At 66.4% G+C, this 224,650-nt stretch carries 216 protein-coding genes, 4 tRNA genes and 5 pseudogenes (1 of these 225 cut by a window edge); 124 read left to right on the forward strand and 101 right to left on the reverse strand.

Annotation, left to right across the window (positions count from 1 at the left end; all coding sequences use genetic code 11):
• The coding region (locus H9Q09_RS09915; protein WP_187390882.1) for a DUF411 domain-containing protein at positions 1-289 on the forward strand (289 nt) is incomplete at its 5' end.
• A gap of 379 nt (positions 290-668) precedes the next feature.
• Here the strand turns inward: H9Q09_RS09915 and H9Q09_RS09920 are convergent.
• A complete protein-coding gene (locus H9Q09_RS09920) occupies positions 669-1,085 on the reverse strand; it encodes a helix-turn-helix domain-containing protein (protein ID WP_187390883.1) in 417 nt (138 codons plus the stop codon).
• A gap of 76 nt (positions 1,086-1,161) precedes the next feature.
• Here H9Q09_RS09920 and H9Q09_RS09925 point away from each other — a divergent pair, with 76 nt between their 5' ends.
• The 5 genes from H9Q09_RS09925 to H9Q09_RS09945 all read left to right on the forward strand — a co-directional run bounded on the left by H9Q09_RS09925 (position 1,162) and on the right by H9Q09_RS09945 (position 5,628).
• Positions 1,162-1,554 carry a mercuric transporter MerT family protein gene (locus H9Q09_RS09925; RefSeq protein ID WP_187390884.1) on the forward strand — a complete coding sequence of 131 codons (393 nt, stop codon included), beginning with the start codon at positions 1,162-1,164 and terminating at the stop codon, positions 1,552-1,554.
• Between the two features lie 15 nt (positions 1,555-1,569).
• Positions 1,570-1,896 (forward strand): heavy metal-associated domain-containing protein, encoded by a 327-nt coding sequence (locus tag H9Q09_RS09930; RefSeq protein ID WP_187390885.1) that lies wholly within the window; start codon positions 1,570-1,572, stop codon positions 1,894-1,896.
• A 6-nt stretch (positions 1,897-1,902) separates the two neighbouring features.
• Positions 1,903-2,151, forward strand: coding sequence for a mercury resistance system transport protein MerF (gene merF, locus H9Q09_RS09935; protein ID WP_187390886.1), 249 nt, complete (start codon positions 1,903-1,905; stop codon positions 2,149-2,151).
• Between the two features lies 1 nt (position 2,152).
• Complete coding sequence (gene merA / locus H9Q09_RS09940) at positions 2,153-3,577, forward strand: mercury(II) reductase (protein ID WP_187390887.1); 1,425 nt, start codon at positions 2,153-2,155, stop codon at positions 3,575-3,577.
• A 704-nt stretch (positions 3,578-4,281) separates the two neighbouring features.
• Entirely contained in the window at positions 4,282-5,628 is a 1,347-nt protein-coding gene (locus H9Q09_RS09945; RefSeq protein ID WP_187390888.1) for an NAD(P)/FAD-dependent oxidoreductase, read from the forward strand.
• A gap of 44 nt (positions 5,629-5,672) precedes the next feature.
• Here the strand turns inward: H9Q09_RS09945 and H9Q09_RS09950 are convergent, their stop codons facing one another.
• Positions 5,673-6,356, reverse strand: a complete 684-nt coding sequence (locus H9Q09_RS09950) for a hypothetical protein (RefSeq protein ID WP_246716087.1) — start codon at positions 6,354-6,356, stop codon at positions 5,673-5,675.
• A gap of 208 nt (positions 6,357-6,564) precedes the next feature.
• On the opposite strand from H9Q09_RS09950, the pseudogene H9Q09_RS09955 reads away from it, so the two are divergent.
• Positions 6,565-8,045, forward strand: a pseudogene (locus tag H9Q09_RS09955) (efflux RND transporter permease subunit); the annotation flags it as partial.
• An 11-nt stretch (positions 8,046-8,056) separates the two neighbouring features.
• Here H9Q09_RS09955 and H9Q09_RS22450 read toward each other — a convergent pair.
• From H9Q09_RS22450 to H9Q09_RS09975, 5 genes and pseudogenes are all read right to left on the reverse strand, one after another.
• Positions 8,057-8,149: pseudogene (locus tag H9Q09_RS22450) on the reverse strand (IS5/IS1182 family transposase); the annotation flags it as partial.
• Between the two features lie 145 nt (positions 8,150-8,294).
• Positions 8,295-8,522: pseudogene (locus H9Q09_RS09960) on the reverse strand (IS3 family transposase); the annotation flags it as partial.
• Between the two features lie 300 nt (positions 8,523-8,822).
• The gene (locus H9Q09_RS09965) at positions 8,823-9,764 is read right to left on the reverse strand and encodes a cation diffusion facilitator family transporter (RefSeq protein ID WP_024352270.1); all 942 of its coding nucleotides are present in this window, start codon (positions 9,762-9,764) and stop codon (positions 8,823-8,825) included.
• Between the two features lie 204 nt (positions 9,765-9,968).
• On the reverse strand, positions 9,969-10,295 hold the full coding sequence (locus H9Q09_RS09970) for a YnfA family protein (RefSeq protein WP_009209152.1): 327 nt from the start codon (positions 10,293-10,295) through the stop codon (positions 9,969-9,971).
• Between the two features lies 1 nt (position 10,296).
• A complete protein-coding gene (locus H9Q09_RS09975; RefSeq protein WP_009209153.1) occupies positions 10,297-10,725 on the reverse strand; it encodes a helix-turn-helix domain-containing protein in 429 nt (142 codons plus the stop codon).
• 300 nt (positions 10,726-11,025) lie between these two features.
• Between H9Q09_RS09975 and H9Q09_RS09980 the strand changes: the two genes are divergently transcribed.
• From H9Q09_RS09980 to H9Q09_RS09995, 4 genes are all read left to right on the forward strand, one after another.
• A complete protein-coding gene (locus tag H9Q09_RS09980; RefSeq protein WP_009209154.1) occupies positions 11,026-11,451 on the forward strand; it encodes a disulfide bond formation protein B in 426 nt (141 codons plus the stop codon).
• Positions 11,448-12,113 carry a thioredoxin domain-containing protein gene (locus tag H9Q09_RS09985; RefSeq protein WP_187390890.1) on the forward strand — a complete coding sequence of 222 codons (666 nt, stop codon included), beginning with the start codon at positions 11,448-11,450 and terminating at the stop codon, positions 12,111-12,113. Before H9Q09_RS09980 ends, H9Q09_RS09985 begins: the two co-directional genes overlap by 4 nt.
• Positions 12,110-12,892: a ZIP family metal transporter gene (locus tag H9Q09_RS09990; protein WP_187390891.1), complete on the forward strand. Its 783-nt coding sequence runs from the start codon at positions 12,110-12,112 to the stop codon at positions 12,890-12,892. Before H9Q09_RS09985 ends, H9Q09_RS09990 begins: the two co-directional genes overlap by 4 nt.
• 136 nt (positions 12,893-13,028) lie before the next feature.
• A complete protein-coding gene (locus H9Q09_RS09995) occupies positions 13,029-13,259 on the forward strand; it encodes a hypothetical protein (protein WP_187390892.1) in 231 nt (76 codons plus the stop codon).
• A gap of 793 nt (positions 13,260-14,052) precedes the next feature.
• Here the strand turns inward: H9Q09_RS09995 and H9Q09_RS10000 are convergent.
• The gene (locus tag H9Q09_RS10000; RefSeq protein WP_187390893.1) at positions 14,053-14,655 is read right to left on the reverse strand and encodes a hypothetical protein; all 603 of its coding nucleotides are present in this window, start codon (positions 14,653-14,655) and stop codon (positions 14,053-14,055) included.
• 278 nt (positions 14,656-14,933) lie between these two features.
• Between H9Q09_RS10000 and H9Q09_RS10005 the strand changes: the two genes are divergently transcribed.
• Positions 14,934-15,626 (forward strand): hypothetical protein, encoded by a 693-nt coding sequence (locus H9Q09_RS10005; RefSeq protein ID WP_187390894.1) that lies wholly within the window; start codon positions 14,934-14,936, stop codon positions 15,624-15,626.
• A complete protein-coding gene (locus H9Q09_RS10010) occupies positions 15,623-15,988 on the forward strand; it encodes a hypothetical protein (RefSeq protein ID WP_187390895.1) in 366 nt (121 codons plus the stop codon). Before H9Q09_RS10005 ends, H9Q09_RS10010 begins: the two co-directional genes overlap by 4 nt.
• 62 nt (positions 15,989-16,050) lie before the next feature.
• On the opposite strand, the gene H9Q09_RS10015 is transcribed toward H9Q09_RS10010, so the two are convergent.
• Together H9Q09_RS10015 and H9Q09_RS10020 are read right to left on the reverse strand one after the other, a co-directional pair.
• Complete coding sequence (locus H9Q09_RS10015) at positions 16,051-16,257, reverse strand: hypothetical protein (RefSeq protein WP_187390896.1); 207 nt, start codon at positions 16,255-16,257, stop codon at positions 16,051-16,053.
• A 101-nt stretch (positions 16,258-16,358) separates the two neighbouring features.
• A complete protein-coding gene (locus H9Q09_RS10020; protein ID WP_187390897.1) occupies positions 16,359-17,039 on the reverse strand; it encodes a hypothetical protein in 681 nt (226 codons plus the stop codon).
• A gap of 242 nt (positions 17,040-17,281) precedes the next feature.
• Between H9Q09_RS10020 and H9Q09_RS10025 the strand changes: the two genes are divergently transcribed.
• Positions 17,282-17,578: a hypothetical protein gene (locus H9Q09_RS10025; protein WP_187390898.1), complete on the forward strand. Its 297-nt coding sequence runs from the start codon at positions 17,282-17,284 to the stop codon at positions 17,576-17,578.
• Between the two features lie 79 nt (positions 17,579-17,657).
• On the opposite strand, the gene H9Q09_RS10030 is transcribed toward H9Q09_RS10025, so the two are convergent.
• Entirely contained in the window at positions 17,658-17,798 is a 141-nt protein-coding gene (locus tag H9Q09_RS10030; protein ID WP_187390899.1) for a hypothetical protein, read from the reverse strand.
• A gap of 128 nt (positions 17,799-17,926) precedes the next feature.
• On the opposite strand from H9Q09_RS10030, the gene H9Q09_RS10035 reads away from it, so the two are divergent.
• Both H9Q09_RS10035 and H9Q09_RS10040 read left to right on the forward strand, forming a co-directional pair.
• Positions 17,927-18,067: a hypothetical protein gene (locus H9Q09_RS10035; RefSeq protein WP_187390900.1), complete on the forward strand. Its 141-nt coding sequence runs from the start codon at positions 17,927-17,929 to the stop codon at positions 18,065-18,067.
• A complete protein-coding gene (locus tag H9Q09_RS10040; RefSeq protein WP_187390901.1) occupies positions 18,064-18,435 on the forward strand; it encodes a hypothetical protein in 372 nt (123 codons plus the stop codon). Before H9Q09_RS10035 ends, H9Q09_RS10040 begins: the two co-directional genes overlap by 4 nt.
• Before the next feature lie 328 nt (positions 18,436-18,763).
• Here the strand turns inward: H9Q09_RS10040 and H9Q09_RS10045 are convergent, their stop codons facing one another.
• The 7 genes from H9Q09_RS10045 to H9Q09_RS10075 form a co-directional block, all read right to left on the reverse strand.
• Positions 18,764-19,018: a hypothetical protein gene (locus H9Q09_RS10045; RefSeq protein WP_187390902.1), complete on the reverse strand. Its 255-nt coding sequence runs from the start codon at positions 19,016-19,018 to the stop codon at positions 18,764-18,766.
• Positions 19,019-19,030: 12 nt separating this feature from the next.
• Positions 19,031-19,786, reverse strand: a complete 756-nt coding sequence (qatD, locus tag H9Q09_RS10050; RefSeq protein WP_187390903.1) for a Qat anti-phage system TatD family nuclease QatD — start codon at positions 19,784-19,786, stop codon at positions 19,031-19,033.
• Complete coding sequence (gene qatC / locus H9Q09_RS10055) at positions 19,770-21,155, reverse strand: Qat anti-phage system QueC-like protein QatC (protein WP_187390904.1); 1,386 nt, start codon at positions 21,153-21,155, stop codon at positions 19,770-19,772. Before qatC ends, qatD begins: the two co-directional genes overlap by 17 nt.
• Positions 21,152-22,033 carry a Qat anti-phage system associated protein QatB gene (gene qatB, locus H9Q09_RS10060; protein ID WP_187390905.1) on the reverse strand — a complete coding sequence of 294 codons (882 nt, stop codon included), beginning with the start codon at positions 22,031-22,033 and terminating at the stop codon, positions 21,152-21,154. Before qatB ends, qatC begins: the two co-directional genes overlap by 4 nt.
• 3 nt (positions 22,034-22,036) lie before the next feature.
• The gene (qatA, locus tag H9Q09_RS10065; protein WP_187390906.1) at positions 22,037-24,022 is read right to left on the reverse strand and encodes a Qat anti-phage system ATPase QatA; all 1,986 of its coding nucleotides are present in this window, start codon (positions 24,020-24,022) and stop codon (positions 22,037-22,039) included.
• A gap of 511 nt (positions 24,023-24,533) precedes the next feature.
• Positions 24,534-25,859, reverse strand: a complete 1,326-nt coding sequence (locus H9Q09_RS10070) for a HAMP domain-containing sensor histidine kinase (RefSeq protein ID WP_187390907.1) — start codon at positions 25,857-25,859, stop codon at positions 24,534-24,536.
• Positions 25,860-25,890: 31 nt separating this feature from the next.
• Positions 25,891-26,580, reverse strand: coding sequence for a response regulator transcription factor (locus H9Q09_RS10075; RefSeq protein ID WP_187390908.1), 690 nt, complete (start codon positions 26,578-26,580; stop codon positions 25,891-25,893).
• A gap of 306 nt (positions 26,581-26,886) precedes the next feature.
• On the opposite strand from H9Q09_RS10075, the gene H9Q09_RS10080 reads away from it, so the two are divergent.
• Genes H9Q09_RS10080 through H9Q09_RS10090 form a run of 3 tightly spaced genes read left to right on the forward strand, consistent with a single transcriptional unit; the run spans position 26,887 to position 29,025 of the window.
• The gene (locus H9Q09_RS10080) at positions 26,887-27,489 is read left to right on the forward strand and encodes a DedA family protein (RefSeq protein WP_187390909.1); all 603 of its coding nucleotides are present in this window, start codon (positions 26,887-26,889) and stop codon (positions 27,487-27,489) included.
• Complete coding sequence (locus tag H9Q09_RS10085) at positions 27,489-28,181, forward strand: isoprenylcysteine carboxylmethyltransferase family protein (protein WP_210315302.1); 693 nt, start codon at positions 27,489-27,491, stop codon at positions 28,179-28,181. Before H9Q09_RS10080 ends, H9Q09_RS10085 begins: the two co-directional genes overlap by 1 nt.
• A 37-nt stretch (positions 28,182-28,218) precedes the next feature.
• Positions 28,219-29,025 (forward strand): undecaprenyl-diphosphate phosphatase, encoded by an 807-nt coding sequence (locus tag H9Q09_RS10090; protein ID WP_187391064.1) that lies wholly within the window; start codon positions 28,219-28,221, stop codon positions 29,023-29,025.
• A gap of 277 nt (positions 29,026-29,302) precedes the next feature.
• Here H9Q09_RS10090 and H9Q09_RS10095 read toward each other — a convergent pair whose 3' ends face one another.
• The 8 genes from H9Q09_RS10095 to H9Q09_RS10130 all read right to left on the reverse strand — a co-directional run bounded on the left by H9Q09_RS10095 (position 29,303) and on the right by H9Q09_RS10130 (position 36,997).
• Complete coding sequence (locus H9Q09_RS10095) at positions 29,303-29,908, reverse strand: undecaprenyl-diphosphatase (RefSeq protein WP_187390910.1); 606 nt, start codon at positions 29,906-29,908, stop codon at positions 29,303-29,305.
• 179 nt (positions 29,909-30,087) lie between these two features.
• Positions 30,088-30,486, reverse strand: coding sequence for a diacylglycerol kinase (locus tag H9Q09_RS10100; protein ID WP_187390911.1), 399 nt, complete (start codon positions 30,484-30,486; stop codon positions 30,088-30,090).
• Positions 30,483-32,129 carry a phosphoethanolamine--lipid A transferase gene (locus H9Q09_RS10105; protein ID WP_187390912.1) on the reverse strand — a complete coding sequence of 549 codons (1,647 nt, stop codon included), beginning with the start codon at positions 32,127-32,129 and terminating at the stop codon, positions 30,483-30,485. Before H9Q09_RS10105 ends, H9Q09_RS10100 begins: the two co-directional genes overlap by 4 nt.
• 132 nt (positions 32,130-32,261) lie before the next feature.
• Positions 32,262-32,777, reverse strand: a complete 516-nt coding sequence (locus H9Q09_RS10110; protein ID WP_187390913.1) for a cytochrome b/b6 domain-containing protein — start codon at positions 32,775-32,777, stop codon at positions 32,262-32,264.
• Between the two features lie 127 nt (positions 32,778-32,904).
• Positions 32,905-34,875 (reverse strand): bifunctional DedA family/phosphatase PAP2 family protein, encoded by a 1,971-nt coding sequence (locus tag H9Q09_RS10115; RefSeq protein ID WP_187390914.1) that lies wholly within the window; start codon positions 34,873-34,875, stop codon positions 32,905-32,907.
• A 152-nt stretch (positions 34,876-35,027) separates the two neighbouring features.
• Entirely contained in the window at positions 35,028-35,828 is an 801-nt protein-coding gene (locus H9Q09_RS10120) for a hypothetical protein (protein WP_187390915.1), read from the reverse strand.
• Between the two features lie 186 nt (positions 35,829-36,014).
• Complete coding sequence (locus H9Q09_RS10125) at positions 36,015-36,407, reverse strand: PepSY domain-containing protein (RefSeq protein ID WP_187390916.1); 393 nt, start codon at positions 36,405-36,407, stop codon at positions 36,015-36,017.
• 182 nt (positions 36,408-36,589) lie between these two features.
• Positions 36,590-36,997 (reverse strand): hypothetical protein, encoded by a 408-nt coding sequence (locus H9Q09_RS10130; RefSeq protein WP_187390917.1) that lies wholly within the window; start codon positions 36,995-36,997, stop codon positions 36,590-36,592.
• Between the two features lie 164 nt (positions 36,998-37,161).
• On the opposite strand from H9Q09_RS10130, the gene H9Q09_RS10135 reads away from it, so the two are divergent.
• Entirely contained in the window at positions 37,162-37,515 is a 354-nt protein-coding gene (locus H9Q09_RS10135) for a YkvA family protein (RefSeq protein ID WP_187391065.1), read from the forward strand.
• A gap of 140 nt (positions 37,516-37,655) precedes the next feature.
• Here H9Q09_RS10135 and H9Q09_RS10140 read toward each other — a convergent pair whose 3' ends face one another.
• The 7 genes from H9Q09_RS10140 to H9Q09_RS10170 form a co-directional block, all read right to left on the reverse strand.
• Complete coding sequence (locus tag H9Q09_RS10140) at positions 37,656-38,894, reverse strand: adenylate/guanylate cyclase domain-containing protein (protein WP_187390918.1); 1,239 nt, start codon at positions 38,892-38,894, stop codon at positions 37,656-37,658.
• 160 nt (positions 38,895-39,054) lie between these two features.
• Positions 39,055-39,849, reverse strand: a complete 795-nt coding sequence (locus H9Q09_RS10145; RefSeq protein WP_228241635.1) for a hypothetical protein — start codon at positions 39,847-39,849, stop codon at positions 39,055-39,057.
• Between the two features lie 83 nt (positions 39,850-39,932).
• Positions 39,933-41,363, reverse strand: coding sequence for an ATP-binding protein (locus H9Q09_RS10150; protein WP_187390920.1), 1,431 nt, complete (start codon positions 41,361-41,363; stop codon positions 39,933-39,935).
• Positions 41,350-42,027: a response regulator transcription factor gene (locus H9Q09_RS10155; RefSeq protein ID WP_187390921.1), complete on the reverse strand. Its 678-nt coding sequence runs from the start codon at positions 42,025-42,027 to the stop codon at positions 41,350-41,352. Before H9Q09_RS10155 ends, H9Q09_RS10150 begins: the two co-directional genes overlap by 14 nt.
• The gene (locus tag H9Q09_RS10160) at positions 42,027-42,626 is read right to left on the reverse strand and encodes a tyrosine-protein phosphatase (protein ID WP_187390922.1); all 600 of its coding nucleotides are present in this window, start codon (positions 42,624-42,626) and stop codon (positions 42,027-42,029) included. The genes H9Q09_RS10155 and H9Q09_RS10160 overlap by 1 nt, the downstream gene beginning before the upstream one ends.
• A 792-nt stretch (positions 42,627-43,418) precedes the next feature.
• Positions 43,419-44,228, reverse strand: coding sequence for a nucleotidyl transferase AbiEii/AbiGii toxin family protein (locus H9Q09_RS10165; RefSeq protein WP_187390923.1), 810 nt, complete (start codon positions 44,226-44,228; stop codon positions 43,419-43,421).
• Between the two features lie 4 nt (positions 44,229-44,232).
• On the reverse strand, positions 44,233-44,457 hold the full coding sequence (locus tag H9Q09_RS10170) for a hypothetical protein (RefSeq protein ID WP_187390924.1): 225 nt from the start codon (positions 44,455-44,457) through the stop codon (positions 44,233-44,235).
• Between the two features lie 51 nt (positions 44,458-44,508).
• Between H9Q09_RS10170 and H9Q09_RS10175 the strand changes: the two genes are divergently transcribed.
• The 4 genes from H9Q09_RS10175 (at position 44,509) to H9Q09_RS10190 (ending at position 49,082) form a co-directional block, all read left to right on the forward strand.
• Positions 44,509-45,006, forward strand: coding sequence for a hypothetical protein (locus H9Q09_RS10175; protein WP_187390925.1), 498 nt, complete (start codon positions 44,509-44,511; stop codon positions 45,004-45,006).
• A 349-nt stretch (positions 45,007-45,355) separates the two neighbouring features.
• The gene (locus H9Q09_RS10180) at positions 45,356-46,249 is read left to right on the forward strand and encodes a Mu transposase C-terminal domain-containing protein (RefSeq protein ID WP_187390926.1); all 894 of its coding nucleotides are present in this window, start codon (positions 45,356-45,358) and stop codon (positions 46,247-46,249) included.
• A 998-nt stretch (positions 46,250-47,247) separates the two neighbouring features.
• Positions 47,248-47,901, forward strand: a complete 654-nt coding sequence (locus H9Q09_RS10185; protein WP_187390927.1) for a DsbA family protein — start codon at positions 47,248-47,250, stop codon at positions 47,899-47,901.
• Complete coding sequence (locus H9Q09_RS10190; protein WP_187390928.1) at positions 47,898-49,082, forward strand: L,D-transpeptidase family protein; 1,185 nt, start codon at positions 47,898-47,900, stop codon at positions 49,080-49,082. Before H9Q09_RS10185 ends, H9Q09_RS10190 begins: the two co-directional genes overlap by 4 nt.
• A 491-nt stretch (positions 49,083-49,573) precedes the next feature.
• Here H9Q09_RS10190 and H9Q09_RS10195 read toward each other — a convergent pair whose 3' ends face one another.
• The 4 genes from H9Q09_RS10195 to dsbD are packed head-to-tail and all read right to left on the reverse strand — an operon-like array spanning position 49,574 to position 53,937.
• Positions 49,574-50,524, reverse strand: coding sequence for an IS481 family transposase (locus H9Q09_RS10195; RefSeq protein WP_187390929.1), 951 nt, complete (start codon positions 50,522-50,524; stop codon positions 49,574-49,576).
• A gap of 54 nt (positions 50,525-50,578) precedes the next feature.
• Positions 50,579-51,259, reverse strand: coding sequence for a L,D-transpeptidase (locus tag H9Q09_RS10200; RefSeq protein WP_246716088.1), 681 nt, complete (start codon positions 51,257-51,259; stop codon positions 50,579-50,581).
• Between the two features lie 7 nt (positions 51,260-51,266).
• Positions 51,267-52,067 (reverse strand): TlpA disulfide reductase family protein, encoded by an 801-nt coding sequence (locus H9Q09_RS10205; RefSeq protein ID WP_187390930.1) that lies wholly within the window; start codon positions 52,065-52,067, stop codon positions 51,267-51,269.
• A gap of 1 nt (position 52,068) precedes the next feature.
• Entirely contained in the window at positions 52,069-53,937 is a 1,869-nt protein-coding gene (dsbD, locus tag H9Q09_RS10210) for a protein-disulfide reductase DsbD (RefSeq protein WP_210315304.1), read from the reverse strand.
• Between the two features lie 304 nt (positions 53,938-54,241).
• On the opposite strand from dsbD, the gene H9Q09_RS10215 reads away from it, so the two are divergent.
• Complete coding sequence (locus H9Q09_RS10215) at positions 54,242-54,838, forward strand: sensor histidine kinase N-terminal domain-containing protein (RefSeq protein WP_187391067.1); 597 nt, start codon at positions 54,242-54,244, stop codon at positions 54,836-54,838.
• Positions 54,839-54,875: 37 nt separating this feature from the next.
• Here the strand turns inward: H9Q09_RS10215 and H9Q09_RS22455 are convergent.
• The 4 genes and pseudogenes from H9Q09_RS22455 to H9Q09_RS10230 form a co-directional block, all read right to left on the reverse strand.
• A pseudogene (locus H9Q09_RS22455) lies at positions 54,876-54,980 on the reverse strand (YeeE/YedE family protein); the annotation flags it as partial.
• Positions 54,981-55,035: 55 nt separating this feature from the next.
• Positions 55,036-55,337: pseudogene (locus H9Q09_RS10220) on the reverse strand (metalloregulator ArsR/SmtB family transcription factor); the annotation flags it as partial.
• Positions 55,338-55,510: 173 nt separating this feature from the next.
• Positions 55,511-56,212: a VIT family protein gene (locus H9Q09_RS10225; protein ID WP_187390932.1), complete on the reverse strand. Its 702-nt coding sequence runs from the start codon at positions 56,210-56,212 to the stop codon at positions 55,511-55,513.
• A 284-nt stretch (positions 56,213-56,496) separates the two neighbouring features.
• Positions 56,497-57,114, reverse strand: a complete 618-nt coding sequence (locus H9Q09_RS10230) for a hypothetical protein (protein ID WP_187390933.1) — start codon at positions 57,112-57,114, stop codon at positions 56,497-56,499.
• Between H9Q09_RS10230 and H9Q09_RS22460 the strand changes: the two genes are divergently transcribed.
• The 3 genes from H9Q09_RS22460 to H9Q09_RS10240 all read left to right on the forward strand — a co-directional run bounded on the left by H9Q09_RS22460 (position 57,113) and on the right by H9Q09_RS10240 (position 59,196).
• Entirely contained in the window at positions 57,113-57,274 is a 162-nt protein-coding gene (locus H9Q09_RS22460) for a hypothetical protein (RefSeq protein WP_246716089.1), read from the forward strand. The two genes, H9Q09_RS10230 and H9Q09_RS22460, sit on opposite strands and share 2 nt — an antisense overlap.
• A gap of 78 nt (positions 57,275-57,352) precedes the next feature.
• A complete protein-coding gene (locus tag H9Q09_RS22465; RefSeq protein ID WP_246716090.1) occupies positions 57,353-57,784 on the forward strand; it encodes a hypothetical protein in 432 nt (143 codons plus the stop codon).
• 185 nt (positions 57,785-57,969) lie between these two features.
• A complete protein-coding gene (locus H9Q09_RS10240; RefSeq protein ID WP_187390935.1) occupies positions 57,970-59,196 on the forward strand; it encodes a Shedu immune nuclease family protein in 1,227 nt (408 codons plus the stop codon).
• 38 nt (positions 59,197-59,234) lie between these two features.
• On the opposite strand, the gene H9Q09_RS10245 is transcribed toward H9Q09_RS10240, so the two are convergent.
• Positions 59,235-59,690 (reverse strand): hypothetical protein, encoded by a 456-nt coding sequence (locus H9Q09_RS10245; RefSeq protein WP_187390936.1) that lies wholly within the window; start codon positions 59,688-59,690, stop codon positions 59,235-59,237.
• Between the two features lie 387 nt (positions 59,691-60,077).
• Between H9Q09_RS10245 and H9Q09_RS10250 the strand changes: the two genes are divergently transcribed.
• Together H9Q09_RS10250 and H9Q09_RS10255 are read left to right on the forward strand one after the other, a co-directional pair.
• The gene (locus H9Q09_RS10250; protein ID WP_187390937.1) at positions 60,078-60,560 is read left to right on the forward strand and encodes a hypothetical protein; all 483 of its coding nucleotides are present in this window, start codon (positions 60,078-60,080) and stop codon (positions 60,558-60,560) included.
• A 110-nt stretch (positions 60,561-60,670) separates the two neighbouring features.
• Entirely contained in the window at positions 60,671-60,889 is a 219-nt protein-coding gene (locus H9Q09_RS10255; protein WP_187390938.1) for a hypothetical protein, read from the forward strand.
• 314 nt (positions 60,890-61,203) lie between these two features.
• Here the strand turns inward: H9Q09_RS10255 and H9Q09_RS10260 are convergent, their stop codons facing one another.
• From H9Q09_RS10260 to H9Q09_RS10275, 4 genes are all read right to left on the reverse strand, one after another.
• Positions 61,204-61,692, reverse strand: a complete 489-nt coding sequence (locus H9Q09_RS10260; RefSeq protein WP_187390939.1) for a hypothetical protein — start codon at positions 61,690-61,692, stop codon at positions 61,204-61,206.
• 280 nt (positions 61,693-61,972) lie between these two features.
• Positions 61,973-62,407: a hypothetical protein gene (locus H9Q09_RS10265; RefSeq protein WP_187390940.1), complete on the reverse strand. Its 435-nt coding sequence runs from the start codon at positions 62,405-62,407 to the stop codon at positions 61,973-61,975.
• Between the two features lie 545 nt (positions 62,408-62,952).
• Entirely contained in the window at positions 62,953-63,174 is a 222-nt protein-coding gene (locus H9Q09_RS10270; RefSeq protein ID WP_187390941.1) for a hypothetical protein, read from the reverse strand.
• A 592-nt stretch (positions 63,175-63,766) separates the two neighbouring features.
• On the reverse strand, positions 63,767-64,159 hold the full coding sequence (locus H9Q09_RS10275) for a hypothetical protein (protein ID WP_187390942.1): 393 nt from the start codon (positions 64,157-64,159) through the stop codon (positions 63,767-63,769).
• Positions 64,160-65,031: 872 nt separating this feature from the next.
• Between H9Q09_RS10275 and H9Q09_RS10280 the strand changes: the two genes are divergently transcribed.
• The 7 genes from H9Q09_RS10280 (at position 65,032) to H9Q09_RS10310 (ending at position 69,712) form a co-directional block, all read left to right on the forward strand.
• Positions 65,032-66,960 carry a hypothetical protein gene (locus H9Q09_RS10280; protein ID WP_187390943.1) on the forward strand — a complete coding sequence of 643 codons (1,929 nt, stop codon included), beginning with the start codon at positions 65,032-65,034 and terminating at the stop codon, positions 66,958-66,960.
• A 188-nt stretch (positions 66,961-67,148) separates the two neighbouring features.
• The gene (locus H9Q09_RS10285) at positions 67,149-67,481 is read left to right on the forward strand and encodes a hypothetical protein (protein ID WP_187390944.1); all 333 of its coding nucleotides are present in this window, start codon (positions 67,149-67,151) and stop codon (positions 67,479-67,481) included.
• Positions 67,478-67,846 carry a DUF6634 family protein gene (locus tag H9Q09_RS10290; protein ID WP_187390945.1) on the forward strand — a complete coding sequence of 123 codons (369 nt, stop codon included), beginning with the start codon at positions 67,478-67,480 and terminating at the stop codon, positions 67,844-67,846. Before H9Q09_RS10285 ends, H9Q09_RS10290 begins: the two co-directional genes overlap by 4 nt.
• Positions 67,843-68,190: a hypothetical protein gene (locus tag H9Q09_RS10295; RefSeq protein WP_187390946.1), complete on the forward strand. Its 348-nt coding sequence runs from the start codon at positions 67,843-67,845 to the stop codon at positions 68,188-68,190. The genes H9Q09_RS10290 and H9Q09_RS10295 overlap by 4 nt, the downstream gene beginning before the upstream one ends.
• An 87-nt stretch (positions 68,191-68,277) precedes the next feature.
• Entirely contained in the window at positions 68,278-68,634 is a 357-nt protein-coding gene (locus H9Q09_RS10300; protein ID WP_187390947.1) for a hypothetical protein, read from the forward strand.
• A gap of 2 nt (positions 68,635-68,636) precedes the next feature.
• Positions 68,637-69,449, forward strand: coding sequence for a metallophosphoesterase (locus H9Q09_RS10305; RefSeq protein WP_187390948.1), 813 nt, complete (start codon positions 68,637-68,639; stop codon positions 69,447-69,449).
• Positions 69,446-69,712 (forward strand): hypothetical protein, encoded by a 267-nt coding sequence (locus H9Q09_RS10310; RefSeq protein ID WP_187390949.1) that lies wholly within the window; start codon positions 69,446-69,448, stop codon positions 69,710-69,712. The genes H9Q09_RS10305 and H9Q09_RS10310 overlap by 4 nt, the downstream gene beginning before the upstream one ends.
• Here the strand turns inward: H9Q09_RS10310 and H9Q09_RS10315 are convergent.
• Positions 69,709-71,100: an integrase family protein gene (locus H9Q09_RS10315; protein ID WP_187390950.1), complete on the reverse strand. Its 1,392-nt coding sequence runs from the start codon at positions 71,098-71,100 to the stop codon at positions 69,709-69,711. The genes H9Q09_RS10310 and H9Q09_RS10315 overlap by 4 nt on opposite strands.
• A gap of 491 nt (positions 71,101-71,591) precedes the next feature.
• Positions 71,592-72,248, reverse strand: a complete 657-nt coding sequence (locus tag H9Q09_RS10320; RefSeq protein WP_246716091.1) for a GntR family transcriptional regulator — start codon at positions 72,246-72,248, stop codon at positions 71,592-71,594.
• A gap of 90 nt (positions 72,249-72,338) precedes the next feature.
• Here H9Q09_RS10320 and H9Q09_RS10325 point away from each other — a divergent pair, with 90 nt between their 5' ends.
• Positions 72,339-73,208 carry an isocitrate lyase/PEP mutase family protein gene (locus tag H9Q09_RS10325; RefSeq protein ID WP_187390952.1) on the forward strand — a complete coding sequence of 290 codons (870 nt, stop codon included), beginning with the start codon at positions 72,339-72,341 and terminating at the stop codon, positions 73,206-73,208.
• A 47-nt stretch (positions 73,209-73,255) separates the two neighbouring features.
• Here H9Q09_RS10325 and H9Q09_RS10330 read toward each other — a convergent pair whose 3' ends face one another.
• Complete coding sequence (locus tag H9Q09_RS10330; protein WP_187390953.1) at positions 73,256-73,879, reverse strand: DsbA family protein; 624 nt, start codon at positions 73,877-73,879, stop codon at positions 73,256-73,258.
• Positions 73,876-74,595, reverse strand: a complete 720-nt coding sequence (locus tag H9Q09_RS10335; protein ID WP_187390954.1) for a L,D-transpeptidase — start codon at positions 74,593-74,595, stop codon at positions 73,876-73,878. Before H9Q09_RS10335 ends, H9Q09_RS10330 begins: the two co-directional genes overlap by 4 nt.
• Positions 74,596-74,725: 130 nt before the next feature.
• Here H9Q09_RS10335 and H9Q09_RS10340 point away from each other — a divergent pair, with 130 nt between their 5' ends.
• Both H9Q09_RS10340 and H9Q09_RS10345 read left to right on the forward strand, forming a co-directional pair.
• Positions 74,726-75,391, forward strand: a complete 666-nt coding sequence (locus H9Q09_RS10340; RefSeq protein WP_187390955.1) for a response regulator transcription factor — start codon at positions 74,726-74,728, stop codon at positions 75,389-75,391.
• Positions 75,388-76,743, forward strand: a complete 1,356-nt coding sequence (locus H9Q09_RS10345; RefSeq protein WP_187390956.1) for an ATP-binding protein — start codon at positions 75,388-75,390, stop codon at positions 76,741-76,743. Before H9Q09_RS10340 ends, H9Q09_RS10345 begins: the two co-directional genes overlap by 4 nt.
• A gap of 23 nt (positions 76,744-76,766) precedes the next feature.
• Here the strand turns inward: H9Q09_RS10345 and H9Q09_RS10350 are convergent, their stop codons facing one another.
• Entirely contained in the window at positions 76,767-77,168 is a 402-nt protein-coding gene (locus tag H9Q09_RS10350) for a response regulator (RefSeq protein WP_187390957.1), read from the reverse strand.
• 225 nt (positions 77,169-77,393) lie between these two features.
• On the opposite strand from H9Q09_RS10350, the gene H9Q09_RS10355 reads away from it, so the two are divergent.
• The 6 genes from H9Q09_RS10355 to H9Q09_RS10380 all read left to right on the forward strand — a co-directional run bounded on the left by H9Q09_RS10355 (position 77,394) and on the right by H9Q09_RS10380 (position 84,988).
• Positions 77,394-78,371 (forward strand): 1-phosphofructokinase family hexose kinase, encoded by a 978-nt coding sequence (locus H9Q09_RS10355; protein WP_348646294.1) that lies wholly within the window; start codon positions 77,394-77,396, stop codon positions 78,369-78,371.
• 130 nt (positions 78,372-78,501) lie between these two features.
• Positions 78,502-80,394: a PAS domain S-box protein gene (locus tag H9Q09_RS10360; RefSeq protein ID WP_187390958.1), complete on the forward strand. Its 1,893-nt coding sequence runs from the start codon at positions 78,502-78,504 to the stop codon at positions 80,392-80,394.
• A complete protein-coding gene (fixJ, locus tag H9Q09_RS10365; protein WP_187390959.1) occupies positions 80,384-81,004 on the forward strand; it encodes a response regulator FixJ in 621 nt (206 codons plus the stop codon). Before H9Q09_RS10360 ends, fixJ begins: the two co-directional genes overlap by 11 nt.
• 215 nt (positions 81,005-81,219) lie before the next feature.
• On the forward strand, positions 81,220-82,575 hold the full coding sequence (locus H9Q09_RS10370) for a UDP-glucose/GDP-mannose dehydrogenase family protein (protein WP_187390960.1): 1,356 nt from the start codon (positions 81,220-81,222) through the stop codon (positions 82,573-82,575).
• Positions 82,576-82,664: 89 nt separating this feature from the next.
• Positions 82,665-83,954, forward strand: a complete 1,290-nt coding sequence (locus tag H9Q09_RS10375) for a nucleotide sugar dehydrogenase (protein WP_246716092.1) — start codon at positions 82,665-82,667, stop codon at positions 83,952-83,954.
• Positions 83,954-84,988: an NAD-dependent epimerase gene (locus H9Q09_RS10380; RefSeq protein WP_187390962.1), complete on the forward strand. Its 1,035-nt coding sequence runs from the start codon at positions 83,954-83,956 to the stop codon at positions 84,986-84,988. Before H9Q09_RS10375 ends, H9Q09_RS10380 begins: the two co-directional genes overlap by 1 nt.
• A 108-nt stretch (positions 84,989-85,096) precedes the next feature.
• On the opposite strand, the gene H9Q09_RS10385 is transcribed toward H9Q09_RS10380, so the two are convergent.
• Positions 85,097-85,993, reverse strand: coding sequence for an NAD(P)-dependent oxidoreductase (locus tag H9Q09_RS10385; protein WP_187390963.1), 897 nt, complete (start codon positions 85,991-85,993; stop codon positions 85,097-85,099).
• 233 nt (positions 85,994-86,226) lie between these two features.
• Here H9Q09_RS10385 and H9Q09_RS10390 point away from each other — a divergent pair, with 233 nt between their 5' ends.
• From H9Q09_RS10390 to H9Q09_RS10405, 4 genes are all read left to right on the forward strand, one after another.
• The gene (locus H9Q09_RS10390; RefSeq protein WP_187390964.1) at positions 86,227-87,234 is read left to right on the forward strand and encodes a TRAP transporter substrate-binding protein; all 1,008 of its coding nucleotides are present in this window, start codon (positions 86,227-86,229) and stop codon (positions 87,232-87,234) included.
• 81 nt (positions 87,235-87,315) lie between these two features.
• Positions 87,316-87,795 carry a TRAP transporter small permease gene (locus tag H9Q09_RS10395; RefSeq protein WP_187390965.1) on the forward strand — a complete coding sequence of 160 codons (480 nt, stop codon included), beginning with the start codon at positions 87,316-87,318 and terminating at the stop codon, positions 87,793-87,795.
• Complete coding sequence (locus tag H9Q09_RS10400) at positions 87,792-89,096, forward strand: TRAP transporter large permease (protein ID WP_187390966.1); 1,305 nt, start codon at positions 87,792-87,794, stop codon at positions 89,094-89,096. Before H9Q09_RS10395 ends, H9Q09_RS10400 begins: the two co-directional genes overlap by 4 nt.
• 88 nt (positions 89,097-89,184) lie before the next feature.
• Positions 89,185-90,372 (forward strand): AGE family epimerase/isomerase, encoded by a 1,188-nt coding sequence (locus H9Q09_RS10405; protein WP_187390967.1) that lies wholly within the window; start codon positions 89,185-89,187, stop codon positions 90,370-90,372.
• Positions 90,373-90,436: 64 nt separating this feature from the next.
• On the opposite strand, the gene H9Q09_RS10410 is transcribed toward H9Q09_RS10405, so the two are convergent.
• The gene (locus tag H9Q09_RS10410; RefSeq protein WP_187390968.1) at positions 90,437-91,480 is read right to left on the reverse strand and encodes a Gfo/Idh/MocA family oxidoreductase; all 1,044 of its coding nucleotides are present in this window, start codon (positions 91,478-91,480) and stop codon (positions 90,437-90,439) included.
• A 184-nt stretch (positions 91,481-91,664) separates the two neighbouring features.
• A complete protein-coding gene (locus H9Q09_RS10415) occupies positions 91,665-93,236 on the reverse strand; it encodes an aldehyde dehydrogenase (NADP(+)) (protein ID WP_187390969.1) in 1,572 nt (523 codons plus the stop codon).
• A gap of 397 nt (positions 93,237-93,633) precedes the next feature.
• Between H9Q09_RS10415 and H9Q09_RS10420 the strand changes: the two genes are divergently transcribed.
• The 3 genes from H9Q09_RS10420 to H9Q09_RS10430 all read left to right on the forward strand — a co-directional run bounded on the left by H9Q09_RS10420 (position 93,634) and on the right by H9Q09_RS10430 (position 97,199).
• A complete protein-coding gene (locus H9Q09_RS10420; RefSeq protein WP_187390970.1) occupies positions 93,634-94,617 on the forward strand; it encodes an aldo/keto reductase in 984 nt (327 codons plus the stop codon).
• A gap of 183 nt (positions 94,618-94,800) precedes the next feature.
• On the forward strand, positions 94,801-96,477 hold the full coding sequence (locus H9Q09_RS10425; RefSeq protein ID WP_187390971.1) for a thiamine pyrophosphate-binding protein: 1,677 nt from the start codon (positions 94,801-94,803) through the stop codon (positions 96,475-96,477).
• A gap of 92 nt (positions 96,478-96,569) precedes the next feature.
• A complete protein-coding gene (locus H9Q09_RS10430; RefSeq protein ID WP_187390972.1) occupies positions 96,570-97,199 on the forward strand; it encodes a glutathione S-transferase N-terminal domain-containing protein in 630 nt (209 codons plus the stop codon).
• A 93-nt stretch (positions 97,200-97,292) separates the two neighbouring features.
• On the opposite strand, the gene H9Q09_RS10435 is transcribed toward H9Q09_RS10430, so the two are convergent.
• The 3 genes from H9Q09_RS10435 to H9Q09_RS10445 form a co-directional block, all read right to left on the reverse strand.
• Complete coding sequence (locus H9Q09_RS10435) at positions 97,293-99,251, reverse strand: TRAP transporter permease (RefSeq protein WP_187390973.1); 1,959 nt, start codon at positions 99,249-99,251, stop codon at positions 97,293-97,295.
• A gap of 113 nt (positions 99,252-99,364) precedes the next feature.
• A complete protein-coding gene (locus tag H9Q09_RS10440) occupies positions 99,365-100,303 on the reverse strand; it encodes a TAXI family TRAP transporter solute-binding subunit (protein ID WP_024351486.1) in 939 nt (312 codons plus the stop codon).
• Positions 100,304-100,346: 43 nt separating this feature from the next.
• A complete protein-coding gene (locus H9Q09_RS10445) occupies positions 100,347-101,423 on the reverse strand; it encodes an Ldh family oxidoreductase (RefSeq protein WP_246716093.1) in 1,077 nt (358 codons plus the stop codon).
• A 214-nt stretch (positions 101,424-101,637) separates the two neighbouring features.
• Here H9Q09_RS10445 and H9Q09_RS10450 point away from each other — a divergent pair, with 214 nt between their 5' ends.
• The 7 genes from H9Q09_RS10450 (at position 101,638) to H9Q09_RS10480 (ending at position 109,120) form a co-directional block, all read left to right on the forward strand.
• Positions 101,638-102,390: an SDR family oxidoreductase gene (locus H9Q09_RS10450; protein ID WP_187390975.1), complete on the forward strand. Its 753-nt coding sequence runs from the start codon at positions 101,638-101,640 to the stop codon at positions 102,388-102,390.
• A 70-nt stretch (positions 102,391-102,460) separates the two neighbouring features.
• A complete protein-coding gene (locus H9Q09_RS10455; RefSeq protein ID WP_187390976.1) occupies positions 102,461-103,393 on the forward strand; it encodes a dihydrodipicolinate synthase family protein in 933 nt (310 codons plus the stop codon).
• Between the two features lie 286 nt (positions 103,394-103,679).
• Positions 103,680-104,162: a MarR family winged helix-turn-helix transcriptional regulator gene (locus H9Q09_RS10460; RefSeq protein WP_187390977.1), complete on the forward strand. Its 483-nt coding sequence runs from the start codon at positions 103,680-103,682 to the stop codon at positions 104,160-104,162.
• A 14-nt stretch (positions 104,163-104,176) separates the two neighbouring features.
• A complete protein-coding gene (locus H9Q09_RS10465) occupies positions 104,177-105,892 on the forward strand; it encodes a thiamine pyrophosphate-requiring protein (protein WP_187390978.1) in 1,716 nt (571 codons plus the stop codon).
• A 268-nt stretch (positions 105,893-106,160) separates the two neighbouring features.
• Positions 106,161-107,207, forward strand: a complete 1,047-nt coding sequence (locus H9Q09_RS10470; RefSeq protein WP_187390979.1) for a TRAP transporter substrate-binding protein — start codon at positions 106,161-106,163, stop codon at positions 107,205-107,207.
• 35 nt (positions 107,208-107,242) lie between these two features.
• Complete coding sequence (locus tag H9Q09_RS10475) at positions 107,243-107,791, forward strand: TRAP transporter small permease subunit (protein ID WP_246716094.1); 549 nt, start codon at positions 107,243-107,245, stop codon at positions 107,789-107,791.
• Positions 107,792-107,797: 6 nt separating this feature from the next.
• Positions 107,798-109,120, forward strand: coding sequence for a TRAP transporter large permease (locus tag H9Q09_RS10480; RefSeq protein WP_187390981.1), 1,323 nt, complete (start codon positions 107,798-107,800; stop codon positions 109,118-109,120).
• A 74-nt stretch (positions 109,121-109,194) separates the two neighbouring features.
• On the opposite strand, the gene H9Q09_RS10485 is transcribed toward H9Q09_RS10480, so the two are convergent.
• Positions 109,195-110,151, reverse strand: a complete 957-nt coding sequence (locus H9Q09_RS10485; RefSeq protein WP_187390982.1) for a fumarylacetoacetate hydrolase family protein — start codon at positions 110,149-110,151, stop codon at positions 109,195-109,197.
• Between the two features lie 318 nt (positions 110,152-110,469).
• Here H9Q09_RS10485 and H9Q09_RS10490 point away from each other — a divergent pair, with 318 nt between their 5' ends.
• Positions 110,470-111,654 carry a pyridoxal phosphate-dependent aminotransferase gene (locus tag H9Q09_RS10490; RefSeq protein WP_187390983.1) on the forward strand — a complete coding sequence of 395 codons (1,185 nt, stop codon included), beginning with the start codon at positions 110,470-110,472 and terminating at the stop codon, positions 111,652-111,654.
• Positions 111,655-111,756: 102 nt separating this feature from the next.
• A complete protein-coding gene (locus H9Q09_RS10495) occupies positions 111,757-111,975 on the forward strand; it encodes a hypothetical protein (RefSeq protein WP_024351475.1) in 219 nt (72 codons plus the stop codon).
• Between the two features lie 123 nt (positions 111,976-112,098).
• Here H9Q09_RS10495 and H9Q09_RS10500 read toward each other — a convergent pair whose 3' ends face one another.
• The 8 genes from H9Q09_RS10500 to H9Q09_RS10535 form a co-directional block, all read right to left on the reverse strand.
• Positions 112,099-113,082, reverse strand: coding sequence for an alpha/beta fold hydrolase (locus H9Q09_RS10500; RefSeq protein ID WP_187390984.1), 984 nt, complete (start codon positions 113,080-113,082; stop codon positions 112,099-112,101).
• A 94-nt stretch (positions 113,083-113,176) separates the two neighbouring features.
• Positions 113,177-114,124 (reverse strand): ornithine cyclodeaminase, encoded by a 948-nt coding sequence (locus H9Q09_RS10505; protein WP_187390985.1) that lies wholly within the window; start codon positions 114,122-114,124, stop codon positions 113,177-113,179.
• A complete protein-coding gene (locus H9Q09_RS10510; protein ID WP_246716095.1) occupies positions 114,121-114,711 on the reverse strand; it encodes a GNAT family N-acetyltransferase in 591 nt (196 codons plus the stop codon). Before H9Q09_RS10510 ends, H9Q09_RS10505 begins: the two co-directional genes overlap by 4 nt.
• A 5-nt stretch (positions 114,712-114,716) precedes the next feature.
• Positions 114,717-115,562 carry a 3-mercaptopyruvate sulfurtransferase gene (gene sseA / locus H9Q09_RS10515; RefSeq protein ID WP_187390986.1) on the reverse strand — a complete coding sequence of 282 codons (846 nt, stop codon included), beginning with the start codon at positions 115,560-115,562 and terminating at the stop codon, positions 114,717-114,719.
• A gap of 100 nt (positions 115,563-115,662) precedes the next feature.
• Positions 115,663-116,418 (reverse strand): alanyl-tRNA editing protein, encoded by a 756-nt coding sequence (locus H9Q09_RS10520; protein ID WP_187390987.1) that lies wholly within the window; start codon positions 116,416-116,418, stop codon positions 115,663-115,665.
• Between the two features lie 2 nt (positions 116,419-116,420).
• Positions 116,421-117,461: a cysteine synthase A gene (locus H9Q09_RS10525; protein ID WP_187390988.1), complete on the reverse strand. Its 1,041-nt coding sequence runs from the start codon at positions 117,459-117,461 to the stop codon at positions 116,421-116,423.
• A gap of 180 nt (positions 117,462-117,641) precedes the next feature.
• Entirely contained in the window at positions 117,642-119,093 is a 1,452-nt protein-coding gene (locus tag H9Q09_RS10530) for a deoxyribodipyrimidine photo-lyase (protein WP_187390989.1), read from the reverse strand.
• A 198-nt stretch (positions 119,094-119,291) separates the two neighbouring features.
• A tRNA-Asn gene (locus tag H9Q09_RS10535) sits at positions 119,292-119,367 on the reverse strand.
• 260 nt (positions 119,368-119,627) lie between these two features.
• Here H9Q09_RS10535 and H9Q09_RS10540 point away from each other — a divergent pair.
• Positions 119,628-119,846, forward strand: a complete 219-nt coding sequence (locus H9Q09_RS10540; protein WP_187391070.1) for a hypothetical protein — start codon at positions 119,628-119,630, stop codon at positions 119,844-119,846.
• A 20-nt stretch (positions 119,847-119,866) separates the two neighbouring features.
• On the opposite strand, the gene H9Q09_RS10545 is transcribed toward H9Q09_RS10540, so the two are convergent.
• A complete protein-coding gene (locus H9Q09_RS10545) occupies positions 119,867-120,136 on the reverse strand; it encodes a hypothetical protein (RefSeq protein WP_187390990.1) in 270 nt (89 codons plus the stop codon).
• Positions 120,137-120,246: 110 nt separating this feature from the next.
• A complete protein-coding gene (locus H9Q09_RS10550; protein WP_187390991.1) occupies positions 120,247-120,546 on the reverse strand; it encodes a hypothetical protein in 300 nt (99 codons plus the stop codon).
• Between the two features lie 149 nt (positions 120,547-120,695).
• Between H9Q09_RS10550 and H9Q09_RS10555 the strand changes: the two genes are divergently transcribed.
• Together H9Q09_RS10555 and H9Q09_RS10560 are read left to right on the forward strand one after the other, a co-directional pair.
• Positions 120,696-121,637 carry a LysR family transcriptional regulator gene (locus tag H9Q09_RS10555; RefSeq protein ID WP_187390992.1) on the forward strand — a complete coding sequence of 314 codons (942 nt, stop codon included), beginning with the start codon at positions 120,696-120,698 and terminating at the stop codon, positions 121,635-121,637.
• A gap of 78 nt (positions 121,638-121,715) precedes the next feature.
• Complete coding sequence (locus H9Q09_RS10560; RefSeq protein WP_187390993.1) at positions 121,716-122,000, forward strand: hypothetical protein; 285 nt, start codon at positions 121,716-121,718, stop codon at positions 121,998-122,000.
• Positions 122,001-122,071: 71 nt separating this feature from the next.
• Here the strand turns inward: H9Q09_RS10560 and H9Q09_RS10565 are convergent.
• Positions 122,072-122,145, reverse strand: a tRNA-Cys gene (locus H9Q09_RS10565).
• A 222-nt stretch (positions 122,146-122,367) separates the two neighbouring features.
• Here H9Q09_RS10565 and H9Q09_RS10570 point away from each other — a divergent pair.
• The 7 genes from H9Q09_RS10570 to H9Q09_RS10600 all read left to right on the forward strand — a co-directional run bounded on the left by H9Q09_RS10570 (position 122,368) and on the right by H9Q09_RS10600 (position 133,521).
• The gene (locus H9Q09_RS10570; protein WP_187391071.1) at positions 122,368-123,021 is read left to right on the forward strand and encodes a protein-L-isoaspartate O-methyltransferase; all 654 of its coding nucleotides are present in this window, start codon (positions 122,368-122,370) and stop codon (positions 123,019-123,021) included.
• A gap of 197 nt (positions 123,022-123,218) precedes the next feature.
• Positions 123,219-124,631, forward strand: a complete 1,413-nt coding sequence (locus tag H9Q09_RS10575) for a TolC family outer membrane protein (RefSeq protein ID WP_187390994.1) — start codon at positions 123,219-123,221, stop codon at positions 124,629-124,631.
• Between the two features lie 185 nt (positions 124,632-124,816).
• Entirely contained in the window at positions 124,817-126,082 is a 1,266-nt protein-coding gene (locus tag H9Q09_RS10580; protein WP_348646295.1) for a DUF2497 domain-containing protein, read from the forward strand.
• A gap of 137 nt (positions 126,083-126,219) precedes the next feature.
• The gene (locus H9Q09_RS10585; RefSeq protein WP_187390995.1) at positions 126,220-129,063 is read left to right on the forward strand and encodes a valine--tRNA ligase; all 2,844 of its coding nucleotides are present in this window, start codon (positions 126,220-126,222) and stop codon (positions 129,061-129,063) included.
• A gap of 373 nt (positions 129,064-129,436) precedes the next feature.
• A complete protein-coding gene (locus H9Q09_RS10590; RefSeq protein ID WP_246716096.1) occupies positions 129,437-130,726 on the forward strand; it encodes a long-chain fatty acid transporter in 1,290 nt (429 codons plus the stop codon).
• Positions 130,727-130,973: 247 nt separating this feature from the next.
• On the forward strand, positions 130,974-132,698 hold the full coding sequence (gene ilvD / locus H9Q09_RS10595; RefSeq protein WP_187390997.1) for a dihydroxy-acid dehydratase: 1,725 nt from the start codon (positions 130,974-130,976) through the stop codon (positions 132,696-132,698).
• Positions 132,685-133,521, forward strand: a complete 837-nt coding sequence (locus H9Q09_RS10600; RefSeq protein WP_024351457.1) for a tetratricopeptide repeat protein — start codon at positions 132,685-132,687, stop codon at positions 133,519-133,521. The genes ilvD and H9Q09_RS10600 overlap by 14 nt, the downstream gene beginning before the upstream one ends.
• Before the next feature lie 60 nt (positions 133,522-133,581).
• Here H9Q09_RS10600 and xth read toward each other — a convergent pair whose 3' ends face one another.
• Both xth and erpA read right to left on the reverse strand, forming a co-directional pair.
• A complete protein-coding gene (gene xth / locus H9Q09_RS10605) occupies positions 133,582-134,364 on the reverse strand; it encodes an exodeoxyribonuclease III (protein WP_187390998.1) in 783 nt (260 codons plus the stop codon).
• A 7-nt stretch (positions 134,365-134,371) separates the two neighbouring features.
• Complete coding sequence (erpA, locus tag H9Q09_RS10610) at positions 134,372-134,713, reverse strand: iron-sulfur cluster insertion protein ErpA (RefSeq protein ID WP_024351455.1); 342 nt, start codon at positions 134,711-134,713, stop codon at positions 134,372-134,374.
• A gap of 154 nt (positions 134,714-134,867) precedes the next feature.
• Here erpA and H9Q09_RS10615 point away from each other — a divergent pair, with 154 nt between their 5' ends.
• From H9Q09_RS10615 to H9Q09_RS10670, 12 genes are all read left to right on the forward strand, one after another.
• Entirely contained in the window at positions 134,868-136,052 is a 1,185-nt protein-coding gene (locus tag H9Q09_RS10615) for a deoxyguanosinetriphosphate triphosphohydrolase (RefSeq protein ID WP_187391073.1), read from the forward strand.
• A 102-nt stretch (positions 136,053-136,154) separates the two neighbouring features.
• The gene (gene argS, locus H9Q09_RS10620) at positions 136,155-137,906 is read left to right on the forward strand and encodes an arginine--tRNA ligase (RefSeq protein ID WP_187390999.1); all 1,752 of its coding nucleotides are present in this window, start codon (positions 136,155-136,157) and stop codon (positions 137,904-137,906) included.
• A gap of 85 nt (positions 137,907-137,991) precedes the next feature.
• Positions 137,992-139,920, forward strand: coding sequence for an SPOR domain-containing protein (locus tag H9Q09_RS10625; protein WP_187391000.1), 1,929 nt, complete (start codon positions 137,992-137,994; stop codon positions 139,918-139,920).
• Positions 139,921-140,048: 128 nt separating this feature from the next.
• Complete coding sequence (gene nagZ / locus H9Q09_RS10630) at positions 140,049-141,068, forward strand: beta-N-acetylhexosaminidase (RefSeq protein WP_210315306.1); 1,020 nt, start codon at positions 140,049-140,051, stop codon at positions 141,066-141,068.
• Positions 141,069-141,157: 89 nt separating this feature from the next.
• Positions 141,158-142,282, forward strand: coding sequence for an ABC transporter ATP-binding protein (locus tag H9Q09_RS10635; RefSeq protein ID WP_348646296.1), 1,125 nt, complete (start codon positions 141,158-141,160; stop codon positions 142,280-142,282).
• A 44-nt stretch (positions 142,283-142,326) separates the two neighbouring features.
• Entirely contained in the window at positions 142,327-142,560 is a 234-nt protein-coding gene (locus H9Q09_RS10640; RefSeq protein WP_024351449.1) for a twin-arginine translocase TatA/TatE family subunit, read from the forward strand.
• Between the two features lie 77 nt (positions 142,561-142,637).
• Positions 142,638-143,090 carry a Sec-independent protein translocase protein TatB gene (gene tatB, locus H9Q09_RS10645; RefSeq protein WP_009209272.1) on the forward strand — a complete coding sequence of 151 codons (453 nt, stop codon included), beginning with the start codon at positions 142,638-142,640 and terminating at the stop codon, positions 143,088-143,090.
• The gene (tatC, locus tag H9Q09_RS10650; protein WP_187391003.1) at positions 143,087-143,902 is read left to right on the forward strand and encodes a twin-arginine translocase subunit TatC; all 816 of its coding nucleotides are present in this window, start codon (positions 143,087-143,089) and stop codon (positions 143,900-143,902) included. The genes tatB and tatC overlap by 4 nt, the downstream gene beginning before the upstream one ends.
• 47 nt (positions 143,903-143,949) lie before the next feature.
• Positions 143,950-145,233 (forward strand): serine--tRNA ligase, encoded by a 1,284-nt coding sequence (gene serS, locus H9Q09_RS10655; RefSeq protein WP_187391004.1) that lies wholly within the window; start codon positions 143,950-143,952, stop codon positions 145,231-145,233.
• Complete coding sequence (gene surE, locus H9Q09_RS10660; RefSeq protein ID WP_009209275.1) at positions 145,233-145,988, forward strand: 5'/3'-nucleotidase SurE; 756 nt, start codon at positions 145,233-145,235, stop codon at positions 145,986-145,988. The genes serS and surE overlap by 1 nt, the downstream gene beginning before the upstream one ends.
• Positions 145,988-146,650: a protein-L-isoaspartate(D-aspartate) O-methyltransferase gene (locus H9Q09_RS10665; RefSeq protein ID WP_210315307.1), complete on the forward strand. Its 663-nt coding sequence runs from the start codon at positions 145,988-145,990 to the stop codon at positions 146,648-146,650. The genes surE and H9Q09_RS10665 overlap by 1 nt, the downstream gene beginning before the upstream one ends.
• Before the next feature lie 145 nt (positions 146,651-146,795).
• Positions 146,796-148,118 carry a peptidoglycan DD-metalloendopeptidase family protein gene (locus tag H9Q09_RS10670; protein ID WP_187391006.1) on the forward strand — a complete coding sequence of 441 codons (1,323 nt, stop codon included), beginning with the start codon at positions 146,796-146,798 and terminating at the stop codon, positions 148,116-148,118.
• A 78-nt stretch (positions 148,119-148,196) separates the two neighbouring features.
• Here the strand turns inward: H9Q09_RS10670 and H9Q09_RS10675 are convergent, their stop codons facing one another.
• Positions 148,197-149,084, reverse strand: coding sequence for an ATP-binding protein (locus tag H9Q09_RS10675; protein ID WP_187391007.1), 888 nt, complete (start codon positions 149,082-149,084; stop codon positions 148,197-148,199).
• Between the two features lie 164 nt (positions 149,085-149,248).
• Here H9Q09_RS10675 and yajC point away from each other — a divergent pair, with 164 nt between their 5' ends.
• The 5 genes from yajC to H9Q09_RS10700 all read left to right on the forward strand — a co-directional run bounded on the left by yajC (position 149,249) and on the right by H9Q09_RS10700 (position 155,565).
• On the forward strand, positions 149,249-149,587 hold the full coding sequence (gene yajC / locus H9Q09_RS10680; RefSeq protein ID WP_024351442.1) for a preprotein translocase subunit YajC: 339 nt from the start codon (positions 149,249-149,251) through the stop codon (positions 149,585-149,587).
• 139 nt (positions 149,588-149,726) lie between these two features.
• Positions 149,727-152,294 carry a protein translocase subunit SecDF gene (gene secDF / locus H9Q09_RS10685; RefSeq protein WP_187391008.1) on the forward strand — a complete coding sequence of 856 codons (2,568 nt, stop codon included), beginning with the start codon at positions 149,727-149,729 and terminating at the stop codon, positions 152,292-152,294.
• A 1-nt stretch (position 152,295) separates the two neighbouring features.
• The gene (locus H9Q09_RS10690; RefSeq protein WP_024351440.1) at positions 152,296-152,685 is read left to right on the forward strand and encodes an Mth938-like domain-containing protein; all 390 of its coding nucleotides are present in this window, start codon (positions 152,296-152,298) and stop codon (positions 152,683-152,685) included.
• A gap of 134 nt (positions 152,686-152,819) precedes the next feature.
• Entirely contained in the window at positions 152,820-153,650 is an 831-nt protein-coding gene (locus H9Q09_RS10695) for a phytoene/squalene synthase family protein (protein ID WP_187391074.1), read from the forward strand.
• 121 nt (positions 153,651-153,771) lie between these two features.
• Positions 153,772-155,565 carry a DUF4153 domain-containing protein gene (locus H9Q09_RS10700; RefSeq protein WP_187391009.1) on the forward strand — a complete coding sequence of 598 codons (1,794 nt, stop codon included), beginning with the start codon at positions 153,772-153,774 and terminating at the stop codon, positions 155,563-155,565.
• Positions 155,566-155,601: 36 nt separating this feature from the next.
• On the opposite strand, the gene trmFO is transcribed toward H9Q09_RS10700, so the two are convergent.
• Positions 155,602-157,023 (reverse strand): methylenetetrahydrofolate--tRNA-(uracil(54)-C(5))-methyltransferase (FADH(2)-oxidizing) TrmFO, encoded by a 1,422-nt coding sequence (trmFO, locus tag H9Q09_RS10705; protein ID WP_187391010.1) that lies wholly within the window; start codon positions 157,021-157,023, stop codon positions 155,602-155,604.
• A gap of 473 nt (positions 157,024-157,496) precedes the next feature.
• Positions 157,497-157,640: a DUF1127 domain-containing protein gene (locus tag H9Q09_RS10710; protein ID WP_081651954.1), complete on the reverse strand. Its 144-nt coding sequence runs from the start codon at positions 157,638-157,640 to the stop codon at positions 157,497-157,499.
• Positions 157,641-158,042: 402 nt separating this feature from the next.
• Here H9Q09_RS10710 and H9Q09_RS10715 point away from each other — a divergent pair.
• From H9Q09_RS10715 to H9Q09_RS10745, 7 genes are all read left to right on the forward strand, one after another.
• Positions 158,043-158,127: transfer RNA gene (locus H9Q09_RS10715), tRNA-Leu, on the forward strand.
• 76 nt (positions 158,128-158,203) lie between these two features.
• Complete coding sequence (tig, locus tag H9Q09_RS10720) at positions 158,204-159,568, forward strand: trigger factor (protein ID WP_187391011.1); 1,365 nt, start codon at positions 158,204-158,206, stop codon at positions 159,566-159,568.
• A gap of 237 nt (positions 159,569-159,805) precedes the next feature.
• Complete coding sequence (locus tag H9Q09_RS10725) at positions 159,806-162,151, forward strand: mechanosensitive ion channel domain-containing protein (protein WP_187391012.1); 2,346 nt, start codon at positions 159,806-159,808, stop codon at positions 162,149-162,151.
• 192 nt (positions 162,152-162,343) lie between these two features.
• Positions 162,344-162,976 carry an ATP-dependent Clp protease proteolytic subunit gene (locus H9Q09_RS10730; protein ID WP_009209287.1) on the forward strand — a complete coding sequence of 211 codons (633 nt, stop codon included), beginning with the start codon at positions 162,344-162,346 and terminating at the stop codon, positions 162,974-162,976.
• A gap of 231 nt (positions 162,977-163,207) precedes the next feature.
• A complete protein-coding gene (gene clpX, locus H9Q09_RS10735) occupies positions 163,208-164,476 on the forward strand; it encodes an ATP-dependent Clp protease ATP-binding subunit ClpX (protein ID WP_009209288.1) in 1,269 nt (422 codons plus the stop codon).
• 246 nt (positions 164,477-164,722) lie between these two features.
• On the forward strand, positions 164,723-167,143 hold the full coding sequence (gene lon / locus H9Q09_RS10740) for an endopeptidase La (protein ID WP_081651953.1): 2,421 nt from the start codon (positions 164,723-164,725) through the stop codon (positions 167,141-167,143).
• Positions 167,144-167,228: 85 nt separating this feature from the next.
• Positions 167,229-167,591, forward strand: coding sequence for an HU family DNA-binding protein (locus H9Q09_RS10745; protein ID WP_281414915.1), 363 nt, complete (start codon positions 167,229-167,231; stop codon positions 167,589-167,591).
• Between the two features lie 269 nt (positions 167,592-167,860).
• Here the strand turns inward: H9Q09_RS10745 and H9Q09_RS22670 are convergent, their stop codons facing one another.
• The 3 genes from H9Q09_RS22670 to H9Q09_RS10760 form a co-directional block, all read right to left on the reverse strand.
• Positions 167,861-168,493: a cold-shock protein gene (locus H9Q09_RS22670; protein ID WP_024351432.1), complete on the reverse strand. Its 633-nt coding sequence runs from the start codon at positions 168,491-168,493 to the stop codon at positions 167,861-167,863.
• A gap of 164 nt (positions 168,494-168,657) precedes the next feature.
• Positions 168,658-170,445 carry a DNA helicase RecQ gene (recQ, locus tag H9Q09_RS10755; protein WP_244401141.1) on the reverse strand — a complete coding sequence of 596 codons (1,788 nt, stop codon included), beginning with the start codon at positions 170,443-170,445 and terminating at the stop codon, positions 168,658-168,660.
• A gap of 238 nt (positions 170,446-170,683) precedes the next feature.
• Positions 170,684-171,268, reverse strand: a complete 585-nt coding sequence (locus tag H9Q09_RS10760) for a DNA-3-methyladenine glycosylase (RefSeq protein ID WP_187391013.1) — start codon at positions 171,266-171,268, stop codon at positions 170,684-170,686.
• A gap of 211 nt (positions 171,269-171,479) precedes the next feature.
• Between H9Q09_RS10760 and H9Q09_RS10765 the strand changes: the two genes are divergently transcribed.
• A complete protein-coding gene (locus H9Q09_RS10765; RefSeq protein WP_024351429.1) occupies positions 171,480-171,665 on the forward strand; it encodes a DUF3008 family protein in 186 nt (61 codons plus the stop codon).
• 194 nt (positions 171,666-171,859) lie between these two features.
• On the forward strand, positions 171,860-173,365 hold the full coding sequence (locus tag H9Q09_RS10770) for an inorganic phosphate transporter (RefSeq protein WP_187391014.1): 1,506 nt from the start codon (positions 171,860-171,862) through the stop codon (positions 173,363-173,365).
• Here the strand turns inward: H9Q09_RS10770 and H9Q09_RS10775 are convergent.
• Complete coding sequence (locus H9Q09_RS10775; protein WP_187391015.1) at positions 173,358-173,831, reverse strand: NUDIX hydrolase; 474 nt, start codon at positions 173,829-173,831, stop codon at positions 173,358-173,360. The genes H9Q09_RS10770 and H9Q09_RS10775 overlap by 8 nt on opposite strands.
• 516 nt (positions 173,832-174,347) lie before the next feature.
• Here H9Q09_RS10775 and H9Q09_RS10780 point away from each other — a divergent pair.
• The 9 genes from H9Q09_RS10780 (at position 174,348) to H9Q09_RS10820 (ending at position 184,258) form a co-directional block, all read left to right on the forward strand.
• Positions 174,348-175,691, forward strand: coding sequence for a L,D-transpeptidase family protein (locus H9Q09_RS10780; RefSeq protein WP_187391016.1), 1,344 nt, complete (start codon positions 174,348-174,350; stop codon positions 175,689-175,691).
• Positions 175,692-175,853: 162 nt separating this feature from the next.
• Positions 175,854-177,170: a serine hydroxymethyltransferase gene (gene glyA, locus H9Q09_RS10785; RefSeq protein ID WP_187391017.1), complete on the forward strand. Its 1,317-nt coding sequence runs from the start codon at positions 175,854-175,856 to the stop codon at positions 177,168-177,170.
• Positions 177,171-177,257: 87 nt separating this feature from the next.
• On the forward strand, positions 177,258-177,764 hold the full coding sequence (gene nrdR, locus H9Q09_RS10790; RefSeq protein WP_187391018.1) for a transcriptional regulator NrdR: 507 nt from the start codon (positions 177,258-177,260) through the stop codon (positions 177,762-177,764).
• Positions 177,761-178,909: a bifunctional diaminohydroxyphosphoribosylaminopyrimidine deaminase/5-amino-6-(5-phosphoribosylamino)uracil reductase RibD gene (gene ribD / locus H9Q09_RS10795; RefSeq protein WP_348646297.1), complete on the forward strand. Its 1,149-nt coding sequence runs from the start codon at positions 177,761-177,763 to the stop codon at positions 178,907-178,909. The genes nrdR and ribD overlap by 4 nt, the downstream gene beginning before the upstream one ends.
• Entirely contained in the window at positions 178,909-179,526 is a 618-nt protein-coding gene (locus H9Q09_RS10800) for a riboflavin synthase (protein WP_187391020.1), read from the forward strand. Before ribD ends, H9Q09_RS10800 begins: the two co-directional genes overlap by 1 nt.
• Positions 179,527-179,673: 147 nt before the next feature.
• Positions 179,674-180,123 (forward strand): 6,7-dimethyl-8-ribityllumazine synthase, encoded by a 450-nt coding sequence (locus tag H9Q09_RS10805; RefSeq protein WP_009209300.1) that lies wholly within the window; start codon positions 179,674-179,676, stop codon positions 180,121-180,123.
• A gap of 2 nt (positions 180,124-180,125) precedes the next feature.
• Complete coding sequence (nusB, locus tag H9Q09_RS10810) at positions 180,126-180,659, forward strand: transcription antitermination factor NusB (RefSeq protein WP_187391021.1); 534 nt, start codon at positions 180,126-180,128, stop codon at positions 180,657-180,659.
• Positions 180,656-181,897 carry an MFS transporter gene (locus H9Q09_RS10815; protein ID WP_188077471.1) on the forward strand — a complete coding sequence of 414 codons (1,242 nt, stop codon included), beginning with the start codon at positions 180,656-180,658 and terminating at the stop codon, positions 181,895-181,897. The genes nusB and H9Q09_RS10815 overlap by 4 nt, the downstream gene beginning before the upstream one ends.
• Before the next feature lie 210 nt (positions 181,898-182,107).
• A complete protein-coding gene (locus H9Q09_RS10820) occupies positions 182,108-184,258 on the forward strand; it encodes a sodium-translocating pyrophosphatase (RefSeq protein ID WP_187391022.1) in 2,151 nt (716 codons plus the stop codon).
• 86 nt (positions 184,259-184,344) lie between these two features.
• On the opposite strand, the gene H9Q09_RS10825 is transcribed toward H9Q09_RS10820, so the two are convergent.
• The gene (locus H9Q09_RS10825; protein ID WP_024351418.1) at positions 184,345-184,809 is read right to left on the reverse strand and encodes an outer membrane protein assembly factor BamE; all 465 of its coding nucleotides are present in this window, start codon (positions 184,807-184,809) and stop codon (positions 184,345-184,347) included.
• A 214-nt stretch (positions 184,810-185,023) separates the two neighbouring features.
• Here H9Q09_RS10825 and H9Q09_RS10830 point away from each other — a divergent pair, with 214 nt between their 5' ends.
• The 8 genes from H9Q09_RS10830 to H9Q09_RS10865 all read left to right on the forward strand — a co-directional run bounded on the left by H9Q09_RS10830 (position 185,024) and on the right by H9Q09_RS10865 (position 190,142).
• Entirely contained in the window at positions 185,024-185,563 is a 540-nt protein-coding gene (locus H9Q09_RS10830) for a ubiquinol-cytochrome C chaperone family protein (protein WP_187391023.1), read from the forward strand.
• Complete coding sequence (locus tag H9Q09_RS10835) at positions 185,560-186,141, forward strand: DUF177 domain-containing protein (protein WP_187391024.1); 582 nt, start codon at positions 185,560-185,562, stop codon at positions 186,139-186,141. The genes H9Q09_RS10830 and H9Q09_RS10835 overlap by 4 nt, the downstream gene beginning before the upstream one ends.
• 91 nt (positions 186,142-186,232) lie before the next feature.
• Positions 186,233-187,303 carry a phosphate acyltransferase PlsX gene (gene plsX, locus H9Q09_RS10840; protein WP_187391077.1) on the forward strand — a complete coding sequence of 357 codons (1,071 nt, stop codon included), beginning with the start codon at positions 186,233-186,235 and terminating at the stop codon, positions 187,301-187,303.
• The gene (locus tag H9Q09_RS10845; protein ID WP_187391025.1) at positions 187,300-188,286 is read left to right on the forward strand and encodes a beta-ketoacyl-ACP synthase III; all 987 of its coding nucleotides are present in this window, start codon (positions 187,300-187,302) and stop codon (positions 188,284-188,286) included. Before plsX ends, H9Q09_RS10845 begins: the two co-directional genes overlap by 4 nt.
• A gap of 105 nt (positions 188,287-188,391) precedes the next feature.
• Positions 188,392-188,760 (forward strand): integration host factor subunit alpha, encoded by a 369-nt coding sequence (locus H9Q09_RS10850; protein ID WP_024351413.1) that lies wholly within the window; start codon positions 188,392-188,394, stop codon positions 188,758-188,760.
• A gap of 25 nt (positions 188,761-188,785) precedes the next feature.
• The gene (locus H9Q09_RS10855) at positions 188,786-189,406 is read left to right on the forward strand and encodes a MerR family transcriptional regulator (RefSeq protein ID WP_187391026.1); all 621 of its coding nucleotides are present in this window, start codon (positions 188,786-188,788) and stop codon (positions 189,404-189,406) included.
• Positions 189,407-189,563: 157 nt separating this feature from the next.
• Positions 189,564-189,640, forward strand: a tRNA-Pro gene (locus H9Q09_RS10860).
• Between the two features lie 268 nt (positions 189,641-189,908).
• Positions 189,909-190,142, forward strand: a complete 234-nt coding sequence (locus tag H9Q09_RS10865) for a hypothetical protein (RefSeq protein WP_187391027.1) — start codon at positions 189,909-189,911, stop codon at positions 190,140-190,142.
• 96 nt (positions 190,143-190,238) lie between these two features.
• Here the strand turns inward: H9Q09_RS10865 and H9Q09_RS10870 are convergent, their stop codons facing one another.
• From H9Q09_RS10870 to H9Q09_RS10880, 3 genes are read right to left on the reverse strand one after another with little or no spacing between them, the layout of a single operon-like run.
• Complete coding sequence (locus H9Q09_RS10870) at positions 190,239-191,456, reverse strand: HlyD family efflux transporter periplasmic adaptor subunit (RefSeq protein WP_187391028.1); 1,218 nt, start codon at positions 191,454-191,456, stop codon at positions 190,239-190,241.
• A gap of 3 nt (positions 191,457-191,459) precedes the next feature.
• Positions 191,460-193,832, reverse strand: coding sequence for an FtsX-like permease family protein (locus H9Q09_RS10875; protein WP_348646298.1), 2,373 nt, complete (start codon positions 193,830-193,832; stop codon positions 191,460-191,462).
• Positions 193,829-194,539 (reverse strand): ABC transporter ATP-binding protein, encoded by a 711-nt coding sequence (locus tag H9Q09_RS10880; protein WP_187391029.1) that lies wholly within the window; start codon positions 194,537-194,539, stop codon positions 193,829-193,831. Before H9Q09_RS10880 ends, H9Q09_RS10875 begins: the two co-directional genes overlap by 4 nt.
• A gap of 224 nt (positions 194,540-194,763) precedes the next feature.
• Between H9Q09_RS10880 and H9Q09_RS10885 the strand changes: the two genes are divergently transcribed.
• On the forward strand, positions 194,764-195,438 hold the full coding sequence (locus tag H9Q09_RS10885; RefSeq protein WP_210315308.1) for a hypothetical protein: 675 nt from the start codon (positions 194,764-194,766) through the stop codon (positions 195,436-195,438).
• A 30-nt stretch (positions 195,439-195,468) separates the two neighbouring features.
• Here the strand turns inward: H9Q09_RS10885 and H9Q09_RS10890 are convergent, their stop codons facing one another.
• The gene (locus tag H9Q09_RS10890) at positions 195,469-195,903 is read right to left on the reverse strand and encodes a potassium channel family protein (protein WP_228240597.1); all 435 of its coding nucleotides are present in this window, start codon (positions 195,901-195,903) and stop codon (positions 195,469-195,471) included.
• Positions 195,904-196,132: 229 nt separating this feature from the next.
• Between H9Q09_RS10890 and H9Q09_RS10895 the strand changes: the two genes are divergently transcribed.
• The 4 genes from H9Q09_RS10895 (at position 196,133) to H9Q09_RS10910 (ending at position 201,268) form a co-directional block, all read left to right on the forward strand.
• Positions 196,133-196,504 (forward strand): hypothetical protein, encoded by a 372-nt coding sequence (locus tag H9Q09_RS10895; protein ID WP_187391030.1) that lies wholly within the window; start codon positions 196,133-196,135, stop codon positions 196,502-196,504.
• Positions 196,505-196,589: 85 nt separating this feature from the next.
• Positions 196,590-199,007 (forward strand): phosphoenolpyruvate synthase, encoded by a 2,418-nt coding sequence (gene ppsA / locus H9Q09_RS10900; protein ID WP_187391031.1) that lies wholly within the window; start codon positions 196,590-196,592, stop codon positions 199,005-199,007.
• Positions 199,008-199,035: 28 nt separating this feature from the next.
• A complete protein-coding gene (gene trxC / locus H9Q09_RS10905; protein WP_187391032.1) occupies positions 199,036-199,482 on the forward strand; it encodes a thioredoxin TrxC in 447 nt (148 codons plus the stop codon).
• Positions 199,483-199,633: 151 nt separating this feature from the next.
• Positions 199,634-201,268, forward strand: a complete 1,635-nt coding sequence (locus H9Q09_RS10910; RefSeq protein WP_348646299.1) for an MBL fold metallo-hydrolase — start codon at positions 199,634-199,636, stop codon at positions 201,266-201,268.
• A 76-nt stretch (positions 201,269-201,344) separates the two neighbouring features.
• Here the strand turns inward: H9Q09_RS10910 and H9Q09_RS10915 are convergent, their stop codons facing one another.
• Complete coding sequence (locus H9Q09_RS10915; protein ID WP_187391033.1) at positions 201,345-202,775, reverse strand: phospholipase D-like domain-containing protein; 1,431 nt, start codon at positions 202,773-202,775, stop codon at positions 201,345-201,347.
• Positions 202,776-202,896: 121 nt separating this feature from the next.
• Positions 202,897-203,820 (reverse strand): acetamidase/formamidase family protein, encoded by a 924-nt coding sequence (locus H9Q09_RS10920; RefSeq protein ID WP_187391034.1) that lies wholly within the window; start codon positions 203,818-203,820, stop codon positions 202,897-202,899.
• A gap of 227 nt (positions 203,821-204,047) precedes the next feature.
• On the opposite strand from H9Q09_RS10920, the gene H9Q09_RS10925 reads away from it, so the two are divergent.
• Both H9Q09_RS10925 and H9Q09_RS10930 read left to right on the forward strand, forming a co-directional pair.
• Positions 204,048-204,866, forward strand: a complete 819-nt coding sequence (locus H9Q09_RS10925; RefSeq protein WP_187391035.1) for a universal stress protein — start codon at positions 204,048-204,050, stop codon at positions 204,864-204,866.
• 141 nt (positions 204,867-205,007) lie between these two features.
• Complete coding sequence (locus H9Q09_RS10930; RefSeq protein ID WP_210315309.1) at positions 205,008-207,695, forward strand: HAD-IC family P-type ATPase; 2,688 nt, start codon at positions 205,008-205,010, stop codon at positions 207,693-207,695.
• 55 nt (positions 207,696-207,750) lie between these two features.
• Here H9Q09_RS10930 and H9Q09_RS10935 read toward each other — a convergent pair whose 3' ends face one another.
• From H9Q09_RS10935 to H9Q09_RS10965, 7 genes are all read right to left on the reverse strand, one after another.
• The gene (locus H9Q09_RS10935) at positions 207,751-208,539 is read right to left on the reverse strand and encodes a carbon-nitrogen hydrolase family protein (RefSeq protein ID WP_187391037.1); all 789 of its coding nucleotides are present in this window, start codon (positions 208,537-208,539) and stop codon (positions 207,751-207,753) included.
• The gene (locus H9Q09_RS10940; protein ID WP_187391038.1) at positions 208,536-209,342 is read right to left on the reverse strand and encodes an ABC transporter permease; all 807 of its coding nucleotides are present in this window, start codon (positions 209,340-209,342) and stop codon (positions 208,536-208,538) included. Before H9Q09_RS10940 ends, H9Q09_RS10935 begins: the two co-directional genes overlap by 4 nt.
• Positions 209,339-210,133, reverse strand: a complete 795-nt coding sequence (locus tag H9Q09_RS10945) for an ABC transporter permease (RefSeq protein WP_187391081.1) — start codon at positions 210,131-210,133, stop codon at positions 209,339-209,341. Before H9Q09_RS10945 ends, H9Q09_RS10940 begins: the two co-directional genes overlap by 4 nt.
• Positions 210,134-210,201: 68 nt before the next feature.
• Positions 210,202-211,245: an ABC transporter ATP-binding protein gene (locus tag H9Q09_RS10950; protein ID WP_187391039.1), complete on the reverse strand. Its 1,044-nt coding sequence runs from the start codon at positions 211,243-211,245 to the stop codon at positions 210,202-210,204.
• A gap of 74 nt (positions 211,246-211,319) precedes the next feature.
• Complete coding sequence (locus H9Q09_RS10955) at positions 211,320-212,408, reverse strand: ABC transporter substrate-binding protein (RefSeq protein WP_187391040.1); 1,089 nt, start codon at positions 212,406-212,408, stop codon at positions 211,320-211,322.
• 33 nt (positions 212,409-212,441) lie between these two features.
• Positions 212,442-213,497, reverse strand: a complete 1,056-nt coding sequence (gene speB, locus H9Q09_RS10960; RefSeq protein WP_187391041.1) for an agmatinase — start codon at positions 213,495-213,497, stop codon at positions 212,442-212,444.
• A complete protein-coding gene (locus H9Q09_RS10965) occupies positions 213,490-214,716 on the reverse strand; it encodes an aminotransferase (protein WP_187391082.1) in 1,227 nt (408 codons plus the stop codon). The genes speB and H9Q09_RS10965 overlap by 8 nt, the downstream gene beginning before the upstream one ends.
• A 295-nt stretch (positions 214,717-215,011) precedes the next feature.
• Between H9Q09_RS10965 and H9Q09_RS10970 the strand changes: the two genes are divergently transcribed.
• Together H9Q09_RS10970 and H9Q09_RS10975 are read left to right on the forward strand one after the other, a co-directional pair.
• On the forward strand, positions 215,012-215,920 hold the full coding sequence (locus H9Q09_RS10970) for a LysR family transcriptional regulator (protein WP_210315310.1): 909 nt from the start codon (positions 215,012-215,014) through the stop codon (positions 215,918-215,920).
• A gap of 157 nt (positions 215,921-216,077) precedes the next feature.
• Positions 216,078-216,428 (forward strand): RcnB family protein, encoded by a 351-nt coding sequence (locus H9Q09_RS10975; protein WP_187391043.1) that lies wholly within the window; start codon positions 216,078-216,080, stop codon positions 216,426-216,428.
• A gap of 12 nt (positions 216,429-216,440) precedes the next feature.
• Here the strand turns inward: H9Q09_RS10975 and H9Q09_RS10980 are convergent, their stop codons facing one another.
• The 9 genes from H9Q09_RS10980 to H9Q09_RS11020 all read right to left on the reverse strand — a co-directional run.
• On the reverse strand, positions 216,441-217,277 hold the full coding sequence (locus tag H9Q09_RS10980; RefSeq protein ID WP_187391044.1) for an alpha/beta hydrolase: 837 nt from the start codon (positions 217,275-217,277) through the stop codon (positions 216,441-216,443).
• A gap of 37 nt (positions 217,278-217,314) precedes the next feature.
• Positions 217,315-218,538, reverse strand: coding sequence for an acyl-CoA dehydrogenase (locus H9Q09_RS10985; protein ID WP_060576928.1), 1,224 nt, complete (start codon positions 218,536-218,538; stop codon positions 217,315-217,317).
• An 87-nt stretch (positions 218,539-218,625) separates the two neighbouring features.
• Complete coding sequence (locus H9Q09_RS10990) at positions 218,626-219,063, reverse strand: RidA family protein (protein WP_244495431.1); 438 nt, start codon at positions 219,061-219,063, stop codon at positions 218,626-218,628.
• Between the two features lie 14 nt (positions 219,064-219,077).
• Positions 219,078-220,727 (reverse strand): AMP-binding protein, encoded by a 1,650-nt coding sequence (locus H9Q09_RS10995; RefSeq protein WP_187391045.1) that lies wholly within the window; start codon positions 220,725-220,727, stop codon positions 219,078-219,080.
• Between the two features lie 11 nt (positions 220,728-220,738).
• A complete protein-coding gene (locus tag H9Q09_RS11000) occupies positions 220,739-221,893 on the reverse strand; it encodes an acyl-CoA dehydrogenase family protein (protein ID WP_187391046.1) in 1,155 nt (384 codons plus the stop codon).
• Positions 221,894-221,895: 2 nt separating this feature from the next.
• Complete coding sequence (locus tag H9Q09_RS11005; RefSeq protein WP_187391047.1) at positions 221,896-222,732, reverse strand: enoyl-CoA hydratase family protein; 837 nt, start codon at positions 222,730-222,732, stop codon at positions 221,896-221,898.
• Positions 222,729-223,271 (reverse strand): MarR family transcriptional regulator, encoded by a 543-nt coding sequence (locus H9Q09_RS11010; protein ID WP_187391048.1) that lies wholly within the window; start codon positions 223,269-223,271, stop codon positions 222,729-222,731. The genes H9Q09_RS11005 and H9Q09_RS11010 overlap by 4 nt, the downstream gene beginning before the upstream one ends.
• The gene (locus tag H9Q09_RS11015) at positions 223,268-224,032 is read right to left on the reverse strand and encodes an SDR family NAD(P)-dependent oxidoreductase (protein WP_187391049.1); all 765 of its coding nucleotides are present in this window, start codon (positions 224,030-224,032) and stop codon (positions 223,268-223,270) included. The genes H9Q09_RS11010 and H9Q09_RS11015 overlap by 4 nt, the downstream gene beginning before the upstream one ends.
• Positions 224,033-224,139: 107 nt before the next feature.
• Positions 224,140-224,650 carry the 3' portion of a flavin-dependent oxidoreductase gene (locus tag H9Q09_RS11020; protein ID WP_187391050.1) on the reverse strand. It continues 755 nt past the right edge of the window, so 511 of the gene's 1,266 nt are visible here — the last part of the coding sequence; its start codon lies off the right edge, out of view — the gene reads right to left on this strand; it ends in the stop codon at positions 224,140-224,142.

The raw sequence follows: 224,650 nt of genomic DNA on the forward strand, positions 1-224,650 counted from the left end.
GAACGAGAACCTCGCAATGGCGGATCTCTACGCGAAGAAGATGGAGGCCGGACTGAAGCCAGGCCTGACGTCGTGCCATACGGGCTTCGTCGGCGGCTATGTCGTCGAGGGTCACGTTCCGGCGGCGGAGGTCAAACGGCTCCTCGCAGAGAAGCCCGACGCGATCGGTCTAACCGTTCCCGACATGCCTGCCGGCAGCCCCGGTATGGGCGAGAGCGATGAATCCTACGAGGTCCTCCTCGTCGCGCGAGACGGCACCTCCACCGTTTATGCGCGGTATCCCAAATGAGGTTGATGCATATCGCTACTGCGGTGGCCATCAGCCTCGGCTTTGTCGGCCTCGCCACGGCGCATGAGTTCAAAGCTGGAGGTCTCACGATCGACCATCCGTCATCCCGCCCGACACTGCCAAGGGCGAGGGTCGGGGCGGGGTACTCATCCGTCAGCAGCAGCGATGGAAGTTGAGCAGATCGGCAGATCGGCTACCGTCGCGGGCAGGTTCGCGAGCCACGAGTAGTCGGTGGAGGACGGCGTCGCACGGATGCGTCCTGTCGAGGACGAAATCCTCATCAGGCCAGATGCGACGGTCACGCTCGATCCCGGGAGAGGCGCCTACCCGCGGCGGTGTAACGCTGCGGGGTGAACGCAGCAGGACGAACTTAGCGCAGTCATGAGCCTTCGAGCGTTTCCAGAACCGCGCAGTCCGGCACATCACCTCCCGAACATCGGGCCGCCGCCGCCGCAAGCACTATCTCAATCCGTCTGAGGTCTGCAATCTTCGTCCGCACGTTCGAAAGGTGGCGTTCGGTACGCTCCTTGATCTCCGCACAAGTCTGGTCGCCGACGTCGACGAGGTCGAGAAGCCCCCGAATTTCCTCGATCGAGAACCCAAGCTCTCTGGCGCGCAGGATGAATTTCAGCCGCGAGACATGATCCGAGCCGTAGACCCGGTAGCCTGCCGCCGTGCGCGGCGGATCGGGCATCATACCGATCTTCTCATAATAGCGGACGGTTTCGAGATTGCAGCCGGTTCGTCGCGCCAGCTCAGCGCGCCGCAGACCCCTCCCGGACGCGTGATCGCTCATCGCAAAAAACCCTCTTGAGCCTGTAGTTGCTACAGACCTTATAGAAGATCGAGCGGAGGATCGAGAGGCGAAGTTGATGAGCATCACGAACCGGGAACGTTGGCATCCCGCGGGGGAAGTCGGGAGCCGCCGGAAGGACTGGTTCGCGGCCGGAGGTGTCACTGGGGCGGTCCTCGCGTCAAGCTGCTGCATTGGGCCGCTGGCCCTTCTCTCGCTCGGCGTCTCGGGCGCATGGATCGGCAATCTGACTGCGCTCGAGCCCCTAAAGCCCTTGTTCGCAGCTATCGCGCTCCTCTTCATCGGCCTCGGGTTCCGGCAGGTCTACTTCCAGCCGAACACGATCTGCGAGCCCGGCACCGTCTGCGCCCGGTCGCGATCAGCACTTCTCACCAGGACAGCTCTCTGGTCCGCCACTGTCCTAGTGCTCGCCGCGATCACGATCGACTGGTGGGCGCCGCTTCTTTACTGAGCAAGGAGGCTCGTCATGAAATCCTATTTCGCTTCCACCGCCGCAGCCGTCCTATTGGGGGCGCCGGCGATCCTGGCGATTCAGAGTTTGCCAGCCGCCGGTCAGACGGCATCCGCGCAAGCCGAACTCAAGACCGTGGTGTTCGACGTGGAGAACATGACCTGCGCGACCTGTCCGATAACTGTCCGTCTGGCCATGGAGGCCGTCGAGGGCGTGCGCTCCGTCAAGATCGATTTCGAGGCGAAAACCGCCACCGTCGTCTTCGACCCCGCGATTTCCAATACCGCGGGGATCCGCGCCGCCTCGACGAACGCCGGGTATCCGGCAGCGGCGCAAAGCTGACGTGCGATGAAGGATCGCACCATCACCAGGTCCGGCATCGTTGGCGCCGTGGTCGCCGCGATCTGCTGCTTCACCCCAATCCTCGTCATTGGCCTTGGCGCAGTCGGCCTGTCGGCCTGGCTCGGTTGGCTCGACTATGTGCTCTTACCGGTGCTTTTCGTCGCGCTGGGGCTGATCGCCTACGGTCTTTGGCTTCAGCGCCGGGCGGCAGATTGCTGCACGCCCCCCACCCGATCGAATACCGAAGGACGCTGACATGGATGCATGCTGCTCAATGCCCCGCCAGGGCAGCTACGATCTCGCGGTGGTCGGCGCGGGTTCGGCCGGATTTTCCGCCGCCATCACCGCCGCGGACCTCGGTGCGCGGGTTGCCCTCATCGGCCACGGAACGATCGGCGGCACCTGCGTGAATGTCGGCTGCGTGCCGTCCAAGACAATGATCCGAGCGGCGGAAGCGCTGCACGGCGCCAGTGCTGCTGAACGGTTCTCGGGGCTCACCTGCGGAGTTCGGGTAACCGACTGGCCGTCGCTCATCGCAGCGAAGGACGATCTCGTTGCAAGCTTGCGGCAGAAGAAGTACGCGGACCTGCTGCCGGACTACGAAGCCGTGGACTACATCGAAGGCCAGGTGCGCTTCGAGGGCGACGCCCTCCTGGTCGATGGTGCGCCGCTCAGTGCAGGAAAAGTCATCATCGCAACCGGGGCATCGCCGGTGATCCCGGACATCGCCGGCATCAGGGACGTGCCGGTCCTGACCAGCACAACGGCGCTGGAACTGACCGAGCAGCCTGCCTCGCTCCTCGTCATCGGCGGCGGTTACATAGGCTGCGAACTCGCGCAGATGTTCGCGCGTCTGGGAACTGCGGTGACGCTCGTGACGCGGTCCCGTCTCCTGCCCGAAGCCGAGCCCGAGGTTTCGGAGGCGCTGACGGCCTATCTTCGGGACGAGGGCGTAACGGTCCGGACCGGAGTCTTCTACCGTCACATCGCGCGTCACGACGAAGGGGCCGTGCTCACCGTGCTCTCCGAAGGCAGGGAAGAGACACTGAGCGCCGCCCGCGTTCTGGCGACGACAGGCCGGCGTCCCAACGCGGAAATCCTGAACCTGACGGATGCCGGCGTCGAACTCGACTGGCGCGGCGCGGTCGTCGTCGACAACCGCATGCGGACCACCCGGCCCGGCGTCTATGCCGCGGGCGACGTCACCGGGCGCGACCAGTTCGTCTACATGGCGGCCTACGGCGCGAAACTTGCGGCGAAGAATGCGCTGAACGGCGACAGCCTGGTCTACGACAATGGAGCCATGCCTTGGGTCGTGTTCACGGATCCTCAGGTGGCGGGCGTAGGGCTGACCGAGGCCAGTGCACGCGCCGCGGGATGTGAGCCAAAGACCTCGGTCGTCCCGCTTGATCAGGTGCCGCGGGCACTGGTCGCCAGAGATACGCGCGGGCTGATCAAGCTCGTGGCCGACGCCAGGACCGACCGGCTGCTCGGTGGCCAGATCCTCGCGCCCGAGGGCGCCGACAGCATCCAGACACTGTCGATGGCGTTGAAGGTCGGCATGACGACGCGGGCGCTCGGTGAGACCATCTTCCCATATCTCACCACAGTGGAGGGCCTGAAGCTCGCCGCACAGGGATTCGGCAAGGATGTGGCTAAGCTATCCTGTTGCGCCGGTTGAAACATCGCGCCGCCCAAGACGTTTGCTGCGCAGCGAAATGCAATGCCTTATGAACGCCCAGCAGGCGCCCTGGGCGGTCTCGCCCGACGATACGGAACAGAGGGAGCAGCGTGTCCGACCGGACCCGCCCTTCCGGGCCGAGATATTCGCCGACTACGCAGGTCTCGATGTCGACGAACCGGAGACGATAGCCGTAGGCATGGCCCTCCACTACACCTCCAGCGTTGGCTGGGGACCGGTCTACTGCGTGATGCGCCGGAGGGCCGGGATGGACTCGCTCGGAGCGGTTGCCGCCGCCGGCGTGAGAATGTCCGTCATCCTGGACGGGTCAATGACCGACGCTCTCGGTCTCAGCCCGCCGAAAAGGGGGGCGCGAGCTTCGGGATTGGCGACGGCCTCGCATGGACTTTCGCCGCGGCGGTGGCATCGGCCATTGTCAACTTCCGCTCTGACGAGGAGTCGGCCGAGCAAATCGTTCCCGAGATTCCGGAGAATGGCGGCTGCGCCGGGCCGGTTCAGGCCGACGTCCCGAAGCCGGAGAACTCTGGGACGCTCATCGAGACGGCGATCGGATGACGGATAGTTACCCAGAAATGCCGATCCCGATGCTGGGCGGAGCCGACGTCCTCTGCGACATCGGCGCTCCGTTCGGCTGGGCAGCCTCGCGGCGGCGCGTCCGCCAACTTCAAGGAAAGGAATGAACCATGGCTATCAGCTACGATCTTCTGATTATCGGCACCGGGACGGCAGCGATGGTTGCCGCGATGCGTGTGCGCGCGGCAGGGTGGAGCGTGGCGGTGGCGGATTTCCGCTCCTTCGGCGGCACCTGTGCCTTGAGAGGCTGCGACCCCAAGAAGATGATGATCGGCGGCGCCGATGCGGCCGACCACGCCTGGCGCATGCAGGGCCATGGCGTGGAAGGAGATACCCATCTCGAGTGGCCAGGTCTCCTCGCCTTCAAGCGCAGCTTCACCGTTCCGATTCCGGACAAGCACGAGCAGCGTTACGAAGAGAAGGGCATCGACACCTTTCACGGACCGGCGCGGTTTATCGGACCGAACACGCTCGACATTGGAGGCACGCCGGTCGAAGCGCGACACGTCCTGATCGCTGCCGGTGCGGAGCCGCTGCGGCTCGGAATCCCGGGCGAGGAGCACCTCATCGACAACGAGGGTTTTCTGGAGCTCGAGAGGCTTCCCAAGCGGATCGTGCTCGTCGGCGGCGGCTACATCGCTGCGGAGTTCTCGCACATCGCCGCCCGCGCCGGCGCCAAGGTGACGATCTTCCAGCATGGCGAGCGCATGCTGAAGCACTTCGATCCGGACCTCGTCGGCTGGCTGATGGACAAGTTTCGCGACCTTGGCATCGACGTTCGGACAGATGCGGAGGTGACCGCGATCGAGAAATCCGGAGAAGGCTATCGAGTTTCGGCGATGGGCCTTGACGGCGAACTGACCGTAGAGGCCGATCTCGTCGTGCACGCCGCCGGGCGCAAGCCGGCTCTCACCGACCTCGATCTCGCCGCCGCCGGGATCAAGCACGAGAACGGGCGGCTCGTCCTGAACGCGCACCTTCAAAGCGTATCCAATCCGACGGTCTACGCCGCCGGCGACGCCGCTCAGATGGGACCGCCGCTCACCCCCGTTTCGAGCCATGACGCCAAGGTCGCTGCCGCCAATCTGCTCGAAGGCAACAAGCAGAGGCCAAACTACGACGGCGTGCCGAGCGTCGCCTTCACCATTCCGCCGATCGCCGCTGTGGGACTCACCGAGGCCGAAGCGCGGGATAAGGGCATGAAGTTCAGGATGAAGAGCGCGCGCGCGGAAGGGTGGTTCACCGCGCGTCAGGCGGCGGAGAAGATCTACGGTTTCAAGGTGCTGGTGGACAAAGAGACCGACCTCGTCCTCGGGGCGCACTTGGTCGGTCCGCATGCCGATGAAGTCATCAATATCTTCGCACTTGCGATCCGCCACGGGATCACGGCCGAGAAGCTCAAGTCGACCATGTTCGCCTATCCCAGCGGCGCGTCCGATATTGGATCCATGCTATAGACGTCAAGGGGGCGGGGCTGTCGCGGCCTATCCGGCGGAAGAGCTCACCCTAAGGTATCAACACTCCCGCTAATCGTCTCGACGCCGGAATTGGCGTCCTTCAGCGCCGCAATGTAATTAGGCGGGAAGAGCAAGTGGTTGACCGTTTCCATGCCCATAAAGTCAGCGATCTTGTTCGTGAAAGACGAGCAGTTATAGGCCACAGCATGCCAGAGCGGGCTGTTGCCCTGAAGCTGCCGGATCCGGCCAAGGATACGCTGATACTCTTCCGGTGTGAGTGCGATGGTCATCTCGTTCTGAAGATACCTGATCTCGGTGTCACCGTCCGAAAAGCCGGTCTCGGATGGGACCGGGGCGATATGGCCCATGGTATAGACAGCGTTGCCTCCTGCGGGGTGAAGACCGGCAATCTCGGTCATATCCGAGACAAGGACTCCCCCATTGTCGTAGGGGACGTTGCCGCGAGAATCGAGTTCGCCGAAGGCGACGAACGAGTGGCCGTAGCTCTCAGCATTTCGGGCACGGAACGAGATGAAGTAGGGCTTCGCCAACTGGCCAACGGCGCTTTGCCCCGACCAAGGTGTGAACCGAACCTGCTGATCGGTCCCGGCGAAGCTCGAGGCAGGAGCACCGACCGTCAAATTCGAATTTGAAGAAGTTGATGAGCAACCGGCAAAGGCCGCGATCAAGATTGCGATCGCAGTGAATTTCGCAAGAAACTTTGCCATGTCAGTCGATCCCAAACGCGTCGTTGTTCAGCCTCTCCGGCATGAGCATTCACGACTTGCTGTGAAAATATAGGTGAGGAGCAAACCCCTAGTGGCTGACTAAGGCCTAAGTTGGGTGGCGTCTAAGAAGCGGGATCGCGCTGGAGCAGGTGGAACTCCTCGAGACGCGGATGCGCGAGCTCCAGGAGATGGCAGCGACGCTCCGGGCTTGAGCCTCCTCCAGCTTCCGCTGAGCGAATATCCCGCCGTTACGCCGCCCACCGTCGTGGTCAGGGCGGCCTATCCGAGGGCCAGCCCCGAGGTGATCGCCGAGACCGTGGCCGCGCCCATCGAGCAAGAAGTCAACGGCACCGACGGCATGCTTTACATGTCGTCCCGGGCAACGACTGACGGGCGGCTTGCCCTTACACTCACCTTCGTGCAGGGCGTAGATCCCGACATCGCGCAGGTCCAGGTGCAGAACCGCGTGTCGCGCGCCGTTCCCCGTCTGCCGGAGATCGTCCAGCGACTCGGAGTGGTGACGGAGAGGACATCGCCCGACATCCTGATGGTGGTGCACCTTTTGTCGCCCGAGGGGCGCTACGATCCGCTCTACATTTCCAATTTCGCCCATCTCCAGGTCCGGGACGAACTGCGGCGCTTGGCCGGCGTCGGCGACGCGCTGGTCTGGGGCTCGGGCGAGTACAGCATGCGCATCTGGCTCGATCCGACCAAGGTGGCTGCCCGCGGCCTCACGCCGAGCGACGTGGTCGCCGCGATCAGAGAGCAGAACGTGGAGGTGGCCGGAGGCTCTCTTGGTCAAGCTCCAGACTCCAGCTCGCCGTTGCAGGTGACCGTAAGCGCCGCCGGACGCCTTGCGGACGAGGAGGCGTTCCGCAACATTATCGTTCGCACCGGCGCGGAGGGGCAGGTGACGCGGCTCGGCTCCATCGCTCGCGTGGAGCTCGGCGCCGACGCGTACGCGTTACGAAGCCTGCTCGACGGCAAGCCCGCCGTCGCCATCCAGATCGTCCAGAGCCCCGGCGGGAACGAGCTCGAGACTGCAAGCGCCGTTCGCGCGAAGATGGCAACCTTGCAGGAGATGTTCCCGGCCGGGCTCGAGTACCGGATCGCCTACGATCCGTCTCAATTCGTGAGCGCCTCCATAGAGGACGTTGTGGCGACGCTCCTCGAGGCGACCCTCCTCGTGGTGCTGGTCGTCGTCCTCTTCCTCCAGACCTGGCGGGCCTCTGTGATCCCGCTCGTCGCGGTGCCAGTGTCGCTGATTGGCACCTTGGCGGTGATGCACCTCCTCGGCTTCTCGCTCAACACGCTCTCGCTGTTCGGTCTGGTGCTCTCGATCGGCATCGTGGTCGACGACGCGATCGTAGTGTTGGAAAACGTCGAGCGTCACCTCAGTCTCGGCTCGACGGTGAAGGAAGCCGCGCGCAAAGCGATGAGCGAGGTCACGGGCCCGATCATCGCGATCACTTCGGTGCTAACGGCGGTGTTCGTACCGACGGCGTTCCTCTCCGGCCTCACGGGTCAGTTCTACAGCCAGTTTGCGCTGACAATCGCCATCTCAACGATCCTGTCCGCGGGAACTCGCTGACGCTCAGCCCTGCGCTCGCCGCGATCCTCCTGCGCCCGCATGGTACCAGACGCGACCTCGTCACCCGGATCATCGACCGTCTCTTCGGTTGGTTCTTCCATATCTCTAACCGGTCGTCGACCCGGGCGACGCCGCGGCTGTTTTGCGGCAGCAGCGGCTCGATGACAGCCCATTCCTGATCCGACAGTTCATGGCGACGCATGGCAATCTCCCTTCCAGGAGATTGAATCAGATTACGCCACCTCGCTGAACCCGTTTATGGGGACGCTCTCTAGCGGATGCTGACGTATTGCGATCCACGGTCGGAATGACAAACAAGCCCATCGCCCGCGTAGGGTGCCGGTCGGCCGCGGCGCCTGGAACTGCCGGTTTACCCGGTCGAGCGGACAGGGCGTGGCCTTGTCGCTGATCGTCGTCTTCACCGGCTTGCCACGCACGACGCCCTTCAGGCCCATGCTTCTCATCAGCCGGGCGACCGTGCAGCGGGCAACATCGATGCCCTCGCGCTTCATCTGGCGCCAGACCTTGCGGACGCCGTAGACGCTAAAGTTCGCCGTGAAGACGCGGCGGATGTCCTCGCTGCGGATTCATTTCAGTGACCGAAGCCCGTCCGACAAATTCCCTGGTGCGCAGTTCCGATTCTGACCCGTCGAAAACCGAGCCTCCGTGCGCACACTGCCTCGTGGATCTGACACCAACCATCATGGAATCGCGCTGTGGAGCCACGACTGGAGGTGGGATTATTCGCCAGAGCCGGGTTGAGGTGTCCGTTTACATCTGCCTCCCAACGTTGTCCGGCGCTCGTCAGAAATCACTTCTGCTGGGCCGAGTTTTCGGCAAGGAGAAGCAGACTCTGGAACTCGGTGCGGCCGGTCTCAATCATCCTCTTGCCGGCTAGGACGGGCGTCGTGGCCATACAGATCTGCGCTGCAATGCGACTGGTCCTCTCGCTCGAACTCGAGCGTTGAATGGGTGATGCCGAACTCGCTTTCGAGCATCCGCTTGATGGCTTGCTTGATGTCTTCGAGGCGATCCCAGGCTTTCTTCTCTATCACCACATGGGTGTCGAGAGCGGCAACATGCTCCTCCATCTGCCAAAAATGGGCATGATGGATGTCCGCGACACCGTCGACTCCGCGTAACGCATCGACAACGGAGTCGTTGTCGATGTCCGGCGGGCTGCCCAGCATCAGGGTCCGGATCGGGCCTCCAATCTCGGTGAAAGCGAGATAGAGGATGTAGAGCGCGATGCCGATCGTGATGGCCGGATCAACCCAGCGCATGTCGTAGAGAATGATGAGCGTACCGCCGATGATGACGGCAAGCGATGCCAGTGCGTCCGAGAGATTATGGAGGAAGAGCGCGCGGATATTCACGCTGCCTTTCTGCATGGAGTACGTGAGCAAAGCCGTTAACGTGTCGACCACAAGTGCCACGCCGCCCAGGATGACCACCGTCCAGCCCGCGACCTCGGGGGGATCGATCATCCGCATGCCGCCCTCGTAGATCAGGTAGAAGCCGACGAGGATCAGCGTGGTGTAGTTGATGAGCGCCGCAACGATTTCGATCCGGCCATAGCCGAAGGTCATACGTGCATCCGCCGGCCTCCGTGCGATCTTGCGTGCGGCAAAAGCAATTGCCAGCGACGCCATGTCGGAGAAATTGTGCAGTGCGTCGGCGACCAGCGCGAGGCTGCCGGACAGGATGCCTCCAAAAATCTGGGCGACTGTCAGTAAAGCGTTGGCCCAGATTGCAATCGAGACCCGGCGGTCGCCGGAATCCGGGTCGATATGCGCATGTCCATGATCGTGCGGCATCGGATGTTCCCTTTGGCCCATAGTGCTGAAGAATCGACGCCCATAACGGTCCGCGGACGCAGTCCAAGGATTTGCGGCCTATCACCCGTGTGCCATAGGTGCATTGGCGCATCGTGCGGATGGAGCGGTGCACCAACATCAGCCGAAGAATCGGTCGACGAGACGTGTAATCGCTCCAGCAACTGTAGCTTCAAGAGGAAAGATTCAGGCGCCACGCGGGGCGGCGAGTATGATCGCTGCGCCGAGTAGGCAGACTGTGGTACCGAGCACATCCCATCTGTCGGGGCGATGTGCTTCGGCGAGCCACATCCAGAGGACCGAGGCCGCGATATAGACCCCGCCATAGGCGGCGAAGGCTCGTCCCGCTGCGATGGTATCGACCTGTGCGAGAAGCCAGCCGAACGCCACAAGAGCGACCACACCCGGCGCGAGCCAAAGGGCAGATGCATCAAGGCGCCACCATGCCCAGATGGCAAAGCAGCCGGCGATCTCGGCCAGCGCGGCAAGCGGATAGACGAGTGCCGCGGGCATTCTAGGCGCCGATCTCGTTGTGGTCGGTCAGGCATTCAGAATGGTCGCGCAGTACCTCCAGCACGCGGCAATCGGCTGTTCGGCCACCGCTACATTCATGCACCATGCGTTCGAGTTCCGTACGCAAGGCTTCCAGCCGCGCGAGACGCTGCTCCACCTGCTTCAACTGCCGTCTCGCAATGGAGTCGGCTTCCTGGCACGGCTTATCTGGCTGATCGCTCAGATTCAGGAGTTCGCGGATCGCTTCCAGTCTGAAGCCGAGCTGTCGAGCATGACGGATGAAGGACAACCGGTCGAGTTCGGCGTCGCCGTAGCGCCGCTGTCCGCCCTCGGTTCGGCCCGGTTCGGGCATCAGCCCGATCTGCTCGTAGTAGCGGATCGTTTGCACCTTCGACCCAGTCTTCCTGGCAAGAGCGCCAATAGTCAGCATCCGCGTCTCCGCAATGTTCCAGTCTTGGTAGATACTGCTGCGCGGATCGGCAAGGGGAGCTCCCGAGTCACAGGCACGTGAAACCATCGTGGGTCTCAGGAAAGCAGCTTGAACCTCCAGTAGCTTGAGGATGTAGGAACGCAATGAACCGAGAATCGCGGTCAGGCCGATTGTATTGAAACTGACACCCTTCCGGAAATCGTGTGCGGGCGTCTCGGAGCACGCGTTCTTCATGCTGCTGGCCCGGACGGGAATTCCCGCTGGGGAGGCGCTCGCTGAGTTGAGAGGGTACATAGACGCATGACAACGAGAGTGACTGGCGAAGCAGCGTTGACTGCCGCATGGGTTGTAACGGTTGTGGCGTCGCTCTCGGTGCTGTTCATCGGCGAGGTGCTGGGCCGGATGCCCTGCCTGCTGTGCTGGTATCAGCGCGCCTTTATGTTTCCGCTACCAATCGTCCTAGGCCTTGGCCTCTGGTGGCAGGATGCCCGCGTCGGGCGCTACGGTGTAGCGCTCAGCCTCGGGGGGGGGATGGTCGCGCTTTGGCATATCGGCCTCTACGCGGGCATCATCCCGGAGCCCGTCCAGCCATGCACCGCGACGGGACCTTCCTGCACCGACGACAACCAGGCAATCCTTGGCGTCCCCATCCCGCTTCTGTCGCTTCTGGCCTTCATTCTCACGGCGAGCTTATCGATTCTCTCTTTGAAGGAACCGCGTTCATGACCCGCCGACCATTGATTCTGTCCATTCTTGTCGTGGGCCTTGCGGTCTTCGCTGCGGCCTCCTGGTTCGCTACGCGCCCCGCGGCCATCACCGCCACTGCCACGGGGACCCTCCCGCCTGAGCAGGCTGAGGCATTGTTGCGACCGTATTCGCCGATCCTTGGACCGGAGCAAGCACCGGTCACTATTGTCGAGTTCTTTGATCCCGCCTGCGAGGCTTGCCGCGCCTTCTACCCGACTGTGAAGCAGATTATAGCCGAGCATGGCGCGGCGGTGCGCGTGGTCCTACGCTACACACCGTTCCATGGCGAGGGGTCCGAAGAAGCCATCCGCGTCCTTGAGGCGGCGAGGATGCAGGGCGTCTTCGAACCGGTGCTTCAAGCCATCATGCGCGAGCAGCCGCAATGGGCCTCGCATGGAGCTCCTGAGCCAGGGCTGGTCCTGCAGATCGCTGCAAGTGCGGGACTCGATGCCGATGCCGCTCGAACACAAATGCAGGCGCCTCAGACAACGGCAATCCTGAACCAGGATCGCGCCGATGTGGAAACCATGGGTGTAAGCCAGACTCCGACATTCTTCGTAAATGGGACGCCGCTCGCGCCGTTCGGAAAAGCGGAACTGAGGACGAGAGTGGCCGAAGAGGTAGCCGCAAGTGGCTCGTGACTGAATTTTCCCCGATAGCTCTCGGATTTTTGGGCAGCCTTGCTGCCGGATCCCTGACCGCCTTCGGTGCCGTTCCGGTGCTCTTTGGACGACTTCCTTCGCAAGGAACGCGAGATCTCTCGCTCGGGTTCGCGGCGGGGGTGATGCTGGCCGCCTCGTTCTTCTCGCTGATCATTCCTGCGCTCGACGCTGCTGAGTTGCAATTCGACAACGAGGCGGCACCGGCTGCTATCGTCTGCCTGGCAATCCTGCTCGGCATGGGCGCCGTTGCACTGATGAATGAGAAGCTGCCGCATGAGCACTTTAGCGTGGGACGCGAAGGGCCCGAGGCCGCCTCGCTCAGGCGCGTCTGGCTCTTCATCATCGCGATCACAATCCACAATTTCCCGGAGGGTCTTGCTGTCGGCGTTGGCTTCGGATCAGGCGGGCTGAAGGACGGATTGCCTTTGGCCATCGGGATCGGGTTGCAAAACGCCCCCGAGGGTCTTGCTGTGGCCGTGTCGCTTCTGGGGGAGGGGTATTCAAAGCGTCGTGCTTGGGGCATCGCCGCACTGACTGGGCTGGTGGAACCGATCGGCGGTCTGCTCGGCGCGGGTATCATTACGTTTTCGCAGCCGCTTCTGCCTTGGGGGTTAGCCTTCGCCGCGGGCGCGATGCTCTATGTGATCAGTCACGAGATCATACCTGAGACGCACCGTAGGGGGCATCAGGACAAGGCAACTCTGGGCCTGTCCATCGGTCTCGTCCTCATGCTGTTCCTGGATGTCTGGCTTGGTTAGACATCCTCTCATAACAGCAGTTCATTGTGAAAATACCGAAAATTCGGCGAGCTATATGTGATTGGTATCGTATATCTATGTAAATCGTGCAGAATCTGGTTAATCTTATTATTTTATTATATGAAAGGAATGTAAATTGTTGAGGATTGGAACTCTTGGGGTTATGGCGATAGCTGTAGTATATGCCATGATCGCGTTTTTTGGAGCAATGGGCCTGGGTTACTTGGCTCTAATGATCGCTGGAATGTCAGTTTCCATAGGAGACGAGTATTTGAATTTTGTTTACGCAATGTTGTTTATGGGTTCGGCAGTAATCGCGATAATTGCCGGAAAAGGTTATCTCGATTCAAGAGATCATAACGAATGAGTCTAATAATTTTTGCGGAGTTCGAGTAATAATTCTCGAATTTTCTTAGGATGTCTATTCGTCCACTGGCGGTCAGAGGATTGAGTTTGGCCGCAATGCGAGAAAATATCAGTAAGCAGTAATCAGAGATCTGCTGACGAGCAGGATCGTGTCCGCCGCGAGCAGGGGAAGGCTGTCGAGTTGACCCGGCAAGCGGAATGGCCCGCGGCTTACATCCGGAAGGAGGCGGTGACGAGCCTCGGATACGAGAAGTGGCTGTCGACGTACCTTTTGGAACACCGGGCCACACGCCGGAAGAACTCGCCCGGCGTTCCGACCACTCCTCAGGTCATGCTCGAGACGCACTGCGGGACGCGGTCGCACTGCGGAAGGACATGAACAGACCGGGCACGAGGCGCGGGGGGTAGCAGACTGACGGGCCGGCGCGCGCCGACCGCCTCAAAAATGCCGCTGCCACAGGCGCCTCGCGAAGAACGCGCCGACGCACAGTGCAGTCAGCATCCCGGTCGCCACAACAGCGGCCGCCTTCGCGCCCGGCACCTCCGCAAGCTGCCTCCGGTAGGTCGGAGAGCTGGCGAGATGGCCATCTCGCCCACGACGCCGCCGAAACGCCGGCAGCCACCACAAGTCCACGAACAGGCCGAGTGGGAAGCTGGCCGTGATGAGCATCGGCCTCGCCAGAGGAAGGACCGCCGCAGGCCTCCGTACTCCGGCCTTCGCCGGGTTGCCAGCCACCTGCGCGGCGCCCTGAAACAGAAAGGGGCGTCCCATCTTTGAGCCGCCCCCGCAAGCGTCATTCCATCACCAGTCGAGGCCCACCCGCCTTCCGGTGCCGCACCCGATCAGTGAAAGACTCGATCGCCGACGGCTCCTTTCGTCCGGCCAACTCCTCGGCCGACGGCTCCGCTTCCCGACGCCGACACGGTTCGACACCCAGAGCGCCGCCGCCCATCCCCCGCGCCAGCCGCCCGCAGACGAGGCCGCCGGCTGCCGCAAGGCGGTTGAGGTCGTGCGGCCGGAGCCGGAGGAGCCAGCTCACCTGGTCCGGCGACAGCGCCGACAGGTCGACCTGCCGGCGGTCCGTCGCCGACGCGCGGGCGTAGGCGTGAACGATCGCGGACACCGGGTCCGTTCCATCGGGGCGTGGCTCGAGGACGGACGGAAGCAAGCCGGGGAGTTCGCGGGCGCGACCGCGCTTGGCGACCAGCGCCGCGATGTCCTTCGCGGTGTCCGGCGCCGGTGCGGGCTCGGGCGGCATGGGGAGGGAGCCGCCTCCACCGCCGAGCATCCGGCCGGGTATGGACGCCATCCAGTCGAGTGCGGTCCAGCACCAGCGGCCGGCGGCGGCGAGGCTGGAAGCGGCGGCGCGGAGTGCGGCGGCGATGGCTGCGAGCATGCGGGTGTCCTCCCTCTAAGTGCACCGAAGGATGGTGGCTAAAATTGCAAGCGGCGAATTGAGCCTCTGCGAACCGCATTTCGAGGACGGGCTCGACGCGCCGCCCGACTCCTGAGATGTATCCCGTCCCACATCAATGGACGTCCGATGATCCCCTCCGTCACCCTCATCTCCAGCACTGCCGCCACCGTCGCGGCCCGCCGCATAGGCGGCGTGTGGCTGCCGAGCATGAGGGTGTCTGGCACCGACCCGAACGGGTGCCGCAACGGAGGATCGGCATGTCCGACAACGACAACAGCATCATCAGCCTCGACGAGCTGAACGCGACCCAGAAGAATTTCGGGATCGTTTACTCCGACGGCGGAGTCCCGGCCGACTTCGCGAAGGTCGCAATCATCGCACTGACGGTCCGCGAGCAGTTCGCGACCAACCCGGCCCTGTTCGGGGGGGCGCCGGAGATCTTCCCCGACCCCGAGGACCCGACCCGCCAATGCTTCGTCCTTCGCGGCGCTGCGGTGTGGGTATGTACGCAGACCGACTTCGGTCCGCACCTACTCGACTTGGTCAAGTCGACGGGCGCCTGCTTCCGCCGCCGGGATGGGATGGCGTTCCTGATCTCCGCGCTGGCCCGAGACGCGGCATTCGCGGAGCGATTCAACGCCCGCATCGACCCGGTGGAACTCCTCGAGGAGAAGCTGGTCGGTTACCTCGAGCAGCACGGCTACCGTCTCGTCTTCGAGGTGCTCCAGAAGGCCGGCACGCCGGAGGAGCACTGCACGATGATGATGCACGAACTGCGCGAATTGATCCTCGAACACCACCTCGAAACCGTAGTGTGCACGCGCATGCCGATCTCGGGGCTCACCCGCCTCCAGCTCGGAGACGTGCTCGATGGTTGGATGGGGGCGCACGACAGCAGTGTTCAGCGCCTCCTTGGTGACATGCCGGAGTTCGGGGCGGAGCACGAATGATGGCCGAGGTCGTGAAGCTCAACCCCAAGCTGCGCGCCGAGGGGAACGCGCGGACCAGCGGAGGTGCCGAGGTGCGCGACTTCCCCGACCGCGAGCGCGAGGTAGAGAACGAGCGGCTCGACTTGCTGGCAGACTGGCTCGCGGAGAAAGAGGACTGGCTCTTCGAGTTGGTCCTCGAGCGCTCGGACGAGCCGTTCCGGGACCACGACCACTTGTCCGAATGGGTCCAGCTCAACTGGGAAGGATCCGAAACCTTCAGCGGCGCGCCCCGCGAAGGCCTCCGGTGGCAGGCGGCGAACGACTTGCTCTTCCACTGCATGGAAGGCGAGGAGTATGACCTCGAGGCTCTCCGACCCGAATAGGGTCGCTCGACGCCAAGACAATTACAACAAAGGCCCGGCATCACTGCCGAGGCCTCTTCGTTTCAGGCCCGCCACCCGCAGCGCACGATACCGAACCTGTTGTGCTCCAGCACCTGCCGCACATGGTCGTCCGCCGTCCGCCGTCCGCCGTCCGCCGTCGGCCGGATCGCCTGCCACCCGTCGCAGCCGGACGGGCTACCCGTCGTCGCGCACCCAGCGAGACAGCTCGTCGCGAGCGGCGCGATTATCGAGACGGTCAACTTGTTCATCGATCCGGTTCCTTTCACGCAGCGCGTCGAGGAGGCTGGCGCTACCCGAGACTCCTCGGCTCGCAGCCCGGCGCCGTACACGCGGGCAAGGATGCCGAGGTCTACCAGTGCGCCGGCCCCGGCGGCCGCGAGCCAGCGGCCGGCGGGGGGCGCAACCAAGCGAGGGCGGCGGTCATGCGGCGACGCCTTCGTAAGCCCACATCATCGCCGACCCCGATGACCTCGAGTACGAGATCGTCAGGGAATGCGTCGAGCGCGGCCGGGTTTGTATCGTCGCCGCTGACCTTCGGAAGAACGGCAAGTTCGCCGTCCTTGAAGGCGACTTCATGGACCACGTGAGCAAGAAGGTCGCGGAGATCGAAGAGGCGGACAAAAGGCATTGAGAGCGGCGTGCGTCGCTTCCGCCTTCGCTCCCTCCACTGTAGCTCATGGAGCCGCCCATTCATCCTGGCCGCCGGCTGTAGCAAAGGGCACGGGTTGAACGAACTCATCGCCGCGCGGAACGTGTCAGCATCCGGCGTGCCATGAAGCGCCATCCGTAAACTCCCGTCGCAACAGCATACCGGATGGGCGCGCTCGAGGATCACGTCGAAGCCGTGCGCCGCCTCAACGGCCAGCATGCAAGACTCGAACGAGATGACGGATCCTTGGATCGTCGCCCAATCGGCGGGCACCGAACTGGGGTCACGGGACCGGACCAGTGCCGTTTCCGCTGTTCGGCGCGGCTCGAGAAAGCTCGAAAAGTAGCTGCTCTTGCGCAGCGGCGAGCGTGCACCCTTCACCGTGCCTACACCTCCATGTCGAGGTGGATTCGGCGGCGGCGTATGCCCAAGACGCCACCTTCCTGATCAGCCGCAGGATAAATTCTCGGGATCATCTAAATCAAACACTTACAGGTACAATTCTTCCTAAAAAGCCATCAAAATCAATGGCTTGAAGATTTTCCAATTTGACATTGAAGCAGAGTCATGAGATATTGGAGTTGCCTCAATCAAGAGGCGGCGTACTTCGAGGATACTGAAGCATGGCAGTTCGATCTAAGGCGGTTAATACCGCTGAATCAAAAGTAGTTCGCGAAAATCCAGCCGCAGAATTCCGCAAAGCGGTGAAAGCAGCGGGCGCGACCTATGAAATCAACCGCGACCGAAACAGCTATTCGGACGCAATGAGCATCAGCTTTGCGGATGGTCGAACGCTCCACCTTCGACACATCCCAGCGGAGTGGTCCGATCACATCGACACGTTAGAGGCGTTCATCGCCGACCCGAGCTCGCGTCGCTTCATCGACTGTAAGGACGGTTCATTCGACGTCTGCGGATGAGCCTCGCGCCGACGGAGCTGACCGAACATGAGCAGGTCTAGGGCTCAATACCGGAGGTCCCGCAGTGATGCCGGGGCCTCTATGCTATAAGATCGGCATCAATAGACGGCGGTGCCAAGTCTATAGCGTTCGAGCCCTTGGCTGAAGAAGCCTCGAATGTGCTCGCCACGTCGGCTGCCGACGCCGGATGGTCCACCAGCCATCGCGCTTTCTTGGTCATCGGTGAGATTCCTGGATGCAGGGCTCCAACGCAGGATGACGAAGACAAGCACGAGCGCGTGCGGACGAGACGTGGGATCGGCACTGTTGATCGACGCCTGAAGCACCGAACGAACGAGGGGGCAAACCATGACCGCCACCGACCGCTACAGCGCCCTCCGCCGCCGTCTGCGCATGACGCAGCCGGAGATCGCCGTCGACCGCTTGGCGGCCCGGCTGCGCGGGCGCGCGCTGACCGACCTCGCGGAATTTGGAGGACTGATTCAATGACCCGGACCGACGCCGAACTGGAGGCCATCATAATGGCGAGGACCGCCGACATCTTATGCCAACAGCTCTCCGTCGTCGACGGCGTGTGCCGGGTCGAGATCTACGACCCGCCGGGCGCGGACGACGAGAACTGGGCCGTATCACTCACAGCGTCGCCCGAGCGCGTCGAGGGGGAGTTCTATAGCAAGGGCGGCGCGCGCGGGATCGTCGTCTCGAACCCCGTCGACGCCCACGCCGCACGGGACGACTACGAACGGTTCCTGCGCGATCCCGCGTCTTGGTCGCGAGAGCTGTGGGCCGAGTTCGCCAAGTTCGACGGCGTGCGGTGGGTCATCTTCGGCGAGACGTTGAAAATGTTGAGGGCATGATAGCCGACGCTCGCATGGGTCAGCGACCCTACACCTCAAAGTCTCTGGCTATTGAGGATCCGGTCCATCCTGAAAGTTCGAGGATGGCCGCCCTCCGTTTTGTCGATCGCGTGCAGGTATCGCCGGGCGTCGGCCTCTCGAGTGCGGCCTGAGCACCGCGGCGGGGACTGGAAGGTCTACGGTGCATTTGAGCACCGCCTCCCCGAGGGACTCGACCCGAAGAAGGGGCGGCATGTCGAGGAGGTCCGGATCTCCCTGTCCGCCCCCGTGGACGACATACGGGCCGCCGAAGAAGCGGTTGCCAAGCGGCCCGCCGAACAGATACCTTTCACGGAATACCCTGAATGGATTGCCAGCCCGCGCCGGCGACGGCAGGACACAGAAGCACCGTCACCGCACCAAGGCGAAACCAGAACAAGGCGATGGCCGCACCGCAGAAGAGAAGGAGCGCGACGGGGTCGATGCTTGCCAGGCTCGAGACGTCGAGCGTGAGCGGTCCGACCCGAACCTGGTAGACCTCCCGGAACAGCACGTGCAGGCCGAACCAGAGGGCCAGATTGTGGATCTGTGAACTACGACACAAGCCCTCGTTCTGTCAGCTCACGAGGGCGGCGAGGTTCGTGCGGATCCGTTTTGCCATCTCGCCCTCGGGAATGCCGAATGACGACGCCAGCATTGAGGTGGCCCTGCCGACATCGGCTGGCCGGGCAGCGTCGTCTCCCTCTCGCGCGAACGGACCGTCTGTCTCCGTCAGGATCCGGTCGATCGGGACCACGGTCCTGACGATGGCCGACATCCGGTCGGACTGCATCATCGCCGCGTTGATCGAGAACCAGCATCCGAGGTCGACGGCTCGCCGCGCTTCGGCCTTGCTGCCGGAGAACCAGTGCAGGACGACGTTCGACCGTCCCAGGGGTAGGTGCGCCTCCACCATGTCCAGAACCAGCGTGGCCGCGCGGACGCTGTGGACCGAGAGCACCTTGTCACCGGCAGACGCGCACGCCACTAGGACGCGTCGGAACACCTCGCGCTGGCGCTCCAGGGAACGGAAGTGGGCAGGTCCGGCGTCGAGGCCGACCTCTCCGACGTATCGTGTTTCGGGAAGCAGCGCCTCGAACAGGGCGATCTCGTCCCCGTGGTCCGCGACAAGCTGCGGGTGCAGGCCGAGTGCCGCCCTGACGTGTCGGGTCGCCGAAGCGAGATTGTGGTTGCGCCGCCAAGCGCGAGGCGTCGTCGTCACGGCGAGGGTGTAGAGCCCCGCCGCGTCGCACTCGCGCACGAGCTCCTCGAAGTCCGGGAAGAGGTCGAGGTGGCAGTGGAAGTCGACCAAGGCCTCAGCCATCGCGACCATCAAGCGGTCTCGCCTCGACGTCTTCGAGGACCTCGGCGACTTCCGCCATGCCGCGTCGGTAGACGCCGACGAGGTCTGGCACGATGGCGGCGTCCTCCAGCAGCGGGCCTGGCTTGTAGACCCATGTCTCGGCCAGTTCCGGCCTCTCCCGAAGGCGGGCGATCGCGTATTGGAAGCCTCGCACCTGCCGTCCCTTCGCTTTGGTCGTATCGAGGACCTCGGAGGTGAGGTCGTCGAGTGCATACCCGGTTTCGTCCCTGCCGTCCCACGGCGTCCGCAGGAGCGAGGCGCGACGGATAATGCAGGGGAGGCAGTAGCCGCAATGGGCGTGGTCGCCCGCATACCAGCGCCTCGTCGACGGGTGCGCGCAGGACAGCGACAGCGGCGCCAGCGCCTCGAGGGCGGCCGGGTTCGCGCAGCCGTCGACCATCTCACCCTTGGTGCGGTCCCAGTAGGGGTTCACGACGCGGCCCCGGATGCCGACGGTCGCGAGCAGCTCGTTCCAGCGGTGGATGTAGAAAGGATGCGTCGTCCGCGTGCTGTTGCTTCCCAGCCGCGTGACGTCGAGCGGCACGTTCAGCGAGATCAGGCCGTTCTCCGGAACCCGGAGGTCGAACGGTCGGCCGAACGACGACCCGGCGAACGCCGCGGCCGCGAAAAACAGGAAGGACCGCCCGCGGGTGGAGTTCTCGCCTCCGATTCCGGCGACGAGGTTGCTCGGAATGGTCATGGCCAGGCGGAGCCGGACCGGACGCGCGTGATCCGCCTGACGGGCCGCGAGCTCGCGGAACAGCCTGCCTTGGGGCGCGCTCACGCCGCCTTCGCCGCCGTGGCTGACGAAGAGCGGAAACCCGCCCTCGTGAAGTTCGTCGACTGCCCCGATGAGACTGTCGAGGCCGCCGGAGAACAGGGAGACCCCCGTGAACGGATGTCGTGTCCGCGATCTCGGCTGACGCGACAGAGGCGGGCGGCCGGAGCGGGGTAGGGGGCGGAAGCGGACCGCCCACAGGTCGCCGGTCAGGAACCGGAGCATGCGCTCCAGGACGGTGGTCGCCCGATCCCAGACGGCGACGTCGGAGACGGGAACGACGATGCTGATCTCACGCGTCCACCCGTCCTGTGAGGCCTGCACCCGGTTCAGCCGCGTGTCCGCCGCATGGACGTGGGCCGCCAACGTGATCAGGTCGATGCCGACCGCAGTGGGAGTCAGGTGCCAGCCAGCGAGGTGCTTCAAGGCGCGGTCCACACCGAAACGCAGGCTTCCCGCGGCGTCGAGGAGGTCGAGGGTGGTCGCGACCGTGTCCACGGCGCGCGGCGGCCGGAAGATGTCGGCGGGCCCCAAGCGTCCGAAGATGATATGCTTGGTCATGCGTCGCATCTCTCGGGACCGTCGGCGTAGCCTTGGAGCACGCCCATGGCCATTGTATAGATCCGTTCGATCGCCGACCGAACCCGGGCGCCGGACATCAATCTGCCCACCCCCACCATCGCGGACCTCACCGCGCCATCGACGAAATCCCGTACGTCGGCCTCGGCGGTCGCCGCGTCCTCGACGCTGTCGGGGAGGAGCATGATCCCGATCGCTACGGCATTTTTCAGACGATTGTCGATCGTTCCGACGATGAACCGCTCGATCAGGAGGTTGATGGTGTCGACCGTCGGTCTCTCAAGATTGAGGCCCTCGATTTCAGACAGTTCGTCCACCGCCGTCATGTAGGCGTCGCGGTTCATCGACTCGTCGAGGTCGCCGCCCTCGCCGCAGACGACGTCGACGAGCGAGGCATAGATCTCGCGGATCGAGCGCTGCGCGAGCGCGCCGAGATCGAGCCTGCGGATCACTTCCCTGATGCCGTCCCGGGACGCGTCGAACAGCAGGTCGGCCAGCCGCCCGGCGGCACCGCCGCTCGACGTGGCCGCGCGCCGACCCGCCGTCGCCGCGCCTCCCGCTCCCTGCCGGACGTAGGAGGCGAGGGCGCGGGCGACATGTCCCCGGTCTTCGCTGCCGCCACCGCGCAGGTGCCTGTTCATGAGCGTCCGGCCGGGACGGAAGTAGGCGTTCGGCGGCGGCTCGGGGGGGCCGGCAACTGCGTCCCGGTGCGCATCCCGGTCGCCTGCGGCGTCCGGCCCGTCGTCCGCTCCGTCGGCGGGCGGCGGCGCGCCGTCGGGCTGGCCGTCAGCTCCCGAAAGCCAGGAGGGAAGGAGCGGGTTGCCGTTCTTCGGGCCGGCGAAGGGTGTCGAGGTTCCCATCCGTCACTCCGCGCCGCCGTCGACGGGAACGTGCTTCAGCGCCCTCTTGAGCGCTTCGGAACCTTCCCGGGTCCACTTCGCCTTCAGGGCCGCGAGCCGGGCTCGGGCGGCAGGCGTCGTCACGCCGACGTCGAACTTCGTGGCCGCCCAGCCGCCCAGCTTCTTCGGGGCGATCTGCTCCGCCGTCTCGACTAGGCGCAACTCGAAGGCAGGGTGCGCGGCGACGAGCGCCAGGAGGCCCTCGACGACGGCAGGCGCCTTCCCCGACGTGTTCTCCGTCAATAGCTTTGACTTCAACCCGCGGAAGACCAACTCCACCTCGGCGCCCTTGAGCGACTTCAGTTTCGCCTGAGGCCCGCGGGCCTGCATGCCGCCCGCCAAGAGGCGGTCGAGGATCGACCTGACCTCTTCCGACATCGGCTTCGCGCCCTCGACGAAGCTGTGGCGGTCGTTCACTACGAAGAGGTAGGGCCGGAGGTTGAGGGCGCCGATCGCGGGCTCCACGGCAGCCCAGCGAAGCATGTCCGGATCGGTCGTCCATGCCGTGACAAGGCCTCCCTCGCCGGGAGGGCCTTCCGCGACTTCCGGCCCGTCGACATCGTCGTCGTTCCCGTCGCTTGCCGCCTGCTCGCGCCCCTTCCGCACCGCGCTTTCCATCTGCGCGACCTCGGCGCATCGCCCGTCGTCCGATGCCGCGGCCGACGCGCCCATGTGGGCGAAGACGGTCGTGGGCAGGTACAGTTCGGCGAGCATGATCTTGGCCAGGACTGCGGGCTTGATCGCGTCCCCGAACCCGCGGGCGTCCGAGATCGCGAGGCGGAGCATCAGGGCGTTGAGGAAGCGCTTGATGAGACGGGGATTGCCCTTTGTGCCCTGGGCGAGGACCGGACTGATCTCCGCCGCCGTCGCGGCGGCCTCAGCCACCTCCGGGGGGACGTGCTCGCCGAAGGCGACGCGCAGGTCCGAATCCTCGATCGCGACGCGCTTCCAAGGTTCGGACATCCGCGCACGCGCCCTTTCGAGGAGTCGCGTGAACGGATCGCCGCTCTCGTCGACGAGGGAGCCGACGAGCATCATGGTCACGTAGATGCGTGTCTCGGCCTCGCCGAGGGACGGGATCCGGAACGGGACCTGGATCAGCTTCTCGAGGTAGGCTCGCGGGTATCCGCGGTAGGCCTCCTCGTCGGGCAGGTCCTTGAAATGCTGGCGGACCGCGTACTCGATCATCCGCTCGTCGGCCCCGACGACGAACGCCGTCTTCGGCAGCGAGACGAACAACCTGATCGCCTCGAGCGTCTGGATCGCCGTCTCCGGCAGGCAGCGGTCGAGGTCGTCCACCAGCACGACGAGGCGGCGGATCTTCGCGTCGGACAGGAGCTGCGCGAAGGCCGCGCGGAACTCGTTCAGTTCCTGCGGCACGGTCTTGGACGGGGCACCTCCCTCCTTGAGCACCCCCTTCACCTCGGCGGCGGCGGCCTCGGCGTTCTCACGCGTCATCAACTCGCCCGGGTCCGACATCGTGGAACCGACCACAGTCGCGATGGTCGCCACGGGAAGCCCGGTGGCGAGGTCGAACGCGAGGCCGCCGATCCGCTTGGTCGCCTTCAACCAATCGATGCTGTCCCTGACACGCCCGAACGTTTCCTTGACCTTGGCGTAGGTGCCGCGGCTCTCGACGAGCTGGGTGACGACGCTCTCGATCAGGGCGATCTTGGCGTCCTCGAATCCCTGGTATTCCCACCCGTTGACGCGGATGCAGAGACTGTCGCCCGCTGCGGGTCCGGCGCCTTCCTCGAACTCCGCCTCGATCATGTTGAGGACGCTCGACTTGCCCGCGCCCCAGTCGCCGTGGACGCCGATGGTCACCGACGTATCGGCGCGCGACCGGATGAGTTTGACGACAACCTTGGCGATGGCCTCGTTGCGCAGGAGATCGACGCGCGTCTCCTGGTCGACGATGTAACCAAGGGGTTTTTCGTCATCCGACATGCCTATTCACCACCCCCCCGATTCGACGGCCGCTCGCGTTGGAAGTCTATCCGCGATCGTGGAGGTTGTGGAAGTCGGCGCACGGTCTTGTCACGCCGACGGGCGATTGGCTCGAGTCTGATCGAAGGTCCCCTCGGGGTGGACCACCCGGTGGGGGCCGACCGGGCCGATCCGCGCGTCGTCCGGCTCACAGCCTCGCCTGCGGCCCGGCGGGTCACCACGTCGGCGGCGCCGTCGAGCCAGATCACCGAAAGGGCTATGCCCTCGTCACGTTTGCTCCACGGATGGTTGGCGGTCGTTCGGGGGGTCCAATCGGAAAATTTCTCCGATTTGCGAGGGGCGTCCGGAAAATTGAAGGCTCTTCGAGCAATCATTTTCTGGAAGCAGATCGTCATTGGCATCATTGCCACGGGTTGGGCTTTGGCGGCCCTCGGAACCGAGCCCAAGTACGCGGTTCTGGTCCGCGAAAGCGTATGCGACCCGACGTCCTCCCGCGCCTCTGATGAACTAATTAAATCGCCGGCAAAGAAATCCGGATGCGCCAGGAGGGACCCTGGATGAAAGTGGCATCACCACCGTGATTGCGGGCTACCTGCCTCACGATGGCGAGACCAAGTCCTGCACCTGGTGAGCTAGGACGGCCTTTTCGGAAACGGGTGAAGATGTCTTCACCCAGAGCTCCCGACAGCCCCGGCCCTTCGTCCTCGACATCGACGTATATGAACTTATCGGGAGACGCGTCTGTCTTGATACGCACACGCGCAGTGCCGCACCCGTGGACAAGGGAATTATCCAGGAGGTTGCGGACCATGTCGCGCAGATCGTCTGAAATACCCCTGATCACGACAGTATCCGGGACGTCGATCTCGATTTCCCGGCCCGCCTCTTCGGCTAGCGGAAGGACCATGGCCGCCGCTTCACGCACGATCCTTGAAAGGTTGACGGAGACCATGCCTGTCTCCACGTTGGAATGCGCCGAGGTTTCCTTACGTGCAAGATCCAAGAGCTGGTTGACGAGCCTGTTCATCGTCGCGATCTCGCCTTCGATCTTCGGCCAGTCCATGACGTTTCTGATCTTCGCCTGCTGGAGGCGAAGATTCAGGACGGCCAACGGGGTGCGCAGTTCGTGTGCAGCGTCGGCAGTGAGCCGTCGTTCCTTCGTATAGGCGTCGGCCAGGCGCTCGAGCGCACCGTTCACTGCGGCGACCAAGGGTTGGATTTCGTTCGGCAAGCCTTGGGTGGCGATACGGGCGGATGGGTTCGCTGGCCCGATGCGGCTCGCGTCCTTTGAGGCGCGCGCGACGGGACGAAGGCTCCAATCCGTGACCGCCCAGATGATCAGGAGCGAGATGAATGCGAATGGCATCAATACGAGGTAAAGACCTTCCGCCCCCTCCTCAATCAGGCTGAAGGCAAGCGCGTCGTCATCGGGGTCGCTGCGGCCCACAACCAAGGTGTGGCGATCAGGCGCTCCCGCCGAAAGGGTTGCCATAGGATCCGGCATTGCGCCAACGAAGCGCAGCGGTCCGAAGCTCCCCAATGGGGGAGCTTCGATAAGGGGAAGCGGAGCGGAAAGGTTCGAGGACGATGCGACCGGCATCTGCGCTCCGTCGTAGAGCGTGTAGTAAAACCCCGAGGCGCTGGAGGCGTATAAGGCTGCCGATCCGGGGGCGATGTTCACACGGACATTCCCGTTCCCGGCGAGCGTCATGGCGTCAATCAACTCTCGCGCCTGACCTTGCAGCGTTCGTTCGTGGAGGTCGTCGCCGACCGCGTAAGCCTCGAAGTAATAGTACCCCGCCGAGCCCCCGACGCCGAGAAGGAAGACCAGAGACATCGCGACGACCAGGCGGCGACGCAGACTATACTCACGTCCCAAGGTCATCTCCAGGAACGATCCGATAGCCGATTCCGCGCGCGGTCTCGACCCGCACTCCAGCCTTTGCCACCGCCAGCTTCTTTCGCAGGCGAGAAACGGATGCCTCCAGCGCGTTGCTGGTAACCTCCTGATCAAACGAGTAGAGGCGATCCTCCAGCGCATCCTTTACCACGATGCGGCCCGCGCCGCGCATGAGCACCTCCAGAAGGGCTGCCTCTCGACGTGAAAGCTCGAGCGGAACATCGTCGACAAGCGCGTGCCGCGCTGTCGCGTCGAACGTCAGGCTACCGCAGGTGTATGTGAACGAGGCCCGTTGACCCGGGCGGCGAAGCACGGCGCGCAGCCGCGCCTCCAATTCCAGCAACTCGAACGGCTTCAGAATGTAGTCGTCGGCGCCGGAGTTCAGGCCTTCCACGCGGCTTTCCAAACTGTCGCGTGCGGTGATGATCAGGGCCGGCAGCCGATCAGCCGTAAACGCCCTGATCTGCGACAGGACTTCCATGCCGTCCATATCAGGCAACCCGAGATCCAGTACCATCGCGTCATAGGATCCTGTCGCCACTGCGGCGAGAGCCGCGTCTCCCTGCGCAACCGCGTCAACCACGAAGCCATGTTGAATGAGATAATCGGAAATGATCTCGCGCATGGCCGAATGATCTTCAAGCAGCAGGATCTTCATCGACGCGTCCTTGGTCGACAGGTCGCTCGACCAGCCTTGACCCCAAGCTGTTTCCTCATCCTGACCGCACTCTGACGCGGACGAAAGGTTCCCCGTCGCCGCGGGAGCGAAGGGCGAGAACGCTCTGGGGTCCATCATTATCACGGAACACCTTACCTCGTCAGGATGCCGTCAGCTTCTCCCTCGAGGGTGGGTGTGAACGATTGCTTCGGGGGATCGCCAGAAGCCCGCTTCACACGAGACAGCCGACATCGCTGGCGGCTGAGACGATAATGGGCGCGACAGCCCGACGGGGAACCGAAGCCGATGTTTGACTGGATCGTTGCGCTGGTGGAGCGGACAGGGAGCATCGGCGTCGCACTTCTCATGTTGGCCGAGAACGTCTTTCCGCCTGTCCCCTCGGAACTGATCATGCCGCTCGCCGGGTTCTCGGCGGCCCGGGGGGATCTCAATATCGTTGCGATCATCATTGCCGGTACGATCGGCTCGCTCCTGGGTGCACTGCTCTGGTACTACATAGGCAAGTGGATTGGCGCCGAAAGGCTCAAGCGCTGGGCCTCCAGACATGGCCGATGGCTAACGATCACGCCCGAGGAGGTTGATCAAGCTTCGAACTGGTTTCATCGCCACGGCGGCATGGCCGTCTTCATCGGCCGTCTGATACCCGCGGTGCGGACACTGATTTCGGTTCCCGCAGGTGTCGCCGGAATGCCGCTTACGCCCTTTCTGCTCTACACGATCCTCGGCACGGTCATCTGGACCGCTTTCCTCGCCGGGGCAGGCTACTTGCTCGAGTCCCAGTACCAAAGGGTGTCCAACTGGGTGAACCCAGTCTCCAACGTCGTGATCGGGCTGTTCGTCCTTTGGTACATCTATCGCGTCGCCACGTTTCGAGGACGCAGGACATAATGATGGAAGCCCCCTCGAAGACCGCAGGCGAAGGTGCTCCCTTCCCTGACCCCGCCGTTCCTAGCGAGGCCGCCAGGGCGGGGCATGACCTGGGAAAGGTCCAACGAATTCGAAAGCAGGTTCTGGCTTTCGGCTGCGCGATCGCTGCCGCACTGCTTCCGTTCATCCAGTCGACATGGCCGGTGAGCGGCATGGCGCACGAGGCGGTCGAGATTCTTGGGCTCGCGCTGATTGCCCTCTGCGTCGTGGGGCGCTCGTGGTGTACGCTGTACATAGGTGGACGCAAGACAGCGGAGCTTGTCGATCTCGGCCCTTACTCCGTCAGTCGAAATCCCCTCTATCTCTTCTCGTTCATCGGTGCCGCCGGCGTGGGCGCCCAGAGCGGCAGCATTTCCGTTGCGGTCCTATTCGCGGCCCTGGCAATTGCCGTCTTCCGTCCTGTCGTGCTTATCGAAGAAGCTGCTCTCGCCCGCTGCTTCGGCCCCGCGTATCAATCCTACGTTTCCCGCGTACCGAGGTTTGGCCCGCGCCTGCGGAACTGGTGCGATGCTGAATGGCTCCGGACGCGGCCCGAGCTTTTCCTACGCACCCTTGTTGACGGCTTAGCCTTCGCGGCGGTCGTGCCGCTCTTCGAGGCGATCGACTGGCTGCAAACGTCCGGCTATCTCCCGGTGCTCGTGCACTTGCCTTGAACGGGACGGGGCACCCAGTAATCTGCATCGACAAGGTATTCAGATGTTTGATCTATTACTCGCCCTGACGCTTGGCGTTGTGGAAGGGTTGACGGAGTTCATCCCGGTCTCCTCGACCGGCCATCTCCTGCTTCTCGGTCACTTCCTCGGCTTCGAGAGCAATGGTTACACGTTCGAGGTCCTGATCCAATTAGGGGCGGTGCTGGCGGTGGTCAGCGTATATTTCAGGAGACTCTGGCAGATGTTGATCGATCTGCCTCGCGATCGCAGGGTCCAGCACTTCGTTACCGGAATTCTTCTTGCTTTCCTGCCCGCTGCTATCGTCGGCGTTCTCGCGCACGACTTCATCAAGACAGTACTGTTCGACTCTCCGATACTGATCTGCATCACGCTCATCCTGGGCGGCGTCGCGCTTCTCGCGATCGACAGATTGACCATGCAACCAAGATATTTTGACATCGTGCGATACCCGTTGCCGCTTTGCCTGAAGGTGGGAATCTTTCAGTGTCTGGCGATGGTGCCCGGGGTCTCTCGCTCCGGAGCGACGATTGCGGGAGCACTTTTGATGGGCGCCGACAAGCGCTCGGCGGCGGAATTCTCGTTCTTTCTCGCCATGCCGACGATGGCGGGCGCGTTCGCCTATGATCTTTTTCAGAATCGGGATCTGCTGACCGCCGATGATGCAGTCCAGATCGGGGCGGGCTTCTTTGCGGCGTTCGTGACCGGCGTAGTCGTGGTGCGTCTGCTCCTCGATTTCGTGTCTCGGCACGGCTTCGCGCCGTTTGCATACTGGCGGATAGCTGTGGGCACTGTTGGTCTGGTTGCGCTCTGGATGGCTGGATGACGACGCAATGCCTCATTGAAGGCGCAGAGGTCGATCGGCATCAAGCCGCCAGCCGTCAGCTACCCGCATGTGAACATGGAGCACTTACGTCGGGTACACGGGCCAAGATTTAAGCGAGCATCAGGCCTGAGTTCGGCGCGTGATGCCAGAACGCGCCAATCCCCTACGAGCCTGAACAGCCCATTCGTCCCGGATCTGCTTTCTTTATGGCTGAGGAGCTATCAGGTCTGTGAAACGCGATCAGCTCCTGGTTAGGATTCGCTCGACAGCAAGCCTACTACTTATCGACGGAAGTTCGGCGCAACGCCGCTGTAAGTCTGTCGATTCCCAAGGCGGCCGAAACAGCTTCAACGAGCCGTTGAACGAACTCGATGAACGGCTCGATTCTTGGGACGCTCACGGCGGCGGCGGCCAGGATGCCGACCCCGGCACCAGTTAGAATGTCGATCGGAAAGTGAATGCCGATCGCCACACGGGACCAGGCGACGAGCAAGGTCGCCGCGGTCGTGAGCGCTGCGAGCTGGACCCTTCCGCACAGCGCGAGCGTTGCGGCCACCGCAGCCATGATGGCCACATGATCGCTTGGAAACGAACTGTCGCTCGCATGATCGAGCACGTTGCCGGCCAGACCTATCATGAAGGGTCGCGGTTCGAACACGAAAAACGAGACGATGCCGGAGACCGCCAAAGCGACCGCCGCGGAGATGCAGGCCCGGATCCCTGCCTTGCGATCCGAAACGTCATTCCGGATCCAGAGGCCGATCAATATGATCGGCACAGCGAAGATCACCCATTGCGCAACCCACGTCTCCAGCGGCGCGAGGGGAGCGGCGGCTAGATCATGAACAGCGCTGTAGATCGAAAGGTCAAATGTCGTCGGCATGGATCCCTCATTGTCCTAGGAGGAGAATGGCGGGTCAGGATCGTCCGGACGTGGCCGGGGCTATACGATTTGGTATAGCTGACGCATTTACAGCGAGGAGGCCTCGTTCCCGCAGACGGTGTGGCCTGGCGGGATTGGCGCCGTTCGCGACCACCGGGCCGGGCTCGCTGCCCGAAACATCAGACCACCCCCAGCACGAGAAGCCAGGAGCCGACTGCGAGGCCGCCGTTTGCAACCAGCAGGCAGAACACGGCAGCCGAGCCGAGATCCTTGGTCTCCCTGGCGAAGGTGCTCCATTCGGGCGAGAGGTGATCGACGATGTGCTCGACTGCGGTGTTGATCGCCTCGGCGGCGAACAGGATCGCGAAGCAGATCGCCTGGGCGAGGATTGCCACCATAGACACGCCCGTCAGGGCATGTAGCAGGAACACGACGGAGGCGACGAGCAACTCGTGGCGAAACGCCTCCTGCCGCCACAGAACGCGCAGGCCGCCGATCGAGTACCCTGTGGCTGCAAAGACGTGGTGGAGGCCGCGCTTCTTCGGCACCGGGCCGGGAACGGATCGGGTGCGGCTCATGCGCGGGGCTCTTCCGTGTCGCCGCTGGTTTTGCCGGCGTCAGGATCTCGGCAGGGCGTGGTCAGGTCGAGCGCCGGTTCGTAGACCGCCGTCTCGACGTCCATCAGGCCGAGCACGGTGTGAAACAGATTGTCGTGGCTGAGCGCGTCGCCGCTCTCTTCGACGAGGCACGCCCGATCGAGCGCCGCGTCGTGCGAGAACCCATCGGAGAACCAGGCAATCATGGGGACGTGGGTCTGTTCGACTGGCGCCATGAAATAGGGAGCGGCGTGAAGATAGAGCCCGCTCTCGCCAAGCGATTCGCCATGGTCGGAGACGTAGATCATGGCTGTGTCGATCCGGTCTTCGTGCGAGGCCAGCACATCGATGATCTGCGCCAGATTGCGGTCGGTCTGGACGATCGTGTTGTCGTAGGCGTTGGTGAGCTCCTCGGCGGTGCAGTCGGCCAATTGGGGCGTCCGGCAATCGGGCACGAACCGTCGTGCTGACTCATCGTAGCGCTTGTAATACGCCGGGCCGTGACTGCCGATCTGGTGGAGGACAATGACGCTGTCGGTCTTCAGGTCGTCGATGGCGATCTTCAATCGGTCGACGAGCACGTCGTCGCGGCATTCGCCGCCTTCGCAGTAGCGCGGGTCGCCCGCCTCCGGGAGGTACTCGTGGGGGAGGCGGTCGGCGATGCCCTTCGAGCCGGTGTTGTTGTCGAACCAGGATGTCGCAACGCCGGCGCGGTCGAGGACGTCGAGAAGGTTCTCGGTGGATTTACCCTTGCGGTCGGAATAGTCGCTCCGCCCATAGACGGAGAACATGCACGGCAACGATACCGCGGTCATGGTCCCGCAGCTTTCGACGTTGGAGAAGGCGACGACGTCGCGTTGGGCCAGTTGCGGATTTGTATCGCGATCGTAGCCCAGAAGACTGAAGTTCTGGGCCCGGGCGGTTTCGCCAGCGACGACGACGAGAAGCCTCGGACGCCCACCCACATTTGCGGGGGCGCGTCGGGCGTCCTCACCCAAAGCCGCCACGACCAGATTGCGGTCCTTGAATTGCCGATCGACGAGCTTGCCGAAGCCGACGATGGCGCCGGCCGGATTCAGGCTCGCCATCAGGTCCCGATGATTGCGGAAGGTCGCGGCGAAGGTCGAGAAATTGGCGAAGACGATGGCGAGGACGACCAGGATGGCTGGCGCGATGAAGGCGGTGTTCCAGCCAGCCTTCGCCAGGATAGTGCGATGACGCACGCGCACGAGACAGATGGCGAGGGCGGGCAGCGCGCCGAAGAGGATGACGTGCAGGAGAAAGTCGGGGGTGATGAGGGCGCCGGCTTCCGCCGGCGTCGTGGCGACGGCGTTCTGGATCATGTCGCGGTCGACGACGATGCCGAAGCTGTCGACGAAATAGGAAGAGACCGCGGCCACGAGGACGAAGAGGATGAAGGCGGGCTTGATGACGTATTTCATCGAGAACATCGTCAGAAGGGATGCGCCGAGAAGGACGATGGCTACGCCAAACGCCGCGAAGGCGAAGGGGTGGCCGTCGAAATAGGTCCATCCCTTGATCCAGAACGCCTGGTTGGCGGTGGCAAGAACGAAGATGGTGACGAGCAGGCTGAGCTGAATGCTAGTCAGGCTGGGGCGTTTCATCGGCAGGAAGCTTCCGGGGCTGTTTGGACGGCGGACGGGCCGCGCAGCATTCGATGTGTGGTGAGAGGGCCGTGAGCCGAGGGCATGCGCAGGGTGTCATCGGCCCCGGTCGTTTCGCGGCAACCCGACGGGTCAGGCCATGTGACGCATGCGGGGCAGCATCCGCTTGAGCGCCCCGGTCCTGAACCAGAAATGCTGGGCCAGCGCCCCGACGACATGCAGTCCGATCAGGGCGAGCAGCGGGTTCCAAAAGAAGGTGTGGTAGCCCGCCAGGTCATCGCTGCCGGTGAACCAGGCTGCGAGGCCGAGGATCGGCATGGCGAGGAGGACTGCGTAAAGCAGACCATGGGTGATCCGGGCGAGCATCGCGGCCCAGTTGGGCTCGTTTTCGGGATGCGGCGGGCGTCCGTTGACGAACCGGTCGAGTAGGCGAAGCGCGGCGGCGACCAGCACGAACGTGCCGAAGACGATGTGGGTATAGCCGAGCAGGATCGTGATCTGGTCGAGGGCCTTGCCCTCGAGCGTGCCGTCCCAGAAAGCGACCATGAACTCACCCTCGATCCACTGGACGACGATCAGAATGACGATGGTCCAGTGAAGGAAGACGTTGAGGGCGGTCCAGTCGGACCGGTGGCGTGTCGCGGCCATGATGGTGAGCTCCGGGGAGGCGAACAGGTTTCAACCCGTTCTGCAATCGGCAGATGCTCCCGGCATTGCCGAAACTATACGGTTTCGTAATCCCGGCAATCGCGGGGGCGGGCGAGTCTTGACCGGCTCACCGCCGTTGGGCGGAGCCAGATGGCGGGGAGACGAGATCGGTCGGACGGGCCCGTACCTGGGCAGCAAGAGGCCGGGTTACGGCGTCCGGAGGAACCGCTTCTGGCTGTACCGCGACAAAGGCCAGGCCGAGGACGAACGGATCGAGCTCCTCCTTGGAGTAGCCGGCGAGAAGGATGGGCCGCTCGCCTCCATCGGGGCCGATCCGATAGGCCGAGGGCCAGAGAGTCAGAACGTCGCGGCCGTCCTGGCTGGGACGAGTGAACGTGGCGACCGGCATGCGGCCTTCGTGCAGCAACGGCAGGGTGGCACGCTCGGACAGGGCGCCGGTTGCGGGAAGCAGCGCCTCTGCCAAACCTCCCGTGGTCGTGGGAGACCAGCCGGCCGAAGCCAGCAGCGGCGCCAGCTCGGCAACGTCTAGGTCGGTCTGGAAGAGGATCGGTCCGGCCGCGTCCCCGCCCATGGTCAGGCGATGGCTGGCGAGCGACTTCCAGCCGTCCTTGAGCCATGCATCCTTCGACATGTCGGTTGTCAGGCGCATCGGCGCGTAGTTGCGGGTCCAGGTGCCGTAGTCGCGCCACAGATGAAATCCGTAGGAGCCGGCGAAGACGGCGAGGAGGACGACGACCAGCGGCACGAGGCGAATTGTCCGGTCTCTCAGGTGGGTGGTCAGGGCGAAGACCGCCGCCATCAGGATACCGAAGCTCATGCCAGCACTGACGTCTGTCAGCCAGTGGGCGCCAAGATAGAGGCGCGAGAAGGCGACCGTCAGGGCCGCCAGGGCAGCGATGCCGAGGACGATCGGCCGAGAACCGGACTTCAGATGCGAGGCCACGATCACCGCCAGGATTCCGAAGAACGTCATGGACAGGGTGGCATGACCGCTCGGGAACGAGAACGAGGAGACGCCGGCATAAAGGTCGGTCGGTCGGGGCCGCTCGATGGTTCCTTTGACGAGAAAGACGAAGAGTTCCGATCCGGCCATCGCCAGGGCTGCGGCGAGGGCGACCCGGACATGCCGGCGGATCGCCAGCCAGAGCACGAGGGCGACGGTGAGGCTGGTCAGAACGAAGCCGTCGGCCGCCATGGTGATCGCGGTAACGATCCTCGTGCCGGCATCACTGCGGTAGGACTGGAGGAAGTTGTAGACCGCCTTGTCCGCCAGCTTCAGCTCGGGATCGAAGAGCAGATTGCCCAAGAGCAGCAGGAATCCGGCGGCGGCTAGCGCGGCAACAACCATGATGGCGGTGCGCCCGACGATGTTGTCGTCGTTGGAAAGGTAGCGCAGTTCCAGCCGGGCGAGCCGGCTTGTCGAATCGGCTCGACGCTCGATCCGGACGCGCCGCCAGTCCGCTGCCACGGGCCAGACGAAGGCGATAGCGATCTTGCCGGCATACCAGGCCAGGAGGAGCACGGCGATCGCGCCAACGAGCAGGATCGCAAGGCGCGGATCGAGCGAATGGACCCGGGACAGTCCGATGCCGATTCCGGCCGCTGGGATCAGGTGTGCCGCTGCCCAGACAAAGGCCGAGACCACGTTGACGCTCGTGAAGCGGACGACCCCCATTCCGACCATCCCGGCAATGCCCGGCACGATCGCCTTCACGCCGGGTACGAAGCGGCCGAGGAAGACACTCTTGCCGCCATGGCGATGGAAGAAGGCTTCGCCCCGCTCGATCAGCGTCCCGTAGCGCCGGAATGGCCAGACCGTGCGCAGGCGATCCCGGTAATGATGGCCGATGGCGTAGGACAGAGCATCACCAGCGGTGGCACCCGCGGCCGCGACGACCAGAACTGGCAAGAATGGCAGTTTGCCGGCGCCGATCATGGCGCCGACCGCGATCAGCACCACAGTGCTGGGGACGAAAAGCCCGATGATGAAGAGTGCCTCGCCGAGACAGACGGCGAACAGAAAGGTGTAGGCCAGCAGAAGGTGCTGGTCGACGAGGGAGAGGAGGGTTTGCGTCATGAGCGTCTTCGGTGCGTGCTGCGGGCAGGCCAGCACTACCGGGCGAAGCTTCGCGCCAAATGTCTCGAACTATACGGTTCGGTATAGGTACGAAGCTCGCAGGCTGGGTTGTCCAGCCTGCGAGCACGCCTTCGCGGAGGATCGCGAGGTCCCTATTCGCCCGCGATCTCACTGTCTCGCGGGTTCGCAATCATCGCCAATCTCTCCTCATTCCTCTTTCTCGATTCAGACAGGAAGAGAACGGCTGCAAGCAACGCCAGCGTGATCAAGGACGCGTACCCACGCGGCAGATCAAACCCGCCATGGTCGAGCGGCTTGGTCAGGAGGTCGCCGAAGGTCGCGCCAAACGGGCGGGTGAAAATGAATGCGATCCAGAACAGGAGAACGGCACTGATCCGGGTTGCATAATGCAGGGCGACAACGGCTCCGATGACGGCCGCTGTCACCAGGGCACCCTGAATATAAGAGAGCCCGGCGTTGTCGGTCAGCCAGTCGCCGAATGCGGTACCGAGGCTGTTGGAAAACACGATAGCGACCCAGTAGAAGGTCTCGGCATCCTTCCTGCGGATCGGATAGACTGACAGATCGCGATCGCGCCAGTACCAGGCGCCAAGAGTTGCCGCCAAACCGGCGACAAGGATCAGCGATCCGACCGCGTACCCTAGCCCAAGAGAGCGGTCCATCAGGTCCGAGACCTCTGTTCCGGCGGTCGTGGTCGCAATGATGGAGGCCCAGAAGAGCGCCGGGTGGTATCGATCGCTGCGGATCTGGGTGAACAGCAGCGCGATCAGGATCGCGAAGGTCACGCCGAACCCGATATAATAGCCAAGGTTCAGGGTCATGGAGATGAAGTCGCCGGCGGTTTCGCCAAGCGTCGTGGCAAGGATCTTCATGATCCAGAATGCCAGGGTGACCTGCGCCACCTTACTGGCGGTTGATGCGAGCTTGTCCATCGAAAACGACTTTCCGTAGTTGGAAGGGGTGGGCGGAAACCCAGGGTCCCAACCGATCTATCGAGTTGCGTTTGCGGGGCGATGGAGCCGCTTATACGTTTTGGTAATCCAGCCTGTACCTTGACGCAGAAACGCCTTCGCGACGGATCGCGAAGGCGTCGGGCCTATCGGTTTATGTCTGAAGGATCAGTCGGCGACTTCGCCGTCTTCAGCATCCTCGCCCTGCTCGCCGTGTTCGGCCTCTTTCTCGTCCGAGGCGTTCTGGTCGACCTTACCGGTCTTGGTATCGACCATAACGGTCTTGACCGTGCCGTCGGCATTCGCCAGCTCGATCTCCCAGGCGTTGTCGCCTTTTTCGTCAGAGATCGTCGCGTCGAATGCCTGGCCGCCGACGGCCTGTTCCGCCTTGGCGATGGCATCCGTCAGCGTCACTGTCGCTGACATCACCTTCTTCATCTCGGCCTGATCCGTTTCGCCTTTGCCAGTGTCCGCAGCCAAGGCAGAGCCTCCTGCGGCCAGGATCGCGACCAGACCGATTGCTGCGGCGTGAAGGCGGGTCGGGTTCGTTCGGATGTTCATGTGAGTTCCTTTCGGTTGCAGAGCCTGTCGTTTGGCTCGAACGAAAGGTAGGGGGTGAACATGACCGCCAAAGCTCCAGGATTATACGGTTGTGTATAGGTGGCAGTCGCGTTCTGAAGGGTTGAACGCATTCGGCCGCCCGGAGCTACCGGACGGCCGAGGAAGCAGAAGGATCGTGACGGCTACTTCGCGATGTTGACCCGCTCCTGCGCGTCGAGAGTGTCAGCTTGTGAGGAATCTCCCGGCACGAGCGTCTCCTTGTCCGTGTCGGTCGCCATTCCCGAATGGGCGCTGCCGGCGGCGATCGCATCGCGGACGCGATCGGCGTTGGCGTCCGCCTCGGACGCGTCCCCGGGGACCAGAGTGCGGGGTGCGACGCGGGGCGCATCATGCCGGATTGCAGGATGCTCCGCGATGTCGTTGCGGGTATCCTCGGCCTGCTGCCCGGCGCCGGCGCTCGAACCAGGGACCATGATGACCTTGTCGTCTCCGGTCATCGATCCGGCAAGAGCAATGTTCGAGCCGGCGAAGCCAGTGACCAGGACCATGGCGGAGGCCGCAGCGAGTAGGGTCTTTTTGAAGCTGTTCATTTCTTCTCTCCTTGGGACCGGTGGTGTAAGGAGCCGTCCCTCAAGCTCTGAGAAGAAGATGGGGTCCGCACATTGCCGTTTTCGGTCCGCGAGATTGTGCTTTCGTTATCTTCGTGCAGCGCGTGAACGCCTGGATTTCGTGGCTGACGGCCTGCGCCGGACGGATGAAGCGCGAGGTCCTTGTGTTGTGGGTCGCGGCGCGGGATCGGCGCACGCCGTGGGCCGCTCGCATGGTCGCTTTCCTGACGGCGGCCTACGCGCTCTCGCCGATAGACCTGATCCCGGATGTCATTCCGGTTCTGGGCTATCTCGACGATCTCGTCATCGTGCCGCTGGGGGTCTGGCTGGCGCTACGTCTGATCCCCGACGATCTTGTCGCGGTCTTCAGAGTGATGGCGATGCGGATCGCGGAGCGACCGCTCAGCCGCACGGGGCTGGTGCTGGTTCTCGGTGTGTGGCTGATCGTAGCCATCGCGACGCTGGCGTATCTGCGGCGCGTTTGGGGTTACGGTGAATGATTTGTTGCCATCGATGGCGGTCGCGATGCCGAAGTTTGCGAGACCGGCGCGGCTCGTTTCCGATTGATCGATCTGCTGCCGTTGCCGCCTTCATTCTAGCCTTCGCGATCCGAGGTCTGCATCCGCATGTTATGGTTGGGTCAGCGCGTCAGACGATAGCGGATGACTTCCTCGGATCGTTGGTGATGACGCGGGGTGACCCGTTCGCGAGACTGTTCCACGATGTCGGTGCGCCGTCCGAGCTCCAGGCAGGCCGGGATGACGATCTCGTTTGCCTTGGCTAGCGAACACAGGCGTGAGGCGAGGTTCACCGTGCGGCCGAGGACGGTGAAGTCAGCCCGAGCCGAGGTACCCAGCGCCGTCGCGATGACGTCGCCGCGGTAGAGCCCGATGCCGGGGCTGCGTTCAAGCAACGAACATGTACGAATGCAATCCACGGCGGCGTCGACAGATTGCGCAACGGCGTGCTCGCCGCGGAAAACGGCAAGCACGCCGTCGCCGATAATCTTGTCGATCTCGCCGTTGTGACCGGCCACCACATCGGCGACCCTGGTTACGAAGGAGTCGATCAGCGCAGCGACTGCATCGGTCTGAGAGGCTTCCGCGAAGCTGGAGAAATCGCGAAGGTCGACAAACATCACCACAGCTTCGAACCGCTGGGGGGCTGAACCGGCATCGAGTGCATCCCGGACCGCAGCCATCGGCAGGAAGCTGCGCAGACGGCGATGAACCCGGTCGACATAAGCGGCCTGGGCGTCGATCGTGCGCTGGGCGCGATAGACGACGAAGGTCGTCGCGGCGATGGCCGAAACAAATACCGCGCAGAACAGCCCCGCCCAAAAGATCGCCGATGTGGAGATTGCCGACTCCAGCGACCGCGCCGGCCGAGTGACGATCACGATCGCACCATCGACAGCGTTGGCAGAACCGAGCGTTCCCAGCGATGTCCAGTGAGCGGGAAGGATAAGGTCTTCAACGAGGATCGTGCCCGCTTCCAGGATCTCCGGCCTCAGGGCTTCCAGGACGGGCACGTTGCAAGCCTGTGAGCGGGAAACGGCAAGGGAGACGTCGCCGCGAGCAGTCACGACGGATAGGCATGTAATGCCGAGTTCGTCGAGTTCCCCCTCCAGATGAGCAATGGTCGCCGGTTGAGCGGCGTTGGGAAGATCGCTGGCCGACCGCCGCGACAGGATCGTGCGGACCAGCCCGATCTCGGCTTTCGCGAACAGAGCTTCGGCGCTGGCGGAAATGCCCGAAACCATGGCAACCGCAAGCCCGACACTTGCCATGACAATGATCGGAAGTAGCACGAGGCCGAATACGCGCAGCAGCGGAAATGGGGTTCCCGGATGGTCCGGTTTGCTGGCTGGCTGGCGCATCGCCGTTCGACCTGTTCAACATGCTGGCGCCGGGCCGGGAGCTTCGACGCTTGGGCTGTTGGCGACGGGATTACGGAAAAGTCCTGAAAACGGACGCGGGGCGCCCGATAAAGGCGCCCCGCGTCTCAAAGTGACGGGCCTGAATTTCTGCGACCTGCGATCAGGCGCTCAGTGTCGCTATCGCATTGGTCTCGATCTTGTCCTTCTTCGTGATGCTGAGATAGCTCACCAGGCCCGCGATGGTGACGAGGAACAGGACGCTGGTGCCGGTCGTGCCGAGGCCGAGACCGCCATTGTTTGTCGGCTGGGACAGCAGGTCACCCATCGAGGCGCCGAAGGGGCGGGTCAGGATATAGGCGACCCAGAAGGTGAGGACCGCATCGACGCCGAACCTGTAGGCGGCGTAGACCACGGCGATCAGCGCGCCGAAGATGACGGCGGAGACTGCGTAGCCGAGGCCGAAATGCTCCGCGATGAGGTCTCCGGCGGATGTGCCGAGCGCGAAAGTGAACAGGATCGCCGCCCAGTAGAAAAGTTCGCGCCGGCGGGTGAAGATCGAATGGATGGAGAGCGTGCGCTCGCTCGCATACCAGGCGAGAAACGTCGCCGTCAGGGCGAGGGCGAACCCGATCGTGGTGGTCACCAGGCTGATACCGAGATCGTCGACCATGTAGTCGGAGACCAGCGTGCCGACGATGCTGACGAAGACGACGACCAGCCAGTAGCTCGTCGGCACGTATTCGCGCAGCTTTAACTGAAAGGCGATGATGCCGACCAGGAGCGCGCTCATGATGAGCGAGGTCACGACGAGGCCAAGCCCGACGTTGAAGATGAGGAAATCGGCGGCGGTCTCGCCAACGGTGGTTGCCATGATCTTGATCACCCAGAAGGCGAGGGTGATCTGCGGGACCTTGTTCAGCAGGGTTTCCGTCAGCGGCGATGGTGCGGGGTTCATGTGAGGGCTCCGGTCGGACGTGACGCCGCGGCGCGGCATGTCGCTTGTCGTAGGGCCGGTAGATGGCGAGCGCCTCTCTGCACCTATACCGTTTGGTAATCGTCGGGCGCAGCACCTGTCTTCGCAGCAGGGAGGTCAATTCGGACCTTCAGACCCGGGGCTCCGTCGAGGGCCTCGACCGTGCCATGGTGCAGTTCCGCGATCGCGGCGACCAGCGACAGGCCCAGACCGCTGCCGGGCGTCGTGCGGCTGCGGTCGAGGCGATAGAGGCGCTGGAAGATGCGCTCGCGCTCTTCCGCCGGCACGCCGGGGCCGTCGTCGACCACGTCGAGCAGCACCCGGTCGCCGACGCGGGTGATGCCGACGCCGATACGTCCCGGGGCCGGAACGTGGTTGATGGCATTCTCGAGGAGATTGGCCAGCGCCTGAACCAGGAGTTCCTCGTCGCCCTCGATCATCGCCGATGGTAGCGCGAGTGCGACGAGGTCATGACCTTCGTCCGTTGCCACATCGCCATAGACATCGCAGATCCTGCGGACGACGTCGGCCAGGTCCAGCCGGCGGAACCTGGCGCGGCGGGTGCCGGCCTCGATCTGGGCGATGCGCAGCAGCGCGTTGAAGGTCTCGATCGCGGCCTCGCTTTCGCCGATCGCATCATCGATCGCCGTCTCGTACTCCGCCGGTGTCCGCTGGGCACGGCGAACGCTCTCCAACCGTTGACGCAACCTTGCGAGCGGCGTCCTGAGGTCGTGGGCGATATCGGCCGAGACCTGCTTGAGGCTCGCCAGCAGCGTCTCGATGCGGCCGAGCATGACGTTGATGTCGAGAGCGAGACGGTCGAGTTCGTCGCGTCGCCCGGACACCGGGAGCCGCAGATCGAAGCGGCCATCGACGATCTGGCGCGTCGTGGCGGCAATCTCGTCGACCCGCCGGGTCGGCCCGATCGAGACGAGAAACCCGCCGAGCAGCGCGAGGAGGGTGGTGACCAAAGCCCCCCAAAGCATCGCGGACAGGATGATTTCCTGGGTCTCGTCGAGCACGTGGGAATTGCGGCCGATCATGACCTCGTAGGCACCGATCCGTTCGCCGAGACTGAGCAGAAGCACCTCGTTGTCGGTGTTTTGGGAGGCAGCCCTTTGCAGGTCGGGCGCCCCCTCGAAATGTTCATCGGATAGCTTTTCGTCGGCCCAGCCTTCACGCCAGACCGTTGCGGGAATGTTGCCGATGACGGCCTCCTCGCCAGAAACCTGTCGCATCAGGAAGAAGCGGTCCTCAGAGGCCGATTCCGCAAGTTCGGTCATCCGGACTTGCAATTCGCCGTCGCCGCCCCGCCGATAGGCGTCGCGCAAACCTTCCATATCGTCTGATATCGACGAGCGCAGGATGCCGGCCATCTCCGAGGATGCCGCCAGATAGGTCGTCCCGAGGATCGCCAGAACAGAGGCGACGAAGAACAGCGTGAAGATCAGCGCGACACGGAAGGAGGTCGTGCGGACCTGTTCAGGCAGGAACATTCAGCACATATCCCGAGCCGCGGATCGTCTTGATCATCTCCGTCGAAAAGGGACGGTCGACCTTGCCGCGCAGCCGGCTGACGTGAGTCTCGACGACATTCGTCTTGGGGTCGAAATGGAAATCCCACACGCGCTCGAGCAGCATGGTGCGCGTCAGCACCCGGCCACGGTTGCGCATCATGTATTCCAACAGGCGGAACTCGCGGGGCTGGAGATCGAGCGGCTGCCCCTCGCGCCGGACCGTTCGGGCGATCAGGTTCATCTCGAGTGCGCCGACCTTCAGGACAGCCTCCTCCTTGCGCATGGGCGAGCGCCGGGCCAGCGCATTCAGGCGGGCCATCAGCTCGGAGAAGGCGAAGGGCTTGACGAGATAGTCGTCGGCCCCGGCTTCCAGACCCTCGACGCGGTCGTCGAGTCCTGAGACAGAGGTCAGGAAGATCACCGGGGTGTCGCGGCCGGAAGAGCGGAGCGCCCGTACGATCGACAGGCCGTCCAGGCCGGGCAGCATCCGGTCTATCACCATGGCATCGTAGTCGCGCGTGCAGGCGAGCTCGAGGCCGATCGGACCCGAGGCGGCGTGGTCAGGATCATGGCCCTCTTCCTTGAGCCCACCGGTCACATAGTCGGCGGTCGAACGATCGTCCTCGATGACCAGGACCTTCATTACATGCTCTCCTGTGTTGACGGTTTGGCCGCCGTCGCGGCCTCGCTGAACGTCACGAACCGTTCGAAGGCACGATCCATCGCCCCGGTGCTGCTTCCGAGCCAGGGGAAATGCCCATAAGCGAACGAGAGCTGATCGGCTGCGACCCCTTCGGGTTTCCCGGCGATGGCATACTCGTAGATTGCCGAGGCAAGTCCCGTCCTGTCCGATCCACCCATACAATGGATCAAGAGGGGCTTGGGGGCATCCGCCATGGCCTGTTCGATCTCCTGCATGGTCGCAACGTCGGGCTCGCTGCCCGCAGAAATGGCGATCGAGCGATAGACTATGCCGCGCCGACGGGCGACGTTCCATTCCTCACGATACCATGAGGCATCTGGATGGGCGCCGCGCAGATTGAGGATCGAGCGGATGCCGGTCGAGTCGATCAGAGCGTCGAGGTCGGTCGCATTCAACTGACCGGATCGATAAACCGTGGCGTTTTCAACGGTGTGAACGTTCCCGGAAAGCTGGAGATAACCAGCATATGACGCCGGGGCTGCCGCTGCGACCGCAATCACTACGAATAAGCCACGAACCATGTGGAAGGGCGACTGCATCGGCGACATCCATCTCGGAATTCTCGCCTATGGCTAAACGTGGGATCTCGCCCGCCGCATGTCAGGACCTATACGCTTTCGTATAGTCTGTCCGCGAAAACTAGGGCAGTGGGCTACCGTTCTCCGGATGCCGCCAAACGCCTCAGAAAATTCGGGTACGGTCGGGCCGACATCGGCCAAGCGCCGGAACGAACGGAGGTGCTCTTCTTATGCTCGGCCCTTAAGTGCGCCGGCGGCCGGACTTCCGCCGCCCGAACCCTCGCCCGGGCCGTTCTTGTCCCATGCTACCGATGCGGCAGCATCCCCGTGTCACAGCGGCGCTCCAGAGAGAACGTGGCCGCTGGTTTTCAGGAGCAGCAACCGCATGCTGGGGGTCGAGTTCAATCTGCGACGGGGCCACCGAGATAGCGTTAGGTAAACCCGAAAATTTTGGCCGTCGTTACGCCATGCTCATACGTGCACTGATCCACCTCGGGGACGGGCTTCGAAATCACCGCGCAAGACGTAAGCCATATGAACATACGTTGTGAGGCCAAAATGGGATTCGCCCCGGTGGAGCGCGAACTGGGGAGGCGAGAAGGACCGCTGTCGCGATCAAAGATTCGGGGCGGTAGGTCATGGACCGCCTGAGGAAGGCAGCAAGGTTTATGCGCCACTAGAAAGCAAATGCCACCAGCGATATCCTCTCGATCGGACGCGCGTCTTAATTCCTGTCCCTGCAAGCCGCCCCCTCAGGCAGGGGGAAGTCACGGGACAGATGAGCCACTGCGCCATTCGGCAGCAGCCTCCACATCATGGGAGACCGAACGACGCGGTGTTCCTGAACTCCGGAATGGCTTCCGGTTCTTCGGTTGGGGCACGGAGCTGAAAGCCCTCTTCGGCCATGTCGCGGATCTCGACGGGTACGCCGTCATTCCGCACGGCAAGCCGTCCGACGATCTGGTACGGTGCCGACCCAACGTAGGATGTCGCCTCCGCGACCAAGGCGACCACTCTTTCCCGGACCGCTTCAGCGGTCCATCCGTTCGGGAGACCCTTCACCGAGATATAGTCTTCGTTCCAGATTGACAGGCAGTTCCGTTGGATGTGTTCGAGGATGCGTTGGGGAGAGTAGTGAGGTGGCTTGCCGGACGCCGCCATGACCAGAGGTCCAAGAGGGCACAGGTGCTCGCCAATCGAAGCTAGATCGACGAAGTCACGGGCCTTCCTCCGGCTAGACGCGGCCAAGATCTTGTTGACCGCCAGATCGGCGGGCGCCAGACGTGCACCCCAATCCGCATCGCGGATGAGAGGGAGGAAGCGTCGCTTGGACTCGCTCATCCATTGGATCTGCGTCTCCTCGCCCCGATCACGAACGACGGCCTCGACCACCCCGTAGACGTCGATGTCCACCCGTACGCTGTATCCAGCTTTCCGTAACACCTCCATGTCGCGGTCGGCCGCTGCCCCGATCTCCTCGTCCGTGTCGTGAAAGATGTCGATGTCATCCGACTGACGTGGCCAGTCCTTGTTCAGGACCACGCCCCCCGCGACATAGCTGGTCTCGGACCGGTTCGCAGCTAGTTCGGCAAGAATGCGGCGTTGGAGGATGGTTAGGGCCATGCGGTTAGAACAAGCAGCTTGCCCGAAGCTCGCGGCCGATCACGAAGGCGCGCGCGTCGCCGCGCTCCATCAAGGCACTGGCTACCACCCGTGCACGGGATTCCGTACTACCGAGGGCGGACAGGTCCACGTTGTCGAGAACGCGTACCCCATAAAGATCGACCGCCTTCTCCAGCAGGAGCTCCAAACGCGCGGACGATACGGACATCGGGACAACGGGTTGGCGCATTCCTGAACTCCTTCACCCCGAAATATAGCAAGCTCGCTCGAGAACGACAACGTGCTCGAGCCCGACAGAAGCGCTCGGGAGCATCGACTGCGCTTCGAAAGACCGGAAACAAATCTTCAGCCGCGTAGAAGCGATGGTTCGAAACTCCAGTCCGGATTTCAGCCGCTCCCGGTAACGTTCGCTACCCAACTATTGATCTTGCGATCAATCGGCGCGGTGCCAAGGGAGTTTATTGATGAAAAGATCAACGAATTGCCTCTGAGATATCAGGAACCGTTATGCGATCCGGCGGCGGTCGGCTCTCGCATCGCCATGACTGGCGATCACGTCTTCAATCATGAATCAACCCCATTTCCTGCTCGACGCAATCTCGCGGATCGTCACCATAGCGCCCGACAACAGAAGCCCCGGATGCCGCTCCATACCGCCATTCGCCGGGTCATCGTTTGCCGCCCGCCCGCAAAGCACGTCGAGATCCATGTTGAGGGCGAGAACCTGATGGAGGATGAGATCAAGCCGCTCTACGCGCTCATATCCTTGCCCATTTGAAAATCGTGTGGGGTCCCATAGTCGGGGCGGGAAGCGGCGTTGCGTCCGCCCGACAGGAGGATAGGGTTTGACCACCGGCTGATTGGTTCACAGGAACGGGAGACACAGCCGTCCAACCCCCTGCGGGGCTGCTTGAAGTGAGACGGCTCCCGGCATCGTGCGCTGAAGTGTCAGCGGCGGACAAGAGCGCCGCTCGGTCCGCTCAAGCACCCGCGTAAGCCTCCCGTTCATCCTGTTCACTTCTTCGACCCTTTTCTTCGCTTCGAAAACCGGATGCAAAAGGGATTGGCAGTCCATGGACTGCCAGGATTGGGAGATTTCGTACGTATCGTACAGAGGGAACAGAACCTTGTTCGAGAGCATCACGGAAACAACCGGGACCGCGCGTCCCGCGCCGATGGAGGAACTGACGGTCGGCGCGTTCGCGATGGAGACGCACGCGCAGAGTTCGAACAACGGAAACTGGCATGGACGCCCCGTCGCTCTGGTGGCAATCTGCCGGCGGACACTCATGGTCGCCGGTGTCCACGTGGCTCGGGACGGGGTCACCTTCTACGAGGTCATGCAATGCCTTGCCGACGCCTTCCTACCGCGGGACGCGGTGGACGTCGGTGCGGTGAACCCGTGGCCCTGCGAGGGCGTGGCGGACCGCGCGTTCGTCCATGCCCAGCACGACTTGACGCCCGCGCCCTTCCGGCGCTTCCGCGAGGCGCTTGGATTGGAGGTCTTACCGCATCACGGTCCCGAGCCCTTGGTCAGCGACCTCGCAGAACGATGGTCGCAGGAGGCGGGTATTGAGATCGACTCGTTGCATGACGGTCGCGCTGCGTTGGTACATAGGTTTGCGGACCGTCCGCTCCCCGGCGGCGACGCCATCGAACTGGAAAACGTCGACCGGAAACTGCGCCGTTGGATCGTCGACCGCTACAACGCCGTATCCGTTCCTGGCATTGAACGGTCGCCGCTCGACCTCTGGCGGGAGGCTGCGATTGGCTTCGTCCCGCGCTTCGTGCCGGAGGATGCGCCGGGAGACCTCTTCCGGCCGGAGGCGTTCCGCACCATCGGCCCGCGCGGCGTCACTTGGGGCGGACGCACTTATTGGAGCGAAGCGGTCCCGGACCTTCTCGAGAAGTGGGGCGGCACACGCGAGTACGAGATCCGGGCCGATCCGGCGAGTCCCCTAAGCGTCGAAATTTGCACGCCTGAGCGGAAGTGGGTGCGCTTCGATGCCCGTTGGGTGTAATCCGTCGCTCATAAAGCGATGACCCCGCCATTAGTCAGCGCCTGCCAACGAACGTTCAGTTCCGCCGCCGATAAACTGCGATGGCTGGCGATTACACCGATTAAGGTCAAGGTTTGGTATCCGCGCTACCTTCAATCCGCAGCTCAAGCCTGAATTCGAGATGCTCGAAGTTCAGGGCTGCATCATGCTCGACGAAATCCCCAGTCGGTGATGCCGACGCCAACTCAAGTATACCGCGGGGTAGATCGTCGGGGGCAGGGCGAACCTGAGCTCCGAGAGTTGCTGTATCTCCTCCATGATCCGGTCGGTGTCGTACTCCAAAGCTTCGACAACGGCGTCGAACCGCTCGGCGCTGACGACCCCGACAAGTTGGATGGGTAAATGAGTCCCTGATCGAGACACACGGGGATGTCATAGATGTCCCGCCCCCTCACAGCATCAGCGCTCATTGCCCAGTTGAAGTTGCTCCGTCTTTGACAAGCTCGGCTGCGATCTTCCTGAGAGTTACGACGATGGCGTGGTTGGCTCAACTGGTCTCGGATCAGAGCGATGGCAGATGCCTCAATTGCGCCGATACCCTTCGCCATTCCGGTTGCAAAAAGCGTCCCCGTAGTCTCGTCCAGGGTGGTTCTCTCTGTTCGCAAGATAGCCCGAGCACGTGCTCTCGGATGAGCGCATCCTGCTGGAGCAACTCCCTACCCGGTCGATACGCAGCCTTTGCGCATTGTCCGTCGTGGTCATGCCCGTCGCCGTCTGGAAGCGCCTGAGAAACGTGCGATCTCCAAGCCTTGCCCGACGATTGCCGCAAGGTCGAAGCCCCGCGCATCCGTCTCCTGCATCTAGTGCTGGACCTTCAGGATTGGTGCGCCTCCGTGGTTCAGCCACGGCGAAAAGGCGTTGCGACAGCTCATTCCGGGCGCTGACCCGGGGTACATCTAAGATTGCCTTAAGGTGCGTGGCGGATCTCGTTCTTCACGTAGAAACGAAAGGACGCCAGCATGGCCCAACCGCTCAACCGCAGAACCCTCCTCGCCCGTGGCGCGGCGACCATCGCAACCCTGTCGTTCCTGAGTGTCGGCGCTGCTCACGGGCAGGCTCCCGCCTTCGCAGCCGCTCCAACCCCCGACGAGGTGTTTCGTGATCCTGATATTCCTGTCCTTGGCAATCCGGATGGAGACGTCACGATCGTCGAATTCTTCGACTATCAATGCCCTTACTGCAAGATGAGCCACCCAGTGCTGACGGACGCAGTTGAAACCGACGGCAACGTCCGGTTGGTGATGAAGGATTGGCCGATCTTCGGCAATTCATCGCTCTACGCCTCACGCCTGATGTTGGGGTCGGCCGGCACTCCGGACTACGAAGTGGGGCTTTCCGCGGTTATGAAAACGCAGGCGAGGCTGACGAAACAGGAGGTGGACGCCGCCCTCGTGGAAGCCGGACTGGATCCGGCAGCGCTCCTTGAACGCTATGGAAAGCGCCGTGAGAGCGTCGAAGCGCTGATCGACCGGAACAGCAAGCAGGCACTCGCCTTCCGCTTGTCAGGGACGCCGGCGTTCGTCATCGGCCAGCGCGTGTATGGCGGAGCGCTCGACGCCAACGGTTTTGCTCAGGCAATCGCGGACGCACGTTCAGAGGGCGCGCCGCGATGATTACCCGGCGCGGGTTCGTTATCGGCGCGGGGGCCGCGGCATCACTTGCTCCGGCCCGCGCCTCGCAAGCCAGCGGCTGGGTCGGTGGCTTCGACATCGGCAATGCGACAATGGGCACACATTTCACCAACGATCCATTGTTGAGTGAAGCCAGCGTTGCGAGTACGCGCCGAGCGGCCGACGCCTATCGAGATTTGGCTGCACAAGGCGGCTGGCCGCAGGCGGACTGGATCAGCGCGTTCAAGCTTGGCTCACGCCACCCGCAGATCGCGCAACTGCGCCGCCGTCTTACAATGGAGAACGATCTCAACCAGGCTTACGCGTCAGGAGACGTGTTCGACAGCTTCGTAGACGCGGCCGTGCGCCGTTTTCAGGTGCGCCATGGCCTGGCCGTAGACGGGGCGGTCGGCCCCGAGACCCTCGCCGCGATGAACGAGCCTGCTGGCTCGAAGGCTCGACAGCTTGAACTCAATATACCGCGCATTGCGAGCGAATTAGCAACTGAAGCGCGCTATATCTGCGTCAACATTCCTTCAGCCGAACTCGAATTGGTGGAGGAAGAGAGCGTGGTCGAACGTCATCCGACCATCGTCGGGCGACCCGACCGCGAGACGCCACTACTGACAAGCGCCATCTATGAGGTGAACTTCAACCCTTACTGGACCGTTCCTGCCAGCATCGTCCGCAAGGACCTGATCCCGGCAATCCGTAGCGATCCGACCTATCTGGAGCGCATGTCGATGCGCATATTCGACCACGATTGGGACGAGGTTTCGCCCACGTCGATCGATTGGAACGGCGACGAGGCCCTGAACTATATCTTTCGCCAGGATCCGGGCGCCGACAACGCACTCGGGCGGGTACGCATCAACTTCGCCAACGACCACGCCGTCTATCTCCACGACACGCCGCAGCCGGGTCTGTTCGGTGATGCCAGCCGCTTCCACTCGTCAGGCTGCATTCGCGTTCAACGCATTCCGGAATTCGTTGCGTGGCTTCTCCGGGAGACGCCGGGTTGGTCACTGACGCAGGTCCGCGCCATGCTCACCAACGGCCAACGCAAGGACGTGCGTTTGGCCCGCGAAATCCCGGTTCACTTCGTCTACATCACCGCATGGAGCGCGCCGGACCTCACCAGCAATTTCCGCGACGATGTCTACGGGCTCCTATCAAAGGCTTAGGTGCCGCGGGAACACTCGCAAAGCTCAACTTTGACTGTCAACCGAATGCCGCTGGGGGCACGCACGACAAGATCGATGTGGATCGCCTCAGCGGAGCAGGCCCGCTTTGACGGTGCATCTTACCGATGATGGTGGATGGGTGGGGACGACAGCGCTGGCGACCGATTTGTGCTGTAGATCGCTTGACCCATTGCCAGGCTGAGCTCGATCCGCAGGAAGACGTGGCGGATCGGGCCTTTCGGAGAATGCCATGGCTGATAGTGCCGCCGACGAGACCACCTGCCGACGCAAATCAGCACCGCGCCGACATGGGGGCGGGACAGTTCGCGTGCATCCTCGGTTGACTTCCCTCTGAACCTCTTGCATCCCGGGACGGAAAACAGTTCGCATAGAGTGACGATCAGGGAGATGTCGTTTGCGACGGTCTCGGGGCAGGGGAGCAGCGCAAATCCGTCCATTGCCTAAGTGATGGCCTGGATCGGTGGGCGCGCCTAGGTGTTTGGTCCCAGCATGTCATGGCTCGGTGACCGGCTGAAGATTTCCGGCTTTGTCTCGCTGATCTGCCGGATGGCTTCGAACGGCGTTTTGAACCGCAGGGCCTTGAGCTGTTTGGCGTAGTTGTAGGCGAGTAGCCAGTCCCTGACGTGTCTACGAAGGTCATTGATAGATGCGTAGTGAAAGGATTTCACGGTCGCGTCCTTGATGGTCCGCACCATCCTTTCGGCCTGACCGTTCGTCCAAGGATGGTAGGGCTTGGTTTGGCGATGCTCGATGCCGTTGGCCGCGCAAACGGCACCGAAGATGTGGGCAACGAAGCCGCTCTCGGCCCGCTTGTCGTGCTGGACGAACTGGACGCCGTTGTCGGTCAGCACGGTGTGGATCTTGTAGGGCACCGTCTTGACGAGGGCCTTGAGAAAGCCGGCTGCGACGAGCTTCGTGGCTTTGCGATAGATCCTGGCAAAGACGATCTTCGAGGTGCGATCGACGGCAACGAAGAGAAGAGCTTTGCCGCCTTCATAGCGCAGCTCGGCGATATCGATGTGGAAGTAGCCGATCTCATAGGCCTTGAAGCGTTTCGGCTTCTCCTGATCGACCTTGGGCAGCCGGGAGATGCCATGCCGCTGCAGGCAGCGGTGAAGGCTCGAGCGCGACAGATGCGGGATCACGTCCTTCAGCGCGACGTAGACATCATCCAGAGGGAGGCGGGCCTGAACGCGCAAAGAGACGATGGCGGCCTCTTCCAAAGCCGAAAGGACGGTACTCTTCTTCTCTTTCGGTCCCATCGGCTCGTCCTCGACGCTGGGTCGTGATCGCCACTTCCTCACGGTCTTTTCGTTGATCCCAAAGCGCCTCGCGAGCTCCGCAGCCGAAGCTTTCGATCGCTGTAGTTCTGCTCGAACGGCGTGCGTGGTCTTGGCGCTGCCGTGAAGAACTTGTCCCATAGCGCATCCCTCTGCTGGCGCGATAAGCTACCACCACAGTATGGGACTGAACATCTAGGCGACGGAGCCTGCCGCACGCCGCACGACCACTTTCGCGCCAACGGGAACGCGGTTTTCGAGGTCGATGACGTCCTGGTTAAACATGCGGATGCAGCCGGACGAGACCGACCGGCCGATCGTTGAGGGCTCGTTGGTGCCGTGGATTCGGTAATAGGTATCCCGACCGCCGCGATAGAGATAGAGGGCGCGCGCGCCGAGCGGGTTGCCGAGTCCGCCTTCAAGGCCGCTCGCGTAGGGGCCGAACTGTTCGGGCTCACGCTTCAACATGTTGGGTGTCGGCGTCCAGCCCGGCCACTCAGCCTTGCGGGCGATTGTCGCGTTGCCAGTAAACGCGAAGCCTGCCTTGCCGACGCCGACACGGTAACGCATGGCCTTGCCGTTTTCCTCCACGAGATAGAGGAATTGCGCGGCCGGATCGACGACGATGGTACCCGGAGCTTCAGAGCCGACGAAGTCGACGATCTGGCGCCGGTTCTTCTCGGTAAGGTGGGCGGTGGGGATGGCCGGGATGGAGCGACCATTGTCCTCGAAGGCGGCATATCGCGGATCGCCGATCAGGCTCGGCGCAGCGTAGCCGAGCACGGTCCGGGGCAGTTCGCCGACAGACGAGCAACCCGCCATCGTAAGGAGAGCCGCGGCCAGCAGGCCTGTGCGGCGAGCGTTTCTCAAAGTCATGTCAGTCCTATTCCGCCTTGGCGCCATCGATACCCGCCGCGAGGGCTTCGCGCGAGATCTCTCCGAAATGTAGCGAACGGAGCGTTCCGTTCGCATCGAGAAACAGCGTGGCCGGATAGCCGGAGACGCCGTAATGCCGCGCGAGAGCAAAACCACGATCAAGCAGCATATGGTCGATTTCGAGATCGGCCCTTGCGAGAAACTGCGACACGGTTTGCGCACCTTCGCCCTGGTTGGCGAAGACGAACACCGCGTCATCGCGGTTCTCCGACATCGTCGCCATCATTGGCATCTCGCGGCGGCATGGTGGGCACCATGACGCCCACAGATTGAGGACGATCGGCTTACCGGCGAAGTCCGGCAAAGACCGGTCGGCGCCGTCGAGCATCGCGAAGCTTTCGGCAGGTGCGGCGACGGCGGTGGTAGCAGCGACCAGTTGCCAGGCAGTGTTCCAGACTATGAAGGCGCCAGCCAGCGCACCGACCGACCATGCACGCAGGCGATACTCGCGAAAGGCGTAGAGCGTGTAGAGCAGGGCGGCCGCGAGCCCGACCCATCCCGAAAAGCCGCCTTCCCAAATGCTGAGAATCCGAAGCGGCTCAGGTGCGAAGGTCCGCCAGTGCATGGCAACATGCCCCAGCCGCGCCGCGACGAGACCGATGACCACGACCGCCAGCGACCAGTTGCCCAGCCGGCCATCGATGCGGCCGGAGAGGATCGCGGTGACGACGAGAAAGATCACGAGGGCGATGATAGCGGCCAGTCGGTCGCCGGCGAAGACCAGCGGGCCGAGCGTCAGGGCGGTCATGTCAGTTGGCCCCCGCAAGGCGGATGCGCTCGAGGAAGTCCTGGGCGGAGATCTCGCCAACGACGCGCGATCCGGGCGCCTCGGCGCCGTTGGGGTCAACGAAGAGCATGGTCGGCGGCCCGACGACCGAAAGCTCCGACATCAGCGAGGTCGTCCCGGCCTGCTCGTCGGTGACATCCACCTTGAGCAGTCGATATCCGGCGAGCCGCGCCTGCACGGCCGGATCGCCGAACACTTCGCGCTCGATCACGTCGCAACTGACGCACCAGTCGGCAGTGAAGTATAGCAGCGTCGACCGGTCGCCCGAGGCGATCGCCTCCGCGACCGCTTCCGGTGCCTCCACCATGTCGAAGCTCAGCGTTTCGGCGACGCGTGCGGCGCCGTTCGTGGCCAAAGGCGCAAGCGGACGCAAGGGATCATTCGCCCCGGCGACCGCTCCGACCGCGAGCGTGCCGCCATGGATCACCGCCAGCACGCCTGCCGTCTGGCTAAGCCGGCGCCGCGTGCCGCCCGTGCCACCGAGACCGATCAGCGTGACCCCGATGCCGATCAGCAGTGCGGCCCAGAGCCACAGCGAGACCACGGGCGGCAGAATGCGGCCGATCATCCAGATGGCCAGCGCCAGGAAGGCGATGCCGAAGGCGCGGGTGACGACCTGCATCCAGGGTCCGGCCTTGGGCATGATGCCCGCGCCGAACGTGCCGAAGGCGACAAGCGGCACGCCTTGGCCAAGGCCGAGCGCGAAGAGGGCGGCGGCGCCGAGGCTCACGTCGCCGGTTTGGCCGATATAGATGAGCGCGCCGGCGAGTGGCGCCGTGACACAGGGGCCAACGATCAGCGCCGATGTGAAGCCGAGCGCTGCCGTCGAGCCGATCCCGCCACGTCCGACCGTGGCGCCGGAGACGGCACTGGTCCAGGCGCTCGGCAGTCGCAATTCGAACAAGCCGAACATCGACAGCGCCAGTCCGACGAAAACCAGGGACACGACGATGATCGCGGGCGTCGATTGCAGAGCCATCTGAAGGTTCTGACCGGACCATGCGGCGGCGACGCCGAGCAAGCCGAAGGCCGTGGCCATGGCCAGCACGTACACCGAGGAATGTGCCAGCCCGCGCCTTGCCGAGGAGCGGCCCGTCTGACGGCCGAGCTGTCCGGCAAGAATCGGATACATCGGGAAGACGCAAGGGGTGAAGGCGAGACCGAGGCCGAGAAGGAAGAACATACCGACCGCCCAGGCCGCACCGCTGTCGGCCAGCAGTGACGCGATCAGGCCGCCCGAAGCGCTATCCACCTGAATCCCGGAGGCCGGTGCCGCGGCTGTCGGCGGAAGATCGCGAACCGCCGCCTCGTCCGCTTCGGTCGCCGGGGCAGAATCCCGGAAACCGTCCAGCCAGGATTGTTTTGCGCTGTTTGAAGCCGCGCTTGTCGGGGACTGTTCCGAGGCGGCTGGCCCGTTTTGTGCGGCAAGCTCAACCGTCCGCGTCACCGGGCGATAACAGATGCCGTTTTCCTGGCATCCTTGAAAGGACACCGCGATCTCCCTGAGCCCGGCCGGAGCCGAGGCCAGCGTCGCGGTCGCCGCGTCGTGGAAGACCTCCATCGCGCCGAAATTGGGGTCGTTCTTCGTCTCGCCTCGGGGCAAGTCGAGCGGGATGCTCTCGCCTGTCGGGCTCGTCGCGGCAATCTTGTCTCGATAGAGGTAGTAGCCCTCCGCGATCGTCCAGCGCAGTTCGACGCCCCCGTTGTTGCCCGTCGCCGTGCTGGTCAGCGCGAAAGCCTTGTCGACGGCCAACGGCTCCGGCTGTGCGCCTGCCGCAAAGGGGGTCGCGAGGGTGACGGCCATGATGGTCGCGGCCAGGAAACGTCTCATCGCCATGAACCTGTAGGATGAACTTCTCTGAAGGGGTGGTCGGATACGCACCTTAAGGCAGCCTTAAGTTGGGTCGGCAGGATTGAGGTCGTCGGCAGCAACGAACCGGAGCAGGCCGGCGCATACTGACCGTGGAGGATGACGGCATTATCGGGAACGGGCTGAAGGTCGGGCTCGTCCTAAGCGGCTTCACCGCCGACCTCGCCAATTGCTGCGAGGCGACGCTGGCAGTCGGAGGGTTCGACGCGGTTGAGCGCTTGCCACCGTCTGGAACTATGTCAGCAACCGGGCGGAGGTCGACCACGTGCTCGACGCAAGGCTGATGGAGGCGGCGCGGATGGTCTCTTCGCTCGTCGACATCGACTTGACGGTCGCCTCGCCCGCACGACCTGAGCCGCCGAACCGCGGAGATATTGCCTGCGACCGCCAGCTTTCCTGCCAGATCTGGCCGCTGACGGGCACGCTGATCGACAAGTCCGACCGCGCGCCGGAAGCCCGCCTGTCGGATCAACGCGACGGCTTTTCCGCGCGCGAGATCGATAGGGAAACCAGGCGTGTATTTGCGGTCGAGAACGCGGCGTTGGGGATCCAGGTTCTGGTCGGGGACAACCTCGACGTCCGGGCCCGACTCGTCCGGGAGGTGGTGATGGGTCTGCTCCTGCCAATGGCTCTGATCGTTCCGGCTCTCGGAGCCCTCATCCGGTTCGGCGTCGGTCGAGGGGGCGGCCGCTCGACGAGCTCGCCGAAAGCCTGCGGCACCGCAAGGCAACTGACCTGCATCCAATTTTGGCAAGCACAGCGGTTGCGGAGATTCGGCCGGTCACGACCGCCCTCAACGGCCTGTTCGAGCGGGTGCGCGAAACGGGCGACCGCGACGCGTCTTCCTCGCCTATGCCGCTGACGAGCTGCGCACGCCGCTGGCCGGACTGAAAACCCATGCCGCTGATGCCTGCGATGCGGCCACTTGCGAGAAGCAGAAGGGCCGCCGACAGCTCGATGAGCAGTCCGCCACCGAGGGCGGAGAAGGACGAGAACTGATTCATGTCCTAGTTCCTCGGTCCCGGTGCTGTGGGGTGTCGAAATGGACTGCTCGTCCCCAGGACGGCAGAGAACGCCTTGCAGGGTGGCAATGAGCGCCTCCACGCGCGGATCGGCGATCCGGTACCTGAGCGTCGTCCGACTCTCTCGGCTGAAGGCGACGATCTTCTGCTCGCGCAAGACCGTCAGGTGCTGGGACAGAGCCGACTGGGACATGTCGACGGCCTCGGCCAGCAAACCGATATGGGCTTCCCCAACTCCAGGAGCTTGCAAAGGATCATCAGACAACGCTCGTTCGCCACCGCCTTCAGAATCGCCGCGACTTCCGCGGCATTCGACTCGAGTTCCCTCATGCCTTCCATTTAACCCTGCCAAAGGGTAATTTAGCGATAGCTAATATTCAGAACATTGAGATAAAAGCGGAGCTGAAAGCGATAGTTTTCACCGGCCGCGGCTTAAGGGCGTCGATGCCGGGTGAGACAGGAAAATTGAATTCGATCTCGCCTCCCGTCCGTCTAACAGACCTCTGCCGCGGTCAGACCGCCTGGCCGAACAGGGTGCCGATCCCGGCGGTCAGCGCCATGGCCGCGGCGCCCCAGAAGGCGACGCGTGCCGCGCCGCGCCAGACATTCGCCCCGCCGGCCCTGGCGCCGATCGCGCCGAGAACACCGAGGAAAATAAGCGAAGCACCTGATACGAAGGCGATGAGGAGATCCGCTGGCACGACGAACACCATCATCAGCGGCATCGCGGCGCCGATGGCGAAGGTCACCGCGGAGGTGAGGGCGGCCTGAACCGGGCGCGCAGCCGTCACCGCAGATATGCCGAGCTCGTCTCGTGCATGGGCGCCGAGCGCATCCCGCGCCGTGAGTTGGGTGGCGACCTGAGTGGCCAGTTCACGCTCGAGGCCGCGACTGACATAGATCTGCGTCAGCTCATCGAGTTCTCCCACCGGATCGTCGCGAAGTTCCCCGGTCTCGCGGGCAAGATCGGCGTTCTCCGTGTCGGACTGGGACGAGACAGAGACGTATTCCCCCGCCGCCATCGACATCGCGCCGGCAACGAGACCGGCAACGCCGGCGATCGCGATCTCGGGCGTTGCTGCGGCGGAGGCGGCTACGCCGACAATCAAGCTGGCCGTCGAGACAATGCCGTCATTGGCCCCCAGGACGGCGGCGCGCAGCCAGCCGATGCGCGCGACGAGATGGTTCTCTGGGTGGGAAAGAGATCGCGGCATGAGGGACTCAAGACAGGGTGACCGGGATCGTCGGCTGCGGTGAATGTGGCACTGCACTGAGCGCGGCAAATCGCTCGGCCGATCGCGCGGGCGACCCTTGGGCGATCCGCCGCCGTCATCGCTTCACGCTGGTATCTACCAGACGCTCATGTTTCCCCGCAAGATTCATCAATTCTTTCTTGCGGCATTGAAATGACATGGCCGGCTACGAACATAGCCTCCTCTGCAGCAGTTTTCCACGGGACGAAGGGGGCGGTGAAGAACCTTTACGCCGCCGAGCACCCTTACTCGGCCGATCCTAGCGCAGAACAGACCGCGGCATCGGGAACCCCCTTTACCTCTCCTGTTTCGAAGAGCGTCTTAGAGATCCTGTCCAGTGTTGTTCTCTTCGCTCGGAGGATATTCCGTGAACGCTCGAGGCAGCCGACTAGGATTGCCTCAAGCGATGTCCTGAAGATCGGATCGCGGGCGACCCGTGCAATCGCAACCCCTTTTGCGCCCGTGGCGAAGTGCGCGAGGCTACCACCAAGGCCATAGGAGACCAGAAGCTGCGCCGCAATTTCGGTCGCTTGGTGTAGGTCGCTGCCCTCCATGCCGCCGCTACCGTCCCCAGGGCTGCCGAGCACCAGCTCCTCCGATGCCCTGCCGCCGAGAAGGATCGCAATTTCCGCGAGGTGGCTGTTTCGGGTTCGGTCGAACCCCTCCGTCCGCCGAAATTCGGTTATGCCGCCCACCGCTTCGCACACGTCGCGCGACACCTTGGCGAAGAGCGGCACGACCCCGGCTTCCTCGGCGAGCACGCTGCCGACGACCAGATGTTCGGCTTCATGAACGCACGCTCGCCGGAAGGCGGCGTCCGTCAACCGCGTGCGCGGCGGCAGCGAGGCCTCAAGATCCGACATGAGCATGCCGCGACGCTCGCGGCGGGCACGGCGGCGACCCGTCCCTCACGGCCCGCTCGATAGCCGCGCCGGACGCCCCTTCCAGTCGGACGGCTACTGGCTCGAGATCAACACCCAGAAGGTCGTTGCCCAGATGGTGGCGCAGGATGCCGACGCGTGACGCCGTGTCCGGTAGAGGGATGCGAAGGTCCCGGTCGAGACGCCCGGGCCTTCGGACTGCCGGATCAATCAGATCCGGATGGTTCGTGGCACCGACGACGATTACTCCAGTTCGCGCCTCGGCTCCGTCGAGGCATTCGAGGAAGGCGTTGATCACCTGGCGCTGATAATTTGCGTTGCGCTTGTCCGCGTCCATCCTGTCGCCGACCGCATCCACCTCGTCGACGAAAAGAAGCGACGGGGCCGCTGCCTGAGCTTCCGCAAACGCGTTGCGCATGGCTTTCAGCATATCGTTCAGACAGCGGCGACGCCCGCGAGGGACATCAACCGCCCCGATGCGCGCTCGCTGCGCTGCGCGGCGTGGTCGCCGCTCTCGTTCAGCACTCTTGCGCTCTTGCGCGGTCGTCTCGCCATGCGTCGGAACCCCTGTTTTGCAGAGACTCCGACAGGGTCCGGCGCAAGATTCGACGTCGGGGGTGCTGATGTTGATCCCGATTTTCAAAATTCGTAGACGGAGAACCAATGGGGTCGCGAATAACCCCACAGTGAACCGCGGCCCCAGGGACCCCGGGATTTCAGAAATCCGGATTTCAAGAATCCGCGCGGCGGCCTGTCGGCTGTGGTCTGCTAAGGGCGCCGCCTTGACGGCTGGCTGCCCGCGTACAACCCTGCGACCGCCGAGATGGAAGGGGTCGCATGGACGAAGACGAGAGCGGCAGATACTTCGGGAACAAGCGAAGCGATCGCTTCTACGCCGGGCGGCGGATCGGCGATCGCATCCGGATCATGAGCGAGATTGTCGAGGGCGATGTCGGGCAACATTTCGCTGTAATTGGCGATGAGCTGGTCATCCGCCGGCCGCCAAAGGGACGCTTCGAAATCAAGGCTACCGTCTCGGAGGACGACCGCGACATCAAGACGCTGACGATTCAGAAGTGGCGCGTCATCGATGGCGTCCCGTACGACAGGACGTACTTCTCGTTCGTGGGGGGAGAGATCGATCGCCTTCTCGACTTTGTGCACCGAGTGAGAACCATCTATCTGCCCGGTCCGGAGAAGATGACGGTCGATCTCGACAGCCTCACCCAAGTGACGCTGACCGATGAGCAGGCCAAGGCCTTCCTGACCAATAACCCGGACTTCGTGATCGATGCGGCGACAAACGAGATCACGCAGCAGGACATCATAGCGCTGGCATATCGCAGAGGTGAGCTCGCCCGCTTTGAGCGCTTGCTGACCGACGGCGACTACTTCGAGGCCGAGCGAAAACGGTTGGACGTTCGCGGGCAGGAAGCGTTGTGGCAGGCGTTCTTCGAGGAGAACCCGTGGATCTTCGGGTACGGCCTGAGCTACGTGTTCACGTCCGCTCTGGAGGGTCGGAAACTGGAGCAGGTCGTCGCGGGGTACACTGTCTCAGGGGCAGGGAAGCGCGTCGACGGCCTCCTGAAAACCCAAGCCGGCGTGAACGCCCTGTGCTTCGTCGAAATCAAGACCCATGGCACCGCCCTCCTGAGGACGAATACCTATCGTCCCGGTACGTGGGCTCCTTCACCCGAACTCGTCGGTGGCGTGGCCCAGTGCCACGAGACGGTGCGGGCGGCCTCCGCTGCCATCGGCGAACGCCTCCATCCGACTGATGGACACGGCAACCCAACGGGGGAGGACCTTCTCAACGTCCACCCGAGGGCGTTCCTCGTCATCGGTTCGCTTGATCAGTTTCAGGCGGAACGGGGGACGAACATCCAGAAATTCCGATGCTTTGAGGCGTTCAGGCGAAACCTGCACCAACCCGAGATCCTGACGTTCGACGAGCTGCTACACCGCGCCCGCTTCATCGTGGAGAGCCAAGAGAATCTGAGTGCTCGATCGCCCTCGGAAGATGAAGCGGCTTCATACGATCCGCCGGACGATTTGCCGTTCTAACGCATGACGGTCGTGATGGCACCGCTCTCTCGCCGTCTCTACGCTGCCCACCGCCGCCGCCGTTCATCCTCCGGCATTGATAGCAGCGCATCGATCACCGCTAGGCACGTGCCGAGCTGCCCGTCCGCGCCGGCGCACGCATGATCGCGCGGATCCATTTCGATGGTCTCCCGTGCATCCTGCCAAAGCGCGGCGTCGCCGACGTGGCCGCTGCGGACGAGGCTCAGGTGCGGGGTGTCCGGCAGGCTACGCAGGATGTCGGCAATCTGGTGCGGTTCGACGGGATCAGCCTTAAGAATTGCGATGGCGGCGCGGAGCGCGGAGCGGCTGCGGCGCTTCAGCTTGTGCGCGGTCGGCGCGACGGCGGCGAGCAGGCCTTGAGCCCGCTGTTCGTCCGGCGTGTCGTAGCGCCCCCTCAGCCGCTCCCAGGCTGTGCGCGGGACGAACGGGATCCGGATAGGCCGGAGTCGGTGTGCGCTCGCTGACATCTGCATCGCGGGTCTCCCTCTTTCGCACGGAGAGCCTGTTCGCCGGCTGCGCGGGCGTCAAACCGTCAGAGAGCACGGTAGCATCCGCCAGAAATCGCCATCACGAAATCGTGAAAATACGTTTGTCTTCAAGGACTCGCGTGGCGCAAGGCTTCGTCAGCGGGATTCGCCGCGCTAATGGCAAGGATTCGATGAGACCACGCGGGATCGAATCCTAGATTTCGTCGCCAAGGCTTTTTCGGTAAACTTAATTGGCTTTCGACGAAATCCTTCGATCCGTCGACACATCACGCCGGAGGCTTGCGTCCGACTATGAGGTTCCCCATCATTTCTTTAGGCACACTTGCGAGGGCAGGGCGCCAGGGCCGGAGGGGCCAACGAGGAGAGAAGACAGTGACCGACATCATCACCGACATTGCCGAGATCAAGAACGCCATCAACGAGGGCTTCCAAGCCGGAACCGTCGACCATACCAACAGCGCCGAGGAGCTACGCGAGTTCTACGTCATCGGTAACGAGATCGACGACGAGGTCATCCTCGACGCTCTGGCGGAGGCAGTTCGCGACGACACCGCCCCGGTCCTCGTACTGACACTCGGTACGGACACGGTTCAGGTCCAGGTCGACGTTGGGGACGAGGACGACAACGAGACCATGGCTGCGGCCTTCGCGGAGGCGACGCGGGAGATCTCCGAGAGCTGGGGCTACCGGGTAAGGCTGTACCCGGCGGGCAGCACCGAGGAAGGGAACGACATCCTCATCGGCTACCGCGCCCCGCAGGGAGAGTACTGCGCTCACGATGTGGAGGACGTGCAGCGCTTCGGTGTCGAGATCGGTCGCTACCGCGTCGTCACCGAGGACCGTGAAACCGCCTGATCAACGGGAGCGCGGGGTTCCGGCCCCGCGCCGGAGCCGCCTCGCGCCGGGGGCGCCTCGACGACGGGCGACAGCGCAGAGCGACGGCAGATCCGGCTTGGGAGACGAACATGAGGACCGACCGCTACAACGCCCTCCGCCGACGGCTGCGCCTGACGCTGCCCGAGGTTTCGGCCGCCACCGGCTACAGCCTCGGCTACGTCAGTCGCTGGGGGCACTCAGGATCTTCGGCGATCGAACCGCCAGCCGTCGCCATCGAGCGGCTGGCGGTTCTTCTCCGGGCTCAAGCCCTGGATGACCTCGCGTACAGCGACGGGAGAGCAGCTTGATGGTCATCCACGTACACAATTACACCCACTTCCGCGAATTGGGGGCTATTGTGTACGTGGGCGCCTAGTTGGGTCCGCCGCCGTTCCGAGGGCGACGCGGCGGCTCCAGGCTTTGATGTCGGGTGGCTGGTCGATGTTCGGCAGCCGCATGGACACGTACGGTCGGCGGCTGGTCGTCGTGGCAATCGCCGACGGGCGCGACGCCGGGAGGGTGCTCATCGACGAGGGGCTGGCGCAGTCATCGCCAAACCTCGGGGAATCTTTGGTGTTGACGCCCTCGATTCTTGCGATCGCTGATCCGACAAGAATGAGAACTACGCTCCGCCGACGTAGGCAGGATTCGGCTCGACCTCGATCCCGACGGTATGGTACCGCGCCAGCGGGTCTCGACCGTCCCAGTTCGGAGGCATGCGGCTGCCGAGGCGGGCCGCATCGAGAAGTGCCTCTTCCTCGGAAGTGATGATGCAGACCGTCAGGTCGCGGACGAGGACCTCCTTCACCGCGTCCGTGGAGGGGGCGGCCATCTCCATGAGCTGCGCCTGCAAGGCCCTGAACGGCACGGCGTGGTCGTAGCGGATCCTGCCGCCGCCCCGGGGGATGCCCGCAGAGGCGAGCGACCGGTAGCGGGCGGCCTCGAGCTTGTTTCCCCCGCGCTTCTCCCACAGGAAGTGTATGGGTTCGCGCAGCGCCTTCGTCCAAGCAGAGTTCGGCATCCCCTTGTCGCGGACGCGCTGGCAGTACCGGATCGCGTCGCAGATCAGGTCGAGTCGCTGGGCTTCTGATAGGCCGCTCCTGACTGTCATGGGTCCTCCTTCTGTCGAGAGGGCATCTAGTCAGGTGGTGGCGGTCGTCTCGTCCGTGATCTCGGATGTCACGGGCGGATGATGCGGTCGGACCGGGTCACCTCCTTGCGAAGGACAGGCACTAGGCGGCAGGTTGAGTTGGACGTCGTTATGCGGCTGCCTCCGATGCGATGATTCGAGGTCCGAACATGCGGCGTTTCGCCTACACCCGCCGTGCGATCTCGGATCGCTCGATGGTGCACTTCTGCCTCTGACCGATGCCCTGGCCTAGCGCGGTGGATCACCGTCCGAAGCGAGGCGTATCATCCGGGCTGGGTTCGATGCCCAAAGCGATGCGTCGTCGACGGACCAACTCCTCGACGATGGTCTCTTCCGTGAACTCGTCACCCCTGACCCGGTCGACGAAGCGTGGCTTCGGGCCCGTGATCCAGAAAAAGAGCGCGTTGAACCGGGGTATCTCGACCAGCCGTATTTCCCGTTCGCCGGGTTCGTCGCCGATACGATCAGCTATGCTGATGGCTGCCAACAACCCGCGCTTCGTGGCCACGAATTCCATTCGTTCGGCTTGGAATTTGCCGATCAACCCGCGGACGGAAACTCGGGCCACGAGTGCATTCTCCTTCAGGACCCAGAAAACGAATGCGTCCGGGATCCACGCCTTTGGAAACAGATCGCTCTCCTCGTCGCCCTCGGTAACGTAGGAGCGCAGCGCCACCTTCGACTGCGAGTATTCGCCTCGTAACCTGCGGCGTTCAGACCGAAGGCGGCATAACCTTGCGCGGCGATGAATGCCTCTTCTGGTGCTTCTGCCGATGAAACGAGCATCACGGTCACCATACCTTCGCGAAGATCGCTACTCTACCCATTGCACCGCCGTAGGCATGGCACAACGTGTCGTGAGGCATGAGCTCCCCTTCGCCGCCGGTCTCGGGATCGACAACCCAGACCGAGAGACCGTCCGGGTCCACGCTCCAGCCCGAAACGAACACGTAGTGCAGGTGCGCGGCGGAGGCGATCGCTTGACCGGGTCTCGGACGACCGAAGGAACGTACCGCGCGACCTGCGCGGCGACCCGCCCGTGCAGCCGAGCCTCCTCGGCGGCGATGAAGTCCCGCGCCTCGCGATCTTGCGCGCTAAGCTCTGCCAGCCAACGCTCGATGTCTTGCTGGCGTCGGGTACGGACGATCCCGGGCAGGCGCAGCAGCCCGGCGGCCATCCACTCCGGGATCCGCCGTTCGCCGTTCCTCCAGCGCTTCATCATCATCCGGTCGATGCGACCCTGCGACCCTGCGACTCGAGGCCGCCCTTGCCGTCCTGCCGAATGGCGGCGCGGTCCCCCGCGAATTCGATCTCCCAGTCCTTCCGTCCGTCGTAGATCGCCTCGGCAACCGCCGATACGGCGTCGGGATCCGCGCCGTGGCCGTGCGGCCAGTGGCGCTGCAGGAGCGTCAGGTCGTCTTCGGCTGGAGGGGTCTCAGTCATGGTGAGACTCCTCCAGCCGGGCGTCTGATTCCGCAAGCGCGCCGTCACATCGGCACATTCCATGTGTGGTCATGGGAGGCCCGCTGGCGGTGCAAGATGCCGACACCGCGTGATCTGCCGGCGGTGCTCACCGCATGACGGGAGTAATGGGCGCGAACGTCAATCCGCACGGTCTCCGGATGCCCAGAAACGGCGCTCCGCGTCGGCCCGTCGACGGCGTGCCTTGGCGTCGTCCGGCAGCGTGTAATGAGATAGCCTCGTGTAGGACTCGGCAGCATCGAATCCTTGCCGGGTAAGATGCCTGTGAGCCGTTCGCATTAGCCGCTCGTAGACAAAGGCTTCCGGGCCGTCTGGAGCCTTGCGCACAGCCTCAGCCAGACGCCGCACGGCGACGGCCAGTCCTTGAACGACGATCCGCGTTTCGGGCGCGCCGCGGGAACCGGTTGCCCCGGCCTTCGCACGTTCACGCAGCCGTGCCCTGTACCTCCGCTGCTCTTCCGCATGTCTCGTCACCATAGCCCTGTCATCCCGCTCACCGCGTGAGGCATGAGCTTGTCGGATGGGCCTGCAAGAAACGACGGCGACGTGTGGATCAGGGTTTAGGCATAGAGAGACGTTCGGGAGTCAACATGCGTGGCCGCAGCGTTCCGGCCTGGGCCCGCAAGCGCGTCGTCGGGGCGACGCCAGACCGTCCCGGGAACGCGGTCCGCACCGCCCGCTCGATCGCGTCGGCGCCGGGTCCGCCGACGGCGAGGAGGAGGATCGCGGCGTCGGCGAGGGCGGTTCGGATCCCGTCGTCCGTCGCCTCCGGTCGGCCGGCTTCGGCCGAAGCCCGCTTCCGTTCGCGGTGCCTGCGCTGAGCCTCACGGTTGTACGTGGCGCGGTCCTCGACGGACATCTCGCGCACGGATTTCGGTCGGCCTTCTTGGGCAGCTAGCGCCTTGTAGAGTCCGGCCATGGCTGCGGTCTGCTGATCGGTTGTCATCGCGGTGTCTCCCTCGCCGTAGTTCAATCGTGCTCCGCCGACGGAAAACTCACAAGCGATGTTTGACATGTAAAACACGGAATTGTCGGCGCGTAGTGCAGGGCTTCTCACCCGGAAGAGACCCCTCGCGCGAGCGTCGGCCAACGCGCGAGCTGGGATCCCCATTCCCCTCCAGGGGTGGGCTCCCGCGCCGAGCGCATGGAGACCTTCAACCGCGAGCGTCGGCTACTGCGTGGGTACGGGGTCGACGGACATCCGGGGGATGACTGACGCGTAGCGATCGCTCGACGCTTGCGGGAAGGGCGTGTCGCTTATCTCTCCTACGCCTTGACCATACCCCGCGAAGCGGAACGGCTTTCGAGAGACCCTCACGGAGCGGCTGTCGGCTGGCTCGCGCGACGGATCCCAACGGCGCGAGCCGAAGACTCCTAGCCGGGGCGGAATCCTACAGGCGGGGCCATGGTTGACTCATACTTAGTATCGGGCTGGGAAAAAGTTGACGGAGGCCCGGCAGGCAAGCGTTTTCGCGAGGGATTTAATCGCAGATCGCACGGTGAGAGCGCCATTTAATCTCACGTCTCACAGATGACTCAGCTCCTCGGGCGAAGCGGACGGTCAACCATCCGTCGGCGACGGCCGGAAATCCATCGGCGGAGCCCGTCATTGTCTCATACTTAGTATCGTCGGCACAGAAAGTGGACAAAGCCTCGAATGCCCTCCGAAAACGAGGGCCGTTTGATCGCGCATCTCACGGCATGGATTCCAATTTATCGCGTACCTCACGCGAGCCGCTTGCTCCGTGCGGAGTCTGCCCTCAGCATTCAATCAGGGCCGACAAGGCGCGTGCGACCGAATGGGGAATGGAGGCGGACATGGCGATCAGGGCGTTTGGGCGAAAACGCAGAATGACAACGCAGTACGCTCGGCTCGAGAGCGGGGCGGTCGCTTTGGTCGAGGCCGAGGGCGGCGTCGTCGGCAAGCGCGAGAGCGGGCTTTTTATCCCGCGGACCCGCGGATGCCTTAGCGAAGCCTTCGATAGTCAGGAGTCCTTCGCCCACGTTGCGCCGTCCTCGCCCCGACCGGCCGAGATGCTGGATTACATCACCGTGTCAGGCGGCACACGGCTGACCGCGCAGGACTGGGCTATTCACGAGATCCTCCTGTCGTCAGCCTATGACGCCGCGGTCAAGGCTGCGGTCGCCGGGTACGAGCGTGAGATCATTGGGCGGGAGATCCAGGTCGCGATGCGGGACCTGCTGGTTGCCCTCGGTCCGACAGCGCGCCGGAAGCAGGTCCTCAAATCCCTCCGCGCCCTCCGTCGCACAGAGATCTCGTACGGCTTCCCCGGGGGGCGGACGTGCGCAGACGTTCCGATGCTCGTGGGACGGCAAGAGACCCAGGCGGACGCCGATTACGTGACGTTCATGTTGCCCGCGCCCATCTGGCGGCTCCTGACCAGTCAACGTTCATATTCGCAGCTCGAGCTCCGAGCGCTCGCAAGTATGGCGACACGCTACGGGACTTTCCTCTACCGCCATCTCGCTCTGCGCTTCGCCCAGGTGCATTGGAACCCCGACGCGCCGGTCCACGAAATCGAATACACTCCCGAGGAGGCGGCAAGGATCATCGGCTATGACGAGCGGCCCATTGTCATGTCCCGCCTGACAACCGCACTGACGCGCGCCGTGGAGGACCTTGCCGGCAAGCGCGGCGGGCGCGACCGCACGGACATTGAGGAGGCATCCCGGCGCGGCGTTCGCGCATTCGCTGTCGAGTACCTGACGCCTCGCCGCCGGGTCGGAAAGGGGGCTCCCATCATGGCTTATCGCCTGCGGGTGACGATGCGCCCGGACGATCTGCACAAGGCGAAGACAAACGGTATCTCGGCCCACGCCCGCGCGCACATTGGCGCTCCGGACGACCCGTGGCTGCGCGTCGACTCACATGTCTGGAACAGGGCTCAGATGCTGGCGTGGAAGCACAAGCGCGTTGCGATGGCCCCGTACCTGTTTCGGGCTTGGCTCGTCGCTCTTCAGGAGGCGTTGACAGAGATCCCGCTTACGCCGGAGGTGAACCGCCGGATGTGCCGCGGATCCAAGCTGCTCCGCCTGATCCGCGCAGAGGGCCCGCATCGCGCGGCGTATTCTTGGGCGATGGAAGAGATCGAGGAGCCCGACCTTCTCGCTCTTCCAGATATCATCGGCATCCACGAAGCTGGCGATATCGAGAAGGCGGCGGAGGTCGCCAGGCAGCAGCGGGTAGCGGACTACAAGAACCCGGACCGCAAAAGGCGCATGAAGCCGCTCCCGAAAGGTCCAACGCGAGCTGAGCAGCGTACCGCTCGGGTGGAAAAAGCGGCGGCAATCGTCGCAGACAGAATCGCTCGGTTCGAAGGCGCGAACGTCATCGAGTTCGACGTCCGTCTCGGTCGACTGTCGGATGCGAAGATCGCCGCGGAGGAGCTCAAACGATACGCATGGCCCGGCACCAAGCGCCTCGAGATCCGGCTCTCGTACCGGTGCGACGACGACATGCGGACGGTGTCGCTCGGCTGGTACGCCGCAACGACGGAGTTCCTCGAGCGCCTGTTGCACTTGAGCCCTTACGACTTGGCGGGATACCGCCCGCTCTTCGACGAGTCAGCGGTTGAGCCGGCTCCGCAACCGACGCGGCCCCGGCGCCCGGCGTTCTTGCCTGGGAGCGAACCGGCTGCACGGACTCAGCCGGAACCTGGCATCACCGACATTAAGTATCCCACCCCGGGGGCCATCAGCGCGCCAGACGAAGATTGCCCCTTCTGACGATCGCTCCTCGTTAACCCTGCCGGCGTCCCCGACCGGCAGGGTCCTCGACGCCGCGCCGTCGGCCCGCTACCTGTTACCGACGCAACCGGAGACCGACATGCACAAGGACACCATCTCGATACGTAGCTGACCCGTCAGCCGCCACCGCACTTCCGCGGTGTGCAGTATCTTGAGAGGAGATCCGCATGTCGCACGGCGACGATTCCCGCCCAATCCCGTTCCCTCAGCGCCGCCAGCTCGACATCCGCGCGTTGGCTGACCGCACTGCTTTGTACGATGCCGAAGAAAGCGGACCCAGGCCGCGGCTGACGGACGACTGCCCGGTGCTGCGGCGCTGGAGCATCGCGCCGGTCGGCGGATGCCCATGCATCCTGGGCATTGATGACGGCGGCCACATCATGTCGATCGAGATCGAGGCTTACGCGACAGACGGCACGTGGGCGCGTCGCCTCGACGGCAGCTATGTTCGGCTACAAGAGCCGTGGCCGCTCCCGCTCCCTCCAGAGGCCGGACGATGAGCCGGACGCCGATGACGGCTCGCGAACGAGCTGACGTGAGGCGAACGCTCGCGCGTTACGAGAGCCTCTGCTCTGACCTCCGGGAGACCCTTCAGCACGGATGGCCGTCACCGGATCTGCTCGAATCCATGGGAGCGCCGCTCATCGACCTCTACCGGTTCGGCACCCGTGGAGTGGTCAACATGGAGGGGGAGGTCGGTGACCACCCGTTGCTGGGAACTGGATGGACGAAAACGTCACCTCTACTGGCGCTCTCCGTCAGGGCGGGCGTCGGGCGCACCCAGTCGCGCTGGTACCGCCTCGGCACTCCTCTCCAGTCCGTAGCCGACGCGCTCGGCGCCCGCATTGTGGAGGGCTCGAAATGAAGCCGTTCGACATCACGGATGAGCAGCGCGCTCGGCTCCTGGCCGACGCAGATCGCTACGAGCTGATCTCGCGCGCGATCCGGGAGATCGCAGGTTTCGGACGACCGTCTGACGCTGTCCTCGCGTCCGCGCCGGTGATCGATGAATGGCGATTCGAGCCGCGCGTGGACAACGAGATCGTCGGCGCTTGGCAGTCGGCAGGAAGGCCGGAACTCATCACTGGTCGGACAGGGCGCGTCCTTCTCAATACGCGGGACCTCACATTCGTGCTTACCGAGCAGGGCTGGTACCGCCTCGGAGTGCCGGACGTGTCTGGGGTCAAGACAACGGCATTACCGCGATGATCGACATACGACCACGCATACGCGCGCGCTGACGGCATCCGGTCTCTCTCCGGGTGCATCGACACCCTGTGAAAAGGAGACATCCTGATGTCCGATAATATCCATACCGATGATCCGGCGGGCCTGCGCGAGCGGTTCCCTGAGATGCTCCAGCAGGCATTTGATGTCTCGACGCCTCCGGGCTGGATGCCGCTGGTCGCTCGCCTGCTCGAGCGCATCGACGCCACGCTCGCACCGGAGGATCGTGGGTCCTTCCGGGTTTCGCAGATCAAGGAAAAGTTCGGCGGACTTCGCTGCTACCACAACGGCGGTGAGGACATCGAGGAAATGGTCGACGCCGCCGACGAGGAGGCGCAGCGGACGTGCGAGGTCTGCGGAGCCCCTGGGCGCAAGCGCACGGGCGGCTGGATCGCTGTGCGCTGCGACGAACACTCGGAGGTCTGACGATGCGTATTTGGATCCTGTCCGACCTTCATATCGGCGCCGGCGGCATGGATCTCGTGATCCCGGAGGCAGACGTATGCGTCTGCGCCGGCGACGTGACCGACCCGGTGCTCGGTTCGATGCGCTGGCTGAGCCAGTGCATCGGGTACCATATGCCCGTCATCTTCGTCGCGGGGAATCACGAGTTCTACGGGAACTCCGTCGCGCACGGCCGCGCGATGGCGCACGCTCATCCCGTCGATGGCGTGCATTTGCTCGACGACAGCAGCGTTGTCCTCGACGAGGTGCGCTTCGTAGGGGCGACACTCTGGACCGATTACGCGCTGAACGTGGCGGGCAAGGTCGGCCGCGAGGCGGATCTGGAGATCGGACATTCGATGGACATCGCTGAGCGGCTGCTTGCGGATCACTACGCCGTACGCGTCGGTGACGGGGGAGGCCTGGTCCGCCGTTGGACGCCGAATGACGCGCGAGCGATGCACCAGCGGAGCAGGACGTATATTGAAGAGGCGCTCGCCACGCCATTTGAAGGACCCACAGTCGTCGTGACGCACCACGCACCGCATCCGCGCAGCGTGTCGTCCGAGTTCCATGAGAGCCTACTGAACCCTGCTTTCGTTTCGGATCTTACCCCGGTGATCGAAGTGGGTCGGCCCGACCTGTGGGTGCACGGTCACGTCCATTCGGCGCACGACTATAGGGTCTCTGACACCCGGGTCGTCTGCAATCCTCGGGGCTACTCGCACGAGAGGTCCGACTGGGATCCCGGACTCGTCGTCGAGTTGGATCGTCACTCGGGGGGAGGATCCCGATGACCCGCCGGGTTTCCTGCAACTCGAAGCAGGAAAGGGAGTCTCGCGCTGAACGTCAGGCTTTGCTCGATGATGCCAGAGAGCGGGCGCGTCGGCTGATCGAGGAGAGCCGGGCGCAGAGGCAGCGGGATATCGAGGGCTGGACGTCCGTCGGTGAGCTGGCGGACCGGATCACTGCCGCCGTCGACGAGGCGCGCCGGGGGCCGGCAATGTCGGTGGAGGAAGCGCTTGCGATGATCGACGGCTTTGGCGAGACGAGACACTAGGGCCGCTGGAGCCGGGCCTCCGCCCGGGCGCAGCCCTCCTTGATCAGGCGATCCCACTCCTCCAGCATCATCGCTTTCGCCGGGAGGGCCGGATCTTGGTCATATACGGTCTCGTCGAGGCCCTCGCGGCCCTCGTCTGCCCGGGTGATCATCGGCACGGCGTCCTTGCCGAGGCCGAGGATAGTCGCCCGCGGTCGCATGTGCGTCACAAACGCCCGCCGCAGATCGTGCGTCGCCGCCCACGGCGCGGACTCCAAGGGGCCGCCGGGCGCGCGCAGTTCCTCCATCACCTCGTTCAGCATCCGTTCGGACATGTGACCCGTGCCAGGGTCTTCTTTCCGTCGCAGACGCTGCTGAGGGAAAAGCCAGACGTTGCCAGATCGGCCGTATGCCTGCGCCGTCCGGACTGCACTGGCGGCGAGGTCCGGAAGCGGCAGGACGCGATACTTCTTTGACTTATCCGGTCCGATTTTCCAGATCATCCCGTAGGTTGGGTGGTCCAAGAAGGCCCGACGTCGGGCACGCACGATGGTCATCCGCCGCTGCCCCGTCATCATCTGGAGCAGGACAGCAAGCCGCGCAGCGTGATTCCTCGCTGCCTCCAGCCCGATGACCAGCATACCGAGTTCCTCGAGCGTCAGTGCTCGCGGAGCCTCGGACTCATCCGGCTCGTCATACGCGCTGACGGACGACATCGGAGCGCGTTTCAGTTCAGTCGAGGGGTTCTGGGTCAGTCCTGTGATCTCGGAGTTCTCGACGGCCCAGCCGAACACCGCCTTCATAGCTGCGACCGACAACCGCGCCTGGTTCGAGTTCGACACCTGCTTCCCGTCCACGTTGCCGCGTCCGAGGACGGAGTTCCGGACGAGCCTGAGGTCGTGCGTGGTGATCAGCGTCACTGGGCGCCCGGCGATCGCCTTGAAGTCCGCCTCAAGTGGCGAGCCTGGGACCGCACCGAGGGCGGAGCGGTAGCCTCGATGTGTGTCTGGCGAACGGTGGCCCTTGCACCAAGCGAGGTAGGCGTCGCGCATGCCTTCCCACCTCATGACGGTTCCCGACGCGGCCGCCGCCTGGGCTGTCGAGGCGTCGACGGAGCGGTGGGCGACGGACGCCTTGAGCATTGCTGAAGGGTCGTTGCCCTCGGTGAGCATGCCACGAGCGCGAGCGACCAAATTGCGCAGCTCCGGGATATCCGCCGCGCCGAATGCCGACAGCGGGCCGATGGCAATCTTTTTGGCTCGCGTGATCAGGTACCAAGCCGCGGCTCCCGACTGCACGCGGATCGCGAGGCCGGGCATCGTCGCGTCCCGGTAGATCTCGCTTTCGCCGTCGCTGGCGGTGCGGACCGCTTTACGGATGGTGTTGCCGTCAAGGATCTCAGTGGGCATTAGCGTGACCTGCGAAACGGATAGCGTGACCTGACGGTTAGCACCATGGGCGTTTCAGGTCACGCCTAGGTCACCGCCAAAAAAGTTTACCGTTGCAGGCAGGCCCGAGAATATCTCTATACACTCGGTATATTAGGGCATTTAAGGCGACGCGAGGGTAGAGCTGAACCCTACTGACACCCCTTACCAGCTATCTCTTAATCAGCGGGTCGTAGGTTCGAACCCTACATCACCCACCAAATCTTCTTTCCAAACATCTCTCAAGCCAGCAACGACCTTCCGGGCTTACCGGGGGCGCTTGTCGGTATGGGCGCAACGAAGGTCGTTCTAGCGCGATCTCCGCCGCTGGCTGCGCATGGTGCAAGCCGCTACCGGGTGTCCTGCGCTGCGATCGGCATTGGTTCGCAGCCTTTGGCGGATCTGCCGGCGCAAGACGCGGCAGCGTCGACCGTCCGCCACGGTCTAACGCTTCCGCTCCGCCGCGCCTGGCATCACCGCGCAGGCGTCGTCGCGATCACCACCGACGACAGGATATGCGCCTTCATGATCGCCTCGGCCCATTGGGCGTCGCCGAGGGAGAGGGCGGCGACGATCTCGCGGTGGTCGCTGCAGCTGCGCCGGATCTGGTCCGGCGAGAACTTGCGGTAGGTCCGCATGATCAGCGCCAGATCGATCATCGGCGCCGCGACGCTCAGAAGGTGTTCGTTTCCCGACAGTTCCAGCAGGCGGACATGGAAGGCGGTATTGGCTTGCGAGAAGGTCTGCAGGAAATCGCTTTCGCTGCCCGCGAGCAGATCCTCCATGGCGCCGCACATGGCCTCTAGGCCACGGATATCGGACGCCGTGACCCGCCGGACCGCCAGCGCGCAGCCATAGCTCTCCAGAACCGCCCTTGTGCCGAACAGGCCGGCAACCTTGTCGCCGTCCCAGGACGCGACGGTGGCGCTGGAGCGCGCCTTGGTGACGGCGAAACCTTCCGCGGCCAGCCGCCGGATGGCCTCGCGGACTGGCGTCCGGCTGAGGCCCGACAGCCGCGCCAGTTCCTCCTCCGCCAGGCGAGATCCCTCCGGGAAGCGATTGGAAACAATACCGTCCCGAATGAACCGGTAGGCTTCGTCGGCCGCGCCGAGGGTCTCGTTCTCCGCCATCAATTCCGCTTTCTGTATACAAGGATTTGCGTCATGCCGCGTTATATGCCTTTTTGATAGCCTGTTGTATCCAGGAGGAGCAGGCCGCCCATGTCGTCCAGTCTCAAATCCATTCTCGCCGAGCCCGGCTGCGTCGTCGCCCCCGGCATCTACGACATGATCTCGACCCATCTCGCGATCAGCGCCAAGGCGAGAATACTCTACATGACCGGATACGGGACCGTGGCATCGCATCTCGGCATTCCGGACGCCGGGCTGGCCTCCTTCCGCGACATGGTCGACCGGGTCGCCGTGATGGGCCGCGCCGCGCGGGAGGCGGGCATTCCGCTCGTGGCCGATGGCGACACCGGCTATGGCGGCCTCCTGAACGTCGACATGACGGTGAAGGAATACGAGCGGGCCGGGGCGTCGGCGATCCAGCTCGAGGACCAGGTGTTTCCCAAGAAGTGCGGCCACACGCCCAACCGGCCGGTGGTGCCGAAGCAGGAGATGGCCGACAAGATCCGTGTCGCGGTGGAGGCCCGCCAGAGCGACGACTTCCTGATCATCGCCCGCACCGATGCGCGCTCCGATCAGGGGCTCGACGAGGCGCTGGACCGCATGGCCGCCTATGACGCGGCGGGGGCGGACATCCTGTTCGTCGAATCGCCGGAGAGCGAGGACGAGCTGCGGCTGATCGGCGAGCGGTTCCCGCACAAGCCGCTGGTCGCCAACATGGTCGAAGGCGGTCGCACGCCGGTGCTCGACGCCCGGCGCCTCGGCGAACTCGGCTTCAGCCTCGCCATTTTCCCGGCCATCGGTTTCCTGTCCACCGCCAAGGCCCTGGAGCGGGCCTATGGCGACCTCGTCGCGACCGGCGCCTCGGCCGGCAAGGACGATCTCTACAGCTTCGAAAAGTTCAATCGGATGATCGGCTTCGAGCGGGTCTGGGATTTCGACAAGCGTCACGCCCGCGACTGAGGAGGCGCGGGCGGCCCGGCAGATCGCCTGCCGGGCCCGGCCATGCTTCAGCGCGTGCGGGCGGCGGCGACGGCGCGTTTCATGTCGGCCGGGTCGACGACGCCGGGGAAGAGCACCGTGCCGACCAGATAGGCCGGCGTGCCCATCAGCCCGAAACCCTCGGCCTGCTGGTTGTTGCGCTGGAGGATGCCCTCGATGCGTGCCCGGTCGGCCTCATAGGCCCGCTTCAGGGCTGCGACGTCGAAGCCGGCCCGGGCGAGGATGTCCTCGACCTGGTCGGGCGTCAGGTGTCCGGGCGTCGCCATCAGCGCGGCTTGTGCCTTGGGGTAGTGCTTGCCGGCAGCCAGGGTCAGCCGGGCGGCCAGCACCGAGGCCGGGCCAAAGACTGGCCAGTCCTTCATGACGTGGCGAATGTTGCCGTCCTCGCGCACGAGGCGGGCGACGTCGGGATGCGCCTTCTTGCAGTAGGGGCACTGGTAGTCGAAGAATTCGGCGATGGTCACGTCGCCCTTCGGATTGCCGAGGACCGGGATCTGAGGGTCGAACAGCACCGCCTCCGGCGACATCGGGTCGGCCAGCGCCGCGTTCGCTGCGCGCGGCAACAGCGAGACCGTGCCGGTGGCGAGGAGCGCCGCCATCAGATGGCGGCGGTCGAGGCTGGGACGGGTCATGCGGCAGGGTCCCTGTCGGTGTCGGCGACCTGCGGTGCGGACTCGGGGCCGAGCACCACGACGCGGGTCTTGGGCGGCACGCGCCGGTTCAGGTCGATGACGTCCTGGTTGAGCATGCGGATGCAGCCCGACGACACGGCCTTGCCGATCGACCATTCCTGGTTGGTGCCGTGGATGCGGTAGAGCGTGTCGCGGCCGTCCTTGAAGAGATAGAGCGCGCGGGCGCCAAGCGGGTTCTCGATGCCGCCCTTCATGCCGTTGCGCAGCTCGCCGCCGTATTTCTCCGGCTCGCGCTTGATCATGTCCTGGGTCGGGGTCCAGCGCGGCCAGGCCGCCTTGCGCTGGATCAGCGCCTCGCCGGTGAATTCCAGCCCCGCCTTGCCGACACCGACGCCGTAGCGCATCGCCTTGCCGTTCTCCATGACGAGATACAGGAAGCGCTGATACGGATCGACGACGACCGTGCCCGCCGGCTCGCGGGTGTCGTAATCGACGATCTGGCGAATGTTGCGGGATTCCATCGCGGTGGGGGCAACGGCGGGAATCTGCCAGCCATCGTCCAGCACCGGCCCGTACATCTCGGCAACGCGCGGATCGACCGGCGGCTTGGGCTGGGCGTAGGCGAGCTGCTGGGTCGGTTCGCCGCTGGTGGAGCAGGCGCCCAGCGCCAGTCCGAGGAGGGCAATCGCGACGGCGCGGGGGACGGTTTGGATCATGCGGTCTGTTCCTGAAATGCTGTAAGGCGTAGGGCGCCTCGTCAGACCGGGTGGTCGGTCGCCAAGCTTAAGGCAGCCTTAAGCTGGATCGGCAGGATCGCCGCCGTGGCAGAACCGCAACGGAGCAGGCATGCGCATTCTGATCGTCGAGGACGACGAGATCCTGGGGAACGGCCTGAAGGTCGGACTGGGAATGAGCGGATTCACCTCCGACCTCACCGATTGCTGCCGCGATGCGGAGGCGGCGCTGGCCGTCGGAGGCTTCGACGCCGTGGTGCTCGACGTGATGCTGCCGGACGGATCGGGCCATGACATTCTCGCGGCCATGCGCCAGCGCGGCGACACCACGCCGGTGCTGCTCCTGACCGCGCTCGATGCGCTGCCGGACCGGATCCGCGGTCTCGACGGCGGCGCCGACGATCATCTGGGCAAGCCCTTCGCGCTGGACGAGGTGGCGGCACGGCTGCGGGCGCTGATCCGCCGGGGGACCACACGCGCCGAGCCCTTCCTCGAATGGGAGGGGGTGCGGGTGGATCCGGCCGCCATGGTGGCGACGCAGGACGGCGTGGAGATCCGCCTGTCGCGGCGCGAATTCGCCGTCCTCCACGCGCTGATCCAGCATCCCGGCGCGATCCTGTCGCGCAGCCAGCTCGAGGACAAGCTCTACGGCTTCGACGAGGGCGTCGAGAGCAACGCCGTGGAGGTGCATGTCCACAAGCTGCGCGCCAAGTTCGGCAGCCGTTTCATCGAGACGCTGCGCGGGGTCGGCTACCGGTTGCGCAGGGCCGATTCATGAGGGCGTCGCTGAAGGGCCGGCTGTTCGTCCTGCTTCTGGTCTCCACCGGATTCATCTGGCTGTCGGCGACGGCCTGGATCTACGCCAGCACGCGGGCGGAGGTGGAAGAGGTGCTCGACGCCCGGCTGATGGAGGCGGCGCGCATGGTGTCCTCGCTGGTCGGCAGCCGGCAGATCGACATGGCCGCCGCCGCCGAGTTGGGAACCTCGGACCTGCCCGCCTTCACCCAGGCCGGGCAGAGCTACGAACGGCAATTGTCGTGCCAGATCTGGTCGCTGTCCGGCTCGCTGCTCGGCCGGTCGGACGGCGCCCCGCAGCAGCGGCTGTCGGACCATGGATCGGGCTTCGCGGAGCGGCAGATCGATGGCGAGACCTGGCGCGTCTTCGCCGTGCGCAGCGCCGAGACAGGGGTGGAGGTGCTGGTCGGCGACAGTCTGGAAGTGCGGGCGCGGCTGGTGCGTGACATGGTGACGGGCCTGCTCCTGCCGATGATCCTGATCGCGCCGGCGCTGGCGCTGATCATCTGGTTCGCCGTGCAGCGTGGCATGCGCCCGCTTGACGAACTGGCCGGCACTCTGGCCGAGCGCAGCGCCGACGAACTGCATCCGCTTCCGGCAGAAGGAACCGTGACGGAAATCCGCCCGATGGTGGGCGCGCTCAACGGGCTGTTCGACCGGGTGGGCCGGGCCCGCCGCAGCGAGCGGCAGTTCCTTGCCTATGCCGCCCACGAATTGCGCACGCCGCTGGCCGGGCTCAAGACCCAGGCCGAGATCGCCACGCGCAGCCCGGATGCGGCGGTGCGCGACGTTGCGCTGACGCAGATAACCACCGCCGTCGACCGGACGTCGCGGCTGGTGCAGCAGCTTCTGGCAAGTGCCGAGGCGGAATGCGTCGATGTCGACGGTGCGCCGAAGCCGGTGGGGCTGCGCGACATGCTTGCCGATCTCCTGACCGATCAGGCGGCACGGCTGACGGCGAAGGGCGGGCGGCTCGATCTCGATGCGTCGCTTTCGGACATCCAGATATCGGCGAATCCGACCTTGCTCGCGCTCGCCCTGCGCAATCTGGTGGAGAACGCGGTCAACCATTCGCCCGAGGGAGGGACGGTCCGTATCGCGCTGAGGGGCGAGGTGATCCTCGTCGAGGACGAGGGGCCCGGCCTGCCGGAGGACGAACTCGCCCGTGCGACCGAACGCTTCTTTCGTGGCCGGAACCGCGTCTCCGTCGGATCGGGACTGGGGCTCAGCATCGTCGCGCAATGTGCCGAGCGGCTCGGCGGTACGCTGTCACTGGCCAATCGCGACGAAGGAGGCCTGCGCGCCACCCTCGGCGTTCCAGGCCTCGCCGCCTGATTGCGGCCGGTCGTGCGGTGCGGTCAGTGGGGCCGGGCGGCGCCCTGGTTGCGGCGGAGGCGGATGGCATGACGAATGCTGTCGAGAAGGGCACTGTCGACGAGCGGCTTTTCCAGAAGCTGCATGACGCCGGCCTTCCGGGCGCGGCGACGCAGGGTTTCGGTGGCATGGCCGGTGATCAGGATGATGGGCAGCGTCAGCCCTTTCGCCCGCAGGGCATCGAGCACGTCGAGGCCGTCCATGCCGGGCATCTGGTAGTCGAGGACGAGGCAGCAGGCGGCGCCGAGATCGTCGTGCAGCAGCAATTCCTCGCCGGTGCCGCAGAGGCTCACGGAGAGATCGTCCAGTTCCAGCGCGAATTTGAGGGATTCACGCACTGCCAGATCGTCGTCGACCAGAAGGATCAACCGCTTTTCTTTCCTCATGCGAGGTGCTCCGGCACCGTCATCGGCCACCGCCCCCTGCCACGCCATTCGATCCATTAGCCAAACGCTCGACGCGCTTGCCTTGATCTCGCGCAAGAGGGCGGCAAGGCTTGCGGTGGCGGGCCGTGCTTGATCGACCGCAAGGCACGGATCGTGCTTGATCGACCGCAAGGCACGGATGCGGTCGCCCGCTACAGCTCGTGCATGCGAAAAGAGGGCGTTGCCGTGATCGTCACCCTGACCATGAACCCCGCGCTCGACCTGACGACCTCGGTCGACCGGCTGCTGCCCGAGGCCAAGCTGCGCTGCGGGCCGGCGCGCCTCGATCCGGGCGGCGGCGGGGTCAATGTCGCCCGGGTGATCGGTGCGCTGGGCGGCGGGTCCCGCGCGATTCTCACCGCCGGCGGGACCATGGGGCAAGCGTACAGGGAGCGCCTCGCCGGCGAGGGGCTGGAGACCCGGGCCATCGCCATTGCCGGCGAAACCCGGCTGAACATCACCCTCGCGGAAACCGACACGACCGCCCAGTACCGGCTCGTCATGCCGGGACCCGAGCTTGGCGAAGCCGAATGGCGAGCCTGTCTCGACGCGGTTGATGCCGATCTGGTGCCCGGCGGTTTCGTCGTGGCCAGTGGCAGCCTGCCGCCGGGCGTGCCGACCGATTTCTATGCGCGCGTCGCGTCGCAGGCGAAACGACGCGGCGCCCGCTGCGTGGTCGACACGTCGGGTGCGGCGCTGGCTGCGGCCCTGTCGGAAGGCGTGTTCCTCGCCAAGCCGAACCAGCGCGAGTTCTGCGAACTGACGGGCGTGGCGCCTGCCGACCGGCAGGGACAGGAACAGGCGGCCCTCGACATGGTCCGGCGGGGAGCGGCCGAGATCGTCGCCCTGACCCTCGGGTCCGAAGGTGCCGTCATCGCCTCGGCGTCGGGCCTCCTGCGGATCCCGCCCGTCAGCGTGGAGCCGCAGAGCGCAGTCGGGGCCGGTGACAGTTTCGTCGGCGCCTTCGTGCTCGCGCTTTCGCAGGGCCGGCCGCTGGCAAACGCCGCCTGCCTCGCTTCCGCCGCCGGCGTGGCGGCGCTACTGACTCCGGGAACGGAGCTCTGCCGCGAGGCGGACGTGCGGCGGATCGACCGCGAACTCGCCGCCCGCATGGGGCTCAAGACGCCGGACGACGCGCGCCAGCGCGTGCCCTCAGCGAAGTGATCGGTGCAGGCTGCGGCCAATTGCAAGCGGCCGGGATAATCCCGCAACTTGACCACGGGGCCGGCACGGTGGAAGTGTCGGACATCGACGAGGGATACAACCTCCAGCACCTGCCGGCCGCGATCTGTCCATGGAATCCGATATCGAGCCAGAACCGCGGATCACCTGCGGGAACGCGGAGAATGCCCTGCGGGCGCTCCAGGCGGCGGGCGTCGGCACGTGGCGGTTCGATCCGGTTGCCGGCACCATCAGCCTCTCGCAGATTGCCGCCGAGCGCTTCAAGACCGGCGTCGACGTCCAGCCGTTGACGGCGCTTCTGGCCCGTCTCCACCCCGAGGACCGCGCCATTGCCGAGCAGGCGTTCGGCGCTGCCGTGCCCTTCGGCATCGACATCGACGTGCGATCGATGGCGGCGAGCGGCAGGGAGGAATGGCTGCGGCTGCGCGGCCGCGCCATCGAGGAGGTGGGCGGAGGCTCCGCGATCCATGGCGTCCTCGCCGACATCACCTCGCGCAAGGCGGCCGAGAACGCCAACAACCGTCTCGCGGCGATCGTCGCCTCGGCGGACGTGGCGATCATCGGCAAGTCGCTGGACGGCCTCGTCACCGACTGGAATCGCGGCGCGGAGGCGATCTTCGGTTACAGCGCGGCGCAGATCGTCGGCCAGCCGATCACCATGCTCTTGCCCGAGGGACAGGAGGACGAGGAACGCGTCTTCATGGAGCGGCTACACCGCGGCGAGCGGGTCGAGCATTTCGAGACCCGGCGGCGCCGCGCCGACGGGCAGATCATCGACGTCTCGCTCACCGTCTCGCCGGTGTGGGACGCGGCCGGCCGCCTGGTCGGCGCCTCGAAGGTGGCGCGCGACATCACCACCACCCGCCGCGCTTTGACCGAGCTGGCCGAGCGCGAGGCCCGCCTGCAACTGGTGCTCGACACAGTGCCCGATGCGATGATCGTCATCGATACGGCCGGCATCATGCAGTCCTTCAGCGCCACCGCCGAGCGGCTGTTCGGCCATCGGCCCGACGAGGTCATCGGCCGCAACATCAGCATGCTGATGCCGTCGCCCTATCGCGAGCAGCACGACCAGTATCTCGCCCGATACCTCGCCACCGGGGAGCGGCGGATCATCGGCATCGGCCGGGTCGTCGTCGGCGCCCGCAAGGACGGCTCGACCTTTCCCATGGAATTGTCGGTCGGCGAGATGCAGAGCGGCGAGAACCGCCTGTTCACCGGCTTCGTGCGCGACCTGACCGAACGCCAGAACACCCAGCGGCGCCTGCAGGAGCTGCAGGCGGAGGTCATCCACATGTCGCGCTATACCGCCCTCGGCGAGATGGCCTCGACGCTGGCGCACGAGCTGAACCAGCCGCTGACGGCGGCGGCGAACTACCTGAAGGGTGCGCGCCGGCTGCTCGACGGCGGCGATGCCGACAACCTGCCCACCGTGCGCGACGCCATCGACCGCGCCGCGGACCAGGCGCTGCGGGCCGGGCAGATCATCCGCCGGCTGCGGGATTTCGTGGCGCGGCGCGAAAGCGAGCGGCGGATCGAGAACCTGCCGACGCTGATCGAGGAGGCCAGCGCGCTGGCGCTGGTGGGGGCGAAGGAGACCGGCGTGCGGGTGTCCTTCGACTTCGCACCGGCAGCTGCGCTGGTGCTGGCCGACAAGGTGCAGGTGCAGCAGGTTCTCCTGAACCTCATCCGCAATGCGGTGGAGGCGATGCAGGAGACGCCGCGCCGCGAACTGGTCGTCGTCACGTCGCTCGGCGAGGACGAGATGGTGCGGGTGGACGTGACCGACACGGGCACGGGGATCGCCGCGGATGTGGCCGAGCATCTCTTCCAGCCCTTCGTGACCAGCAAGGCGCAGGGAATGGGCGTCGGCCTGTCGATCTCGCGCACCATCATCGAGGCGCATGGCGGGCATCTGTGGGCCGAGCCGAACCCGGACGGCGGCACGATCTTCCGGCTCACCCTGCGCAGCGCCCGGATGAAGGAGGCCGAGGATGGCGAGTAATGCCGTCGTGCACGTCATCGACGACGATGCGGATGTGCGCCAGTCGCTGGCCTTCCTGCTGGCGACGGCCGGGCTGGCGGTGCGTGTCTACGATTCGGCGACCGCCTTCCTTGCCTCACTGGAGGGACTGCAGCCCGGCTGCATCGTCAGCGACGTGCGCATGCCGGGGATCGACGGGTTGGAGCTGCAACGCCGGCTGAAGGGGCTCGGCGTGATGCTGCCGGTGGTCATCATGACCGGCCATGCCGACGTGCCGCTGGCCGTGCAGGCGATGAAGGAGGGCGCCGTCGACCTGGTCGAGAAGCCCTTCGACGACGAGATCCTGCTCGAAGCGATCCACACAGCGCTGGAACGCTGCAACCACCAGGGGGGACCGGACGGCGACACCGCCCGGATACAGGGGCGCCTCCAGTCGTTGTCGCCGCGTGAGCGGCAGGTGCTGGACGGGCTGCTCGCCGGCCATCCCAACAAGACCATCGCCTATGATCTCGGGCTCAGCCCGCGCACGGTGGAGGTCCACCGGGCCAACGTGATGACTAAAATGGAAGCCGCCAGCCTGTCCGAGTTGGTGCGGATGGCGGTGCGCGCCGGCGCGTTGGCGGACGGGTAGGGCGTATCCGATGCGCCGCTCGCACCATCCGCCGGCCGGCCGGTATGGGCGACGGCGATCCATCGCGCGATCTGTGCACGGCGCGTCACCATTGCGGAGCGCACTCGCGCCCTTCATCTGGACGCCATGAAGGGCGGCGAGAACCCGTTTGCCGGGCTGCATCTGGCGCAGCCGGACCGGTGCCGGGCAAGCGCCGCTCGCGAAAGGACTGAACCATGCGTATCACGATGATCGGCGCCGGCTATGTCGGCCTCGTCTCGGGGGCCTGCTTTGCTGATTTCGGCCATGAGGTCGTCTGCGTCGACCGCGATCCGGCGCGGCTCGAACTGCTGGAACTCGGGCGCATGCCGATCTACGAGCCGGGGCTGGACGAGCTGGTGGCGCGCAATGCGGTGCAGAAGCGGCTGCGCTTTTCCAGCGATCTTGCTGCTTCGGTCGCGGCCTCCGACGTCGTGTTCATTGCCGTCGGCACGCCCTCGCGGCGCGGCGACGGCCATGCCGACCTCTCCTATGTCTATGGCGCGGCGGCCGAGATCGGCCGGGCGCTCGACGGCTTCACCATCGTCGTCACCAAGTCCACCGTGCCGGTCGGCACCGGCGACGAGGTGGAGCGGATCATCCGCGAGGTGAACCCGGACGCCGACGTCGCCGTCGTCTCCAATCCGGAATTCCTGCGCGAAGGCTCGGCCATCGAGGATTTCAAGCGGCCCGACCGGGTGCTCATCGGCACCGAGGACGAGACGGCGAAGGCGATGATGTCGGAGGTTTACCGGCCGCTGTCGCTGAACGCCGCGCCGGTCTATTTCACCTCGCGCCGCACCGCCGAGCTGACGAAATACGCCGCCAACGCCTTTCTCGCCATGAAGATCACCTTCATCAACGAGATCGCCGATCTGTGCGAAAAGCTCGACGCCGACGTCCAGGACGTGGCGCGCGGCATCGGCATGGACGGGCGGATCGGCTCGAAATTCCTGCATGCGGGGCCGGGCTATGGCGGCTCGTGCTTTCCCAAGGACACGCTGGCGCTGGTCAAGACCGCCCAGGATGCCGAAAGCCCGGTACGGCTGATCGAGACGACGGTGTCGATCAACGACCAGCGCAAGCGCTCGATGGCGCGCAAGATCGTTCAGGCCTGCGGCGGAACGGTGCGCGGCAAGACGATCGCGGTCTTGGGCCTGACCTTCAAGCCGAACACCGACGACATGCGTGATGCGCCGTCGATCTCGATCATCCAGGCGCTGCAGGATGGCGGCGCCAGGGTGGTGGCCTATGATCCGGTCGGCATGGAGCAGGCCCGCGCGGTACTCGACGACGTCACCTTCGCGCAAGGGATCTACCAGGCGGCCGAGGGCGCCGATGCGCTGGCGATCGTGACGGAATGGAACGAGTTCCGCTCGCTCGACCTGGCGCGGCTGAAAGCACTGATGACCAGCCCGGTGATGGTCGACCTGCGCAACGTCTACAACAGGGAGACGGTGACCCGCGCCGGCTTCAGCTATGCGGGCGTCGGACGTCCGCGCGGGAGCGATGCGGATGCGTCGGTCCCGTCCGCCGAAGCCCGCGCCGTTTGACACGCGACCCCGCAGCGATGGATAGCCCTTCGGCAAGACCACGCCACCCGGCCGGACCGGCCGGGGCTATCGCGACCGGAGGTGCCGCTTTGCGCCAGGACGAATCGGACCAAGGCACGATCGCCGTCATCGGGCTGGGCTATGTCGGCCTGCCGCTGGCGGTGGAGTTTGCCCGGCAGCGCAGGGTTCTGGGCTTCGACATCAGGGCCGCGCGGATCGCCGAGCTGCAGGATGGCTGCGACGCGACGCTGGAGGTCGATCCGGCCGATCTGCAGGCAACGGCGGCCAATCTCGCCTTTTCGAGCGATCCGGAGGTCCTGTCGGCCTGCAGCATCTTCATCGTGACGGTGCCGACGCCCATCGACAAGGCCAACCGTCCCGATCTCGGGCCGCTGATCCGGGCGACGGAATCGGTCGGCCGGGCGCTCTCGGCCGGCGCGCTGGTGATCTACGAATCGACCGTCTATCCGGGCTGCACCCGCGATATCTGCGCGCCGATCCTGGAAAAGCTGTCCGGGCTGACGCTGAACCGTGACTTCTTCCTCGGCTACAGCCCGGAACGCGCCAATCCGGGCGACCGCCAGCATCGGCTGACGACGATTACCAAGGTCACCAGCGGCTCCACCCCGGAGGCCGCCGAGACCGTCGACCGGCTCTACGGCACGATCGTCACCGCCGGCACCCACAAGGCGCCGTCGATCGAGGTGGCGGAAGCCGCCAAGGTGATCGAGAACACCCAGCGCGATCTCAACATCGCGCTGATGAACGAGCTCTCGATCGTTTTCCAGCGGCTCGGCATCGACACGCTCGACGTCCTGGCGGCCGCCGGCACCAAGTGGAATTTCCTGCCCTTCCGGCCCGGCCTCGTCGGCGGTCACTGCATCGGTGTCGATCCGTATTACCTGACCCACCGGGCGCAGGAGGTCGGCTATCATCCCGAGGTGATCCTCGCCGGGCGGCGGATCAACGACCGGATGGGCCACCATGTGGCCGACCAGGTGGCGCGTCTGATGATGAGCCGCGGCCTGCCGGTCGTCGGTAGCCGCATCCTGATCATGGGCATCGCCTTCAAGGAAGACTGCCCGGACATCCGCAATTCGCGGGTGATCGACCTCGTGAGCGACCTCAAGCAGTTCAACGCCGTGGTGGATGTCTGGGACCCCTGGGTCGCGCCGGAGGAATGCGAGCGCGAATTCGGCTTTACGTGCCTGACCGAAGCGCCCGATCCCGCCACCTATGACGGGATCGTGCTGGCCGTCGGCCACCGGCAGTTCGCCGCCATGGGCGCGGCCGCCATCAGGGGGCTGGGCCGGGAGAAGGCGGCGTTCTACGATGTGAAGGGCGTCTTTGCGCGCGAGGAAACGGACGGGCGGCTCTGATGACGATCCTGGTCACCGGCAACGCCGGTTTCATCGGCTTTCACGTCGCACGGCGCCTGCTGGAGCGCGGCGACGACGTCGTCGGCTTCGACGTGGTCAACGACTATTACGACCCGGCGCTCAAGGAAGCCCGGCTGCGGGTGCTGGACGAGACGGCGGCGCGGTCGGCCGGGCGCTACAGCTTCGTACAGGCGAATCTTGCCGACCGCGACGCGGTGGCGGCCTGCTTTGCGGCGCATCGCCCGGACCGGGTGATCCATCTCGCGGCCCAGGCGGGCGTGCGGTACTCGCTGGAAAATCCCCATGCCTATGTGGAATCCAACGTCGTCGCCTTCACCAACATCCTGGAAGCCTGCCGGCATGGCGGCGTCGGGCACCTGACCTATGCCTCGACCTCCAGCGTCTACGGCGCTGATACGGCGATGCCGTTCTCCGAGCACCAGAGCGTCGATCATCCGCTGCAGTTCTACGCCGCGACCAAGCGCGCCAACGAGCTGATGGCGCATTCCTACAGCCATCTGTTCCGGCTCCCGACCACGGGACTGCGGTTCTTCACGGTCTATGGCCCATGGGGCCGACCGGACATGGCGCTGTTCCTGTTCACCCGGAACATCCTCGAGGGCCGGCCGATCCCGCTGTTCAACGGCGGCAACCATACCCGCGACTTCACCTATGTCGGGGACATCGCCGAAGGGGTGATCCGCACCAGCGACAATCCGGCCGCGCCTGACCCGGACTGGAACAGCGACCGGCCCGACCCGGCGACCAGCAATGCGCCGTTCCGGCTGTTCAACATCGGCAACAATTCGCCGGTGAAGCTGCTCGATTATGTCGAGGCGCTGGAAGAGGCGCTGGGCCGCAAGGCGGAACGCCAGCTCCTGCCGCTGCAGCCGGGGGACGTGCCCGACACCTTCGCCGATGTCGGCGAACTGGAGCGGGCCGTCGGCTACCGGCCGGCGACACCGGTGAAGGAGGGCGTTGCGGCCTTCGTTGCATGGTACCGCGACTATTACCGGGACGCCGCTGACGCCTAGCGAGGGCAGGGCGCTCCATCCGGCTCCGCGAGGCGATGCCGGCAAAGATCGCAGCTTGGGTGGATCCGGCAGCGGGGCCGCCGGATCCGGTAGTTTCAGAGCTGACCCTTACTTCTTGCCGCCGAACAGGCCGGCGAAGAACGCCACCATTTCCGGCACCATGCGCTGGCCGTAGCCGCCGGCGGTCGCCAGCGACAGCGCCTGCTTGGCGGAGGTCGACATGACGCTCGGCACGCCGAGATCGTCGGCCATGCGGCTGTAATAACCGACATCCTTGCGGGCGTTGGCGACGGAGAAGGCCAGCATGTTGGGATTGTCGTCGACGGCGTAGGCCTTGACGAAATCCATCATGCCGGACTTCAGCGGGCCGGCCGACATCACGCCGTACAGCGTGTCGCGCTCGATGCCGGCCTGGTCGGCCATGGCGAAGGCCTCCGACATCGCGCAGGCGGTGGTCATGGCGAAGAAGTTGTTGATCAGTTTCAGCGTGTGGCCGGCGCCGAGCGGGCCGACATGGAAGATGTTTTCGCCGAGATCCTCGAAGACCGGCTTGGCGCGCTCGAAGGCTTCGGTGCTGCCGGCCGACATGATGTTCAGCTTGCCGTCGACGGCGTGGGACGGGGTGCGGCCGAGCGGTGCGTCCATGTACTCGGCGCCGGCCTCGGCCACGGCCACGGCGATCCGCTTGGTCGAATCGGGCAGCGAGGTGCCGAAGTCGATGACGAGGCTGCCAGGGCGCAGGCCGGCGATGACGCCGTCCTCGCCGAACATGCGCGCCTCGACCGAAGCGGACGTGTCCATGCACATCATGACGATGTCGCTGCGGCCCGCGAGCTCGCGCGATGTCTTGGTCTCGGTCGCCCCGCGCTTGACTGCGGCATCGACATTGCCGCGGCTGCGGTTGGCGATGACGGTCATCGGATAGCCGAGCTTCTGCATGCGCTCGACCATGGCCGATCCCATGAGCCCGAGGCCGATGAAACCGATCGATGGCTTGTTGGTCATAGTGAAGTCCCTCTCCGGCGAACGGTCGCGCTGCTGCACGTCGATTCCCGTTCGCGATCTCCAATCGCACCGGCGACAATAAAGCACCGACAGGCTTAGCGTATACGTTGTTGACCCGCGCAAGTCATCGGATATAGTCGGGATTGGGAGAAAATACTGCACTGCAATATTGCAGCGCAGAAAGAACGGTGCGCGTTTACTGCAGAAACGCGCACCATATTGGGAGGAACAATATGACGTTTGGATTCATGAAGGGTGCGGCCGCCGCACTTCTGCTTGGTGCCAGTGCCGTGGCGCTCGGTTCGGCCGCACCGGCCGCTGCGCAGACGAAGCTGATCGGTGCGAGCCAGTTCGACGAGAACCACGCCTTCACCAAGACGATGCGCAAGTTCGAGGAGCTGGTTTCGGCCTGCTACACCGAAGAGCCCGTCGAGTTCGAGATGCACCTGAACTCCGAGCTGGGTCTCGAGAAGGACTACGTCGCCTACATGAATCAGGGCCTGTCGGTGGACTATGCGGTGGCTTCGCCCGCCCACATGTCCACCTTCTCGAAGATGGCGCCGCTGATGGACATGCCCTTCCTGTTCCGTGACGAGGATCACTGGAACAAGGTGCTGGAAGCCGACGCCCTGAAGCCGATCGCCGACGACATTCTCGAAAAGGCCGACATCCGGCTGCTGGGCTATGCGGGCGGCGGCACGCGCAACGTCTTCGCGACGCGGCCGGTCTCCAACATGGCAGAAATGAAGGGTCTGTCGATCCGCATGCAGGGCGCCCCGATCTGGACCAGCGTCTTCAATGCGCTCGGCGCGGCGCCGACCGTGATCGCCTATAACGAGGTCTACAACGCTATCCAGACCGGCGTCATCGAGGCGGCCGAGAACGAGGCGGCCGGCGTCGAGCAGATGAAGTTCTACGAAGTGGGACCTGAGCTGTCGCTGACCAAGCACGCGATCACCATCCGGCCGCTGATGATGTCGAACAAGACCTATCAGCGCCTGCCGGAAGGCCTGCAGAAGTGCATCGACGAGGCCGGCCCGCAGGCCGGACAGTACGGCCGCGAGATCGAAAGCGGCGAGGACGGCAAGAAGCTCGACGCCATGGTCGAGAAGGGCTGGCTGAAGACGCATGAATTCACCGAGCGTGATGCCATGCTGGCGGCCGCCAACCCCGTGCTCGAGGCCTATGCCGAAGAGCTCGGTGCAGCCGACGTTCTGCAGAACATCCAGGCGATCAAGTAACGACGCCTGCAGCCGGGGCGGCCTTGCCGTCCCGGCGACCCGGCTGTTCCCGCGCATTCCCCGCACTTTTCGGTAGAGTTCATGCATCGCATCCTCGACGCAGTCCACCTCGTCCTCAAGGTGGCACTGGGCCTGCTCGTCGCAGGCCTGATTATTCCCGTGACGATGCAGGTGCTGTCACGCTCCGACTACGTGCCCCGCTATATCTGGACCGAGGAGATCGCCCGCTTCTGCTTCGTCTGGATGATCATGATCGGCGCCATGTGCGCGGTGCGGGACGGCACCCATTTCGATCTCGAAATCCTGCCGGAATCGGCCAACCCCAAGGTTGAGCGGGCCAAGCGTATCTTCGTGCACCTCATGGTCTCGCTCGTGGCCGTGATCTTCGTCTGGTACGGATGGCAGTTCCTGCTCTTCGGCTGGTACCAGACCTCGGAGATCGCCTCGCTGCCGATGAACTGGATGTTCGTGGCCTGGCCGCTGATGGGGGTCGTGACGCTGCTCTTCATGGCCGAAAAGATCATGATCGAACTGCGGCGCCCGCTGGGAGACGTCGCATGACCCCCGGTTTCGTCGCCGCGCTCCTGTTCGGGCTGTTCCTGCTCTTCATCATCCTGCGGGTCCCGGTCGCCTTCGCGCTCGCTCTCGCCTGTATCCCGGTGTTCTTCCTGGAGCCCCGGCTGACGCCGATCCTGCTGCTGCAGGAGATGTTCCGCTCCTACAATTCCTTCGTGCTGCTGGCGGTGCCGTTCTTCCTGCTCGCCGCAAACCTGATGAACGCGGCGGGCATCACCGACCGGTTGATCCGATTGTCGCGGGCGCTGGTCGGGCACCTTCCAGGCGGCCTCGGCCACGTCAATGTCGTGGTGTCGATGTTCTTCGCCGGCATCTCGGGCAGTTCGACGGCCGACGCCGCCGGCATCGGCTCGCTGCTGATCCCGCAGATGAAGAAGGAAGGCTTCTCGGCCTCGTTCTCCGTCGCCGTGACTGCCTGTTCCTCGGTGATGGGCGTCGTCATCCCGCCATCGATCCTGATGGTGGTCTGGGGCGGGCTGATGTCGGTCTCGATCGGCGGCCTGTTCCTGGCCGGCATCATTCCCGGCATCCTGATCGCCGGCGCGCAGATGGCCACGGTCTACATCTACGCCAGGCGTCACGGCATGGGCCTGCACACGCGCGCCACGTTCCGCGAGCTCGCCGGTGCGTTCCTCGGGGCCGCGCTCGCCCTGATGACGCCGATCATCATCGTCGGCGGCATCGTCGGCGGTGTGTTCACGCCGACCGAGGCCTCCGTGGTCGCGGCGCTCTACGCGCTGTTCCTCGGCATGGTGGTCTACCGCACCATCGGCCTGCGGCTCCTGACGGAGGTGCTCTACGACACCGGCCGCTTCGCCTCGATCGCGCTGTTCTGCATCGGTACCGCCAGCGCCTTCGGCTGGATCCTGGCCTATTTCAAGGTTCCGGCGGCGCTCGTTTCCTACGTGCAGGCGATGGATCTCGGCATCACCGAGATGGGCTTCGCGGTGGCGATCGCCTTCCTGATCATCGGCTGCTTCATCGACGCGATCCCGGCGATCATCATCCTCGGCACGGTGCTGTGGCCGGTCACCCAGTCGGTCGGCATGCATCCGATCCACTTCGCCATGATCGGCGTGATCAGCCTCGCCTTCGGCCTGGTGACGCCGCCCTACGGCCTGTGCCTGCTGATCTCCTGTTCGGTCGCCGGCATATCGGTCAAACGGGTGATCAAGGACGTGGCGATCATCCTGGCGCCGATGCTGGCCATTCTTGCGCTGGTCATCGTGTTTCCGTCGATCAGCCTGTGGCTGCCGCGACTGCTGATGCCGCAATTCGTCAACTGAGCCATCGGTTGAGGGGGGAGGAGCGCGGTGCCCGGAAACGGTGCACCGCGCTCTTTTTTGTTGAACATGCGATCGGGGAAAGACGCACATGACACGCAGCGATCGGCGGCCTGATCTCTGGCTCTACGACAAGGCGATGCCGTTCTGGATAGCGACGGCGCGGGACGCTCGGCATGGCGGCTTCTTCGACCGGCTCTCGTCATCCGGCGAGCCCTATGAGGACGATCCGAAGACGACCCTGGTGCAGGCGCGAATGCTGTTCACCTGCGCCCATGCGCGGCTGAACGGCGGCGGCGAGAACTGCGTCGCCGGCGCCGAGACCGCGCTGGCCTTTCTCACCGACCATCTGCGCGACCCCTCCGATGGCGGTTTCTACCGCGCGGTTGGCCGGGACGGCGACCCGGCCGCGCCCGCTGCGAACCGGGTCAAGGATGCCTACGACCACAGCTTCGTGCTGCTCGGCCTTGCCGCCCTGTTGCGACTCGGGCCGTCGGAGACGGCGCAGACCCTCCTCGATGAGACCTTCGACTGGTTCCACGGCACGCTCTTCGATCCGGCGACCGGCAGCTATCACGAGGATGATCGTGCCACGCAGCCCGGCGAACCCTATCCGCTGCCACGACGTCAGAACCCGCACATGCATCTCTTCGAGGCGCTGCTGGCGCTGCACGAGGCGACAGGCGAGGCGCGCTGGCTGGAGCATGCGCGGCGCATCGCCGAAATCTTCGCGGCGCATTTCTACGACGCCGACACCGGCTCGCTGCGCGAGTTCCTCGACCGCGATCTCGGCGAGGCGCCGCCGCCGGCCGGCCGCATCCGCGAGCCGGGCCACCAGTTCGAATGGGTCTGGCTGCTGCATCGCTATGCGGCCCTGTCCGGCGACCGGCGCTTCGACGGCCATGCCGCGGCGCTCTACCGGTTCGGCTGGAACAACGGCACCCATCGGGGTGGTCGGCTGGGTGGCGGCGTCTATGACGAGATCGACCCGTCAGGCGCGCCGGTCTCGACATCGATGCTGCTCTGGCCCCAGACGGAAGGGATCAAGGCGCATCTGGCGCGGGCCGAATCGGCCGGCGACGCGGAGGGCGTGGCGCGGGCCCGGCAACTGACCAAGCTGATGTTCAAGCAGCACATCGCTGACGATCGCCCGATCTGGCGCAACCAGATCGACCCGGACGGCAAGACGCTGCAGGCCGATGCGCCGACGCGGCTGCTCTATCACGTCGCGATGGCGATCATCGAAGGCCAGCGGCTCGGCGCCTGGGAGGCGCAATAGCGCCACTGCGGCCACTGTCTGCTGCGACCCGCGCCAGCCGGACATGGCAGGCGCGGGTGCGCCGTCAGGCCGGCTCGGCGGCGACCGCGACGCTCGTTCCCGTTCGTCCGGCCTCGATCAGCGCATCGATCAGGCGATGCACCTTCAGCGCCTCGCGGCCCGAGATGCGCGGCGGGCGCTCTCCGTCCAGCGCATCGAGGAAGTCCGCGATGGCGCTGCGGTGCCAGTCATGCGGGAAGTCCATCGGATTGGCCCCGGTCCCGCCGGCGGTCTCCAGCGGCGCGACCCGCTCGGTGCGGCCGTCGTGGAACGTGACGTCGAGGCCGGTCCCGGCGAGGACCGCGGTCCCGTTGCGGCAGATGAACTCGATGCGTTCGGGAAAGCCCGGATAGGCGGCGGTCGTCGCATCGATGGTGCCGAGGGCACCGTTTTCGAAGCGAATACCGGCGGCGACCATGTCCTCGGTCTCCATCACATGCACCGGGCTGGTGGTGGCGAAGCCCCGTACCTCGGCCGGTCGGCCGGCGAGGCTCAGCATCAGGTCGAGCGTATGGATGCCCTGTGTCAGAAGCACGCCGCCGCCATCGCGGGCGAGGCTGCCGCGGCCGGGCTCGTCGTAATAGGCCTGCGGTCTCCACAGCCGGATGATCGTCGAACAGCCGGCGATTTCGCCCAGATCGCCCGCGGCCAGAATCCGTGCCAGCGCTTCGGCGGCCGGGCGGAAGCGGTGCTGCAGGACGATGCCGAGAGTAACCCCGGCGGCCTCGCAGGCCTCGACCATCTGCGTCGCGCGCTCGGTGGTGATCTCCAGCGGCTTTTCCAGAAGCACGTGCTTGCCCGCCGCCGCGCAGCGCCCGACGATGTCGAGATGGGTGTTGGGCGGCGTCAGGACGATGACGGCGTCGATGCTCGGATCGTCGAGGATCGTCTCCAGACGATCGCAGGTCGGCACCGGAAACTGCGCCGCGAAGGCTTCACGCCGGGCCGCCGTGGGACTGTAGGCGTAGGCGATCTCGACCCGCTCGGTGAGGTCGATGAGGCTGCGGACATGGGCGCCCACCACCATGCCGAGCCCGACCAGCGCGACCCGCTTTTTCTGAACTGCCAAGATCCGTTCCCCCCGAAGATGTCGTGAATTTCCCCCGCGGCACTGTCGGCCATATGGCCGGCGATGCCAAGGGCCGAGGCATGTGCTGGACCGGTTTGGGCCATGCGAGCGTGCCGGAGCCCCAAACAAAAAAGCCCCCGGGACCGTCGGTCACCGGGGGCTTCGTTCGTGGTCTGCGCAGGGCTTAGCCGAGCTTGCCGTCGATACGGCGCGGCACGTTCAGCGGATTGGCCTCCTGCAGGGCCTTCGGCAGCAGCGCGTCCGGCATGTCCTGATAGCTCACTGGCCGCAGGAAGCGGGCGATGGCGAGCGTGCCGACCGAGGTGGAGCGGCCGTCGGAGGTGGCCGGGAAGGGACCGCCATGGACCATGGCCGGGGCCACTTCCACACCGGTGCCGAAGCCGTTGACCAGGATGCGGCCGGCCTTTTCCTCGAGCACGGGCAGCAGCTTGCGGGCGTAGTCGTGGTCGCCCTCTTCCATGTGCAGGGCGATGGTCAGCTGACCCTCGACCGAGCCCAGGACCTTCTGCAGTTCCGCCTCGTCGGCGCAGCGCACGATCAGCGAGGTCGAACCGAAGACCTCTTCCTGCAGCTCAGGGTTCGCCAAGAAGTCGGCGGCCTTGGTGGAGAACAGGGCGGCCTGGCCCTGGAACTTCTCGCCGACCTTGCCCTCGGCCAGCTTCTGGACCTGGGAATGGCTGTCCAGACGCTTGACGCCCTCGCAATAGGCCTCGTGGATGCCCGGCGTCAGCATGGTCGCGGCCGGAGCCTCGCCCAGCGCGGCGCTGGCGCCCTTGACGAAGCTCTCCAGGCCCTCGCCGTCGATGGCGAGGATCAGGCCCGGATTGGTGCAGAACTGGCCGGCGCCCATGGTCAGCGAACCGACAAAGGCCTTGCCGATGGCTTCGCCGCGTGCGGCGAGGGCACCCGACAGCAGCACGACCGGGTTGATCGAGCTCATCTCGGCATAGACCGGGATCGGCTCGGAACGGGCCGCTGCGGTGGCCATCAGCGCCGTGCCGCCGCTGCGCGAGCCGGTGAAGCCGACAGCCTTGATGCGCGGATCGGCGACGAGGCCCTGGCCGATGACGCGGCCCGAGCCGAACAGCATCGAGAAGACGCCCTCATGCAGGCCGCAATCCTTGACCGCCTTCTGCACGGCCTTGCCGACCAGCTCGGAGGTGCCGGGATGAGCCGAATGGGCCTTCACGACGACCGGGCAGCCGGCGGCCAGCGCCGAGGCCGTGTCGCCGCCGGCGACCGAGAAGGCCAGCGGGAAGTTGGACGCGCCGAAGACGGCGACCGGGCCGACCGCGACATTGCGCAGGCGCAGGTCGACGCGCGGCATGGGCTTGCGGTCCGGCATGGCCGGATCGATGCGGGCCTCGAGGAACGAGCCCTCGCGGACGGTCGCGGCGAAAAGCCGGAGCTGGCCGACCGTGCGGCCGCGCTCGCCTTCGACGCGGGCCTGCGGCAGGCCGGTCTCGGTCACGCAGCGCTGGACCAGCTCGTCGCCAATATCCATGATGTTCTGGGCGATCGTCTCCAGGAACACGGCGCGTGCTTCCAGATCGGTCTCGCGGAAGATCGGGAACGCCTTGGCGGCGAGCGCGCATGCCTTTTCCAGATCGTCGGGGCCGGCCGCACCGAAGGCCGGCTCGAGCTTCTCGCCGGTTGCCGCGTCAAGGCCGTGGATGTCGCCTGCGGTTCCGTGTCGTGTCGCGCCTCCGATGAGGAGGTCTCCTGTCAAAGCCATCAATTCACCTGTCATTTGCAGCCATGCCCGCCACACCGAAGCGGACGAGCGATCCTGGGACCCGGAATGTTTGTCGCGGGTGGCGAGCTTTCAATGCATACATCGACATTAGGCAGCACGGCTGTCCACACGAAAGTCATGCGACGCGCCGGCACCATTCGCCGGTGACGTGCTTCACGTGTCATCATATGACGCTCGGGGCAAGGTCGCCGATGTGCTATCGGTTCCCGGAAGGGCACGATCGGGGCAGTGGATACGTTATCCACCGGTCGTGGAGGGAGACGTCGCGCGGGGATTGCCGGCCGGGAGCGGCCGCCGCCGCGACGCGAGACCGGAGCGTCCGCATCTGTCTGCAAGGGCAGGTGGGCGCACGGCCAGTGAATGAAGAGGGGGCAGGATGGAACGGCGCAGGCTTGGAACGGGCGGACCGCAGGTGGCGCCCGTGGGGCTCGGCTGCATGAGCTTCGGCGGCATCTATGGGGCGACCGACGTGGCGGAGAGCCACCGCACGCTCGACCGGGCGATCGAACGCGGCATCGACCATCTCGATACGGCCGACGTCTATGGCGAGGGCGTCTCGGAGGAGGTGATCGGCAGCTTCCTGAAAGCCCGGCCACACCGATTCGTCATCGCCACCAAGGCGTCGATCAAGCGGGCGCCACAGCGCAGCTTCGACAATTCGGCCGACTATCTGCGCGGCACGCTGGAAGGCTCGCTGCGCCGGCTCGGCGTCGAGCATGTCGATCTCTTCTACATCCATCGCCGCGAGGCCGGACGGCCGATCGAGGAGGTGATGGAGACGCTGGTGCGCTTCAAGGAGGAGGGCAAGATCGGCGCGATCGGCCTGTCGGAGATTTCTCCGGGCACGTTGCGCCGGGCCAATGCGGTGCATCCGGTGGCCGCCGTCCAGAGCGAATATTCTCTGTGGACGCGCCTGCCGGAACTCGGCCTCGTGCAGGAATGCGAACGCTCCGGCACGGCGCTCGTCGCCTTCTCGCCGCTGGCCCGCGGCATGTTCGGGGCAAAGCCGCTGGTGCCGGCCGATTTCCCGCCGGGCGATTTCCGCACCGCCAATCCGCGCTTCGTCGAGCCGAATTTCAGTCACAACCTCGGTGCCGCCGACCGCTTTCGTGCCTTTGCGGCCGAGCGCGGCCAGTCGCCGGCGGCGCTGGCGATCGCCTGGGTGCTGCATCGCTCGCCGCAGATCGTCGCCATTCCCGGCACGCGCAGCGCGGACCATCTGGACGACCACGCCGACGCGATGGCGATCACGCTGTCGGCGGAGGACATGGCCGCCATCGAGGCCGTGCTGCCGGTCGGCTTTGCCCAAGGCGACCGCTATTCGGACGCCCAGTCCGTCGGTCCGGAACGCTATTGCTGAGCCGGCCTCCAGCCAGCCGTTGCGGCGGTCTTGGCGATGGCCCTTCGGCCGCGCTAGACCTGAGCGCAACGGCCCGGCCGGCTCGATCCACCGCCCGCTGACGCGGGTTCCATCCGGCGTGATCCTCGCGCCTCCCGCAGGACGGTCTTCAAGGCCGCGCATTCCTTCGAGGTCGATCTGAACATGACCCAGTCGCAAGCCAATGCCCGCAACGGTGGGCGCATTCTGGTGGACCAGCTTCTGAAGCAGGGGGCCGACACCGCCTTCTGCGTGCCCGGCGAAAGCTATCTGGCAGTGCTCGACGCGCTCTATGACAGCCGCGACGAGATCCGCCTGATCAATGCCCGCCACGAGGCGGGCGCGGCCAACATGGCCGATGCCTACGGCAAGCTGACCGGCAAGCCGGGCCTGTGCTTCGTCACCCGCGGCCCGGGCGCCTGCCACGCCTCGGTCGGCGTGCACACGGCGTTCCAGGATTCGACGCCGATGATCCTGTTCGTCGGCCAGGTTGGCCGCGACATGCGCGACCGCGAGGCCTTCCAGGAGATCGACTATCGCCGGATGTTCTCGCCGGTCGCCAAATGGGCCGCCGAGATCGAGACGACGGCGCGCATTCCCGAATATGTCGCGCGGGCCTATCAGGTGGCGATGTCGGGCCGGCCGGGGCCGGTGGTGCTGGCGCTGCCCGAGGACATGCTGACCGAGATGGCGAGCGTCGGCGACGCGCCGAAGGCGACGCCCGTCGAGGGCCACGTCACGGCCGCCGACGCCGAGGCGATCCGGGCGATCCTCACGGAAGCGAAGAACCCGCTGATGCTGGTGGGCGGCAGCGGCTGGACCGATGCGGCGTGCCGCGACATCACCGCCTTTGCCGAGGCCAACGGCCTGCCGGTCGCCAGTTCGTTCCGCCGCCAGGACGTGGTCTCGGCGTCCTCGTCGAGCTTCGTCGGCGATTTCGGCACGGCCGGCGCGCCGAGCCTCGTCAAGCGGATGGCGGAGGTCGACGTGCTCTTCGTCGCCGGGGCGCGGCTCGGCGAGATGACTACGAAGGGCTACACGACGCTCGATTCGCCGGCGCCGCGTCCGCGCCTGATCCACATCCATTCCGGCGCCGAAGAGGTCGGCCGGGTCTATCAACCCGAGCTCGGCCTCTGCGCCTCGCCGGCTTCGCTGGCCTCGGCCCTTGCCGACGCGCGCTGGTTCGAGCCGTCGCGCTTCGAGGGCTGGCGTTCGCAGTTGCGCCAGGAGTTCCTGGCCGACGTGGAGCCGGAGCAGGAAGCCGGTCCGCTGGATCTGGCGGCCGCCTTCACCACGTTGCGCGAGGAGCTTGCGACGGACGCCATCGTCACGCTCGACGCCGGCAACCATACCGGCTGGCCGCAGCGCTATCTGCGCTACGGGCGGCCGGGGCGGCAGATCGGCTCGACGGCCGGCGCCATGGGCTATGCGGTGCCGGCGGCCGTCGCCGCTGCGATCGCCCATCCCGATCGCACCGTCATCGGCTGCGTCGGCGACGGCGGCTTCCAGATGAGCGGCCTCGAACTGGCGACCGCCGTCCAGTACGGCGCGACGCCGATCATCTTCGTCTTCGCCAACGGCACCTACGGCACGATCCGCATGCACCAGGAGCGGGAATATCCGGTCCGGGTCGTCGGCACCGACCTGCAGAACCCGGATTTCGCCGCCATGGCGACGGCGATGGGCGCCCATGGCGAGCGGGTGACCAGCAATGACGAGTTCATGCCGGCCTTCGAGCGGGCGCGTGCCTCCGGCAAGGCCGCGCTGATCGAGCTCGTCACCGATCCCGAGCGCATCTCGACCCGCACCACGGTGACGAAGCTGCGCGCCTCGGCGAAATAGCCATCCGGTTCGGCCTGCGGTCGGTCATCGCGCCGCCGCAGGTCGCCATGCCTCGACTATCTCGAACACAGCACTCTGGGAGGATTTGCACCATGATCGATCTCTACACCTGGGCGACGCCCAATGGCCGCAAGGTCTCGATCGCGCTGGAGGAAATGGGGCTTCCCTATGAGGCCCACGCCATCGACATCACCAAGGACGAACAGTTCGATCCCGCATTCCTGAAGATGGCGCCGAACAACAAGATCCCGGCGATCGTCGACCGCGACAACGGCCTGACGCTGATGGAATCGGGCGCGATCCTGATCTATCTGGCGGAAAAGTCGGGCAAGCTGCTGCCGGCCGAGCCGGTCGCCCGGATGAAGACGCTCGAATGGCTGATGTGGCAGATGGGCGGCTTCGGCCCGATGCTCGGCCAGGCGCATCAATATTTAAAGTTCAACAAGGGCAAGGCACCCTTCGCGGAGGAGCGCTTCGCCAAGGAAGTGCGCCGCCTCTACGGCGTGCTCGACACCCAGCTTGGCCGCGAACAATATGTCGCCGGCGAGTATTCCATCGCCGATTTGTCGATCTGGCCGTGGGCGTCGCGCCATGAATGGCAGGAGATTTCGCTCCACGACTTTCCGAATGTGAAGCGCTGGTATGTCGAACTGGCCGGCCGCGAGGCGGTGCAGAAGGGCTATCACGTGCCGAAGTTCACGCAGGACATCCCGATGCCCTGATGCGGCATCGGCCGTCATGGACGGCCGGCGCCGAGGGAGACGGTCCCCGGAGATGAAGAAAGGCGGGGCGCTCGGCGCCCCGCCTTTTTCGCGTCAGCCGTTGCGTGGATGGCTGCTGTGGGCCGAGGCTTCCAGCAGGTCGCCGGGCTCGATCGGCGCGTTCTCCGGCGCCTCCACATGGCCCGGGTCGACCATTGGCCGATTACGCGGCACGAAGTCCGGCGCCGGCCAGCGCCAGTTGAGGAACAGGCCGAGCGCGCCGAGACCAGCACCGATCATGTCGGTCGTCAGGCCCGGCTTGATCAGCGTGAAGGCGGCGGCGATGTAGAGGAGCCGCGTCGGCCAGTTGGCCGGCTTCAGCAGATAGCCGGAGAGGCCGCCGGTCAGCAGCGTGACGCCGGTGATCGACGTCACGACGGACACGGCCACCTTGTCCCAGTCACCGATCAGCAGCAGCGAAGGGCCGAAGACGAACATGAACGGGATGATGTAGCCCGTCAGCGCCAGCTTCACCGCCGCGATGCTGGTGTCCCAGACGGCCGAGCGACTGATGCCGCAGGCCGCATAGACGGCGATCGCCACCGGCGGGGTGATCGCCGACAGGATGGCGAAGTAGAGCACGAACATGTGCGCCGCCTCGACCGCCACGCCGAGCCGGACGAGGGCCGGCACGAGGAGCGCCACCTGGACGATGTAGGCCGGCGTCGTCGGCATGCCCATGCCCAAGACGATGCCGGCGACCATGGTCAGCAGCAGGGCCGGCAGCAGCATGTCCTGCGCCGCGGCGCGCACGATGCTGGTGAAGGTCAGGCCGAGCCCGGTCTGGGCGATGACGCCGATGACGATGCCGGCGGTGGCACAGGCCATGGCGACGATCACCGAGTTGATCGCGCCGGCTTCCAGACCGTCGATCAGCTTGGCCATGGTGAATTCGCTGCGGGTGGTGCTGCGCATCAGGACGACCGGCACCACGGACAGAATGCCCATCAGCGCCGAGAAAGGCGCCGAGAAGCCGGACATCAGCGTGCCGATGATGATGAACAGCGGCAGGAAGAGGTGGCCGCGCTCGCGCAGCACCTCGCCGACGCGGGGCAGATCGGCCTTGGGCAGACCTTTGAGGCCCTGTTTCTTGGCCTCGAAATGCACCGCGAGGAAGACCGCGAGATAGTAGAGGAGGGCCGGCAGCAGCGCGAAGGCCGCGACCTTCAGATAGCTGACGCCGAGAAACTCGGCCATGACGAAGGCCGCGGCGCCCATGATGGGCGGCATGATCTGGCCGCCGGTGGAGGCGACCGCCTCGACTGCGCCGGCAAAGTGCGGCGGATAGCCGATGCGCTTCATCAGCGGGATCGTGAAGGTACCGGTGGTCATCACGTTGGCGACGGCCGAGCCCGACACCGAGCCGAACAGGCCCGAGGTGACGACGGCGACCTTGGCCGGTCCACCGGCCTGGCTGCCGGTCAGCGCCAGGGCAAAATCCATGAACAGCTTGCCGATGCCCAGCCGTTCGGCGAGGGCGCCGAAGATGACGAACAGGACGACATAGGTGGCCGAGACCTGCGCCGGGATGCCGAACAGGGCATCGGTCGTCATGTACTGGTATTCGAGCAGCCGGATCAGGTGGGTGTTGGTGAAGAACACCTGGTAGCCGAGGAAGATCAGCGCGGTGATCGGCAGGATCGGGCCGATGGCGCGGCGTGTGCCCTCCAGGACGACGACGATCATCAGGATGGCAAAGCTGATGTCGGTGGCCGAGACCGGGCCGACATAGGCCATGCGGGTGTTGAAATATTGCTGCTCGACGATGGGATAGGCCGACGCCGCGAGCGAGCCGACCAGGAACAGCCAGTCGAGCGGCCTGGGGGCCTTGCCCTGGCGCGAGGCGAACATCGGCAGCGACAGATAGGCCAGCACCAGCGCGAAGCCGAAATGGGTGGCCCGCAGGGTGAAGGCGTTGGGCGGCCCGAAATAGGCGACATAGAGGTGGAACAGGCTCATCGTCACCGCGACGACGGTGATCGTTCGCTTCAGCCAGACTTCGTGTCGTTCCATGTCACCCCCCGTGGACAGGTCGGATTGCCGACCCGTCGGCCGGCCGGCTCAAGCGCCTGCCGGTCACAAAAAGGCGTGCGGCCCCTCCCGAAGCCGCACGCCCGCCATTCTGCTTACATCTCGACGCCGTTGGCCTTGTAGAAGGCCTTGGCACCCTCGTGCATCGGCACGCCGACGTCCTGGGCCATCTCCTCGACGGTGATGTCCTTCATCGCGGCGGCGATGGCGGCGAGATCCTGGCGGTTCTCCCACATCTGGCCGAGAATGCCTTCGACGACGCCGGCATCGAGATCGCAGCGCGCGATCACGTGGGTGGCGTAGCCGACCGCGCTGACGTCCTCGTCCTGCCCGGGATAGGAGCCGGCGGGGATGGTCACGCCGGTGTAGCCCGGATTGATCTCGGCCTTCATCTTGGCGATGAAGTCGGCGTCCAGCGGCACCAGCTTGATCTCGGACGAATTGGCGAGATCCATGATCGCCGAGGCCGGCACGGTGGTGCCGAGCGTGAAGATGTCGGAATTGTTGTCCTGCATCAGCGACACGCCGTCCGAATAGGACACGTAGTCGACGGTCGACAGGTCGTCATAGGTCATGCCGGCGGCCTGCATCACGGCGCGGGTCACCTGCTCGGCGGTGTTGCCGACCGGCTGGGTCGCCAGACGCTTGCCGGCGAAATCCTCGACCTTCTCGATGCCGGTGCTGGCGGTCGTGACGATCTGGAAATACTGCGGATAGAGCGTCGCGAGATTGCAGACATTGTCGGCTTCGCCTTCGAAGGGCTCGCGTCCCTTGATGGCGTCGACCGTCGAGATGGAGTTGGCGAAGCCGAGATCGGCTGCGCCGTTCTGGACGCCCTGGACGTTGGCGACGCCGCCGCCCGGCAAGACCTGGATCGCCACGCCGTCGGGCGCCATGCCCTGGATGGCGCCGCCCAGCGGATACCACGAACCGCCCTGCGGACCAGTCATGAACCGCAGCTGCTGTGCCTGTGCCGGCATGGTCATGGCGATACCCGCCGCCGTGAGCGCGAGCGTCAGTAGGGTCTTCTTCATGTCTTTCTCCTCCCAGTTTATCTCCGCCCCGAGGGACGGTCGGTCACGTCGGCGCACTCTCCCGCTCGAACAGGAAGGCGGCGCCCGCCCGTTCGGCAATCTCGCGCAATTGCGCGGCGAGCTTCGCAGACAAGGGGATGCCGTGCGCCAGCCTGTCGGCCTCGCGGGCATATTCGGGGTCGCCGGCCACCATCACGGGATGTGCCGGATCGATCGGGTCGGTCGCACGCAGGCCGTCGACCATGCGGTCGAGGTCGGCCTCGAAGGCGGCGCGCGAGCCGCGGATCATCGCGGGATCGAGGGCCAGGATGAAATGGCCGACATCGTGCTTCTGACCGGGCGCCCCGCGCAGCGGTGTCAGCGCGGCGCCGGACAGGACGCTGGACAGGACCTCGACCATGGTCGCCAGCCCATAGCCCTTGTGGCCGCCCAGCGGTGCGAGCAATGGATCGAGCAGGGCGAGATTGGGATCGCGCTGGGGCGTGCCCTCCCGCGTCAGGGCCCAGCCTTCCGGCAGTTCGGTCTCGGCCCGCTGCGCCAGCTTGAGCTTGCCGATCGCGGCGGTGGAGGTCGCCATGTCGAGAAGGAATGGCTGGCCGCGTGCCGAGGGGGCGGCGAAGGCGATGGGATTGGTGCCGAGCTTCGGCGCCAGCCCGCCTGTCGGCACGATGCCGGCCCGCCAGACCGACGAGGTCGAGATGCCGACGAGCCCACGTTCGGCAAGCCGCCGCACATACACGCCGGCGGCGCCGTAATGGTTGGAATTGCGGATCGAGATGGCGGAGATGCCAAAGCGTCCGGCCCGCTCGGCGGCCATGTCCACGGCCATCATCCCGGGCACCTGGCCGAAGCCGGCGTCGCCCTCGATCAGCGCGACGGCGCCCATGTCGTGCACGACCTCGATATTCGGCGTCGCGGTGGCGCCGCCATTGCCGAGCTGCTGGTCGTAGAGCGGCAACAGGGTCAGGCCATGGGAATCGATACCCATGAGGTCGGCCGCGACCAGCACGTCGGCGGTGACCGCCGCATGCGCATCGCTCATGCCCCATGCGGACAGAATCGCCAGGGCCTGTCGCCGCCAGGTCGCGCTGTCGACCCTTTCGGCTGTCTCGGACTGCATGCCGTTTCCTCCGGCCGGTTCTTGCTGCGATCTTATGACAGGGCGATCGCTTGGGATGGACGCCATCATCCGCTGCCGACGTTGTCAAGCGGCATCGCGGCAGCGTATGGGAGCGGTGGCACCGACGAACGACCACACGTCGCCATGCTGCAATGGCGTTTCGCGGGGGCGAAACGCGACCAGGTCGTATGATGAATCAGGGGAGGTCGACGCGATGACGTCGCAGAACAAGATTGCCGTGGTAACCGGCGCAGGAACCGGCGTTGGCAAGGCCATCACCACGGCGCTGGTCGCCGACGGGTTCACGGTCGTGATGACCGGTCGCCGCCGCGAAGTGCTGGATGAGGCGTCCAAGGCCATTGGCGAGGCGCAGACCGTCGTCGTGCCGGCCGACATTTCCGACAAGGCCTCCGTCACGGCGCTGTTCGCCGAGGTCGAGAAGCGCTTCGGCCGCCTCGACCTGCTGGTCAACAATGCCGGCGCCGGCTCGCCGGCCATCCCGATGGAAGAGCTCACCGCCGAGCAGTGGAACACGGTGGTCGGTGCAAACCTCACCGGCGCGTTCTTCTGCACGCAGGAAGCCTTCCGCATGATGAAGGCGCAGACGCCGCATGGCGGTCGCATCATCAACAACGGTTCGGTTTCCGCGACGACGCCGCGGCCGAATTCCTCGCCCTACACCGCGACCAAGCACGCCATCACCGGCCTGACCAAGGCGACCGCGCTGGACGGCCGGCCGTTCGACATCGCCTGCGGCCAGATCGACATCGGCAACGCCACCACCGAGATGACCGCGCGCATGTCGAAGGGCGTGCTGCAGGCGGACGGCACGACCGCGGTCGAGCCGACCATCGACGCCGGCCATATCGGCCGCGCCGTGGCGCACATGGCGAGCCTGCCGCTGGAGGCCAACGTCCTGACGATGACCGTCATGGCGACCCAGATGCCCTTCGTCGGTCGCGGCTGACGCTGCCGCACATCGTCCGGGCCGCACGGCCCGGACGCCTTCGAGACTGACCAGCAGAGCAGGAAACACGATGACCGCATGTTCCGCCGTCCGGCCCTATCGCGGGGTCTATCCCGTCGCGCCGACCATTTTCACCGAGGACGGTGCGCCCGATCTTGAGGGCCAGCGCCGGGCGCTCGACTTCATGATCGACGCCGGCTCGACCGGCATCTGCATCCTGGCGAACTTCTCCGAGCAGTTCGTCCTGTCCGATGCCGAGCGCGACGAGCAGGTGCATCTGGCGCTGGAGCATGTCGCCGGCCGGGTGCCGGTGATCGTGACCACCAGCCATTTCTCCACCGATGTGTGCGTCGCCCGCTGCAAGGCGGCGGAAGCCGCCGGTGCCGCCATGGTCATGGTGATGCCGCCCTATCACGGCGCGACCTTCCGGGTTGGCGAGAAGCAGGTCTTCGAATTCTTCAAGGCGCTGTCCGACGCGATCTCCATCCCGATCATGATCCAGGACGCGCCGGTCGCCGGCACGCCGCTGCCGCCGGCCCTGCTCGCCCGCATGGCCGCCGAGATCGAGAACGTCTCCTATTTCAAGATCGAGACAGCCGGCGCCGCCTCCAAGCTGCGCGAACTCATCGCGCTCGGCGGTGACGCGATCGAAGGGCCGTGGGACGGCGAGGAGGCGATCACGCTGATGGCCGATCTCGACGCCGGCGCCACCGGCGCCATGACCGGCGGCGGCTTTCCCGACGGCATCCGGCAGATCATCGATCCCTATTTCGCCGGCGACCGCGAAGCGGCCGTCGCGGCCTATGCCCGCTGGCTGCCGCTGATCAATTACGAGAACCGCCAGACCAGCTTCGCCACGGCGAAGATCCTGATGAAGGAAGGCGGCATCATCGCCTCAGACGCGGTGCGCAAGCCGATCGCCCCGGCCCATCCGGATACGCGCGCGGGTCTCCTGGAGCTTGCCCGGACGCTCGACCCGCTGGTCCTGCGCTGGGGCCGCTAGGCGGGTAAGCCTCGCCGTCGGCTGACGCCTGACCCGCTCGACGGGGAGGGCGGTCACCCGCTCATCGACGACACGACCGGCGGCCCGGGTGCTCTCCAGCGCCCGGGCCGTTCGTCATTCGGGCACGGGAAATCGACCTGGGCGCCGGCAACCCCTGCTTGCCGCTGCCCGAAACTGGTTTGTGATAAAACTAGTTGCGGCGGGTCATTCTCTCGCCTAGCCTCCGGGCATGGTCGCCCTTGCGGCGACCCGGGCGGTTTCGCCCGGCGGCCTTGGGAGGGGAAGCATGTCAGCGACACGACGGTCCGCGGAGCCGGACAGTCCTTCGCGCGGCGACGATCCGGTCCGCCGCGGTGCGCTGGACGATTACATCGCCTTCCATCTTCAGCTTGCCCAGAACGCTTCGTTCAAGTCCTTCAAGCGCCATGCGGCGCAGGCCGATTTGCGGCCCGGCCATTTCGCCGTGCTGTCGCTGATCAACGACAATCCGGGCGTCACGCCGCTGGCGCTGAGCCGCGCAGCCGGCCGCGACAAGTCCACCCTGACGCCGGTGCTGCGCGACCTCGACCGGGCGATGCTGATCCGGCGCTGTCCGAGCACCGCCGACCGCCGCAGCCACGGTCTGCACCTGACGGACAAGGGCCGCGAGAAGCTGGCGCATCTGGCCGAATGCGCCGCCCGCCACGACCGGGAGCTGGATGCCATCGTCGGGGCGGGCAAGCCCGCGCTTCTCGACATGCTGCGCCGCCTGATCGCCGCGCTGGATTGAGAGGAACGTCGCCGATGTACACCGCAAGCACCGCCTTTCTCGAAGCCCTGATGGAAGCGGGGGTCACCCATCTCTTCGTCAATTTTGGCAGCGACCATCCCGGGCTGATCGAGGCGATCGCCGAGGCCCGCGCCATGGGCCGCCCGGTTCTCCGCGTCATCACCTGTCCGAACGAGATGGCCGGGATGAGCGCAGCGCAGGGCTTCGCGCAGGTCTCCGGGCAGGCGCAGGCGGTCATCGTCCACGTCGAATGCGGCACCCAGGCGCTGGCCGGCGCGGTGCACAACGCCGCCAGGGGCCGGGTGCCCATGCTGATCTTCGCCGGCGCCTCGCCCTTCACCCAGGAAGGCGAGCTGCGCGGCAGCCGCAACGAGTTCATCCAGTGGATCCAGGATGTCCACGACCAGCGCGGCATCGTGCGCGGCTACATGAAATACGACAATGAGGTGCGCACCGGGCGCAACGTCAAGCAGCTTGTCCACAGAGCCATGCAGTTCGCCGGCTCCGAACCCCGCGGCCCGGTCTATCTGATGGGCGCGCGCGAGGTGATGGAGGAGGAACTCGCCGAGCCAGTGACGATCGATCCCGGCCAGTGGGGCGCGCTTGCCCCTGCCGCACTGCCCGAGGCGGCGGTCGGCACCATCCTCGACGCGGTCGCGAACGCCGAGCGACCGCTGGTGGTGACCTCCTATGTCGGACGCAATCCTGAGGCGGTGCCCGAGCTCGTCCGCTTCTGCGAACGTCTCGGCATCGGCGTTCTGGAATCGGTGCCGAACGCCATGAACTTCCCGCACGACCATCCGTTCTATCGCGGCAACCAGTGGAACGAGCCACGCCAGAACGCGGCGCTGGCCGAAGCCGACTGCGTCATCGTCATCGACAGCGACGTGCCGTGGATCCCGACCATCAGCAGGCCGGCTGCGGATGCGACGATCATCCATCTCGACGTCGATCCGCTGAAGGAGGCGATGCCGCTCTGGTATATCGGTGCGCGCCACGCCTTCCGCACCGATGCCGCGACGGCGCTCGCACAGCTCAATGCCGGGCTCGACGCACGGCAGCCGGCGGCGGAGATCGTCGAGCGACGCAGCCGCCATCATGCTGCCGCCAGCGCGGTCCGGCGCGAGGGCCTTGTCGCGCTCGAAGCCGGCGCGCCGGACGCGATCACGCCGGAATTCGCGACGGCCTGCGTGCGCCGGCACATCGATGCCGACACCATCGTCCTCAATGAGGGCATCACCAATTACCCGGTGATCTTCAACCACATGAGGATGACCGCGCCGGGCTCGATCTTCACCTCCGGCGGCGGCTCGCTCGGCTGGAACGGCGGCGCGGCCATCGGCGCCAAGCTCGCGGCGCCGGACAAGACCATCGTCGCGATGACCGGCGACGGCTCCTACATGTTCTCGGTGCCGTCCAGCGTGCACTGGATGGCGGCCAAATACGGTACCCCGTTCGTGCAGATCGTCTACAACAACCGGGGCTGGAAGGCGCCGCGCTTCTCGGCGATGGGCGTCCATCCCGACGGCTATGCCAGCCGGGCTGACGATCTCGACATCGGCTTCGACCCGCCGCCACGCTATGCCGATATCGCCGCGGCGGCCGGCGGCGCCCATGCGCGCCGCGTCGAGCGGCCGGACGAGATGGAGGCTGCGGTGGCCGAGGCGTTCGACATGGTGCGCAACCAGGGACGCTCGGCGGTTCTCGACGTCTGGCTGGCATCCGCATGACGAACGTCGGGGTCGCGAGCAACCGGGCGCATGCGGGCCGGGATGGCTGGCACCGCTTGCCGTCCAGCGGTTCTCCGACGATGGTCGCATGGCGATGGGGAAGGGGTGGCTAAGCCCCGCGCGGCGTGACAATCTAGTTGGAAGCAAAACGAGTTTGCCGGCACAGCCGGAGGTTGAGCGAGGTGAGCGGGAGGCGGCGGGAGACGAACCGCACCCGGTACCGGAGCACCCGACGGTGTTGTCCGGAACAAGCGAAGAGGAGGACGCGATGTTGGGGATGAAGAGACGGCAGTTCCTGGCGGCGACGGCGGGCGTGCTCGCTGCCCCCGCGCTGATGCGCAAGAGCTGGGCGGCCGAGCCCGAAGTGACGCTGAAGCTGCATCACTTCCTCGGCCCCAAGGCGCCGGCGCACAGCCAGATGCTGGAGCCCTGGGCCCAGTCGATCGAGGCCGATTCCGGCGGCCGGGTGAAGATCGAGATCTACCCCTCGATGACCCTTGGCGGCGCGCCGCCGCAGCTCTTCCGGCAGGTCGCCGACGGCGTCGTCGACATCGTGTGGACGGTGAACGGCTATACGCCCGGCCTCTTCCCGCGCTCGGAAGTGTTCGAGCTGCCGACGATCTTCACCAACGACATCGCCGCGGCCAATCTGGCGATGCGCGAGATGTATGATGAATATCTGGCGCCCGAATACGAGCCGGTGCATCTCCTGTTCAACCACGTCCATGCCGGGCAGGCCATCCAGATGGCCAACAGCCCTGTGCGCACGGTCGCCGATACCCAGGGCAAGAAGCTGCGCGTGCCGGGGCCGACCGGGAACGACGTCGTCACCGCGATGGGCGCGACCCCGGTCACCATGCCGGTACCGGATCTGCCGCAGGCGCTGTCGACCAACGCCGTCGACGGGGCGCTGATCCCCTGGGAGATCATTCCGCCGCTGAAGCTGCAGGAGGTCACCCAGTACCAGATCGAGGGACCGGACAAGAACCGGTTCGGCACGACGACCTTCCAGGTCTCGATGAACAAGGGTCGCTGGGAAGCGCTGCCGGACGATCTGAAGGCGGTGTTCGACAAGAATTCCGACGAGGCGTTCCTGCGCAAGGTCGCCGAGATCTGGCGCGGTGCCGACGATCACGGCATCAAGGTCGCGGTCGACGCCGGCAACGAGCACATCCAGCTCACCGCCGAGGAGATGCAGACCTTCAACGACGCGCTCGGACCGGTCGTCGACAAATGGCAGGCCGACCACACCGACTTCGATTCCGCGGCCCTCGTGGCGGCGGCGCGGGCGGCCATGGACAAGCACAAGTCCTGATGGTCCGCGACCACACAAATGGCGGCGGGGCAGTCATGCCCCGCCGCACCGGCCGGCTCGCCGCAGGCGTCCGGCTGGTCGCACGCCTCGTGCGCTACTGGGCGCTGGCCGGCGGCGTCCTTCTGACCGGGCTGGCCGTGATGACGGCGCTCAGCGCCGGCTCGAACATCGCCTTCTCGGTGCCGTTTCCGGCCGACCACGAACTGGTCAAGCATTTCGTCGCCATCGTCATCTTCATGTTCCTGCCCTACTGCCAGCTCGCCGGCGCCAACGTGACGGTGGACATCTTCACCGAGGGCATGAGCGCGGGCGCGAAGGCGGCGATGGCGCTGTTCTCGGCGATCTTCGCGGCGGCCTTCGCGCTGCTGCTGTTGCGCCAGATGTCCTACGGCTTCGGCAGCTACATCCAGTATCCGGAGGTCACGCCGGTTCTGAAGCTGCCGCTGTGGACCGCCTTCCCGCCCATCCTCCTGTCGCTCGCGCTGCTGTTTCTCGCGGCCGTGGTGACGATCCTCGACGGCGTCGCCGGCATGCGCGGCCAGCCGAAATGGACCGAGGACACTTCTGCGACAGCGAGCGAGTAGACCACGATGATCGACCCGTTCCTGCTCGGCATTCTCGGGCTTCTGCTGCTGTTGTTCCTGATCGCCGTGCGGGTGCCCATCGCCTACACGATGATCCTGGTGGGCATGGCCGGCACGGCGATCCAGTCGGGCTCGACGGTGCTTCTGTACCAGCTCAAGGACCTCGCCTACGCGCAGTTCTCTAACTACGATCTGTCGGTGCTGCCGATGTTCATCCTGATGGGTGGGCTGGCGTCGCGCTGCGGCCTGTCGCGCGATCTCTTCCGCGCTGCCAATGCCTGGCTCGGACGCTTCCACGGCGGTGTCGCCATGGCGGCGGTCGCGGCCTGCGCCGGTTTCGGCGCGCTGTCCGGCTCGTCTACGGCGACGGCCTCGACCATGGGGCAGGTCGCCTTGCCGGAACTGCGCCGCTACAAGTTCTCGCCGTCGCTGGCCACCGGCACGATCGCCGCCGGCGGCACGCTCGGCATCCTGATTCCGCCTTCGGTTGTGCTCATCGTCTACGCCATCATCGTGGAGACCAACATCGTCACGATGTTCGCCGCTGCGCTGATCCCGGGCATCCTGGCGATGCTGATGTTCATGGCGACGATCGCCATCTATGTCCGCTTCGTCCCGGGCTCCGGCCCGGTGGGTGAGGCGGTGCCGCGCCAGGAACTGGTGGCGGCGAGCATCGCGGTGATCCCGGTCGGGATCATCTTCGGTGTGGTCATCGGCGGCATCTATGCGGGCATCTACAGCCCGACGGCGGCCGCCGCGATCGGCGTCTTCCTCGTCGGCATCTACGGCTTCGGGCTTGGACGGCTGAACTGGGGCAGCTTCGTCGAGGCGCTGCTTGAGACTGCGCGCACCAGCGGCATGATCTTCCTGATCCTGCTTGGCGCCGAACTCCTGAAGATCTTCATGGCCCGCGCCGGCGTACCGCAGGCGGCGGCCGGCTTCCTTCAGGAGAGCGGCCTCGCGCCGTTCCAGATCCTTGCCCTGATCATCGTGGCGTTCCTGATCTTCGGCTGCCTGATGGACAGCCTCTCCATGGTGATCCTGGCGATCCCGTTCTTCTGGCCGGTCGTCGCCGGGCTCGATTTCGGGCTCGGCCCCGAGGAGACCAAGATCTGGTTCGGCATCATCATCCTGGTCGTGGTGGAACTCGGATTGATCACCCCGCCGGTGGGGCTGAACGTCTTCATCATCAACTCGCTCGCCCCGGACGTGCCGATGCGCGAGACCTTCAAGGGCGTGATGCCGTTCTTCGGATCGGAGATCGTGCGGGTGCTGCTGCTGATCGCCTTCCCGGCGATCTCGCTGCTGCTGCCGCGCCTGCTGCAATAGGCAGAGCGGAGGTCCGCGCCGACGGGAAGGGGAGCGCGTTCCCGACCGAGCCGGGAACGCGTGCCGTCAGTTGGTCAGGCGCTTTCGACGCTTTGCTCGATGGCGCCGAAGATCGAATGCCGGCGCTCGTCCAGCATCTCGATGCGCACCGTGTCGCCGAAGCCGAGGAACGGCGTGTCCGGATCGCCACCGCCGGCCGCCTCGGCGCGGCGAAGGCCGGCGAGGCTGGAATGGCCGGAGCCGCCCGCCTCGATCGAGGCGCCCTGACCGCCTTCCGGCCGGTCGGCGATCGCGCCCGAGCCGACGATCGTGCCGGCCGCCAGGCGGCGGGTCCGCGCTGCCCGGGCGACCAGCGCCGGGAGATCGAAGCGCGTGCCGATGCCCGCGTCGACCCGGCCCAGCGGCTTGCCGTTCAGGTCGACGCAGAGCGTGCCGCTGAGCCGGCCGCCGTCCCATGCGTCGCCGAGTTCGTCCGGCGTCACGGCGACGGGGGAGAAGGCCGGGCTTGCCGCGCCAGGACTGCCATCGGTCCCCGCAGGTGAATCGGGCGAGCCGCGCAGCGCGACGGCATTGACCAGCATGACCAGGCGGATCGCCTCGCGCGCTTCGGCGGGCCCCGCGCCCATCGGCACGTCACCGGTGATCACCGCGATGCCGCCGCCCAGATCGATGCCCCATGCCTCGTCGGCGGCGAGGATCGGCTCGCGCGGGCCGAGGATCGCATCCGACGCGCCCTGGCGGAGCTCCGGCCCGTCATCGGGCCCGGCGGCGTCCGTCGCGGCCTCGATCCATTGATAGGCGCGTGGCAGGGGGCTCGCCGCATCGTGCTCGTGGAAACGCTCGGCCGGCACCGCCCCGGTTTCGAGACTCTGGGCCAGCGTCGCCAGATGCGGCGCGACGCGCGCCCAGTCGTCGAGCGCCGCCTGCAGGGTCCGGGCGAGGAACGCGGCGTCGGTCATCTGCGTGAGATCGCGCGAGACGACGACGAGGCGGCCGTCGCGGCTGCCATCCTTGATGGTTGCAAGTTTCATGCGTCGGTGATCCTCCTCAAGAGGCTGCCGCAGCACCTGCTCCGGCAAGCCGGCCGGTTCCCGGACTCCACCTGCCGGGCCCTGGCGACGTCAAGCCTAGCACGCATGCGGGAATGTGGGGCGGGTTTCGCGCCGGCTCCCTACCGGCCTCAACCGGGCGCCGAGCCCGGCCGGCGGCGGGACGGCGGGGGGCGGCCGAACTCGACAGCGGACGGGGGATGCCATACGGATCGCCCATCGGCTTTGCGCCGCGAACCCCCAACGAGCCACGGATCCGCGTGCGTCCCTTCAGATGCCCGGGCCTTTCGAGAGACGAACATGCTGCATACGGTTTCCGCCTTCGACCGCATCGGCGAGGAGAACGCCTTCGCGGTGCTCGCACGTGCCACCGCCCTTGCCAATTCGGGCCGCGACATCATCAATCTGGGCATCGGCCAGCCGGATTTCCGCACGCCGGAGCATATCGTCGAGGCGGCCATCAAGGCGCTGCGCGACGGTCATCACGGCTACACGCCGGCCAATGGCCTGATCGCGACCCGCGAGGCCGTGGTGCGGCGGACGCTGGCGACGACCGGCATCGAGGTCTCGCCGGAATCGGTGATGATCCTGCCGGGCGGCAAGCCGACGATGTATGCGGCGATCCTGATGTTCGGCGAGCCCGGCGCCGAAATCCTCTATCCCGATCCGGGCTTTCCGATCTATCGCTCGATGATCGAGTTCACCGGCGCGACGCCGGTGCCGGTGCCGGTGCGCGAGGAGAACGGCTTCGCCTTCTCGGCCGAGGAGACGCTGTCGCTGATCACGCCGAAGACCCGGCTCCTGATCCTCAACTCGCCGGCCAACCCGACCGGCGGCGTGACCCCGCGCGCCGAGATCGAGAAGCTGGTGAAGGGCCTTGCCGACCATCCGGACGTGGCGATCATGTCGGACGAGATCTACGACGTGATGACCTATGACGGCGAGGCGCATTGCTCGCTCCTGACCTTCCCGGAAATCCGCGACCGGCTGATCGTCCTGAACGGCTGGTCGAAGACCTGGGCGATGACCGGATGGCGCATGGGCTGGTCGATCTGGCCCGATGTGCTGATGGACAAGATCCGCAAGCTGGCGGTCAATTGCTGGTCCTGCGTCAACGCCCCGAGCCAGTTCGCCGGCATCGCCGCGATCGACGGGCCGCAGGACGACGTCGAGACGATGATGCGGGCCTTCGACCGGCGCCGCAAGGTGGTGGTTGAGGGGCTGAACGCGCTGCCGGGCGTCTCCTGCGCGACGCCCAAGGGCGCGTTCTACGCCTTCCCGAACATCTCGCAGACCGGCTGGAAGGCCAAGAAGCTGGCCTCGGCCCTCCTGGAGGAGGCCGGCGTCGCGCTGATCGGCGGGCCGGATTTCGGCATTCTCGGTGAGGGCTATGTGCGGCTGTCCTACGCCAATTCGGAGGAGAACATCGTGCGGGCCCTCGAGCGCGTCGATGGCTTCCTGCGCTCGCAGTCGGTGCCGGACTGACAGCGGCGGACCATGGATATGCCGGGAAATCCGGGTGCGGTGGTTTAACTCTCGGGCCGACTGATTAGGTTGGAGAGCTTACCCCGAACACCAGGAGACGGCATGTCCGATCAGAACGACAACGAGAACGGCATCCAGGGTGTCATGGTGGAGAAGCTGGAGGGCGTTTCGCAGCTCCCCGACGGCAATGTCGCCCTGATCATCCGCAATGGCGACGCGCCCATTGGCCTCGTCTTCACGCCCCAGGACGCGCAGGACGCGGCGAAGCTTCTCGCTTCGGTGCATCCCGAAGACGGCGCACCGAACGGCGACGCCGCCTGAGGCAGGCTCTATCGATGGCGGGTGGCGCGCAGCCATCCGTCATTTTTCGTTTCGGGCGGTCTGGCCGCATGAAGGCCGGCAATGCCGATTTCGCGCCGGCGCTCGCAGGGCGGCGGCCCGAGATCAGTCGGTCCGGGGCAGGGCCTCGATCCAGGTTACAATCCGCGCGGCGAGGTCGTCGGTGGTCTGCGGCGACACGATATCACCCGCCAGGACGTGGCTCGCCGGATCGCCGCTCGCCGGCACCTCCACCACTTCGCGCGGACCCTGCCAGCGTTCCATGACCGCCTCCGTCGCGGCGGGATCGACGATCCGGTCGTTCGGCGAAAACAGCGTGAGGACCGGAAGCGCGATGCCGGAGATGTCGGCCCGCAGGGTTTCGCGCACCAGGGCCGCCATCGGGACCAGCGCGCCGATCGGATAGCGCGTCGTCCAGTTCTCCGCCTGCGAGTCGTTCAGCGGATCGAAGCCGCGGGTCTCGCCGCCGATCAGGGGCAAGAGATCGCGCGCCCAGGGCAGGTCCAGCGCAAAGGCCCAGCGGTCGAGCAGGCCGAAATTCGGCGAGATCAGCACCAGTCCCGCCACACCCTGCATCAGGCCCGGCTGCGTCGCCCCGAAGGTCGCCAGCGTGCCGCCGGTCGAGGTGCCGATGACGACGACCCGGTTGCCGATCTCGCGGCCGATGGCGACCGCTTCGGCCAGATCGTTGAGCCAGGCATTGACGTCGGCCTGTTCCATCGCGGCGCCGTCGCGGCCATGGCCGGTGAGGCGGGTGTAGAAGAGGTTCGCGCCCAAGGATGCCGCGACCTTGTCGGCGAGCGGCCGGGTCTCCCCCTTGGCGGCGGAGAAGCCGTGCACATAGACGATCGAGACCGGGGTGCGGGCGCGCGAGGCCGGATAGGCCCAGACGATCTCCTTCTGCGCGTTCGGGCGCAGATTGGGAATGTCCGCCTCGGTGCGCGCGAGATAGGCGTCGGCATCGGTGCCGATGGCGGCGGAATCGAAGCGGATCGTCGTTTCCACCGGTTCGCGCGGTCCGAACAGCCAGACGGCTGCACCGGCCAGCAGCAGGACGACAACGAGAGCGATAAGCGTTTTCCAGAGCAAGGGCAGCGTCCGTTCGGCGGTGGCAGGCGTGGCTTCGTCTATCGCGTCTGGTGCCGGCGTGAAACCGTCGGGATCGTCGCTCCCGTACCGGCGTTCAGCCGCGGCTGTCGCCGGCTTCGACCAGTCGCCGGATCAGCGCGCCGACCATCAGGTCGAGATGGGCACCGCCGCCATTCTTGTAGGCGGTGATGGCGTCGGGCGAGGACCGGCCGGCGGTTCCGGCGCACAGATCATGCAGGTCGCCCAGAACGTCTTCGGCGGTGATGGTGCCGGCGTCGAGGGGGATCTGGATCTCGCCGATATGGCCGAAGGTCGTGCGGCGGGAATCGACGAAGAGCTCGGCGCGCTCAAGAAGCGTGTCGTCGGCCTCGCGCATGTCGGGCCGGAAGGCGCCGATCAGATCGACATGCGTGCCGGGGCTCAGCCACTCGCCCTTCAGGAACGGCTCTCTCGACAGGGTGGCGGTGGAGACGATGTCGGCGGCAGCGACCGCCTCCGCCAACTCGGTCGCGACCGTCACCGGAATGGCATTGCCGGCGCATTCCGCCGCAAGCGCCTCGGCCTTGTCGATGCTGCGGTTCCACAGGATGATCTGCTCGAGGTCGGGGAAGAGCTCGCCATAGGCCGGGATCAGCGTACGGGCGACGGTGCCGGCGCCGCAGATCAACAGCCGCCGCGAATCGGAGCGGGCCAGCAGCCTGGCGCCGAGGACGGAATCGCCGGCGGTCTTCCATTTGGTGACGAGAATGCCGTCGACGAGAGCCGTGGGCGCGCCGCTGTCCTCGTCGAACAGCAGCATGCCGCCCTGTACGGACGGCAGCGGTGGGTGGCGGCGGGGATTCTCCGGATAGACCGTCACCGATTTCAGCGCGATGCCGAGGCCTTCGATCCAGGCGCCGCGATTGAGCAGGCTGCGGCCATCGCGCGACAGCAGCATGTCGCCGATTTCGGCCTGCGGCAGTCGATGCGCCTCGCGGATCGCCTCGGTCACCGCCGTCCAGGTCAGGAGATGATCCGCGTCCGCGGCACCGATGATCCTCATCGCGGCGCGTCCCCGGCGACCATGCTGGTGGGGGCCGGCGTGTGGTGCGCCTTGGCCAGTGCCTCGACCGATTCGATCGCCGGCGTCTGGACCATCCGCGTCGCATAGGGCGTAAAGCCGTGCTTGCGGTACAGCGGCAGGGCGGCGGGATGGTCGAGCGTGTTGGTCTCGATGGTCAGGCGTTCGGCGCCTTCCGAAAATCCGGTGACGATCGCCTTGGACACCAGATGATCGGCAAGGCCGCGACCGCGAAAGGCCGGCATGATGCCGAGATGGACGATGCGGGCCGATTTCAGCGACCGGCGCATTTCCAGTTCGAACCAGCCGGCAACGATGTCGTCGGCCAGGAGCACGAAGATGCGGGTCGCCTCGTCGTGAATTTCCCGGTCGAGGCGGTCGTCCGGCAGGATCCGCGACGTCCAGTGATGCGGGTCTCCAACGCTGCGATAGAGCGTGCGATAGGCATCGAGCGCGATGTCGCGGATTTCGCGGAAGCTCAGCTCCGCGTCGGAAGCCGGCGGCGAGGCCACCCGCTCGGGCGGCTGACGCAGTTCCAGGCTGGTGACCGTGGTCGTCAACAGGCGCATGGGGATCACGGTCCGGTCACGACCGGTGTGTCGGTCGCGCCGCCCCATTCCGTCCAGGAGCCGTCATAGAGCCGGTGCTGCCGGCTGCCGAGGGTTTCAAGCGCCAGATTGAGCACGGCGGCGGTCACGCCCGAGCCGCAGCTCGTCACCACCGGTGCATCGGGATCGACGCCCGCCGTGGCGAAGGCGGCGCGCAGTTCCTCGGGCGATTTCAGCCGGCCGTTCTCGGCAAGCTGCAGGAAGGGCAGATTGCGGGCGCCGGGCATGTGGCCGGCGCGAACGCCGGGGCGCGGCTCGGCGGCGTCGCCGGCAAAGCGGTCGGCCGGGCGGGCATCCACCACCTGCAGCGCGCCGTCGTCGACGACCTGGCGCATCTCATCGAGGGTCGCGACGGCATCGGCGTCGAAGCTGGCCTCGAAGGAGGCGGGCTCGGGCGAGACCTTGCCGGTTTCGACCGGGTGATTGCCGGCTCGCCAGGCCGGAAAGCCGCCATCGAGAATGCGCACGTCCTTCGCACCATAGGTCCGGAACATCCACCAGACGCGCGGCGCGGAAAACAGGCCCATCCCGTCATAGACGACGATGGTGTCGGTCTCGCGGATGCCGAGCCTGCCGACGGCTGCGCCGAAATCGGCGGCCGCGGGCAAGGTGTGCGGCAGCGACGAGGCCGGATCGACGATCGCGTCCTGATCGAAGAACACCGCGCCGGGAATATGGGCGGTCTCGAATTCGGGTTCGGCCAGACGCTTCTGCGCCGGCAGATACCAGGAGGCGTCGACGACCGAGAGGCCCGGCTTGCCGAGGTGGCCGGCGAGTTCGTCGGGAGAGATCAGGAAGGGGTTCTGGCTCATGCGCCGCCTCGATCATGCACTGGTGCCACGGAGCGCCGCGGCCAACGGATGGCGCAGTAGATCGCACCCGTTCCCGTCGCGGCAAGGGCAGTTACGGGTTTCAGGCGGGCAGGGGGCCGAAGCGGATGCGGAAGCGCCGGTTGACCTTGCCCTTCTTCTCGATCTTGCCGATGTGGATCTCGCCGACTTCGCCGGTTTCCAGGACGTGGGTGCCGCCGCAGGGCTGGGTGTCCACCGACCCTTCGTCGCCGACGCAGACCAGGCGGATGCGCCCGGTGCCGCGAGGCGGCTTGACGTTGGCCGACTTCACCAGGCCCGGATTGGCGTCGAGTTCGGCATCGCTGATCCAGCGGGTGAAGACCGGATGGTTGGCCTCCACCAGTTCCATCAGGCCGGCGGTGACCTCGGCCTTGTCCGGCGCGCCTTCGGGAATGTCGAAGTCGACGCGGCTCTCGTCCTCGCCGACCGCCGCGCCGGTGATCGGGAACGGACAGACGACCGTCAGGAGATGGCAGGCCGTGTGCATGCGCATCAGCTTGTAGCGGCGCTTCCAGTCGACATGCAGCACCAGGGTCTCGCCGGGCTGCGGCAGGGTCGCCGCGTCCTCGACCAGCATCAGGATGGTGGTCTTGTCGGCGGCGTAGACCGTGTCGACGATCTTCACCTGGCGGCCGTCGGCCGTCTCGACGAAACCGGTATCGCCCGGCTGGCCGCCGCCCGCCGCGAAGAAATTGGTGCGCGCGAAGACGAGGCCGGGGCGCCCGTCGGCGGTGGTCTCGACGCGCAGCAGTTCGGCTTCCATCGTCGAAAGATAGGAATCGTCCTGATAGACGCGCTCGGTTCCGGCCTCGGACATGGTCAGTCCACCGGCTCGAAGGGCACGTCGAATTGCGGCGTGCGCTCGATCCACTCGGGGACCGGCAGGCCCTTGTCGCGCAAGAAGGCCGGGTTGAACATCTTCGACTGGTAGCGATTGCCGTAGTCGCACAGGATGGTCACGATGGTGTGGCCGGGGCCCATCTCCTTCGCCATGCGGATGGCGCCGGCGATGTTGATGCCCGACGAGCCACCGAGGCAGAGCCCTTCCTCGGTGATCAGGTCGAAGACGATGCGCAGGGCCTCGTCGTCGGGGATCTGGTAGGCGAAGTCCGGCTCGAAGCCTTCGAGATTGGCGGTGATGCGGCCCTGGCCGATACCCTCGGTGATGGACGAGCCTTCCGACTTGAACTCGCCGGTCGTGTAGTAGCTGTAGAGCGCGGCGCCCATCGGATCGGCGATGCCGAACTTGATCTGCCCGGAGCGGCGCTTCAGGCCCATGGCGGTGCCGGCCAGGGTGCCGCCGGTGCCGACGGCGCAGATGAAGCCGTCGATCTCGCCGCCGGTGCCGTGCCAGATTTCCTCGGCGGTGGTGACCACGTGGCCGTCGCGATTGGCGAGGTTGTCGAACTGGTTCGCCCAGATGGCGCCCTGCGGATGGGTCCTGGCCAGCTGTTCGGCGAGGCGGCCGGAGACCTTCACGTAATTGTTCGGGTTCTTGTAGGGGACCGCCGGCACTTCGATGAGCTCGGCGCCCATCAGGCGCAGCGCGTCCTTCTTTTCCTCGCTCTGGGTCTCGGGGATGACGATCACGGTGCGATAGCCGAGCGCGTCGGCGACCAGCGACAGGCCGATGCCGGTATTGCCGGCGGTGCCTTCGACGATGATGCCGCCGGGCTCCAGGAGACCCTTCTCCTCGGCATCGCGGATGATGAACAGCGCGGCGCGGTCCTTGACCGACTGGCCGGGGTTCAGGAATTCGGCCTTGCCGTAGATCTCGCAGCCCGTCGCTTCCGATGCCTTGTGCAGTCGGATGAGCGGCGTGTTGCCGATGGCGTCGAGGACGGAATTGTATCGGGACATCTGGGACCTGATTGGCGGGATGCGGAATGCTGCCGCGAAACTATGACCGGCGGGTGGGGGTGGCAAGGCAATGATTGCCGTGACGGGAAACTTGTGTGCCGCCACGCACCGGGAATCTGCACGCTAATGCAAGATCGGCGACCGAATCGGTAACGGCAGCGACGGCGGCGTCCGGGCGGTTCAGCCCTTCACTTCCCCATAGGCGTCGAGCGCCCGCTTGCGGGCCGTCCCGTGATCGACGATCGGCTTCGGATAGGTCTTGCCCAGCTCCACCCCGGCCTCGGCCCGGGTGTCGGCATCGGCCTCCCAGGGCGCGTGCAGGGCCTTGTCCGGCAGATCGGCGAGTTCGGGCACGAAGCGGCGAATATAGTCGCCGTCGCCATCGAAGCGCTGGCTCTGTGTGACCGGATTGAAGACCCGGAAATATCGCTGGGCGTCGGCGCCGCTGCCGCCGATCCATTGCCACTGGGCCGTGTTCGAGGCGATGTCGCCATCGACCAGCGTATCCCAGAACCAGCGCTCGCCCTCGCGCCAGTCGATCAGCAGATCCTTGGTCAGGAAGGAGCCGACGATCATCCGCACGCGATTGTGCATCCAGCCGCATTCCCAGAGCTGGCGCATGCCGGCATCGACAATGGGGTAGCCGGTAAGGCCCTTCTGCCAGGCCCGCAGCTCGGTCTCGGCGCTGCGCCAGGGGAAGGCGTCGAAACGCTCATTGTAGTTCTGCGTCGCGAGAGGCCCGAAATTGTGGAGCAGGTGATAGTTGAAGTCGCGCCAGACCAGCTCCTTCTTGAAGGTCTTCAGCGCGTCGCCCGGAATGGTCTTGCGCCGGTTCGCATAGGCTTCCGCCGTGTGCCAGAGCCGATAGGGCGAGATCTCGCCCCAGCGCAGATGCGGCGACATGCGCGAGGTGGCGTCGTCCCCCGGGCGATCCCGCCCGTCGGGATAATCGTCCAGCCATTCGTCGCAGAATTCCTCGAAGCGCTCATGCGCGGCGGCTTCGCCGACCTCCCAGAACGCCGCGATACCGCCGGACCAGTCAGGACGCGTCGGCAACAGGTCCCAATCCTCCAGCCTGTCCGAGCGGGGCTGGTCTTGAAGCGCTGCCAGCTTGTCCGGCGGATCGATCGGATCGCGGGGCTCATCTTCGGCGAGGTTCTTCCAGAACGGCGTATAGACCTTGTACCAGCCGCCGGTCTTGGTGCGCACCTTGTCGGGGTCGTGCAGGATGTTGGCGGTGAAGCGCTGCACCTCGACATCGCCGCCCAGCGCCTGCTCGACGGCGTCGTCGACGGCGCGCGAGGCCTGATCGTAGCGCCGGTTCATCAGAAGCGTCGTCGCGCCGGTCGATTCGACGATGTCGACGACATGGTCGCGCGCCTTGCCGTGGCGCAGGATCAGCGGCGCCCCCTTGTCGGCGAGATCCTTGCCGAAGCGGTCCAGCGAATGATGCAGCCACCATTTGTGCGCGCCGCCCAGGGTCCGCACACCGTCGCTCTCCTCGTCGAGAACCACCAGCGGCACGACCGGGCGTCCGCTGTCGGCGGCTTCGGCCAGGGCCGGGTTGTCGTCCAGCCTGAGATCGTCCCGAAGCCAGACGACGATCGGTTCGCTTTGTGATGTCTGCGTCATGAATGCTGCCTACGCTTGTCCCGACGTGATCCGGCCGGCCCGGTATGGGGCACCATGTGTCGCGAAAGCGCGGAGAGGCGAGGGCGGTGCGACCAAACGGGCCGAATCGCGGCAGCGCTTGGTCTGTCCGGCAGAGGGGAAGCAGGGCGCTGAAACGAAGAAAGCCGCCGGTCGCGAGACCGACGGCTTTCAAGAAACTGGCTCCCCGAGCAGGGCTCGAACCTGCGACAATTCGATTAACAGTCGAACGCTCTACCAACTGAGCTATCGGGGAATGACGCGTCCAACGCGTTGGCGTGCCTATAGCAAAGCGATTGCGCATTTGCCAACCCGTCCGGGCAAAAAAACGCATCGCAGCATGGCGGAAAAACCGACAGGGCGGCAAAGGCTTGTGCGGACGGGGCGCCGCGCCCATTTCGCAGCGCAGGTGACGGGCCACAAGGAATGCCGCAGGTCATGGACGAACAGCAGGATGCGCCCGATGCCGGCGGCCATGACGAAGCGTCGGTCCGCAAGGCGCACCGTATTGCGGTGATGGGGCGCGACATGCCGCTGCCCGCCTCGCGCGGCCTGCGGATCGCCACGGGCGCCGCACTGGTCCTGGGCGGCACCGTCGGCTTCCTGCCGATCGTCGGCTTCTGGATGATTCCCCTCGGCCTTCTGGTGCTGTCGGTCGATCTCGGCCCGGTGCGGCGGTGGCGCCGCCGCACGGCGGTGCGCTGGGGCCGCTGGCGGGCAACCCGCCGCAACTGAGCGATCGGCCCGTCTGCCCGTCAGCGCAGCCGCGTCGGCCGCCACACCACGATATTCGGACGGCGGTCCCGATCGAGCTCCCTGGCCTCGACCTCGCAGTCGCGTTCGCGGCATTCGCGGCAGCGAAACGCCAGTTTTTCCAGCGGGCCCGCCGGATCGGCGGCCATGGCCAGGTCCACCGCCAGGAACGAGGCGGCATGGCCGCATTTGCGGCATGTGGCGGTGATCAGCATGCCGCGCCGTGCGGCTTCGCCGAGGGTCCCCGATCGTGGTCTGCTGGTATCGCTCATGCCCGCTAGATGGAACGAAGCATGAACATCGTCAACGGAAAAAAGGGCGCTGCCGCAAGTCCGGCAGCGCCCTGCGGGCGACGGGAGCTGGGAGGATGCTCCGGTGCCGATTACAGGCCGTTGGCGACCGGCTGATAGGCCAGCGGCGTGACGGTCGTGCGGGTGGCGGGCGCGAATCGCGCCGCGTCACGGGCGGTGTGCGGTGCGGCCCGGCGTTCGGTGCGGGTCACGCGACGAGCGTCGCTGCGAACCGCATCGCTGCGGTCGGCCGCGGCGCGCTGGCTGGACTGGAACTCGCCGTAGAAATGGCCGTAGCCGACGTCGCCGGTGGAGGCGAGCTGTGCCGAGGCGGGAGCGGCGAAGGCGAGGGATGCCGCGAGGCCTGCGGCGAGGAGCGAAAGCGTCTTCATGGCAATGGTCCCTTGGTTTGGGGGCTCCGGCGGACTGCATTTTGCAGTGTCCGGAACCCGCTAATGCATGCGATGCATCAGACCTATTGTTGGAACGTTCCCGGTGGTAGATGGCGGAATTGCAACTCGTCGTCCTACTGGTGGAACGCATGCCCAATCTCGATGACCTCTTCTATTTCGAGGCCGTGGTGCGCCATGGTGGCTTTGCGGCAGCGGGCCGGGCACTGGGCATTCCGAAGTCGAAGCTGAGCCGCCGCGTCGCCGCTCTGGAGCAGCGGCTCGATGTCCAGCTCTTGGAGCGCTCGGCCCGTCGGCTGTCGCTGACGGCGGTCGGCGACGTGTTCTACGGCCATTGCCGTGCGGCGCTCGCCGAAGCCGAGGCGGCCGAGGAGGCGGCGCAGACCCTGACCGCCGAGCCGCGTGGGCTGGTTCGGCTCGGCTGCCCCCCGGGCTTCGGCGAACATGCGCTGGCCGGCGTGCTGCCGGCGTTCTTCGCGGCCTATCCCAAGGTGCGGCTGCAATTGCTGGTGTCGCTGGAGACCATCGATCTCATTGCCGAACGGGTCGACGTGGTGATCCGCGCCAATCTCGCCTTCGAGGAGAACTCCGATCTGGTGGCGCGCAAGCTGGGCCCGATCGGCATCGTCCTGGTGGCGAGCCCGGCCTTCCTGGCGGCGCATCCGGCCATTGCGCGACCGGAGGATCTGGCCGGCCTGCCGACGATCGCCCATCAGAAGACCCAGGACCAGAGCATCTGGGAACTCTATGACGGCGCCGACCGGCCGGTGCGGATCCGCCACGAACCGCGGCTCCTGGTCAACGACTTCGCCGTCTCCCGCGAGGCCGCCATTGAGGGGCTGGGCGTCGCGATGCTGCCCCAGGCGGTCTGCTACGACGCGCTCGCCTCAGGCGCGCTGGTCCGGGTGCTGCCGGATTATCATGCCGGCGAGAGCATGGTGCATCTCCTGTTCACGTCGCGGCGCGGCATGCTGCCGGCCGTGCGGCTGCTCGTCGATCACCTGATCGACACGCTGCCGGAGGTAATGCGGCGCAAGCGCGCGGCCGTATACGAATCGCAAACCGTCGCCTGAGCGCCAAGTCGCTCATCTGGAACCGAATTCCGCTTCGACCCCTTTCGCTTTCCAACAAACGAATGAGAGGCGGATACAATGTTCAAGCAGCTTGCGGCAGTCCCTATCCTGGCAGCAGCGCTCTTCACGGTTCCGGCCAGCGCCCAGTCGACCTCCGGCGATTCCCTGTCGCAGGGGATGATCGAGATGGCGTCGCTGTCGGTCGAGCCGCGCGAGAGCCGCAGCATCAAGAGTGCGTCCAACGGCGTGCCGATCCCGACGCCGCGGCCGGAGACGATCCGCAACATCGCGCCGCAGGAGCCCGTCGAGCGCACCGCCGAAGGCTATCGCCTGATCGGCCCGCGCTTCTTCCCGGCCCAGTAAGCTGCATGCGCTGACAGGCGATGGCGCCGTCGGTCGTCGAACTGTCTTGAATGCAACGTCGGGGAAAAAGCTGGAGGCCTCGGAGGGAATCGAACCCCCGTGCAAGGATTTGCAGTCCTCTGCGTAACCACTCCGCCACGAGGCCTCACCGGCGCTGTACCTACTGATTTGATTGGGCTCTCGCAAGCCCCTCCGATCCGATCTGCGAACATCGTCATGCCGGCACGCCGGCAGCCCCGGTTTTCTGTCACGCCGCAACGCCGAACGGTGCGTTGCGGCGATCTTCGCCTTGCCTCGCTTCTAGGGCGCGACTAAGGAAACGACAGAGAACAAGGCGAAACGGCGACGAGAGATCGGAATGTCGACCATGGACTTTGATGCCGCCCGTACGCGGATGGTGGACAACCAGATTCGCACCACCGACGTGACCCGCCACGAGATCCTGCGGGCCTTCCTCGAGGTGCCGCGCGAAGAGTTCGTGCCGGCCGCGCGCAAGCCGCTGGCCTATATCGACGAGGACGTGCCGCTCGGCCACGGCCGCTTCATCATGGAAGCCTCTCCCTTCGCCAAGCTGATCCAGCTGGCCGCGATCCGTCCTGACGACGTCGTTCTCGATGTCGGCTGCGGCACCGGATATTCGTCGGCGGTGCTGTCGCATCTGGCCGGCTCGGTGGTCTCGCTGGAGCAGGATCCGGAGCTTGCCGAAGCGGCGACCGAGAACCTCGCCCGGCTCGACTATGTCACCTGCGCCGTCGTCGAAGGGCCACTGAACGAAGGCTATCCGTCGGAAGCGCCGTTCGACGTCATTTTCGTGCAAGGTTCTGTCGACATTCTGCCTGAAACCCTGCTCGAACAGCTTCGGGATGGTGGCCGTCTGGTTGTCGTCGAGGGGCAGGGCAATGCGGCGGAAGCCAAGCTCTACTTCAAGGACGACAACGGCGTCGTCGGCAGCCGGTTCGGATTCAACTGCAGCATCCGGCCGCTGCCGGGCTTTCAGAGGAAGGCCGAGTTCGCCTTCTGAGCGATCAGCATCGTTGCAGATTTGCCGATTCGCGAAACAAATGCCGGGCAGGGGGCCGCGTCGCTTGATCGATCGGCCGTGCGCCTGATTAGTATGCCCAAACCTCAAATGGCATTCCCGGGTCTGACGTTTCCGGGAGACGTCGGGGCGGGGGCGGTGACCGTTACCTAAGTGGGCCGCGTCATGGAGTATGAACATTGATCGGCAAGACTGTGATTGCCGCGCTTCTGGCCGCGGGCACCCTGTTGTCCTCTCCCAGTGGGGCGCTGGCGGAAACGCTGACCGGGGCGCTCGCAAAGGCCTACAAGTTCAATCAGGATCTCAATGCCGCCCGCGCCCAGCTCCGCGCGACTGACGAGAACGTGCCGCAGGCCCGCTCGGCGCTCAGGCCCTTCATCAGCGGCGTCGGTTCGGCGAATGCCAGCCGCAGCCGCACGACCCGTGGCGACGACCTGCCGCGGATTCGCGACCGGACCGACTCGATCGGTTTCGGCGTGCAGCTGAACCAGACGATCTTCGACGGCTTCCAGACCCAGAACAACGTCGCCGCGGCGCAGGCCCAGATCCGGGCGGCGCGCGGCAATCTGTCGAACACCGAACAGAACGTCCTGTTCGACGCCGCCAGCGCCTACATGAACGTCCTGCGCGACCGGCGCATCGCCGCGCTGCGCCGCGAAAATCTCGGCTTCCTCGAAGAGCAGGTGCGGGCCGCCAGCGCACGGTTCGAAGTCGGCGAGGGAACGCGGACGGATGTCGCCCAGGCGGAATCCCAGCAGGCGCTCGCAACGGCGCTCCTGAACAGCGCCCTGTCGCAGGTGGCGTCCAGCGAGGCGACCTATTTCGACATCATTGGCGATTCGCCCGATAATCTGGTTGCCGGCACGCTGCCGTCCGGCGTGCTGCCGCGCTCGGTCGATGAGGCCTTCCGCGTTTCTCAGGCGGAGCATCCGGCGATCCAGGCGACGCTGGCAGCGGTCGACGCGGCGGCCTTCCAGGTGAAGTCGGCCGAAGGCGCCTTCCTGCCCGAGCTCAGCCTGACCGGCCGTGTGGACGACACCTACGCCCTCAACGAGCGCGACCCGCAGAGCCTGCCGGGCGTGCGCGTAAACACCCAGAACGAGGTCTCCGCCTCGGTCGGGGCGCAGCTGACGATCCCGATCTATCAGGGCGGTCGCGCCAGTTCGGTCGTGCGCCAGGCCAAGGAAGTCCTCGGCCAGCGGCGCATCGAGGTGGATGGCGCCCGCGACCAGGTGCGGGCCGCTGTGGCGACGGCATGGGCGCAGTTGCAGGCGGCGCGGGCCAACATCACCGGCTACCGGGCCCAGGTCGACGCGGCGCGGCTGGCCCTCAACGGCGTCATCGAGGAGCGCAATGTCGGCCAGCGCACCACGCTGGACGTCTTGAACTCCCAGGCCGACGTGATCTCGGCGCAGATCCTTCTGGCCGGTTCGACCCGCGACGAGGTCGTTGCCGGCTATGCCGTTCTGTCGGCCATCGGCCGCCTGTCCGCCGAGCGTCTCAACCTCGTGGCGAGCGTCTATCGACCGACCGAGCATTACGAGGCGGTCGAGGACAAGTGGTTCGGCCTGCGCACGCCCGACGGCCGCTGAGCTTCGATCGGGCGAGCCGGACCCCGCGAAGCGAGTCCGGCCGGCAACAGCACGCTGCAAGAAGCTGGTGATAGAGACGCTGAAGGGCCTTGCGGGATTCCCGTCGAGGCCCTTTGCGCTTAGGCTTCACGCATGATTCGAGCGATAGGGTCTGCGCCTGTCGCCCAATTTTGCGGGAGCTCGTCATGAGCAATGCTCTACCGGCACGGGAACCGTCCATGGACGAGATCCTGGCCTCGATCCGGCGTATCATCGAAAGCGGCGAGGAGAAGTCTCCTTCGCGCCGGGCTGCGGCCAAGCCGGCCGCCTCGGCCGAGCGCGATGAACCTCAGGCTGCCGAGCCGGCAACGGGCGCGCAGCAGGGCACGAGGCCCGCGCTGACGGAGCCGCGCCTTGACAGGCAGGCGCCGGTTCAGGCCGAGCGCGACGAGGTTTCCGGCTTCGACGGGCTCGGACGCCCGGCCAACGATACGGTGCGCCAGGCCCCCCGTCCCAAGCTCGGGATCGTGCCGCCTGCGGCGCCGATCGCGGACGATGAGGATTCCGAGGACGACGCCGGGATGTCGTCCGGCCCGGGCCTCTCGCTGGACATGGTCGAAGACGAGGTCGAGACGGCCGTCCGCGAGGCGGTTGCGGCCCATGACGGCCGCCTGGGCAATGCGGCGGATGCGACCGACGCGGACATCTTGGAAGACGTGACGGCGCTGTCGTCGGCCCGGCTGCAGGCTGCCTCGCTCGCCGCGGCGTCCGAGCGCCGGACGGACGCGGTGCGCGATTCCGTTGCCGATGTCTCTGCCATGGCTGCCACCGACGACGAAGACGAAGTGCCTGCTGAAGCGCGGCTGGAGCCGGCGGAGGCGATGGCCTCCGCGCAGGCCGCGCCGATGCCGGACTGGTCCACTGCGACATCGGCCGCTGCCGAGGTTTCGGCCGACGCCGACGAGCCGGCCGATTATCTCGGCGAGTTCGACGAGGACGAGTTCGCCAGCGAGCTTCTCGACCGGGCCGGCCTGTTCGAGGCCGGCCGGGCCGATGCCGAGGCGGCAACCGATTCCGTCGCCGGCGATGGCGCCGAAGACAAGGACGGGGAGGCCGAAGAGGCTCCGGCCATGACCGCGCCCCCGTCGCCGCAGGCGTACGAGCCGGCCAAGGCCAAGGCCAAGGCCGCGGAAGCCGTCGATGCGCCGGCGACACCGTCCGCACCGGTGGCCGCGACAACCGCGGCCGAGATCCATGCCCTTGTCTCGCACGAGGCCGGCGAACGCATCGCCGGGTCGTTCGACGATCTCGCCCGCGTCATCCGCGACGAGCAGATGCGCACCATGGACGAGACCGTCCGCCAGATGCTGCGGCCGATGCTGCAGGAATGGCTCGACGACAACCTGCCGCGCCTCGTCGAGCGACTGGTTCGCGAGGAGATCGAGCGCGTCGCCCGCGGCGGTCGCCGCTGACGAACCCGGCCTGCGGCGCGCAGATCGCATCGCGGGCCGACACGGCTCTTCGTTGACAGTGTCGAAAGCAAGGCTGTAACCGGTTCTGGAACATCACCGCCCCGGGGAATCCGGCTGGCGCGCGCACCGGACAAGCCATGATCGAAAAGACCTATGACGCCGCGGCGATCGAGCCGCGTATCGCCGAGCGTTGGGAAGAGGCCGAGGCCTTTCGCGCCGGAGCCGGCGCCGCCGAGGATGCCGAAGCCTTCTCGATCGTCATTCCGCCCCCCAATGTCACCGGTTCGCTCCATATGGGGCACGCGCTGAACGACACGTTGCAGGACGTGCTGGTGCGCTTCGAGCGCATGCGCGGCAAGAAGGTGCTGTGGCAGCCCGGCCTCGATCACGCCGGCATCGCCACGCAGATGGTTGTCGAGCGCCAGCTGGCCGAGCGCAAGGAGCCGGGCCGGCGCGACATGGGCCGCGACGCCTTCATCGAGCGGGTCTGGCAGTGGAAGGGCGAATCGGGCGGGGCGATCCTCGGCCAGCTGCGTCGTCTCGGCGCGTCCTGCGACTGGTCGCGCGAGCGCTTCACGATGGATGAGGGCCTGTCGAAGGCGGTGCTGCACGTCTTCGTCGAGCTCTATCGCAAGGGCCTGATCTACAAGGACAAGCGTCTCGTCAATTGGGACCCGAAGCTGCTGACGGCGATTTCGGACCTCGAGGTCGAGCAGAAGGAGGTGAAGGGGCACCTCTGGCATTTCCGCTATCCGCTGGCCGATGGCGTGACCTACGAACATCCCTACAATGTCGATGCGGAGGGCAACCGCACCGCGTGGAAGCCGTCGGATGGCGAGCCCGCCGGCTACGAGACCCGCGACCATCTGGTCGTCGCGACGACCCGGCCCGAGACCATGCTGGGCGACAGCGGCGTGGCCGTCAGCCCGGAGGATCCGCGTTACCGTGACCTCGTCGGCAAGTCCGTCATCCTGCCGCTGGTCGGCCGCCGGATTCCGATCGTTGCCGACGAATATCCCGATCCCGAGGCCGGCACCGGCGCGGTGAAGATGACGCCGGCGCACGACTTCAACGATTTCGAGGTCGGCAAGCGCCACGATCTCAAGCAGATCAACATCCTGACGATCGCCGCGAAGATCACCCTGGCCAAGAACGAGGCCTTCCTCGACGGACTGGAGGAGACCGCCGAACTCGAGCGCACCATTGCGGCGCTCGACGGCGAGGACCGCTTTGCCGCGCGCGAGGCCATCGTCGCGATGATGGAGGAGGGCGGTCTCCTCGCCGCCGTCGAGGACCATCCGCACACGGTGCCGCATGGCGACCGCGGCGGCGTGCCGATCGAGCCGTTCCTCACCGACCAGTGGTATGTCGACGCCAAGACGCTGGCCGAGCCGGCCATCGCCTCGGTGCGCGAGGGCCGTACCAAGTTCGTGCCGAAGAACTGGGAAAAGACCTATTTCGACTGGATGGAGAACATCCAGCCCTGGTGCATCTCGCGCCAGCTCTGGTGGGGTCACCAGATCCCAGCCTGGTACGGTCCGGACGGCGAGATCTTCGTCGCCAAGACCGAGGAAGAGGCCGTCGCCGCGGCGCTGTCGCACTATGTCACCAACGGCACGATCGACGACGAGGAAGCCCGCGCCATGGCCGCCGACCCGGCGCGCCGCGACGGCTTCCTGCACCGCGACGAGGACGTTCTCGACACCTGGTTTTCGTCGGCCCTGTGGCCGTTCTCGACGCTCGGCTGGCCGGACCAGACGCCGGAGCTGGCGACCTATTATCCGACCAGCGTCCTCGTCACCGGCTTCGACATCATCTTCTTCTGGGTTGCCCGGATGATGATGATGGGCCTCGAATTCATGGATGAGGAGCCGTTCCACACGGTCTATGTCCACGCCCTGGTTCGCGACAAGACCGGCGCCAAGATGTCGAAGTCGAAGGGCAATGTGGTCGATCCGCTCGATCTCATCGACGAGTTCGGCGCCGACGCCCTGCGCTTCACCCTGGCGATCATGGCGGCGCAGGGCCGCGACGTGAAGCTCGATCCGCAGCGTATCGCCGGCTATCGCAACTTCGGCACCAAGCTGTGGAACGCGACCCGCTTCGCCGAGATGAACGGCGCCGTGCACGGCGGCACGCTCGATCCGTCGCAGCTCTCGCTGCCGCTGAACCGCTGGGTCGTGACCGAGCTCGGCCGCACCATCGCCGAGACCGAGACCGCCATCGCGGCCTACCGCTTCAACGAGGCGGCCGCGACGCTCTACCGCTTCGTCTGGAACCTGTTCTGCGACTGGTATGTGGAGCTGGCCAAGCCGGCTCTGATGGGCAGCGACGAGGCCGCGGCCAACGAGGTGCGGCACGTCATGGGGTCGGTGCTCGACCGGATCTACGCGCTGCTGCATCCGTTCATGCCGTTCATCACCGAGGAGCTGTGGCAGGTGACCGCCGCCGGCGAACGCGCCTCGCTGCTCTGCCATGCGGCCTGGCCGGTGCTCGACTTCGCCGACCGCGACGCCGCCGACGATATCAACTGGCTGATCGAGGTGGTGTCGGAGATCCGCTCGGTGCGGTCGGAGATGAACGTGCCGGCGGCGACCGAGGCCGATCTCGTCGCGGTGGCGCCGGATGCCGCGACCGCGGCGCGGCTGGAGCGGCACGGCGCCGCGGTGAAGCGGCTGGCACGGCTGGCGACCATCGTCACCGCGGAGACCGCGCCGGAACAGTCGGCGCAGATCCTAGCGGCGGGCGGAAGCTTCGCCCTGCCGCTGGCCGGGCTCATCGACGTCGCCGCCGAGCGCAGCCGCCTCGGCAAGGCACGCGACAAGGCCCTGGGCGAGATCGAGCGGATCGACCGCAAGCTCTCCAACCAGAAGTTCGTCGCCAACGCGCCTGACGAGATCGTCGAGCAGGAGCGCGAGAAGCGCGAAGGCTACCGGATCGAGGCCGACAAGCTGTCGGCCGCGCTCGAACGGCTGCAGTAGCTTTATAATTCGGAGCACGGCGTGTCCTCGCAAGGAGGCGCCGTGCTCCTGCAATGCCCGGTATCGTCCGGCCCTTGGTGCCAAGCCGCCGATCTGTCGTATTTATGACACGCTCGAGACACGATTTTGTCTCCTCGCGCCGTGCGCGCGCCGATCTCTCCCTACGTAACTCCCCGTTCCCCCACGCGAAAAAGCAGAATGTGCAAAGGCTTGCGCAGGCTTCGCCGGCTATGATCGCCGCTGTGGCGGAAGCGTCGCAATCGCCCCGGTGTTGCAACCGGGGAGTTCCGGACCGCGAATTTATCGTTTACGTTTGCGTCAACTTTCAGCGGCTGGGTTCCCGCGGAAGTTCAACAAGAGTGGGGGGATTCCATTGCGAACTTTTCTGACAACGATTCTCGGCGCGTCCCTGGCTTCGGCGGCGCTCAGCACGTCGGCCCTCGCCGGTGGCTTCCAGCGCGGCACGGCTGACACGGACATCCTGTTCGAGCAGGGCACCGCCGTGATGCGGACCGGCGTCACCTACGTCAATCCGCAGCGCGGCTTCGAGTCGATCAACGGCCAGAGCGGCAATTTCGGCACCTATACGCAGAATTACCTCATCCCGTCGCTGGCCTTCGGCATCAACAGCGAGATGGCTGGCTGCGCAGGCACCTACGTGATCTCCTTCGCGGCGGAATCCGACTATACCGGCGCGCCGGGCGGGGCGCTTCCGGCTGGTCCGACGGCCAATTCGCGGACCGAGACCAGCGAGTTCGAGTCGAACGAGTTCGGCCTGACCTGCCGCCTGTCCTACACCAATGACATCGGCCGCTTCAGCATTCTCGGCGGCGTCTTCGCCGAAGACTTCACCTTCGACGGAACCAGCCTCTCCGGCACCCCCGTTGGTGCGGCGCCCCTGCCGGGCGGTGGCACGACCCCCGTCTTCCTGCCGGTGCGCACGACGGTCGAGACCAAGAGCGACTACGCCATCGGCTACCGTGTTGGCGCCGCCTTCGAGAAGCCGGAAATCGCGCTGCGCGCCCAGGTGATGTATCGCTCGGAAGCCACGCACGATAATTTCACCGGCACGGGTTCCGTCGTTTCCAACGGCAATGCCTACATCATCGGCCCCGGTGGCGCCCAGGTGGTCGTCCCGACTGCCGTGCCGCCCGCAGGCACGACCGTTGCAGCCGGCACATCTAACTTCTCGGAAGTCGTCAGCCCGCAGAGCCTCTACATCAACGCGCAGACCGGCATCGCGCCGGGCACGTTGCTGCTGGCATCCTTCCGCTGGACCGACTGGAGCACCAACGGCACCGCCGTCAGCTCGATCTCCACCGGTGGCGTGACCCGCTCGAGCCTGTCGCCCTACAACTGGCGTGACGGCTACACGGCGTCGATCGGTCTCGGCCGGGCGTTCACCGACGAGATCTCGGCGGCCGTCTCGGTCGGCTACGATCGCGGCGTGTCGACCGGTTCGGAGACGACCTACACCGATCTCTACACCCTGGCCGGCGGTGTCTCGTTCAAGGCCAACGAGTGGAGCGAGCTGCGCTTCGGCGGTCTCGTCGGCTACTGGACCGATGGCGAGCAGTCGATCAACGACGGTGCGTACTTCAATGCCACGGTCGGCGACGATTTCGTCTATGCGGTCAACGCCTCGATGAAGTTCACTTTCTGAGTCCGGTCTCGCAACCAACTCTTTGAAGAACAAGGAAGGCGCGTCCGCAGGGCGCGCCTTTTTGCTGGCCGGGACCCTCTCGCGGGCATCGAGGCGAATTCGCTGCTTGTGGGATCGCTGCAACACTATTGCAGCGGAGCATCGCCTATAGTCCGCCGCGGGGAGCCATGCCCCGTTGCCGCCACAAAACCCGCTCACCCCAGAGGTCGAGGCGGGCCATGAACAGCGTTGTGTACGAGGGGGACCGATGGACGCGCATTCGATCGACAAGAAGAACCTGCCCAGCCGGCATGTGACCGAGGGGCCGTCGCGCGCGCCGCACCGCTCGTATCTCTACGCCATGGGTCTCACCAAGGAAGAGATCCATCAGCCGCTGGTCGGCGTCGCCTCCTGCTGGAACGAGGCCGCGCCGTGCAACATCTCGCTGATGCGCCAGGCGCAGGTCGTCAAGAAGGGCGTCGCAGCAGCCCGCGGCACGCCGCGCGAATTCTGCACCATCACCGTCACCGACGGCATCGCCATGGGCCACCAGGGCATGAAGGCTTCGCTCGTCTCGCGCGACCTCATCGCTGATTCGGTCGAGCTGACCATGCGCGGCCATGCCTATGACGCGCTGGTCGGTCTGGCCGGCTGCGACAAGTCGCTTCCGGGCATGATGATGGCGATGGTTCGCCTGAACGTGCCGTCGGTCTTTATCTATGGCGGGTCGATCCTGCCGGGCAATTTCCGCGGCCAGCAGGTCACCGTCCAGGACATCTTCGAGGCGGTCGGCAAGCATTCGGTCGGCGAGATGAACGACGCCGATCTCGACGAGATCGAGCAGGTCGCCTGTCCGTCGGCCGGTTCCTGCGGCGCGCAGTTCACCGCCAACACCATGGCGACCGTCGCCGAGGCCATCGGCCTGGCGCTGCCCTATTCCTGCGGCGCGCCGGCGCCCTACGAGATCCGCGACAAGTTCTGCTACGCGTCGGGCGAGATCGTCATGGAGCTCCTGGCCCGCAACATCCGGCCGCGCGACATCGTCACCCGCAAGGCGCTGGAGAACGCCGCCGCCGTCGTCGCGGCGACCGGCGGTTCGACCAATGGCGCCCTGCACCTGCCGGCGATCGCGCATGAATGCGGCATCGAGTTCGACCTGTTCGACGTCGCGGAGATCTTCCGCAAGACGCCCTACATCGCCAACCTCAAGCCGGGCGGCAAATACGTCGCCAAGGACATGTTCGAGGCCGGCGGCATCCCGATGCTGATGAAGACCATGCTGGACCATGGCTATCTGCACGGCGACTGCATGACCGTCACCGGCCGCACCATTGCCGAGAACATGGCGAAGGTGACCTGGAACCCGAACCAGGACGTCATCCATCCGGCCAACACGCCGATCACCGAGACCGGCGGCGTCGTCGGCCTGAAGGGCAACCTTGCCCAGGACGGCGCCATCGTGAAGGTGGCGGGCATGAAGAACCTGCGGTTCTCCGGCCCGGCGCGCTGCTTCGATTCGGAAGAGGAATGCTACGAGGCTGTCTCCAAGCGCCAGTACAAGGAAGGCGAGGTTCTCGTCATCCGCTACGAGGGCCCGCGCGGCGGACCCGGCATGCGCGAGATGCTGTCGACCACGGCGGCGCTCTACGGCCAGGGCATGGGCGACAAGGTCGCGCTGATCACCGACGGCCGGTTCTCCGGCGCGACCCGCGGCTTCTGCATCGGCCATGTCGGCCCGGAAGCGGCGCTTGGCGGTCCGATCGGCCTGCTGCGCGACGGTGACATCATCACCATTGATGCCGTTGCCGGGACACTGGACGTGGACGTGTCGGATGACGACATGAAGAAGCGGGCCGAAGACTGGAAGCCCCGCGAAACCGACTACCAGTCCGGTGCCATCTGGAAATACGCCCAGCAGGTCGGCACGGCGCGCCTCGGCGCAGTGACACATCCGGGCGGAGCGGCGGAAAAGCACTGTTATGCGGACCTCTAGTTCGTTCCTGTCGGTCTCGATCCTGGCGTTGACGCTGCTTGGCAGCGTCGGCGGGTCGGCGCTCGCGCTCGACCCGGCGGCCAGGGTCAATCCCGACGCAGGACCGCTGGAACTCTTCTCCTTCGGCTTCAAGGCCTATCAGCGCGGCGAGAAGGTGGAAGCCTTCGAGGCGCTGCGCTACGCTGCCGACAAGGGACATCCGGGCGCGCGCTGGAAGCTCGGCCGGATGTATGCCGAAGGCGACGGCGTGCCGGAGAACGACTACGAGGCCTTCAAGATCTTCGAACAGATCGTGCGCGATCAGGGCGAGGAGGAAGGCAACTTCACCAACGCCGCCTACGTCTCCAGCGCGGTCGTCGCGCTGGCCGACTATCTGCGCGTGGGAATCTCGGGCAGTCCGGTGGCGGTGGACCTGCAGCGTGCGCGGCAGTTCTACTTCCACGCCGCGTCCTATTTCGGCGACGCCAAGGCGCAGTTCGAACTGGGCCGCATGACGCTGAACGGGGAGGGCGGCAAGGCCAATCCCCGGCAGGCGGCGCGCTGGCTGAATCTGGCTGCCGAGAAGGGCAATGTCGGCGCCGCGGCGCTGCTTGGCTATCTGCTGTTCGACGGCGATCGCATCTCGCTGCCGGCCCAGCCGGTGCGCGGGCTCGGCATGCTGACCATGGCGCTGAAGCAGGCCTCGCCGCGCGACGAGAAGTGGATCCGGCCGCTGCAGGAAGAGATCTTCGCGATCGCCTCGGAAAACGAACGGCGCACCGCGCTCGCCTATGCCGAGCAGCAGATCGCGTCCGCGACCGGCATGGTCAGCACCAAGAACTGATCATCTGCGGATAGTTTGCGGCGCCGCCCGCCTGGTTCGAAGCCAAGGCGCCAGAGCGGCTCAGGCCGCCAGTTCGACCAGCACCGGAACATGGTCCGACGGCTTTTCCCAGCCGCGCACATGCCGGTCGATGCCCGCCGATGCCATCCGGTCCTGCGCCTCGGGCGACAGCAGCAGATGGTCGATGCGGATGCCGTTGTTCTTCTGCCAGGCACCGGCCTGATAATCCCAGAAGCTGTAGGTGCCGTCGGCATCGGTTGTGGCGCGGATCGCGTCGCTCAGCCCCAGATTGATAAGCCGGCGATAGGCTGCGCGGCTCTCCGGCTGGAAGAGGGCGTCGCCCGTCCAGTTGTCGGGCCGCGCCGCGTCGCCGCGCTCGGGGATGATGTTGTAGTCGCCGGCCAGCACCAGCAGTTCCTCGCGGGCCATGCTGTCGCGGGCATGGGCATGGAGACGCTGCATCCAGGCGAGCTTGTAGGTGAATTTCTCGGTGCCCAGCGGATTGCCGTTGGGCAGGTAAAGCGAGGCGACCCGCAAGGGGCGGCCGTGGAAATCCCAGACTCCCTCGATGAAGCGGGCATGCTCGTCGCTGCTGTCGCCCGGCAGCCGCGGCTCGATCGAGACCGGCTTCTCCTTCGACAGCAGCGCGACGCCGTTGAAGCCCTTCTGGCCATGCGTCTCCACATGGTAGCCGAGGGCCTCGATCGCCTCGCGCGGGAAGGTCTCGTCGACATTCTTGATCTCCTGCAGGCAGGCGATGTCGGGCGAACGTTCCTGCAGCCAGGCGAGGAGAGCGTCGAGGCGAGCCTTGACGCCGTTGATGTTCCAGGTCGCGATCAGCACGGGGGCGTCAGACCGAGAAGGACGTGCCGCAGCCGCAGGAGGCGACGGCGTTGGGATTGCGGATCTGGAAGGACTGACCCATCAGGTCGTCGACGAAATCGACCACCGAGCCTTCCATGTAGACGATGGAGACCGGGTCGATGACGACCCGCGCGCCGTCGCGCTCGAGGATGATGTCGTCCTCCTCGCGGCCGCTGGTCAGGTCGTATTTGTAGGAAAAGCCAGAGCATCCGCCGCCTTCGACGGAAATGCGCAGCGAATCGGCGTCGTCGCTTTTCGACAGGATCGCCGCAATCCGCCGGGCTGCGGCTTCGGAAACGGTGACGGTGTGATCGGTGGTGTCGCTCATCTGGCCGTTCGGCGCGTCGTTGGCTGGCGCGCCGCTCCTTGTTCGAGGGCTGACACTTAAGTATGGACGCCGGGTTGGCCGGTCAATCGGGACGGATCGTTTCGCGATGGATGAATCCCAGGGAACACGCGACGCGGCATTCGCGCGGATCGGAATGGGCGGCATCGCCCGCGCCCCTTACGCCGTGCAGCCCGAGGAATCCCGCGGCCGCCTCTATCCCGAGCCTGCCAGCCGCACCCGCACGCCCTTCCAGCGCGATCGCGACCGGATCGTTCATTCCACCGCCTTTCGCCGGCTGAAGCACAAGACCCAGGTCTTCGTCGCCGACGAGGGCGACCATTTCCGCACCCGCCTGACCCACACGATCGAAGTGTCGCAGATCGCCCGCGCCTTTGCCCGGGCGCTGCGGCTCGACGAGGACCTGACCGAGGCGATCGCACTGGTCCATGATTTCGGTCACACGCCCTTCGGCCATGCCGGCGAGCGGGCCCTCGACCGGCAGATGGCTGCTTATGGCGGCTTCGACCACAATGCCCAGTCGCTGCGGATCGTCACGGCGCTGGAGCATCGCTACGCCGAGTTCGACGGGCTGAACCTTGCCTGGGAAACGCTGGAGGGGCTGGTCAAGCACAATGGCCCGCTGGTCGGGCCGCGGGCCGAGCAGGGCACGCTGTTGCCGAGGCCCGTCGCGGATTTCGACGCGCTGTTCCCGCTGGATCTCGACGGCTATGCGAGCCTCGAAGCGCAGGCCGCGGCGATCTCCGACGACATCGCCTACAACACCCATGATCTCGACGACGGGCTCAGGGCCGGCCTGATCGACGTGGAGGACCTGCGCGAGTTGCGGCTCGCCGGCGCCATCCTGAAGGAAGTGGAGGAGGCCTATCCCGGTCTCGACCGCACCCGAACCGGCCACGAGATCCTGCGACGCCACATCACCCGCATGGTGGAGGACGTGATCGGCACGGCGCTCTCCGGCATCGCCGCGATCGACCCGAAGTGTGCAGGGGACATCCGCTCGGCCGACCGCGCCGTCGTGGTGTTCTCGCCGGCCATGCGCGAGGCGGTGGACGAGACGCGGCGCTTCCTGTTCGAGCGGGTCTATCGCAACGAGAGCATCATGCAGGTGATGCGCACCGCCGAAGGCATCGTCGATGCGCTGTTCGAGCGGCTGATGGCGCGGCCCGACCTGATGCCGGGCGACTGGAGCCGCGATGCGGACAGGTTGCCGGCGGACAAGCTGGCGCGGCGCGTCTCCGATTACCTCTCGGGCATGACCGATACCTTCGCCATGTCCGAGCATCGCCGGCTGTTTGACGTCACTCCGCAATTGCGCTAGCCGGCCTTTCCTTCTTTAAGGCACGCAGATGCGTGACGCCCGGTCGCCAGAACGTCCGGGCCGCGCCGCGACGGCGGCCGCCGGAACCAGTCGAGGTCCAGGATGAACATTTTCGCCGATTTCGAATCGCGCGTGAAGGCTGCGGTCGAAGCCGTTCTTTCCGATAGTGAAAACGGCGTGCCGGACCTGGCACGCGTCACGGTCGAGCCGCCGCGCGATGCCGCCCACGGGGATCTCGCGACCAACGCCGCGATGGTGCTGGCCAAGCCGCTGGGCCTGAAGCCGCGGGATCTCGCCACCCGCATCGCCGCGCATCTTGCCCGCGATCCCGATGTCGAGACGGCCGAGATCGCCGGGCCGGGCTTCATCAATCTGAAACTCCGCCAGCCCTTCTGGATCGCGCATCTGGCGGGCATTCTCGCTGCCGGCGGAGATTTCGGCCGCGCGCCGGCTACCGGCCGCCGGGTGAATGTCGAATATGTCTCGGCCAACCCGACGGGGCCGATGCATGTCGGCCATTGCCGCGGCGCGGTCGTGGGCGACGCCGTGGCGAGCCTGATGGCCTTCGGCGGCGACGAGGTCATCACCGAATACTACATCAACGATGCCGGCGAGCAGGTGAACGTCCTCGCGCGCTCGGCCCTGCTGCGCTACCGCGAGGCCTTGGGCGAGACGATCGACGAGATCCCGGCCGGTCTCTATCCGGGCGAGTACCTCAAGCCGGTGGGCGAAAAGCTGGCCAGCGAGTTCGGCGACCGGCTCCTGGCGATGGACGAGGCGGAATGGCTGCCGCTGGTGCGCGAGCGGGCCATCGACGCGATGATGGCGATGATCCGCGCCGATCTGAAGCTGCTGGGCATCGAGCAGGACGTGTTCTTCTCCGAGCGCACCCTGCATGACGCCAATGGCGGCAAGATCGCCGCCGCGATCGCCGATCTGCGGGAGCGGGGCTTCGTCTATCAGGGCTCGCTGCCGCCGCCTAAGGGCCAGCTGCCCGAAGATTGGGAAGATCGCGAGCAGACCCTGCTGCGCTCGACCGAGGTCGGCGACGACCAGGACCGGCCGCTGGTGAAGTCCGACGGCCGCTACACCTATTTCGCCGCCGACGTCGCCTATTTCCGCGACAAGTTCGAGCGCGGTTTCCAGGAAATGGTCTACGTCCTCGGTGCCGATCACGGCGGCTACGTGAAGCGGCTGGAAGCCGTGGCGCGGGCGGTGTCCGGCGGCACCGCGACGGCGGACGTCCTGTTGTGCCAGCTCGTTAAACTCTACCGGAACGGCGAGCCGGTGACGATGTCGAAGCGCTCCGGCAATTTCGTCACGCTGGCGGACGTGGTGGAGGAGGTCGGCCGCGATCCCGTCCGCTTCATGATGCTGTTTCGCAAGAGCGACGCGCCGCTGGACTTCGACTTCCAGAAGGTCACCGAGCAGTCGAAGGACAACCCGGTCTTCTACGTGCAGTACGCCCATGCCCGTTCGGCCGCGATCTTCCGCCAGGCCGTCGAGGCCGGGCTGACGCTGCCCGACTTCGCTTCGCTCGACCGCGAGACGCTGGATCTCCTGAACGACGAGGGTGAGATCGGCCTGATCCGCAAGCTCGCGGAGTTCCCGCGGCTGATCAAATCGGCGGCCGATGCAAAGGAGCCGCACCGGCTGGCCTTCTATCTCTACGACCTCGCATCGTCCTTCCACGCGCAGTACAATCGCGGCAAGGACCTGCCGGAATTACGGTTTGTTAACGCTGATGAGGCCAATATCACCTTGGCCCGACTGGCTCTGGTGAAGGCCGTGGCGCTGGTTCTGGCTACGGGACTCGGCCTGATCGGGGTCGACGCTCCGGAAGAAATGCGCTGACCGATCACGCTTTGGTCAAGTTCGTCCCCTAGCCCACGAGAAGGGGCCGGACGCCTCCGGAGCACGAAGATAGGCGGGGGTGTGAATGTCGACGGGGGACATGAACGGCGCGGGTTCGAAGACGGACCGGCTGACGGCGACGCCTGACGAAGATCCGTTCGCGGATCTGGCGAAACTGATCGATCAGCCCTGGGGCGCGGAGCCTGCGGCACGCGCCGAGCGTGACGTCGCTGCCGCACCAACCGGCGATGCGACCGGTTTCGACGAGGAGGCCCTGGCCGGCGTCCTCGACGAGGAATTCAACCGCAGCTTCGAATCGATGGACGATTTCGCAGCGCCCGCGATGGCTGCTGACGCGCCGTCCCGCGACGACGAGACCATCACCAATTCCTATGCGAACTGGGTGTCGCCGCGCGGCGCCGCCGCCGCATCTACGGGGTTTGCCAGCCAGTCGCGCTCTGCGACGGAGCCGGCGGCCCCCGAGGCCCAGCTCGACGCCGCGATCGACGACGAGCTGGAGGTCGCGCTGCGCGGCCTGTCGGCACCGGCCAATCCGCGCGGCACGCCGCTGCATCACAGCGAGGCCTTTGCGCCGGCAAGGGTCGAACCCGCGCCGATGCCGCAGGCCAGCACCAAGCCGCTCGACGATTTCGACGAACTGATCGCCAGCGAACTCGCGGCGATGACGACGACGCCGCAGGTTCAGCGCGTCAACGAGGCATGGGACGGCGCCGATACGCGCATGGCAGCGGCCGGACCGTCCGCGCCGCAGCACGGCCATGCCGGTCTCGCCCAGGACGACAGCAATGCCTTCGGCGTCGAATCGCTCGACGATCGTTTCGATGATGGCCGCGGTGTTCGCGGTGCGTCTCACCGGGCCGCAGGCGCCATGCTCGCGGCCGGGCAGGGACGATTCTCGCCCCGCTCGCTCGGCTTCGGCGCCAGTGTGCTGGTCATCGCCCTGCTCGGCGGCGTCGGCGCCTATTACGCATCCGGAAGCGGCGGCGTTGCGGGCTCCGACGAGGTGCTCATCGTGCGCGCCGATCCCGAGCCGGTGAAGGTCGCACCGAAGGATCCGGGCGGCCGCGCCGTGCCGAATCAGAACAAGGCGGTTTACGAGCGCGTCCAGAGCGCCGACGCCGACATCAAGCCATCGCAGACCACCCTCCTGTCGGCAGCCGAAGAGCCGCTGGAACTGCCCTCGCAGGTCGCCAACGATCTGCCGGGCGTCGATCTCAGCCCGATCGGCACGGCGCGTGCCGCGTCGAACGGAAGCGGCGATGGCTCCGTGCGGGTCGCCGACGCATCCGCCTCGGCCGAGCCGATCGCGGTGCTGACGCCGCGGCGCGTGCGCACGCTGACCGTGCGGCCGGATGGCACGCTGGTCACCGAGGACACGGTGCCCGAGACGTCGATGGCCGATCTGCGCGGCGAGAACCCGGCGATGATCCCGGCCGCCTCGCGTCCGGTCGAACTGGCGACGGATGCGGCCGATGTCGCGACGACCGAGACGGTGGAAGACACCGCATCAGCCGGACAGCCCGCCCCGGGCATGCCCGTGCCGGCGATGAAGCCGACGCGACCGGCCTCGGCCGCGACCCGCGTGGCGGCGCTCGCCACGGCAGAGCCCGAGCCGCAGGTGTCGCCGGCCGCCGCTGCCCCCGCGCCGACCCCGGTCGCGCCGGAGCCGGCCGTCGATTCGGCCACGGAAACCGCCAGCATCGCGGCGCAGCCCGCCCCGGCGCCCGCCGCCGCGACGGCCCCCGCCGGTGACGGCTACTACGTCCAGATCTCCTCGCAGCCCAGCGAAACGGCGGCGCGGGAATCGTCCCAGGCGCTCGGCCAGCGCTATGCCGGCGTGATCGGCGGGCGTAACCTCGTCATCCAGTCGGCCGACATTCCGGGCAAGGGCACCTATTACCGGGTGCGCGTGGCGACCGGCTCCAAGGACGAGGCGACGAGCCTGTGCTCCCAGCTCAAATCAGCCGGCGGCAGCTGCTTCGTGGCGCGCTGAGCGTCGCCGGGCTTGCCGGCGTCGCACTGACGGGCCGTTCCTCGCGCGGGACGGCTCCCTCCATTCCTCACACAGACACACGTCCCGGCGCTGACGCGGGACCATCCGTGCACGCACAGGAGACGGGAATGAGCGGATCGAAGGCGTGGATTGCCGCGCCGGCCGGGCTTCGCCTAACGGCGGACGAACGCGCCTTCTTCGCCGACGAGCGGCCCTGGGGCTTCATCGTCTTCGGCCGCAACATCTCCGACGCATCGCAACTGTCCGATCTGACGGCCGAATTGCGCGAGATCGGCGGGCGCGCCGCGACCCCGATCTTCATCGACCAGGAAGGCGGGCGGATCAATCGGCTCAAGCCGCCGATGGCGCCGGCCTATCCGACGCCGGCCGATCTCGGTCGCCTGCATGCCGCCGATGCCGAGGCGGGCGTGCGCGCCGCCTGGCTGCAGGGCCGGCTCCTGGCCGCCGACATCATGGTCTATGGCATCAATGCCGACTGCGTGCCGTGCCTCGACGTGCCGGTGCAGGGGGCGGATTCGGTCATCGGGGATCGCGCCTACGGCCTCGACCCCGACACAGTCGCCGCCCTTGGCCAGGCCGTGGCGGACGGGTTTGTGGCCGGCGGCGGCCTGCCGGTGATGAAGCACATACCCGGCCATGGCCGCGGCAATGCCGACAGCCATTACCGCCTGCCGGTGGTCGCAACGCCCCGCGCGGAGCTGTCGGGGACCGATTTCGCCCCGTTCAAAGCCCTGAACACGGTGCCCGCGGCGATGACCGCTCATATTCTCTATACCGATATCGATGACCGTCGCCCGGCGACGCTGTCGCCATTGGTGATCGAGGAAATCATTCGCGGCGAGATCGGTTTCGACGGTCTCCTGATGAGCGACGACATCTCGATGAAGGCGCTGCAGGGCGATCTCGGCGATCTCAGCCGCGAATGCCTCGATGCCGGCTGCGACGTCGTTCTCCACTGCAATGGCGACATGGCGGAGATGCGCAAGGTCGCTGACGCCGCGCAGCCGCTGAGCGGGGAGGGCGAGCGCCGGGCCGCCGCCGCCGAGGCCTGCATCGCGCCGGTCGTGCCGGCCGACGAGGCCGCGCTGCGAGCGGAATATCGCGAACTCGTCGCCCGCGTCGCCTGAACCGGTTGCCGTCGCCGCGGCGAAGGGTTAGCCAGAGCGCAGCAGGCTGGGCGCGCGCGCCGGCCGACCAGAGTGACGGGCTGTCCAACGTGCATGACCGGACCCGCGACGCCGTCGCGCCATCCCAGAAATCCGCGAGCAGGACGAGCGCCGGCGTCAGCTTTGCCGCCCGTCTCGCCTTCGAGAACGTCTCGCACGCGGTCGGCCACACGCAGATCCTCAACGACATCAACCTGGCGGCCGAGCCCGGCGAGATCCTGTGCCTGCTCGGTCCGTCCGGGTCCGGCAAGACGACGCTCCTGCGGATCGCCGCCGGGATCGAGCGGCAGACGGCGGGACGGCTGGTTCTGAACGGTCGCGAGATCGCCGGCGAGACGGCGTTCGTGCCGCCGGAAAAGCGCGGCATCGGCCTGATGTTCCAGGACTTCGCGCTGTTTCCGCACATGACCATCGCCGAGAATGTCCGCTTCGGCCTGACCGCCATGTCGGGCGACGCTGCCCGCAAGGAGGCGATGGCCGCGCTGGAGCGGGTCGGGCTGAGCGGCTCCGCCGGGCTTTATCCGCACACCCTGTCGGGCGGCGAGCAGCAGCGCGTGGCGCTGGCGCGCGCCATGTCGCCGCGCCCGTCGGTGCTGCTGATGGACGAGCCGTTCTCCGGCCTGGACAGCCGGCTGAAGGACGTGGTGCGGACCGACACGCTGCAGATCCTGCGCGAAAGCCGGGCGACCGCGATCATCGTGACCCACGACGCCGAGGAGGCGATGCGCATGGGCGACCGAATCGCGCTTCTGCGCGACGGACGCCTCGTGCAGCTCGGCACGGCGGCCGAACTCTACAGTCGCCCGGCCAGTCTCTTTGCCGCAGGTTTCTTTTCCGAGCTCAACGTCATCGACGGCGAGGTGCGCGGCGGGCGCGTCGTGACGGCGCTCGGACCGGTCGCCGACACGGCCCTGCCGGACGGCACGGCGATGACCGTGGCCCTGCGTTTGACGGGCCTGCGCCTGCAGGAGCGGGACGACGGCGTCTCCGGACGGATCGTCGCACGGCGGTTTCTGGGCAGCGTCGATCTGATGACCGTGGCCATCGAGGGGCTCGATTATCCGCTGCGCTCGCGCATGCGGGCGGGAATTGTCGAGCAGGGGCGGCGCGACGTCGTTGTTTCCGTTGATCCGCAAGACGTTATCGTGTTTGAAAAGTCCGCGGACGATCGCTAGCTTGGGAAGATCGAACGCCTTACGCGTTCCAGGGAGATTTTATAATGGGTAGCTTCAGCATCTGGCATTGGCTCATCGTCCTTGCGGTCGTGCTGCTGCTCTTCGGTCGCGGCAAGATCCCGGAACTGATGGGTGACGTTGCCAAGGGCATCAAGAGCTTCAAGAAGGGCATGTCGGAGGACGAGACCGAGGCGGCTGCTCAGGAGCGCCGGTCGCTCGACCACAACGAGGCCGACGTGGTGGCCCGCGACGTCAAGCGGGAGAAGACGGTCAACTGATCGCCTGCACATGAGGTCATCGATGACGACGGTGCGCCGTCGTCATCAGGTCAGTTCGCTGTTTCCGAGACGCTGAAATGTTCGATATCGGCTGGTCCGAACTCATGGTCGTTGCGGTGATCCTGGTGGTCGTCGTGGGGCCAAAGGATTTGCCGCGCATGCTGCGCACGTTCGGGCGCACCAGCAAGCAGTTGCGGTCCATGGCCGGTGATTTCCGCCGCCAGTTCGACGATGCGTTGCGCGAGGCTGAGCTCGACGATGTCAGGGACACCGTCAGCAAGGTGCGCGATCTCGATCCGACCAAGGACGTGCGTGCGGCGATGAACCCGATGAAGGCGGTGGGCGACGAGATTCGCTCGTCGCTGAAGGCCGCGACCAAGGCGCCGGAACCGAAGGTGCCCGGCGCCTCCGGTGCGGCCGTGGCGGCCGAACCCGACAAGGCGGGGGCGACCAACAGCCCGCAGCCGGCCGACAAGCCTGCCGAGAGCGCGGATGCCGCGCCCCAGAAGAAGAGCGAGGACGCGGCGTGAGTCGGAACGACACCGATATCGAGGCCTCCTCGGCGCCGCTCATCGAGCACCTCATCGAGCTGCGCACGCGGCTGTTGTGGAGCCTCGGCGGCTTTCTCGTGGCCTTCATCCTCTGCTTCTTCTTCGCCAAGCCGATCTTCAATTTCCTCGTCGTTCCGTATCAGACGGCGACGGAATGGGCCGGCGTGCACAACAAGCAGGTCGAGCTGATCTACACGGCGCCGCAGGAATTCTTCTTCACCCAGGTGAAGATCGCGGCCTTCGGCGGCTTCTTCCTCGCCTTTCCGCTGATCGCCTCGCAGATCTACAAATTCGTGGCCCCCGGCCTCTACCGCGAGGAGCGCGGCGCGTTCCTGCCGTTCCTCGTCGCCACGCCGCTCCTGTTCCTGCTCGGCGCGGCGCTGGTCTATTACTTCTTCACCCCGATGGTGATGTGGTTCTTCCTGTCGATGGAGCAGACGGGAACCGGCGGACAGGCCGCGATCCAGCTTCTGCCGCGGGTCTCCGAATATCTGTCGCTGATCATGACGCTGATCTTTGCCTTCGGACTGGTGTTCCAGCTTCCGGTGGTGGCGACGCTCTTGGTGCGAGCCGGCATCACGTCCTCGCAGGGGCTGGCCGACAAGCGCAAATACGCCATCGTGCTGGCCTTCGTCGCCGCGGCGATCCTGACGCCGCCCGACCCGATGTCGCAGATCGGTCTTGCCCTGCCGACGATCCTTCTCTACGAGGTGTCGATCTTTGCGGCACGGATGATCGAACGCAAGCGGGCCCAGCGGCAGCGCGAAAGCGAGGCGCAAGCCGATAGCTGACGGCATGACCCGGATCCCGCCGCTCGTCGGTCGGGAAACGGGAATCAATGCTCGACATCAAGTGGATACGTGACAATCCGGACAAGCTGGATGCGGCCCTCGCACGACGCGGCGCCGCGCCCCTGGCCGATCAGCTTCTCAAACTCGACGAAGAGCGCCGGGCGCATCTGACCCGCCTGCAGACCTTGCAGGGGCGGCGCAACGAGGCGTCCAAGGCGATCGGCAAGGCCAAGGGCACCGGTGACGAAGCCGGCGCCGAGGAGCTGATCCGCGAGATCGGCGAGATCAAGGAAGCCATCCAGGACGGCGAGGAGACCGAGCGGCGCATCGACAAGTCGCTCGAGGACGCGCTCGCCCGTATTCCGAATATCCCGCTCGACGACGTGCCCGAGGGCGCGGACGAAGCCGACAATGTCGAGATCCGCCGTCACGGCGAGGCGCCGAGCTTCGGCTTCGCGCCGAAGGAGCATTACGAGCTCGGCGAAGGCCTCGGCCTGATGGATTTCGAGCAGGCGGCAAAGATCTCCGGCTCGCGCTTCACCATCCTGAAGGGCCAGCTCGCCCGTCTGGAGCGCGCCCTCGGCCAGTTCATGCTCGACCTGCACACCGGCGAACACGGCTATCAGGAAACCGCGGCGCCGCTCTTGGTGCGCGACGAGGCGCTGTTCGGCACAGGCCAGTTGCCGAAGTTCAGCGAGGACCTGTTCCACACCAGCGAAGGCCGCTGGCTGATCCCGACCGCCGAGGTGCCGCTGACCAACATGGTGCGCGAGCAGGTGCTGGGGGCGGGCGACCTGCCGCTGCGCTTCACCGCGCTGACCCCGTGCTTCCGCTCGGAGGCCGGCTCCGCCGGACGCGACACCCGCGGCATGCTGCGCCAGCACCAGTTCTACAAGGTCGAGCTGGTCTCGGTGACCGACGAGGAGTCCTCGATCGCCGAGCACGAGCGCATGACCGCGGCGGCCGAAGAGGTGCTGAAGCGTCTCGGCCTGTCCTACCGGGTTGTCACGCTGTGCGCGGGCGACATGGGCTTCGGTGCGCGCAAGACCTACGACATCGAGGTCTGGCTGCCGGGGCAGGACGCGTTCCGCGAAATCTCCAGCTGTTCGGTCTGCGGCGACTTCCAGGCGCGCCGCATGGGCACGCGCTACCGCGTCGAGGGCGAGAAGGCGGCGCGCTACGTTCACACGCTGAACGGCTCCGGCGTCGCCGTCGGGCGGGCGCTCATCGCGGTCATGGAGAATTACCAGAACGAAGACGGCTCGATCACCGTTCCGGAGGCCCTGCGGCCCTATATGAGCGGGCTCGAACGGATCGAGAGGACGGCCTGATGCGCCTGCTGCTGACCAATGACGACGGCATCCACGCCGAAGGCCTCGCCGTGCTGGAGCGGATCGCGCGCGAGCTGACGGACGATGTCTGGGTGGTTGCCCCGGAGACCGACCAGAGCGGGTTGTCGCATTCGCTGACGCTGTCTTCGCCGCTGCGCCTGCGCAAGATCGACGAGCGTCGCTTCGCCTTGTCCGGCACGCCGACCGACTGCGTCATCATGGCGGTGAAGCAACTGATGGATTCGCCGCCGGATCTCGTGCTGTCGGGGGTGAATGCCGGGCAGAATATCTGCGACGACGTCACCTATTCGGGCACGGTCGCCGGCGCCATGGAAGGCACGATGCTGGGCCTGCGTTCGATCGCGCTCAGCCAAGCGTTCAAGCCTGGCAGCCACCGCGAAGCGCTGTGGAAGACGGCGGAGACCCATGCGCCGGCGCTGATCGAGCGCCTGATGACCTTCGACACCCCGCCCGGGCACCTGATCAACGTCAATTTCCCGGCGGTCGAAGCCGACGCGGTGGAGGGCATCGAGGTCACGCGCCAGGGCAAGCTCGACTATTCGCTGGGGATGGAAGAGCGCCGCGACGGTCGCGGCTTCCCGTATTTCTGGCTGAAGTTCGGACGCCAGGCCGGCGCTGAAGTGGAGCAGTCGGACGTCGCCGCCCTGACGGCCGGGCGGATCTCGGTCACGCCGCTGCATCTCGACCTGACCGCCCATGCGCTGCGCGACGAGCTGCGCACGCTGCTCGGTTGATGGCGCCGACCGGCGAAGGCATGGGGCGCGACCGCGAGGATCTGGCGGCCTTCCTCCTGTCGCTCCGGTCGGAGCGCATCACCGATGCACGGCTTCTGGAAGCGGTGGAATCGGTGCCGCGGCGGCTGTTTCTGCCCGAGGGCATCGCCAACGCCTATGAGAACCGCTCGGCCCCCATCGCCTGCGGCGAGACCATGCACGGGGCGCTGGCCGCCGTGCGGCTGGTGGCGGCGCTGGACGTGCAGCCGGCGCACCGGATCCTGGAGATCGGCACCGGCAGCGGCTACATCACCGCGCTCTTGGCCCGGCTCGGCACCCATGTCAGCTCCTTCGACCGTTATCGCGGGCTGGTGGAGCCGGCGGGGCGGCGCCTGCGCGACATCGGCATCACCAACATCTCGCTGTTCCTGGAAGACGGGCGCGACGGCTTTGCCGGCGGGGCGCCGTTCGACCGGGTGATCGTCCATGCGGCGTTTCCCGCCGTGCCGCGACAGTTCCTCGACCAGCTCGGCTCCAACGCCGCGATGATCTGCGCGCTCGGGCCGGGCGACGGGCCGCAGGAACTCCTGCGCCTGCGCAAGGTGGGCAGCCGTTTCGAGCGCGAGCCGCTGGGCACGGTGCGCTATCAGCCGCTGGCCTTCGGCACGGCCGACGTCCTCTGATCGGGGCACGACAGGGCGTCGATCCGCCTTCAAACATGGCGTCGACGTCCAAGAAATGTCGTTTTTACCCCGCGACTTAACCGGGCAGTAAGATTAACGCGCTTCAATAGGTCCAAGAGTAAACTAGCGTGCTCAAGGGACGGCGATGCGTATCAATGTGCTGAAATCCGTGCGGCTCAGAATGGTGCGCTCCGTCGCGATGGTGGGATTGGCCGGCCTCGCGGCGGGTTGCAGCTCCGACGTCGTGCGTTTCGACGATGGCTTCTACACCGGAGCCGTGCCGCAGGCGCCGGCCAGCAACCAGATGGCGGCTGCCAGCCAGCCCTATCCGGGCGATGTCGATGCCATGAACACCGGCAGCGTCTCCCGCGGCATGCCGGCTTATGGCAACGGCTCCCAGGCGGCATCGGGTTACCCGGCGCAGAACCAGGGCTCCTACCAGACGGCCGCGAACAGCTATCCGCAGGGCGGCGTCGCCACCTCGGGCGCCGTGCAGACCAGCCAGCTGCCGCCTCCGCCGCCGCCGAGCTACGCCACCGCACCGCAGTCGCAGGCATCCGCCGCGCCGACCTCGTCCTCGCTGCCCGCGACCCGCGGCGCACCGCCCTCGACGCTCGGTGAGCAGGCGGCCCGTGTCGTCTCGCCGCAGAGCCGGCCGATGCAGTCGTCGGCCTCGCAGCCGACGCGATCGGCCGCCGCCAGCGGCGGCAGCAGCGTGAAGGTCGAGAGCGGCGATTCGCTGCTCGGCATCGCACGCCGCACCGGCGTCTCCGTCGCCGACATCAAGCGCGCCAACGGCATGAGCGACGACACGATCCGCATCGGCCAGACGCTGACCCTGCCGGCTGGCGCATCGGCACCGACCCGTGTCGCGGCTGCCGAGCCCAAGGCCGCGCCGGAGCCACAGCGTCCGGCCGAGCCGCAGAAGGTCGAGGCCGACAGCGCGGCGCCGAAATCCTACTCGCCGCCCAAGACCGCCGAGAAGTCCGGCCGTCCGTCGGCCAGCGAGACGCCGAAGGCGGCCAGCCCGTCGACGACCGTCAGCAAGGAAGTCGAGACCGAGGTGGCGGCCGTCGCGCCGAACTCCACGGGCATCAGCCAGTTGCGCTGGCCGGTGCAGGGCCGCGTCGTCAATCGCTTCGGCGAGAAGGTCGGCTCGCGTCGCAATGACGGCCTGAACCTGTCGGTGCCGCGCGGCACGCCCATCAAGGCCGCCGAGAACGGCGTCGTGATCTATGCCGGCGACGGCCTGAAGGAGTTCGGCAACACCGTTCTCGTCAAGCACGACAACGGCCTCGTCACCGTCTACGGCCACGCCGACCAGATCGACGTGGAGCGGGGCGCCAAGGTCAAGCGCGGTCAGCAGATCGCCAAGTCCGGCATGTCGGGCGACACCGACATTCCGCTTCTGCACTTCGAGGTGCGCAAGGATTCGGCCCCGGTCGATCCGACCAAGTACCTCCAGTAGACGCCGACCTCCAGGCGTGACAGGCCCGGCCCCGCGGACAGCAGCGGGGTCGGGCCATTTGCGTTTGGCTTCAGGGAATCAGCTGTCCGCGACCGGGGTCAGCGTCCGGCCGAGGCGCCCGGCCAGATCCTGGACGAACTGGAAGGCCACGCGGCCGGAGCGGCTGCCCCGGGTCGTCGACCATTCCAGCGCCTCGTGGCGGACGCGATCGGGATCGACGTCGAGGTCGTAGGCGACGAGATAACCGTCGATCATCGCCAGATAGTCGTCCTGGCTGCAGCGGTGGAAGCCGAGCCACAGGCCGAACCTGTCGGACAGCGACACCTTTTCCTCCACCGCCTCGCCGGGATTGATCGCCGTCGACCGCTCGTTCTCGATCATGTCGCGCGGCAGGAGATGGCGCCGGTTCGAGGTCGCGTAGAACAGGACGTTCTCCGGCCGTCCCTCGACGCCGCCTTCCAGCGCCGCCTTCAGCGACTTGTAGGCCGAATCGCCCATGTCGAAGGACAGGTCGTCGCAGAACAGCAGGAACGGATAGGGCGCGGCCCGCACGATCCCCATCAGGCGCGGCAGATGGTCGATGTCCTCGCGGTGGATCTCGATCAGCTTGACCGGTGCTGCGCCCGCGTCGAGCCCGGCATTGACCGCGCCATGCGCCGCCTTCACCAGCGACGACTTGCCCATGCCGCGGGCGCCCCACAGAAGCGCATTGTTGGCCGGCAGGCCCCGGGCGAAGCGGTCGGTGTTCTCCAGAAGGATATCGCGCGAACGCTCGATGCCCTTCAGCAGGGCGATCGGCACGCGGTTGACCGAGGGGACCGGCACGAGCCCAGCCGGCGGGTCGAAGACGAAACAGTCCGCCGCCGTAAAGTCAGGCGCCGGGGCAGGGGGCGGCGCCAACCGTTCCAGCGCCCCCGCGATCCGGTCCATCGTGTGCTTCAGGCTGGCGAGTTCTGCGGCATCCATGGCGGCTCTTTCGTCTCGAAGCTTCGCCGGATCGTTGGCCCGGCGGACGCTTGTTGCATTCGGGGCGACCGATCGTATATTCCGCGCACATCGTAAAGGCCCTGCTGTCGGCGCTGCGTCGCGCAAGGCATGACCCTGTGCCGATTTTCTGAGAGGTTTTTTCCATGTTCGTGACCGAGGCTTTCGCCCAGACGGGTTCCGCAGCGGGGGGGAGCGATCTGTTGATCAGCGTTCTGCCGTTCGTGGCCGTGTTCGCGATCATGTATTTCCTCATTATCCGTCCGCAGCGCACCGCGATGAAGAAGCGCGAGGAGATGCTGAAGAACATCCGCCGCGGCGACACCGTGGTCACGGGTGGCGGCATCGTCGGCAAGGTCACCAAGGTGCACGAGAGCGGCGAGCTGGAAGTGCAGATCTCCGAGCAGACCCGCGTGCGCGTCATGCAGGGCACCATCGCCGACGTCCGGGTGAAGGGCGAGCCGACCGCCGCCAACACCAAATAGCCGTGTTGGCGCGGCATACAGCGCCACTGGACTGAGATCGCGTCGCTGCCGGCCCTGCCACAAGGGTCGGTGGCGGCGGTTTTAACGCTTGCCAACGGCGCGCAATACCGGCGCGGCCGTCGACCCTGTCGGGACACCCATGCTCTATTTCTCGCGCTGGAAGACGTTTCTGATCTGGCTGACGGTCGCCATCGGCGTCCTCTATGCGTCGCCCAACGTCCTGCCGCAGCAGGCGCTGGACAAGCTGCCGTCCTGGTTCCCGCAGCAGTCCGTCACGCTCGGCCTCGACCTGCAGGGCGGCTCCTACATTCTTCTCGAGGTGGATTCGCAGTCGCTGGTCGCCGACCGGGTGCAGACCCTGCGCGACGACGCGCGGCAGGCGCTGCGCACCGAGCGCATCGGCTATGCCGGCCTGTCCGACAACGATCGCACCGTGACCATTCGCCTGCGCGACCCCGAACAGGTGGCGGCCGCCCGCGAGGCGCTGTCGCCGATGACCGACCCGATCTCCAGCGGCAGCGTGCTGGGTGGCGGCGCGGTAACGGAAGTGGCGATCGCCGAGCCGCAGACCGGCGTCCTGACCCTGTCGCTCACCGACGAGGGCGTTGCCTATCGCACGTCGGCGGCGGTGACCCAGTCGATCGAGGTGGTGCGTCGCCGCGTCGACGAGCTCGGTACCACCGAGCCGGTGATCCAGCGCCAGGGCGACGACCGCATCATGGTGCAGGTGCCGGGGCTCGGTGATCCGCAGCGGCTTAAGGCGCTGCTCAACCAGACCGCCAAGCTGACCTTCCGCCTCGTCGACGTCACCGCTTCGGCCGAGGACGTTGCCCGCGGCAGCCGTCCGCCGGCGGGCTCCGAGCTTCTCTACACCAACGACCCGACTCCGGCGCCGGTTCTCGTGCAACGCCAGATCATGGTGTCGGGTGAGAACCTGACCGACGCCCAGGCCGGTTTCGACAGCCAAAGCAACGAGCCGGTCGTCAACATCCGCTTCGACACCCAGGGCGCCCAGCGCTTCGGCTCTGTCACCCAGCAGAATGTCGGGCGTCCCTTCGCCATCGTCCTCGACGAGAAGGTGCTGTCGGCGCCGAACATCCGCGAGGCGATTCTCGGCGGCCAGGCGCAGATCAGCGGCAGCTTCACCGTCCAGAGCGCCAACGATCTCGCCGTGCTGCTGCGCGCCGGCGCGCTGCCGGCGACCCTGAACATCATCGAGGAGCGCACGGTCGGACCCGGCCTCGGCGCCGATTCGATCGCCGCCGGCGAGACCGCCGGCGTGATCGGCGCTCTCTTGGTCGTCGTCTTCATGCTCGCCGCCTACGGTTTCCTCGGCATCATCGCCAACATCGCGCTGATCGTGAACCTGGTGCTGCTCTTCTCGGTGCTGACCGTCATCGGCGCGACCCTGACCCTTCCGGGCATCGCCGGCATCGTGCTGACGCTCGGCATGGCGGTGGATTCCAACGTCCTGATCTACGAGCGCATCCGCGACGAGCGCCGACAGGGGCGCTCGGTGGTGCAGGCCATCGACATCGGCTTCCAGAAGGCGCTGGCGACAATTCTCGACGCCAACATCACCACGCTGATCGCGGCGGTCGTCCTGTTCTTCCTGGGGTCGGGCCCGGTACGCGGCTTCGCCGTGACGCTGGCCATTGGCATCATCACGACCGTCTTCACCGCCTTCACGCTCACCCGCTGGCTCGTCGCCGCCTGGGTTCGCCGCAGCCGGCCGAAGGAACTGCCGCGCGGCTTCATCCGGCTGGTGCCGGAAGTCACGCGCATTCCGTTCATGAAGGTGCGCCTGCAAGCCTTTGCCCTGTCGATGCTTCTGTGCGTTGCATCGGTGGGCGGGCTGTTCGCGGTGGGGCTCAATCTCGGCATCGACTTCACCGGTGGTACGCTCATCGAGGTGCAGGCCAAGAATGGCGAAGCCGATATCGGCGACATCCGCGAGCGTCTCGGCGCGATCGGCGTGCCGGACGCGCAGGTGCAGGAGTTCGGGACCCCGACCGAGGCGCTGATCCGCATTGGCTCGCAGGGCGGCGACGCCTCGCAGGTGGCGATTGTGGAATCGGCGCAGGAGGCCCTGGCGGCCGACTACGACTTCCGCCGCACCGAAGTGGTCGGCCCGACCGTGTCGGGCGAACTGGCCTTCGCGGCGATCGTCGGCGTTCTGGCGGCGCTCTTCGCGATCCTGATCTATGTCTGGATCCGCTTCGAGTGGCAGTTCGCGCTGGGCGCGATTATCGCGACGGTCAACGACGTCTTCCTGACGCTCGGCTTCCTGGTCGTGACGCAGCTGGAATTCAGCCTCGCCAGTGTCGCGGCGATTCTGACGATCGTCGGCTACTCGCTGAACGATACGGTGGTCATCTACGACAAGGTCCGCGAGAATCTGCGGCGCTTCAAGAAAATGCCGATCGGCCAGCTTCTCGACCTCTCCGACAACGAGATGCTGGCGCGTACCACCATGACCTCGGCCACGACGCTTCTGGCGCTGGCGGCCCTGTTCGTCTTCGGTGGCGAGGTGATCCGCTCGTTTGTCGCCTCGATGCTGTTCGGTGTGGCGATCGGCACCTTCTCGTCGATCTTCGTCGCCGCACCGGCGCTGATCTTCTTCAAGCTGCGGGCTTCGGACTTCGCGGCCAAGAAGGAAGAGGAAGAGGCGGCGCGCGAGGGCGGCTCGACGGCGCGCGAGGCCTGACATGGCGAAGGGTATCGAGATCCGCGAGGCCCACTTCCCGGGCCGGGCCCCGATCGAGGCCTATGGCAATGGCGGCTTCCGATTCGCCTCCATGTCGCATCGCGGCTCGATCCTGTGCCTGCCGTCCGGCATCTACGGCTGGGACGGCACCGCCGAGGCGCCGTTCACCGGCGAACGTCTCGGCAAGGTGTTCGAGGAAGCCGAAGAGATCGGCTTCCTGCTGTTCGGTACCGGCAAGGACATTCGCCGGCTGCCGCCGGCGCTGGCCGACCGCATGCGCCAGGTCGGCATTTCCTGCGATCCGATGTCGACGGGCGCGGCGGTCCGCACCTTCAACATCATGCTCTCGGAAGGCCGGCCCGTGGCGGCGGCGCTCGTCGCGGTCGACTGAGCCAGTTCTCGTGACCTTCGCGGCGGTCTGACGCCGGCCGGACGACTGGCCCGATGCGCCGCGCCACACCATCTTTCATCCGCGGGCCCGAAGCCCGGACCAAGCCGAGGCGCTGAGACACGGCCATGACGGATCTGAGCGAGAATTATGCCGAGTGCCTGCGACTGGTGGAGACGGCCGATCGCGACCGGGCCATCTCGCTAGCCTTCGTTCCGGCGGACAAGCGCAACGACGTCGCCGCCCTCTACGCCTTCAACATCGAGACCGCGCGGGTGCGCGATTCGGTGAGCGAACCGATGCCGGGGGAGATCCGCCTGCAATGGTGGCGCGACGCGCTGGCGGCCCCTGACCAGGGCGCGGCGGGGCATCCGGTCGGCGCCGCCGTCGCCGACACGATTGCCCGCCACGACCTGCCGCGTGCCGCGTTCGACCGCTTCCTCGAAGCGCGCATCTTCGACCTCTATGACGATCCGATGCCGTCGAGCGAAGAACTGGAGGCCTATGCCGGCGAGACCGCCTCGACGCTGATCATGCTGACGGCAATGGTGCTGGCGCGCGATGCGGCGGAGACGCAGGCCGACGCTGCCGGGCATGCCGGTGTCGCCCAGACGGTTGCTGGCGTCCTGCGGCTGTTGCCGCAGCACCGGGCCCGGCGACAGGTCTTCGTGCCGGCCGACATTCTCGCCGCTGCCGGATGTTCGAGCGAAGAGCTGATACGCGGCGAGCGGGAACCGGCAGGCCGCGCCATCGCGGCGATGACCGCCTTCGGGCGCCAGCATGTGCGCGCCTGGACGACCAAACTCGGCGACATTCCCAAGCCGCTGCGACCGGCCTTCCTGCCGGCGGCGCTGGCGGGGCGGTACCTCGACCTCATCGAACGGGACGGGGCGGCGACGCTCGACCAGCCCGTCGAGATCGGCCCGCTGCGCAAGGCCTATATCAACTGGCGGACGATGCGGCGCTGACGGCGGGGATCGACCGCCGGAGCGATCCGCGCTTACATCGCCGCCGAGGCCCGTGCATCCGGGTCAGCACCCCGAATTTCCAACCGATCCGAAAGCCGACCCCACCATGGCATTGCGCACGATGAGGTCCGCGCCCCGGCATGTCGGGCAGTTCTGGCGCTCGCTGGCGGCGGGAGCCGGCGTCGCGGCCTTCCGCTTCCCGCTGGCCAGCCTGCTGATCGTCGCGATCGCGATCCTGTCCAACCTCGCCCTGCGGGACGTCTATCCAGTGGCCGAGGACGATCTGGCCTGGCTGCTGGCCGCCTTCTACGGCGCGGCGGCCATGTCGGTCGGCATGGTGCTGGCGATGGAGGCGCGGGACGCGTCCGTGGCGGTGCGGCAGGGCGCGTCTGTCCTTGTTGGGCTCGTCGTCGGCGCGGCGATCTGGGTCGGGCCAGCGCTGGCGGTATTTCCGCCGCCGCTGATCGTTGCCGCGACCTTTGCCGTTCCGCTCGCGGGATATCTGGGCCTGCGCGATGCGGAAAGGTTCTGGGTCTTCACCTTCTGGACCGTGGTCGGCGTCAGCCTCGCCTTCCTGTCGGTGCTGCTCTTCGTCCTCGGCCTGTCGGCGATCCTGGAGATGATCCGCTACCTGTTCGAGGTCGGGCTGCCGGGCGACGCCTATGAGCATATCTTCGCCACGGCCTTTGCGCTGGTCGGGCCGCTCTTCGCGCTGGGCCGGATTCCGCATCATTTCGACGAGCGCATGCCGGCGGGGCAGGACGAGCGGCTGATCTCGGGCCTGCGCATCCTGTTCGACTGGGTTGCCGTGCCGCTGGTGCTGGCAACGGCGCTGGTCCTGCATCTCTATGCCGCCAAGATTCTCGTCACTGGCGACGTGCCGAAGGGCGAGATCGGTTGGATCGTCACCTTCTTCGCCCTGTTCGTCCTCATGCTGCGCATCGCGGTCGATCAGTTCCGTGCCGGCGCCGCGGCGGCCACGCGGCTTTTCACACGCTATTTCGCCCTGGCGCTTCTGGTGCCGCTGTCGTTACTCGCCTATGCGATCTGGCTGCGGATCGGCGCCCAGGGGTTCACGCTGGAGCGCTACTACCTCGCCCTCGGGGCGCTGGCGGCGGGATTGGTCCTCGCCCTGCAGCTTTCGGGACGCACGCGCGGCGACATTCGCTGGATGGCAGCAGTGCCGGTGCTGCTGCTGGCGCTGTCGGCCTTCGGGCCCTGGGGCGCCTATGACTCGGTCGGCCGCAGTCAGACGGCTCGTATCGTCGAGCGCTTCGTGGTGGACGACGGCGCCGGCGGGCGCCGGCTGGCCGCGACCGAACGTTCGGATCGCGAGGCCGCCGAACTGCGCTCGCGTCTCTATGTTCTTGACGACGTGAGCCAGCTCGACCGCCTGGCGCCGCTGCTGCCGTCGGATCTGATGGCGGGCGAGGAATCGGACCGGCGCGAGCGCATTTTCGCGGCGCTCGATCTGTCGGGTCCCGTCGGCGTGCGCGAATTGCGCAGCTTCACCGCCAATGCGCCGATGGTGATCGACATCGCCGGGTTCGATCGCGTCGTCCCGGAGCGCGACCTGCGTCAGGAGCCGGCAGACGGCGAGACGAGCAGCACCGTCGCCCCGTCATCCGAAAGAGCGGTGGTGGCGCTTGAGGGTGGGGAGTTGGTGCTACGGATCGGCGGGGCCGCAGACCGCTTCGATCTAGGGACGGTGATCGACGCCCTGCCGGAGGCGGTCTACGCGACGGCGCCGGACCGATTGCCGATGCAGGTCGTCGATCTCACCGGCGCGAACGGGCGCAATGTCCGCCTGGCGCTGCGCCAGATCGTGCGGGATGGCGACGACGGGGCCATCCTGTCGGCGCTGCTGACGGTCTACTACCGGTCCGGTGAATGGCGGGCGCGGCCGGGCGGCTGAGCCCGGGCGTATGGGTCCTCCGTTAGGCCGTGGATACTATTCGGCGGCTTCCGCAATCGGTGTCTGGCCGAGCCAGCCGGCGAAATCGGCGAGGGCGCGGGCCGACAGGGCCTTCTTCTTGGCGATCGCCTTGTCCTTGCCCCGGAAGCGCGTGACGCCCTCCGGCTTCTGGATGGCACCCGGCTCCAGCGGCGGGAACAGGCCGAAATTGATGTTCATCGGCTGGAAGGACCGCTTGCCGCTCTCTTCCTGATGGGCGAGGTGGCCCCCGGTGATATGCGCGGCGAGCGCGCCCATGGCGGTCGTCTGCGGCGGCGGGGTCGCGGCTTCGCCGAGGCGTTCGGCGGCGGCGAAGCGGCCGGTCATCAGTCCGACGGCGGCGGATTCCACATAACCCTCGCAGCCGGTGATCTGGCCGGCGAAGCGGATATGCGGGCGCACTTTCAGCCGCAATGTCGGGTCGAGCAGGGTCGGCGAGTTCAGATAGGTGTTGCGGTGCAGGCCGCCGAGCCGTGCGAACTCGGCGTTTTCGAGCCCGGGAATCATCCGCAGCACGGCTGCCTGGGCGCCGTATTTCAGCTTCGTCTGGAAGCCGACGATGTTGTAGAGCGTGCCCAGCGCATTGTCCTGGCGCAGCTGCACGACGGCATAGGCCTTGATGTCCGGCTGGTGGGCGTTGGTCAGGCCCATCGGCTTCATCGGGCCGTGACGCAGGGTCTCCGGACCGCGCTCGGCCATGATCTCGATCGGCAGGCAGCCGTCGAAATAGGGCGTGCCTTCCCATTCCTTGAACTCGGCGCGGTCACCCTCGACGAGGGCGGCGACGAAGCGCTCGTAGGTGTCCTTGTCGAGCGGGCAGTTGATGTAGTCCTTGCCGGTGCCGCCGGGACCGACCTTGTCGTAGCGCGACTGGAACCAGGCCTTGTCCATGTCGATGGAATCGAAATGCACGATGGGCGCGATGGCGTCGAAGAAGGCGAGGGCGTCGGTGCCGGTGGCGGCGCTGATCGACTCGGCCAGCGACGGCGCGGTGAGCGGGCCGGTGGCGACGATGCTGGGGCCCCATTCCTCGGGCGGGAGGCCCTCCACCTCGCCGCGCTCGACGATGATCAGCGGGTGTGCCGCGATCGCTTCGGAGACGGCGCCGGAAAAGCCTTCGCGATCGACGGCGAGCGCGCTGCCGGCGGGCACCTGGTGGGCGTCGGCGCAGCGCATGATCAGCGAATTGGCGAGCCGCATCTCGGCATGGAGGACGCCGACCGCATTGGTCTGGCTGTCGTCCGACCGGAAGGAGTTGGAGCAGACGAGCTCGGCCAGCCGGTCGGTCTTGTGGGCCTCGGTGCCGCGGACGGGCCGCATCTCGTGCAGCACCACGGGCAGACCGCGTTCGGCGATCTGCCAGGCAGCTTCGGATCCGGCGAGCCCGCCGCCGACGACGTGAATGGGTTGTTTCGACATGGGGGCAATTTAGCAGTCGCGCGTGGCGATCAAAAGGCCGCGTGGCGATCCGCGCGCATGATCGGGCAAGTTTGCGGCCTCCAAACGACAACACCCGCCGGGGGGAGGACCCGACGGGTGTCGCATTGGGACCTGCGCTGGGAGGAGGATGCGCAGGTCATATCCGCTTCAGGCCCGGGAGGAGGTGGGCCCTACGCGAAACTCTAGAAGGTCTCTGATCGCCCGTCGGGGGGAGGACCCGACGGGCGACTGAGAGGTACCTGCGCTGGGAGGAGGATGCGCAGGCACTTTATCCGCCTTGGGCTTGGGAGGAGGAGTAGCCCTCGGCGAAGCTCTGTAATCTCTGGGCGCCCGCCGGGGGGAGGACCCGGCGGGCGTCTGGGTGGAAACTGCCTGGGAGGAGGAGTGGCAGTTTCCGATCCACTTGGGTCCTGGGAGGAGGAGTGGACCCTTGCGAAAGTCTTGGCTGATAATCAGCCGATGGCGCGGCGGGCGACCGAGTTGATGTCGCCGCGCGAGATGCCGAGATCGGCGAGTTCGCGCTGGGAGAGACGGTTCAGTTCGTTGACCGTCTCGCGGTAGCGGCGCCAGTTGTTGTAGGAGCGAACGAGGTTCATTGGTCTATCCTGCGGTCTTAAATCGATTGAAGCGGCTGATTGTTTCGTCTGCGTCGCTTCGTTGACTGGAAGGTAGGCGGTGCATGTCGGACCCGCTAGAGCCTTCGATGCATGGCAGCCTTGCGATTTGTGCATCGCAACAATTGACATCGGTGCACGGGTCGTGGGCGCGATCGCCGGGGCATCTCACTCTACCCTCGTGCAAGCAGGAGCCTGGTCGAGCTGCTCGCCGTTCTCGGAAGGGACGTGCGCGGGTTCGACGCCGGATCACGCCAAAAGCGCCGGTCCCGTGTGAAAAAGCCATGGAATCATGCGGATTGGCCCCCATATGGGCCTTTCGTGGCCGCGAGGCCGGTGATATAGAAGCGCGCGTCTCGCGTCGCCCACCGTACGGCGCACTATGCGGGTGTGGCGGAATTGGCAGACGCACTTGGTTTAGGTCCAAGCGCCGAGAGGCATGGGGGTTCAAGTCCCTCCACCCGCACCAGCGGCCGCTTTCACGGAATTCATTGCGGGTCGGCCTGAATGATCGGTCGTCTCGAGCACACAAGAAGGTATCCAGAATGCAGGTAACGGAAACCAAGGCCGAGGGCCTGAAGCGCGAGATCGAGATCGTCGTGCCGGCCTCGGATCTTGAAGCGCGGCTCCAGACCCGGCTCTATGAAGCCAAGGACCGGGTGCAGCTGAAGGGTTTCCGGCCGGGCAAGGTGCCGGTTGGCCATCTGCGCAAGATGTACGGCAAGTCGCTGATGGCGGAGATCGTCAACCAGATCCTGACCGAGACCCCGCGCAACGTCATTGCCGAGCGCAACGAGCGCTCCGCCATGCAGCCGGAAATCGGCATGTCCGAGGACGAGGCCGAGGCCGAGAAGGTCCTCAACGGCGGCGCCGACTTCAAGTTCACCCTGACCTACGAGACGCTGCCGGCGTTCGAGATCAAGGGCACCGAGGGCATCAAGATCGAGCGCCCCGTCGTCGAGGTGGCTGACGCGGAGATCGACGAGCAGGTCGAGCGCATCGCCGAGAACGCCCGGACCTACGCCGCCAAGGATGGCGCCGCGGACAAGGGCGATCGCGTCACCATGGACTTCGTCGGCAAGATCGACGGCGAGCCCTTCGATGGCGGCACCGCCACCGACAGCAACCTGGTGATCGGCTCGGGCCAGTTCATCCCGGGCTTCGAGGACCAGCTGATCGGCGTGAAGGCCGGCGACGAGAAGACCGTCGAGCTGACCTTCCCCGAGGATTACGGCGCCGCGCATCTGGCCGGCAAGCCCGCGACCTTCGACGTCACCGTCAAGGAAGTCGCCGCTCCCGAAGAGACCACGATCGACGACGAATTCGCCGCCAAGCTCGGTGTCGAATCGCTGGATCGCCTGAAGACGGTCGTGCGCGAGCAGATCGAGAGCCAGTACGGCCAGGCGACGCGCCAGAAGGTGAAGCGCCAGCTGCTCGACGCCCTCGACGCGGCGTATGATTTCGATCTGCCGGAGAAGCTGGTCGAGGCCGAGTTCACAAACATCTGGAACCAGGTGCAGGGCGAGCTGACCAACAGCGGCAAGACCTTCGAGGACGAGGACACCACCGAGGAGAAGGCACGCGCCGAGTATCGCCGCCTCGCCGAGCGTCGGGTCCGCCTGGGTCTGGTCCTCTCCGAGATCGGCGAGAAGGCCGGCGTGCAGATCACCGACGAAGAGCTGCAGCGCGCCATGTTCGAGCAGCTGCGCCGCTATCCGGGCCAGGAAAAGGAAGTCTACGAGTACTTCCAGAAGAACCCGGACGCCGTCGCCAGCCTGCGCGCGCCGCTCTACGAGGAGAAGGTCGTCGACCATCTGCTCGCCGAGGTGGACGTCACCGACAAGACCGTCAGCAAGGAAGAGCTGATGGCCGAGGACGAGGACGACAAGGAAACCGCCCTCGCGTCGTAAGGCGTCGCGTCGCGCAAGCGACCATCGTCGAGAATTTCGGGAGGGCCGGCGCGAGTCGGCCCTTTCGCATATCTGGCCGGCAGTGCGGGGCTCGCGCCCGCCCAAGTCTGGTCATCACTATCGCCGATAGAGGCGTGCGCCGCGCGGACCCGCCGCGTCGGCAGATAGTGGCAGCGCCGATCCGTCGGCCCTGCGCCCCACCACCCGGACCGACCACAGAACAGGCTTCCCCGCGGCATGCAGCGATTTCCGACGACCGCTATCCTCGCCTTCCTCATCGGGCTCTTCGTCCTCACCGGCGCAAGTCACGCCCAGATGCCGGGATTGTCGATCGGCGGGTCGAGCGAGACCGAGGCCAGCGCGTCGGCCGATCCTTCGCTGGACGATCTGATCGGCATTCTCGAGAACGACGACACCCGCGCCAAGCTGATCGAATCGCTGAAAGCCGCCGCCTACAAGGCGCCGGACGCCGCTGAAGCGGCCGAGGCCGGTACGGACGCGGCGCCGCGCACGCTGCCGGGCGAGATCGCGCAATGGACCCGCTCCATGGCGGGAGGCCTGCTGGACACCTGGGATCAGGTCGCGGCCAGTCTCGTCTCGGCGTCGCAGATGCTGTCGGGCGCCAGCCGCATCGACCTGCCGATGCTGATCTCGGCGATCCTGCCGGTGGGGCTGGTGGCCCTCGTCGCCTTCGGCGTGCTGTTCGCCAGCCGGGTCATCAAATATCCGATCTTCCGGCGGCTGGCCGATGCCGCCGAGCGCACCGGCCCGATCAACAAGCTCCTGCTGCTGGTCATCTCGTCGATCGTCGACGCTTTGTCGGTGGTGGTCGGCTGGGCCGCCGGCTATCTCGCTGCGGTGATCTTCTTCGGCGGCGAACCGGGCATCAACCAGGCCCTGTTCCTCAACGCCTTCCTGCTGATCGAGATGGTCAAGGTGGGCCTTGCCAGCTTCGTGTCGCCGTCCTACCCGCAATTGCGCCTGACGCCGTTCTCGAACCGGCAGGCGAGCTACTGGTATTTCTGGATCTCGCGGCTGATCTCGATCCTCGGCTACACCTTCATGTTCGTCGCGCCCATCGTGCAGCAATCGTCGAGCATCGCGGCGGCCGAGGCGGTGCGCTTCATCGTCGTGGTCCTCTGCCTGCTCCTGACCATCGGCCTGATCCTGAAGAATCGCGGCGTCGTGCGCGAGCGGCTGAAGCGCGCCAAGCACCAGGGCGACCGTTCGGTCAGCGCCTGGGTCTATGCCTTTGTCGGCCAGATCTGGTGGGTGCTGGCGATCGGCTTCGCGCTCGCGCTGTTCATCGTATGGGTCCGCAGCCCCGAATCCGGCCTTGCCTTCATGACCACGGCGACGCTGAAGTCGATCGCGGCCATGGCCGTCGGCGGGCTGATCGTGTCGATCCTGTCGCGGGTCATCGCCCGGGGCATCCCGATCCCGCAGAACCTCAAGGACCGGCTGCCGCTTCTGGAGCGCCGGGTGAACTCCTTCATCCCCAATGCGCTGACCGTCCTGCGCGGCGTCGTCATCGTCGTCGTCCTGGCGGTGATCCTGGAAGCCTGGAACCTGTTGTCGTTCAGCGACTGGCTGGCCAGCCCGCTGGGCCAGCGCTTCGCCGGCGGCCTCATCGGCGCGGGCATCATCCTGGCCGTCGGCGTGGCGATCTATATCGGCGTGTCGTCCTGGGTGGAGTACCGCCTCAACCCGAATTACGGCACGGTGCCGACGGCGCGCGAGCGCACGCTTTTGTCGCTATTTCGCAATGCCTTCACGATCACCATGATCGTGCTGGTGGCGATGCTGGTTCTGTCGCAGATCGGCATCGACATCGCGCCGCTCCTCGCCGGTGCCGGTGTCGTCGGCCTGGCCATCGGTTTCGGCGCCCAGAAATTCGTCCAGGACATCATCACCGGCGCCTTCATCCAGATCCAGAACGCCATGAACGAGGGCGACATCGTCGAGCTGAACGGCATCTCCGGCACGGTCGAGGAATTGACCGTGCGGTCCGTCGGCCTGCGCACGCTGGAAGGCACCTGGTACCTGATCCCGTTCTCCTCGGTCGATCAGGTGGCGAACTTCTCCAAGGACTTCGCCTATTACGTCGCCGATATCGGCGTCGCCTATCGCGAGAATGTCGACGACGTGAAGCAGATGATGTTCGACGCCTTCGACGAGTTGAAGACTACCGCCGTCGGGGAGAATCTCCTGAGCGAGCTCGACATGTGGGGCGTCAACGAACTCGGCGATTCGGCCGTGGTCGTGCGGGGCCGGGTGATGACCAAGCCGTCGACCCAGTGGGGCGTCGGCCGGGCCTATCGCGAGATCATCAAGCGGATGTCCGACGAGCGCGGCATCGAGATCCCGTTCCCGCACATGACGCTGTGGTTCGGCGAGGACCGGAACGGCAAGGCGCCGCCGGTGCGGGTGCGCCAGAACCTGGAGGCCGACACGGCGCATCCGGCGATCGAGGCGAGTGGCCAGCCGGCCGAGGGCGGCGACTACGGCACCCACGACGCGGACCGCAAGCCGATTCCGCCGGGCGGCGGCGACATCGACAGTGCCGGCGAGGGCAGGGGCTGATTGCGCAACGGCTCGCGCACGACCATATGGGGCGCAGGGGCCAATCCCTTGGGCCTCATGGCATTCGGCGCGGGGGAACGCCTTGCATAGGCGCTTGGCCAAGTCCTATCTACTGAACCAGACGAATCCCTTCGCTATTCCCGCGGCACCCGGTGGTGCCGCTCATCAGACCAAGCAGCGAGACGACGACCGATGACACATCCCGTGGAAACCGCGATGAACCTCGTTCCCATGGTGGTCGAGCAGACCAACCGGGGCGAGCGCGCCTACGACATCTTCTCGCGGCTTCTGAAGGAGCGGGTGATCTTCATCACCGGCCCGATCGAAGACTCGATGGCCACGCTGGTCTGCGCCCAGCTGCTGTTCCTCGAGGCCGAGAATCCGAAGAAGGAAATCGCCCTCTACATCAACTCGCCCGGCGGCGTGGTGACCAGCGGCATGGCGATCTACGACACCATGCAGTTCATCAAGCCGGCGGTCTCGACCCTGTGCATCGGCCAGGCGGCCTCGATGGGTTCGCTGCTCCTGTGCGCCGGTCACAAGGACATGCGCTTCGCCACGCCGAACGCACGCATCATGGTGCACCAGCCGTCCGGCGGCTTCTCGGGTCAGGCCTCGGATATCGAGCGTCATGCCCAGGACATCATCAAGCTGAAGCGCCGTCTGAACGAGGTCTATGTCGAGCACACCGGTCAGGACTACGAGACGGTTGAACGCACGCTCGATCGTGACCACTTCATGACCGCCCAGGAGGCGCGCGAGTTCGGTCTGATCGACAAGGTCTATTCGTCGCGCGACGCCCTCGAGGCCGAAGGCACCAAGTAGGGCTGCGTCGTCACGCCACGGCCACACTTGCATCGCGATCATGGCGGCGCGTGCGTTAAGCGCCGCTCAAGCAATCGACGCTACGCTGGACGATGTGCAAGAGTGGCCGATGGTATCGGGTCGTGGCTTTCGGGTGAGAGTCGCTTTGCCGAACGGGGCCGGGGGCACTAGGTTCGGTAGACCAAACGAGAAACGGATCCCTGGAGGGGACCGGATCGGAAGGAAAGACGCATGAGCAAAACGAGCGGCGGCGACTCCAAGAACACGCTCTACTGCTCTTTCTGCGGGAAGAGCCAGCACGAAGTCCGTAAGCTGATCGCCGGGCCGACGGTCTTTATCTGCGACGAGTGCGTCGAGCTGTGCATGGATATCATCAGGGAGGAAAACAAATCCTCCATGGTGAAGTCGCGGGAGGGTGTCCCCACCCCGCAGGAAATCATCGCGGTTCTCGACGACTACGTGATCGGGCAGTCCTTCGCCAAGAAGGTGCTCTCCGTCGCCGTGCACAACCATTACAAGCGGCTCGCCCACGCAGCCAAGAGCAACGACGTCGAACTGGCGAAGTCCAACATCCTGCTGATCGGCCCGACCGGTTGCGGCAAGACGCTGCTCGCGCAGACGCTGGCCCGCATCCTCGACGTGCCGTTCACCATGGCGGACGCGACCACGCTGACCGAAGCCGGCTATGTGGGCGAGGATGTCGAGAACATCATCCTCAAGCTGCTGCAGTCGGCCGACTACAATGTCGAGCGCGCCCAGCGCGGCATCGTCTATATCGATGAGATCGACAAGATCAGCCGCAAGTCGGACAATCCCTCGATCACCCGCGATGTGTCGGGCGAGGGCGTCCAGCAGGCGCTGTTGAAGATCATGGAAGGCACCGTGGCTTCAGTTCCGCCGCAGGGCGGTCGCAAGCACCCGCAGCAGGAATTCCTGCAGGTGGATACGGCGAACATCCTGTTCATCTGCGGCGGCGCCTTTGCCGGTCTCGACAAGATCATCTCGGATCGCGGTCGCAAGACCTCGATCGGCTTCGCGGCGAATGTCGCGGGTCCCGACGACCGGCGCACGGGCGACGTGTTCCGTCAGGTCGAGCCCGAGGATCTCTTGAAGTTCGGCCTCATCCCCGAGTTCGTCGGCCGTCTGCCGGTCCTGGCGACGCTTGAGGATCTCGACGAGGCGGCACTGGTCCAGATCCTGGAAGAGCCGAAGAACGCACTGGTCAAGCAGTACCAGCGTCTGTTCGAGATGGAGAATGTCGAGCTGTCGTTCCACGAGGACGCGCTGCGCGCCATCGCCCGCAAGGCGATCGAGCGGAAGACCGGCGCCCGCGGGCTGCGCTCGATCATGGAAGCCATGCTCCTCGACACGATGTTCGACCTGCCGACGCTGGAAGGCGTGCAGGAAGTCGTGATCTCCGAGGACGTGATCGACGGCAATGCCCGTCCGCTCTACATCTATTCCGAGCGGAACGGCGAGAAGGAAAACGTCAGCGCCTGATGTGAATCATCAAGGCGATGTTTGACGGCTTATGAGCCCGTCCCGGCTTGGCGCCGGGGCGGGCTTTTCATTTTCGAGGACCGCCGCCTGCGACATCGGACAGCACCCGCGTCCCGCTGCCGAATCGCTTGAATAGCAGGCGTGTGACGCCCACATTACGGTCGTGATGGCGCTGGACCCGCGCGCTTCGAAGAAGGCGCAGGATCGGTGGCCGAACACGGCGAGGATGCCGTAGAAAGGAATACCATGTCTGATATGCAAGAACGCCAGGGTGCCGCCGGGGCGGCTCTGTACCCGGTTCTGCCGCTGCGCGACATCGTCGTGTTTCCGCACATGATCGTGCCGCTCTTCGTCGGCCGCGAAAAATCGATCAAGGCGCTCGAGGAGGTGATGGGTGCCGACAAGCAGATCCTGCTTGCGACCCAGAAGAACGCCTCCGACGAGGACCCGACCGCGGATGCGATCTACGAGATCGGCACCGTGGCCAACGTGCTGCAGCTCCTGAAACTCCCGGACGGCACCGTGAAGGTGCTGGTCGAAGGCATGGGCCGGGCGAAGATCGAGAGCTTCTCGCCGCGGACCGAGTGGCACGAGGCCTCCGCCAGCCTGATCGAGGAGACCGAGGAAGACCCGGTCGAGATCGAGGCGCTGGCGCGTTCGGTGGTCTCGGAGTTCGAGAACTACGTCAAGCTGAACAAGAAGATCTCGCCCGAAGTGGTGGGGGCTGCCGGCCAGATCGAGGACTACTCGAAGCTCGCGGACACCGTCGCCTCGCATCTGGCGATCAAGATTCCCGAGAAGCAGGACATGCTGGCGATGATCAGCGTGCGCGAGCGGCTGGAAAAGGCCCTCGGCTTCATGGAATCGGAGATTTCGGTTCTGCAGGTGGAGAAGCGCATCCGCTCGCGCGTCAAGCGCCAGATGGAGAAGACCCAGCGCGAGTACTACCTGAACGAGCAGATGAAGGCGATCCAGAAGGAGCTCGGCGACGGCGAGGACGGCCGCGACGAGATGGCCGAGCTGGAAGACCGGATCAAGAAGACCAAGCTCTCCAAGGAGGCGCGCGAGAAGGTCGCCGCCGAGATGAAGAAGCTGAAGCAGATGTCGCCCATGTCCGCCGAATCGACGGTCGTGCGCAATTATCTGGACTGGATCCTCGGGTTGCCCTGGGGCGTGAAGTCGCGCGTCAAGGTCGATCTGAAGAAGGCCGAGGATGTTCTCGAAGCCGATCATTTCGGGCTCGAGAAGGTCAAGGAACGGATCGTCGAGTATCTGGCCGTGCAGAGCCGCCAGTCGAAGCTGAAGGGGCCGATCCTGTGCCTCGTCGGCCCTCCGGGCGTCGGCAAGACCTCGCTCGCCAAGTCGATCGCCAAGGCGACCGGCCGCGAATATGTGCGCATGGCGCTGGGCGGCGTGCGTGACGAAGCCGAGATCCGGGGCCACCGGCGGACCTATATTGGCTCGATGCCCGGCAAGGTCATCCAGTCGATGAAGAAGGCGAAGAAGACCAACCCGCTGTTCCTTCTCGACGAGATCGACAAGATGGGCCAGGACTTCCGCGGCGATCCGTCGTCGGCGCTTCTGGAGGTGCTCGATCCCGAGCAGAACGCCAGCTTCGTCGATCACTATCTCGAGGTCGAATACGATCTGTCCTCGACCATGTTCGTGACGACGGCCAACACGCTGAACATCCCGGCACCGCTGATGGATCGGATGGAGATCATCCGCATCGCCGGCTACACCGAGGACGAGAAGGTCGAGATCGCGTCGCGGCACCTGCTGCCGAAGGCGATCCGCGACCATGCGCTGAAGCCCGAGGAGTTCTCCGTCAGCGCCGATGCGCTGCAGGAGATCGCCCGTCGCTACACCCGCGAGGCCGGCGTGCGGAACTTTGAGCGCGAGCTGATGACGCTCGCCCGCAAGGCCGTCACGAAGATCCTCAAGGGCGAGGAGAGCAAGATCGAGGTCACGGCCGCGAATCTGTCGGATTATCTCGGCGTGCCGCGTTATCGCTATGGCGAGGCGGAGACCGAGGATCAGGTCGGCGTGGTGACCGGGCTGGCATGGACCGAGGTCGGTGGCGAATTGCTGACGATCGAAGGCGTCATGATGCCCGGCAAGGGCAAGATGACGGTGACCGGCAACCTCAAGGAGGTGATGAAGGAGTCGATCTCGGCTGCGGCTTCCTATGTCCGGTCGCGGGCCCTCGACTACGGTATCAAGCCGCCGCTGTTCGAGAAGCGGGACATCCACGTCCACGTGCCGGAAGGCGCGACGCCGAAGGACGGTCCGTCCGCCGGTGTCGGCATGGCCACGGCCATCGTCTCGGTGCTCACGGGCATTCCGGTGCGCCGCGATATCGCCATGACCGGCGAGATCACCCTGCGTGGGCGGGTCCTGCCGATCGGCGGTCTGAAGGAGAAGCTCCTGGCGGCGCTGCGTGGTGGTATCAAGAAGGTGCTGATTCCGCAGGAAAACGCCAAGGATCTGGCCGACATCCCGGACAATGTGAAGAACGGGCTGGAGATCGTGCCGGTGTCGCGGATGGGCGAAGTGCTGCGGCACGCGCTGATCGAGATGCCGACTCCGGTCGAATGGTCGGAAGTGGACGAGCCGATGTCCGGTCAGCCGCTGGTGGAAAACGGCGCCACGGCTGTTGCCCACTAGGCTCACCTTCACATCTTGTTAGTAATGCCGCCGCTCGTCGGCGGCATTTTTTTGCCCCAAAGCCCTGAAAACAGGGGCTTTGGCGTTGCAGAACGTTGTATCATCCGCGAAGGTACGCGGCCGTACTCACGGATCGCTAAGATGCGCGAACGATAAAAGGAGGGTATCCATGAACAAGAATGAACTGATCGCCGCCGTATCCGAGAAGGCTGACCTGTCCAAGCAGGACGCCAGCTCCGCAGTGGACGCGGTGTTCGACACGCTGCAGGCCACCATGGCGAAGGGCGACGACATCCGCCTCGTCGGCTTCGGCACCTTCTCGGTGTCGCATCGCGCCGCCTCCAAGGGCCGCAACCCCTCGACCGGTGCCGAGGTCGACATCCCGGCCCGCAACGTGCCGAAATTCGCTGCCGGCAAGGGTCTCAAGGACGCCGTCAACAACAAGTAAGTCCTGGCGCGGCCCGCGCGGCCGCAGCAGTGCGAACGTAAAGACACCGGTCCAGGCGACAAGCCTGACCGGTGTTTTGCGTTTCAGGGCCGGCATCGCACAGCGTGCGAAAGCCGGCGTCGTGGCTTGCAGTCAGAAATCGGAGAGAAAGTGCGGCAGGGCCGCATGGCTGGAGCGGCCAGGGCGCCGCTGGCAGAGTGCGGTCCGCGCGGCATGGCGCTGCGGACGGCTGGCGGCGGGGCAGGCGGGAAGGCCCGCCCCGCGGCGTATCAGTCGGCGCTGAGGGTCCGCGCTTCCGGGCCCTTGTTGCCCTGAACGAAGCGGACGGTGACCTTCTGGCCGTCGGCGAGGGTGGTCAGGCCCGAGCGGTTGAGGGCCGTGGCATGGACGAAGACGTCCTTGCCGGCGCCGTCGTCGAGGCCGATGAAGCCGAAGCCCTTGTCGGCATTGTACCACTTGACCGTGCCGGTGGCCTCTTCCTCGGGACCGCCGGGAGCACCGCCGCCCTGCCGCTGGGGCGCGGGACGGGCGCGTGCCGGTGCGGGGTTGCCGGAGCCGGCCGCAACCGAGAGCACCTCGGTGACCTGCATGCCCTTCTGGCCCTGGTCGATCCGGACCGTGAGGCGGGTGCCTTCGGTCACGCCGTCGGCGCTGGCGCCGGCCGCCTCGAGGGCCCGCACGTGCAGGAATGCCTCGGTGCCGTCGGCGGCCTTCACGAAGCCGAAGCCCTTGGTGGCGTTGAACCACATCACTTCGGCGTCGGACGGCAGCGATCCGCCGGACCCGCCAGCGGGCGACGAGCGCTGGAAGTAGCTCGGCTCGGCATCCCGCTCCGCCGGCAAGGCGCCGTCATCATCGAATCCGCGGCGGCGCGTGTCGCGGTGGTCTCGGTATTTACCCATGGTGGTCTCAGCTTGGACATGTTCGGATTGCGGAATATGTAAAGGAAACGGCATCACGCGCAAGCGGCAGAGGATGCGTTTTACATCCTCCGCTCGCGCGATAGCTGTTTTCCGCGAATGATTTACCAGCAAATGATCGCACATGCGACGGCGAAATATCGCCGTCAGGCGCGCTCAGCCGCATCGGCAATGACGGCGAGGAAGGTGTCGCCGTAGCGTTCCAGCTTGGCGAGACCGACCCCCGGGACCGCGTGCAAGGCGTCGGCATCGTGCGGTCGCCGCTCGGCCATGGCCCTGAGGGTGGCGTCGGAAAACACCATGTAGGGTGGGACCTGCTGCTCCTTGGCGAGGCGCAGCCGTTCCTGGCGCAGCGCCTCGAACAATGTCGCGGCGGTCTCGTCCATCCCTTCCGTCGCATGGTCGCTGCGGCGGAACTGGGTGGCCTTGCGGACCCGGTCCTTGCGCAGGATCACCTTGCGCTCGCCGCGGAACACGGCGCGGGCATCCTCGCCCAGCTTCAGGGCGCCGAAAGCGGCGTGGTCGATGGTCAGAAGGCCCGATGCGGTGAGCTGGCGGGCGACCGACTGCCAGACGCGCTGTTCGGTATCCTTGCCGGCGCCGAAGACCGGGATGCCGTCCTGGCCGGCGCGTACGACCTTGTCGGTCGCCTTGCCGGTGAGAACATCGATCACATGGCCCGAGCCGAACCGCTCGCCGGTGCGGTAGACGGCGGCGAGCAGCTTGACCGCCGCCTCGGTGCCGTCCCAGGTCTCGACCGGCGACAGGCAGGTGTCGCAATTGCCGCACCGCCCCTCATGGTGCTCGCCGAAATGGGCGAGGATGGCGGCGCGGCGGCAGTCGGCCGTCTCGCAGATGGCGAGAAGGGCGTCGAGCTTGGCGCGCTCGACCCGCTTGATGGTTTCCTCCGAGCCGCCCTGATCGATCATCCGCCGGCGCTGCACCACGTCCTGCATGCCGTAGGCCATCCAGGCGTCGCTCGGCTGGCCGTCACGCCCGGCGCGGCCGGTCTCCTGGTAATACGCCTCGACCGACGAGGGCAGGTCGAGATGGGCGACGAAGCGCACGTCCGGCTTGTCGATACCCATGCCGAAGGCCACCGTCGCGACGAGGCAGAGATTCTCCTCGTTGAGGAAGGCTGCCTGGTTGGCGGCGCGCACGCTGGCATCGAGACCCGCATGGTAGGGCAGGGCCCGGATACCCTGGGTGTTGAGCCAGGCCGCCGTCTCCTCCACCTTGCGGCGCGACAGGCAGTAGACGATGCCGCTGGCGCCTTCGTGCCGTTCCAGGAACGACAGGAGCTGCTTTTTCGGGTTGTCGCGCTCGACAATGGCGTAGCGGATGTTCGGCCGGTCGAAGCTGGTCATGTAGACCGGCGCGTCGGTCAGCCGCAGGCGCTCGATGATGTCGGCCCGCGTCGTCGGATCGGCGGTCGCGGTCAGGGCGATCCGCGGCACCGACGGGAAATCGTCCGCAAGGGTTTCGAGCAGCCGGTATTCGGGCCGGAAATCGTGACCCCACGCGCTGACGCAATGGGCTTCGTCGATGGCGAAGAGGGCGATGCGGACACGCGACAGCGTGCGCCGGAACCCCTCGCTGACGATCCGCTCCGGCGTGACGTAGAGAAGGTCGAGCCTGCCGGCGAGAAGGTCGGCGCGCACCGTGTCGCGCTCCTCGTCGCTCATGGACGAGTTCAGGGAGGCAGCGTTGACGCCGGCCTGGCGCAGGCCCTCGACCTGGTCGTGCATCAGCGCGATCAGCGGCGAGACGACGATGCCGACGCCCGGGCGGCAGAGTGACGGGATCTGGTAGCAGACCGACTTGCCCGCGCCGGTCGGGAACAGGACGACGGCATCGCCGCCGGCGACGACCTGGTCGACCACCGCTTCCTGCTGGCCGCGAAAGGCCGCGTGGCCGAAGACCGTCCGCAGCATCTCGCGCGGATCGGCCGTCGCGCCGGCATTGGTCGCCTGCGTCGGGCCGTTCCTGTCGAACAGGGGATCGGTCTTGGCCGGCCCGGCGGACCGGCGTCCTTCTTGCTGCATCATCGTCTCCGGGAATCGCCGCGCGAGGGTCGGTCATCGGGCGGCGCAACGCAACTCGTCGGCCGGTGTCGTGCCGGCGGCGATCCGTCACGTGTAGGTGGTGGCCCGTGACGGGGCCGCAATCGGTTCATGGGTTGCCCGGTCGGGCGTCGACCGGAAAGCGGGCGCTGAGAAAGCGGGAGCCCGCGAGGCCGAACCGCCACGGCGTCTCGGCGCCCTTGGTGATGCCGATTCGCGGCCCGACGACGATCTGCGGCGATGCGGCTGCCGGCTCCAGCCGGAACGGCGGCGCGTCGAGCCGGCAGCCATCCTGCGCGCCGGTGATGCCGAGGGCCTGGGTGAGTCGCCCCGGACCCGCGCAGAGCTTGCGGATGTCGGCGAGGCCGCGCCGCTCCGCCATGGCGTCGAGGCCGAGCGTCGGTTCGATCGCCCGGATCAGGACGGCGCTGGCGTTGCCCGGCGCCTCGCAGACGAAATTGAGGCACCAGTGGATGCCGTAGGAGCGGTAGACATAAGCCCGGCCGGGCTCGCCGAACATTGCGGCGTTGCGCGCCGTCGCGCCCTTGAAGCTGTGGGAGGCGGGGTCCTGCTGGTCGTAGGCCTCGGTCTCGACGATCGTACCGCCCAGGGTGCCGTCGACGACAAGTGTCGCCCCGATCAGGTCCCGGGCCACGGACACGACGTCACGGTCGAAGAAGCGTGTTGGGATCATTATGGCTCGGCGGTAGCTGTTCAGTACGCTTGGCGATCGGCGGTGCTTCGACGACGCACGGCGCGCCGTTTCGTTCCGGCTGCGGTGAGGCGGGACGCATCGATTTCACGCGCCCGCCCTTCCGCAGATCGGTGGCCCACCGGATGGCGGTGGTCGGGAACGGCATCGACGCCATGACGTTTCGCGGTCGAGGCAACTCGAGGAGGTATCCATGCCCGCTCAGTCCAAGTCACAGCAGAAGGCCGCCGGCGCGGCCCTGTCCGCCAAGCGCGGCGACACCAAGGTCTCCGATCTGCAGGGTGCGTCGAAAGGCATGTACGAATCGATGAGCGAGAAAGAGCTCGACGACATGGCGTCCACCCAGCGCAAGGGCAAGCCGGAACACAAGTCCGACTAGCGCCACCGTTCTTCGCCTTGAAGCGGCAGCCGGCAGGCGACCCTGCCGGCTGTTGCCGTATCGGGGAGGCGAGGCCGGCCAAGACGCCGTGGCGCTTGTGCGACAGCGGCGCTGGCATCGTGAGCCGCGGCGTGCATCGCGGAGCACATGTGCTAAGGGCGCCCGACATCATGTGACGGAGCAGTCTTCAAGAGATGCCGAAAAGCGCCCTCGACAAGGATCTGAAAAAGGTCGTTTCGCTGGAAACGGCCACCTACGGTTCGGCCCGCTCGGTTGCGGCGCCCGGCATGGCGGTGCTCTTCCTTCTGGGGGCGATGGCGCTGGCCAGCGTCTTCGTGGCCGATGGTCCGCTGACCTATCTCGTCGTCATCGCCGCGGTGATCGCCGGCTACATGGCGTTGAATGTCGGCGCCAACGACGTTGCCAACAACATGGGCCCGGCGGTCGGGTCGAAGGCGCTGACGCTGGCCGGTGCGCTGGCGATCGCCGCGGTCTGCGAGGGCGCGGGCGCCATCATCGCCGGCGGCGACGTGGTCAGCACGATCTCCCGCGATCTCCTGCAGCCGCACGCGGCGATGGAGGCGATCGACTTCATCCTGATCATGATGGCGGCGTTCCTGGCCGCCGGCCTGTGGATTCATCTCGCGACCGTCTTCGGCGCGCCGATCTCCACCACCCACGCCATTGTCGGCGGCGTCGTCGGCTCCGGCGTCGCGGCAGCCGGCGCCGGGATCGTCGCATGGCCGATGCTGGGCGCGATCGTTGCCAGCTGGATCATCTCGCCGGCGCTGGGTGGCGGCATCGCGGCGCTGCTCCTGGCACTGGTCGAGACCCTGATTCTCAACCGCGAGGATCGTCTCGCGGCGGCCCGGCGCTGGGTGCCGGTGCTGGTGGCGCTGATGTCCGGCATCTTCGCGATGTATCTGATGACCAAGGGCCTGAAGCGGCTGTGGACGCCGGAGCCGATGCATGTGCTGGCGGGCGGGCTGGCGTTCGCCATCGTCGGCTGGCTCGTCGCGCGGCCCTGGATCCGCCGGCGTTCCACGGGGATGGACAGCCGCATCAAGACGATCAGCGGCCTGTTCGTGCCGCCGCTGATCTTCGCGACCGCGCTGCTGTCCTTTGCCCATGGCGCCAACGACGTCGCCAATGCGGTCGGACCGCTGGCCGCGATCGTGGCGACCGCCACGTCGGGATCGACCGCCGACGGGCAGGTGGTCCTGCCGCTCTGGGTGCTGTCGATCGGCGCGATCGGCATCGCCGTCGGCCTCGCATTGTTCGGGCCGCGGGTGATCCGCACCGTCGGCGAGAAGATCACCAAGATGAACGAGATCCGCGCCTATTGCGTCGCCCTGTCGGCCGCGATCACGGTGCTGCTGGCCTCGAGCCTCGGCCTGCCGGTGTCTTCGACCCATATCGCGGTGGGCGCGATCTTCGGCGTCGGCTTCCTGCGCGAGTTCAAGTCGAACCGCGGGCTGGTCAATCCCGGCGTGCAGCCGCGGACGCTGTTCCTGAAGACATCGCGGCTGAACGCGACGCCGGAGGAGGCGATCGCCAATTTCCAGAAGCGGGAGCGGCGGCGTCTGGTGCGGCGTCAGCACCTGTTCGGCATCGCCGCCGCCTGGGTGATCACGGTGCCAGCGGCAGCTCTGCTCTCGGCGCTGCTCTACCTCGCCATGTCGGCGATGGTCGTCAGCTAGCGGTCAGCCGGCGGTAGAGCTTCTCGGTCAGCTCGACGACCGGCTTTTCCGTCAGCAGGCGGCGGGTCTCGCCGAAGGTCGCCCAATGGCGGTAGCGCTGGCGCATTTCCTGCCAGGCGTCGTGCTGCTGCTCGACCCGCAGGGGATAGAGCGTCACGTCGAGGACCTTGGTCTGGCGAAGCCCGCGCTTGAGCGTGCGGTAGGTGCCGAGCGGGGCCTGTTCGACATGGCCCTCGACACCGGCTTCCTCAAAGGCTTCCTGCGCGGCGCTCTCCCAGGGGGCCAGGCCCTCCATCAGGGAGCCCTTCGGAAAGATCCAGCGGCCGGTCCGGCGCGAGGTGATCAGCAGGAAGACCGGCTGGTCGCCGACCACCGCATAGGGGATCGTCCCGGTCTGGGTGCCCGAGGGGTCGCTGCCGCGCAGCATCGAACGTTCGGCGAGTCTTTCGCGGAGCACTTCCATCATTGAGCCGGTTCCTCTCTCGTTCCGCTCGGCGTGCAGGCCATCCCGGCGCGCGCAAAGCAGATCATCATCATATCAACTGCATTGAACTTGCGCCGATCTGGCGGCGGCAAGTTGCCTGTAAAGACGTGTCGCGGCGAGCGCGCGCGGCGCCTGCGAAAAGGCAGGGCGGCAACCATCGAATCGCAGCGTATCATCCGTGCATGAGTTATAGGGCGCACGTGGTGCGCTTTCCAGCCCCTGCTGTCCGGGGCGGCAGGAAAAGCCCTGTGGCGCCAAGCGTTTGTCTTCACGCTTGCGTGAATCGCGGGAGAGCCCGGTGGCCGTTCGGGCACGGGTCGCGGCGATAGCCCGCAAGGCCGCGCCAGGCGGACTTCCGGCTTCATGCTTTGGCCATATTGGAGTGCGTTACGAGCTTGTAACGCTTGGTCAGCGGGCGAATCCGGCAAGACCCGTCAGCTTCCGTTTACCATGACGGGCTAGGTTCTGCAGGGACGTGCATATCCACGAGGAGTTTCGATGACGATTTCCAACGACGCGTGCAACGGCAAGCGGCTCAGCCGCCGTCGCTTCGTGCTCGGCACGGCGGCCGCCAGTGCAGCGATGCTGCCCGGTGCCGCCTTTGCGCAGAACGCCCTCGGCGAACTGCTGCAGGCGCCGACTCGCGGCAATTGGGACGATCAGTTCGACACGCGCGGCTCCAACGTCCGTCAGGTCGCCTCGAACTCCCCGGTGTTTTCCGAAAACACGATCTATTCGCTGCAGGAGGCGATCAACAGCTATTCCGCCATCGTGCAGGGTGGTGGCTGGCCGATGGTGCCGGAAGGCGAGACGCTGAAGATCGGCGTGCAGTCGCAGACCGTGCCTGTCCTGCGGCAGCGCCTGGCGATCGCCGGCGACCTCGGCAACAATGCCGGCGGATCCCCGGCCTTCGATACCTATGTCGATGCGGCGGTGAAGCGCTTCCAGGCCCGTCATGGCCTTCCGGCCGACGGCGTCGTCTCGGGGCACACCTACAAGGCGATGAATGTCGGCGCCGACCTGCGTCTCGGCCAGCTGCAGACCAATCTGCAGCGTCTTCGTGAGAAGCTCGCCACCGATCTCGGCCAGCGCAACGTCGTGGTCAACATTCCGGCCGCCTCGATCGAGGCCGTCGAGAATGGCCGCGTCGTGCAGCGCCATACGGCGGTCGTCGGCAAGGTCGACCGGCAGACGCCGATCCTCGACTCGCGCATCACCAATCTCAACCTGAACCCGTACTGGCATGCCCCGGTGTCGATCGTCCGCAAGGACATCATCCCGCTGATGCAGAAGGACCCGACCTATCTGGAGCGGAACGCCATCCGCATCTTCGACGGCAATGGTCAGGAAATCCCGCCGCAGACGATCGACTGGAACACGGAAGAGGCGGTGAAGTACCTGTTCCGCCAGGATCCGGGCAAGATCAACGCCATGGCGTCGGTGAAGATCAACTTCCCGAACCCGCATGCGGTCTACATGCACGACACGCCGCAGCAGAGCCTGTTCTCGGAGCTGATGCGGTTCGAATCGTCGGGCTGCGTGCGCGTGCAGAACGTGCGCGACCTGATCGTCTGGCTGGCCCGCGACGTGCCGGGCTGGGATCGCCAGCGCATCGAGCAGGTGATCGCCGCCCGCGAGCGCCAGGACATCGACCTTCTGAATCCGGTGCCGGTGCATTTCACCTACATCACCGCCTGGGCGACCGACCCGACGGTCGTGCAGTTCCGTGACGACATCTATCACCGCGACGGCGTCGAGCAGCTGGCGATGAGCGAACTGACGGCGACGGCCTATGCGCCGAACCAGCAGAACCCCTACGCCCGCGGCGACGACGGCTACTGAGCCACGCCAACGCGACGACATGCGGGCCGGGTGCAGCAATGCGCCCGGCCTTTTTCATGCGCGGCCTTTCGCCGTTGGTGCTGCGCAAGCGGCTATGGTATTGGCGCAGCCATCTCGTGGCAGGACCCCGCCGGGTCGCCGCGCCGCCCGAAGGAGACCATCATGAGCCAGGCCATTCGTAACGATGCGTCGCGCGAGTTCGGCGATTTCTTCACCGCCTCGCTGGCCGACCGCGACCCCGATATCTTCGGCGCCGTCGGCAACGAACTGTCGCGCCAGCGCCACGAGATCGAACTGATCGCGTCCGAGAACATCGTGTCGCGCGCCGTGCTCGAGGCGCAGGGCTCGGTGCTGACCAACAAATATGCCGAGGGCTATCCGGGCCGGCGCTATTATGGCGGCTGCGAGTTCGTTGACGTCGTAGAGACGCTGGCTATCGACCGGGTGAAGCAGCTCTTCGGCTGCGAGTTCGCCAATGTGCAGCCCAATTCCGGCAGCCAGGCCAACCAGGCGGTGCTGCTTGCCCTGTCGAAGCCGGGCGATACGCTGCTCGGCATGAGCCTCGACGCCGGCGGACACCTGACCCACGGCGCCAAGCCCAATCTGTCGGGCCGCTGGTTCAACGCCGTGCAGTACGGTCTCGATCTGGAGACCGGCCTCATCGACTACGACCAGGTCGAGGCACTGGCCGTCGAAAACAAGCCGGCGATCATCGTGGCGGGCGGTTCGGCCTATTCGCGGCAGATCGATTTTGTCCGCTTCCGGGCGATCGCCGACAAGGTCGGGGCGTATCTGTGGGTCGACATGGCGCATTTCGCCGGCATCGTCGCCGCCGGTCTCCACCCGAGCCCGTTCCCGCACGCCCATGTCGCCACCTCGACGACCCACAAGACCCTGCGCGGGCCGCGCGGCGGCATCGTCCTGACCAATGACGAGGCGATCGCCAAGAAGATCAACTCGGCAGTGTTCCCGGGCCTGCAGGGCGGACCGCTGATGCACGTCATCGCCGGCAAGGCCGTGGCCTTCGGCGAGGCGCTGACGCCGGGCTTCCGCTCCTATATCGGGGCGGTCTGCGAGAACGCACGGGCGCTGGCGGAAACGCTGAGCGAGGGCGGCGTCGACACCGTGTCCGGCGGCACCGACACCCATCTGATGCTCGTCGATCTGCGGCCGAAGGGCCTGACCGGCAAGGCGTCGGAGCTGGCGCTCGGCCGCGCCAACATCACCTGCAACAAGAACGGCGTGCCCAACGACCCGGAGAAGCCGATGGTGACCTCGGGCATCCGGCTCGGCACCCCCGCGGCCACCAGCCGCGGCTTCGGCGTGCCGGAGTTCCAGGAGGTCGGCCGGATGATCGTCGAGGTGCTCGACGGCCTGAAGGCAGCCAATTCCGAAGAGGGCAACGCCGCCGTCGAGGCTGCGGTGAAGGAGAAGGTCGTCGCGCTGACGGACCGGTTCCCGATCTACGAAGGCCTCTGACAGCCGCCCGGGCCGGCACGGCCCAGCCAGGGATCATGCGCGCCGGCCATCGGCACGCATGATCGCTTCCAAGATCGAAGAGGTGCCATGCGCTGTCCCTATTGCGGCTCGCAGGACAGTCAGGTGAAGGATTCGCGCCCCGCCGAGGATGGCGGCACGATCCGGCGCCGGCGGGTCTGTCCCGATTGCAACGGCCGCTTCACGACCTTCGAACGCATCCAGCTGCGCGAGCTTCAGGTGCTGAAGAAGTCCGGCCGCAAGGTGCCGTTCGATCGCGACAAGCTGGCGCGCTCGGTCGAGGTGGCGCTGCGCAAGCGCTCCGTCGATCCCGACCGGGTCGAGCGGCTGATCTCCGGCATCGTGCGCCGGCTCGAGCAGTCCGGCGAACAGGAAGTGCGGTCCGAAGCGCTCGGCGAGATGGTCATGGAAGCCCTGAAGGGGCTCGATGACGTCGCCTATGTCCGCTTCGCCTCGGTCTATCGCGATTTCCGCGAGGCCCGCGATTTCCAGTCGCTGATCGGCGAGCTGGGACGCGGCGATGGCCCGGCCACGATCGACGAGGACGAGACCACGCCCGACGAGCCATCCTCGTGACCGGGCAGGGCACTTCGACGAGCCCCGAACGTCCGGCCACCGAGGTGGACCGGCGCTTCATGGCGGCCGCCATCCGCTACGCCCAGCGCCATGTCGGACGCACGGCGACCAACCCGTCCGTCGCGACGCTGATCGTGCGCGACGACGGAACCGGCCCGCGCATCGTCGGGCGCGGTGTCACCGCGATCGGCGGCCGGCCGCATGCCGAGACGGGCGCGCTCGCCGAAGCCGGTGAGCTTGCGCGCGGCGCCACCGCCTATGTCACGCTGGAGCCCTGCGCCCATCACGGCCGCACGCCTCCCTGCGCCGAGGCGCTGGTAACGGCGGGAATCGCGCGCGTCGTTTCGGCGGCGGCCGATCCCGACCCGCGAGTCGACGGCCGCGGCCACGCGATCCTGCGGGCCGGCGGATTGTCGGTCACGCCGCGCGTCATGGCCGCCGAGGCCGCCGCGCCCATCTCGGGCTATCTGACCCGTCACGGCGCGGGCCGGCCGGAAATCCTTTTGAAGATGGCGCTGTCCCGCGATGGCCGGATCGGCATTCGCGGCGGCGGCCAGGTGAAGATCACCGGGGCCGTCGCCGACGCCCAGACCCATCTGGCCCGGGCCCGCCACGATACGATTCTGATCGGCGCCGGGACCGCGCAGGAAGACGATCCGCGGCTCGACTGCCGTCTGCCGGGCATGGCCGGCCGGTCGCCGAACCGCATCGTGCTCGATCCGCGGCTGCGGACCCCGCCGGAGCTGACCATCGCACGCACCGCCGCCGAGACGCCGACGCTGATCGCCACCCTCGCCAGCGCCGATCCCGAACGCCGGGCGGCGCTGGCCCGGCAGGGCGTGCAGTTCATCGCCTGCGAGGCCGATCCGGAGACCGGCCGCATCGCACTGCCCGAACTGCTGGAGGATCTGGCGGCGACGGGCGTTGCGAGCGTGCTGGTGGAGGGCGGTGCCGAGACCGGCGCCAGTTTCCTCGACAGCGATCTCGTCGACCGGCTGATTTTGGTGCAGGGGCCCGTGGAGATCGGCGAGGAGGGCGTGCGCGCGCCGATCGATGTCGCCACGGCGCGCAGCCTCTTCCGCCTGGTCCGCGAATATCGCTTCGGCGACGACCATTGGTACGAGTTCGAGAGAAGGGCCGCCTGATGTTCACCGGAATCGTCACCGACGTCGGCCGGATCGTCCGCACCGAGCGCCTCGACGCCGGTCGCCGCTTTCGCGTCGCAACGCAATACGACCCGGCCGGGATCGCGCTGGGCGCATCCATCGCCTGCTCGGGCGTCTGCCTGACCGTGACGGCGCTGCCCCAGCCGGGCGACGCCGACCGCTGGTTCGAGGTGGAGGCCTGGGAGGAGGCGCTGCGTCTGACCACGGCCGGAAGCTGGGAGGAGGGGAGCGCCCTCAATCTCGAACGGTCGCTGAAGATCGGCGATGAGATCGGCGGCCATCTCGTTTCGGGTCACGTGGACGGGCAGGCAGAGATCGTCGCCGTCACCGGGGAGGGCGAGGCTGTCCGCTTCACCCTGCAGGCGCCCGGCGAGCTCAGCCGTTTCATCGCCCGCAAGGGCTCCGTCTGCCTCGACGGCACCTCGCTGACGGTGAACGGCGTCGACGGCGACCGCTTCGACGTTCTCCTGATCCGCCACTCGCTGGACGTGACCGCCTGGGGCGCGCGAAAAGCCGGCGACAGGGTGAATCTCGAGGTCGATCAGATCGCGCGCTATGCCGAACGGCTGTTCGGTGCGCGGTCGGCGGAGAGCTGAGGCTCCAAGCGAGCCGAAGACCTATCGTCTTTTCTGCATATCTTTGCGGGTTTTGCCCGTCGCGACACGCTTTCGCCGCCTCCATCCTGTTGCGTGCAGGCCGCGCGAGGGGTAACCCACGCCATCGCTTCCCCGAAGGATACCGCAATGGCTGCCAAGCTGAATCTCCTCGTCGTCGAGGCCCGCTTCTATGACCCCATCGCAGACCTCCTTCTGGACGGTGCGACGGCGGCGCTGACGGAAGCCGGCGTCGATTTCGACGTCGTCACCGTTCCCGGCGCGCTCGAGATCCCGGCCGCGATCGGCTTCGCCCTCGGGGCGGCGGATGAATCGGGCACCGAGTATGACGGCTTCGTCGCGCTCGGCTGCGTGATCCGCGGCGAGACCTATCATTTCGAGCTGGTGTCGAATGAATCGGGCCGGGCGCTGACCGATCTGACGGTCCATGAATCGATCGCCCTCGGCAACGGCATTCTGACCGTCGAGAACGAGGAACAGGCCCGCGACCGGGCCGACCCCAAGCGCAAGGACAAGGGCGGTGCCGCGGCCCGTACGGCGCTGGCGATGATTGCCCTGCGCGAGCGGATGGGAGCCTGATCATGTCCAGTTCCGAACCTCAGGCGCGCCCGGTCAAGCAGGCCAACAAGCGCGGCGCGGCACGGCTCGCCGCCGTTCAGGCCCTCTACCAGATGGAAGTCGGCGGCACCGCGCTGCTGGAGACCGTCGCCGAATACGAGAATTTCCGGCTGGGCAGCGAGATCGACGGGGAGACCTATCGCGAGGCCGATGCCGGCTGGTTCCGCGACGTGGTGTCCGGTGTCGTCCGCAGCCAGACCGAGATCGATCCCAAGATCCACGCCTCGCTGCCGACCGACTGGCCGCTGTCGCGCATCGACACGACGCTGCGCGCGATCCTGCGGGCGGGCACCTACGAATTGTCGAACCGCAAGGACGTGCCGGTCGCGGTGATCGTTTCGGAATATATCGACGTCGCCAAGGCGTTCTACACCGGCGACGAACCGGGACTGGTCAACGCCGTGCTTGACCGCGTGGCGCGCAGTGTGCGGGCCGAGAAGCCCGGCGAGACCCGGACCGCGCGTCGCGGCGCAGCCGGCGGTGAGCCCTCGGCGTGAGCCCGGTCGCCGGAACGCCAGCCGCCGGGCCGGTGCTCGGCGAAAAGACCGTCCGTCGCAACGCCATCATCCTGGCCGCTGCACAGGCCTTGTGCGGCGCCTCCGGGCCCGTCGCCATCTCGATCGGCGGCCTGGCCGGCTCCTGGCTTCTCCTGGCCGACAAGTCGCTCGCGACCCTGCCGGTGACCGGCTACAATCTCGGCGTCGCCCTCGGCGCCCTGCCGGCAGCCGCGCTGATGCGCGCGGTCGGCCGGCGCTACGGCTTCATCTCGGGGGCGCTGGTCACCTCGGCCGGCGGCCTCGTCGCGGCAACCGCGCTCTTCCAGGAAAGCTTCTGGCTGTTCGCCTTCGCGCTGATGCTGATCGGCGTCGGCGGCTCGTTCGTCCAGCAATATCGCTTCGCCGCCACCGACGGCGCGCGCCGCTCGTTCCAGTCGCGGGCGATCTCGATCGTCCTGGCCGGCGGCATCTTCGCCGCGGTGATCGGCCCGCAGACGGTGCGCTATACGGCCGACCTGTTCCTGCCGGTGGAATTTGCCGGCGCCTTCATCGGACTGGTCTTCCTGGGGCTTGCCGGTGCGGCCATCCTGTCCTTCCTGCGCATTCCCGACAGTCCCGACGAGGGGCATCCGGCCGATCTCCTGCCGGCGCGGCCGCTCGCGACGGTCGTGGCGCAGCCGCGGTTCCTGGCCGGCCTGTGCTGCGGTGTCGGCAGCTTCGCCATGATGAGCTTCGTGATGACCGGCGCACCGCTGGCCATGGTCGGCTGCGGCCTGTCCAAGGACATCAGCACGCTCGGCATCCAGTGGCATGTCCTGGCGATGTTCGGCCCGAGCTTCTTCACCGGCCGGCTGATCCAGCGCTTCGGCAAGGAGCGCATCGTCGCGACCGGCCTGCTGCTGCTGGCCGCCAGCGCCGCCGTCTCCCTGTCGGGTCTCGCGGTCTGGCAGTTCTGGACCGGGCTGGTCCTGCTCGGCCTCGGCTGGAACTTCGGCTTCATCGGCTCCACCGCCATCGTGGCGGAGACCTATCGCCCGTCGGAGAAGAACAAGACGCAAGGCCTGCACGACTTCGTCCTGTTCTCGTCGGTCTCGCTGGCCTCCTTCCTGTCGGGGCGCACCTTCGTGGCCGCCGGATGGGAGACGATGAACATGGTCGTCTTCCCGGTGGTGCTGGTCTGTCTCGTGGTTCTCGTCCTGCAGGCGCGCTTCGCGCCGCTGCAACCGGCCGCCGACTGAGATCCTCGTGCCGGGCGCCCCTCCGGCCCGGACGGACACGCGCCCGAATTCCAGCCTGACCGCTACCGCGTCGTGCCGAAGATCACGGCGCTTGACGGCTTGCCGACTCCATATAACCTCGACCCGCTTGGCAAGGCGGGGAGCCTTCCCCGTCTTCGGCAGAACAATCGAAGATTGCCGGACCAAACCGGCACGGATCGAGGGGACAGCATGCCGACAATTCTCATAGTGGTGGCCCTGTGCGGGCTGCTGGCTCTTGCCTATGCGGGCTGGGCGACGCGATCGGTCCTTGCGGCCGACCAGGGCAATGCCCGGATGCAGGAAATCGCCGGGGCCATTCGCGAGGGTGCCCAGGCCTATCTCGCCCGCCAGTACACGACGATCGCCATTGTCGGCGTGGTCGTGGCGATCGTCACCGCGCTGCTCCTGTCGATCTACGCGGCGGTCGGCTTCGTCATCGGTGCCGTCCTGTCCGGTCTGGCCGGCTTCATCGGCATGAACGTCTCGGTCCGGGCCAATGTGCGCACCGCGCAGGCCTGCTCGCGCTCGCTCAGCCTCGGTCTCGGCATCGCCTTCAAGTCCGGCGCCATCACCGGCCTTCTGGTTGCCGGTCTCGCGCTGCTCGGTGTCACCGTGTATTTCTACGTCCTGACGGTCTCGATCGGCCTCGACGTGTCCGATCGCACGGTGATCGACTCGCTGGTCTCGCTCGGCTTCGGCGCCTCGCTGATCTCGATCTTCGCCCGCCTCGGCGGCGGCATCTTCACCAAGGGCGCCGATGTCGGCGGCGATCTCGTCGGCAAGGTGGAAGCCGGCATTCCCGAGGACGACCCGCGCAACCCGGCGACCATCGCCGACAATGTGGGTGACAATGTGGGCGACTGCGCCGGCATGGCGGCCGATCTGTTCGAGACCTACGCCGTGACCGTCGTCGCGACCATGGTGCTCGGCGCGATCTTCTTCGCAGGCACCGACATCATCGAAAGCGTCATGATCTACCCGCTGGCGATCGGCGGTGCCTGCATCCTGACCTCGATCGTCGGCACGTTCTTCGTGCGTCTCGGCTCGAACGGCTCGATCATGGGCGCGCTCTACAAGGGCCTGTGGGCGACGACGCTTCTGTCGATCGTCGGCATCGCCGTCGCCACCTGGGCGACCATCGGCTTCGGCGATATCGGTCAAGCGGCGTCGGGCATGACCATCAACGGTCTGAACCTGTTCGTCTGCGGCATCATCGGCCTCGTGGTGACCGGCCTGATCGTCTGGATCACCGAATATTACACGGGCGTCGGCTTCCGGCCGGTCCGCTCGATCAGCGAGGCATCGGTGTCGGGCCACGGCACCAACGTCATCCAGGGCCTCGCCATCTCGCTGGAATCCACGGCGCTGCCGACGATCGTCATCGTCGCCGGCATCATCTCGACCTTCCAGCTTGCCGGGCTTTACGGCACCGGAATCGCCGTGACGGCCATGCTCGGCATTGCCGGCATGATCGTGGCGCTCGACGCCTTCGGTCCGGTCACCGACAATGCCGGCGGCATTGCCGAAATGGCCGGCCTGCCGGCGGATGTCCGCAAGTCCACGGACGCGCTCGATGCGGTCGGCAACACGACGAAGGCGGTCACCAAGGGCTACGCGATCGGCTCGGCCGGTCTCGGCGCGCTGGTGCTGTTCGCGGCCTACAATTACGACCTGGCCTATTTCGTCGAGCAGGCGAATGCCGGCAACGGCTTCGAGTATTTCCGGGGCGTCGAACCGGATTTCGCCCTGACCAACCCCTTCGTCGTGGTCGGTCTGCTGCTCGGCGGCCTTATCCCGTTCCTGTTCGGCGGTATCGCGATGACGGCCGTCGGCCGCGCCGCGAGCTCGGTGGTGGACGAGGTGCGCCGGCAGTTCCGCGAGAAGCCGGGCATCATGGCCGGCACCGAACGGCCGGACTATGCACGGGCCGTCGACCTGCTGACCAAATCGGCGATCCGCGAGATGATCGTGCCGTCGCTGCTGCCGGTGCTGGCGCCGATCGTGGTGTATTTCGGCGTCTATCTGATCGCCGACAAGAGCCAGGCGTTCTCGGCGGTGGGTGCGATGCTGCTCGGCGTCATCGTCACCGGCATCTTCGTCGCCATCTCGATGACCTCCGGTGGCGGTGCCTGGGACAATGCCAAGAAGTCCTTCGAGGACGGCTTCGTGGACAGCGCCGGCGTGCGTCACGAGAAGGGCTCCGACGCCCACAAGGCCTCGGTGACCGGCGACACGGTGGGCGATCCCTACAAGGATACGGCCGGACCGGCGGTCAATCCGGCGATCAAGATCACCAACATCGTCGCGCTGCTGCTGCTCGCGGTGCTGGCGCACAACTGATCGCGGCCTAGCCGAAACAGAGAAAGGCCCCGCAGGCGAAAACCTGCGGGGCCTTTTCGTTGACGCGATAGCGGTGTCGGCAAACCCTAGAGGTTCGGGCCCGGCGAGCCGCTGCCGGTATCGGACAGGATCTGGCCGAGGAAGGTGCGGTCCTGACCGCCGGTCGGTGTGGTGCGCGAGATGAAGTCGAAGGGCTGGCCGTCCTGCAGGCCGTAATTGGCGATGCGCTCGACCCGGCCCTCGCCGTCGAAATAGACAGACAGGACGCGCTGGTCGACGAGTTGCGGCTTCATGAAGGCGACCGGCCGGACCCGCTTCTGCGAGATGTAGTAGAATACCTCATTGTCGAAGGTCGCCGTGGTCGAGGGCGAGCCCAGCGCCAGCAGCACCTGTTCGCGGCTCGAGCCGACCGGCACGAGTTCGACGGTCTTTTCGTCGATCACGTAGCCCTGGGTCAGCACTTCGCTGGTCGTGCAGTTCGACAGGGCCAGTGCGGCCAGAACGGCGGCCGAGGCGAGGAGAGGGCGCTTGAGTCGGACGGAAGGCTTCACGCTGTCTTACTCCTTGAGGCCATCGCCGATACGCGGCTGGCAGGTCCGTTGCCGCGACGCGGGAGTGCCGGCCGGCGGGATGTCCGCAAGCGGACGCCTCCGGCTGACGCGCGAGCGCGGCGGATGCGTTTTGGTAAAGCACCTGCGGGAGCGTTGCAATCGATCCGGCGCTGTGGCACCGCCCATGGCAGTGTAGCCATCGATCGGCCCAGCAATGTTTCAACGTTTCAGAGCCAACCGTCGTCTCAAGGCGCGCAACCGCGAGGTCGTCGACGATCTCTACGCCGCGCTGGTGATCCGATCGCGCCAGGACGACCTCTATCTCGCCTGCGCCATTCCCGACACCGTGATGGGACGCTTCGAGGCGCTGTCGGTGCACGTCTTCCTGTTCCTGCGGCGCTGCCGGGACGAGCCGACCCTGCGGCCGTTGGCGCAGGAAGTGGTCGATCGCTTCATCACCGACATCGAGGATTCGATCCGCGAACTCGGCGTCGGCGATCCGTCCGTGCCCAAGCGCATGCGCAAGCTGGCCGGCGTCTTCTACGAGCGGGTGTCGGTCTATGATGCCGCGCTCGACGCTGGCGACGTGGCGGGCTTGGCAACAGGCCTGAAAGGCCGGGCGGTGCCGGCGGACGCGCCGGAGGATGCAAGCGCTCGCCTTGCGACCTACATGATGGCGGAAAACGAGCGATTTGGAGCGATCGCGGCCGAGACGATCCTGGCCGGCACGCTCCAACCAGGGACCAGACCATGAGCAATCCGCAGACCGGGCCCGACCCGATCCGACTTCACATCGCCGCCGAGAAGCTGCCGCGCGACGGCCTCGAGATCCACTACGAGGCGAACGAGGCCGAGCGTGCCGCGCTGGCCCGGCATCTCGATATCCTCGAGGTTCGCGAGCTGCGGGCCGACCTCACCGCCTCGCGCTGGCGCGGCGAGGGGGTGAAGGTGAAGGGCAGCCTGCGCGCGACCCTGGTCCAGGAGAGCGTCGTGACGCTGGAGCCGGTCAGCCAGGCGCTGAACGAGGCGTTCGAAACCACCTTCGTGCCGGAAGGCTCGCGGCTTGCGCCGGTGCCGCAGACCGGCGAGAACGAGATCCATGTGGACGTCGAAAGCGAGGACCCGCCGGAGACCTTCCGCGGACCGCAGATCGACGTCGGACCGTTCCTGATGGAAGCGGTGTCGCTGGCGCTCGATCCCTATCCGCGCGAATCCGACGTCGCCTTCGAGGCCGTCGATACCGATCCCGACCCCAAGGCCGGCGTCCGCTCGGCCTTCGACGTGCTCACCACGCTGGTGCCGCGCGAGACCAAGGACGCCAAGGGCGAATGACTGTTTCAATTCGGCGGTTGCTGTTCACGCGTAAACCGATATCTTCGCGCCGCGCGGCCAGGACGCCGTGCGCAAAGGCGAGAGACCATTGATTTCAAACACTGGTATCACGATTTCGGTCGACGCCATGGGCGGCGACCACGGCCCTTCCGTCGTCTTGCCGGGAGCCGCCATCGCGCTCCAGCGGCATCCGGGCACGCGGTTCGTGCTGTTCGGTCAGAGCGAGGCGGTGCTGCCGGTGCTCGACCAGCATCCCGAACTGAAGGCGGCCTCGACCTTCCACCATTGCGAGATCTCCATCCGCATGGACGACAAGCCGTCCCAGGCGCTGCGGCAGGGGCGGTACAAATCGTCCATGTGGCGCGCCATCGAGGCGGTGAAGACCCATGAGGCGGACGTCGCGGTTTCGGCCGGCAACACCGGCGCCCTGATGGCGATGGCGAAATTCTGCCTGCGCACCATGGCCAATATCGAGCGCCCGGCCATCGCGGCGATCTGGCCGACCCTGCGCGGCGAGAGCATCGTCCTCGACGTGGGCGCCACGATCGGCGCCGACGCCCAGCAGCTGATCGATTTCTCGATGATGGGCGGCGCCATGGCGCGCGCGCTCTTCGGTGTCGAGCGGCCGACGGTCGGCCTCCTCAATATCGGCGTCGAGGAGGTGAAGGGCCAGGACGAGATCCGCGAGGCGGGCCGCCTGCTCAAGGAGACGCCGATCCCGGGTATCGACTATCGCGGCTTCGTCGAAGGCGACGATCTGGGACAGGGAACGGTGGACGTGGTGGTGACCGAGGGCTTCACCGGCAACATCGCCTTGAAGACCGCCGAGGGAACCGCCCGGCAGATCAGCGCCTATCTGAAGGCGGCAATGAACCGGACCTGGATGGCCCGCGCCGGCTATCTGCTCGCCCGCAGCGCCTTCCAGCGGCTGCGCGACAAGATGGATCCGCGCAAGGTCAATGGCGGCGTCTTCCTCGGCCTCAACGGCATCGTCATCAAGAGCCATGGCGGGACCGACGCCGAAGGCATCGCGGCGGCGATCGATCTGGCCCATGCGATGGCCCGGCACGGCCTGCGCGAGAAGATCGAAGCCGACCTGGAAAACTTTCACCTGCGTGTGTCCGACGACGTACCGGCGACCCCCGAGAGCAGCAGTCAATGACGATGTCCATCCGATCCGTGATCCGCGGCACGGGCTCCGTTCTGCCCGCACGCACGATGCGCAACCAGGACTTCGCCGGCATCGTCGAGACCTCCGACGAGTGGATCCGGCAGCGCACAGGCATCGAGGCGCGCCATATCGCCGGCGAGGGGGAGACGACGGTATCGCTTGCCGAGGGCGCGGCCCGCAAGGCGCTGGACGCGGCCGGCCTGACACCCGCCGATATCGACGTGATCATCCTGGCGACCGCCACGCCGAACAACACCTTTCCGGCCTCCGCCGTTCAGGTGCAGCACAAGCTGGGCATCACCCATGGCTTCGCCTTCGACGTCCACGCGGTGTGCAGCGGCTTCGTCTACGCGCTGACGACCGCCGATCTCTACCTGAAGGGCGGTGCCGCCAAGCGGGCGCTGGTCATCGGCGCGGAAACCTTCTCGCGCATTCTCGACTGGGAAGACCGCTCCACCTGCGTCCTGTTCGGCGACGGCGCCGGCGCGGTGGTGCTGGAAGCGGTGCCGGCGGACGCTGCCGATGCCGGGTTGGCCCAGGGCATCATCACCAGCAAGCTGCGCTCCGACGGCTCCCACCAGGGCAAGCTCTATGTCGACGGCGGCCCGTCCACGACCGGCACCGTCGGCAAGCTGCGCATGGAGGGCCGCGAGGTCTTCAAGCATGCGGTCGGCATGATCACCGACGTCATCGAGGATTCCTTCGCGGCGGCCGGCATCGGGCCGGACGACGTCGACTGGTTCGTGCCGCACCAGGCCAATCGCCGGATCATCGACGCCTCGGCACGCAAGCTGGGAATCGCGCCGGAAAAGGTGGTGATCACCGTCAATCAGCACGGCAACACCTCCGCCGCCTCGATTCCGCTGGCGCTCGATGCGGCCGTGCGGGACGGCCGGATCAAGCGCGGCGACCTCGTCCTTCTGGAGGCGATGGGCGGCGGGTTTACGTGGGGGGCAGTTCTGATCCGCTGGTAGACATCGATCCTTGATTCACATGCTGTTTTCGTTAATGTTCGCAACGAACAAGGCGCTGCCCGCATGTTTCGCCCTGCGGTCTTCCGGCAAAGTTAGGGGACATTGATGGGAGAGAGAACTCTCACCAGAGCGGATCTTTCGGAGGCCGTCTTTCGCAAGATCGGGCTGTCGCGAACCGAGTCGGCGCAGCTGGTGGAAATGGTCCTCGACGAGATGTGCTCGACGATCGCCAGCGGGGAATCGGTGAAGATCTCGTCCTTCGGGTCGTTCCTGGTGCGCGAGAAGAACGAGCGGATCGGCCGCAATCCGAAGACCGGCGAAGAAGTGCCGATCCTTCCGCGCCGCGTTGCCGTGTTCAAGCCCTCCAACGTCCTCAAGGACCGGATCGTCGAGGCGCATGTGCAGCGGCAGGACGGCGGCAGCGCCGACAAAGAGACCGAATCCATGGCCATGCTGAACGCGGCGGCCGAATAGCCGAAACGGCTCGACGATTGCGACCATGACCGACAAGAGCGCCGACGCCTTCCGGACCATCAGCGAGGTCGCCGACGAACTCGACCTGCCGCAGCATGTGCTGCGGTTCTGGGAAACCCGTTTCCAGCAGATCAAGCCGATGAAGCGGGGCGGGGGGCGCCGCTACTATCGGCCCGACGATGTCGAACTGCTGCGCGGCATCCGCTACCTGCTTTACGTCAAGGGCTTCACCATCAAGGGCGTGCAGCGGATCCTCAGGGAGAACGGTCCGCGCTTCGTCGTTGCCATCGGGACCGGCGACATGGCCGCGCTGGCCCAGATCCAGGCGGGCCGGACCAATCTGCCCGCTGCCGCCGCGCCCGCGGCCGAGGCGCCCCAGCCGCCGCTGCATGATCTCGATCTGATCGCCACCGAGCCGCTGCCCGAGCCACCGGCCGCCGAGGCCGCGCCGGCACCGATGGCTGCGCCCGAACCGGAGACGCGGGAGCCGGATGAGCCGGCGAAGCCACGCGGCGGATTCCTGAAGCGCTATCGCGAGCCTGCCGCCGATGCCGGCACGGGACTTCCGGTCGAGAGCATTGCCGCCCTCGACGACGTGATTCTCGAACTTCTCGAGTGCAAGCGCCTGCTCGATCAGGTCCGCTGACCGAGCGGTACGGGCTGCCAATGCGTGACTACTGCCGCCTTGCCGCCGCTGCGTTCCGGGCCACTCGCATACGCCGGCAATCGACGCCCGACGATGAAGCGTTCGCGCCGATTTTCCTGTTGCACCGAAAGCGTCCGGCCTCTAGGAGTGACGCAGTCGGAGCGTAGCGCAGCCTGGTAGCGCACCTGAATGGGGTTCAGGGGGTCGGAGGTTCGAATCCTCTCGCTCCGACCAGCTTTCCCACCTGACATCGCAGCATGGTTTTCGAGACGACACGGCCTGTTCGTGGCGCGGCGTTTAAGCTTGTCCCGTTGCGCGTCGTCATCGCCTGCGCAATCGCGCGTGCAGCCAGCCCCATCGTCATGGCCGGGCGTCGCGGCGAGGTGGGGTCTGTACGCCTGCGAGGGGCATGCGGCAATGTGCTCGCCGGTCGATCCGCAACCTATCGCGCTACGGGCTGTTTGACTCTGTGAGTTGGAACACGAAACGGAGCACGTACTGCATGGTCAAGAAAGTCAGTTCGACCGAGGCCCGGCAGGGAAGCAGGGGGCGTCCCGTCCTCCTGATCCTGATCGCCGGTCTCTTCCTTATCGTGGTCGGTTATTTCATCGTCGGAGCGATCGGTTATTCGACGCAGCCCGATGGCGATACGCTGGAACCGGATTCCACCCGGACCACGTCCGAACAGACCGACAGCGTCGTCGTGTCCCCGCAGGACTCGCAGACCGCCGATTGACCGTTGCGGCGTGCCGGACGGCGCAGCACCGTTCGGCAAACTCATGTGACGCGTATTCTCGGGGGCCGCGGCGTCCCGGCACCGCATCTCCAGCCTTCAAAGCGCATCCACATCGCGGGACACGACGCTGACCCCGTCGGCGACGCTGTCGCTGGGGAACAGGACGACCCGTGCGCCTTCCGGCAGGCCGTCCCGCAGTTCGGCGATCGCGTCGTCGCGGTGATCGATGTCGACTGGCCGCATGACCGCGCGGCCGTCCTCCACCACATACACATTCCACGCGTCGCCCGAGCGGAACAGCGCGCCGAGCGGCACCCGGCGGACGGCGTCGCTCTGCCAGAGCGCGATCCTGACGAAGACGCGGTAGCGGTGGCCGGGCAGGGGCGTCTCGGCGTCGGTCGGGTCCATGTCGAGCCGCACATTCACCCGCTGTTCCTCGATGCCCAGGGCGGACACCTTGGTGAAGGCGGTCGGCTCGATGCGGCGGACCTTCGCCGTCAGATCGGGCCCGCCCCAGTCGGCAATGATCGCCGTAGCCCCCTCGCGCACCCGGACCGCATCCGAGGAGAGGAGGTCGACGACCACCTCCAGCCGGCGCGGGTCCCCGATCTCGGCCAGGGCGGTGCCGGCGGGCACCACCGCCTCGCTCTCCACCGGCACCGAGATCACCACGCCGTCGGTCGGCGAGAGCAGGGGCACGCAGCGGTCGGACAGGGAGCCCACCGAGGGCGCGTCGTCCGGCTGGATCAGCCGCACCTGGGCGCTCACCAGTTCACTCTGCCGGAGCGCGACCTGGTGCTCGGCACGCTGCAGCGCGGCCTGCTTGAGCTCGACGGCGGTTCTTGCCGTCTCCAGCGCGGCGGCGGAGATGATGTTGGTTTCCTTCAGCTTCTCGGCACGTTGCAGCTCCGATTCGGCTTGCTTGAGATCCGTTGCGGCGAAGGTCAGGTCCGTCTCGGCCAGTTCGATCCCCGCACGGGCGACACCGACCGCGGCCGCCAGTTCGCGTTCCGAGCGCATGTCGATGAAGCTCGGATCGATCGGATGCAGCGTGGCGATCAGGCTGCGATCGGCCACCAGGCGGTCGCCGACATGCAGGGGGCTGCGCTCGGTTCGGGCCGCATAGGGCGCCGACACCGTGTAGACGTCGCGGTACTGGGCGATGCCCTCCTCGTCGACGGTGACGGTAAGAGGGCCCTTGGTCACGACGGCGATGTCGACGGGGATCGGCTTGGGGCGCAGGGCCTCGTAGGCCGCGAAGGCGAGACCGCCAAGGACGAGCGCGAGCAGGATGTATTTCAGCCAGCGAGCCATGGATTACTCCCTCGTCTTCAGGACGCGGATCAGGTCGAGCCGGTCGACCCGGCGACGCACCAGCAGGGCGGAGCCCGCGGCCGCGGCCAGGACAATGAGGCTGGCCTTGGCGAAAATGGCGGGCTCCAGCACCAGCGGGATCTGGAAGAGGTCGCTGGCGAATCCGTCCGTCACCAGCATCGCGAAACCGGCCCCCAGCGCCCAGCCGAGGGGCTGCGCAAGGATGACGACCAGCAGGAGTTCGGTCAGAAGGACCTGCGAGACCTCCATCCGGGTGAAGCCGAGCACCCGCAGGCTGGCGAGTTCCCGCGCCCGTTCCGACAGCTGGACACGTGCCGAATTGTAGATCACGCCGAAGACGATGATGATCGCCAGCGTCAGGTAGAGGGTCGTCATGATCGAGATGTTGCGGTCGATGGTCTCGCGGAACTTGTCGCGCGACAGGGTCTGCAGACCGAGCGATGCGATTGCCGGCGTCGACTTGATCGCCGCGTAGAGGGCATCGAGCGCGGCCGTGTCGACCGCCAGATGCGCGCCGCCGACGCGCGGGCCCTCGCCGGTGAGGCGCGACAGGGCGTCGATGTCCATGAAGACGCCAAGCCCGAGAAAACTTTGCACGACGGCGCTGATCCGTACGGTCGTCGTGATCTGGCGGCCGGTGAGCACCTCGACATTCGCCGTTCCGCCCCGGGTCAGACCGAGCACCTGCGCGACGCGTTCGGAAATGACGACGCCGTCGGATGGCAGCACCATCGGATCGAAGCTGGCGTCCAGCACCCGGGAGAGCGTGGTCGCCGGCGGCTTTCCGGTGATGGCGAGGCGGCGTGACCGGTTGCCGTTGCTCAGGATGACCGGCACGCTGAGATAGGGCTCGGCGGCGACGACGCCGGGCAGATGGCGCACGGCCGCCATGACGGCGGGCTGTGCTGGCTCGCCGAAGGCGAGACTCGCATGCTGCCGATCGGCCCGCCAGAACACCGTCTCCACCATGAAGTCGACCGAGTCGCGCGCAAACAGCGCCGTGACCAGAAGCGCGACGCCGAGGGCCATGCCGAGGCTGGTCAGCGCGGCACGGACCGGCTGATGCAGCAGCTGGCGGAACGCCATCACCGTGAGCTTGGAGAAGAGGTTCGACAGTCCCTGGCGGGCGAGAAGCGACCGGCCGAAGCGTGCCGGTGCCGGCGGGCGCATCGACACGGCGGGATCGAGCGCCAGGACGGAGAGGATCGCCTTCATCGCCCCGGCCAGCGCCGCGGCGATCGAGATGCCGGCGGCGCTGGCATAGAGGTCGGGGCTCGACTGGAACACCAGAAAGGGAAAGGAAAAGAACTCGCCATAGAGCCGGGCGAGCCCGCGCCCGAGCCAGGTTCCGGCGCCGGCGCCGATCGCCACGCCGACCGCCGAGATCGCGATCACCAGCTTGGCGTAGTGCCAGGCGATCGTGCGATCGTAATAGCCGAGCGCCTTCAGGAGGCCGATCTGTTCGCGCTCCAGGGCCACCAGCCGTGTCAGCACGATGTTGATGAGGAAGGCCGAGACGAGCAGGAAGATCGGCGGGATGATCCGCGCCATGGCCGCGAGCTGGTCCAGCTCGGCATCCAGAAAGGCGTGCGACATCTGATGTTTGCGCCCATAGGCTGCCATGCCGCCATAGGGCTCGAGCAGGCGGTCCACTGCCATCAGCACCGCCGGTTCGCTGGCGCCGGGCATCAGCCGCAGGACCAGATTGTTGAACGCCTCCTTGCGGTCGAACACCGGGCCGAGCACGTCCTCGGGCATGTAGAGGATGGCGTAGCGCCGCGGGTCGGGGACCATGTCGCCCGGCCCGATCGTGTAGATGAATTCCGGCGACAGGACCGTTCCGGTGATCTGCAGCCGTTCCTTGCGTCCGTTGAGGATCGCCGAAAAGCTGTCGCCGATGCGGAAGGCGTGAGCCTTGGCAAAGTCCTCGTTGACCGCGACCTCGTTGGCGCGGCCGGCTTCGGGAAGCCTGCCGCGACGCACCAGCAGCCGATTGACCCGGGGTTCGCCATGGGCGGGGAGCGAGATCACCTGACCGGAGGCGGGCTCGCGCATCTGCGGCAGGTCGAGGAGCACCCGGCGGCTGATCCGCATCTCGAAGGAGGCGACGCCGGGAATTTCCGAGATCGCCTTGCCGAGCGACAGCGGCGCCCGGTTCGCCTCGGCCACGACATGGGCGAAGCGGTAGCGCTCGTAATAGGCCTCGCGGGTCAGGAGCAGGGAGCGGTGCGCACCGACCGCAATGATGATCGTCATCACCCCGCAGGCCATGACCAGCGCCACCGCCAGGCCTTGCGCCCAGAGCCGCATGAGATCGCGCAGGAGTTTGCGGTCCAGCGCCGCCACCGCGCTCACCAGCTCACCTGGCTCGGGGCCAGGCGCGTTTCGTTGCGGTGCATGCTCTCGATCCGGCCGTCGACGAACTGGAAGACGCGGTGGGCGATCGCCTGGATGCCGGCATTGTGGGTGATGATGGCGGTGGTCGTGCCGAGGGTCCGGTTGATGGTGGTCAGCGCCTCCAGCACCATGATGCCGGTTGCCGAGTCGAGCGCACCGGTGGGCTCGTCGCACAGCAGCACTTCCGGCTGCTTGGCGATGGCCCGGGCGATGGCGACGCGTTGCTGCTCGCCGCCCGACAATTGCGCCGGGAAATGGTCGCGGCGCTCGGTCAGCCCGACAAGTTCCAGCGCCTGCGACGGCGTCATCGGATTGCGCGCGATCTCGGTGACCAGCGCGACGTTCTCGTGGGCGGTCAGGCTGGGGACCAGATTGTAGAACTGGAAGACGAAGCCGACATGGTTGCGCCGGTACAGCGTCAGTTCGCGGTCGCTTGCGCTGTTGAGCTCCGTGCCTTGGAAGCTGACGCGGCCGTCGGTCGGCCGGTCGAGCCCGCCCATGATGTTGAGAAGCGTCGACTTGCCGGAGCCGGACGGGCCCAGCATGACCACCACCTCGCCGGCCGCGAGTTCGGCACTGACACCGCGCAGTGCCCAGACGTCCGCACCGCCGGTCCTGTAGACCTTCGTGACGTCCTGCATCGCAAAGACAGCATTGTCCGTCATGCGGCCAGACGAGCATCCGCGGAACCGGGAGACCTTGACCTGCCTCAATCCTCCGGACGCTGCGGTTGATCGGGATCAAGGCCGGGCGCCGCGGTCGGGGCCATCCTGCACGATGCCCGGCGTGCGCGCCGTCGATCCGGGCGCGCGGGACATCCGTTGCGTCAGACATCCGGCGTCGATGCCGCATCGCGCCGGCCGCGCTGTCGTTACCAGGGAGATTGGCCATGAACGACGTGACACAGGTGCGCGAGGCCGTGGGCGTCTTCCACGACCGGACGCAGTTCCAGGCGGCGATCGACGATCTGCTGCTGGGCGGCTTCGACCGGGCTGAGATCAGCCTGTTGGCCAGCCGCGCGGCCGTCGAAGCGAAGCTCGGCCATCGCTACAGATCGGTGCGCGACCTGGAGGATGATCCGGCCGTGCCCGTCGTCGCCTATGTCTCGAAAGAAAGCCTCGGCGATGCCGAAGGCATGGTCGCGGGGATGCTCATTTATGTCGGCGCCGTCGCTGCCGCCGGCGCCATGCTGGCCTCCGGCGGCACGCTTGCCGCGGCCATCGCGGCCGCTTCGGTTTCGGGCTACATCGCCGGCTCGCTCGGCAGCGTCTTCGACCGGACCATCGAGCGCCAGTATTCGCAGCGCCTGGAAGAGCAGCTTGCCGATGGCGGGCTGCTCTTGTGGGCGCATGTCCGCGATCTTGAGCACGAGGCCCGCGCCGTGGACATCATGCGGCGCAATGGCGGGGCGGACGTTCACGTCCACGATCTGACCGCAGCGGCACACGAAGCTGCCGAGATGAAGCGCCGGATCGGTGACCTTTTGGACGAGGCGGGCAAGGAATCCTTTCCGGCCAGCGACGCGCCGTCCTTCAATCCGGGCACGGCCGGTGGGCCGCACTGACGCTTCCGCCGCCAGTCGCGCGGCACGGCATCAGAAATGCACGCCGATCCTGAACGGCCCGTGACGGGTCGAGGCGGCCACGAGATAGGCGGTCGACCAGCCGATCAGGATGAAGCCGCCGACCCCTTCCAGCGCCCCCAGCAACCGCCATTCCGGCAGCAGCACCACGTCGCCATAGCCGACCGTGGAGAAGGTCGAGGTCGAGAAATACAGCGCCTCGTCGAAGCTCTGATGGGCGCCCAGCAGCATGTAGGCGAAGGCCCACAGCCAGATCTCGATCGTGTGCAGGGCGAACAGGCCGAGCACGGTCCCGAGCATCGACAGGGACCGCCCCAGAGCGTGGCGGTTCAGGTTCAGCCAGCGGATCACCCATGCCATGGCGCGGGTGAGCGCGACGAGGCCGAGCGTGTGAACGAGGACCGTGAGCGCGATCACCAGGGTGCCGATGGCGAGATTGAGCAGCAACAGCGTCTCTCCGATGCGTCGATTGGGCCCGATGGCGCGCAGCGCCGATGCAGCGCGGGCCGGCCACTCTTCAGGAGCCGCGGCACGGCAGCATCCCGGACCATGGGTAAAGCGACGATCGCTGCGTGTGCTTGCGCCAGATCAATCCCGTCCGGGTGATCCTCCCCCATTGTGATCTTGGCCGGCTCCCCGATGCGAAACCTGGGAGCCGGCGGGGAAGGAGCCCATCATGGTCACGACCGATCTGAACGCAATCCTGGCGCGGTGTGAGGCCGCGACCGCGCCCGACCCTGCGCTGGACGCCGAGCTTCGCACGGCGCTGCATGAGCATGCGTCGTCAGTCGAGAGCGCCGCGGACGCGGACCTCGCCCTGGCGTCCGCCGACGGGGCGCTGGCGATGGTCGCGAAGACCCTTCCGGGTTGGAGCATCATCCTGCGGGGCGGCACGGGGCCCGGCGGGCACTGGCACTGCGTGCTGCGGGAGGGCGAAGGCCAGCATGACGATCAGACCGTGGCGGCGGCCCGCGGCAACACTCCGGCCATGGCGATTGCCACCGCGACCTTGAAGGCGATCGCCGGGTTCAAGGCCGGTTACCGCTGATCGCACGCGCCCTTGGCGCAGCATTTCTGACGCGGCTTGAGTGACGGTTCGCGGCCATCCGTCCGGACATCGAAGGAGATGGAACATGCCCGACAGGGAAATCCTCTGGTTCGAAGCGACCGGGCGCGGTGACGTGGCGCGGGTCGGCGGCAAGAATGCCTCGCTCGGCGAAATGGTGCGTGCGCTTGCCCCGGCCGGCGTGGCGGTGCCGCTGGGATTTGCCACGACCGCGGACGCCTACCGGCGCTTCGTGACGGCCAACGGGCTCTACGCCGTCCTGCGCGATACGCTGGATGCACGCGCCGCCGGCAAGATCACCCTGGCCGAGGCCGGCAGCACGATCCGCGCCGCCTTAGTGCGCGGCGACTGGCCCCCGGAGACGGCAGCGGCCATCGGCGAAGCCTATCGCGAGCTGTCGCGGCGTTCGTCCATCGAGGATGTCGACGTGGCCGTCCGCTCCAGCGCAACGGCGGAAGACCTGCCGGACGCCAGCTTCGCCGGGCAGCAGGAGACCTTTCTCAACGTGTCCGGCCCGTCCGCCGTGCTGGACGCCTGCCGTCGCTGCTACGCCTCGCTGTTCACCGACCGGGCGATCGCCTATCGCGAGGCCAAGGGCTTCGACCATTTCAAGGTGGCCCTGTCGGTCGGGGTGCAGCGGATGGTGCGGTCCGATCTCTGCGGATCGGGGGTGATGTTCTCGCTCGACACCGACACCGGCTGCGACAATGTCGTGCTGATCAATGCCGCCTGGGGGCTCGGCGAGAATGTCGTTCAGGGCGCCGTCGATCCGGACGAGTATCAGGTCTTCAAGCCCTTTCTCGACGACCCGGCGCTGACCCCGATCATCCACCGGGCGCTCGGGGCGAAGGACAAGAAGATGGTCTACGCCACGAGCGGAGACCGGCCCGTGAAGAACGTCGTGACGTCGCTCGTCGAGCGTCGGCAGTTCGTGCTGGGTGACGCCGACATTCTGGCGCTGGCCCGCTGGGCGGTGATCATCGAGACCCATTACGGCTGTCCGATGGACATGGAATGGGCCAAGGACGGCCGCGACGGCTCGCTGTTCATCGTCCAGGCGCGGCCCGAGACGGTGCAGTCGCGGCGCGAGATCGGTGCGGTGAAGCGCTACCGCGTCGGCGCGCATGGCCGCGAGCTCTGCGCCGGCCTGTCGATCGGGGAGGCCGCCGTGTCGGGCCCGGTCTGCGTGATCCGCGATGCCAGCGAGATCGCACGCTTCGTCGACGGATCGGTGCTCGTCACGGAGATCACCGATCCCGACTGGGTGCCGATCATGAAGCGCGCTGCGGCGATCGTCACCGACCATGGTGGGCGCACCTCGCACGCCGCCATCGTCAGCCGCGAACTCGGCCTGCCGGCGATCGTCGGCACAGGCAGTGCCACGCAGATCCTGCATGACGAGCAGGAGGTGACCGTGTCTTGCGCCGAGGGCGAGGTCGGCTTCATCTATGAGGGCGAGGCCGAGGTGACGGCCGACGTCCTCGATCTCGCCGATGTCCCGCCGACGCGGACCCGGATCATGCTGAACCTCGCCAATCCCGCCGCGGCCATGCGCTGGTGGCGGCTGCCGGCCGACGGGGTCGGGCTGGCGCGGATGGAGTTCGTCATCAACAACGCCATCAAGATCCACCCGATGGCGCTGGTTCATCCTGAGCGCATCGCCGATACGGCGGAGCGCGACGAGATCGCCGAGCTCACCCGCGGATACGAGGACAAGTCCGCCTTCTTCGTCGACCGGCTGGCCGAGGGGCTCGCCCGCATCGCCGCGACCGTCCATCCGAAGCCCTGCATCGTGCGGATGAGCGACTTCAAGACCAACGAATATGCCCATCTTCTCGGCGGCCGGGCCTTCGAGCCCGAGGAGGAGAACCCGATGCTCGGCTTCCGCGGCGCCTCGCGCTACGATTCGCCCCAGTACCGCGAGGGCTTCGCGCTGGAATGCCGGGCGATCCGCAAGCTGCGCGAGGAGATGGGCTTTACCGGCGTCATCGTCATGATCCCGTTCTGCCGCACGCTTGAGGAAGCTGATCGCGTGCTCGCGGTGATGGCCGAGAACGGGCTGGTGCGCGGCGAGAACGGATTGCAGGTCTATGTCATGTGCGAGATCCCCGCGAATGTGATCCTGGCGGGGGAGTTCGCCACAAGGTTCGACGGCTTCTCCATCGGCTCCAACGACCTGACCCAGCTGACGCTGGGTATCGACCGGGATTCGGACCTTCTCGCCGCCTCCTTCGACGAGGAGAACCCGGCGGTGAAATGGATGATCCGCCACGTGATCGGCGAAGCGCATCGGGCCGGCGCCAAGGTGGGCCTCTGCGGCCAGGCGCCCAGCGACAACCCCGCTTTCGCGGCCTTTCTCGTCGAATGCGGCATCGATTCGATCTCCGTCACGCCGGACAGCTTCGTCGCCGTGAAGCAGCATGTGGCACGCGCCGAGGCCGGCGAGGGAACGGCCTCGCGTCCGGCGGAGGCTGCGCTATCATGACCGGGCAACAATTTCGAAGGCCGATGCCATGAGCGAGAACCTCGTCGTCTGCGCCAGATGCGGCGGCATCAACCGTATCGCGCCGGACCGGCCGGCGCTCGCCGCCAAATGCGGGAAATGCAGCACGAAGCTGTTCGCCGGCCGTCCCGAAGATGTCGACGCGGCGGTCTTCGAGCGTCAGGTCTCCCGCAGTACGATCCCGGTTCTGGTCGATGTCTGGGCGCCCTGGTGTGGCCCGTGCCTGTCCATGGCGCCGGCCTATGCGGCGGCGACCGCAGAGCTGGAACCGCATGTCCGGCTGATCAAGCTCAATTCCGACGCCGAGCAGGCGTCCGCTTCCCGCCTGTCGATCCGCGGCATCCCGACGATGATCCTGTTCGCGAAGGGACGGGAGGTGGCGCGGACCTCCGGCGCCATGGGAACGGGGCAGATCGTGCAATGGGTCCGGGACCACTTGCCGGCGGCAAGTGCCTGACGACGGAACGCGCCTGCCGGCACCGGCAACGCGTCGTCCCCGGGGCGAGAATCATAAGGGCGACGAGCGGCAGCATCCGTTTTCGGCGTTCCCTCTTGCGGGCCCGCCACCATTCTAAGTCCCGCCCCCCACAGCCTGAGGAGACGCGCCCGTGGACGACCATCCGGCACTGCAGACCGAAGGAGGCGCCACGCTCGCCGAGCCCGTCCTGCGCTTTCGCGGCGCGGCGCGGGCCGTCACCGGCTCCTGCTACGAGCTCGAAGCGGACGGCAGGCGGATCCTGATCGACTGCGGCCTGTTCCAGGGCTCGAAGGCCGAGAAGGAGTTGAACTATCGCGACTTTCCCTTCGATCCGAAGGGCATCGACGCGGTGCTCCTGACCCACGCCCATATCGACCATTCCGGACTGCTTCCCAAGCTGACGAAGGCGGGTTTTGCCGGTCCGATCTTCGCGAGCCGCGCGACGGAGGATCTGTGCACGGTGATGCTGCCCGATTCCGCCTACATCCAGGACACCGAGGTCGCGCATCTGAACCGGCGCAACAAGCGCCGCGGCCGGCGCACCGTGGTGCCGATCTATGACGGCGCCGATGTGGTGAACTGCCTGAAGCAGTTCGCGCCCGTGGCGCTCGGCGACTGGTTCACCGTCGCCGGCGGCATAAGGGCGCGCTACTGGAATGCCGGGCACCTGCTCGGCTCCGCCTCCATCGAGCTCGAATGCCCGGCGCCCGGGGAGCGTCCGCGGCGCCTGCTGTTTTCCGGCGACATCGGCCCGGAGCACAAGCTGCTGCAGGCCGATCCATCGGCACCCTCCGGCTTCGACTACGTCATATGCGAAAGCACCTATGGCGATCGCGACCGGGAGGGGGCGAGCGAGGCCGACCGCCGCCGGTTATTGCGCGAGGCGGTCGAGGCCGCGCTGGACCCGGACGGGGCGCTGCTGATTCCGTCCTTTGCGGTGGAGCGGACCCAGGAGCTGCTGGTCGACCTGCAGATCCTGATCGAGAGCGGCGATCTGCCGGCGGTGCCGATCATCATCGACTCGCCGCTGGCCACCCGCGCCACCGGCGTTTTCGCCCGGCACGCCAGGGAACTGGATCACGGCGAGATCCTGTCGCGGGCGCTGACATCGCCGAATATCCGCTTCACCGAATCCGCCGAGGAGAGCAAGGCACTCGACCGGCTGAAGGGCTTTCACATCGTCATCGCCGCCAGCGGCATGTGCGAGGCGGGGCGGATCCGCCATCGGCTGCGCAACTGGCTGTGGCGGCCGCAGGCGACGGTGCTGTTCGTCGGCTTCCAAGCCCAGGGAACGCTCGGCCGCATCCTGCGGGACGGGGCGTCGACGGTCCGCATTCAGGGCGACGAGGTGATCGTGCGGGCCAAGATCCGGGCGATCGATCTCTATTCGGGCCATGCCGACGGGCCGGAATTGCGGGAATGGCTCTCCGAGCGGTGTCCGGTGGCGGCCGGCGTGTTTCTCGTCCATGGCGAGGTGGAGGCCATCGACGCACTGAAAGCGCGGCTCGCGGGCGTGGTCGCCCAGGAGCGCATCGTCATCCCGCAGCTGGACGCGGCGTTCAGGCTGACGGCGCGGTCGGCCGTGCCGGTAGCCTCGGAGCCCGTCTCCCGCATCGATCCGGCCCAGCCTGGCCATCTGGACTGGCACAACGAGGTGTCCCGGCTGCTCCTCGACATCAACGAGCGGCTGGAGAACGCGGCCGGCGACAAGGCGCGCGGCGTGATGATCCGAAAGCTGCGCCGGGCCATGAGCGAGGCCGATTGAGCCGAAGGGCTATCGGGTTGCGGCAGGGCTGCGGCACGGATGACGCAGAGGCCCCGATCGCCGCCGCCGGCGGTGATCAGCCGAGCAGCTTGCGGAAGGTCCGTTTGAGGCGGCCGGGGCGCAGCGGGTCGGCGAGGTTGGATTCGGCCAGCATTTCTTCGTCCGGGGTGAGTTCGCGCATCGGCAGCGGCACCAAGCGGCGGCCGTTCGTGGCGCTGACCCTGTCGACGAGGGCGATCATCGATCCGCCGTCGGCCAGCGCGTCGCGGACCGCGTCCTCGGAGAGGTCGAGATGCTCGGCGAGAAGATCGTCCCGGATATGGGCAATCCGCTTCGCGACCGCGGGATCGTCCTCGGATTCGATGACGAGATCGCACTCGCTGTCATAGCCCATGGACCGGTTGTTGAGATTGGCCGAGCCGATCTTCAACAGGCGGTCGTCGGCGATCATGATCTTGGCATGGACGTAGATCGGCGTGCCGGCGGCGTTCACCGGATAGACCAGCCGGAAGCGGTCGTTGTGGTCGGCCTGGCGGACGATCTGCATCATGCGGATGCGTGACGAATCCATGAACTCGGCTTCCAGCCAGCCATCGGCCGTGTCGGGATTGACCACGAGGATCTCCGGCCCGTCCGGTTCGGCCAGCCGTTCGGCGATCGCCTCCGCGATCCGGCGGGAGGCGAAATACTGGCTTTCGATATAGAGGCGGTGCCTGGCCGTCGCGATGGCCGCCAGCGTCGCGCGTTCGATCTCGGTCACCTGCGGACGTTCGAGATGCTCGGGCACCGTACGGCAGATCGAGACGTCGATATTCTCGAAATCCACCGTCACGTCGCTCGGCCAGATATCGAAGTCGCCGGCGAAGGGGCCGAGCATCTTGCCGGTCGCATGGGCCCAGCGGCTGCGGGCGAGATCGGAAAGCGCCTTGGCGGCCGGACCGGTGACGCAGGTCGTGGCGTCGTGCCAGGGACCGAGCGGCGCCTTGCGGGGCGACAGGCGGCCCGAGCTCGCCTCGGCGTGGTCGCGGGTGTCCCAGCGCCCCGTGGTCATGTCGATGCCGCCGCAGAAGGCCAGTGCCTCGTCGATGACCAGCAGTTTCATGTGATGCGTCGAGAGCGGCGGATGCACGCCGTCGAGCCGCATCTGCACCGGGCCGGACAGTTTCCAGCGCAGCAGGGTGAGGGGCGTCTCGCCGCGGCCGATCGAGTACATCATGCCGGTATCCCATTTGAGGATCCGGATATCGAGTTCGGGCCGGCGCTTGCCGAGCCATGTGAGGAAGGGGCCGACGGGGTTGGGGCCGTCCAGCGTCTTCCCTTCGGGCTCCAGGTCGATCCGCGCGTCAAAATCCCAGCCGATCAGGAGGATCGAATGCCGGGCCTGCAGCATGGCGTCCTTGGCCGCCTTGAAGAAGTCGGCGGCGTCGATGATGACCGACAGTCTGTCGGCCCGTTCCCGGCGCCAGAACCAGTCGTCCGTCTGCTCGTCGAGCGCATGCGCGTTCATACAGTCTTCCAGTGGCGTTTCGTTGACGGGAACGAAGCTAGCAGCAGACCCGCGCACGGAAAGCCCGTCGCGCAACGATCTTGTCGCCGATCCTCCGAAACCTTCGGAAACGGCCCGGCGGTCACGCGGCGGCGCCGGCCCGTTCGAGGTCCTCTCTCGCGATCCGGCAGGCGACGGAATAGGCCGGGTTGAAGACGTTGGCGACGTCGTAGCGGACCGTCTGGCCGAGGAAGTGGCTCGCCGTCACCGTGTCCATTGCGTAGTCGCGGGACAGCCAGTCCAGCATCTCCGTCGTGGCGTGCTGCAGGGCCTGGTCGAGGGGGCGGGCATTGCCGAGGGTGAAGATGCCCTGCGCATCCTCGCCGCGCGGCCAGCCGATGGTGCGGCCCTTGTCGAGTTCCACCGTGAAGGTGACCTCGAAGGAGGTCTCGATGCCGGTGCCGACGATTTCGCCATCGCCCTGGCAGGCATGGCAATCGCCGAGGAAGAACAGGGCGCCGGGCCGGAAGACCGGGAAGGACAGGGTCACGCCGGCCGTGATGCCGCGATAGTCCATGTTGCCGCCATAAGGACCGCTGGTGGCGGTGGAGATGGCCTGGCCGAGCGCCGGCGCGACGCCGCAGCAGCCGATCATCGGCGCCAGCGGCAATACCCAGTCGCGCAGCCGCGTCGGCGGGTTCTCCAGCCGCACGGTGCCGGCGTCCTTGTCGATGATCCACTCGACCCGCTCGCGCTCCGGCATCTGTGCGGCGCGCTGCGGATCGACGACGTTCGGCGCCAGGACGGAGAAGGTCCAGCCGCGGTCGCGGTTCGGCGTCATGCGCTCGATGGTGACGCGCAGCGTATCGCCCGGCTCGGCGCCTTCGACGAGGAAGGGACCGGTCATCGGGTTCGGGCGCGTGCCGACAAAGGCGCCGGTGGCGTCGGCGCCCCAGGCGTCGAGCGTGTCGGTGATCACGGTGTCGCCCGGCGCAATGCTCAGCGCCGGCTCGTGCGGGCCCAGCGTGTTGTGGAAGCGTGTCGGCTGGAAACGATGTTCGGCCACGGGGCAACTCCGGTCATTCGCGTTCCCTCTGCCTATAGCCGCGGGGACGGGGGACGGCCAATGCCGCCGGGCGACAAAACGCCGGCGCGCCACGGAATCCCGTCGGGTTGCGATGAGCCGCCCGCCCGGCCTTTGCCGATTTGCGCGAGGTCAAGGGTGCTCGTGCGGGGGCGGGCTACGGTCGGGTGAATGACGGCCCCGTCGCGGCCCAGCCAAGGGAGTTTTCCATGTACCGGACGATACTGGTCTGCCTCGACAACAGCGAGCGCGCCGGCGCGATCCTGCGGACGGCGCTGGCGATCGCCGAGCGGCAGGGTGCCCATCTGGTCGGCCTGCATGTCGTGCAGGACGTGGTGGTCAGCATCCCGACCGAGGTCTCGCTGGAATATATCGACCAGGCCCGGCAGGCCGCGCAGAGCGAAGCCGACGCCATTGCCGAGGTCTTCAAGACGGCGACCGCGGGAGCCAGCGTCTCGACTGAATGGCGGCGCGAGGAGCCGATGGCAGGCGATGCGGACACGGTCTGGACCCGGAACGCCCTCGTCGCCGATCTCGTCGTGGTCGGGCAGGCGGCCGGCGGCGCCGACGTGCCGCTGACCGATCTCCTGATCGAGACCGGGCGGCCGGTGCTGTTCGTGCCCTATGCCGGCGAATATGCGCAGGTGGGCAAGCGGCCGCTCGTCGCCTGGAACGGCAGCCGAGAATCGGCGGGCGCCGTGTTCGACGCGCTGCCGCTTCTGAAGGACGCGTCGCTGGTCCGGGTGCTCTGCATCGACCCCGACAAGGCGGGCGCCAAGGCCGGCCTGGCCCCGGCCGACGACATGGCGCTGGCGCTGGCACGGCACGACATCAGGGCCGAGGCGGCCCGTTCGCACAGCGGCGAGATTTCGGTCGGCGACGAGGTTCTGGCGCAACTCGTCGATCACGGCCACGATCTTCTGGTGATGGGCTGCTACGGCCATTCGCGGCTGCGCGAGATGCTCTTCGGCGGCGTCACCCGGCATATCCTGCAGCACATGACCGTGCCGGTTTTGATGTCGCGATAGGGCCCCGGTGACGCGCGAGGCGGTTTCGCCCGCCCGGTCGAACAGGGCCCCGCGGTGCGGCGGGGTGTATCCTGCCGGCACGACCACCCCTCACGCCGAGATCCGGGCCGCGCAATGACTGTGAGCGATCCGATGAGCCCCATGAGCGCAGATCCGGAGCCGGGCCAGCGGCCGGCGGATGGATGGCACGCGCTCGACGAGGCCGCGACCTTCGGCAGGCTCGGCACCGCCGCCGCCGGGCTCGACGATGCCGAGGCGGCACGGCGCTTCGCCGAGTACGGCCCGAACGCGCTGCCGGAGCCGCCGTCGCGCTCGCTGACGCTGATCGTCCTCGGTCAGTTGAAAAGCCCGCTGATCTATCTGCTGCTCGCCGCTGCGGCCGTATCGCTCGTCCTTGCGGAGATTGACCAGGCGGTCTTCATCTTCATCGTCCTGGCCATAAACACCGCCATCGGGGCGGCGCAGGAATCGCGCGCGGAAGCCAATACCGCCGCATTGCGCACGGCGATCACCACCGTCTGCCGCGTCTGGCGGCAGGGGGCGGTGCGTCTGACGGACAGCAAGGCGCTGGTGCCCGGCGACGTGGTGATCCTGGAGGCCGGGGACCGGGTCCCGGCCGATTTGCGCCTCCTGTCCGCGTCCGAACTCCAGGCCGACGAATCTTCGCTCACCGGGGAATCGCTGCCGGTGGAAAAGGCCGCCGGTGGTGTGCTGGCACCGGACACGCCGCTTGCCGAGCGGGCGACCATGCTGTTCGCCGGCTCGACGCTGCATCGCGGACGCTGCCAGGCGGTTGTCGTGGCGACCGGCACCCAGACCGAGCTCGGACGGATCGCCGGCTCGCTGCAGGAAGCCTCGGCGCCGCCGCCGCTGACCGTCAAGCTCGACCGTTTCACCCGCATGCTCGGCCTCGTCGCACTCGCCCTGGTGGCGGTCGTCGTCGCCCAGCAATTCAGCACGGGGGCCTCGCTGCAGGCGACCTTCTTCGTGGCGGTGGCGCTGGCCGTTTCGGTCATTCCCGAGGGGTTGCCGGTGGCCGTCACGGTCGCCCTGTCGGTGGCGACGCGCCGGATGGCCCGGCGCAACGTCATCGTGCGGCACCTGCCGGCCGTCGAGGGCCTGGGCGCCTGTACGGTGGTCGCGACCGACAAGACCGGCACGCTGACCCGCAACCAGCTCACGGCCAAGCGGCTGTGGTTGCCCGGGCATGGCGCCGTCGCGATCGAGGGCGCCGGCTTCGATCTGGGTGGCCGGCTGCTGCAGGACGAGGTGCCGCTCGTCCCGCCGGCACAGGAGGCAGCCCGGGAACTGGCCGCCGCGGCCGCGCTCTGCAACGACGCCGCCTTCGATCCGGACGGCGGCGAGGCGGGGCGCAGTGGCGACACCGTCGACCTGGCGTTTCTCGTTCTCGCGATGAAGACCGGGCTCGACGTCACAGGGCTGCGCCACGCAGCACGGCGGATGGCCGAATTGCCGTTCTCCGCCGAGCGCAAATATGCCGCGAGCCTCGATGAGGAGGGCGGCACCCTCCGCCTGCACGTCAAGGGCGCGGCGGAAGTGCTGGTGCCGCGCTGCCTCGGCGTCGATGTGGACGCGGTGCTGGCGCTCGCCGACGAGATGGCCGGGCAGGGCTATCGGGTCATGGCGGTTGCCGCCAGGACCCTCGGCCGCGACGAGACCGCGGGTCGCCTGCCGCCGATGGACCAGCCGCTGGAAGGGCTGACCCTTCTCGGCCTCGTCGGCTTTATCGACCCGCTGCGCACGGAAGCGAAGGCGGCCGTCGCCGATTGCCGCAGGGCCGGCGTCGCGGTGAAGATGATCACCGGCGACCATGCGGCCACGGCGCTGTCGATCGCCCGCAATCTCGGCATCGCAGCCCGGCCCGAAGACGTGATGACCGGCCGCCAGATGGACGACCCGGCGACGGGCACCGACGCGCGCATCGCCGCGACGTCCGTGTTTGCCCGGGTCGAGCCGGCCCACAAGGTGCGGATCGTCGAGGCCTTGCAGCGCGGCGGCCATGTCGTCGCGATGACCGGCGACGGCGTCAACGACGCGCCGGCGCTGCACCGGGCGGATCTCGGCGTCGCGATGGGGCGCGACGGCACGGATGCGGCGCGCGACGCGGCCGATCTCGTCCTGACCGACGACAATTTCGCCTCGATCACCGCCGGCATTCACGAGGGTCGCGCCGCCTATGCCAATATCCGCAAGGTGATCTATCTGGCGATCAGCACTGGCGCGGCCGAGGCGGTGTTCTTCCTGATGGCGCTGTTCACCGGCTTTCCGGTGCCGCTGACGGCCGTGCAGCTGCTTTGGCTGAATCTCGTGACCAATGGCGGCCAGCATGTCGCCCTCGCGCTGGAGAAGCCGGAGCCGGGCCTCCTGTCGCGGCCGCCGCGGCGCACCGGCGAGGCGATCTTCGACGGGCTGATGATCCGCCAGACGGCCCTGTCGGGCGCGGTGATCGGCATCGTCGGCTATCTCGTCTTCGCCTGGGCGATTTCGGCCGGCTGGAGCGAGTTCGAGGCGCGCAACGTCCTTCTGTTCCTGATGGTCGCCTTCGAGAACGTCCATGTGATGAATTGCCGGTCGGAGACGATCTCGGCGTTCCGGGTGCCCTTGGCGAACAACTGGCCGCTGCTCGCCTCGATCGTCGCGGCGCAGGCGATCCATATCGGCGCCGCCTTCACGCCGGGCCTGCGCGACGTACTCGATCTTGCGCCGATCCCGTGGGAGCAATGGGCGCTGCTGGTGCCGATGGCGCTGTCGGTGCTGGTCGTCATGGAGATCGACAAGGCGCTGCGCGCCCGGCGGCAGCGGCGTTAGTCTGACGGGACGGAACCGATGCCGGCTGGGTGACGCGGGCTTGTTCCGGGGAGCGTCAGCGACCGGTCGGCAGGTGGGCTCTGACCTCGGCGAGATACGGGTTCTGATCGCGGCTGGCGCCGTAGGCCGCGGGGTCGAGATCGGCGAGGATCGTCGCCGCGTCGCTTTCACCGGCCGAGGCCAGAACCGAGCCGTCCGGGGCCGCGATCACTGACAGGCCCTGATAGGCGAAGGTGCCGTCGCTGCCGCAATGATCGGCATAGACGACGAAGAGCTGGTTCTCGAAGGCGCGCACCGGCACGACGTTCTGCGCGATGAAGCGCGCGCCGTCGCTCCTGGGCAATGCCGTCGGCACGATGATCGCCTCTGCGCCCCGCAGGGCGAGGTCGCGGCACAGCTCGGGGAATTCCACGTCGAAGCAGACGAGCAGGCCGCAGCGCAGGCCGGCGATCTCGACGATGGGCGAGGGCGCATCGCCCGGCCGGAACAGGCCCTTCTCGTAGTCGCCATAGAGCATGCGTTTGGCGTAGAGGACCGGCGCGCGGCCCGGTGTAATCAGCGCGGCGGCATTGTCGACGCCGTGAGCCGTGCGGATCGCAAGTCCCATGACGATGCCGATGCCGAGCTGGTCGGATGCATCCTGCCACTCGGCAAGGCCGGCGTCTGCGTCCTTCGCGGTGTCGGCGATCATCTGGCCGGCGCCGTAGCCGGTCGGCGCGAGTTCGGGCAGGACGGCGAGGTCGGCGCCGGCGGCGGCCGCGTCCTCGAGGCTGCGCAGGATCGCCGCGTGCCGGTCGGCCGCGCCGGTCATCGCGGCGTCCATCTGGATGGCGGCGACCTTCACTTGCCGTCTCCGTTGGACCAGGCGCCAAGGAGGCGCGGCAGGTCGCCGAAGCGCGCGACGAAGCCGAACACCACCACCGCCACGGCGACGAAGAGGATCGAGACCGAGGCCATGGTGGGCGTGTAGCCGTAGCGCAGGGCGTTGAAGATCTTGATGGGGACCGTCTCCAGCGTGAAGCCCACCGTCATGTAGGCGACGATGTATTCGTTCAGCGAGAGGACGAAGGCGAAGGCGAAGCCCGAGATGATGTAAGGCGCGATCATCGGCAGCACGATGGTCGTCAGGATGGTCCGGTCGTTGGCGCCCATAGTGCGCGCGGCCTCGGTCACCTCGCGATCGATGGTCTGGAAGCCGAGCGAGATGGTCACCAGCGGCAGGCTGGTGAAGAAGATCGCGTGGGAAATGACCACCGTGTACCAGGCACCATAGCCGCCCATCGTCGCCCAGAAGGACAAAGCGCCCAAAGCGGTGATCACCGGCGGCAGGACGAAGGGCGAGACGCCCAGCAACTGCACGGCCCGGCCGATCGCCGTGACCCGGCGCCACAGCGCATAGGCGATCGGCAGGGCGATGAGGACGGCGATGCTCGCCGCGCCGAGCGCGATCAGCACCGAGGTGGTCAAGGCCCCGCGCCAGCCGTCGTCGGCGAAGATCTGGCCGTACCAGGCGAGCGAAAAACCCTCGGGCGGGAAGGTCAGGCTGCGCTTTTCGTTGATCGAGACACCGGCGATGACGACGATGGGCGCCGCCATGAACAGCCCGATGGCGGCGAAGAACAGGCGGGTCAGGAACGTGCCGATCATGCCGCGCGTCCCTTCCGGCCGAGCGTCGTGGTCAGCAGCACGAGCGACAGGCTGGTGACCACGAGGAACACCGCCATCGCCGCTGCGAACGGCATGTTCGACTGGTAGATCGCCTGGTCGGTGATCAGCACCGAAAGAGTCCAGTGCTCCGGCCGGCCGAGCAGTTGCGGCAGGAGATAGGCGCCCAGCGCGAAGACGAAGACGATGATGAAGGTGGCGATCAGCGCCATCCGCAGCGCCGGCAGGATCACCGTGAAAAAGGCCCTGAGCGGCGAGGCGCCGAGGGTGCGGGCGGCCTCTGCCAGCGACGGGTCGAGCCGGGAGAAGGACGGGTAGAGCACCAGCACCGCATAGGGGAAGGCCTGGTAGGTCATGCCGGAGAGGACGGCGAAGAAGCCGGGCGTCCAGGCATCCGGGTTGTCCATCAGGCCGAGGGACACGAACAGGTTGGAGAGACCGGCGGTGCGGCTGAGCAGCGTTGACCAGGAAAAGCCGATGATCACCTCGGACAGGGAGAGAACCGCCAGCATCGCCACCAGCCAGGGCACCTGCCATCTCCGGCGGAGCTTGGTCAGCAGATAGGTGAAAGGCGCGCCGACGATCAGGCAGAGCGCCGAAACCAGCGCCGACAGGCCGAGCGAGAAGACGAGGATCTTGCCGAAGAACAGGCTGAGAAAGCGGGCATAGTTCGCCGTCGTCAGCACCGGCTGGTAGAAGCCGCCGGCGACCCGCTCGAACAGCGAGACGGCGATCATCAGGCCGAAGGGCACGACGAAGAAGGCGAGCAGCATCAGCGCCGGAAAGATCAGCGGCGCCTGTTCACGCCAGCCTCCGGCCTTCGTTCCGGGCGCGGCGGCGCTCACGCGGTGGCTCCGGCGGGGAAGACGACGATGGCGGCGGGATCGAGCGCCAGCGAGACGTTGTCGCCGACCATGAGATCGTTCCGGCCGGCGGCGCGCTGGGCGACGATGCGGCCGGCGGCGGTGGCTAGATACACCTCGACGGCCGAGCCCATGTCGCGGACGAACTCGACGGTGGCGGGCAGGGGCGCGGCGCCTTCGCGCTCGACGCTGACGTCCTCCGGCCGGATCGAGATCTCCGCCGTGGCGCAGCCGGCCGGCAGCGTCAGGCCGGGGACCGGCGCGTCGGCGATGGTCGCGCCGCCATTGGCTGCATGTGCGGTCAGGAGATTGGTCTGGCCGAGGAAGTCGGCGACGAAGGCGTTGGCAGGCCGGCGGTAGATGTCGATCGGCCGGTCCATCTGCTGGATGCGGCCGCCCTTCATGACGACGATGGTGTCGGCCATGGTCATGGCTTCGCGCTGGTCGTGGGTGACGACGATGGTGGTGATGCCGAGCCGCTCCTGCAGCTGGCGCAGTTCGACCTGCATCGCTTCGCGCAGCTTGGCGTCGAGGGCCGACAGGGGCTCGTCGAGAAGGAAGAGCTTGGGCGAGACGGCGAGGGCCCGGGCGATGGCGACGCGCTGGCGCTGGCCGCCCGACAATTGCGCCACCGACCGATCGGCGACCCCGGGCAGGCGAACGAGATCGAGCAGTTCGACGACGCGGGCATCGCGCTCGGCGCGGGGCCGGCCGCGGATCTTCAGGGGATAGGCGATGTTCTCGCCGACGCTCAGATGCGGAAACAGCGCCAGCGACTGGAACACCATGCCGAAGTCGCGGCGGTGGACCGGGCGGTCGTTGATGGTCTCGTCGTTGAAGCGGATGGTGCCGGCGGTCGGGGTTTCGAGGCCGGCGATCATCCGCATCAAGGTGGTCTTGCCGCAGCCCGACGGCCCGAGCAGGCAGACGAAGCTGCCGGCCGGCACGTCGAGGACGGCGTCGTCGACGGCGAGGACCGAGCCGTAGCGCTTGGTGACGTTGGCAAGTTCGAGTGCGCTCATCGGCCTGGACGTTTCCTGGTTCTGGGGTCCGGCCGCCCCTGTCGAGGCGGCCGGTGAATGGGCGGGGGACGGGCTCAGCCGACGATGAGTTCGGTCCACTTCTGGTTCAGCCAGTCGGACTTCTCGACATAGAGATCATAGCGCGGAACGATCGGGTCGATCTCGGAGGAGACCGCCGCGAATTCCTCGTCGGTCAGATCGAGAAGGTCGCGCTTGATCACCGGGGCCGTGCCGACCTTGCGGGCGAGCAGGCTCTGGACCTCCGGCTGGGTCATGTAGTCGATGAACTCGTGGGCGACGTCGCCCTTCTCGGAGGCCTTGGAGATCGCCCAGCAGCCCGAGTCGGAAATGCCGCCTTCCTTCGGGAAGGTCGAGCGGACCGGGAAGCCGTCGGCCGCGGCGAGGCCCGTGACGTCGTGATAGTACTGGCCCATCGGGATTTCGCCGGATTTCAGCGCCTGCTCGAACTGGGCTTCGTCGCGGTACCAGAGCTGGACGTTCGGCTTCACCTCGGCGAGCTTGTCCATCACCTTCAGGATGCCTTCCTCGGTGTCGAGCACGTCGGTGCCGCCGAAGAAGGTCTTGGCCGTGACTTCCAGAAGGAACGAGTTGGAGACGAGGGCGAGGAGGCCGAGCTTCTCCTTGTTGGCCGGGTCCCACAGCGCAGCCCAGCTTTCCGGCGCGTCCGGATAGGTGTCGGTGTTGGTGACGAGGTTGATGTACCAGGCCACGGCACCGACGCCGGCGACGCGGCCGTCGGGGTAGTTCACGACGAAGGGCGGCAGGACGTCGCCGGAGTTGGCGATCCTGTCCATGTCCAGCGGCTGCCACAGCTCGGTCGCGAGGCCCTTGCGCATGGCGACCTGGGACATCATCGACACGTCGGCCGGCGCGACACCGGCGCGGGCGGCCTGCTCGAGCTGCACCAGCCAGGCTTCGCCGGTCGGCTCGGCGACGCTCTCGACGGCGATGCCGGTGGCTTCGGTGAAGGCCGGGAAGACGTTCTTGTCGAAGGAATCTTTGAAATAGCCGCCATAGACGCCGACCTTCAGGCTCTTCTCCTGAGCCCTGAGGATCGACGGCATGGCCAGCGTGGCGCCCGCGGCGCCGGCTGCGGCGAGCAGATGCCGCCGGTTCAGGATGAGCGGGGACTTCCGGGTCATGACTTCATCTCCTTGGTTGTTACGTGACGTCGATCAGCGGGCAGCGCCGGAACGGTCCGGCGTGAAATCCAGAAGGCTCAGAAGCTCGAACAGCATCTGCGCGCCGGCATGGGCGGTGTTGGTGGTGGCGTCGTATTGCGGTGCGACTTCGACCACGTCGCCGCCGATCATGTTGATCCCGGCGAGGCCGCGCAGGATCATCTGCACTTCGCGGGTCGTCAGGCCGCCAATCTCCGGCGTGCCGGTGCCGGGGGCGAAGGCCGGATCGAGGCTGTCGATGTCGAAGGAGACATAGACTGGACCGTCGCCGACGACGGCACGGGCCTTGGCGATCACCGCATCGAGGCCGAGCCCCGGGATCTCCTCGGCATGGATGACGCTCATGCCGGATTCGAAGGAGAACTCCCACAGATACTCCGAGGCGCCGCGGATGCCGATCTGGATGGTGCGCTCGGGATCGAGCACGCCGTCCAGTACCGCCTGCCGGAACGGGCCGCCATGGTGGAACTTGCAGCCGTCGAAGGGCCCGGACGTGTCGCAATGGGCGTCGATATGGATCATGCCGACCGGACGGTCGGCGCCCAGTGCCCGCAGGATCGGCAGGGTGATCGAATGGTCGCCGCCGACGAAGAGCGGCAGGACGCCGGCCTTGGCGATCGTCGCGGCGGTGCGCTCGATATCCTCGTGGGACGTGGCGAGATCGAAGCGGCTGCGGAACGGCACGTCGCCGATGTCGGCGACCTTGAGACTGGCCGTCGGCATGGTCTTGAGGACGTGATTGTAGGGACCGACGCGCTCCATGGTGCGCAGGGCGCGAGGGCCGAAGCGCGAGCCATTGCGGTTGGTGACGCCGAGATCCATCGGCACGCCGATCATCGCGACGTCGAGGTTTGAGAGATCCGGCGCGGCCCAATCGATGGCGCGATGGGGGGCGTCGAGCAGGGTCGGAACGCCGGCATAGGGGGCGACGCGGGTGCCCCTGGGGTCGAAGAGCCGGTCGGCCACGGCCGCGAAGCCCTTGTCGTAGATGACCCGCTCGTTGTCGCCGGCGAAGCGCTGGCGCAGCGCTTCCAGTTTGCCGCTATCCATGAAGATTCCTCGCTGGACGGTCTGGTTCGTTGGCAAAGGCGCCGGCGGACAGGCCGAGACCGATCCGGCGCGCCATCTCGCGGATGCCGTCCGCATCCACATTGGCGAAGGCAATCCGCAGATGCCGGTCCTGACCGGGGCCGAAGAAGCTGCCGGGCAGGACCAGCACACCGAGTTCGCGCGTCAGGGCCTCGGCGACGGCCTCGGCCGGCCGGTCCGCGAAGGGATGGCGCACATAGGCGAAATAGGCGCCGATCTGGTCGAGCTCCCAGCCCGGCAGGCTGGCGAAGGCGGCGCGGAAGATGTCGGCCCGCCGTGCGATCTCGTCGCGGTTTGCGTCGCGCCAGTCGGCCAGTTCCTCGATGGCCCAGGGCAGGGCCGCCTGGGCCGGGCGGGGCGCGCAGATCTGGATGCAGTCGATGACCTTTTCCAACTCGGCGATGGTCGCTTCGCCGGCGATCATGGCGCCCACCCGGTGGCCGGGAATGGCGTAGGATTTGGAGAAGGAATAGAGCGCGACCAGGTTTTCGCGTGCGTCGGTTTGGGCAAAGAGCTCATGCGGCTTGCCGAGCGCGGGATCGAGGAAGTCGCGGTAGGTCTCGTCGAGGACGAGATACATCCCGCGCGACACGCAGACGTCCAGGAGTTCGGCGAGGCGTTCCGGCGGATAGACGGCGCCAGTCGGGTTGTTCGGGCTGACCAGCACCAGCGCCCGGCAACGCGGGTCGAGCACCGCCTCCAGCCCGGCGACGGAGGGGAGGAAGCCGTCGGCCGCCTCGGTCTGCAGCGGGCGCGCCTCGATGCCGAGCATTTCCAGCGTCATCTTGTGATTGAAGTACCAGGGCGCCGGCAGCACGACCACGTCGCCGGCGCGCGCAACGGTCAGCATGGCGGCGAAGAAGGCCTGGTTGCAGCCGCTGGTGACGGCGACGCGGCCCGCCGCGACGGGCGTGCCGTAGCGCGCCGCGACATGGCCGGCATAGGCCTCGTGCAAGGCGCGGTCGCCGAGAATGTCGCCGTAGCGGGCGCCGGCCGCCGAGGCGGCGGCTTCGGCCAGGCGCGTGGCGAAGCCGGCCGGTGGGGCATGGTTCGGAACGGCCTGGCTGCAGTCGATCAGCGGACCGTGGCTTCCGTCATAGGCGGCGATCCATCGGCCGGCGCGCGCGATGGGCGGCACCGAGACGGCGGTCAGCAACGGATTGGGCAGCGGCGCGGTCACCGGCAAGCCGTATTGCCATTGGCACGCCGCGACATGCGGCCCGTGCACGGCGCAGCCTCAACGGGGTTCTGCACGAAGCTCGACGGGCCTCTCACCGGGATATCGCCGCCTCCAAACGGATCATGGATACTCTCTCCGACAGCCCGCTCACCGGATGATGGCAGCGACCGGCTGCTTGCGGATTGCTCAAACCAGGCCTGTGCCCTTTTCCTCATCATGTGCCGCGCTGGACGCATGGTGGAATATCGGCCTATCAATTCAAACATTGAAAAACGTCAAAGTGGTGCGGTTGCTCATGCGCGTTTCCGGAAGTGATCTTCGCCTGCTGCAGGTCTTCGACGCGGTGGTGCGGCATGGCGGCTTCGCGGCCGCGGCGGTGGATCTGAATGTCAGCCAGTCCACCATCTCGAACCACATGACGGCGCTGGAGGAGCGACTGGGCTTCGTCCTGTGCCAGCGCGGCCGCGGCGGCTTCCACATGACCGAGAAGGGCCGGGCGGTCTGGGAGGCGGGGCGCCAGCTGGAAAAGGCGCTCCAGGACTTTTCCACCGATGTTGCCTCGGTGCGGGGCGAGCTGCGCGGCGAATTGCGGATCGGCATTCTCGATGCGGTGGTCTCCGATCCGGCCAACCGCCTTGCCGACGTCATCGCCGCCTATGGCCGGATCGCGCCGCACGTTCGGCTGGTGATCGCCCAGGAGCGGCCGCAGGATCTGCAGCAGAAGGTGCTCGACGGGCAATATCACTGCGCCATCGGCAGCTATCGCAACCGGATCGACGGCATCGTCTACGACCGGCTGCACGACGAGCGCCACAGTCTCTATTGCGGGCGTCTGCACGAGGCGTTTGACGCCGACGATGCCGAGCTGACCGATGCGCGTCTGGCGGCCATGCCCTTCGTTCACCGTGGCTACTGGCGCGACGAGGACACGCTGCGCCAGCTCGACTGGCGCGTCGAGGCGACGGTCTTCCAGATCGAGCCGCAGCTCATCCTGATCCAGTCCGGCCGCTATATCGGCCTCCTGCCGAACCATTACGCGGCCGAGGGGGTGGCGGCCGGCATGCTGCGGGCGATCCGGCCGGAGGAGATCGGCTATACCTGCGAGTTCGAATTGTTCTCGCCGCGTAACCGCCGGCCGAGCGATGTCGCCGCCGCCTTCATCGAGACGGTGCGCACGGTCTGGCCGTCGGCGCAGGACGCCTGACGCGTTCGGCCTTCGCTTCCCCTGGCGGAGCCGCAGGCGGTAACGCAATGCTCCGTACTTCAACCATGACTGCGGTTACACTTCGTAACATACTGGTTCATATGCGGTTCATGTGCCGAGGCCTACCGTCCTCTCACCACCAACGAGGACACATATCATGTTCAAGCGCACACTCATCGCCATCGCAGCCGTCTCCATGCTGGCCGCGCCGATGGCCCAGGCACAGGCCCAGAGCCGGCACGACAACAACCGTCCCACCGCACAGCAGAGCCAGTCCCGCGACCACGGCGCACAGCGTCATCGGGCGCAGCGCCCCACCGCTGCACGGGCCAAGTTCCGGTCCGGCCAGCGTTATGGCAACTGGAAGCGTCACCAGAGCGTGCGGGATTTCCGCCGGCACGGTCTGCGTGCGCCCGGCCGGGGGCAGAACTGGATCAAGGTCGACAACCAGTATCTGCTGATCTCCGCGGCCACCGGGCTGATCCTCGGCCTCGCCACCGCCCGCTAAGCCGAACGCCTGTCACCCCGCCAGCAGCGCAACCGCGTCGCTGGCGGGGTCTTCCAATGCATCGATGACGTCGAAATGGTGCCGCCCCGGCGCTTCGATCGCCGCGGTGCGCAGGCCGAGCCCGCGCCAGGCGCTAGCAAGCAGCGTGTTCTGCCGGCGAAATTCGGGCAGTTCGTCGCCGCCGACGAGGCAGGTGAGGGCGGCATTGCCGTGCGGTTCGAGCAGCGCCGGGCTTTCGGCGCGGGCTTCGGCGAGATCGAGGGCCAGGATCTCGTTCATCTGCGTCTTCAGGAGCGGACGCAGGTCGTGAACGCCGCTGATCGACAGGACCCGGTCGATCCGGGCGGCGGTCGCCTCGGAGAGCGGCGAATCCGTGCAGATCATCCGCGTCACCAGATGGCCGCCCGCCGAATGGCCGGACAGGCGGATCGGGCCGGAGACCTCCGCGGCGACCGTGTCGAGGAACTGCCCGACGTGACGGGTGATCTCCGCGATTCGGACCGTCGGGCACAACGGATAGGACGGCATGGCGGCGGCAAAGCCGCGCGCCAGCGCGCCGGCCGCCAGATGCGACCATTCGGACCGGCCGAACGCCTTCCAGTAGCCGCCATGGACATAGACGGCGAGACCGGCGGGCGTGCCCTCCGGCAGGAAGAGATCGTAAACCGCCCGTTCGCCGTCGCCATAGGGGCAGGCGAGGCGGGCGCGACCGGCGGCTTCCAGCTCCTGCCGGAAAGCGGCTGCCCGCTCGCGCCAGCGCGGCGGATAGGTCTCGGCCCCGGCAATCGCGCCGGCATTGCCATAGGCCGTGTCGAAATCCGTGATTGCCGCATCCACCATCGGGCTCATGCCTCGTCGTTCCTCGTGTCGTTCTCTACGGCGCGGCTCAGAAGAAGGCCTGAAGGCCGGTCTGGGCCTTGCCGAGGATCAGCGCATGGACGTCGTGCGTGCCCTCGTAGGTGTTGACGGTCTCCAGGTTCTGGGCGTGGCGCATGACGTGGTACTCGCCCATGATGCCGTTGCCGCCATGCATGTCGCGGGCGGTGCGGGCGATGTCCAGCGCCTTGCCGCAATTGTTGCGCTTGACCAGGCTGATCATCTCTGGCGCCATGGCCCCCTCGTCGAACAGGCGGCCGACCCGAAGCGAGCCCTGCAGCCCCAGCGCGATCTCGGTCTGCATGTCGGCGAGCTTCTTCTGGACCAGCTGGGTCTGGGCCAGCGGGCGGCCGAACTGGGTGCGCTCCATCGTGTAGTCGCGCGCCCGCTTCCAGCAATCCTCGGCCGCCCCCATGGCGCCCCAGGAGATGCCGTAGCGGGCCCGGTTGAGGCAGCCGAAGGGACCGCCGAGCCCCGACACGTTCGGCAGCAGCGCGTCTTCGCCGACCTCGACGCCGTCCATGACGATCTCGCCGGTGATCGAGGCGCGCAGCGACAGCTTGCCCTCGATCTTCGGCGCCGAGAGGCCCTTCATGCCCTTGTCGAGAATGAAGCCGCGGATCTTGTTGTCATGGGCGGCGGACTTCGCCCAGACGACGAAGACGTCGGCGATGGGCGAATTGGAGATCCACATCTTGGCGCCCGACAGGCGGTAGCCGCCGTCGATCTTCTCGGCCCGCGTGGTCATGCCGCCGGGATCGGAGCCGGCATCTGGCTCGGTCAGGCCGAAGCAGCCGACATATTCGCCGGTGGCGAGCTTCGGCAGGTACTTGCGGCGCTGGGTCTCGTCGCCATAGGCGAAGATCGGATACATCACCAAAGAGGACTGGACGCTCATCATCGAGCGATAGCCCGAATCCACCGCCTCGACGGCGCGTGCGACGAGGCCGTAGGAGACGTAGGACGCGCCGGCGCAGCCATAATCCTCGGGAAGGGTCAGGCCGAGCAGGCCGAGTTCGCCCATCTCGTTGAAGATCGACCGGTCGGTGGTCTCGTTGCGATAAGCCTCGACGATGCGCGGCCGCAGCTTCTCCTCGGCATAGGAGCGGGCGGTCTCGAAGATCAGCCGCTCATCCTCGGAGAGCTGGTCCTCGAGCCGGAACGGATCGGCCCAGTCGAAACCGGCGGACGGAGACGCAGACGGCGAAGGCGCAGCGGCCGAAGCGTTGGACATGGCGGGGTTCCTGTCGTGGTGGCGCGGCACGGGGCCGGGATCTGTCTGAAAGTCTGGGGCGCAAACGGTGCGGGTCGGAGCCGCGGCCTAGTCGGGCACGATGGCGGTGGCCTCGATCTCGACCAGCGCCTCGGGTTCGACCAGATCGGAGACCTCGACCAAGGCCATGGCCGGATAGTGCCGGCCGAGAACGCGGCGATAGGCAGCCCCCAGCTCAGCGGTCGAGGCGCGGTAGGTGGCGATGCTGCGCACATACCAGGTGAGGCGGGCGATATGCTCCGGCCCACCGCCGGCTTCGGCGACGACGGCAAGGACATTGCGAAGGGTCTGTTCGACCTGCGGAATGAACCCGTCGGCGAAGGTCTCGGTCTCGTCCCAGCCGATCAGGCCGCCGGTGAGCACCAGCCGGCCGCGACCGGCCATGCCGTTGGCGTAGCCGCGGGGCTTCTTCCAGCCCGGCGGCTGCAGGGTATCGAGCGCGGCGTCGTCACCGGCTTCGGACGAAGGGGTCGGACTGGCGCCGATCGGCTGGTTGATGTTCACGCGTTCACTCCCTGGGTCGCGTCCTCGGCTTCGGCCTCCGCCTGCTGGCGCAATGCAAAGCGCTGCAGTTTTCCCGAACCGGTCTTGGGCAAGGCGTCCACGAAGACGACCGAGCGTGGGTATTTGTAGGGCGCGAGCTCGCGCTTCACATGGTCCTGCAGCTCTTTGGCGAGATCGGGCCCGGCCGCCGACGGGTCGGCCAGGACGATGAAGGCCTTGACGATGCGGCCGCGCTCGGGGTCCGGGGCGCCGACCACGCCGACCTCCAGCACCAGCGGATGGGCGAGAAGTGCGGCCTCCACCTCGGGACCGGCGATGTTGTAGCCGGCCGAGACGATCATGTCGTCGTTGCGGGCCTGGAACCAGAAATAGCCGTCCTCGTCCTCGACATAGGTGTCGCCGGTGATGTTCCAGCCATTCTCGACATAGACGGCCTGGCGCCGGTCGGCGAGGTAGCGGCAGCCGATCGGGCCGCGCACCGCGAGGCGGCCCGCGGTGCCGGCGGGCTGCGCCTGGCCGGAGGCATCGACGATTCGCGCCTCGTAGCCCGGCACGGGCTTGCCGGTGGCGCCCGGGCGGATCGCCTCCTGCGGCGCGGCGATGAAGATGTGCAGCATCTCGGTCGCGCCGATACCGTCCATCAGCTTCAAGCCGGTGGCCTCCAGCCAGGCGTCGAAGGTCGGGCGCGGCAGGGTCTCGCCGGCGGAGACGCATTTCTTCAGGGACGACAGGTCGTATTCGTCGATCTTCGCCAGCATGGCGCGATAGGCGGTGGGGGCGGTGAAGCAGACCGTCGCGCCATATTCGCCGATGGCGGCGGCAAGGTCCGGAGGTCCGGCGCGTTCGAGCAGCACGGTCGAGGCGCCGATCCGGAACGGGAAGAGGACGAGACCGCCTAGGCCGTAGGTGAAGGCCAGTGGCGGCGAGCCGATGAAGACGTCGTCGGCGCCCGCGCGCAGCACGTCGCGGGCATAGCAGTCGCAGATGACCAAGAGGTCGCGGTGATAGTGGATCGTCGCCTTGGGCAGGCCGGTCGTTCCCGAGGTGAAGCCCAAGAGGCAGGGATCGTCGGCGCGCGAGGCAACCGCCTCGAAGCGGTCGGGCGCACCTGCCATCAGCGCACCGAGATCACCGCCGGCAAGGCCCTCCCAGGTGACGATCCGGACGGGCCGGGCGGCGGCGTTCGCGGCCTTGTCCATTTCGTCGACCAGGGCCGCGTCGCACAAAGCGAGCCCGATCTCGGCCTTGTCGAGGATCTGCACGAGCTCGCGCGCGCGCAGCAGCGGCATGGTGGCGACGACGATGCCGCCGGCCTTGATGACCGCCATGTAGAGCGCGATCAGGGTCGGGTTGTTGGCCGAGCGCAGGAGAACCCGGCCGCCGGGCACGAGACCGAGTTCGCCGGTCAGGACATTGGCCATCCGGTCGATGGTCCGGGCGAGTTCGGCATAGGTCCAGCGCACGCCGGGCGCGCGGATGGCAAGCCGCTCGCCGCGACCTTCGGCGACATGGCGGTCGACGAGTTCGGCGGCAGCGTTCAGCTGCTCGGGATAGCCGAGCCGGTCGAGATTGATGAAGTCCGGCTGCTCGGCCGTGGGCGGCAGGTTGTCCAGGACGAAGGTGTCGACATGGCAGGAGGCGGGCATGGGCGATCTCCTCAGGCGGCTTGCGACAGCAATTGGCGGGCGATGATGAGCTTCTGGACTTCGGTCGCGCCCTCGTAGATGCGCAGGGCGCGTATCTCGCGGTACAGCGTCTCGGGTACGGAGCCGGAGCGCACGCCTTCGCCGCCATGCAGCTGGACGGCGCGGTCGATGACCCCTTGGGCGTTCTCCGTGGCGACCATCTTGGCCATGGCGGCCTCGCGGGTGATGCGCGGCGCGCCGCTGTCGCGGGTCCAGGCCGCGCGGTAGACGAGGAGCGCGGCGCTGTCGATCGCCGTCGCCATCTCGGCAAGGGCCGTCTGGGTGAGCTGCATGTCGGCAAGCGGCGCGCCGAACAGCTTGCGCGAGCGGGCGCGATCCAGCGTTACGTCGAGCGCCCGGCGCGCAAAGCCGAGGGCGGCAGCGCCCACCGTGGTGCGGAAGACGTCGAGCGTCGCCATGGCGATCCTGAAGCCCGCGCCGGGCTCTCCGATGCGGTTCGACGCCGGCACCCGGCAATCCTCGAAGCGGAGGCGGGCGAGGGGATGCGGGGCGATGGTGTCGAGCCGCTCGGCGATGGTCAGGCCCGGCGTATCGGCCGGCACGCAGAAGGCCGAAAGGCCCTTGGCGCTAGGCGCCTCGCCGGTGCGGGCGAAGACGACGTAATGGTCGGCGATGCCGCCATTGGAAATCCAGGTCTTCTCGCCGTCGAGACGGACCATGTCGTTGCCCACCGGTGTGGCGGCGAGGGCGATCTCGGCGACGTCGGAGCCGGCTTCCGGCTCGGTCAGCGCGAAGGCGGCGATCGCCGTGCCGTCGCGCACGCCGGGCAGCACGGAGTTCTTCTGGGCGTCGCTGCCGTGAAGGGTCAGGGCGCCGGTGCCGAGCCCCTGCATGGCGAAGGCGAAGTCGGCGAGGCCGTCGAAGCGGGCGAAGGTCTCGCGCAGGATGCACAGGCTGCGCACGTCGAAGCGGCCGTCCTGCGGCGCGGCATGGGCGAGGAAACCGGCCTTGCCCATGGCCGCCACGAGCCGCCGGCACGATCCGTCGACATCGTGGTGATCGACGAGGCCGGCGACGTTGGCGGCAGCCCAGTCCTCGGCCTTGCGGGCGAGGTCGCGGTGGCTCTGGTCGAAGAAGGGCCAGTCGAGGAAGCTGCGGTCGGCCATCGTCAGTTGCCCTCGAAGACCGGCTTGCGCTTGGCCGCGAAGGCCTCGAAGGCGCGGCGGAAATCGCCGGTCTTCATGCACAGGGCCTGGGCGATCGCCTCGGCGTCGATGGCCTCGTCGACGCCCATCGCCCATTCCATCTGCAGCATGCGCTTGGTCACCGAATTGGCGTAGGTCGGGCCCTCGTTGAGCGCCGCCGCCATCTCCATCGCGGCGCCCAGCGCGCCGCCGGTTTCGGTCAGCCGGTTGAAGAAGCCCCAGCGCTCGCCTTCCTCGGCGCTCATGAAGCGGCCGGTATAGAGCAGTTCGGAGGCGCGGCCCTGGCCGATGATGCGGGGCAGGATCGCGCAGGCGCCCATGTCGCAGCCGGCAAGGCCGACGCGGTTGAACAGGAAGGCGACCTTGGCGCCGCTGCCCGCGATCCGCATGTCGGAGACCATCGCCATGATCGCGCCGGCGCCGGCGCAGATGCCCTCGACGGCAGCGATGACGGGCTGCTGACAGGCGCGCATCTCCTTGACGAGATCGCCGGTCATGGTGGTGAAGGCGTGCAGTTCGGCCGCTTCCATCTTCGTCAGCGGCTCGATGATCTCGAAGACGTCGCCGCCGCTGGAGAAATTGCCGCCCGAGCCGGTCACGACGATGGCGGTGACGTCCTCGTCGAAGCGCATCGCCCGGAAGGTGTCGCGCAGCTCGGCATAGCTCTCGAAGGTCAGCGGGTTCTTGCGATCCGGCCGGTCGAGGGTGATCACCGCGATGCCGTTGTCGATCGCGAGGCGGAAATGCTCGGGCACGAAGTCCCGCAACGGTGCGGCGATCGCGTTCTGGCGCTTCATCATTCGTCCTCTGGCTGTGTTGGTGCGGGTCCGGCGCGGCTGGCGCCATGGACCGAGTGCTTGAGGTCGCCGAGCCGCGACCAGAGTTCGGTCTGCTCCTCCGGCGAGATGCCGGCGAGGAGTTCGGCCAGCCAGTCGCTGTGGGCGCGGGCCATGCGGGCGAAGGTCGCGCGGCCCTGCTCGGTGAGGCGCACCCGCGCCGAGCGCCGGTCGTGCTCGGAGACCTGACGCTCGATCAGCCCCTCCTGGACGAGGCGGTCGACGAGGCCGGTGACATTGCCGTTGGAGACCATCATCCGCCGCGACAGCTCGCCGAGCAGGATCCCATCGGACGAGCGTTCGAGCTGGGCCATGAGGTCGAAGCGGGGCAGGGTGGTGCCGAACTGTTCGCGCAGGCGCTTGCGGATCTCGGCCTCGACGAGGTTGGCGCAGGTCAGGAGGCGCAGCCACAGGCGCAGTTCGGCGCGGTGATCCTGCGGGCTCTCGCCCACCTTGGACTCGGCGTCGATATGGTCGATCGGGGTCTGCCGGGTGACACTCACAATTCGCCTCCCGCAATCGCGATCGCCTGGCCGGTGACGCCGCTGGCACCGGCTCCGGCCAGCCACAACACGCTGTCGGCGACCTCCTCGGGGCGGATCAGCCGGCCGAGCGGATTGACCCGGGTGAAATCCTTCAGGATCGCATCGCGGTCGCGGCCGGTCTTTTCCTCGAGCCGGTCGAGGGAGCCGGCGATCAGCGCCGTGTCGGTGTAGCCGGGACAGACCGCATTGACGGTGATCCCGGCGGTGGCCAGCTCCAGCGCCAGCGAGCGGGTCAGGCCGATGACGGCGTGCTTGGCCGCTGTATAGGCGCCCACATAGGCATAGCCCTTGAGCCCGGCGGTCGAGGCGACGCTGACGATGCGGCCCGTGCCAGCCGCCTTCATCGTCGGAACGACGGCGCGGATCGCGGTGAGCACCGGCTCGACATTCAGGGCCATCATCCGCCGCATCTGGTCGACGTCGAGGCGCGCCAGCGGTGCGGTCTCGGCGGCGCCGGCATTGTTGACCAGCACTCCCACCGGCCCGGCGCGTTCGGCGGCGCTCGCAAGGGCGGCTTCCAGCGCTTCGGCGTCGGTCACGTCGGCGGCGACGCCGGCATGGGCGCCGAGTTCGGCGCGGGCCCGCTCGGCGCTTTCGGCGCTGCGGCCATGCACCGTCACCCGGTCGCCGGCGGCCACGAAGGCGGCGGCGATGGCGTGGCCGATCCCGCGGGTCGAGCCGGTGACAAAGACGTGGCGAGGGCTGGCAGATGGGGTCATGACGACCTCCGATGAATTTGTTTAAGCCTAAATTATCTGGTCATGCTGCGGCAAGCGTGTCGGCTTCTGTTCGGGACCGCCGCTGTTCAGGACCGCGGTCGGGGCGATCAGGCGTTGGCGGCGCGGCGTTCGGCGACGAGGCGGTCCGGTTCGGCGGCAAAGCCCGCCTTGCCGGCATAGCCGCCGACGATCGCCTTCAGTTCGGCCCGGCTCATGACGTCCTCGACATTGGCGAAGCCGGCGGGCGCGCGCTTCTCGACCTCGTCGATCACCCGCTCCGGGCCGCCCTTGCGGTTGAGGCGGACGATCTCGGCGGTCTTGGGCAGGCGGTCCTTCTCGTATTCCCACAGCGCCTGGCGGGGATGTTCGGCACGCTCCAGGCAGTCGGCCAGCGAGCGGGCGTCGAGGATCGCCTGCGAGGCGCCGTTCGAGCCGACGGGATACATCGGGTGGGCCGCGTCGCCGAGCAGCGTGACCCGGCCGAAGGTCCAGCGCGGCAGGGGATCGCGGTCGCACATCGGGTATTCGAAGGCCTGCGGCGTCGCCTCGACCAGCGCCGGGACGTCGTAGTCGGGAATGGCGAAGCGCTTGGCATATGGCAGGACCAGCGAGCGCAGG

This window comes from Aurantimonas sp. DM33-3, assembly GCF_014334315.1.
GTDB lineage: Bacteria > Pseudomonadota > Alphaproteobacteria > Rhizobiales > Rhizobiaceae > Aurantimonas > Aurantimonas coralicida.

Excerpts from the sequence above, each read along its gene's own strand:
- H9Q09_RS10880 (WP_187391029.1), bottom strand. The coding sequence starts at position 194,539 with ATGACGGACAATGCTGTCTTTGCGATGCAGGACGTCACGAAGGTCTAC.
- H9Q09_RS10130 (WP_187390917.1), bottom strand. The coding sequence starts at position 36,997 with ATGAACAGCTTCAAAAAGACCCTACTCGCTGCGGCCTCCGCCATGGTC.
- H9Q09_RS10230 (WP_187390933.1), bottom strand. The coding sequence starts at position 57,114 with ATGTCGGATCTTGAGGCCTCGCTGCCGCCGCGCACGCGGTTGACGGAC.
- H9Q09_RS10870 (WP_187391028.1), bottom strand. The coding sequence starts at position 191,456 with ATGGCTCGCTGGCTGAAATACATCCTGCTCGCGCTCGTCCTTGGCGGT.
- H9Q09_RS10325 (WP_187390952.1), top strand. The coding sequence starts at position 72,339 with ATGTCGTCCAGTCTCAAATCCATTCTCGCCGAGCCCGGCTGCGTCGTC.
- trmFO (WP_187391010.1), bottom strand. The coding sequence starts at position 157,023 with ATGTCGAAACAACCCATTCACGTCGTCGGCGGCGGGCTCGCCGGATCC.
- H9Q09_RS10005 (WP_187390894.1), top strand. The coding sequence starts at position 14,934 with ATGTCCGACAACGACAACAGCATCATCAGCCTCGACGAGCTGAACGCG.
- H9Q09_RS10700 (WP_187391009.1), top strand. The coding sequence starts at position 153,772 with ATGAGGTCCGCGCCCCGGCATGTCGGGCAGTTCTGGCGCTCGCTGGCG.
- H9Q09_RS10225 (WP_187390932.1), bottom strand. The coding sequence starts at position 56,212 with ATGCCGCGATCTCTTTCCCACCCAGAGAACCATCTCGTCGCGCGCATC.
- H9Q09_RS10570 (WP_187391071.1), top strand. The coding sequence starts at position 122,368 with ATGGACTTTGATGCCGCCCGTACGCGGATGGTGGACAACCAGATTCGC.
- H9Q09_RS09920 (WP_187390883.1), bottom strand. The coding sequence starts at position 1,085 with ATGAGCGATCACGCGTCCGGGAGGGGTCTGCGGCGCGCTGAGCTGGCG.
- H9Q09_RS10520 (WP_187390987.1), bottom strand. The coding sequence starts at position 116,418 with ATGTCCGAGGCCGGAACCGAGCGCGTCTATCAGGACGATTCCTATCTT.
- recQ (WP_244401141.1), bottom strand. The coding sequence starts at position 170,445 with ATGCTGCGGACGGTCTTCGGCCACGCGGCCTTTCGCGGCCAGCAGGAA.
- H9Q09_RS10080 (WP_187390909.1), top strand. The coding sequence starts at position 26,887 with ATGTTTGACTGGATCGTTGCGCTGGTGGAGCGGACAGGGAGCATCGGC.
- H9Q09_RS09970 (WP_009209152.1), bottom strand. The coding sequence starts at position 10,295 with ATGCCCGCGGCACTCGTCTATCCGCTTGCCGCGCTGGCCGAGATCGCC.
- H9Q09_RS10255 (WP_187390938.1), top strand. The coding sequence starts at position 60,671 with ATGAGGACCGACCGCTACAACGCCCTCCGCCGACGGCTGCGCCTGACG.
- H9Q09_RS10305 (WP_187390948.1), top strand. The coding sequence starts at position 68,637 with ATGCGTATTTGGATCCTGTCCGACCTTCATATCGGCGCCGGCGGCATG.
- H9Q09_RS10845 (WP_187391025.1), top strand. The coding sequence starts at position 187,300 with ATGACGATGTCCATCCGATCCGTGATCCGCGGCACGGGCTCCGTTCTG.
- H9Q09_RS10425 (WP_187390971.1), top strand. The coding sequence starts at position 94,801 with ATGACCCAGTCGCAAGCCAATGCCCGCAACGGTGGGCGCATTCTGGTG.
- ppsA (WP_187391031.1), top strand. The coding sequence starts at position 196,590 with ATGCCCGACAGGGAAATCCTCTGGTTCGAAGCGACCGGGCGCGGTGAC.
- fixJ (WP_187390959.1), top strand. The coding sequence starts at position 80,384 with ATGGCGAGTAATGCCGTCGTGCACGTCATCGACGACGATGCGGATGTG.
- H9Q09_RS10925 (WP_187391035.1), top strand. The coding sequence starts at position 204,048 with ATGTACCGGACGATACTGGTCTGCCTCGACAACAGCGAGCGCGCCGGC.
- H9Q09_RS10665 (WP_210315307.1), top strand. The coding sequence starts at position 145,988 with ATGGCGCCGACCGGCGAAGGCATGGGGCGCGACCGCGAGGATCTGGCG.
- H9Q09_RS10470 (WP_187390979.1), top strand. The coding sequence starts at position 106,161 with ATGTTGGGGATGAAGAGACGGCAGTTCCTGGCGGCGACGGCGGGCGTG.
- H9Q09_RS10560 (WP_187390993.1), top strand. The coding sequence starts at position 121,716 with ATGTTCAAGCAGCTTGCGGCAGTCCCTATCCTGGCAGCAGCGCTCTTC.
- H9Q09_RS10895 (WP_187391030.1), top strand. The coding sequence starts at position 196,133 with ATGGTCACGACCGATCTGAACGCAATCCTGGCGCGGTGTGAGGCCGCG.
- H9Q09_RS10105 (WP_187390912.1), bottom strand. The coding sequence starts at position 32,129 with ATGAAACGCCCCAGCCTGACTAGCATTCAGCTCAGCCTGCTCGTCACC.
- H9Q09_RS10145 (WP_228241635.1), bottom strand. The coding sequence starts at position 39,849 with ATGAACCCCGCACCATCGCCGCTGACGGAAACCCTGCTGAACAAGGTC.
- H9Q09_RS10915 (WP_187391033.1), bottom strand. The coding sequence starts at position 202,775 with ATGAACGCGCATGCGCTCGACGAGCAGACGGACGACTGGTTCTGGCGC.
- ilvD (WP_187390997.1), top strand. The coding sequence starts at position 130,974 with ATGGACGCGCATTCGATCGACAAGAAGAACCTGCCCAGCCGGCATGTG.
- yajC (WP_024351442.1), top strand. The coding sequence starts at position 149,249 with ATGTTCGTGACCGAGGCTTTCGCCCAGACGGGTTCCGCAGCGGGGGGG.
- H9Q09_RS09980 (WP_009209154.1), top strand. The coding sequence starts at position 11,026 with ATGACAACGAGAGTGACTGGCGAAGCAGCGTTGACTGCCGCATGGGTT.
- H9Q09_RS10140 (WP_187390918.1), bottom strand. The coding sequence starts at position 38,894 with ATGCGCCAGCCAGCCAGCAAACCGGACCATCCGGGAACCCCATTTCCG.
- H9Q09_RS10495 (WP_024351475.1), top strand. The coding sequence starts at position 111,757 with ATGTCCGATCAGAACGACAACGAGAACGGCATCCAGGGTGTCATGGTG.
- H9Q09_RS10075 (WP_187390908.1), bottom strand. The coding sequence starts at position 26,580 with ATGAAGATCCTGCTGCTTGAAGATCATTCGGCCATGCGCGAGATCATT.
- tig (WP_187391011.1), top strand. The coding sequence starts at position 158,204 with ATGCAGGTAACGGAAACCAAGGCCGAGGGCCTGAAGCGCGAGATCGAG.
- H9Q09_RS10030 (WP_187390899.1), bottom strand. The coding sequence starts at position 17,798 with ATGACCAAGAAAGCGCGATGGCTGGTGGACCATCCGGCGTCGGCAGCC.
- H9Q09_RS10615 (WP_187391073.1), top strand. The coding sequence starts at position 134,868 with ATGGGCGGCATCGCCCGCGCCCCTTACGCCGTGCAGCCCGAGGAATCC.
- H9Q09_RS10275 (WP_187390942.1), bottom strand. The coding sequence starts at position 64,159 with ATGACAACCGATCAGCAGACCGCAGCCATGGCCGGACTCTACAAGGCG.
- merA (WP_187390887.1), top strand. The coding sequence starts at position 2,153 with ATGGATGCATGCTGCTCAATGCCCCGCCAGGGCAGCTACGATCTCGCG.
- H9Q09_RS10345 (WP_187390956.1), top strand. The coding sequence starts at position 75,388 with ATGAGGGCGTCGCTGAAGGGCCGGCTGTTCGTCCTGCTTCTGGTCTCC.
- H9Q09_RS10150 (WP_187390920.1), bottom strand. The coding sequence starts at position 41,363 with ATGTTCCTGCCTGAACAGGTCCGCACGACCTCCTTCCGTGTCGCGCTG.
- H9Q09_RS11000 (WP_187391046.1), bottom strand. The coding sequence starts at position 221,893 with ATGGCCGACCGCAGCTTCCTCGACTGGCCCTTCTTCGACCAGAGCCAC.
- erpA (WP_024351455.1), bottom strand. The coding sequence starts at position 134,713 with ATGAGCGACACCACCGATCACACCGTCACCGTTTCCGAAGCCGCAGCC.
- H9Q09_RS10835 (WP_187391024.1), top strand. The coding sequence starts at position 185,560 with ATGAGCAATCCGCAGACCGGGCCCGACCCGATCCGACTTCACATCGCC.
- H9Q09_RS10670 (WP_187391006.1), top strand. The coding sequence starts at position 146,796 with ATGCGTATCAATGTGCTGAAATCCGTGCGGCTCAGAATGGTGCGCTCC.
- H9Q09_RS10395 (WP_187390965.1), top strand. The coding sequence starts at position 87,316 with ATGCATCGCATCCTCGACGCAGTCCACCTCGTCCTCAAGGTGGCACTG.
- H9Q09_RS10865 (WP_187391027.1), top strand. The coding sequence starts at position 189,909 with ATGGTCAAGAAAGTCAGTTCGACCGAGGCCCGGCAGGGAAGCAGGGGG.
- H9Q09_RS10205 (WP_187390930.1), bottom strand. The coding sequence starts at position 52,067 with ATGACCGCCCTGACGCTCGGCCCGCTGGTCTTCGCCGGCGACCGACTG.
- H9Q09_RS10335 (WP_187390954.1), bottom strand. The coding sequence starts at position 74,595 with ATGATCCAAACCGTCCCCCGCGCCGTCGCGATTGCCCTCCTCGGACTG.
- H9Q09_RS10830 (WP_187391023.1), top strand. The coding sequence starts at position 185,024 with ATGTTTCAACGTTTCAGAGCCAACCGTCGTCTCAAGGCGCGCAACCGC.
- lon (WP_081651953.1), top strand. The coding sequence starts at position 164,723 with ATGTCTGATATGCAAGAACGCCAGGGTGCCGCCGGGGCGGCTCTGTAC.
- H9Q09_RS10270 (WP_187390941.1), bottom strand. The coding sequence starts at position 63,174 with ATGACTGAGACCCCTCCAGCCGAAGACGACCTGACGCTCCTGCAGCGC.
- H9Q09_RS10510 (WP_246716095.1), bottom strand. The coding sequence starts at position 114,711 with ATGCGCCTGTTGACGACCACGGTCACCAGCCTGGAACTGCGTCAGCCG.
- H9Q09_RS10625 (WP_187391000.1), top strand. The coding sequence starts at position 137,992 with ATGTCGACGGGGGACATGAACGGCGCGGGTTCGAAGACGGACCGGCTG.
- H9Q09_RS10435 (WP_187390973.1), bottom strand. The coding sequence starts at position 99,251 with ATGGAACGACACGAAGTCTGGCTGAAGCGAACGATCACCGTCGTCGCG.
- H9Q09_RS10505 (WP_187390985.1), bottom strand. The coding sequence starts at position 114,124 with ATGAGGATCATCGGTGCCGCGGACGCGGATCATCTCCTGACCTGGACG.
- qatC (WP_187390904.1), bottom strand. The coding sequence starts at position 21,155 with ATGACCAAGCATATCATCTTCGGACGCTTGGGGCCCGCCGACATCTTC.
- nrdR (WP_187391018.1), top strand. The coding sequence starts at position 177,258 with ATGCGCTGTCCCTATTGCGGCTCGCAGGACAGTCAGGTGAAGGATTCG.
- H9Q09_RS10070 (WP_187390907.1), bottom strand. The coding sequence starts at position 25,859 with ATGTCTCTGGTCTTCCTTCTCGGCGTCGGGGGCTCGGCGGGGTACTAT.
- H9Q09_RS10170 (WP_187390924.1), bottom strand. The coding sequence starts at position 44,457 with ATGCGCCAACCCGTTGTCCCGATGTCCGTATCGTCCGCGCGTTTGGAG.
- qatB (WP_187390905.1), bottom strand. The coding sequence starts at position 22,033 with ATGGGAACCTCGACACCCTTCGCCGGCCCGAAGAACGGCAACCCGCTC.
- H9Q09_RS10985 (WP_060576928.1), bottom strand. The coding sequence starts at position 218,538 with ATGTCCAACGCTTCGGCCGCTGCGCCTTCGCCGTCTGCGTCTCCGTCC.
- H9Q09_RS10195 (WP_187390929.1), bottom strand. The coding sequence starts at position 50,524 with ATGGGACAAGTTCTTCACGGCAGCGCCAAGACCACGCACGCCGTTCGA.
- H9Q09_RS10995 (WP_187391045.1), bottom strand. The coding sequence starts at position 220,727 with ATGCCCGCCTCCTGCCATGTCGACACCTTCGTCCTGGACAACCTGCCG.
- merF (WP_187390886.1), top strand. The coding sequence starts at position 1,903 with ATGAAGGATCGCACCATCACCAGGTCCGGCATCGTTGGCGCCGTGGTC.
- H9Q09_RS10340 (WP_187390955.1), top strand. The coding sequence starts at position 74,726 with ATGCGCATTCTGATCGTCGAGGACGACGAGATCCTGGGGAACGGCCTG.
- H9Q09_RS10445 (WP_246716093.1), bottom strand. The coding sequence starts at position 101,423 with ATGCAGTCCGAGACAGCCGAAAGGGTCGACAGCGCGACCTGGCGGCGA.
- H9Q09_RS10640 (WP_024351449.1), top strand. The coding sequence starts at position 142,327 with ATGGGTAGCTTCAGCATCTGGCATTGGCTCATCGTCCTTGCGGTCGTG.
- H9Q09_RS10315 (WP_187390950.1), bottom strand. The coding sequence starts at position 71,100 with ATGCCCACTGAGATCCTTGACGGCAACACCATCCGTAAAGCGGTCCGC.
- H9Q09_RS11005 (WP_187391047.1), bottom strand. The coding sequence starts at position 222,732 with ATGATGAAGCGCCAGAACGCGATCGCCGCACCGTTGCGGGACTTCGTG.
- clpX (WP_009209288.1), top strand. The coding sequence starts at position 163,208 with ATGAGCAAAACGAGCGGCGGCGACTCCAAGAACACGCTCTACTGCTCT.
- H9Q09_RS10285 (WP_187390944.1), top strand. The coding sequence starts at position 67,149 with ATGTCGCACGGCGACGATTCCCGCCCAATCCCGTTCCCTCAGCGCCGC.
- H9Q09_RS10725 (WP_187391012.1), top strand. The coding sequence starts at position 159,806 with ATGCAGCGATTTCCGACGACCGCTATCCTCGCCTTCCTCATCGGGCTC.
- H9Q09_RS10775 (WP_187391015.1), bottom strand. The coding sequence starts at position 173,831 with ATGATGGAAGTGCTCCGCGAAAGACTCGCCGAACGTTCGATGCTGCGC.
- H9Q09_RS10760 (WP_187391013.1), bottom strand. The coding sequence starts at position 171,268 with ATGATCCCAACACGCTTCTTCGACCGTGACGTCGTGTCCGTGGCCCGG.
- H9Q09_RS10200 (WP_246716088.1), bottom strand. The coding sequence starts at position 51,259 with ATGACTTTGAGAAACGCTCGCCGCACAGGCCTGCTGGCCGCGGCTCTC.
- H9Q09_RS09925 (WP_187390884.1), top strand. The coding sequence starts at position 1,162 with ATGAGCATCACGAACCGGGAACGTTGGCATCCCGCGGGGGAAGTCGGG.
- qatA (WP_187390906.1), bottom strand. The coding sequence starts at position 24,022 with ATGTCGGATGACGAAAAACCCCTTGGTTACATCGTCGACCAGGAGACG.
- H9Q09_RS10295 (WP_187390946.1), top strand. The coding sequence starts at position 67,843 with ATGAAGCCGTTCGACATCACGGATGAGCAGCGCGCTCGGCTCCTGGCC.
- H9Q09_RS10350 (WP_187390957.1), bottom strand. The coding sequence starts at position 77,168 with ATGAGGAAAGAAAAGCGGTTGATCCTTCTGGTCGACGACGATCTGGCA.
- H9Q09_RS10940 (WP_187391038.1), bottom strand. The coding sequence starts at position 209,342 with ATGATCGGCACGTTCCTGACCCGCCTGTTCTTCGCCGCCATCGGGCTG.
- H9Q09_RS22670 (WP_024351432.1), bottom strand. The coding sequence starts at position 168,493 with ATGGGTAAATACCGAGACCACCGCGACACGCGCCGCCGCGGATTCGAT.
- H9Q09_RS10120 (WP_187390915.1), bottom strand. The coding sequence starts at position 35,828 with ATGGACAAGCTCGCATCAACCGCCAGTAAGGTGGCGCAGGTCACCCTG.
- H9Q09_RS10420 (WP_187390970.1), top strand. The coding sequence starts at position 93,634 with ATGGAACGGCGCAGGCTTGGAACGGGCGGACCGCAGGTGGCGCCCGTG.
- H9Q09_RS10530 (WP_187390989.1), bottom strand. The coding sequence starts at position 119,093 with ATGACGCAGACATCACAAAGCGAACCGATCGTCGTCTGGCTTCGGGAC.
- H9Q09_RS10370 (WP_187390960.1), top strand. The coding sequence starts at position 81,220 with ATGCGTATCACGATGATCGGCGCCGGCTATGTCGGCCTCGTCTCGGGG.
- H9Q09_RS10000 (WP_187390893.1), bottom strand. The coding sequence starts at position 14,655 with ATGCTCGCAGCCATCGCCGCCGCACTCCGCGCCGCCGCTTCCAGCCTC.
- H9Q09_RS11015 (WP_187391049.1), bottom strand. The coding sequence starts at position 224,032 with ATGACCCCATCTGCCAGCCCTCGCCACGTCTTTGTCACCGGCTCGACC.
- trxC (WP_187391032.1), top strand. The coding sequence starts at position 199,036 with ATGAGCGAGAACCTCGTCGTCTGCGCCAGATGCGGCGGCATCAACCGT.
- H9Q09_RS10025 (WP_187390898.1), top strand. The coding sequence starts at position 17,282 with ATGGCAGTTCGATCTAAGGCGGTTAATACCGCTGAATCAAAAGTAGTT.
- H9Q09_RS10765 (WP_024351429.1), top strand. The coding sequence starts at position 171,480 with ATGCCCGCTCAGTCCAAGTCACAGCAGAAGGCCGCCGGCGCGGCCCTG.
- H9Q09_RS10855 (WP_187391026.1), top strand. The coding sequence starts at position 188,786 with ATGACCGACAAGAGCGCCGACGCCTTCCGGACCATCAGCGAGGTCGCC.
- H9Q09_RS10805 (WP_009209300.1), top strand. The coding sequence starts at position 179,674 with ATGGCTGCCAAGCTGAATCTCCTCGTCGTCGAGGCCCGCTTCTATGAC.
- H9Q09_RS10380 (WP_187390962.1), top strand. The coding sequence starts at position 83,954 with ATGACGATCCTGGTCACCGGCAACGCCGGTTTCATCGGCTTTCACGTC.
- H9Q09_RS10450 (WP_187390975.1), top strand. The coding sequence starts at position 101,638 with ATGACGTCGCAGAACAAGATTGCCGTGGTAACCGGCGCAGGAACCGGC.
- H9Q09_RS10390 (WP_187390964.1), top strand. The coding sequence starts at position 86,227 with ATGACGTTTGGATTCATGAAGGGTGCGGCCGCCGCACTTCTGCTTGGT.
- H9Q09_RS10980 (WP_187391044.1), bottom strand. The coding sequence starts at position 217,277 with ATGAGCCCGATGGTGGATGCGGCAATCACGGATTTCGACACGGCCTAT.
- H9Q09_RS10540 (WP_187391070.1), top strand. The coding sequence starts at position 119,628 with ATGGGGCGCGACATGCCGCTGCCCGCCTCGCGCGGCCTGCGGATCGCC.
- speB (WP_187391041.1), bottom strand. The coding sequence starts at position 213,497 with ATGGATAGCGGCAAACTGGAAGCGCTGCGCCAGCGCTTCGCCGGCGAC.
- H9Q09_RS10770 (WP_187391014.1), top strand. The coding sequence starts at position 171,860 with ATGCCGAAAAGCGCCCTCGACAAGGATCTGAAAAAGGTCGTTTCGCTG.
- H9Q09_RS10710 (WP_081651954.1), bottom strand. The coding sequence starts at position 157,640 with ATGAACCTCGTTCGCTCCTACAACAACTGGCGCCGCTACCGCGAGACG.
- H9Q09_RS10690 (WP_024351440.1), top strand. The coding sequence starts at position 152,296 with ATGGCGAAGGGTATCGAGATCCGCGAGGCCCACTTCCCGGGCCGGGCC.
- H9Q09_RS10160 (WP_187390922.1), bottom strand. The coding sequence starts at position 42,626 with ATGCAGTCGCCCTTCCACATGGTTCGTGGCTTATTCGTAGTGATTGCG.
- H9Q09_RS10480 (WP_187390981.1), top strand. The coding sequence starts at position 107,798 with ATGATCGACCCGTTCCTGCTCGGCATTCTCGGGCTTCTGCTGCTGTTG.
- glyA (WP_187391017.1), top strand. The coding sequence starts at position 175,854 with ATGAGCCAGGCCATTCGTAACGATGCGTCGCGCGAGTTCGGCGATTTC.
- surE (WP_009209275.1), top strand. The coding sequence starts at position 145,233 with ATGCGCCTGCTGCTGACCAATGACGACGGCATCCACGCCGAAGGCCTC.
- H9Q09_RS09945 (WP_187390888.1), top strand. The coding sequence starts at position 4,282 with ATGGCTATCAGCTACGATCTTCTGATTATCGGCACCGGGACGGCAGCG.
- H9Q09_RS10430 (WP_187390972.1), top strand. The coding sequence starts at position 96,570 with ATGATCGATCTCTACACCTGGGCGACGCCCAATGGCCGCAAGGTCTCG.
- H9Q09_RS10455 (WP_187390976.1), top strand. The coding sequence starts at position 102,461 with ATGACCGCATGTTCCGCCGTCCGGCCCTATCGCGGGGTCTATCCCGTC.
- H9Q09_RS10600 (WP_024351457.1), top strand. The coding sequence starts at position 132,685 with ATGCGGACCTCTAGTTCGTTCCTGTCGGTCTCGATCCTGGCGTTGACG.
- H9Q09_RS09930 (WP_187390885.1), top strand. The coding sequence starts at position 1,570 with ATGAAATCCTATTTCGCTTCCACCGCCGCAGCCGTCCTATTGGGGGCG.
- H9Q09_RS10110 (WP_187390913.1), bottom strand. The coding sequence starts at position 32,777 with ATGGCCGCGACACGCCACCGGTCCGACTGGACCGCCCTCAACGTCTTC.
- H9Q09_RS10190 (WP_187390928.1), top strand. The coding sequence starts at position 47,898 with ATGATTACCCGGCGCGGGTTCGTTATCGGCGCGGGGGCCGCGGCATCA.
- H9Q09_RS10465 (WP_187390978.1), top strand. The coding sequence starts at position 104,177 with ATGTACACCGCAAGCACCGCCTTTCTCGAAGCCCTGATGGAAGCGGGG.
- secDF (WP_187391008.1), top strand. The coding sequence starts at position 149,727 with ATGCTCTATTTCTCGCGCTGGAAGACGTTTCTGATCTGGCTGACGGTC.
- H9Q09_RS10015 (WP_187390896.1), bottom strand. The coding sequence starts at position 16,257 with ATGAACAAGTTGACCGTCTCGATAATCGCGCCGCTCGCGACGAGCTGT.
- H9Q09_RS10260 (WP_187390939.1), bottom strand. The coding sequence starts at position 61,692 with ATGACAGTCAGGAGCGGCCTATCAGAAGCCCAGCGACTCGACCTGATC.
- H9Q09_RS10585 (WP_187390995.1), top strand. The coding sequence starts at position 126,220 with ATGATCGAAAAGACCTATGACGCCGCGGCGATCGAGCCGCGTATCGCC.
- H9Q09_RS10290 (WP_187390945.1), top strand. The coding sequence starts at position 67,478 with ATGAGCCGGACGCCGATGACGGCTCGCGAACGAGCTGACGTGAGGCGA.
- H9Q09_RS10360 (WP_187390958.1), top strand. The coding sequence starts at position 78,502 with ATGGAATCCGATATCGAGCCAGAACCGCGGATCACCTGCGGGAACGCG.
- H9Q09_RS10280 (WP_187390943.1), top strand. The coding sequence starts at position 65,032 with ATGGCGATCAGGGCGTTTGGGCGAAAACGCAGAATGACAACGCAGTAC.
- H9Q09_RS10555 (WP_187390992.1), top strand. The coding sequence starts at position 120,696 with ATGCCCAATCTCGATGACCTCTTCTATTTCGAGGCCGTGGTGCGCCAT.
- H9Q09_RS10135 (WP_187391065.1), top strand. The coding sequence starts at position 37,162 with ATGAAGCGCGAGGTCCTTGTGTTGTGGGTCGCGGCGCGGGATCGGCGC.
- H9Q09_RS10730 (WP_009209287.1), top strand. The coding sequence starts at position 162,344 with ATGACACATCCCGTGGAAACCGCGATGAACCTCGTTCCCATGGTGGTC.
- qatD (WP_187390903.1), bottom strand. The coding sequence starts at position 19,786 with ATGGTCGCGATGGCTGAGGCCTTGGTCGACTTCCACTGCCACCTCGAC.
- argS (WP_187390999.1), top strand. The coding sequence starts at position 136,155 with ATGAACATTTTCGCCGATTTCGAATCGCGCGTGAAGGCTGCGGTCGAA.
- dsbD (WP_210315304.1), bottom strand. The coding sequence starts at position 53,937 with ATGAGACGTTTCCTGGCCGCGACCATCATGGCCGTCACCCTCGCGACC.
- H9Q09_RS09950 (WP_246716087.1), bottom strand. The coding sequence starts at position 6,356 with ATGGCAAAGTTTCTTGCGAAATTCACTGCGATCGCAATCTTGATCGCG.
- H9Q09_RS09975 (WP_009209153.1), bottom strand. The coding sequence starts at position 10,725 with ATGCTGACTATTGGCGCTCTTGCCAGGAAGACTGGGTCGAAGGTGCAA.
- H9Q09_RS10955 (WP_187391040.1), bottom strand. The coding sequence starts at position 212,408 with ATGACCCGGAAGTCCCCGCTCATCCTGAACCGGCGGCATCTGCTCGCC.
- H9Q09_RS10385 (WP_187390963.1), bottom strand. The coding sequence starts at position 85,993 with ATGACCAACAAGCCATCGATCGGTTTCATCGGCCTCGGGCTCATGGGA.
- H9Q09_RS10850 (WP_024351413.1), top strand. The coding sequence starts at position 188,392 with ATGGGAGAGAGAACTCTCACCAGAGCGGATCTTTCGGAGGCCGTCTTT.
- nagZ (WP_210315306.1), top strand. The coding sequence starts at position 140,049 with ATGAGCGGATCGAAGGCGTGGATTGCCGCGCCGGCCGGGCTTCGCCTA.
- H9Q09_RS09985 (WP_187390890.1), top strand. The coding sequence starts at position 11,448 with ATGACCCGCCGACCATTGATTCTGTCCATTCTTGTCGTGGGCCTTGCG.
- H9Q09_RS10240 (WP_187390935.1), top strand. The coding sequence starts at position 57,970 with ATGGACGAAGACGAGAGCGGCAGATACTTCGGGAACAAGCGAAGCGAT.
- nusB (WP_187391021.1), top strand. The coding sequence starts at position 180,126 with ATGTCCAGTTCCGAACCTCAGGCGCGCCCGGTCAAGCAGGCCAACAAG.
- H9Q09_RS10415 (WP_187390969.1), bottom strand. The coding sequence starts at position 93,236 with ATGGCTTTGACAGGAGACCTCCTCATCGGAGGCGCGACACGACACGGA.
- H9Q09_RS22460 (WP_246716089.1), top strand. The coding sequence starts at position 57,113 with ATGAGCATGCCGCGACGCTCGCGGCGGGCACGGCGGCGACCCGTCCCT.
- H9Q09_RS10320 (WP_246716091.1), bottom strand. The coding sequence starts at position 72,248 with ATGGCGGAGAACGAGACCCTCGGCGCGGCCGACGAAGCCTACCGGTTC.
- H9Q09_RS10040 (WP_187390901.1), top strand. The coding sequence starts at position 18,064 with ATGACCCGGACCGACGCCGAACTGGAGGCCATCATAATGGCGAGGACC.
- H9Q09_RS10125 (WP_187390916.1), bottom strand. The coding sequence starts at position 36,407 with ATGAACATCCGAACGAACCCGACCCGCCTTCACGCCGCAGCAATCGGT.
- H9Q09_RS10405 (WP_187390967.1), top strand. The coding sequence starts at position 89,185 with ATGACACGCAGCGATCGGCGGCCTGATCTCTGGCTCTACGACAAGGCG.
- H9Q09_RS10780 (WP_187391016.1), top strand. The coding sequence starts at position 174,348 with ATGACGATTTCCAACGACGCGTGCAACGGCAAGCGGCTCAGCCGCCGT.
- H9Q09_RS10525 (WP_187390988.1), bottom strand. The coding sequence starts at position 117,461 with ATGTCCCGATACAATTCCGTCCTCGACGCCATCGGCAACACGCCGCTC.
- H9Q09_RS10300 (WP_187390947.1), top strand. The coding sequence starts at position 68,278 with ATGTCCGATAATATCCATACCGATGATCCGGCGGGCCTGCGCGAGCGG.
- H9Q09_RS10100 (WP_187390911.1), bottom strand. The coding sequence starts at position 30,486 with ATGAGCCGCACCCGATCCGTTCCCGGCCCGGTGCCGAAGAAGCGCGGC.
- H9Q09_RS10800 (WP_187391020.1), top strand. The coding sequence starts at position 178,909 with ATGTTCACCGGAATCGTCACCGACGTCGGCCGGATCGTCCGCACCGAG.
- H9Q09_RS10440 (WP_024351486.1), bottom strand. The coding sequence starts at position 100,303 with ATGAAGAAGACCCTACTGACGCTCGCGCTCACGGCGGCGGGTATCGCC.
- H9Q09_RS10485 (WP_187390982.1), bottom strand. The coding sequence starts at position 110,151 with ATGAAACTTGCAACCATCAAGGATGGCAGCCGCGACGGCCGCCTCGTC.
- H9Q09_RS10950 (WP_187391039.1), bottom strand. The coding sequence starts at position 211,245 with ATGAGCGCACTCGAACTTGCCAACGTCACCAAGCGCTACGGCTCGGTC.
- H9Q09_RS10310 (WP_187390949.1), top strand. The coding sequence starts at position 69,446 with ATGACCCGCCGGGTTTCCTGCAACTCGAAGCAGGAAAGGGAGTCTCGC.
- H9Q09_RS10545 (WP_187390990.1), bottom strand. The coding sequence starts at position 120,136 with ATGAGCGATACCAGCAGACCACGATCGGGGACCCTCGGCGAAGCCGCA.
- H9Q09_RS10085 (WP_210315302.1), top strand. The coding sequence starts at position 27,489 with ATGATGGAAGCCCCCTCGAAGACCGCAGGCGAAGGTGCTCCCTTCCCT.
- H9Q09_RS10245 (WP_187390936.1), bottom strand. The coding sequence starts at position 59,690 with ATGCAGATGTCAGCGAGCGCACACCGACTCCGGCCTATCCGGATCCCG.
- H9Q09_RS10885 (WP_210315308.1), top strand. The coding sequence starts at position 194,764 with ATGAACGACGTGACACAGGTGCGCGAGGCCGTGGGCGTCTTCCACGAC.
- H9Q09_RS10400 (WP_187390966.1), top strand. The coding sequence starts at position 87,792 with ATGACCCCCGGTTTCGTCGCCGCGCTCCTGTTCGGGCTGTTCCTGCTC.
- H9Q09_RS10035 (WP_187390900.1), top strand. The coding sequence starts at position 17,927 with ATGACCGCCACCGACCGCTACAGCGCCCTCCGCCGCCGTCTGCGCATG.
- H9Q09_RS10945 (WP_187391081.1), bottom strand. The coding sequence starts at position 210,133 with ATGCTGCTCGCCTTCTTCGTCGTGCCCTTCGGCCTGATGATCGCCGTC.
- H9Q09_RS10550 (WP_187390991.1), bottom strand. The coding sequence starts at position 120,546 with ATGAAGACGCTTTCGCTCCTCGCCGCAGGCCTCGCGGCATCCCTCGCC.
- H9Q09_RS10490 (WP_187390983.1), top strand. The coding sequence starts at position 110,470 with ATGCTGCATACGGTTTCCGCCTTCGACCGCATCGGCGAGGAGAACGCC.
- H9Q09_RS10930 (WP_210315309.1), top strand. The coding sequence starts at position 205,008 with ATGAGCGCAGATCCGGAGCCGGGCCAGCGGCCGGCGGATGGATGGCAC.
- serS (WP_187391004.1), top strand. The coding sequence starts at position 143,950 with ATGCTCGACATCAAGTGGATACGTGACAATCCGGACAAGCTGGATGCG.
- H9Q09_RS10580 (WP_348646295.1), top strand. The coding sequence starts at position 124,817 with ATGAGCAATGCTCTACCGGCACGGGAACCGTCCATGGACGAGATCCTG.
- H9Q09_RS10155 (WP_187390921.1), bottom strand. The coding sequence starts at position 42,027 with ATGAAGGTCCTGGTCATCGAGGACGATCGTTCGACCGCCGACTATGTG.
- H9Q09_RS10970 (WP_210315310.1), top strand. The coding sequence starts at position 215,012 with ATGCGCGTTTCCGGAAGTGATCTTCGCCTGCTGCAGGTCTTCGACGCG.
- H9Q09_RS09965 (WP_024352270.1), bottom strand. The coding sequence starts at position 9,764 with ATGCCGCACGATCATGGACATGCGCATATCGACCCGGATTCCGGCGAC.
- H9Q09_RS10165 (WP_187390923.1), bottom strand. The coding sequence starts at position 44,228 with ATGGCCCTAACCATCCTCCAACGCCGCATTCTTGCCGAACTAGCTGCG.
- H9Q09_RS22465 (WP_246716090.1), top strand. The coding sequence starts at position 57,353 with ATGGTTCGTGGCACCGACGACGATTACTCCAGTTCGCGCCTCGGCTCC.
- sseA (WP_187390986.1), bottom strand. The coding sequence starts at position 115,562 with ATGAGCCAGAACCCCTTCCTGATCTCTCCCGACGAACTCGCCGGCCAC.
- H9Q09_RS10115 (WP_187390914.1), bottom strand. The coding sequence starts at position 34,875 with ATGACGCAAACCCTCCTCTCCCTCGTCGACCAGCACCTTCTGCTGGCC.
- tatB (WP_009209272.1), top strand. The coding sequence starts at position 142,638 with ATGTTCGATATCGGCTGGTCCGAACTCATGGTCGTTGCGGTGATCCTG.
- H9Q09_RS10820 (WP_187391022.1), top strand. The coding sequence starts at position 182,108 with ATGCCGACAATTCTCATAGTGGTGGCCCTGTGCGGGCTGCTGGCTCTT.
- H9Q09_RS10010 (WP_187390895.1), top strand. The coding sequence starts at position 15,623 with ATGATGGCCGAGGTCGTGAAGCTCAACCCCAAGCTGCGCGCCGAGGGG.
- H9Q09_RS10975 (WP_187391043.1), top strand. The coding sequence starts at position 216,078 with ATGTTCAAGCGCACACTCATCGCCATCGCAGCCGTCTCCATGCTGGCC.
- H9Q09_RS10675 (WP_187391007.1), bottom strand. The coding sequence starts at position 149,084 with ATGGATGCCGCAGAACTCGCCAGCCTGAAGCACACGATGGACCGGATC.
- H9Q09_RS10330 (WP_187390953.1), bottom strand. The coding sequence starts at position 73,879 with ATGACCCGTCCCAGCCTCGACCGCCGCCATCTGATGGCGGCGCTCCTC.
- H9Q09_RS10475 (WP_246716094.1), top strand. The coding sequence starts at position 107,243 with ATGCCCCGCCGCACCGGCCGGCTCGCCGCAGGCGTCCGGCTGGTCGCA.
- H9Q09_RS10185 (WP_187390927.1), top strand. The coding sequence starts at position 47,248 with ATGGCCCAACCGCTCAACCGCAGAACCCTCCTCGCCCGTGGCGCGGCG.
- H9Q09_RS10095 (WP_187390910.1), bottom strand. The coding sequence starts at position 29,908 with ATGCCGACGACATTTGACCTTTCGATCTACAGCGCTGTTCATGATCTA.
- H9Q09_RS10460 (WP_187390977.1), top strand. The coding sequence starts at position 103,680 with ATGTCAGCGACACGACGGTCCGCGGAGCCGGACAGTCCTTCGCGCGGC.